This is a genomic window from Shewanella sp. 553 (assembly GCF_059338375.1).
On record NZ_CM181701.1, the window covers coordinates 171520 to 402205 of the forward strand.

At 47.2% G+C, this 230686-nt stretch carries 179 protein-coding genes, 6 tRNA genes, 6 rRNA genes, 1 other RNA gene and 11 pseudogenes (1 of these 203 cut by a window edge); 108 read left to right on the forward strand and 95 right to left on the reverse strand.

The window, feature by feature from the left end; translation table 11 throughout:
* Nucleotides 1-28: 28 nt before the first annotated feature.
* Nucleotides 29-1273 carry a c-type cytochrome biogenesis protein CcmI gene (gene ccmI, locus AC5YBZ_RS00875; protein WP_475515516.1) on the reverse strand — a complete coding sequence of 415 codons (1245 nt, stop codon included), beginning with the start codon at nt 1271-1273 and terminating at the stop codon, nt 29-31.
* Nucleotides 1274-1683: 410 nt separating this feature from the next.
* On the opposite strand from ccmI, the gene AC5YBZ_RS00880 reads away from it, so the two are divergent.
* The 8 genes from AC5YBZ_RS00880 to AC5YBZ_RS00915 all read left to right on the forward strand — a co-directional run bounded on the left by AC5YBZ_RS00880 (nt 1684) and on the right by AC5YBZ_RS00915 (nt 11126).
* Nucleotides 1684-3657 (forward strand): heme lyase CcmF/NrfE family subunit, encoded by a 1974-nt coding sequence (locus AC5YBZ_RS00880; protein WP_475515517.1) that lies wholly within the window; start codon nt 1684-1686, stop codon nt 3655-3657.
* Between the two features lie 17 nt (nt 3658-3674).
* Complete coding sequence (locus tag AC5YBZ_RS00885) at nt 3675-4232, forward strand: DsbE family thiol:disulfide interchange protein (protein WP_475515518.1); 558 nt, start codon at nt 3675-3677, stop codon at nt 4230-4232.
* Complete coding sequence (gene nrfF / locus AC5YBZ_RS00890; protein WP_494520343.1) at nt 4232-4711, forward strand: heme lyase NrfEFG subunit NrfF; 480 nt, start codon at nt 4232-4234, stop codon at nt 4709-4711. Before AC5YBZ_RS00885 ends, nrfF begins: the two co-directional genes overlap by 1 nt.
* Nucleotides 4708-5292 (forward strand): TlpA disulfide reductase family protein, encoded by a 585-nt coding sequence (locus tag AC5YBZ_RS00895; RefSeq protein WP_494520342.1) that lies wholly within the window; start codon nt 4708-4710, stop codon nt 5290-5292. Before nrfF ends, AC5YBZ_RS00895 begins: the two co-directional genes overlap by 4 nt.
* A gap of 647 nt (nt 5293-5939) precedes the next feature.
* Nucleotides 5940-7486, forward strand: a 16S ribosomal RNA gene (locus AC5YBZ_RS00900).
* Between the two features lie 339 nt (nt 7487-7825).
* Nucleotides 7826-10719, forward strand: a 23S ribosomal RNA gene (locus AC5YBZ_RS00905).
* Nucleotides 10720-10855: 136 nt separating this feature from the next.
* Nucleotides 10856-10971, forward strand: a 5S ribosomal RNA gene (gene rrf, locus AC5YBZ_RS00910).
* The 16S, 23S and 5S rRNA genes sit together here with 1 tRNA gene alongside, the layout of an rRNA operon.
* Before the next feature lie 78 nt (nt 10972-11049).
* Nucleotides 11050-11126 (forward strand) — tRNA-Asp (locus tag AC5YBZ_RS00915).
* Nucleotides 11127-11250: 124 nt separating this feature from the next.
* Here the strand turns inward: AC5YBZ_RS00915 and AC5YBZ_RS00920 are convergent.
* A pseudogene (locus AC5YBZ_RS00920) lies at nt 11251-11458 on the reverse strand (hypothetical protein); the annotation flags it as partial.
* A gap of 238 nt (nt 11459-11696) precedes the next feature.
* On the opposite strand from AC5YBZ_RS00920, the pseudogene AC5YBZ_RS00925 reads away from it, so the two are divergent.
* From AC5YBZ_RS00925 to AC5YBZ_RS00950, 6 genes and pseudogenes are all read left to right on the forward strand, one after another.
* Nucleotides 11697-11843, forward strand: a pseudogene (locus AC5YBZ_RS00925) (IS30 family transposase); the annotation flags it as partial.
* A 9-nt stretch (nt 11844-11852) separates the two neighbouring features.
* Nucleotides 11853-12608: pseudogene (locus AC5YBZ_RS00930) on the forward strand (IS3 family transposase); the annotation flags it as partial.
* A 759-nt stretch (nt 12609-13367) separates the two neighbouring features.
* Nucleotides 13368-14914, forward strand: a 16S ribosomal RNA gene (locus tag AC5YBZ_RS00935).
* A gap of 346 nt (nt 14915-15260) precedes the next feature.
* Nucleotides 15261-18154: ribosomal RNA gene (locus AC5YBZ_RS00940) — 23S ribosomal RNA — on the forward strand.
* 104 nt (nt 18155-18258) lie between these two features.
* Nucleotides 18259-18374: ribosomal RNA gene (rrf, locus tag AC5YBZ_RS00945) — 5S ribosomal RNA — on the forward strand.
* Between the two features lie 788 nt (nt 18375-19162).
* Nucleotides 19163-20434, forward strand: coding sequence for a CinA family nicotinamide mononucleotide deamidase-related protein (locus tag AC5YBZ_RS00950; protein ID WP_494520341.1), 1272 nt, complete (start codon nt 19163-19165; stop codon nt 20432-20434).
* Between the two features lie 16 nt (nt 20435-20450).
* On the opposite strand, the gene AC5YBZ_RS00955 is transcribed toward AC5YBZ_RS00950, so the two are convergent.
* Nucleotides 20451-20993 carry a YceB family lipoprotein gene (locus tag AC5YBZ_RS00955; RefSeq protein ID WP_494520340.1) on the reverse strand — a complete coding sequence of 181 codons (543 nt, stop codon included), beginning with the start codon at nt 20991-20993 and terminating at the stop codon, nt 20451-20453.
* Nucleotides 20993-23629, reverse strand: coding sequence for a phosphoenolpyruvate carboxylase (gene ppc, locus AC5YBZ_RS00960; RefSeq protein ID WP_494543305.1), 2637 nt, complete (start codon nt 23627-23629; stop codon nt 20993-20995). Before ppc ends, AC5YBZ_RS00955 begins: the two co-directional genes overlap by 1 nt.
* Before the next feature lie 517 nt (nt 23630-24146).
* Between ppc and argC the strand changes: the two genes are divergently transcribed.
* The 5 genes from argC (at nt 24147) to argH (ending at nt 29610) form a co-directional block, all read left to right on the forward strand.
* Entirely contained in the window at nt 24147-25130 is a 984-nt protein-coding gene (gene argC, locus AC5YBZ_RS00965; RefSeq protein WP_494520338.1) for an N-acetyl-gamma-glutamyl-phosphate reductase, read from the forward strand.
* 22 nt (nt 25131-25152) lie between these two features.
* Nucleotides 25153-25938 carry an acetylglutamate kinase gene (gene argB / locus AC5YBZ_RS00970; protein ID WP_110458996.1) on the forward strand — a complete coding sequence of 262 codons (786 nt, stop codon included), beginning with the start codon at nt 25153-25155 and terminating at the stop codon, nt 25936-25938.
* A gap of 47 nt (nt 25939-25985) precedes the next feature.
* The gene (locus AC5YBZ_RS00975; RefSeq protein ID WP_494520337.1) at nt 25986-26891 is read left to right on the forward strand and encodes an ornithine carbamoyltransferase; all 906 of its coding nucleotides are present in this window, start codon (nt 25986-25988) and stop codon (nt 26889-26891) included.
* Nucleotides 26892-26955: 64 nt separating this feature from the next.
* The gene (locus AC5YBZ_RS00980) at nt 26956-28173 is read left to right on the forward strand and encodes an argininosuccinate synthase (RefSeq protein ID WP_494543306.1); all 1218 of its coding nucleotides are present in this window, start codon (nt 26956-26958) and stop codon (nt 28171-28173) included.
* A 72-nt stretch (nt 28174-28245) separates the two neighbouring features.
* The gene (gene argH, locus AC5YBZ_RS00985; protein ID WP_494520335.1) at nt 28246-29610 is read left to right on the forward strand and encodes an argininosuccinate lyase; all 1365 of its coding nucleotides are present in this window, start codon (nt 28246-28248) and stop codon (nt 29608-29610) included.
* 103 nt (nt 29611-29713) lie between these two features.
* On the opposite strand, the gene AC5YBZ_RS00990 is transcribed toward argH, so the two are convergent.
* Complete coding sequence (locus tag AC5YBZ_RS00990; RefSeq protein ID WP_494520334.1) at nt 29714-32263, reverse strand: penicillin-binding protein 1A; 2550 nt, start codon at nt 32261-32263, stop codon at nt 29714-29716.
* Between the two features lie 185 nt (nt 32264-32448).
* Here AC5YBZ_RS00990 and AC5YBZ_RS00995 point away from each other — a divergent pair, with 185 nt between their 5' ends.
* The 9 genes and pseudogenes from AC5YBZ_RS00995 (at nt 32449) to AC5YBZ_RS01035 (ending at nt 41487) form a co-directional block, all read left to right on the forward strand.
* Nucleotides 32449-33528, forward strand: a complete 1080-nt coding sequence (locus tag AC5YBZ_RS00995) for a pilus assembly protein PilM (RefSeq protein WP_494520333.1) — start codon at nt 32449-32451, stop codon at nt 33526-33528.
* Nucleotides 33516-34094: a PilN domain-containing protein gene (locus AC5YBZ_RS01000; protein WP_494520332.1), complete on the forward strand. Its 579-nt coding sequence runs from the start codon at nt 33516-33518 to the stop codon at nt 34092-34094. Before AC5YBZ_RS00995 ends, AC5YBZ_RS01000 begins: the two co-directional genes overlap by 13 nt.
* Nucleotides 34091-34710 (forward strand): annotated as a pseudogene (locus tag AC5YBZ_RS01005) (type IV pilus inner membrane component PilO). Before AC5YBZ_RS01000 ends, AC5YBZ_RS01005 begins: the two are co-directional and overlap by 4 nt.
* Entirely contained in the window at nt 34710-35225 is a 516-nt protein-coding gene (locus AC5YBZ_RS01010) for a pilus assembly protein PilP (protein WP_494520330.1), read from the forward strand. The pseudogene AC5YBZ_RS01005 and the gene AC5YBZ_RS01010 overlap by 1 nt, the downstream one beginning before the upstream one ends.
* Before the next feature lie 22 nt (nt 35226-35247).
* Nucleotides 35248-37299: a type IV pilus secretin PilQ gene (locus tag AC5YBZ_RS01015; protein ID WP_494521553.1), complete on the forward strand. Its 2052-nt coding sequence runs from the start codon at nt 35248-35250 to the stop codon at nt 37297-37299.
* A 214-nt stretch (nt 37300-37513) separates the two neighbouring features.
* Complete coding sequence (gene aroK, locus AC5YBZ_RS01020; protein ID WP_475515531.1) at nt 37514-38029, forward strand: shikimate kinase AroK; 516 nt, start codon at nt 37514-37516, stop codon at nt 38027-38029.
* A gap of 15 nt (nt 38030-38044) precedes the next feature.
* Complete coding sequence (gene aroB / locus AC5YBZ_RS01025) at nt 38045-39121, forward strand: 3-dehydroquinate synthase (protein ID WP_475515532.1); 1077 nt, start codon at nt 38045-38047, stop codon at nt 39119-39121.
* 16 nt (nt 39122-39137) lie between these two features.
* Nucleotides 39138-40595, forward strand: coding sequence for an AAA family ATPase (locus AC5YBZ_RS01030; protein ID WP_494520329.1), 1458 nt, complete (start codon nt 39138-39140; stop codon nt 40593-40595).
* A 52-nt stretch (nt 40596-40647) separates the two neighbouring features.
* Nucleotides 40648-41487, forward strand: coding sequence for a Dam family site-specific DNA-(adenine-N6)-methyltransferase (locus tag AC5YBZ_RS01035; protein WP_475515534.1), 840 nt, complete (start codon nt 40648-40650; stop codon nt 41485-41487).
* On the opposite strand, the gene AC5YBZ_RS01040 is transcribed toward AC5YBZ_RS01035, so the two are convergent.
* Together AC5YBZ_RS01040 and AC5YBZ_RS01045 are read right to left on the reverse strand one after the other, a co-directional pair.
* Nucleotides 41484-41705, reverse strand: a complete 222-nt coding sequence (locus tag AC5YBZ_RS01040; RefSeq protein ID WP_475515535.1) for a DUF2970 domain-containing protein — start codon at nt 41703-41705, stop codon at nt 41484-41486. The genes AC5YBZ_RS01035 and AC5YBZ_RS01040 overlap by 4 nt on opposite strands.
* Entirely contained in the window at nt 41668-42015 is a 348-nt protein-coding gene (locus tag AC5YBZ_RS01045; protein WP_475515536.1) for a hypothetical protein, read from the reverse strand. Before AC5YBZ_RS01045 ends, AC5YBZ_RS01040 begins: the two co-directional genes overlap by 38 nt.
* A 214-nt stretch (nt 42016-42229) precedes the next feature.
* On the opposite strand from AC5YBZ_RS01045, the gene rpe reads away from it, so the two are divergent.
* The 3 genes and pseudogenes from rpe to trpS all read left to right on the forward strand — a co-directional run bounded on the left by rpe (nt 42230) and on the right by trpS (nt 44612).
* Nucleotides 42230-42910 (forward strand): ribulose-phosphate 3-epimerase, encoded by a 681-nt coding sequence (gene rpe / locus AC5YBZ_RS01050; protein ID WP_475515537.1) that lies wholly within the window; start codon nt 42230-42232, stop codon nt 42908-42910.
* A pseudogene (locus AC5YBZ_RS01055) lies at nt 42907-43606 on the forward strand (phosphoglycolate phosphatase). The gene rpe and the pseudogene AC5YBZ_RS01055 overlap by 4 nt, the downstream one beginning before the upstream one ends.
* A 4-nt stretch (nt 43607-43610) precedes the next feature.
* Nucleotides 43611-44612, forward strand: a complete 1002-nt coding sequence (gene trpS, locus AC5YBZ_RS01060; protein ID WP_475515539.1) for a tryptophan--tRNA ligase — start codon at nt 43611-43613, stop codon at nt 44610-44612.
* Nucleotides 44613-44682: 70 nt separating this feature from the next.
* Here trpS and AC5YBZ_RS01065 read toward each other — a convergent pair whose 3' ends face one another.
* A complete protein-coding gene (locus tag AC5YBZ_RS01065; protein WP_494520328.1) occupies nt 44683-45558 on the reverse strand; it encodes a LysR substrate-binding domain-containing protein in 876 nt (291 codons plus the stop codon).
* A gap of 132 nt (nt 45559-45690) precedes the next feature.
* Between AC5YBZ_RS01065 and AC5YBZ_RS01070 the strand changes: the two genes are divergently transcribed.
* Nucleotides 45691-46563: a DMT family transporter gene (locus AC5YBZ_RS01070; protein WP_475516897.1), complete on the forward strand. Its 873-nt coding sequence runs from the start codon at nt 45691-45693 to the stop codon at nt 46561-46563.
* A 19-nt stretch (nt 46564-46582) separates the two neighbouring features.
* Here AC5YBZ_RS01070 and dolP read toward each other — a convergent pair whose 3' ends face one another.
* The 4 genes from dolP to AC5YBZ_RS01090 form a co-directional block, all read right to left on the reverse strand.
* Complete coding sequence (gene dolP / locus AC5YBZ_RS01075; RefSeq protein WP_475515541.1) at nt 46583-47152, reverse strand: division/outer membrane stress-associated lipid-binding lipoprotein; 570 nt, start codon at nt 47150-47152, stop codon at nt 46583-46585.
* Nucleotides 47149-47742 carry a phosphoheptose isomerase gene (locus AC5YBZ_RS01080; protein ID WP_110459085.1) on the reverse strand — a complete coding sequence of 198 codons (594 nt, stop codon included), beginning with the start codon at nt 47740-47742 and terminating at the stop codon, nt 47149-47151. Before AC5YBZ_RS01080 ends, dolP begins: the two co-directional genes overlap by 4 nt.
* Nucleotides 47743-47811: 69 nt before the next feature.
* Nucleotides 47812-48156 (reverse strand): YraN family protein, encoded by a 345-nt coding sequence (locus AC5YBZ_RS01085; protein WP_475515542.1) that lies wholly within the window; start codon nt 48154-48156, stop codon nt 47812-47814.
* Nucleotides 48153-49985, reverse strand: a complete 1833-nt coding sequence (locus tag AC5YBZ_RS01090; protein ID WP_494524225.1) for a penicillin-binding protein activator — start codon at nt 49983-49985, stop codon at nt 48153-48155. Before AC5YBZ_RS01090 ends, AC5YBZ_RS01085 begins: the two co-directional genes overlap by 4 nt.
* An 88-nt stretch (nt 49986-50073) precedes the next feature.
* On the opposite strand from AC5YBZ_RS01090, the gene rsmI reads away from it, so the two are divergent.
* From rsmI to AC5YBZ_RS01105, 3 genes are all read left to right on the forward strand, one after another.
* Nucleotides 50074-50916 (forward strand): 16S rRNA (cytidine(1402)-2'-O)-methyltransferase, encoded by an 843-nt coding sequence (gene rsmI / locus AC5YBZ_RS01095; RefSeq protein ID WP_110459018.1) that lies wholly within the window; start codon nt 50074-50076, stop codon nt 50914-50916.
* Nucleotides 50917-50990: 74 nt separating this feature from the next.
* An RNA gene (gene rnpB, locus AC5YBZ_RS01100) (RNase P RNA component class A) lies at nt 50991-51342 on the forward strand.
* 385 nt (nt 51343-51727) lie between these two features.
* On the forward strand, nt 51728-53254 hold the full coding sequence (locus AC5YBZ_RS01105) for a diguanylate cyclase domain-containing protein (RefSeq protein ID WP_494524226.1): 1527 nt from the start codon (nt 51728-51730) through the stop codon (nt 53252-53254).
* Nucleotides 53255-53329: 75 nt separating this feature from the next.
* On the opposite strand, the gene AC5YBZ_RS01110 is transcribed toward AC5YBZ_RS01105, so the two are convergent.
* The 6 genes from AC5YBZ_RS01110 to AC5YBZ_RS01135 form a co-directional block, all read right to left on the reverse strand.
* Nucleotides 53330-54712 carry an ATP-binding protein gene (locus AC5YBZ_RS01110; RefSeq protein ID WP_494543307.1) on the reverse strand — a complete coding sequence of 461 codons (1383 nt, stop codon included), beginning with the start codon at nt 54710-54712 and terminating at the stop codon, nt 53330-53332.
* Nucleotides 54712-55371: a response regulator gene (locus AC5YBZ_RS01115; RefSeq protein ID WP_494543308.1), complete on the reverse strand. Its 660-nt coding sequence runs from the start codon at nt 55369-55371 to the stop codon at nt 54712-54714. The genes AC5YBZ_RS01110 and AC5YBZ_RS01115 overlap by 1 nt, the downstream gene beginning before the upstream one ends.
* A gap of 69 nt (nt 55372-55440) precedes the next feature.
* Nucleotides 55441-56358: an FAD:protein FMN transferase gene (locus AC5YBZ_RS01120; RefSeq protein ID WP_494543696.1), complete on the reverse strand. Its 918-nt coding sequence runs from the start codon at nt 56356-56358 to the stop codon at nt 55441-55443.
* 82 nt (nt 56359-56440) lie between these two features.
* Nucleotides 56441-57733, reverse strand: a complete 1293-nt coding sequence (locus AC5YBZ_RS01125) for a DUF3570 domain-containing protein (protein WP_494543309.1) — start codon at nt 57731-57733, stop codon at nt 56441-56443.
* A complete protein-coding gene (locus AC5YBZ_RS01130) occupies nt 57724-57939 on the reverse strand; it encodes a DUF4266 domain-containing protein (RefSeq protein WP_494520322.1) in 216 nt (71 codons plus the stop codon). Before AC5YBZ_RS01130 ends, AC5YBZ_RS01125 begins: the two co-directional genes overlap by 10 nt.
* 3 nt (nt 57940-57942) lie before the next feature.
* Nucleotides 57943-58425 carry a TlpA family protein disulfide reductase gene (locus AC5YBZ_RS01135; RefSeq protein WP_475515549.1) on the reverse strand — a complete coding sequence of 161 codons (483 nt, stop codon included), beginning with the start codon at nt 58423-58425 and terminating at the stop codon, nt 57943-57945.
* Nucleotides 58426-58728: 303 nt separating this feature from the next.
* Between AC5YBZ_RS01135 and AC5YBZ_RS01140 the strand changes: the two genes are divergently transcribed.
* Nucleotides 58729-60570 (forward strand): SLC13 family permease, encoded by a 1842-nt coding sequence (locus tag AC5YBZ_RS01140; RefSeq protein WP_494520321.1) that lies wholly within the window; start codon nt 58729-58731, stop codon nt 60568-60570.
* A 37-nt stretch (nt 60571-60607) separates the two neighbouring features.
* Here AC5YBZ_RS01140 and AC5YBZ_RS01145 read toward each other — a convergent pair whose 3' ends face one another.
* Both AC5YBZ_RS01145 and AC5YBZ_RS01150 read right to left on the reverse strand, forming a co-directional pair.
* Nucleotides 60608-62287, reverse strand: coding sequence for a BamA/TamA family outer membrane protein (locus AC5YBZ_RS01145; protein WP_494543310.1), 1680 nt, complete (start codon nt 62285-62287; stop codon nt 60608-60610).
* 177 nt (nt 62288-62464) lie between these two features.
* On the reverse strand, nt 62465-63685 hold the full coding sequence (locus tag AC5YBZ_RS01150) for a threonine/serine exporter family protein (RefSeq protein WP_475515551.1): 1221 nt from the start codon (nt 63683-63685) through the stop codon (nt 62465-62467).
* Nucleotides 63686-63907: 222 nt separating this feature from the next.
* Between AC5YBZ_RS01150 and AC5YBZ_RS01155 the strand changes: the two genes are divergently transcribed.
* The 3 genes from AC5YBZ_RS01155 (at nt 63908) to AC5YBZ_RS01165 (ending at nt 67232) form a co-directional block, all read left to right on the forward strand.
* The gene (locus AC5YBZ_RS01155; RefSeq protein WP_494520319.1) at nt 63908-64306 is read left to right on the forward strand and encodes an MAPEG family protein; all 399 of its coding nucleotides are present in this window, start codon (nt 63908-63910) and stop codon (nt 64304-64306) included.
* 187 nt (nt 64307-64493) lie between these two features.
* Nucleotides 64494-66806, forward strand: coding sequence for a YgiQ family radical SAM protein (locus tag AC5YBZ_RS01160; protein ID WP_494520318.1), 2313 nt, complete (start codon nt 64494-64496; stop codon nt 66804-66806).
* 78 nt (nt 66807-66884) lie between these two features.
* The gene (locus AC5YBZ_RS01165; RefSeq protein ID WP_475515554.1) at nt 66885-67232 is read left to right on the forward strand and encodes a YkvA family protein; all 348 of its coding nucleotides are present in this window, start codon (nt 66885-66887) and stop codon (nt 67230-67232) included.
* 10 nt (nt 67233-67242) lie between these two features.
* On the opposite strand, the gene lpxL is transcribed toward AC5YBZ_RS01165, so the two are convergent.
* Nucleotides 67243-68172, reverse strand: a complete 930-nt coding sequence (gene lpxL / locus AC5YBZ_RS01170) for an LpxL/LpxP family Kdo(2)-lipid IV(A) lauroyl/palmitoleoyl acyltransferase (protein ID WP_494524229.1) — start codon at nt 68170-68172, stop codon at nt 67243-67245.
* A 186-nt stretch (nt 68173-68358) separates the two neighbouring features.
* Here lpxL and AC5YBZ_RS01175 point away from each other — a divergent pair, with 186 nt between their 5' ends.
* The 3 genes from AC5YBZ_RS01175 (at nt 68359) to AC5YBZ_RS01185 (ending at nt 70987) form a co-directional block, all read left to right on the forward strand.
* Nucleotides 68359-68907: a hypothetical protein gene (locus AC5YBZ_RS01175; protein ID WP_494521676.1), complete on the forward strand. Its 549-nt coding sequence runs from the start codon at nt 68359-68361 to the stop codon at nt 68905-68907.
* A 990-nt stretch (nt 68908-69897) separates the two neighbouring features.
* The gene (locus AC5YBZ_RS01180) at nt 69898-70482 is read left to right on the forward strand and encodes a hypothetical protein (protein WP_494543311.1); all 585 of its coding nucleotides are present in this window, start codon (nt 69898-69900) and stop codon (nt 70480-70482) included.
* A 109-nt stretch (nt 70483-70591) separates the two neighbouring features.
* Complete coding sequence (locus AC5YBZ_RS01185) at nt 70592-70987, forward strand: hypothetical protein (RefSeq protein WP_494543312.1); 396 nt, start codon at nt 70592-70594, stop codon at nt 70985-70987.
* 911 nt (nt 70988-71898) lie between these two features.
* Here the strand turns inward: AC5YBZ_RS01185 and AC5YBZ_RS01190 are convergent.
* From AC5YBZ_RS01190 to AC5YBZ_RS01205, 4 genes are all read right to left on the reverse strand, one after another.
* A complete protein-coding gene (locus tag AC5YBZ_RS01190; protein ID WP_494520314.1) occupies nt 71899-72477 on the reverse strand; it encodes a lipid-binding SYLF domain-containing protein in 579 nt (192 codons plus the stop codon).
* Between the two features lie 332 nt (nt 72478-72809).
* On the reverse strand, nt 72810-74891 hold the full coding sequence (locus tag AC5YBZ_RS01195) for a S9 family peptidase (RefSeq protein WP_494543313.1): 2082 nt from the start codon (nt 74889-74891) through the stop codon (nt 72810-72812).
* 94 nt (nt 74892-74985) lie between these two features.
* Nucleotides 74986-75876, reverse strand: a complete 891-nt coding sequence (locus tag AC5YBZ_RS01200; RefSeq protein ID WP_494543314.1) for a hypothetical protein — start codon at nt 75874-75876, stop codon at nt 74986-74988.
* Nucleotides 75877-75979: 103 nt separating this feature from the next.
* Entirely contained in the window at nt 75980-76378 is a 399-nt protein-coding gene (locus AC5YBZ_RS01205) for a nitrous oxide-stimulated promoter family protein (protein WP_475517061.1), read from the reverse strand.
* 337 nt (nt 76379-76715) lie between these two features.
* Between AC5YBZ_RS01205 and AC5YBZ_RS01210 the strand changes: the two genes are divergently transcribed.
* The 6 genes from AC5YBZ_RS01210 (at nt 76716) to AC5YBZ_RS01235 (ending at nt 80451) form a co-directional block, all read left to right on the forward strand.
* A complete protein-coding gene (locus AC5YBZ_RS01210) occupies nt 76716-77492 on the forward strand; it encodes a hypothetical protein (RefSeq protein ID WP_494543315.1) in 777 nt (258 codons plus the stop codon).
* A 175-nt stretch (nt 77493-77667) separates the two neighbouring features.
* Nucleotides 77668-77964, forward strand: a complete 297-nt coding sequence (locus AC5YBZ_RS01215; RefSeq protein ID WP_494520310.1) for a hypothetical protein — start codon at nt 77668-77670, stop codon at nt 77962-77964.
* On the forward strand, nt 77961-78245 hold the full coding sequence (locus AC5YBZ_RS01220; RefSeq protein ID WP_494520309.1) for a DUF3630 family protein: 285 nt from the start codon (nt 77961-77963) through the stop codon (nt 78243-78245). The genes AC5YBZ_RS01215 and AC5YBZ_RS01220 overlap by 4 nt, the downstream gene beginning before the upstream one ends.
* Nucleotides 78242-79246: a serine/threonine protein kinase gene (locus AC5YBZ_RS01225; protein ID WP_494520308.1), complete on the forward strand. Its 1005-nt coding sequence runs from the start codon at nt 78242-78244 to the stop codon at nt 79244-79246. Before AC5YBZ_RS01220 ends, AC5YBZ_RS01225 begins: the two co-directional genes overlap by 4 nt.
* Nucleotides 79247-79377: 131 nt before the next feature.
* Nucleotides 79378-79989, forward strand: coding sequence for a thiol:disulfide interchange protein DsbA/DsbL (locus tag AC5YBZ_RS01230; RefSeq protein ID WP_475515212.1), 612 nt, complete (start codon nt 79378-79380; stop codon nt 79987-79989).
* Between the two features lie 249 nt (nt 79990-80238).
* Nucleotides 80239-80451 carry a DUF1107 domain-containing protein gene (locus tag AC5YBZ_RS01235; protein ID WP_475515211.1) on the forward strand — a complete coding sequence of 71 codons (213 nt, stop codon included), beginning with the start codon at nt 80239-80241 and terminating at the stop codon, nt 80449-80451.
* A gap of 23 nt (nt 80452-80474) precedes the next feature.
* Here AC5YBZ_RS01235 and AC5YBZ_RS01240 read toward each other — a convergent pair whose 3' ends face one another.
* The 7 genes and pseudogenes from AC5YBZ_RS01240 to AC5YBZ_RS01270 form a co-directional block, all read right to left on the reverse strand.
* On the reverse strand, nt 80475-80681 hold the full coding sequence (locus AC5YBZ_RS01240; RefSeq protein WP_110459054.1) for a cell division protein ZapB: 207 nt from the start codon (nt 80679-80681) through the stop codon (nt 80475-80477).
* 330 nt (nt 80682-81011) lie between these two features.
* Nucleotides 81012-81602 (reverse strand): outer membrane beta-barrel protein, encoded by a 591-nt coding sequence (locus AC5YBZ_RS01245; RefSeq protein ID WP_494520307.1) that lies wholly within the window; start codon nt 81600-81602, stop codon nt 81012-81014.
* A gap of 337 nt (nt 81603-81939) precedes the next feature.
* A pseudogene (locus AC5YBZ_RS01250) lies at nt 81940-82681 on the reverse strand (cupin domain-containing protein).
* 170 nt (nt 82682-82851) lie between these two features.
* Nucleotides 82852-83925, reverse strand: a complete 1074-nt coding sequence (locus AC5YBZ_RS01255; protein ID WP_494520305.1) for a DcaP family trimeric outer membrane transporter — start codon at nt 83923-83925, stop codon at nt 82852-82854.
* A 177-nt stretch (nt 83926-84102) separates the two neighbouring features.
* On the reverse strand, nt 84103-85236 hold the full coding sequence (locus AC5YBZ_RS01260) for a hypothetical protein (protein ID WP_494521675.1): 1134 nt from the start codon (nt 85234-85236) through the stop codon (nt 84103-84105).
* Nucleotides 85237-85276: 40 nt separating this feature from the next.
* Entirely contained in the window at nt 85277-85645 is a 369-nt protein-coding gene (locus tag AC5YBZ_RS01265; protein WP_494520304.1) for a cytochrome c3 family protein, read from the reverse strand.
* A complete protein-coding gene (locus AC5YBZ_RS01270; RefSeq protein WP_475515206.1) occupies nt 85645-87168 on the reverse strand; it encodes a flavocytochrome c in 1524 nt (507 codons plus the stop codon). The genes AC5YBZ_RS01265 and AC5YBZ_RS01270 overlap by 1 nt, the downstream gene beginning before the upstream one ends.
* Before the next feature lie 330 nt (nt 87169-87498).
* On the opposite strand from AC5YBZ_RS01270, the gene AC5YBZ_RS01275 reads away from it, so the two are divergent.
* Together AC5YBZ_RS01275 and AC5YBZ_RS01280 are read left to right on the forward strand one after the other, a co-directional pair.
* Nucleotides 87499-88281 (forward strand): TetR/AcrR family transcriptional regulator, encoded by a 783-nt coding sequence (locus AC5YBZ_RS01275; protein ID WP_475515205.1) that lies wholly within the window; start codon nt 87499-87501, stop codon nt 88279-88281.
* A gap of 139 nt (nt 88282-88420) precedes the next feature.
* The gene (locus AC5YBZ_RS01280) at nt 88421-89530 is read left to right on the forward strand and encodes a branched-chain amino acid aminotransferase (protein ID WP_494520302.1); all 1110 of its coding nucleotides are present in this window, start codon (nt 88421-88423) and stop codon (nt 89528-89530) included.
* Between the two features lie 86 nt (nt 89531-89616).
* On the opposite strand, the gene AC5YBZ_RS01285 is transcribed toward AC5YBZ_RS01280, so the two are convergent.
* The 4 genes from AC5YBZ_RS01285 to AC5YBZ_RS01300 all read right to left on the reverse strand — a co-directional run bounded on the left by AC5YBZ_RS01285 (nt 89617) and on the right by AC5YBZ_RS01300 (nt 93953).
* On the reverse strand, nt 89617-90033 hold the full coding sequence (locus AC5YBZ_RS01285) for a hypothetical protein (RefSeq protein ID WP_494524237.1): 417 nt from the start codon (nt 90031-90033) through the stop codon (nt 89617-89619).
* A 346-nt stretch (nt 90034-90379) separates the two neighbouring features.
* Nucleotides 90380-91327 carry a 1-acylglycerol-3-phosphate O-acyltransferase, YihG family gene (gene yihG / locus AC5YBZ_RS01290; RefSeq protein WP_494520300.1) on the reverse strand — a complete coding sequence of 316 codons (948 nt, stop codon included), beginning with the start codon at nt 91325-91327 and terminating at the stop codon, nt 90380-90382.
* Between the two features lie 26 nt (nt 91328-91353).
* The gene (gene yihG, locus AC5YBZ_RS01295) at nt 91354-92238 is read right to left on the reverse strand and encodes a 1-acylglycerol-3-phosphate O-acyltransferase, YihG family (RefSeq protein WP_494520299.1); all 885 of its coding nucleotides are present in this window, start codon (nt 92236-92238) and stop codon (nt 91354-91356) included.
* Between the two features lie 191 nt (nt 92239-92429).
* Nucleotides 92430-93953 (reverse strand): YifB family Mg chelatase-like AAA ATPase, encoded by a 1524-nt coding sequence (locus tag AC5YBZ_RS01300; RefSeq protein ID WP_494520298.1) that lies wholly within the window; start codon nt 93951-93953, stop codon nt 92430-92432.
* Nucleotides 93954-94331: 378 nt separating this feature from the next.
* Between AC5YBZ_RS01300 and paeA the strand changes: the two genes are divergently transcribed.
* A complete protein-coding gene (paeA, locus tag AC5YBZ_RS01305; protein WP_494520297.1) occupies nt 94332-95648 on the forward strand; it encodes a polyamine export protein PaeA in 1317 nt (438 codons plus the stop codon).
* 26 nt (nt 95649-95674) lie between these two features.
* On the opposite strand, the gene ilvY is transcribed toward paeA, so the two are convergent.
* The gene (gene ilvY / locus AC5YBZ_RS01310; protein ID WP_494543316.1) at nt 95675-96583 is read right to left on the reverse strand and encodes an HTH-type transcriptional activator IlvY; all 909 of its coding nucleotides are present in this window, start codon (nt 96581-96583) and stop codon (nt 95675-95677) included.
* 179 nt (nt 96584-96762) lie between these two features.
* On the opposite strand from ilvY, the gene ilvC reads away from it, so the two are divergent.
* From ilvC to AC5YBZ_RS01350, 8 genes and pseudogenes are all read left to right on the forward strand, one after another.
* Nucleotides 96763-98244, forward strand: coding sequence for a ketol-acid reductoisomerase (gene ilvC / locus AC5YBZ_RS01315; RefSeq protein ID WP_494543317.1), 1482 nt, complete (start codon nt 96763-96765; stop codon nt 98242-98244).
* 297 nt (nt 98245-98541) lie between these two features.
* Nucleotides 98542-98637 (forward strand): leader peptide IlvL, encoded by a 96-nt coding sequence (locus AC5YBZ_RS01320; protein ID WP_494520296.1) that lies wholly within the window; start codon nt 98542-98544, stop codon nt 98635-98637.
* 115 nt (nt 98638-98752) lie between these two features.
* Nucleotides 98753-100426, forward strand: coding sequence for an acetolactate synthase 2 catalytic subunit (ilvG, locus tag AC5YBZ_RS01325; protein ID WP_494543318.1), 1674 nt, complete (start codon nt 98753-98755; stop codon nt 100424-100426).
* Nucleotides 100423-100725, forward strand: a complete 303-nt coding sequence (ilvM, locus tag AC5YBZ_RS01330; protein ID WP_494543319.1) for an acetolactate synthase 2 small subunit — start codon at nt 100423-100425, stop codon at nt 100723-100725. The genes ilvG and ilvM overlap by 4 nt, the downstream gene beginning before the upstream one ends.
* Nucleotides 100726-100747: 22 nt before the next feature.
* Nucleotides 100748-101671, forward strand: a complete 924-nt coding sequence (locus AC5YBZ_RS01335; RefSeq protein ID WP_494543320.1) for a branched-chain amino acid transaminase — start codon at nt 100748-100750, stop codon at nt 101669-101671.
* A 139-nt stretch (nt 101672-101810) separates the two neighbouring features.
* The gene (ilvD, locus tag AC5YBZ_RS01340) at nt 101811-103661 is read left to right on the forward strand and encodes a dihydroxy-acid dehydratase (RefSeq protein WP_494543321.1); all 1851 of its coding nucleotides are present in this window, start codon (nt 101811-101813) and stop codon (nt 103659-103661) included.
* 1 nt (nt 103662) lies between these two features.
* Nucleotides 103663-105213, forward strand: coding sequence for a threonine ammonia-lyase, biosynthetic (gene ilvA, locus AC5YBZ_RS01345; RefSeq protein WP_494520294.1), 1551 nt, complete (start codon nt 103663-103665; stop codon nt 105211-105213).
* Nucleotides 105214-105470: 257 nt separating this feature from the next.
* A pseudogene (locus tag AC5YBZ_RS01350) lies at nt 105471-106612 on the forward strand (pyridoxal-phosphate-dependent aminotransferase family protein).
* Nucleotides 106613-106811: 199 nt separating this feature from the next.
* Here AC5YBZ_RS01350 and AC5YBZ_RS01355 read toward each other — a convergent pair.
* The 4 genes from AC5YBZ_RS01355 to ubiK form a co-directional block, all read right to left on the reverse strand.
* On the reverse strand, nt 106812-108170 hold the full coding sequence (locus AC5YBZ_RS01355; protein WP_494543322.1) for a sodium-dependent transporter: 1359 nt from the start codon (nt 108168-108170) through the stop codon (nt 106812-106814).
* A 287-nt stretch (nt 108171-108457) separates the two neighbouring features.
* Nucleotides 108458-108943 carry an Lrp/AsnC family transcriptional regulator gene (locus AC5YBZ_RS01360; RefSeq protein ID WP_494520291.1) on the reverse strand — a complete coding sequence of 162 codons (486 nt, stop codon included), beginning with the start codon at nt 108941-108943 and terminating at the stop codon, nt 108458-108460.
* Between the two features lie 24 nt (nt 108944-108967).
* Nucleotides 108968-109738 carry a phosphatase PAP2 family protein gene (locus AC5YBZ_RS01365; RefSeq protein WP_494543323.1) on the reverse strand — a complete coding sequence of 257 codons (771 nt, stop codon included), beginning with the start codon at nt 109736-109738 and terminating at the stop codon, nt 108968-108970.
* A gap of 178 nt (nt 109739-109916) precedes the next feature.
* Nucleotides 109917-110177 carry a ubiquinone biosynthesis accessory factor UbiK gene (gene ubiK / locus AC5YBZ_RS01370; RefSeq protein ID WP_494520289.1) on the reverse strand — a complete coding sequence of 87 codons (261 nt, stop codon included), beginning with the start codon at nt 110175-110177 and terminating at the stop codon, nt 109917-109919.
* A gap of 169 nt (nt 110178-110346) precedes the next feature.
* Here ubiK and rep point away from each other — a divergent pair, with 169 nt between their 5' ends.
* Nucleotides 110347-112359, forward strand: a complete 2013-nt coding sequence (gene rep, locus AC5YBZ_RS01375; RefSeq protein WP_494520288.1) for a DNA helicase Rep — start codon at nt 110347-110349, stop codon at nt 112357-112359.
* Nucleotides 112360-112388: 29 nt separating this feature from the next.
* Here rep and AC5YBZ_RS01380 read toward each other — a convergent pair whose 3' ends face one another.
* On the reverse strand, nt 112389-115031 hold the full coding sequence (locus tag AC5YBZ_RS01380) for a sensor domain-containing diguanylate cyclase (protein WP_494524242.1): 2643 nt from the start codon (nt 115029-115031) through the stop codon (nt 112389-112391).
* Between the two features lie 237 nt (nt 115032-115268).
* Here AC5YBZ_RS01380 and AC5YBZ_RS01385 point away from each other — a divergent pair.
* The 4 genes from AC5YBZ_RS01385 (at nt 115269) to AC5YBZ_RS01400 (ending at nt 115734) form a co-directional block, all read left to right on the forward strand.
* Nucleotides 115269-115345 (forward strand) — tRNA-Arg (locus tag AC5YBZ_RS01385).
* A 45-nt stretch (nt 115346-115390) separates the two neighbouring features.
* Nucleotides 115391-115466 (forward strand) — tRNA-His (locus AC5YBZ_RS01390).
* Nucleotides 115467-115530: 64 nt separating this feature from the next.
* Nucleotides 115531-115607: transfer RNA gene (locus tag AC5YBZ_RS01395), tRNA-Pro, on the forward strand.
* Between the two features lie 50 nt (nt 115608-115657).
* Nucleotides 115658-115734 (forward strand) — tRNA-Pro (locus AC5YBZ_RS01400).
* Nucleotides 115735-115892: 158 nt separating this feature from the next.
* On the opposite strand, the gene AC5YBZ_RS01405 is transcribed toward AC5YBZ_RS01400, so the two are convergent.
* From AC5YBZ_RS01405 to hemC, 13 genes and pseudogenes are all read right to left on the reverse strand, one after another.
* Entirely contained in the window at nt 115893-117815 is a 1923-nt protein-coding gene (locus tag AC5YBZ_RS01405; protein WP_494524243.1) for a bifunctional diguanylate cyclase/phosphodiesterase, read from the reverse strand.
* Between the two features lie 8 nt (nt 117816-117823).
* Entirely contained in the window at nt 117824-118531 is a 708-nt protein-coding gene (locus AC5YBZ_RS01410; RefSeq protein WP_494520285.1) for a transglutaminase-like cysteine peptidase, read from the reverse strand.
* Between the two features lie 18 nt (nt 118532-118549).
* Entirely contained in the window at nt 118550-119155 is a 606-nt protein-coding gene (locus AC5YBZ_RS01415) for an OmpA family protein (RefSeq protein ID WP_494524244.1), read from the reverse strand.
* Nucleotides 119155-120568: pseudogene (locus AC5YBZ_RS01420) on the reverse strand (TolC family outer membrane protein). The gene AC5YBZ_RS01415 and the pseudogene AC5YBZ_RS01420 overlap by 1 nt, the downstream one beginning before the upstream one ends.
* Nucleotides 120569-120599: 31 nt before the next feature.
* Nucleotides 120600-121982, reverse strand: a complete 1383-nt coding sequence (locus AC5YBZ_RS01425) for an HlyD family type I secretion periplasmic adaptor subunit (protein WP_475515184.1) — start codon at nt 121980-121982, stop codon at nt 120600-120602.
* Nucleotides 121975-124155: a type I secretion system permease/ATPase gene (locus tag AC5YBZ_RS01430; RefSeq protein ID WP_494543324.1), complete on the reverse strand. Its 2181-nt coding sequence runs from the start codon at nt 124153-124155 to the stop codon at nt 121975-121977. Before AC5YBZ_RS01430 ends, AC5YBZ_RS01425 begins: the two co-directional genes overlap by 8 nt.
* 152 nt (nt 124156-124307) lie before the next feature.
* Nucleotides 124308-132593 (reverse strand): cadherin-like domain-containing protein, encoded by an 8286-nt coding sequence (locus AC5YBZ_RS01435; RefSeq protein WP_494543325.1) that lies wholly within the window; start codon nt 132591-132593, stop codon nt 124308-124310.
* Between the two features lie 248 nt (nt 132594-132841).
* On the reverse strand, nt 132842-133681 hold the full coding sequence (locus AC5YBZ_RS01440) for a type I secretion C-terminal target domain-containing protein (protein ID WP_494543326.1): 840 nt from the start codon (nt 133679-133681) through the stop codon (nt 132842-132844).
* A 20-nt stretch (nt 133682-133701) separates the two neighbouring features.
* Nucleotides 133702-138849, reverse strand: coding sequence for a retention module-containing protein (locus AC5YBZ_RS01445; RefSeq protein ID WP_494543327.1), 5148 nt, complete (start codon nt 138847-138849; stop codon nt 133702-133704).
* A 290-nt stretch (nt 138850-139139) separates the two neighbouring features.
* Nucleotides 139140-140309 carry a heme biosynthesis HemY N-terminal domain-containing protein gene (locus AC5YBZ_RS01450; RefSeq protein WP_494520278.1) on the reverse strand — a complete coding sequence of 390 codons (1170 nt, stop codon included), beginning with the start codon at nt 140307-140309 and terminating at the stop codon, nt 139140-139142.
* The gene (locus tag AC5YBZ_RS01455; RefSeq protein ID WP_494543328.1) at nt 140306-141445 is read right to left on the reverse strand and encodes a uroporphyrinogen-III C-methyltransferase; all 1140 of its coding nucleotides are present in this window, start codon (nt 141443-141445) and stop codon (nt 140306-140308) included. The genes AC5YBZ_RS01450 and AC5YBZ_RS01455 overlap by 4 nt, the downstream gene beginning before the upstream one ends.
* 49 nt (nt 141446-141494) lie before the next feature.
* Nucleotides 141495-142226 (reverse strand): uroporphyrinogen-III synthase, encoded by a 732-nt coding sequence (locus AC5YBZ_RS01460; protein WP_475515178.1) that lies wholly within the window; start codon nt 142224-142226, stop codon nt 141495-141497.
* A 5-nt stretch (nt 142227-142231) separates the two neighbouring features.
* Nucleotides 142232-143161: a hydroxymethylbilane synthase gene (gene hemC / locus AC5YBZ_RS01465; protein WP_475515177.1), complete on the reverse strand. Its 930-nt coding sequence runs from the start codon at nt 143159-143161 to the stop codon at nt 142232-142234.
* A 211-nt stretch (nt 143162-143372) separates the two neighbouring features.
* On the opposite strand from hemC, the pseudogene AC5YBZ_RS01470 reads away from it, so the two are divergent.
* Nucleotides 143373-145794 (forward strand): annotated as a pseudogene (locus AC5YBZ_RS01470) (class I adenylate cyclase).
* A 38-nt stretch (nt 145795-145832) separates the two neighbouring features.
* On the opposite strand, the gene cyaY reads toward AC5YBZ_RS01470, so the two are convergent.
* A complete protein-coding gene (cyaY, locus tag AC5YBZ_RS01475; RefSeq protein WP_475515175.1) occupies nt 145833-146165 on the reverse strand; it encodes an iron donor protein CyaY in 333 nt (110 codons plus the stop codon).
* 449 nt (nt 146166-146614) lie between these two features.
* Between cyaY and lptM the strand changes: the two genes are divergently transcribed.
* From lptM to AC5YBZ_RS01505, 6 genes are read left to right on the forward strand one after another with little or no spacing between them, the layout of a single operon-like run.
* Entirely contained in the window at nt 146615-146785 is a 171-nt protein-coding gene (gene lptM, locus AC5YBZ_RS01480; protein WP_494520273.1) for an LPS translocon maturation chaperone LptM, read from the forward strand.
* A 2-nt stretch (nt 146786-146787) separates the two neighbouring features.
* Complete coding sequence (gene lysA, locus AC5YBZ_RS01485) at nt 146788-148032, forward strand: diaminopimelate decarboxylase (RefSeq protein ID WP_494520272.1); 1245 nt, start codon at nt 146788-146790, stop codon at nt 148030-148032.
* Nucleotides 148033-148077: 45 nt separating this feature from the next.
* A complete protein-coding gene (dapF, locus tag AC5YBZ_RS01490; RefSeq protein ID WP_475515172.1) occupies nt 148078-148911 on the forward strand; it encodes a diaminopimelate epimerase in 834 nt (277 codons plus the stop codon).
* A 2-nt stretch (nt 148912-148913) separates the two neighbouring features.
* Nucleotides 148914-149552 (forward strand): DUF484 family protein, encoded by a 639-nt coding sequence (locus AC5YBZ_RS01495; protein WP_475515171.1) that lies wholly within the window; start codon nt 148914-148916, stop codon nt 149550-149552.
* Between the two features lie 4 nt (nt 149553-149556).
* Complete coding sequence (gene xerC / locus AC5YBZ_RS01500; protein WP_475515170.1) at nt 149557-150453, forward strand: tyrosine recombinase XerC; 897 nt, start codon at nt 149557-149559, stop codon at nt 150451-150453.
* The gene (locus tag AC5YBZ_RS01505; RefSeq protein ID WP_475517059.1) at nt 150449-151165 is read left to right on the forward strand and encodes an HAD-IA family hydrolase; all 717 of its coding nucleotides are present in this window, start codon (nt 150449-150451) and stop codon (nt 151163-151165) included. Before xerC ends, AC5YBZ_RS01505 begins: the two co-directional genes overlap by 5 nt.
* A gap of 131 nt (nt 151166-151296) precedes the next feature.
* Here AC5YBZ_RS01505 and AC5YBZ_RS01510 read toward each other — a convergent pair whose 3' ends face one another.
* Nucleotides 151297-152823: a leucyl aminopeptidase gene (locus AC5YBZ_RS01510; RefSeq protein WP_494520269.1), complete on the reverse strand. Its 1527-nt coding sequence runs from the start codon at nt 152821-152823 to the stop codon at nt 151297-151299.
* 554 nt (nt 152824-153377) lie between these two features.
* Between AC5YBZ_RS01510 and AC5YBZ_RS01515 the strand changes: the two genes are divergently transcribed.
* The 6 genes from AC5YBZ_RS01515 (at nt 153378) to AC5YBZ_RS01540 (ending at nt 160322) form a co-directional block, all read left to right on the forward strand.
* Entirely contained in the window at nt 153378-153767 is a 390-nt protein-coding gene (locus tag AC5YBZ_RS01515) for a hypothetical protein (RefSeq protein ID WP_494543329.1), read from the forward strand.
* 349 nt (nt 153768-154116) lie between these two features.
* On the forward strand, nt 154117-156270 hold the full coding sequence (locus AC5YBZ_RS01520) for a protein-disulfide reductase DsbD family protein (protein ID WP_494543330.1): 2154 nt from the start codon (nt 154117-154119) through the stop codon (nt 156268-156270).
* A complete protein-coding gene (locus AC5YBZ_RS01525) occupies nt 156267-156791 on the forward strand; it encodes a protein disulfide oxidoreductase (protein WP_475515163.1) in 525 nt (174 codons plus the stop codon). Before AC5YBZ_RS01520 ends, AC5YBZ_RS01525 begins: the two co-directional genes overlap by 4 nt.
* A gap of 510 nt (nt 156792-157301) precedes the next feature.
* Complete coding sequence (locus AC5YBZ_RS01530; RefSeq protein WP_475515162.1) at nt 157302-158525, forward strand: tyrosine-type recombinase/integrase; 1224 nt, start codon at nt 157302-157304, stop codon at nt 158523-158525.
* Nucleotides 158526-158712: 187 nt separating this feature from the next.
* A complete protein-coding gene (locus tag AC5YBZ_RS01535) occupies nt 158713-158988 on the forward strand; it encodes a helix-turn-helix domain-containing protein (RefSeq protein ID WP_475515161.1) in 276 nt (91 codons plus the stop codon).
* On the forward strand, nt 158988-160322 hold the full coding sequence (locus AC5YBZ_RS01540) for a type II toxin-antitoxin system HipA family toxin (RefSeq protein WP_475515160.1): 1335 nt from the start codon (nt 158988-158990) through the stop codon (nt 160320-160322). Before AC5YBZ_RS01535 ends, AC5YBZ_RS01540 begins: the two co-directional genes overlap by 1 nt.
* Before the next feature lie 34 nt (nt 160323-160356).
* Here AC5YBZ_RS01540 and AC5YBZ_RS01545 read toward each other — a convergent pair whose 3' ends face one another.
* The gene (locus tag AC5YBZ_RS01545) at nt 160357-161223 is read right to left on the reverse strand and encodes a hypothetical protein (RefSeq protein WP_475515159.1); all 867 of its coding nucleotides are present in this window, start codon (nt 161221-161223) and stop codon (nt 160357-160359) included.
* A gap of 278 nt (nt 161224-161501) precedes the next feature.
* On the opposite strand from AC5YBZ_RS01545, the gene AC5YBZ_RS01550 reads away from it, so the two are divergent.
* Nucleotides 161502-161654: a hypothetical protein gene (locus tag AC5YBZ_RS01550; protein ID WP_494543331.1), complete on the forward strand. Its 153-nt coding sequence runs from the start codon at nt 161502-161504 to the stop codon at nt 161652-161654.
* A gap of 386 nt (nt 161655-162040) precedes the next feature.
* Here AC5YBZ_RS01550 and AC5YBZ_RS01555 read toward each other — a convergent pair whose 3' ends face one another.
* From AC5YBZ_RS01555 to AC5YBZ_RS01570, 4 genes are all read right to left on the reverse strand, one after another.
* Entirely contained in the window at nt 162041-162694 is a 654-nt protein-coding gene (locus tag AC5YBZ_RS01555) for a YagK/YfjJ domain-containing protein (RefSeq protein WP_494543332.1), read from the reverse strand.
* A 428-nt stretch (nt 162695-163122) separates the two neighbouring features.
* Entirely contained in the window at nt 163123-163362 is a 240-nt protein-coding gene (locus AC5YBZ_RS01560) for an AlpA family phage regulatory protein (protein ID WP_475515613.1), read from the reverse strand.
* A 155-nt stretch (nt 163363-163517) separates the two neighbouring features.
* Complete coding sequence (locus AC5YBZ_RS01565; RefSeq protein WP_475515614.1) at nt 163518-163730, reverse strand: helix-turn-helix transcriptional regulator; 213 nt, start codon at nt 163728-163730, stop codon at nt 163518-163520.
* An 11-nt stretch (nt 163731-163741) separates the two neighbouring features.
* Nucleotides 163742-163990: a helix-turn-helix transcriptional regulator gene (locus tag AC5YBZ_RS01570; RefSeq protein WP_475515615.1), complete on the reverse strand. Its 249-nt coding sequence runs from the start codon at nt 163988-163990 to the stop codon at nt 163742-163744.
* 456 nt (nt 163991-164446) lie between these two features.
* On the opposite strand from AC5YBZ_RS01570, the gene AC5YBZ_RS01575 reads away from it, so the two are divergent.
* On the forward strand, nt 164447-165685 hold the full coding sequence (locus AC5YBZ_RS01575) for a tyrosine-type recombinase/integrase (RefSeq protein ID WP_494524251.1): 1239 nt from the start codon (nt 164447-164449) through the stop codon (nt 165683-165685).
* A gap of 157 nt (nt 165686-165842) precedes the next feature.
* Here the strand turns inward: AC5YBZ_RS01575 and gapS1 are convergent, their stop codons facing one another.
* From gapS1 to prmA, 15 genes and pseudogenes are all read right to left on the reverse strand, one after another.
* A complete protein-coding gene (gapS1, locus tag AC5YBZ_RS01580) occupies nt 165843-167450 on the reverse strand; it encodes a GapS1 family protein (RefSeq protein WP_494524252.1) in 1608 nt (535 codons plus the stop codon).
* A 39-nt stretch (nt 167451-167489) separates the two neighbouring features.
* Nucleotides 167490-168359, reverse strand: a complete 870-nt coding sequence (locus AC5YBZ_RS01585) for an HNH endonuclease (RefSeq protein ID WP_494524253.1) — start codon at nt 168357-168359, stop codon at nt 167490-167492.
* Nucleotides 168360-168361: 2 nt separating this feature from the next.
* Nucleotides 168362-170008: an AAA family ATPase gene (locus AC5YBZ_RS01590; protein WP_494524254.1), complete on the reverse strand. Its 1647-nt coding sequence runs from the start codon at nt 170006-170008 to the stop codon at nt 168362-168364.
* 2 nt (nt 170009-170010) lie between these two features.
* Complete coding sequence (locus tag AC5YBZ_RS01595; RefSeq protein ID WP_494524255.1) at nt 170011-171816, reverse strand: restriction endonuclease subunit S; 1806 nt, start codon at nt 171814-171816, stop codon at nt 170011-170013.
* Nucleotides 171816-173312 (reverse strand): N-6 DNA methylase, encoded by a 1497-nt coding sequence (locus AC5YBZ_RS01600; protein ID WP_494524256.1) that lies wholly within the window; start codon nt 173310-173312, stop codon nt 171816-171818. Before AC5YBZ_RS01600 ends, AC5YBZ_RS01595 begins: the two co-directional genes overlap by 1 nt.
* Nucleotides 173313-173441: 129 nt before the next feature.
* Nucleotides 173442-174800: an MATE family Na+-driven efflux transporter gene (locus tag AC5YBZ_RS01605; RefSeq protein WP_494524257.1), complete on the reverse strand. Its 1359-nt coding sequence runs from the start codon at nt 174798-174800 to the stop codon at nt 173442-173444.
* Between the two features lie 147 nt (nt 174801-174947).
* A complete protein-coding gene (hsdR, locus tag AC5YBZ_RS01610; protein WP_494524258.1) occupies nt 174948-177407 on the reverse strand; it encodes an EcoAI/FtnUII family type I restriction enzme subunit R in 2460 nt (819 codons plus the stop codon).
* Between the two features lie 176 nt (nt 177408-177583).
* Entirely contained in the window at nt 177584-178240 is a 657-nt protein-coding gene (locus tag AC5YBZ_RS01615) for an HGGxSTG domain-containing protein (protein ID WP_494524259.1), read from the reverse strand.
* A 170-nt stretch (nt 178241-178410) separates the two neighbouring features.
* Nucleotides 178411-179415 (reverse strand): YagK/YfjJ domain-containing protein, encoded by a 1005-nt coding sequence (locus AC5YBZ_RS01620; RefSeq protein ID WP_494543333.1) that lies wholly within the window; start codon nt 179413-179415, stop codon nt 178411-178413.
* A gap of 473 nt (nt 179416-179888) precedes the next feature.
* A pseudogene (locus tag AC5YBZ_RS01625) lies at nt 179889-179945 on the reverse strand (helix-turn-helix transcriptional regulator); the annotation flags it as partial.
* Nucleotides 179920-180099, reverse strand: a complete 180-nt coding sequence (locus AC5YBZ_RS01630) for an AlpA family phage regulatory protein (protein WP_494543334.1) — start codon at nt 180097-180099, stop codon at nt 179920-179922. The pseudogene AC5YBZ_RS01625 and the gene AC5YBZ_RS01630, both read right to left, overlap by 26 nt.
* Before the next feature lie 84 nt (nt 180100-180183).
* Nucleotides 180184-180963: a hypothetical protein gene (locus AC5YBZ_RS01635; protein ID WP_494524262.1), complete on the reverse strand. Its 780-nt coding sequence runs from the start codon at nt 180961-180963 to the stop codon at nt 180184-180186.
* 200 nt (nt 180964-181163) lie between these two features.
* Nucleotides 181164-181469, reverse strand: coding sequence for a DNA-binding transcriptional regulator Fis (fis, locus tag AC5YBZ_RS01640; protein WP_011864135.1), 306 nt, complete (start codon nt 181467-181469; stop codon nt 181164-181166).
* A gap of 17 nt (nt 181470-181486) precedes the next feature.
* Complete coding sequence (gene dusB / locus AC5YBZ_RS01645) at nt 181487-182455, reverse strand: tRNA dihydrouridine synthase DusB (RefSeq protein WP_475515616.1); 969 nt, start codon at nt 182453-182455, stop codon at nt 181487-181489.
* A 151-nt stretch (nt 182456-182606) separates the two neighbouring features.
* Entirely contained in the window at nt 182607-183488 is an 882-nt protein-coding gene (gene prmA / locus AC5YBZ_RS01650; RefSeq protein ID WP_494543335.1) for a 50S ribosomal protein L11 methyltransferase, read from the reverse strand.
* A gap of 346 nt (nt 183489-183834) precedes the next feature.
* Between prmA and AC5YBZ_RS01655 the strand changes: the two genes are divergently transcribed.
* The 4 genes from AC5YBZ_RS01655 (at nt 183835) to AC5YBZ_RS01670 (ending at nt 188149) form a co-directional block, all read left to right on the forward strand.
* Nucleotides 183835-184557 carry a fumarate reductase cytochrome b subunit gene (locus AC5YBZ_RS01655; protein WP_494543336.1) on the forward strand — a complete coding sequence of 241 codons (723 nt, stop codon included), beginning with the start codon at nt 183835-183837 and terminating at the stop codon, nt 184555-184557.
* A 150-nt stretch (nt 184558-184707) separates the two neighbouring features.
* A complete protein-coding gene (locus AC5YBZ_RS01660) occupies nt 184708-185382 on the forward strand; it encodes a fumarate reductase cytochrome b subunit (protein ID WP_494543337.1) in 675 nt (224 codons plus the stop codon).
* Nucleotides 185383-185414: 32 nt separating this feature from the next.
* Nucleotides 185415-187421 (forward strand): fumarate reductase flavoprotein subunit, encoded by a 2007-nt coding sequence (locus AC5YBZ_RS01665; RefSeq protein ID WP_494543338.1) that lies wholly within the window; start codon nt 185415-185417, stop codon nt 187419-187421.
* A complete protein-coding gene (locus tag AC5YBZ_RS01670; RefSeq protein WP_494543339.1) occupies nt 187418-188149 on the forward strand; it encodes a fumarate reductase iron-sulfur subunit in 732 nt (243 codons plus the stop codon). The genes AC5YBZ_RS01665 and AC5YBZ_RS01670 overlap by 4 nt, the downstream gene beginning before the upstream one ends.
* A gap of 72 nt (nt 188150-188221) precedes the next feature.
* Here AC5YBZ_RS01670 and rho read toward each other — a convergent pair whose 3' ends face one another.
* Nucleotides 188222-189487 (reverse strand): transcription termination factor Rho, encoded by a 1266-nt coding sequence (gene rho, locus AC5YBZ_RS01675; protein ID WP_475515622.1) that lies wholly within the window; start codon nt 189485-189487, stop codon nt 188222-188224.
* 230 nt (nt 189488-189717) lie between these two features.
* A complete protein-coding gene (gene trxA, locus AC5YBZ_RS01680; RefSeq protein ID WP_110455649.1) occupies nt 189718-190044 on the reverse strand; it encodes a thioredoxin TrxA in 327 nt (108 codons plus the stop codon).
* A 172-nt stretch (nt 190045-190216) separates the two neighbouring features.
* Here trxA and rhlB point away from each other — a divergent pair, with 172 nt between their 5' ends.
* Together rhlB and AC5YBZ_RS01690 are read left to right on the forward strand one after the other, a co-directional pair.
* Complete coding sequence (gene rhlB, locus AC5YBZ_RS01685) at nt 190217-191524, forward strand: ATP-dependent RNA helicase RhlB (RefSeq protein ID WP_494520262.1); 1308 nt, start codon at nt 190217-190219, stop codon at nt 191522-191524.
* A complete protein-coding gene (locus tag AC5YBZ_RS01690) occupies nt 191525-192466 on the forward strand; it encodes a Ppx/GppA phosphatase family protein (RefSeq protein WP_494543340.1) in 942 nt (313 codons plus the stop codon).
* A gap of 176 nt (nt 192467-192642) precedes the next feature.
* Here AC5YBZ_RS01690 and AC5YBZ_RS01695 read toward each other — a convergent pair whose 3' ends face one another.
* From AC5YBZ_RS01695 to AC5YBZ_RS01715, 5 genes are all read right to left on the reverse strand, one after another.
* On the reverse strand, nt 192643-193179 hold the full coding sequence (locus tag AC5YBZ_RS01695) for a thioredoxin family protein (protein ID WP_494524263.1): 537 nt from the start codon (nt 193177-193179) through the stop codon (nt 192643-192645).
* A 183-nt stretch (nt 193180-193362) separates the two neighbouring features.
* Nucleotides 193363-193941: a nucleoside triphosphate pyrophosphohydrolase family protein gene (locus AC5YBZ_RS01700; protein ID WP_494543341.1), complete on the reverse strand. Its 579-nt coding sequence runs from the start codon at nt 193939-193941 to the stop codon at nt 193363-193365.
* A 173-nt stretch (nt 193942-194114) separates the two neighbouring features.
* Nucleotides 194115-194708 carry a TlpA family protein disulfide reductase gene (locus AC5YBZ_RS01705; protein ID WP_494524264.1) on the reverse strand — a complete coding sequence of 198 codons (594 nt, stop codon included), beginning with the start codon at nt 194706-194708 and terminating at the stop codon, nt 194115-194117.
* Entirely contained in the window at nt 194701-195177 is a 477-nt protein-coding gene (locus tag AC5YBZ_RS01710) for a cytochrome c-type biogenesis protein (RefSeq protein ID WP_494520257.1), read from the reverse strand. Before AC5YBZ_RS01710 ends, AC5YBZ_RS01705 begins: the two co-directional genes overlap by 8 nt.
* Entirely contained in the window at nt 195177-197159 is a 1983-nt protein-coding gene (locus tag AC5YBZ_RS01715) for a heme lyase CcmF/NrfE family subunit (RefSeq protein ID WP_494524265.1), read from the reverse strand. The genes AC5YBZ_RS01710 and AC5YBZ_RS01715 overlap by 1 nt, the downstream gene beginning before the upstream one ends.
* A gap of 497 nt (nt 197160-197656) precedes the next feature.
* Here AC5YBZ_RS01715 and AC5YBZ_RS01720 point away from each other — a divergent pair.
* The 11 genes and pseudogenes from AC5YBZ_RS01720 (at nt 197657) to AC5YBZ_RS01770 (ending at nt 208785) form a co-directional block, all read left to right on the forward strand.
* Nucleotides 197657-199695 (forward strand): annotated as a pseudogene (locus AC5YBZ_RS01720) (multiheme c-type cytochrome).
* 71 nt (nt 199696-199766) lie between these two features.
* Nucleotides 199767-200192 carry a rhodanese-like domain-containing protein gene (locus tag AC5YBZ_RS01725; RefSeq protein ID WP_494543342.1) on the forward strand — a complete coding sequence of 142 codons (426 nt, stop codon included), beginning with the start codon at nt 199767-199769 and terminating at the stop codon, nt 200190-200192.
* A 59-nt stretch (nt 200193-200251) separates the two neighbouring features.
* The gene (locus tag AC5YBZ_RS01730) at nt 200252-201037 is read left to right on the forward strand and encodes an FKBP-type peptidyl-prolyl cis-trans isomerase (RefSeq protein WP_494543343.1); all 786 of its coding nucleotides are present in this window, start codon (nt 200252-200254) and stop codon (nt 201035-201037) included.
* A 27-nt stretch (nt 201038-201064) separates the two neighbouring features.
* Nucleotides 201065-201763, forward strand: coding sequence for a tetratricopeptide repeat protein (locus tag AC5YBZ_RS01735; RefSeq protein WP_494543344.1), 699 nt, complete (start codon nt 201065-201067; stop codon nt 201761-201763).
* A gap of 62 nt (nt 201764-201825) precedes the next feature.
* On the forward strand, nt 201826-202533 hold the full coding sequence (locus AC5YBZ_RS01740) for a 4Fe-4S dicluster domain-containing protein (RefSeq protein ID WP_494520251.1): 708 nt from the start codon (nt 201826-201828) through the stop codon (nt 202531-202533).
* A 2-nt stretch (nt 202534-202535) separates the two neighbouring features.
* Nucleotides 202536-203483 (forward strand): NrfD/PsrC family molybdoenzyme membrane anchor subunit, encoded by a 948-nt coding sequence (nrfD, locus tag AC5YBZ_RS01745; protein ID WP_475515634.1) that lies wholly within the window; start codon nt 202536-202538, stop codon nt 203481-203483.
* A gap of 79 nt (nt 203484-203562) precedes the next feature.
* Complete coding sequence (locus AC5YBZ_RS01750) at nt 203563-204057, forward strand: nitrous oxide reductase accessory protein NosL (protein WP_494520250.1); 495 nt, start codon at nt 203563-203565, stop codon at nt 204055-204057.
* Nucleotides 204058-204117: 60 nt separating this feature from the next.
* Nucleotides 204118-205464 (forward strand): nitrous oxide reductase family maturation protein NosD, encoded by a 1347-nt coding sequence (gene nosD / locus AC5YBZ_RS01755; protein WP_494543345.1) that lies wholly within the window; start codon nt 204118-204120, stop codon nt 205462-205464.
* Nucleotides 205461-206408: an ABC transporter ATP-binding protein gene (locus AC5YBZ_RS01760; RefSeq protein WP_494543346.1), complete on the forward strand. Its 948-nt coding sequence runs from the start codon at nt 205461-205463 to the stop codon at nt 206406-206408. Before nosD ends, AC5YBZ_RS01760 begins: the two co-directional genes overlap by 4 nt.
* Entirely contained in the window at nt 206409-207260 is an 852-nt protein-coding gene (locus AC5YBZ_RS01765) for an ABC transporter permease (RefSeq protein ID WP_494543347.1), read from the forward strand.
* A gap of 241 nt (nt 207261-207501) precedes the next feature.
* The gene (locus AC5YBZ_RS01770) at nt 207502-208785 is read left to right on the forward strand and encodes a winged helix-turn-helix domain-containing protein (protein ID WP_494543348.1); all 1284 of its coding nucleotides are present in this window, start codon (nt 207502-207504) and stop codon (nt 208783-208785) included.
* A gap of 140 nt (nt 208786-208925) precedes the next feature.
* On the opposite strand, the gene fre is transcribed toward AC5YBZ_RS01770, so the two are convergent.
* Together fre and ubiD are read right to left on the reverse strand one after the other, a co-directional pair.
* On the reverse strand, nt 208926-209624 hold the full coding sequence (gene fre, locus AC5YBZ_RS01775) for an NAD(P)H-flavin reductase (protein ID WP_494520246.1): 699 nt from the start codon (nt 209622-209624) through the stop codon (nt 208926-208928).
* A 143-nt stretch (nt 209625-209767) separates the two neighbouring features.
* Nucleotides 209768-211249 carry a 4-hydroxy-3-polyprenylbenzoate decarboxylase gene (gene ubiD, locus AC5YBZ_RS01780; RefSeq protein ID WP_494520245.1) on the reverse strand — a complete coding sequence of 494 codons (1482 nt, stop codon included), beginning with the start codon at nt 211247-211249 and terminating at the stop codon, nt 209768-209770.
* Nucleotides 211250-211415: 166 nt separating this feature from the next.
* Here ubiD and AC5YBZ_RS01785 point away from each other — a divergent pair, with 166 nt between their 5' ends.
* The 8 genes from AC5YBZ_RS01785 (at nt 211416) to AC5YBZ_RS01820 (ending at nt 217896) form a co-directional block, all read left to right on the forward strand.
* On the forward strand, nt 211416-211946 hold the full coding sequence (locus AC5YBZ_RS01785; RefSeq protein WP_494543349.1) for a hypothetical protein: 531 nt from the start codon (nt 211416-211418) through the stop codon (nt 211944-211946).
* A 108-nt stretch (nt 211947-212054) separates the two neighbouring features.
* Nucleotides 212055-212741 carry a pyrimidine 5'-nucleotidase gene (yjjG, locus tag AC5YBZ_RS01790; protein WP_494543350.1) on the forward strand — a complete coding sequence of 229 codons (687 nt, stop codon included), beginning with the start codon at nt 212055-212057 and terminating at the stop codon, nt 212739-212741.
* Nucleotides 212742-213072: 331 nt separating this feature from the next.
* A tRNA-Ser gene (locus AC5YBZ_RS01795) sits at nt 213073-213163 on the forward strand.
* A gap of 832 nt (nt 213164-213995) precedes the next feature.
* Nucleotides 213996-215498 (forward strand): cytosine permease, encoded by a 1503-nt coding sequence (locus tag AC5YBZ_RS01800; RefSeq protein WP_494520242.1) that lies wholly within the window; start codon nt 213996-213998, stop codon nt 215496-215498.
* A gap of 40 nt (nt 215499-215538) precedes the next feature.
* Entirely contained in the window at nt 215539-216027 is a 489-nt protein-coding gene (locus tag AC5YBZ_RS01805; protein ID WP_494543351.1) for a nucleoside deaminase, read from the forward strand.
* 224 nt (nt 216028-216251) lie between these two features.
* Nucleotides 216252-216806 carry a class IV adenylate cyclase gene (gene cyaB / locus AC5YBZ_RS01810; protein ID WP_494543352.1) on the forward strand — a complete coding sequence of 185 codons (555 nt, stop codon included), beginning with the start codon at nt 216252-216254 and terminating at the stop codon, nt 216804-216806.
* A 66-nt stretch (nt 216807-216872) separates the two neighbouring features.
* Nucleotides 216873-217178, forward strand: coding sequence for a monooxygenase (locus AC5YBZ_RS01815; protein WP_494520239.1), 306 nt, complete (start codon nt 216873-216875; stop codon nt 217176-217178).
* A gap of 46 nt (nt 217179-217224) precedes the next feature.
* Complete coding sequence (locus AC5YBZ_RS01820; protein ID WP_494520238.1) at nt 217225-217896, forward strand: Crp/Fnr family transcriptional regulator; 672 nt, start codon at nt 217225-217227, stop codon at nt 217894-217896.
* A 52-nt stretch (nt 217897-217948) separates the two neighbouring features.
* Here AC5YBZ_RS01820 and tsgA read toward each other — a convergent pair whose 3' ends face one another.
* From tsgA to priA, 9 genes are all read right to left on the reverse strand, one after another.
* The gene (gene tsgA, locus AC5YBZ_RS01825; RefSeq protein WP_494543353.1) at nt 217949-219118 is read right to left on the reverse strand and encodes an MFS transporter TsgA; all 1170 of its coding nucleotides are present in this window, start codon (nt 219116-219118) and stop codon (nt 217949-217951) included.
* Nucleotides 219119-219198: 80 nt separating this feature from the next.
* A complete protein-coding gene (gene deoD / locus AC5YBZ_RS01830) occupies nt 219199-219903 on the reverse strand; it encodes a purine-nucleoside phosphorylase (protein WP_494524269.1) in 705 nt (234 codons plus the stop codon).
* A 189-nt stretch (nt 219904-220092) separates the two neighbouring features.
* Nucleotides 220093-220527, reverse strand: a complete 435-nt coding sequence (locus AC5YBZ_RS01835) for a DUF3859 domain-containing protein (RefSeq protein WP_494543354.1) — start codon at nt 220525-220527, stop codon at nt 220093-220095.
* Nucleotides 220528-220570: 43 nt separating this feature from the next.
* Nucleotides 220571-220960, reverse strand: a complete 390-nt coding sequence (locus AC5YBZ_RS01840; protein ID WP_494543355.1) for a gamma-butyrobetaine hydroxylase family protein — start codon at nt 220958-220960, stop codon at nt 220571-220573.
* Between the two features lie 89 nt (nt 220961-221049).
* On the reverse strand, nt 221050-222375 hold the full coding sequence (gene hslU, locus AC5YBZ_RS01845; RefSeq protein ID WP_494520235.1) for an ATP-dependent protease ATPase subunit HslU: 1326 nt from the start codon (nt 222373-222375) through the stop codon (nt 221050-221052).
* Nucleotides 222376-222429: 54 nt separating this feature from the next.
* Nucleotides 222430-222954 (reverse strand): ATP-dependent protease subunit HslV, encoded by a 525-nt coding sequence (gene hslV, locus AC5YBZ_RS01850; protein WP_494520234.1) that lies wholly within the window; start codon nt 222952-222954, stop codon nt 222430-222432.
* A 227-nt stretch (nt 222955-223181) separates the two neighbouring features.
* Nucleotides 223182-223760 carry an SPOR domain-containing protein gene (locus AC5YBZ_RS01855; protein WP_494543356.1) on the reverse strand — a complete coding sequence of 193 codons (579 nt, stop codon included), beginning with the start codon at nt 223758-223760 and terminating at the stop codon, nt 223182-223184.
* Between the two features lie 14 nt (nt 223761-223774).
* Entirely contained in the window at nt 223775-225520 is a 1746-nt protein-coding gene (gene argS / locus AC5YBZ_RS01860) for an arginine--tRNA ligase (RefSeq protein ID WP_475515653.1), read from the reverse strand.
* 125 nt (nt 225521-225645) lie between these two features.
* On the reverse strand, nt 225646-227841 hold the full coding sequence (priA, locus tag AC5YBZ_RS01865) for a primosomal protein N' (RefSeq protein WP_494543357.1): 2196 nt from the start codon (nt 227839-227841) through the stop codon (nt 225646-225648).
* A 205-nt stretch (nt 227842-228046) separates the two neighbouring features.
* Here priA and AC5YBZ_RS01870 point away from each other — a divergent pair, with 205 nt between their 5' ends.
* The 4 genes from AC5YBZ_RS01870 to AC5YBZ_RS01885 all read left to right on the forward strand — a co-directional run.
* Nucleotides 228047-228796, forward strand: a complete 750-nt coding sequence (locus tag AC5YBZ_RS01870) for a FimV/HubP family polar landmark protein (protein ID WP_494524273.1) — start codon at nt 228047-228049, stop codon at nt 228794-228796.
* A gap of 236 nt (nt 228797-229032) precedes the next feature.
* A complete protein-coding gene (gene rpmE / locus AC5YBZ_RS01875) occupies nt 229033-229245 on the forward strand; it encodes a 50S ribosomal protein L31 (protein ID WP_110455686.1) in 213 nt (70 codons plus the stop codon).
* A 232-nt stretch (nt 229246-229477) separates the two neighbouring features.
* The gene (locus AC5YBZ_RS01880) at nt 229478-230260 is read left to right on the forward strand and encodes a thermonuclease family protein (RefSeq protein ID WP_494543358.1); all 783 of its coding nucleotides are present in this window, start codon (nt 229478-229480) and stop codon (nt 230258-230260) included.
* 178 nt (nt 230261-230438) lie between these two features.
* Nucleotides 230439-230686 carry the 5' portion of a malic enzyme-like NAD(P)-binding protein gene (locus tag AC5YBZ_RS01885; protein ID WP_494524275.1) on the forward strand. The gene runs 1000 nt beyond the window's last position, so 248 of the gene's 1248 nt are visible here — the first part of the coding sequence; it begins with the start codon at nt 230439-230441; its stop codon lies beyond the right edge, outside the window.

Below are 230686 nucleotides of genomic sequence, written 5' to 3' on the forward strand. Positions count from 1 at the left end.
GTTAACTGTGGTCAGTATCTTTGCAGGGCTATTGCACCTGAGTATCCAGGACCAGAGTCGCTGTCGATCCCACGGCAACGGTTTGTAAGTGGCCTTGTATATCACCTGGTTGCGCTTTAACCGAACCATGTTTTGACAGTACTGCAATGATTTCAACATTGCTCACGTCACTTAACTTTAAGTCTCCGCCCATACCAGTACTGTCATCTAAGGTGATTGTCATCGGTAATGACTTTGCTGATATTTTTGTTGCCGCTAGCGGAACTTTAGGGCCTTCAATATTACGAGCGAAGATGAACAACATATCGCTACTGCCGACTTGTGCTTGAAGCTCTGGAGAAATTGATACATTGACGTTAATGGTTTTGCCAATGCCTGCCTGCTGATGCGTTGCATCGTTTGGCATTTCGCCTGTCTCAGCTTGCATTCTCATCTTGGCGCTTTCGATGGCGTTAATAATGGCACCGCGGTCAACATCACTGCGATCACTGTCGAGAATGGTTTGCCATGCTTCAATCGACTTATTGTAATTAGCACTAAAGAAGGCATCCATTGCCACGAGTAATAGGGTGGAAGGATCTTGAGGATCTAATGTTAATGCTTGATCGATAAGTACTTGAACTTCCGGTGTCATGCGTTGATCAGCCTGATAGTACATGGCGGTTGCTTTTGGCCCCAGCAATTCAGCGTGGGTACCGACAAGCTCCATTGCCTTATCAAATGCCTTAACAGCATCATTATAACGGTTGGCACTAATATAAGTATGCCCTAAACTAAAGAGTAACTGGCTATTGTCTGGCTCTGCTTTTAATTGGGCTTCCATCATGTTGATACGTTGAGCCATAATTTGGCTTGCATCCATTCCTGCATGAGGGTTTGCAGGTTCGGCGCGATCTAGATTAGCGTATGCCCCTAAGTTGCTATACATATAACCAGAGATGCCTAATACTGCGACCGACATCAGGACTGGCCATAATAGACCTTTAGGTTTGGCTTGATTGACTAAAGATTCATCTTCACCTTGCTTCATATCTTGCAGCAAGCTGATTTCAAGTTCTTTCTTCAGGGCATTAAATTCATCTTGATCGAGTAGCTCATCTTGGAGTTCTTTTTCTAGAGTAGCGAGTCGATTATTAAAGAGATCGAGGTTCGTTTCGTTACGAACGCCAGTCTCTGCCGCCTGCAGCATTTTTCGCTGACGGAAGTGAGGAAACCAAATCAGCGCGAGGCTGACTAATACAAAAAGCGCAATAAAAATCCAGAGAGTGGTCATTATTTCATTTTCACATTAGTTGCAGGAGAGCGGGTACACCGCAGGATTAAGGGTCAGATTATACGGAAAGATTATTCATTGAACAGTAATATAAGCCATTAAATGACTTTAAAAAGCGATACTTTTGCACTGGTTCACAGTTCGATTCTATTTTAAAAAATTGTTTGAAACTTAAGTTTCAAACAAGGGTCAGAGATTAAAATCTGTCAGTTTTTAACATAGTTAGCTGTGACTATTGATAGAGTAAGAATGAGACAGGTCACCCATTATTGGCCGAAAGAAGCAGACAGATACAATAGCAAATACTAAAATGACTCAAAATTTGTACCTTGAGTAGTGTGAATCGCAAACTCTCGTGAATCAGTAAAGCGCTGGCTTAACTGATGACTATATAGGACTGAGGAAACCCCATGATCCCTGAATTAGGACACTTTTCGTTGATAATAGGTTTGGCTTTTGCCTTTCTATTAGCCAGCGTGCCTTTAATCGGTGTTGCCCGTAAAGATCAATACCTTGTACGATATGCTTGGCCATTAAGCTATGGCATGTTCTTCTTTATTTTTCTCTCTGTTATCGTGTTGGGCTATAGTTTTGCCGTCGATGACTTCTCAGTTGCTTATGTAGCGCATCACTCCAATTCTCAATTACCGATTTTCTTCAAAATTGCCGCCGTATGGGGCGGACATGAAGGCTCGTTGCTGTTCTGGGTATTTGCTTTATCCGTATGGACCGCCGCGGTAGCGCTTTTCAGTAAAGGGCTAGAAGAGGTGTTCACTGCTAGAGTGTTAGCGATCTTAGCTATGATCGTGATTGGCTTTAGTTTGTTCATGTTATTGACATCGAGTCCTTTTGAGCGTTTGTTTCCTATCCCAATGGAAGGACGCGACCTTAACCCTATGTTGCAAGATGTTGGATTAATCTTCCATCCACCTATGCTGTATCTCGGTTATGTCGGTTTTTCTGTAAGCTTTGCATTTGCGATTGCGGCATTAATGGGTGGACGCCTTGATTCGGCATGGGCACGCTGGAGTCGTCCTTGGACATTGGCCGCATGGATTTTTCTTACCGGCGGCATCTCATTAGGTTCATGGTGGGCATATTATGAACTTGGCTGGGGCGGTTGGTGGTTCTGGGACCCGGTCGAGAACGCCTCATTCATGCCTTGGTTGATTGGTACTGCATTGTTGCATTCGGTTATTGTGACCGAGAAGCGTGCCACATTCCGTAACTGGACTGTATTGCTTTCAATCTTCGCATTTTCATTAAGCCTGTTAGGTACCTTTATTGTACGTTCAGGTGTATTGACATCCGTTCACTCATTTGCAGCCGATCCTGGTCGCGGTATGTTTATTCTGCTGCTACTTGGTTTAGCTATCGGTGGTTCGTTAACCCTATTCGCTTTCCGTGCTAGCGATATGAAGAGCCCTGCACGTTTTGAGTTAATGTCAAAAGAAACCATGCTACTGGTGTGTAATATTCTGCTAACAGTGGCTTGTGGTACTGTATTGCTTGGTACCTTATACCCGCTGCTTATTGATGCACTAAACATGGGTAAGATCTCTGTAGGCCCACCATATTTCAACGCGGTGTTTGTACCCATAGTACTTGTGCTGTTTGTGTTTATGGGGATTGGTCCCAGTATTCGTTGGAAACGCGCTAAAGCCGGCGAGCTTAGACGTAAATTAGTTGTACCGGCAATCGTTGCGGCCATTGTTGGTATTGCGGCGCCTTTCTTAGTCGATGGTAAATTTAATATCTGGGTCACTCTAGGTATAGGTATTGCGACTTGGGTGGTACTGGCAACACTACGAGCTGCCTACGACATTGTTAATGGTAAAGATGGCGTTAGCCTTGCGCGTATGGGACGCAGCCAGCTAGGTATGGTGATTGCTCACCTAGGTATTGCCGTTTCTGTTATCGGCGCGACTATGGTCTCGAACTACTCTATTGAAAAGAGCGTGCGTATGGGACCTGGCATCACCCAAGAGTTGGCTGGTTACAGTTTCCACTATATTGAAACCAAAAATGTCGTGGGGCCTAACTATACCGCACAGCAGGGCCAGGTTGAGGTGAGTAAGGATGGCGAGTTTATCACCCTGCTTAAGCCTGATCGTCGTCAATATAATGTCCGTACTATGGATATGACTGAGGCGGGTATTGATTGGGGGCTGTTCCGTGATTTATATATCACTATGGGAGATCCAATTAGCCGTACTGAATTTGCAGTACGTCTGAACTATAAGCCATTTGTACGTTGGTTATGGTTTGGTAGTATTTTCATGATGGTGGGTGGTGTCTTTGCGGCTTCAGATAAGCGTTATCGTAAAGTCAAAGTAAGCGAAACAACCAAAGAAAAAGCTAAAGAAGATTTAGCAACGGCATAACTTGAATTGGGGCAAGTATGAAAAACAGGTTAGTACTATTTATTCCGTTGGTATTATTTTTGGTGATGGGGGTATTTCTTTACAAAGGGCTATTCCTTAATCCCCAGCAGCTCGATTCCGCTCTTGAAGGAAAGCCAATTCCGGCTTTCCAACTAGAACGTCTAGAGAATGCGAACGAAATAATTACCAATGAGAGCTTAAAAGGTCAGGTGTCATTACTCAATGTGTGGGCAACATGGTGCCCATCTTGTAAGTATGAGCATCCGCATCTAATGCGGTTAGCAAGACAAAACATCTTGCCTATCTATGGTATTAACTATCGTGATGAACGCCCTTTAGCGATCCGCGAACTTAGCCGTGAAGGAGACCCCTACACCAAGAACATTTTCGACCATGATGGTCGTTTAGGTTTAGATCTGGGGGTCTACGGTGCGCCAGAAAGTTATCTAGTCGATCACAACGGTATCATTCGCTACCGCTATGCCGGCCCGATCGACATGCGAGTGTGGAATGAAACATTGTATCCAATGATCCAAGAGCTACAAGCTCAAGCTAGAGCAGAGGGGGCTTCTTAATGAAAACCTTTATCGCTTTAATTACTGCGTTATTGCTATCAATAAGTGTATTAAGCTCTGCGCTGGCGACACCAGTCGACACCTATGAGTTTAAATCGGTTGATAATCAAAAGCGTGCACTTGAGTTGGCGCATTCACTGCGCTGCCCACAGTGTCAAAACCAAAACCTAATTGACTCTAATTCGCCAGTTGCACAAGACTTACGCCTAGAAGTGTATCAAATGGTCGATGCCGGTAAGGCAGATGAAGAGATCATTAACTTCATGACCAGTCGCTACGGTGAGTTTGTGTTATATAAGCCCAAAATGGAGGCCAAGACCTATGTTTTATGGCTTGGCCCTATAGGCTTATTACTGATTGGTTTGTTAATTGGTTTTATCTTTGTTCGTAAACAACGTATTTCAGGAGCTGTAGAGCAAGAGATCAGTGCCGAAGAGCAAGCGGAATTAGATAAACTACTTAAGCGAGCATCAAAATGACTAAGTCCTTTGCTGCTGTGCTTGTAGCCTTGTTATCAATGGCATCATTGTTTACCGCAAATGTACAAGCTTACCCAGGGATGCAGCAACAAACACAAGGACAAATCGAATCGAGTGTCGATCGTATCAACGTGTTGCCTAAGTCCTACCCTATCGATGTGGTCGCTTTTTCAGATCGAAATGGTAAGGCTATCGATTTTAGCCAATATCGTGGGCAAGTGATCATGGTAAACATGTGGGCAACATGGTGCCCGCCATGTGTACGTGAGCTACCAGCACTCGATCGTTTTAAGGCTAAGTTCGATCAAAGTAAATTTAAGGTACTGCCGATCTCTATCGATATAGATGGTACGGCTAAGGTTGAGCCTTTTTTAAAGTCACTGGATATGGAAGGATTCAAAACCTACTATGATCCTCAGCAGGCATTAAGTGAAGTGTTCCCCTTAGATACAATACCCGCCACCTTTATACTCAATGGTGAAGGTGAGCTGATTGCGTTTGTCAGAACCTTTGTCGACTGGGATGATGCTAAAGCGGTTGAATTGATTAATGGCTTTATCGAACAAGAGAGCATTAAATAGTCTTAAAACAGCTAATTTGATGCAAATCTAAACAGGGAAGATCGCATTTGTCGAAAAGATCGGCAAGCGATCTTTTTTATTGTAAAAATCCCTTGCGCCCATCCGAGAACTGCCTATAATGCGCATCCACTGACACGGCACAGCAGGCCAACTACCTAGGTAGTACGGGACTTGCAGCGGTGTTAGCGAGTTGAACTCTTCGGAGATTAACTCAGGTGATAAGCACTTTTAAGCACTTTTAAGCACTTTTAAGCACTTTTAAGCACTTTTAAGGGCTTCGACTGATGGCTTCTGTTTAAGAAATCATCGCTTGGAAAGCTTCTTAAAATAAGCACTTGACGCCAACAACGGGACGTGTAAAATACGCATCCCTAAGCCAACGACCTAGCGTCAACGGCGGCTAAATGAAAGATTGATTCTCTCATGCTAGCAACGCTCTTTAACAAGATGAAACAAGAAATCTGTGTGGACACTCACAGGTGTTGAGTTAATCGAAATTGCCTAACCTTCGGGTTGGCAATCAAAGAATTAAATCAATGTAACGATGAGTGTTCATAGCAATATGTACAAACGTTTTTAAGATTCTTCCGAGTCTTTTAAACGGAATCAGAATTCATTGAGCCGAATCGCAAGATTCAACAAAACTTTAATTGAAGAGTTTGATCATGGCTCAGATTGAACGCTGGCGGCAGGCCTAACACATGCAAGTCGAGCGGTAACAGGGAGAAAGCTTGCTTTCTTTGCTGACGAGCGGCGGACGGGTGAGTAATGCCTAGGGAACTGCCCAGTCGAGGGGGATAACAGTTGGAAACGACTGCTAATACCGCATACGCCCTACGGGGGAAAAGAGGGGACCTTCGGGCCTTCTGCGATTGGATGTACCTAGGTGGGATTAGCTAGTTGGTGAGGTAATGGCTCACCAAGGCGACGATCCCTAGCTGTTCTGAGAGGATGATCAGCCACACTGGGACTGAGACACGGCCCAGACTCCTACGGGAGGCAGCAGTGGGGAATATTGCACAATGGGCGCAAGCCTGATGCAGCCATGCCGCGTGTGTGAAGAAGGCCTTCGGGTTGTAAAGCACTTTCAGCGAGGAGGAAAGCTTAAGCGTTAATAGCGTTTAGGTGTGACGTTACTCGCAGAAGAAGGACCGGCTAACTTCGTGCCAGCAGCCGCGGTAATACGAGGGGTCCAAGCGTTAATCGGAATTACTGGGCGTAAAGCGTACGCAGGCGGTTTGTTAAGCGAGATGTGAAAGCCCCGGGCTCAACCTGGGAATTGCATTTCGAACTGGCAGACTAGAGTCTTGTAGAGGGGGGTAGAATTTCAGGTGTAGCGGTGAAATGCGTAGAGATCTGAAGGAATACCGGTGGCGAAGGCGGCCCCCTGGACAAAGACTGACGCTCAGGTACGAAAGCGTGGGGAGCAAACAGGATTAGATACCCTGGTAGTCCACGCCGTAAACGATGTCTACTCGGAGTTTGGTGCCTTGAGCACTGGGCTCCCAAGCTAACGCATTAAGTAGACCGCCTGGGGAGTACGGCCGCAAGGTTAAAACTCAAATGAATTGACGGGGGCCCGCACAAGCGGTGGAGCATGTGGTTTAATTCGATGCAACGCGAAGAACCTTACCTACTCTTGACATCCAGAGAATTCGCTAGAGATAGCTTAGTGCCTTCGGGAACTCTGAGACAGGTGCTGCATGGCTGTCGTCAGCTCGTGTTGTGAAATGTTGGGTTAAGTCCCGCAACGAGCGCAACCCTTATCCTTATTTGCCAGCACGTAATGGTGGGAACTTTAGGGAGACTGCCGGTGATAAACCGGAGGAAGGTGGGGACGACGTCAAGTCATCATGGCCCTTACGAGTAGGGCTACACACGTGCTACAATGGCAAGTACAGAGGGTTGCAAAGCCGCGAGGTGGAGCTAATCTCACAAAGCTTGTCGTAGTCCGGATTGGAGTCTGCAACTCGACTCCATGAAGTCGGAATCGCTAGTAATCGTGGATCAGAATGCCACGGTGAATACGTTCCCGGGCCTTGTACACACCGCCCGTCACACCATGGGAGTGGGCTGCACCAGAAGTAGATAGCTTAACCTTTCGGGGAGGGCGTTTACCACGGTGTGGTTCATGACTGGGGTGAAGTCGTAACAAGGTAGCCCTAGGGGAACCTGGGGCTGGATCACCTCCTTACCTATACGACTAACTTAATGTTTGTTGAGTGTTCACACAGATAACTTGTTCTTGTTAGAGCAGGTGGCACGTCTTAACGGCGATGCTTGTTCTTTAAAAATTTGGAAAGCTGATAGTGTTAATGTGAAAGGGATAGTGACGTACTTGTACGTGATTATTTGTAGCATTGACGCGAAAATTAAAATTGAGTTCTCAAACACTTAAATCAAGTGCCGAATCATTGTAATGATGATTCATGAGTATTCTTTTGGCGAAAGTAAACACCATTAGTTGCGATACAACATCAAGCTTACCCGCTTGATAAAGTTTGTTTCCTTGTGAAACTCATTTGGGTTGTATGGTTAAGTGACTAAGCGTATACGGTGGATGCCTTGGCAGTCAGAGGCGATGAAGGACGTAGTAACTTGCGAAAAGCGTTGGCGAGCTAGTAACAAGCATTTGAGCTAACGATGTCCGAATGGGGAAACCCACATGCATAAGCATGTATCACAACATGAATACATAGTGTTGTGAGGCGAACCCGGGGAACTGAAACATCTAAGTACCCGGAGGAAAAGAAATCAACCGAGATTCCCCTAGTAGCGGCGAGCGAACGGGGATTAGCCCTTAAGCGTAGAGGGTGTTAGTGGAATGTGTTGGAAAGCACAGCGGCACAGGGTGATAGCCCCGTACATGAAAACTAACTTTACGTGAAAACGAGTAGGACGGGACACGTGACATCTTGTCTGAACATGGGGGGACCATCCTCCAAGGCTAAATACTCCTGACTGACCGATAGTGAACCAGTACCGTGAGGGAAAGGCGAAAAGAACCCCTGTGAGGGGAGTGAAATAGAACCTGAAACCGTATACGTACAAGCAGTGGGAGCGGTTCTTGAGACCGTGACTGCGTACCTTTTGTATAATGGGTCAGCGACTTACATTTTGTAGCGAGGTTAAGCGAATAGCGGAGCCGTAGGGAAACCGAGTGTTAACTGCGCGTTTAGTTGCAAGGTGTAGACCCGAAACCCGGTGATCTAGCCATGGGCAGGTTGAAGGTTGAGTAACATCAACTGGAGGACCGAACACACGTATGTTGAAAAATGCGGTGATGACTTGTGGCTGGGGGTGAAAGGCCAATCAAACCGGGAGATATCTGGTTCTCCTCGAAAGCTATTTAGGTAGCGCCTCGAGCGAATACCATTGGGGGTAGAGCACTGTTAAGGCTAGGGGGTCATCCCGACTTACCAACCCTTTGCAAACTCCGAATACCAATGAGTACTACTCGGGAGACACACGGCGGGTGCTAACGTCCGTCGTGAAAAGGGAAACAACCCAGACCATCAGCTAAGGTCCCAAAGTTATTGCTAAGTGGGAAACGATGTGGGAAGGCTTAGACAGCTAGGATGTTGGCTTAGAAGCAGCCATCATTTAAAGAAAGCGTAATAGCTCACTAGTCGAGTCGGCCTGCGCGGAAGATTTAACGGGGCTAAGCAATACACCGAAGCTATGGGTACTAGCGCTTGCGCTAGTGCGGTAGAGGAGCGTTCTGTAAGCCGTTGAAGGTGAAGGGGTAACCCACGCTGGAGGTATCAGAAGTGCGAATGCTGACATGAGTAACGATAAAGGGGGTGAAAAACCCCCTCGCCGAAAGACCAAGGGTTCCTGTCCAATGTTAATCAGGGCAGGGTGAGTCGACCCCTAAGGCGAGGCCGAAAGGCGTAGTCGATGGGAAACAGGTTAATATTCCTGTACTTCTGCTAACTGCGATGGAGAGACGGAGAAGGCTAGGCTAGCGCGGCGTTGGTTGTCCGCGTTTAAGGCTGTAGGTGGTGCACTTAGGCAAATCCGGGTGCACATACACTGAGAGTTGACGACGAGGTTCTACGGAACTGAAGTAGTTGATGCCATGCTTCCAGGAAAATCTTCTAAGCTTCAGGTTAGCAGGAATCGTACCCCAAACCGACACAGGTGGTTGGGTAGAGAATACCAAGGCGCTTGAGAGAACTCGGCTGAAGGAACTAGGCAAAATGGTACCGTAACTTCGGGAGAAGGTACGCTCCTGTTGGTGATGAGACTTGCTCTCTAAGCTGACGGGAGTCGCAGATACCAGGTGGCTGCAACTGTTTATCAAAAACACAGCACTGTGCAAACTCGCAAGAGGAAGTATACGGTGTGACGCCTGCCCGGTGCCGGAAGGTTAATTGATTGGGTTATCTTCGGAGAAGCTCATGATCGAAGCCCCGGTAAACGGCGGCCGTAACTATAACGGTCCTAAGGTAGCGAAATTCCTTGTCGGGTAAGTTCCGACCTGCACGAATGGCGTAATGATGGCCACGCTGTCTCCAGCCGAGACTCAGTGAAGTTGAAATTGCGGTGAAGATGCCGTATACCCGCGGCTAGACGGAAAGACCCCGTGAACCTTTACTATAGCTTGGCACTGAACATTGACCCTACATGTGTAGGATAGGTGGGAGACTTTGAAGCAGGAACGCCAGTTCTTGTGGAGTCAACCTTGAAATACCACCCTTGTAGTGTTGATGTTCTAACTCTGGCCCCTGAATCGGGGTTGAGGACAGTGCCTGGTGGGTAGTTTGACTGGGGCGGTCTCCTCCCAAAGAGTAACGGAGGAGCACGAAGGTTGGCTAAGTACGGTCGGACATCGTACGGTTAGTGCAATGGCATAAGCCAGCTTAACTGCGAGACATACACGTCGAGCAGGTGCGAAAGCAGGTCATAGTGATCCGGTGGTTCTGAATGGAAGGGCCATCGCTCAACGGATAAAAGGTACTCCGGGGATAACAGGCTGATACCGCCCAAGAGTTCATATCGACGGCGGTGTTTGGCACCTCGATGTCGGCTCATCACATCCTGGGGCTGAAGTCGGTCCCAAGGGTATGGCTGTTCGCCATTTAAAGTGGTACGCGAGCTGGGTTCAGAACGTCGTGAGACAGTTCGGTCCCTATCTGCCGTGGGCGTTGGATGATTGAAGGGAGCTGCTCCTAGTACGAGAGGACCGGAGTGGACGAACCGCTGGTGTTCGGGTTGTCATGCCAATGGCATTGCCCGGTAGCTACGTTCGGAATCGATAACCGCTGAAAGCATCTAAGCGGGAAGCGAGCCCTAAGATGAGTCATCCCTAGGACTTTAAGTCCTCTAAAGGGCCGTAGGAGACTACTACGTTGATAGGCAAGGTGTGTAAGCGTTGTGAGGCGTTGAGCTAACTTGTACTAATGACCCGTGAGGCTTAACCATACAACCCAAAAGGGTTTCTAACTAAGTGAATACTTAGCGAAAGAATACAGACACTTGATTTAGTGTGACTCAAATTTAATATCTCTTGCTTCTTGAAATACAGAATTGAGAGCAGCTTTTCAAATTTCCGAATTTGTCTGGAAACCATAGCATTGTGGTACCACCTGATCCCATCCCGAACTCAGAAGTGAAACGCAATCGCGCCGATGGTAGTGTGGGGTCTCCCCATGTGAGAGTAGGTCATTTCCAGGCGCCTAATAAGCTCAATAGAGCACGTCTCCTAGCCATGACACGTTAGCGACGATAAAAGAATTTAGACTTCGGTCTAAAGGAGCGGTAGTTCAGTTGGTTAGAATACCGGCCTGTCACGCCGGGGGTCGCGGGTTCGAGTCCCGTCCGCTCCGCCAACTTAAGACGAAAGCCTCAGCAGAAATGCTGAGGCTTTTTTCGTTTCTGCATCACGGCTTCTGATATGTGAATCGCCACTGATTTCCTATACAGCTTTTAGTTATACTTGGACTGCCCCGGGTCTTATGGACAAATTTCACCTAAGCTTGGACTGACCAGATTAATCCAATCTCTATCACATATTCTTTTGTGCGGCTTCTCTCGCTCCTAAAACGATTCCATGCGTTAGTACATTGATTCACTATATCGTCCTATTCATCAAACAACGGTTGGCTAGCTCATTTTGTCTCATCCATTGCCATACTTGCTCGACAAGATTAAGTTCTGGGGAAGTAGAAGCACTTATTCCCTTTACAAGACCAGCGACCATTTCTAGTTGTTGTGGCGTTAATCTAGATGGCCGAACAGGATTAGGCTTATCGTTTAAACTATCAATTCCGTTCTTCAAGTAGAGGCTGACCTACTTATTAACACTTCCCCTAGCTACCCTGAGGTACCTTACGATCCCTGCTCTGGATTTGTTTTCGAGAAAATGGCTGATGGCAAGGTAGTGAACTTTAATCCGATAATACTTCGCTAAAAAGACATATTTAGCTCAATATTCTCAGAACCGATACGATGAGGTAGCAGAACAACTAAATAGCCGTCCTAGAAAAATATTAAACTTTAAAACCCTACTACAGATAATTGAAAAGAGTGTTGCATTGACAGGTTGAATCTACAGCGGCGTACTTTGCAAGTCACCCAGAGTAAGGTACGCCTTTATTCAAGAGCGTCACCACTACCACTCTCTACGGCAACGGTGTCAGTTGTTTGAGCTTCATTATTCTGGCGGGTATTGCGTTGACCTAAGTCAGGCTAAAGTGAAGCGACAACGTGATGCAGCGAGCATAACTGCGAGTACAGTTGGATATCGTAAGTCTAGAGTTCGTGGTGGTGAGAAACACGTGGTGATACCAAATCGTTTAGAGCTGCGATTTAATCCGTTACCCAACAAAGCTTGGGTAACGGATATCACCTATATCAAAACACATGAAGCTTGGCTCTATCTTGGAGCGGTGATGGATTTGTTTTCTCGCCGCATTATTGGTTGGCCAATGGGCAGCCGAATAACTAAAGAGCTTGCATTAGATGCGCTATTAATGGCGTGTGGCGATGTAAATCTGAAGGTAAAGTGTTAGTGCACTCAGATCAAGGAAGTCATTACACCTGCCATGCTTGGAACGCGTTTTTGAGTGCTCATGGTTTGCAAGGAAGCATGAGCCGTCGAGGCAAATTGCCATGATAACGCGGTGGTGGAGAGTTTCCTTCAATTGCTAAAACAAGATCGGATCAAGCGGAAACTCTATGCGACAAGAGAAGCCGCGAAGATGAATGTTTTTAATTATATTAAGATGTTTTATAACTCCAAAGGATACTATCTATCTAGTAATTGGCTATCATCGTTAGAGTATGAGCGTAAGTATTTTAATGAAGCTAAATTATTGCCAGATACAATATGCAATGATGTAGGAGGATGTTGTCAGGCTATGGCTATCCTACTAGCACTTTGTTACCTCGTGAAGCAGTGATAAGTTTGATTGGTTTATGCGTTAGGTTGTTGTTTTGTGGGTAAGTCTGTGCATAACCAGTGTGGTCTATGTGCTTAAGTGAGGTATAAAAACTAATTGCTTTTTTAGTGAAAAAAGCCCTTGCGCCCATCCGAGAACTGCCTATAATGCGCATCCACTGACACGGCACAGCAGGCCACTTCCCGAATCGAAAGCTTAGGTAGTACGGGACTTGCAGCTAAGTCAGCCTCTCTTTTAACAAAGAGAGGCGAGTTGAACTCTTCGGAGATTAACTCAGGTGATAAGCGCTTTTAAGGGCTTCGATTGATGACTTCTGTTTAAGAAAACATCGCTTGGAAAACTTCTTAAAATAAGCACTTGACGCCAACAGCGGGACGTGTAGAATACGCATCCCTAAGCCAGCGACCTAGCGTCAACGGCGGCTAAATGAAAGATTGATTCTCTCATGCTAGCAACGCTCTTTAACAAGATGAAACAAGAAATCTGTGTGGATACTCACAGGTGTTGAGTTAATCGAAATTGCCTAACTTTCGGGTTGGCAATCAAAGAATTAAATCAATGTAACGATGAGTGTTCATAGCAATATGTACAAACGTTTTTAAGATTCTTCCGAGTCTTTTAAACGGAATCAGAATTCATTGAGCCGAATCGCAAGATTCAACAAAACTTTAATTGAAGAGTTTGATCATGGCTCAGATTGAACGCTGGCGGCAGGCCTAACACATGCAAGTCGAGCGGTAACAGGAAGAAAGCTTGCTTTCTTTGCTGACGAGCGGCGGACGGGTGAGTAATGCCTAGGGAACTGCCCAGTCGAGGGGGATAACAGTTGGAAACGACTGCTAATACCGCATACGCCCTACGGGGGAAAAGAGGGGACCTTCGGGCCTTCTGCGATTGGATGTACCTAGGTGGGATTAGCTAGTTGGTGAGGTAATGGCTCACCAAGGCGACGATCCCTAGCTGTTCTGAGAGGATGATCAGCCACACTGGGACTGAGACACGGCCCAGACTCCTACGGGAGGCAGCAGTGGGGAATATTGCACAATGGGCGCAAGCCTGATGCAGCCATGCCGCGTGTGTGAAGAAGGCCTTCGGGTTGTAAAGCACTTTCAGCGAGGAGGAAAGCTTAAACGTTAATAGCGTTTAGGTGTGACGTTACTCGCAGAAGAAGGACCGGCTAACTTCGTGCCAGCAGCCGCGGTAATACGAGGGGTCCAAGCGTTAATCGGAATTACTGGGCGTAAAGCGTACGCAGGCGGTTTGTTAAGCGAGATGTGAAAGCCCCGGGCTCAACCTGGGAATTGCATTTCGAACTGGCAGACTAGAGTCTTGTAGAGGGGGGTAGAATTTCAGGTGTAGCGGTGAAATGCGTAGAGATCTGAAGGAATACCGGTGGCGAAGGCGGCCCCCTGGACAAAGACTGACGCTCAGGTACGAAAGCGTGGGGAGCAAACAGGATTAGATACCCTGGTAGTCCACGCCGTAAACGATGTCTACTCGGAATTTGGTGTCTTGAACACTGGGTTCCCAAGCTAACGCATTAAGTAGACCGCCTGGGGAGTACGGCCGCAAGGTTAAAACTCAAATGAATTGACGGGGGCCCGCACAAGCGGTGGAGCATGTGGTTTAATTCGATGCAACGCGAAGAACCTTACCTACTCTTGACATCCAGAGAATTCGCTAGAGATAGCTTAGTGCCTTCGGGAACTCTGAGACAGGTGCTGCATGGCTGTCGTCAGCTCGTGTTGTGAAATGTTGGGTTAAGTCCCGCAACGAGCGCAACCCTTATCCTTATTTGCCAGCACGTAATGGTGGGAACTTTAGGGAGACTGCCGGTGATAAACCGGAGGAAGGTGGGGACGACGTCAAGTCATCATGGCCCTTACGAGTAGGGCTACACACGTGCTACAATGGCAAGTACAGAGGGTTGCAAAGCCGCGAGGTGGAGCTAATCTCACAAAGCTTGTCGTAGTCCGGATTGGAGTCTGCAACTCGACTCCATGAAGTCGGAATCGCTAGTAATCGTGGATCAGAATGCCACGGTGAATACGTTCCCGGGCCTTGTACACACCGCCCGTCACACCATGGGAGTGGGCTGCACCAGAAGTAGATAGCTTAACCTTTCGGGGAGGGCGTTTACCACGGTGTGGTTCATGACTGGGGTGAAGTCGTAACAAGGTAGCCCTAGGGGAACCTGGGGCTGGATCACCTCCTTACCTATACGACTAACTCAATATTTGCTGAGTGTTCACACAGATAACTTGTTCTTGTTAGAGCAGGTGGCACGTCTTAACGGCGATGCTTGTTCTTTAAAAATTTGGAAAGCTGATAGTGTTAATGTGAAAGGGACTGTGATTGCTTACTTTGTAGGTGGTTATGGTTTGTAGCATTGACGCGAAAATTAAAATTGAGTTCTCAAACACTTAAATCAAGTGCCGAATCATTGTAATGATGATTCATGAGTATTCTTTTGGCGAAAGTAAACACCATTAGTTGCGATACAACATCAAGCTTACCCGCTTGATAAAGTTTGTTTCCTTGTGAAACTCATTTGGGTTGTATGGTTAAGTGACTAAGCGTATACGGTGGATGCCTTGGCAGTCAGAGGCGATGAAGGACGTAGTAACTTGCGAAAAGCGTTGGCGAGCTAGTAACAAGCATTTGAGCTAACGATGTCCGAATGGGGAAACCCACATGCATAAGCATGTATCACAACATGAATACATAGTGTTGTGAGGCGAACCCGGGGAACTGAAACATCTAAGTACCCGGAGGAAAAGAAATCAACCGAGATTCCCCTAGTAGCGGCGAGCGAACGGGGATTAGCCCTTAAGCGTAGAGGGTGTTAGTGGAATGTGTTGGAAAGCACAGCGGCACAGGGTGATAGCCCCGTACATGAAAACTAACTTTACGTGAAAACGAGTAGGACGGGACACGTGACATCTTGTCTGAACATGGGGGGACCATCCTCCAAGGCTAAATACTCCTGACTGACCGATAGTGAACCAGTACCGTGAGGGAAAGGCGAAAAGAACCCCTGTGAGGGGAGTGAAATAGAACCTGAAACCGTATACGTACAAGCAGTGGGAGCGGTTCTTGAGACCGTGACTGCGTACCTTTTGTATAATGGGTCAGCGACTTACATTTTGTAGCGAGGTTAAGCGAATAGCGGAGCCGTAGGGAAACCGAGTGTTAACTGCGCGTTTAGTTGCAAGGTGTAGACCCGAAACCCGGTGATCTAGCCATGGGCAGGTTGAAGGTTGAGTAACATCAACTGGAGGACCGAACACACGTATGTTGAAAAATGCGGTGATGACTTGTGGCTGGGGGTGAAAGGCCAATCAAACCGGGAGATATCTGGTTCTCCTCGAAAGCTATTTAGGTAGCGCCTCGAGCGAATACCATTGGGGGTAGAGCACTGTTAAGGCTAGGGGGTCATCCCGACTTACCAACCCTTTGCAAACTCCGAATACCAATGAGTACTACTCGGGAGACACACGGCGGGTGCTAACGTCCGTCGTGAAAAGGGAAACAACCCAGACCATCAGCTAAGGTCCCAAAGTTATTGCTAAGTGGGAAACGATGTGGGAAGGCTTAGACAGCTAGGATGTTGGCTTAGAAGCAGCCATCATTTAAAGAAAGCGTAATAGCTCACTAGTCGAGTCGGCCTGCGCGGAAGATTTAACGGGGCTAAGCAATACACCGAAGCTATGGGTACTAGCGCTTGCGCTAGTGCGGTAGAGGAGCGTTCTGTAAGCCGTTGAAGGTGAAGGGGTAACCCACGCTGGAGGTATCAGAAGTGCGAATGCTGACATGAGTAACGATAAAGGGGGTGAAAAACCCCCTCGCCGAAAGACCAAGGGTTCCTGTCCAATGTTAATCAGGGCAGGGTGAGTCGACCCCTAAGGCGAGGCCGAAAGGCGTAGTCGATGGGAAACAGGTTAATATTCCTGTACTTCTGCTAACTGCGATGGAGAGACGGAGAAGGCTAGGCTAGCGCGGCGTTGGTTGTCCGCGTTTAAGGCTGTAGGTGGTGCACTTAGGCAAATCCGGGTGCACATACACTGAGAGTTGACGACGAGGTTCTACGGAACTGAAGTAGTTGATGCCATGCTTCCAGGAAAATCTTCTAAGCTTCAGGTTAGCAGGAATCGTACCCCAAACCGACACAGGTGGTTGGGTAGAGAATACCAAGGCGCTTGAGAGAACTCGGCTGAAGGAACTAGGCAAAATGGTACCGTAACTTCGGGAGAAGGTACGCTCCTGTTGGTGATGAGACTTGCTCTCTAAGCTGACGGGAGTCGCAGATACCAGGTGGCTGCAACTGTTTATCAAAAACACAGCACTGTGCAAACTCGCAAGAGGAAGTATACGGTGTGACGCCTGCCCGGTGCCGGAAGGTTAATTGATTGGGTTATCTTCGGAGAAGCTCATGATCGAAGCCCCGGTAAACGGCGGCCGTAACTATAACGGTCCTAAGGTAGCGAAATTCCTTGTCGGGTAAGTTCCGACCTGCACGAATGGCGTAATGATGGCCACGCTGTCTCCAGCCGAGACTCAGTGAAGTTGAAATTGCGGTGAAGATGCCGTATACCCGCGGCTAGACGGAAAGACCCCGTGAACCTTTACTATAGCTTGGCACTGAACATTGACCCTACATGTGTAGGATAGGTGGGAGACTTTGAAGCAGGAACGCCAGTTCTTGTGGAGTCAACCTTGAAATACCACCCTTGTAGTGTTGATGTTCTAACTCTGGCCCCTGAATCGGGGTTGAGGACAGTGCCTGGTGGGTAGTTTGACTGGGGCGGTCTCCTCCCAAAGAGTAACGGAGGAGCACGAAGGTTGGCTAAGTACGGTCGGACATCGTACGGTTAGTGCAATGGCATAAGCCAGCTTAACTGCGAGACATACACGTCGAGCAGGTGCGAAAGCAGGTCATAGTGATCCGGTGGTTCTGAATGGAAGGGCCATCGCTCAACGGATAAAAGGTACTCCGGGGATAACAGGCTGATACCGCCCAAGAGTTCATATCGACGGCGGTGTTTGGCACCTCGATGTCGGCTCATCACATCCTGGGGCTGAAGTCGGTCCCAAGGGTATGGCTGTTCGCCATTTAAAGTGGTACGCGAGCTGGGTTCAGAACGTCGTGAGACAGTTCGGTCCCTATCTGCCGTGGGCGTTGGATGATTGAAGGGAGCTGCTCCTAGTACGAGAGGACCGGAGTGGACGAACCGCTGGTGTTCGGGTTGTCATGCCAATGGCATTGCCCGGTAGCTACGTTCGGAATCGATAACCGCTGAAAGCATCTAAGCGGGAAGCGAGCCCTAAGATGAGTCATCCCTAGGACTTTAAGTCCTCTAAAGGGCCGTAGGAGACTACTACGTTGATAGGCAAGGTGTGTAAGCGTTGTGAGGCGTTGAGCTAACTTGTACTAATGACCCGTGAGGCTTAACCATACAACCCAAAAGGGTTTCTAACTAAGTGAATACTTAGCGAAAGAATACCGACACTTGATTTAGTGTACTCAAATTTAAAACAGCTTTCTAAATTTCCAAATTTGTCTGGAAACCATAGCATTGTGGTACCACCTGATCCCATCCCGAACTCAGAAGTGAAACGCAATCGCGCCGATGGTAGTGTGGGGTCTCCCCATGTGAGAGTAGGTCATTTCCAGACGCCTAATACGATAAAGCCCGTTGCTAATGCAACGGGCTTTTTTCGTTTTAGCCTGGAGATAACCACTCGAACATGGGGAAGTAAATAGTCCGAACGTAGTGAGGCTCAACCCCATGTAGAGTAGGGTGAAGCGGCTGCGCTTATCAAGCGTAGCTTGATGCTGGAGCTGAACGCGGAGAGCTAGCTCGAAGCTGACCATAACAGACGCCTAATACTTCTCGAAAGAGAGTCGATAAATCCCCAGCATTTTGTGTTGGGGATTTTTTCGTTTAACCGCTGTTGAAATGACCACTCGAACATGGGGAATAGAGCGAGACACCTGCATTTATCAAGTGAAGCTTAATACTGGCTGGGTAGTAAAATTCCACATCTATGTAGGTCAGCGCCGAGATCTAGCTCGAAGCAGATCATCATAGACCCATTTTTGATGCCACTTTAAAAAAGTGAAGACAAAAAGAGTTCTCGAAAGCTCGAAAGGAAAGATAGTCTATAAAGCCCGTTGCTAACGCAGCGGGCTTTTTTGTATTTGGGCTTACCTTGTCTGTTTCTAGTAACTATGTTGCTTGTTATATTCATATAGAAGCGTGAAAAGCACAATACAGCCCAAGGCTGCCAACACCGTGTGTGAAGTGGTATAACTGCGCCCTGGGATTTTTGACGCCGAAGAGTCAACGCATTAATGTCGATACTACCTAGAGGAACTGTCTATTGGTCGAAAATACTATTGCTATTGAATCTTGTGTTGCCTACCTTATGGCAAGATAAGTACGTGGTCTCAAGGGATAGATATGAAAATAGAGATGATTTGCACTGGTGAAGAGGTGCTTTCAGGACAGATTGTAGATACCAATGCCGCGTGGGCAGCCAATGCATTGATGGATCACGGCATAGAGATGCAACAACGTGTCACCGTTGGCGATAGATTGGATGATTTGGTACAGGTCTTTCAAGAAAGAAGCCAACACGCTGATATTATTTTGGTTAATGGTGGCTTAGGGCCGACCAGTGACGATCTATCTTCGTTAGCGATGGCCAATGCTAAAGGTGAACCATTGGTTGAGTGTGCAGAGTGGCGTGCTCGCCTTGAAGAGTGGTTCACTCGAAATGGTCGTCAAATGCCGCCAAGTAACCTTAAGCAGGCGCTGCTACCTGAGTCGGCAATCATGGTTGATAACCCAGTGGGCACGGCTTGTGGTTTTAGGGTAAAGCTCAATCGAGCTTGGTTATTCTTTACTCCGGGCGTGCCATTTGAATTTAAACGTATGGTTGAAGAGCAATTTATTCCATTTGTTAAGCAACAGAGCGACGTCCATGCCGAAGTTGAAGTTTATAAATTATTAACTATTGGTAGTGGTGAATCCGTGTTGGCCAATCAGCTTGAGGAGTTAAGCTTACCTGAAGGGCTGACTTTAGGTTATCGCTCGTTTATGCCGTATATCGAAATTAAATTATTTGCTCGTGGGGCCGAGGCGATTGCACAATTACCTGAGGTGGTTGCTGTTATAAAGCAGCAACTCGGTGAGTGTGTGGTGGCGGATAATAGTGATTCATTAGCTAAGGTCGTGCATCAGTTGCTCCTTGAGCAAGCAAGCAGTTTGAGCGTAGCTGAGTCTTGTACTGGGGGCATGATGGCCAGTAATCTTGTGGCTTTTGCTGGGAGTTCTGGTTATTTACATCAAGGATTAGTCACTTACAGTAACGAGTCTAAGATAAAGGTGCTCGGGGTCAAATCGACCACACTCGATGAGCATGGGGCCGTCTCAATCGCAACAGTCACTGAGATGGCGCAAGGTGTGCGAGGTCTTTTAAACAGTGATTATGCTTTGGCAACTAGCGGCATTGCTGGCCCTGATGGGGGGACAGAGCAAAAGCCAGTTGGTACTGTCGCTATCGCACTGGCCACGGAAAGTGGCACCTATAGTCAAATGCTCAAGTTTCCGGGACGATCTAGGGAGCTAGTACGCGCCCTAAGTACTGCGGTAGCTTTCGATATGTTACGACGCGCACTGTTACAGCAAGCGGTGATCGTGGATTATGGTTATTACCACAGAGTCGAATAGTGATTAAGGTATATTTTTAATCTTTAAAAATCAGTTTTAATTTACCCGGAGTGACCTCAATTCGTTTGGTCATTTCGGCAATTAATGCCTGATTGCTTTGTTGGGTATCGAGTACATAAACGGGTTGAGTCTCAAGAAAGTGGGTTAAAAACCCCATCAGTTGCGGCGCTATTGGTGCGATAGCTGTTTCGATATCTTTAGGCGTTGAGGCGACTTCAACCAAACGCAGTTGGCGTAGATACACACTGTGGGTGTTGGCGTCATACCAAGGCTTGGCTTCAAATTGTGTAGTTAACTTTGCCATGAGTGGCATCAAGGGGTTACGTACCTTAACTGTACTACTGGCAGTAATGGCCATGATGTCAGGTTTATGCCCTAACTTCACAGCCACATCATTAACGCGCATTTCAATGCCAAACAGGGTATTACCCTGCTTGGTGTCGAAATGTATAGCATCATTAAGATAGTTGCTGAGTTGTTTTTCGCTGATGCTGTATTGACTGGCGCACCCAGTCAATAGCAGCAAAATACTCAGCATCGCTATGCGTAAAAGGTTCATCAACCGGTATTTCTCATGCCTGCTGCAACGCCTGCAATGGTGAGCATTAGGGCTAATTCGACATTGCTTGATGCGGCCTCATCTTTGCGAGTTCGGGCCAGTAGCTCTGCCTGTAAAAAGTTTAGGGGATCGATATAAGGGTTACGAAGCTCAACCGATTCTCGATTCCATGGGGTATGTGACATCAAGGTTTCTGCTTGAGTCAGCGCTAACACCGCCTTTATACCCGTGGCCATTCTGCTGCGTAACTCCTCACCAAGATGGTGCAACTCTTTGGGTACTAAGCAGGTTTCGTAATATTTAGCTAGATTAGGTTCGGCCTTGGCATACACCATCTCTAACATAGAAATACGAGTTTCAAAAAATGGCCATTGCTGCTCCATCTCTTGCAGTAGTGCTAGCTCGCCGCGATCGGCTGCCGCTTGTAAGGCTTCACCTGCGCCTAACCACGCTGGCAGCATAAGGCGGTTCTGTGACCAAGCAAAGATCCATGGGATCGCCCTAAGGCTCTCAATTCCACCATCGACCCGGCGTTTGGCCGGACGACTTCCTAAGGGTAGCTTACCCAGCTCTACCTCGGGGGTTGCTGCACGGAAGTAGGCGACAAAGTCAGGTTCGTCTCTGACTATCCTACGATAGGCTTTAACCGAATCGGCTGCTAGCCGCTCCATAGCATCACGCCACTCAGGCTTAGGCTCTGGCGGTGGTAAGAGCGTCGCTTCCATAACGGCCGAGGTGTAGAGTGCCAAGCTTTGTACCGCTAATTTTGGGAGGCCAAATTTAAAGCGGATCATCTCACCTTGTTCTGTTACGCGGATGCGTCCATCTACTGAGCCAGGCGGTTGGGATAAGATCGCTTTGTGTGCCGGTCCGCCCCCACGGCCAATGGTGCCGCCACGACCATGGAACAAAGTGAGTTTAATATCGGCTCGTTTACATATTTGTACTAGCTGCTCTTGAGCGCGGTATTGTGCCCAAGCTGCTGCCATAACCCCGGCATCTTTGGCTGAATCTGAGTAACCTATCATCACCTCTTGGCTACCTTTACAGTAGCCACGATACCAGTCGATATTAAATAGCGCTGACATGCAGCTTGAGGCATTGTTGAGATCATCTAAGGTTTCAAACAATGGCACCACACGCATGGGATGCGGACAGCCGGCTTCTTTTAGCAATAACAGTACGGCTAGCACGTCCGAGGGTTGACTGGCCATGGAGATCACATAGGAACCAAGCGCTTTAGCTGACTGATTGGCGACCAATCTAACGGTGCTTAAGACCTCTGCCACATCATCACTGGGTTGCCAATTATGCGGGATGAGTGGGCGCTTACCCGTAAGTTCTCTAAGCAAGAAGGCTTGTTTTTCGTGTTCATCCCAGTGGTGGTAATCCCCTAAGCCTAAGTAGCGGGTAAGTTCGGCAATGGCATCGCTATGGCGCTGGGCATCTTGGCGAATATCGAGTCTTAGCATGTGGATGCCAAAACAAGCGATACGGCGCAGCATGTCGAGCAATAAGCCGTTAGCAATCAGGCTCATGCCTGACTCTGTGAGGCTGTTGTACAGCAAAGTAAGCGGCTGCTTTAGATCATCTTCATGCCAAATGAGGGTGCTTAAGTCCACTTCGGGAGAGTGACCCTCGAGTCGCAAGTTTAGGTAATCTATGGTATCGCGTAATTTTTGTCTTAAGTCTCGCAGCACATCACGGTAAGGCTCATGACTATGGTTAGTGAGTGCTGACAGCTCTGCGTTCGCCTCTTCCATTGACAGTTCATTGACCAGCAGCACCACATCTTTAAGGTAGAGTCTTGCCGCCGTATGACGGTTACGATCTAAGACTTCTTGGGTAATTTTGGCGGTAACAAAGGGGTTGCCATCACGGTCACCTCCCATCCAACTTGAGAAGCGCACTGGGGCGATATTGGTGGGCAGCTGTTTGCCGGTGCGCTCTTCAACTTGTTCATTGAGTTGACGTAAAAAGTCTGGAATGGCCTGCCACAATGACGCTTCAATAGTGCTCAATCCCCAGCGCGCCTCATCGACGGGTGTTGGGCGTTCATGGCGGATCTCATTGGTATGCCAGATTTGCGCGATCAGTTGGCGTAATCTAAGGTGGTTCTGCTTTTTTTCGCGGTCGGTGAGCTGTGGGTTTTCTAAGGCAGCGAGAATATCGACGACTGCCGAGTATTTTTGTATCAGCGTGCGTCGAGAAATTTCAGTTGGATGGGCTGTCAGTACCAAATCGATATCGAGTGTTTGTAAGCACTCGAGCATGTTATCTTGATCAACTCGGCCGTTAAGCATCCGCCCCAGCAACTGCTCTACAGGATCGGGCACGCAGACTAATTCGTCACAATTTCTACTGATGGTGTGAAATTGCTCGGCAATATTGGCAAGGTTTAAAAATTGATTAAAGGCTTTGGCAAATGGCACTAACTCATCATCGGGAAGGGCGGCTAATAGCGTCAGCATCTGCTCTCTTGCCGCATCATCCCCTTGGCGTGAACTTTTAGCCAAGTGCCTAATCTGTTCAATTTTATCTAAAAATGGCTCATCCAAGTGGGTGCGAATGGTATCGCCTAAGATCTGACCTAAAGTCCCTACATTGGATCGTAACGATGCGTACATATCAGCCATAAATGCTCCATACCTCTAAGTTAATCATTCACAATACCCAGCCAATTAGGCTGCGGTCAAGATAGCACATCTGGATATTACAAACTTATGTGCTGCACATCACTGCTTGACGACACTTAAATTGCATTGTTATTGCATTATCACTTCTGTTTTGGGATTACAGCGGGCTTTATGGCGGCAGCCTAGTTATCGGCTACTATCCTAGGGCTGGGCTGAGTATCAAGTAGCCAAAAAAGCATCAGTTATGACGTTTTTTCGCAAAAACCACCGTAAATATATATTCACAAGCATTGCATAAATAATTTCTCGTGATAATCTATCCAACAGCTAAGGCAAGAGCCTTTATTTACAGCGTATTATTGAGACGATAAATGAAGATTTCATACTTAAAAACAGATTATAAGGTTAGCTACACAAACTTCCTGCGACGATAAACTTGTCATGTTGATATCTCTACCAGGGCTTAAGTTGCGCCCCTCTTTTTCCTTTATGGTTAATTAATAAGAAGTCTATAAGTATGAAAAACATCGCTATAATTGGCGCCAGTGGATACACAGGTGCACAAATAACTGCATTAATTCAGGCCGATAAAGAGTTACAGATACAAGGTCTGTATGTGTCTGAAAACAGTCTCGATAAGGGCAAAGCCCTGGCCGATTTGTATCCTGTATATTGCCATATCACCTTACCGCTATTGCCGCTTTCTGAAGCTGCTAAGCAGACAATAATTACTGAGGCCGATGCCGTTGTGTTGGCGACTGATCATGGTGTCAGTTTGCATCTTGCTGCTTACTTTTATGCTCAAGGATTAACGGTGTTTGACTTAAGTGGTGCTTATCGGTTTGCCGATATGCAGCAATACCCTAAATGGTATGGCTTTGAACATGAATATCCAGAGGTGCTTGCTAACGCGGTTTATGGGTTGGCTGAATGGAATCATGCAGCAATTGCAAACAGTAAAATGATTGCTGTACCAGGCTGTTACCCTACCGCATCGTTGACAGCCCTAAAGCCATTAGCCTCATTACTAGGTGAAAGCCTGCCGGTGATCAATGCGGTTAGCGGAGTAACCGGCGCCGGGAGAAAGGCGCAGCTGCACACCAGCTTTTGCGAAGTAAGCCTCACCCCTTATGGTGTGTTAGGGCATAGACATCAACCAGAAATTGCCATTCAGTTAGGCAAAGAGGTTATCTTCACGCCGCATCTTGGTAACTTTAAGCGTGGGATTTTAGCCACGATTACTGTGCAGCTTAAAGCCGGGGTGACTGAAGCCGATATAGCTAACGCGTATAGCGTCTACAATGAATGCCCACTGGTTCATGTATATCAACATCAATTTCCTAAGGTCGATGATGTCGTGCTGACGCCCAACTGTTTATTAGGCTGGAAATTCGATGCCCAAACGGGGTACCTCGTAGTGGCGAGTGCAATCGATAATTTGATGAAAGGGGCAGCTAGCCAAGCTCATCAATGCATAAAGATTCACTTTAATTATTCATAATCAAATTCACGAGAGAATAGCCATGATATCTTCACAGCAACCTTTAGTACTTAAAGTCGGTGGCGCGCTATTACAGTGCGAAATGGGAATGGCTCGCTTAATGACCACAGCAGCCAATATTATCAAGACAGGACAAGCTGTCATTATGGTGCACGGTGGTGGTTGTTTGGTGGATGAGCAATTGGCCGCCAATGGCATGCAAACCGTTAAGCTTGACGGTTTACGGGTTACGCCAGCTGAGCAGGTACCGATAGTCGTGGGGGCGTTAGCAGGGACATCTAACAAGATATTACAGGCGGCGGCAGTTAAAGCCGGTGTGACCTGCGTAGGCATGAGCCTAGCCGATGGCGGTATTGTCTCGGCGCAGATAAAGGATGAGCAGCTGGGATTTGTCGGCGAAGTTAGCCCAAAAGATGCGACCTATCTGAATTTTATTTTGGCACAAGGCTGGATGCCCATCGTCAGCTCCATCGCTGTGGATGACTTAGGTCAGCTATTAAATGTCAATGCCGATCAGGCAGCAACTGTCTTAGCTAAATTGGTTAATGGCAAATTAGTTTTACTGTCTGATGTGAGCGGCGTACTTGATGGTAAAGGGCAGCTTATTACCTCTTTGAATAAGGCCGAAGCTGCTGAGTTGACTCGTCAAGGTGTTATCGACAAAGGCATGAAAGTTAAAGTGGAAGCGGCTTTAGAAGTGGCGCAGTGGTTGGGGCAACCCGTGCAGGTTGCTTCATGGCGCGATAGTGCTCAGTTAGCGGCATTGGTGCAAGGTGAAGCCATCGGTACTCAAGTACTGCCGCAATAACCTTAATTGAATATTCGCCAAGGATTTTTATTTTCAGGAGTAGAGTTATGAACCACCTATTATCGATTAAAGAGCTGAGCCAACAAGAGTTGGTGGAATTACTGTCATTGGCTAAAACGATCAAAGCGAATCCTGGTGACTACCGCACCGCATTAGACGGTAAGAGTGTGGTGATGTTATTTGAAAAGCCTTCACTACGCACTCGTGTTAGCTTCGATATCGGTATCAATAAACTCGGTGGTCATAGTGTCTACTTAGATCAACAAAATGGTGCCTTAGGCCAGCGCGAACCCGTGTCAGATTTTGCCGCTAACATCTCTTGCTGGGCCGATGCGATTGTTGCGAGAACCTTTTTACATTCAACCGTTGAGGCGCTTGCCGAGCACGGTACAGTACCTGTAATTAATGCCTTATCGGATATGTATCACCCTTGTCAGGGCTTAGCCGATTTCCTCACCTTGGCAGAACAATTTGACGATTTGAGTCAGCTTAAATTGGCTTATGTTGGCGATGGTAACAATGTGACTCACTCCTTGATGTACGGCGCGGCATTATTGGGTGCCACCATGACGGTTATCTGTCCTCAGGGACATTTTCCCGATGGTAAGGTTGTACTCGAAGCGCAAAAAATTGCAGCCGCTCACGGTGGTGAGTTAATGTTAACCACCGATGTTGACAAGATTGCCGGTCACGATGCGATTTATACCGATACTTGGATCTCCATGGGCGACAACACCAGCCTCGATGACATTAACGATAAATTTGGCCCTTATCAGGTTAATAGCACCATGATGCAAAAGGCAGGAGCAAAATATTTTATGCATTGCCTGCCAGCTTACCGCGGCGTAGAGGTAACTGCCGATGTGGTCGATGGCGAAGGATCATTGATTTTACAGCAGGCCGAAAATCGTATGCATGCACAAAATGCCGTATTAGTGACACTATTAAGTTAATTAATTTCCCCTACAACACCGTTGAATGCCTTAGCGTTCATGAATACATCATTAGGAAAGAGTCATGAGTAACGAAACAACAGCAGTAAAAAAAGTGGTATTGGCCTACTCAGGTGGCCTGGATACCTCGGCAATTATCCCTTGGTTAAAAGAGACCTACGATAACTGCGAAATCATCGCTTTCTGTGCCGATGTCGGCCAGAGTGAAGCAGAACTTGAGGGATTGCATGAGAAGGCTATCGCTTCGGGTGCATCAGAGTGCCATATTGTCGATTTAAAAGAAGAGCTGGTGGCCGATTATATCTATCCTACTATCGCCACGGGTGCCATTTATGAAGGGACGTATCTACTGGGTACTTCTATGGCTAGACCGATTATTGCCAAGGCTCAAGTGGAAGTGGCACGTAAAGTTGGCGCCGATGCTTTATGCCATGGCTGTACGGGCAAGGGCAATGATCAAGTGCGTTTCGAAGGCTGTTTCGCGGCACTGGCTCCCGATCTGAAAGTGATTGCACCATGGCGTGAGTGGGAGATGGTGAGCCGGGAAGATCTGCTCGACTACCTTGCCGAGCGAAATATTAAAACCACAGCGTCGGCGACTAAGATTTATAGCCGCGACGCTAATGCTTGGCATATTTCTCACGAAGGTGGTGAACTAGAGGACCCATGGAACGAGCCAAGTAAAGGTGTTTGGACCATGACAGTGGCGCCAGAAGATGCCCCAAATGAAGCCGAATATGTGTCAATTGAAGTGGAAGCTGGCCGAGTCACCAAGGTTAACGGTGAAGCATTATCACCGTATGCGGCGCTCATGACACTTAACACCATTGCCGCGGCACACGGTGTAGGCCGTATCGATATTACCGAAAACCGTTTGGTAGGAATGAAGTCACGTGGTTGTTATGAAACTCCTGGTGGCACTGTGATGTTTGCCGCGCTGCGGGCGATTGAAGAGTTAGTGCTAGATAAGAGTAGCCGTGAATGGCGTGAGCAAGTGGGCGCGCAAATGGCTCATTTGGTTTATGACGGTCGTTGGTTTACGCCGCTGTGTGAATCACTGCTGGGGGCATCGCAGCCGCTGGCAAATCTGGTTAACGGTGAAGTGGTGATTAAGCTCTATAAAGGGCAAGCACAGGCAGTGAAGAAGCGTTCTCCCAATAGCCTATATTCAGAAGCCTTTGCCACCTTTGGTGAAGATGACGTTTATAACCAGAAAGATGCTGAAGGTTTCATTCGTTTATATTCATTAGCTAGCCGCATTAGAGCATTAAACGCTAAGTAATTTAATGAGTTTACCGCTTGCAAGGGGCGAGTTATCGCCCCTGTATTTTTACCGTATTAAGAGGATATCGAGATGGCGTTATGGGGTGGAAGATTTAGCCAAGAGAGCAGTGCACTGTTTAAACTTTTTAACGATTCGTTGCCCGTTGACTATCGCTTGATCGAAGAAGACATTGTTGGCTCAATAGCATGGGCCGATGCTATCGCCTCGGTTGGTATTCTAACTGATGTTGAATGTATTGAACTAAAAAGTGCGCTTAATCAGCTTCTCGATGAAGTTAGCGACAAGCCTGAATTAATTTTGGCCTCAGGAGCGGAAGATATTCACAGTTTCGTCGAGCAATCACTGATTGCCAAGGTCGGCGACTTAGGTAAAAAATTGCATACGGGTCGTTCTCGGAATGATCAGGTGGCCACCGATCTTAAGTTATGGTGTAAAAAAGAGGGGCAAAGCCTATTAGTTTTGCTGGGTAAACTTAGAAGCGCCTTACTGGATTTAGCCGAACGTGAGCTCGATGCTGTTATGCCGGGCTACACCCATCTTCAACGTGCTCAGCCCGTGGCATTTGGTCATTGGTGTTTAGCCTATGTTGAGATGTTCGAGCGTGATATTAGCCGCTTAGAGGATGCGTTAACACGCGCCGATACTTGCCCACTGGGCACTGGTGCACTTGCGGGTACGGCTTATCCTATGGATCGTTACGCGCTGGCGAAATCATTAGGGTTCGCATCACCGACCCTGAACAGTTTAGACACCGTCTCTGATAGAGACCATGTAATTGAATTATGTAGCGATGCGTCGATCAGCATGATGCACTTAAGCCGTATGGCCGAAGACTTAATCTTCTTCAATAGCGGAGAAGCGGGTTTTATCGAGTTAGATGATCAAGTCACTTCTGGCTCATCATTAATGCCGCAAAAGAAAAACCCCGACGCGTTAGAGTTAATACGGGGCAAAACTGGCCGAGTTTACGGTAGCTTAATGGGGATTCTAACCACCATGAAGGCTCTTCCTCTGGCTTACAATAAAGATATGCAAGAGGACAAAGAAGGGCTATTTGATGTGATGGATAGCTGGTCTATTTGTCTGGAGATGGCGGCGTTGGTGTTGTCTGGTTTAAAGGTGAATCGTGAAAATACCCTAAGAGCAGCGCAGCAAGGGTATGCGAACTCGACTGAACTAGCGGACTATCTTGTTGCTAAAGGGATGCCTTTTAGAGAGGCGCACCATGTCGTCGGTGAAGTGGTTGTGGCCGCTATTGCTGAGCAAAAACCGATTGAAGATTTTGCATTATCTAGCTTACAGACCTTTGCCAGCGTGATAGAGCAAGATGTTTATCAATGCCTGACTATCGATTCATGCTTGGCTAAGCGTGAAGCCTTAGGGGGCACTGCATTACCGCAAGTCAAAGCGGCGCTGAGTGCCAAGCAGGCATAAGTGTTATCGTTATCACATTTATGTGAAAAAAAACCTGCCGCGGCAGGTTTTTTTATGGTCAATATTCTGACTTCAATGAGGTGTAGTCGCTCACTCATGTCGCTTATTGGAACAGTTCTTCTACGGCATCATCGATAAAGATGTCATCTTGCTGCTGGGGCTCTGTGGCCGTTTCAGTCGGCTCGGTGCCGCTGATAAAGTATTCAAATGCACTGGTATAGTCAGTTTTACGGCTGAGTTTACCTGTGGCTAAATCAATGCGCGCCGAAACAATCCCCTTGGGTGGTTGCGATGGCTCTTCTGGGGTATTGGCGAGGGCATTTTTCATAAACTCGTTCCAGGCCGGCCCTGCGGTTTTTGCGCCGGCTTCGGCGCCCGATATCTGATCTTTCGCGCCATTAGCATTCCAAGCGGTGCGCCCCAGTTCTTTGCTGTGGTCATCGAAACCAACCCACACCGTGGTGACAAGTTTTGGATTAAATCCACTAAACCAGGTGTCGCGAGATTCGTTGGTGGTACCAGTTTTACCGGCAATATCACGTCGATTAACCACGCGAGCGGCGCGCCAGGCGGTGCCGTTCCAACCCGTGCCTTTGCTCCAATCGCCCCCACCCCAAATAACACTTTTGAGTGCATCGGTAATTAAGAAAGCGGTTTGCTCTGAAATAATGCGCTCGGCATGACGCGCTTCAATAGGGCAACCATTTACGCTTACCGCTTGTGATAATTCATTAGCCGTCTCTGCATTGGTGGCCAGATCTATACCTGTGATCAATGCTGGCTGCGTTTCATTAGGCGCCTCCTCAATTTCGGGAGTACAGGCAAGAGTCGGATTCGACTGCTCAATAGTTTGTTCGTACGCGTTATCAATATGGTCGATATAATAGGGCTCGACGCGATATCCCCCATTAGCGAAGGCCGAAAATGCGGTGACCACCTGCAATGGCGTTACCGAGGGCGAGCCCAATGCTAACGATTCATTTTTGGGCATATCTTCTCTATCGAAACCAAAACGGACTAAGGTATCAATAGTCTCCTCTAAGCCGGCATAACGCATGGCTCTGACAGACATGACGTTAATGGATTGCGCTAGACCTACCCGTAAACGGGTTGGGCCTGTGTATCTGTCGGGGGAATTCTTAGGTCGCCATGCGGTGCCTTGACGGATGTCGGCGTTATTAATGGGCGCGTTATTAATCAAAGTTGCGAGGGTATAGCCTTTTTCTAGCGCGGCAGTATAAATAAACGGCTTAATGTTAGACCCCAGTTGACGTTTAGCTTGGGTCACGCGATTGTATTGGCTGGTGTGGAAACTGTAGCCACCGACTAATGTTTTGATGGCACCATTATGGGGATCAAGAGAGACAATGGCGCTTGCCACCTCGGGGATTTGAGACAACTGCCAGATATCGGCATGGCGGATCCAAATTTGCTCACCGACATTTAATATCTCGCTGGCCACTTTAGGAGCGCGACTTTGACGAGTGTTGCTAATGAACTTACGCGCCCATTTTAATCCCTGCCACTCGAGGGTGATAGTCTGTCCCTCTGCGGTAAGTACTTGGGCATGTTGTTCGGCCACTTCGAGCACGGCAGCGGGTTCTAATCCTTGGAAGCCCTGTGTCTGTTTGAGCTGCTCGATAATGCTTTCGTTTGCTGGTGTAGCAGCGCTCGGCTGCCACAGTACCTTGGTCGCACCGCGGTAACCGTGGCGTTCATCGTAGGCGTAAACATTATTTCTTAAGGCTTGCTGCGCCAGCTGTTGTAGCCTTGAGTCGATCGTGGTGTAAACGTTATAGCCACCAGTATATGCTTCTTCTTCACCATATTTATCAGCTAGATAATCGCGTGCCATTTCAGAAATATAGGGTGCGTATAACTCAACTTCTGCGCCGTGATATTCAGCAGTAATAGGAGCCGCTATCGCCGCTAAGTATTCCTGTTCGGTAATATTATTTTTTTCGAGCATACGGCTAAGTACCCAGTTACGACGATTGATGGCGCGAACGGGATTGCGAATGGGGTTAGCTGCGGATGGCGCCTGTGGCAGACCTGCAATCATGGCAATTTCTGGTAAGGTGAGTTGCGTGAGATCTTTGCCGTAATAGACTTGAGCCGCTGCACCTACGCCATAGGCGCGATTACCTAAAAATGAGCGATTCAGATAGAGGGTGAGGATCTCTTCTTTGTTGAGTGCTTTCTCAATTTTAAGGGCTAAAAAAATCTCTTTAATTTTACGAATATAGGTTTTTTCTCTGGATAAGAAAAACCCCCGGGCAACCTGCTGAGTAATAGTACTTGCCCCTTGACTCTTTTTACCAGTAGTGGCCAAAATAAAGGCAGCGCGAATGATACCGATAGGATCGATCCCTTTGTGTTCAAAGAAACGAGCATCTTCGGTATCGAGCACCGCGTTGATCAGTTGCTGGGGGACCTGTGAGTATTCCACCGGAATGCGGCGCTTTTCACCGAACTGTGAAATTAGCTTGCCATCGGCACTGTAAATGCGCAGCGGAGTTTGTAATTTTACCGTCTTAAGGGTGGTGACATCGGGAAGATCGGGAAGTACATAAAAGTAGGCGGCGGCAATAGCACCTACTCCTAAAAGAGTGAGGCTAAATAGCGCGATAATAATTCGTTTAAACCACTTCACCAGATTATTCCAATAAATAGAGCAGGCACAACAGTATATAAGGCGAGCGGCTATTGGTGAAGCAAAAATGGTTGTCAAAAAAATGGCAATTGTAAAAGTGACAAACATTTTGTACAAATAGCTATAACGAGTTGATTTTGTGCTAATCTAATTGCTGAAATTATAACAAAAAAGTGATGATGGATATGCTTTCAAATTTATGGAAGCGTCAGGCTCCGCAGATGGTGGGTATCGATATTGGTTCTCACGAAATAAAAGCAATCCTGCTGAGTAAGACTGCTGATGGTTATAAAATTTTGAGTCATGTGGCGGTACCTGTCAAAAAGGGAGCGGTAACCGATCATGAAGTACGTGATACCGACGCCGTTTTAGAGTCGCTTAAATTAATCAAGCGCGCATTGCCTAAATCGGTTAAATATGCGGCAGTTGCCGTGTCGGGTTCGGCTGTTATGACCAAAGTTATTTACATGGACGCTTCGCTGAGCGAAGAGGAGATGGAAACTCAAATTGAAATTGAAGCCGATAACTTAATTCCTTATTCACTCGATGAGGTCAGCATCGATTTTGAAACACTCAATGTGAATAGCACCGATCCTTCAAAAGTCGATGTGCTACTCAGCGCATGTCGCACTGAAAATATTGATGCTAGAGTCGATAGTTTGGATGACATTAATCTCGAAGCTAAAGTCGTCGATATTGAAGGTTATGCATTGGGGCGCGCTTTTGAATTAGTTGCGGCACAACTTCCTGACGGTGGTAAAGATAAAGTCGTTGCACTCGTCGATATTGGTGCCAACATGACGACTTTTTCAGTGGTTGAAGGTGGAGAAACTACCTTTATTCGCGAACAAGCATTTGGTGGCGAGCACTTTACCCAATCGATTCTATCTTTTTATGGCATGTCTCATGAGCAGGCTGAAACCGCGAAAGTAGCTGGTTCCCTGCCGCGCAATTATATGTTTGAAGTGTTATCGCCCTTTCAGAACCAGTTGCTGCAACAGATTAAACGTACGCTGCAAATATATTGTACCTCCAGTGGTAAAGATAAAGTCGATTATATTGTTTTATGTGGTGGCACTTCGAAACTTGAAGGAATGGCAAGCTTGCTGACCAATGAATTGGGTGTGCAAAGCATTATTGCCGATCCCTTTTCTGGATGTTTACATGCCGATGAAGAAATAAAAGCTCGCCTGCAGCCAACAATTAATAAATATATGGTTGCGTGTGGTTTAGCGCTTAGGAGTTATTCTGAATGGCGAACATAAACTTACTTCCATGGCGAGAAGAAGCGCGAGAAAAACAAAAGCGTGATTATTTGGGCATATTAGTAGCGGTGTTTATTGCAGCCTCGCTATTGGTTTATGCCGCATTAATGGTCGTGGATATGATGACCGAAGAGCAGCGTGGCAGGAATGCCTATTTGCAATCTGAAATTCAGTTATTAGAAAAGCAGATTGCTGAAATCAAGAAAATTCGCGAGCGCAAAAAAGATATCGAACGTCGCACCGAGATTATTCTTAATTTGCAACAGGCTCGAAATCTACCCACTCACGTGTTAGATGAACTCGTGCGCATTGTTCCCCCCGGAATATACCTATCAAGTATCGAAAAGAAAGGCAGCTTGCTATGGATAGAGGGGCGGAGTGAATCTAATAACAATGTGGCTAATATGATGCGTAAAGTTAAAACATCACTGTGGCTACATGATCCCAATATGCAGTCTATTGTTGCTCAAAATGAAGCGATGCGTCAGTTACAACGATTCAGTTTACGTGTTTCTATTAGTGACGAGAGTGCAGAAAATAGTACTGCCCAAGGAGCCAGCAAATGAAACTCGATCTGAGTGAATTTAACGATCTCGACTTTGAAAATATTGGGGGTTGCCAACTCAGGTTAAGGTGGTTTTTGCAACGTTATTGGCGATTCTGATTTTTATTGCCAGTTACTTCTTATTTATTTCAGATGCCATTGATACGTTAAACCGGGAACAAGATAAAGAGATCACACTGCGTGATGATTTCAAAGCGAAATATCAACTAGCGGCTAACCTCAAGTTATATCGTGATCAACTTACCGAAATGGAAATTCAGTTTGCAGAATTACTTAAAATGTTACCCTCGCAAAATGAAATGCCAGGACTGTTAGACGATCTGACGTTTGTTGCTACCGATTCAGGTCTGGGGATAGAAAGCCTCGAATGGCAAGAAGAGATCCAGCGTGATTTCTATATTGAATTTCCTATCAGCATGTCGGTCACTGGTGATTATCATGAGATGGGACAGCTAGTGAGTGATGTCGCCAAACTACCTCGCATCGTGAGCTTGCATGACTTTGTGATTAAGCGGAGTGATCAGGGTCTGCTAGCTATGGAGATATTAGCCAAGACCTATCGCTTTAAAGAAGGCGCTCAGTTACCCAAAGATAAAAATGCCAAGGGGGCTAAGTAATGAAACTGCTACCCTGGTTAGTATTAATTATTGCTTTAACAGGTTGTATGGGAGATCGCAGCGATTTAGAGGAGTTTGTTACTACCACTAAGGCGCAGCATGTTGCTTATGTTCCACCATTAAAACAACCGCCGACATTTGAACATTTCGTATATCAAGCTCATTTGATGCGCAGTCCTTTTGTGCCACCATCACGTGAATTAACTGAAGAGGTGATCGATACGACAAAAGATTGCCTTCAACCCGATTTAAAGCGTCGTAAAGGGCGATTAGAAACTTATGCGTTAGATAATTTAAAAATGCGTGGTACGTTAAGTGAAAAGGAAACGATTTGGGCATTAATAGAAACAAACGATGGTAGTGTTTATCGATTAGGTCTCGGTGAGTATTTAGGGTTGTATCACGGACGAATTGCTAAAGTAACACCGCAAACAGTCGAAATAATAGAACTAATTCCAGATGGTTCAGGTTGCTGGGCTGAAAGATTAAGCAACATGGAGCTGACTGGTGAATAACAAGCGAAGGATGAGGGGAATGATGGAGTCTTCTGCCGCGAAACATGCATTACTAACAATGTCACCTTTAATTAAGGCGGCCTTAGGGCTAGCGTTAATATTAGGTGTGGCACCGTATTCTTCAGCTGCAAACCGCTTAGTGGATGTTAAATACCACTCGGTCGTTGATCACCAGCTAGAGCTACAGTTGATATTTGAAGAGAATGTCGCAGAGCCAGAGATTAATCTCAATGCGTCACCCGCCCAAATTATTTTGGGATTTGATGACAGTTTATCTGGTTTAGAAAAATCGCGATTACCCGTCGATAATGTCGGCGTCAAAGCAGTGTCAACATCTCAAAATAGCGACAGGCTGAATGTGCTGGTGGACTTAACTAAGGTAAAGGCGTACCAAGGTAAAGTGCTTGGCAATATCTATAGATTAACGATTAATGATGAAGTTGTCGATCGCAGTGAAAGCTCGGTTAATCCATTTGTTAATGGTGTAAAAAACATTGATTTTCGTCGCACGACTGAAGGCGGTGGCGAGTTATTGATCAAACTGAATAACGCCTCAGTTGCCGCCAATGTTGAACAGATTGGAGCCAAATTAGAACTCAAATTATATAACACGGATATTGGCTCAGACCTGTTATATGTCATGGATGTACAAGACTTTGCCACTCCAGTTAGAAGTTTTGAAACTTTTAAAGAAGAACTTACCACCCGCTTACTCATCAATATTGAAGGTCAATATGATTTTGATTATAAGCAGGAGGGCGAGCTATTTCGCTTAAGTGTAAATAAGGCAGTAAGGGCGAATGTCGTAAAAGAAGAAAAGAAGTATGAGGGACGCTCGCTGTCACTTAACTTTCAGAGTATTTCGGTACGTACCGTGCTGCAAATCATTGCCGACTATAACAACTTTAACCTAGTCACTAGCGATACCGTTGAGGGGGACATTACCCTTAGACTCGATGATGTGCCATGGGACCAAGCTTTAGATTTAATTCTACAAACTAAAGGGCTAGATAAGCGCATCGAAGGCAATATTTTGATGGTTGCACCAGCCGAGGAGATGGCAATACGCGAAAGCCAAGAGCTTAAGAATATGCAGGAAGTGAAGGAGCTTGCTCCGCTTTACTCTGAATATTTACAGGTTAATTATGCTAAAGCGCTCGACATTGCCGCCTTGTTGAAAGGAGAAACGTCGAGCTTATTGTCTGCACGCGGTACGGTTGCAGTCGATGAACGAACCAATACCTTATTGGTTAAAGACACCGAAGAAAGTTTAGAAAATATTCACCGTTTAATTGAGGTATTAGACATTCCCATTCGTCAGGTTTTGATTGAATCGCGTATGGTTACGGTGAAAGATGATGTATCGGAAGACTTAGGAATTCGTTGGGGTATTACCGATCAACAGGGCAGCAAAGGCACTTCAGGTAGTTTAGGTGGCGCCAATGATATCGCTAACGGTATTGTGCCTGATATTGGTGATCGTCTTAATGTTAACCTACCTGCTGCCGCATCCAACCCCGCTAGTATTGCATTTCATGTGGCTAAGTTAGCCGATGGAACCTTACTGGATCTGGAGTTAAGCGCACTTGAGCAGGAAAGCAAAGGTGAGATCATCGCCAGTCCGCGCATTATGACCTCTAATCAAAAGGCGGCTTATATTGAGCAAGGTGTTGAGATCCCTTATGTGGAGTCGGCTTCTAGCGGTGCAGCAACGGTGCAGTTTAAGAAGGCAGTGTTATCGCTACGAGTAACACCGCAAATTACCCCGGACAACCGAGTTATTTTGGATCTTGAAATTACACAGGATTCACAGGGTAAAGTGGTGGATACTCCGCTTGGGCAGGCTGTTTCTATTGATACTCAACGTATTGGTACTCAAGTGCTAGTGGATCATGGCGAGACGATTGTGCTCGGCGGCATTTACCAGCAACAACTGATCAATCGCGTCAGTAAGGTACCAGTATTGGGTGATATTCCTTTCGTGGGCTATCTGTTTAGGAATACTTCTGATAAAAATGAACGTCAAGAGTTGCTCATTTTCGTAACGCCAAAAATCATTTCAGAAGAACTTTAAGCTTTGATGCTTATGGCAAAAAAGCCAGCGTGTAGACGCTGGTTTTTTTATAGGTGGGTATAATTTCATAGAATTTACTCGCATCACTTGCCTTTGAGGTGGGATAACTGAGATAATCCATGGTCAAGTCTCATTAGAGCAAGGTAACATTTAAGGTCGACCTGATTTTCTGGTTGGCGTAGGCAAACTTCATATAAGATTCAGACGTAAAGCAATGGCTGAAAAACGTAATATTTTCCTAGTAGGTCCTATGGGGGCTGGTAAAAGCACTATAGGTCGTCATCTGGCGCAGATGCTCCATTTAGAATTCCACGATTCAGATCAAGAAATTGAAAACCGCACTGGTGCGGATATTGCGTGGGTATTTGACGTTGAGGGCGAAGAGGGTTTTCGTCGTCGCGAAACACAAGTTGTCGCTGACTTAACTGAAAAACAAGGTATTGTTTTAGCAACTGGCGGCGGATCAATCGAGAGTAAAGATATTCGCAACAATCTTTCTGCTCGTGGCATAGTGGTCTATTTAGAGACCACTATCGACAAGCAAGTTGCGCGTACGCAACGAGATAAGCGTCGTCCGTTACTACAAGTAGATGACCCTCGTGAAGTGTTAGAAAAACTTGCTGAAACGCGCAACCCTCTTTACGAAGAGATTGCTGATATCATCGTCAAAACCGATGAACAAAGTGCAAAAGTGGTTGCCAATCAAATTATTGAACAGTTAGGTTTTTAATCATTAGGCGGTAGCATGGAACGGATTCAGGTTGAACTTGGTGTACGTAGTTACCCGATTTATATTGGCCCGAATCTGCTGGAGAAGCTCGAATTATTTGAGCCGCACCTCCAGAACAAAAAAGTGCTTATCGTCAGCAATGATACAGTAGCGCCCCTGTACCTTGAAAGGGTACAGGCGCTATTGACTCCTTTTCAATGTGCTACGCCGGTCATCTTACCTGACGGTGAACAGTACAAAACATTAACAAGAATGGATGATATCTTGACCTCACTGCTGTCGCAGAACATGGGGCGAGATACTGTGCTTATCGCGCTGGGTGGCGGCGTTATCGGTGATATGACCGGTTTTGCAGCGGCTTGTTATCAACGCGGAGTCGACTTCATTCAAATACCGACGACATTATTATCTCAAGTTGACTCTTCTGTTGGCGGCAAAACGGCAGTTAATCATCCCTTAGGGAAAAATATGATTGGCGCGTTTTATCAACCGCAATTAGTGGTCATAGATACACAATGTTTACACACGCTACCGGCGAGAGAATTTGCTGCAGGTATGGCGGAGGTGATTAAGTACGGTATCATTTGGGATCAGGCTTTTTTCTGTTGGCTTGAAGATAATGTCGCGGCGCTGCAGCGGTTAGATGAATCGGCCTTACAATATGCGATTGCCCGTTGCTGCCAGATAAAAGCAGATGTTGTCGCACAAGATGAAACCGAACAAGGGGTGCGAGCCTTGCTCAATCTCGGCCACACCTTCGGCCATGCCATTGAGGCTGAAATGGGTTACGGTGTTTGGCTGCATGGTGAAGCGGTTGCTGCCGGTACTGTGCTTGCTGCTCAAACGGCTTGTAAAATGGATCTGATCGAACAAAGTGTTGTTGAGAGAATTACAACACTCTTTACTGCTTTCGATCTACCGACTCAGGCGCCTAATTGCATGGGTTTTGAACAGTTTATTAAGCATATGCGTCGTGATAAAAAAGTGCTTCAAGGCAAGCTTAGGTTAGTGTTACCCGAAGGCCTAGGCCAAGCGGGGATTTATGCTAACGTTCCTGAGCCTCTGTTAGAAGAGATCCTTTGCCGCGCTTAACTTGTGTGGTGATCTTGTGACATTTCAAGCTTCGATATTATTACCTAGCCAAGAATCCTTGCTGCATCGTTTGCAGCACGTGATCTTATATGGTCAGCAGTTGACCGTATTAACAGGTGATGATGGTGCAGGTAAAACCACCATAGTCACAGCGCTTGTCGATGCACTCGATGGGGTTAGTTCCGCCTTGGTTACGTGCCCGCAGCACGCCGATTGCGCTGAAATTCGTCGTAAAATCTTGGTGCAGTTATTGTCAGAACCTGTTTTCGATGATGAGTTGCCACTGCCAGAAACCCTGCTAGATTTAGCACAAGCTTTACCGACTCAGAGCCATATAGTGCTCGATGATGCTCACCATCTCCCGCTGGATATTTGGGCCGAATGCATAGTGTTAAGCCAAATGCAGTTGGTGGGTAAAAGCCTTTCGGTAACACTTACCGCCCCCAATGTATTTTTAGGCCAATTATTAGCACAACTGCCAGAGAGTCAACATCAACTGTTACTTCCCATGGTGATCGAGCCGTTAACCTATGCCGAGCGCGAGGCACTCTATTACACCTTGTTGCAGCGCAGTGAGCAAACCACGTTTACCCCCAGAGATATTGTTAAAGACCAACTGCAACAGCAGCGAGGTTTACCGAGTGAGGTGGTGACGTTACTGTCACTTGCGCTTGATGGCGAGCCTGACCCCCAAGTTAAAAGAGGCTGGCTTAAGCCGGCGCTACTGATACTGTTGGCTGGTATCATTGTCGTTGCTGGGTATGTTTACATGCTACCGGATGTTGAGCCACCAGTCTTACCTCAACAAGATACTGTCGCCTCCGTTCGTGCAAGAAGCGCTAATATCGCTTATGGTGAGGCGTTGTTAGCCCGCTATTTTTCAGGCTCGCAAGTGCCTCATGCTGAGGTGATTGTTGAAGGGTCGATAGTGGTCGTGCCCTTGCGGCATGATGCCGTGATAGCTGCTGAGCAGAGCGTGGAAAATCCGTTAAGTGATGTCGTAGAGGCCGAATATAGTGAAGTGGGGCAGTTTGAAACCATCAGTAGCGATAGGGCGGAGATGCAGCTGCATAATGATAAGGTGGAGGTTTTTGCTGTCAAAAATGATGCTGCTGCAGTGGCAACACCAGCGCTACAGCCACAGCCAGAGGTTGAGTCGAGCCAGAATAATAGCGGTGCATTAAACAACCAAATGCCACAGGTGGGCTACACATTACAACTAGCCAGTGTTAAAAAGCTCAAGTCACTCAATGAAGTGATTGCACAGCTTGATGGCTCAGATAATATCAAAGTAGCACGCTATAAGCAGCGCTGGGTCGTGCTATACGGGCGTTATAACTCTCGTGAACAGGCAATGGCAGCAGCCCTGCGTTTACAAAATGAATTAGGAGTTGCACCACCTTGGTTGCGAGTGTGGAGTGATTTATCTCAATATGAGTTACAACAACGGCTCCCGACTCGTGAAATTCAATAATAAACAGAGTACAATCGGCACCTTGTTTTCATGGCGCATTCAATCGATTTAGATGATTAAAAAGCAAAGGGCCTTTCTTAAGTGGGCTGGTGGAAAATTTAAGCTGGTTGATGCTCTCACGCAACACCTTCCCCAAGGCGACCGATTAGTCGAACCTTTTGTCGGTGCTGGTTCAGTATTTCTCAATACTGATTACCAGCAGTACCTGCTATGCGATATTAATCATGACTTGATTAACCTGTACAAAATCGTGCAAGCCACCCCTGAAAAGTACATTCGGGCGGCTAAGGCAATGTTTGTCGATGCTAAGAATGACAAACAAGTCTATTACCAAGTTCGCAGCGAATTTAATCAGGTAAGCGATCCATTTTTACGTTCGGTCTATTTTCTCTATATGAATCGTCACGGCTTTAATGGTTTGTGCCGCTACAATAAGAAAGGCGGCTTTAATGTGCCTTTTGGCTCATATAAAAGACCCTACTTCCCTCACGATGAGATCATGGCGTTTGCCGAAAAAGCTCAGCAGGCGGAGTTTCGCTGTATCGGATACGAAGAGGCGTTCAGCTTTACCCAAAGTGGTGACGTTGTTTATTGCGATCCGCCGTATGCGCCATTATCGACGACAGCCAGTTTTACCACCTATGTGGGCTCAGGTTTTAGCTTAGATGATCAGGCATTACTGGCCCGAAAGGCGCGGCACACCGCGATTGATCGTGGTATTCCCGTGTTAATTAGTAATCATGACATTCCATTAACCCGCGAGCTCTATCACGGTGCCCGTTTCGATACCATTCAGGTGCAACGTAACATTAGCCAAAATGGCAGTGGGCGTAAAAAAGTGGATGAGTTGATGGCGCTATATGATGATAGATATCATAGCGAAAACGATTAAGTCAGTACCAAATTAACAATAACGATTAAGCCTATCACCAAGCCAATGGCTAAAATTATCCCCATGATAAGATAGGGGATAGCAGAGTGAGATTGAAAGTCTCGCTGGCGGTTATGCTCGGTTTGCACGCCAAAAAAAGCAGCTAAAGTGCTAAATAGTAGTTGGATGAGGGAGCGCCTTTTAGTAGCGATTTTTTGGGCTCGTGGGATTAATGTCATCCATCGGGCTGCTTTTATGGCCATGGAGTAATTCTAGTAGGTCGACAAAATGGAACTGACTCGAGCGGCTGTTACCTGTTAACCAATTTATCCAGCTAACATTATCCGATGGTTGCGGACAGCGATTAGCCGGGTGACTTGCAGGTAATGCCGAGTTATAAGCGGTATTGCTATCATGTTCACAGGTCGATGAGTTAGTGCTCTGGATATTCCCCTTAACGTTTACGGTTACAACCCCGACAGCAAATGCTGTAAACGCCAGCAGTCCTGCTGACTTAAGGTTGCCCGACAGTTTTAGCTTATTATTCATGTCTACATCCTGTATCGCACGTAAATATAACAATTGGCAACATTATAGCAAAGCCGTTTATATTTTGAACATCTATTTCCACAGGCGTTCAAGCGGCCTGAATAAAAGCACTCATTTCTGAGTTTGAGCACATTTAATGCCACTAAAGCCCTAGAGAGGCAGTAAGGCATTGAGGTAGAATAGCGTATTTATTATCCACACTAGTGAGTTAACCATGCGTCCATTTTTAATTGCTCCCTCGATTCTTTCTGCCGATTTTGCCCGCCTTGGGGAAGATGTTGATGCCGTGCTCAGTGCGGGTGCCGATGTCGTTCACTTTGATGTGATGGACAATCATTACGTACCTAACCTAACCATAGGTCCTATGGTGTGTAAGGCGCTGCGTGACTATGGTGTCACGGCCGATATAGATGTGCACCTAATGGTTAAGCCTGTGGATCGTATTATTCCGGACTTTGCTGACGCTGGTGCGTCGATCATCACCTTTCACCCAGAAGCCTCAGAGCATATCGATAGAAGCTTACAGTTAATTAAAGAGGCGGGCTGTAAGGCTGGGCTGGTGTTTAATCCTGGTACGCCACTGCATTATCTTGATCATGTGATGGATAAGCTGGATGTGATTTTATTGATGTCAGTTAACCCTGGATTTGGCGGTCAGTCGTTTATTCCATCAACACTGGACAAATTACGTCAAGTGCGTCAGCGCATCGACGCCAGTGGCTTTGATATTCGTCTCGAAGTCGATGGCGGCGTTAAGGTCGACAACATTGCCGAAATTGCTGCCGCTGGCGCCGATATGTTTGTGGCGGGCTCGGCGATTTTTAGCCAACCAGATTATAAAGCGGTCATTGATGAGATGCGCGTAGAACTGGCGAAAACAGAGGTTAAGTCATGATCCATGCAAAGCAAATTAAGGCAATAGCCTTTGATCTAGACGGTACGCTCATCGACAGTGTGCCTGATCTTGCAGCCGCCACCAATGCCATGCTGGCAGAGCTAAATCTGCCTAGCTGTAGTGAGCCACAGGTACGTTCGTGGGTGGGCAATGGTGCCGAAAAGTTAGCCGAGCGAGCACTCAGCTTTGCCCATGATAGGGTGATAGATGCGGCCGAATTAGCCGATGCTATGCCGCTGTTTATGCGCCATTATCAAGCCAATTTACAGCAACACAGTAAATTGTATGACGGTGTTAAGCCGGTATTACAGCAGCTGCATGCCGCCGGATATCGCTTGGCTGTGGTCACGAATAAGCCTTATCGTTTTACCATGCCCTTACTGGGAGGCCTTCGACATTGCCGAGTTCTTTAGCCTAGTGCTGGGCGGTGACTCGTTAGCCAAAATGAAACCCGATCCTATGCCGTTAACTCACCTATTAACCCAGTGGCAGTTAACACCAGAGCAGCTTTTAATGGTGGGCGATTCTAAAAACGACATTTTAGCGGCCAAAGCGGCGGGTATTGCCTCAATCGGCTTGACCTATGGGTATAACTACGGTGAAGATATCGGGCTCAGCGGTCCAAGCGCCGTATGTGAACAATTTAGTGAAATAACAGCATTAATTAACTTAACTGCTGAATCAACGGAGCAATAAACGAATGACTGCAAAACCTATCGTGTTTAGTGGTGCTCAACCATCTGGTGAGCTGAGTATTGGTAACTACATGGGTGCTCTGCGTCAGTGGGTGGGTATGCAAGACAGTCATGACTGTATTTATTGCGTTGTCGATCTCCATGCGATCACCGTTAGACAAGATCCGATTAAATTACGTGAAGCCTGTCTAGACACGCTAGCCATCTATTTGGCCTGCGGTATCGATCCTAAAAAGAGCACCGTCTTTTTACAGTCTCAGGTTCCTCAGCATACGCAATTAAGCTGGGCGTTAAACTGCTACACCCAAATGGGTGAGCTAAATCGAATGACCCAGTTCAAAGATAAGTCACAAAAACATGCCAATAATATCAACGTAGGTTTGTTCGATTATCCCGTATTGATGGCGGCCGACATTTTGCTGTATCAAGCCAACGAAGTGCCTGTTGGCCAAGATCAGAAACAGCACTTAGAGTTAACGCGTGATATTGCGACTCGCTTTAATAATGCCTATGGCGATACTTTTGTGGTACCAGAGCCCTTTATTCCGGCAACGGGGGCTAAGGTGATGTCGCTGCAAGATCCGTTGAAGAAGATGTCTAAGTCTGACGATAATCGTAATAATGTTATCGGCTTACTTGAAGATCCTAAAGCGATCATGAAGAAAGTCAAAAAAGCGATGACCGATAGTGAAGAGCCACCAGTGGTGCGTTTTGATGTCGATGCTAAGCCAGGCGTGTCTAACTTGCTGAGTTTAATGTCGGGCTGTACTGGCCAGTCGATTGCCAGTCTGGAAGCCGAGTTTGAAGGTAAGATGTATGGTCATTTAAAAGTGGCCACAGGTGAAGCTGTAGTGAATATGTTGGAGCCACTACAAGCGCGTTTTCACGAATTTAGAGCCGATCAAACCTTCCTTAATCAAGTGATGCAAGAAGGGGCTGAAAAAGCACGAGCGCGTGCCGAGGTTACGCTGAAGCAGGTATACGAAAAGATTGGCCTTATCGTCTAATCGATAGCCAATATTTTGTGTTAAAAAGCCAGCTAAGCTGGCTTTTTGCATTGCCACCAATGAAAACGTTCTATTGCTGCAGCAGGAGCCAATTAATAAAACTGGCGATGGCAGGTTCTTTGACGCGGCGTTGTTTGCATAAAAAGTTGAACTCAAATCCAGTATCTATGCTGGGAAAGGGCAGCGCGATGAGACGGTGGCGAGCAATATCGTCGGCCACCATAAAATCCGATGCTAAGGCCACGCCTTGGCCTGCAATCGCCGCTTCAATGGCGAGTAACACATGGCTAAAAAGGTGCTGCTTAGTATGGCGAGTAACGGCAAGCTGATGATGGGCTAACCAACGCTGCCAATCGAGCCCCAGCGGTCCCTCATCAACGGTCAGTAAAGGTTGCTGGGCCAACCAAGGTAGATCCAGCGTCTGCCCTTGATTGACAAAGTCGGGGCTGCAAACCGGGATAAGGCGCTCTCGATGAAGCAGTTGTTGCCAGTAGCCTTTTTGCTGTTTTTGCCCGGTAATAAACATATCGGCTTCACTATGGGACAGCACAGGATCGTCGGTGACCATGTCGAGGCGGATCTGAATTTCGGGTTGATGACGCCTAAATTCACTTAGGCGTGGGATCAACCATTTCACCGCAAATGAGCTGTATACCGCTAACCGTAATGCCTGTTGCTGCTCACCAATCATCTGTTGATTAAGCACACTCAATTCATTAAAAATTCGCGCCGCTTCTTGGTAGAGCCGTTGCCCTTTGTCGGTGAGTTTTAATGCGCGCCCTTCGCGCTTAAACAAGGGTTGCGCAAAATGTTCTTCAAGTAGCCGAATTTGATGTGACACCGCGCTTTGGGTAATGCACAGCTCATCGGCCGCACGGGAGAAATGTTGCTGACGCGCGGCGGCTTCAAAAACCTGCAATGCCCTTAGCGGCGGAATTTTCCTCATTGAAGTGCCTCTTGCGATCTCATTGGGTCAATGTATGAATTTAATTCATCTATTAAAAGAAATCATCACTTCTGCTTTAGTTTTTTGCTGCTTATGATGCAGCGATTATTAGATGACGTTGAGATGGCGCCAATGCAGCGAAACATTTTGATTGGGCTTGGACTGCTGGTTTTAGGCAATGTATTTAGTGCGTTATACGATGTTTCGGTTAAGTGGTTGCCCGAAGAGAGTAATGCGGTGATGTTTTTGCTGCTGCGACAAATGACGGCTATTGTGATGATGTTGCCGTTATGGTGCTATGCCGGCCGGCCAAAATCACGGTTTATTAAGTTACATATTTTACGTGCTAACAGTGGTGCACTTGGTGGTTTGTGTCTAATTGTTGGATTATTGTCGTTGCCATTAGCCACAGTAGGCTCGCTGTTTTACTCGGCGCCGTTAATGATCATTGTCATGGGGATGCTGTTTCTTAATGAGCAATTAACGCGCACGCAAGTGATGGTGGCTGTGCTGGGCTTTATTGGCATAGTGATCATATTACGTCCGAGTGAGCTCAACATGGCAGGATTAGCTGTGCTGTTTTCTGCCATGATGTTTGCAGGTAATCAATTAGCGCTGCGTAAACTGCCTAGCACCGAAGCGGCAAGCCTTACCGTGATGCTATATAACTTACTCAGCCTACCGCTGGTGGCCTTAATTGCCGCGTTAACAGGGTTTATTGGTTTTAGCTGGCAAATGTTAGGGGTGGCAATATTAAGTAACGGCTTTTTGCTGGCGTATCAGCTGTTTTGTGTATTGGCGTATCGCCGAGCACAGGCGGGCGATATTGCGGTGGCCGAATACAGTGGCTTGTTATTTGCTATCTTTTTTGGCTGGCTGTGGTTTGATGAATGGCTCGATGGGCTCAGCTGGTTTGGCGCGGCATTAATTGTATTGCCATCGCTGATTTTTCCACAAATTAAGTTGGCACTGGCTAAGCGAAAGCTGGCGTTGTCTTCACTGTAGCCATTATGCCTGGCGCCAATTAGGTACTAGGCGTCTCGAGCACTTTGATCACTTTACGCACGCCAGCAGTATTGCGGGCTATGTCTACCGCGAGATCGGCTTGCTCGCGACTGACGACGCCAAGCAAAAACACCTCGCCGTTTTCGGTGATCACCTTAATACGGGTAATATCGAGTGCGTTGTCATTGAGCATACGCGTTTTGACTTTGGTGGTGATCCAAGTGTCATTACTGCGCGTGGTAAAAGAGGTGGGGTTACCTATGCGGATCTGATTATGGATCTTACCCCCTAGGTTGAGCCCTTGGATGATATTAATCGCCTTGTCACGCAACATAGAGTTAGGTGCTTGGCCGATAACCAGCACATTACCATTCATGGCGATACCGGTAATATTAGTTTGGTTTTTAATATCATCGTGGGCGCCTAGGGCGCTCGATATTTGGAAGTCCGCATTGGTGTCATCGATTTGCGTCGAAAAACTCCGCTCATCGTTGACCATCATGGCACCACCAACCGCACCGACCATTACAGCACCGGCGCAGCCTTGAAGCAGTAAAGCAATAGCAATTAATGGGAGCCAAGCTCTCATGCTTGCTCGTCCTGCGGGAATAGCGTGCGATCGATATTGTCGCAGAGGCAATGGATCACCAATAAATGCACCTCTTGGATACGCGCGGTCACATTCGAGGGCACACGTACTTCAACATCGTTAGTGCCCATCAGGCCTGCCATCGCGCCGCCATCTTTACCTGTTAGGGCCACGATAGTCATATCACGGCTCAGCGCCGCTTCCATCGCCTTGATGACGTTACCCGAATTACCACTGGTTGAAATCGCCAGTAGAATATCGCCAGGTTGACCTAGGGCTAAGATTTGCTTAGAAAAGATCTCGTCATAGCTGTAATCGTTACCGATAGCCGTAATGGTTGAGGTGTCAGTGGTTAACGCGATAGCCGGTAACGGTGGACGCTCAATCTCATAACGGTTAAGCAGCTCGGCCGAGAAATGCTGTGCATCACCAGCGCTACCACCATTACCACAAGCTAGAATTTTGTTGCCACCTAATAGGCATTGCACCATCATTTCAGCTGCTTTCTCAATCGACTCAGGCAATGCTTCAGCAGCATCGATTTTGGTTTGGATTGAGTGAGTAAAACTATCTTTAATACGTTCTAACATGGGTAGGTCCTTAAAAAACAATAACTCTGTCAACAAGCCTTTACTTGTGTGCATGAGGCTTAGTGATCACTAAAATGCATTGGTGATCCAATTTATATCATTGGCATCTATGGCGACGACATCAAAGCGGCATTGTGCATCAATATGATTGCGCTGCATATAATGATTTGCTGCTCGACGTAGTCGCTCGATTTGGCCTCGGCTAATCGCGTGTATTGCACCACCAAACTGTTTAGATTGGCGGTATTTTACCTCAATAAAAATCCATTTTTGGCCCTCATTCATGATGAGGTCAATTTCACCAAACGGGTACCGCACATTGCGTTCGACGAATGTCAGCCCTTGAGCCTGCAAATAAGCTAACGCCGCATCTTCTGCTGAGCGGCCTCGGCTTAAATGGGCTGGCAGCGTCATAGTGGTCGCAGATTTCCGCGTTGATAACGTCCCCAGCTTAGCTGGCGGTTAATAGTACCATCCGGCGCGGCCGAAAGCAGTCCACTGCCACCAGAATATTGATAACCCGGTAAGGCTCGCATCTGGGCTAATTTACTCACCAATTGCAGCGCATCATAACCCATAATATAGAGGCGTTTTTGACTGTTGCTCCAGTTGGGCCACAGCTTAGCCACCTCTGCCGTTTCGGCATTGGCTTTTAATAGCCAAGGGATATCACTAATGGTGAGGTTATTGAGCTCCTGTGCGACGCTACGAGAGTTTCCTTCGATGCGGCTTCGACTAGTGCTGTAAAGTGGTACTGGCTGAGCAAACACACTGAAATTAACGTCGATAAAGGGTTTAAGTAAGGGCAGGTCTTGGCTGCTGGAGATCATGTAAATAGCATCAATATCGCGACGAGAGCGAAAGTCTGCCTCAATTTGATTACCCAGTAAGGCTTTAATGCGCGCAATGCGCTCTTTACTGTCAATCACGCCCAGTGACTTTTGCACTGTCACCTTCATTTCATCGCCACTATTATAAAAGTGTACCTCAGCAGTTTCCTCAGTCAGGGCTTGCCACTTTTCGTTAAAGGCATCGGCCATGCGGCGGCCGATATTATCATTGCTGGCTAATAGGAGCGGCCTTTCAACCCCGTCTTTAAACAGCTTTTGCGCGGCATCGATAGCCTCGTCGGTTGGCGACAAGGCGAAGAAAAACTGATCGGCATTAGGGGTTATGTTGTCGGCTTTATTCAGAAACAGTTGCGGCAATGGTGTGTTCTGTGGCGCCGCATTTTGCGCCTCAAGAATGGTGGCAACTTCCGATTGTAGTAGTGGGCCTATAATAAATTCGGCGCCAGCATTCACCGCCTGCTGGTAGGCGATATCGGCCCCCTGAGCTGAGTCGAAAAAGTTCACCGAAACCGAATCGTCAGGATTTGCCAGATAACTCGAGACAATACCTTGCTTAATTGGGTTAGCGATAGCGGCTCTTGAGCCGCTAAGCGGTAATAACACCGCGATATTTTTGGGTCTGTATGGCTTAGCGTTAACCGCACGCTCAAGATCCGTTGGCAGCTTCATGGCTGCTGGGTGGCGCGGATTATCATGTTGCCAAGCCGATAATTGCTGCACGAGCACTTGCGGATCTATGGCATAATGCTTAGCAATATACGCCAGCTGTAACCAACCGGTAAAAACCGGGGTGCTGGTATCTTGGCTAAATGACAACAAGGTTTGTTCATGCAGCGGCTGTAAAATCCGCCAAATCTCGTCATTAACCCGATATGAGTCTGGCTTAGGAAGATAAAGGCTCAGCAGGCTCAATTGTCTTGCTTGTTCGATAGGCTGTTTAATCAATTGGTAGAGGCGCGCCTTAAGCTGGTAATAGTTAGCCATTTGCCATTCGGCTAAGCGCCACTGACTTGGATAATTGAGCTGGGCGAGTGCATCATCATAAGTCGAGGTAAGCTCTAGCACGCGTGCGGTTAAATATTTATGTTGCGCTAACAGTTCTGGCTTTTGCACTAAGTTAGCTTTGATTGACGCCAATGTTTGCGCCGCATTAGTGGTATCGCCCTGATTAATAAAGGCGTGGGCCGCTTGCAACATGAGTCTATCGCGTTGCTCTGCAGATGATGCCTTTGCAGCATCGGCTAAATACTGTGAGGCATTGAGTGGCGCGCTGCTCAAAGAGACCTGGCTTTGGGTCTCCTTAACTGGCGGTGTCGAAGTGGCACAACCAAATAACACCGTTGATAAAACCGCGATAAAGATAAATTTAGTTGTATTCAGTCTTTTTAACACAGGACTTCACTCTGGTAAGATGCTGGCTGTAGTTTAACCTGCTCTTCAGCTTGACGAAAGTCTTGTGACAATCATTACAGAGGTAGATATGGACCTGTCGGTCGCGCTTTACATAGTTCCAACCCCCATAGGCAACCTTGGAGACATCAGTACTCGTGCAATCGAGGTGCTGAATCAGGTGTCACTTATCGCCTGCGAAGACACGCGTCACAGTGGTAAATTACTTAGCCATTTTGGTATCGAAACCCGTAAAACGGCGCTACATGATCATAATGAAAGGGATCGTGCCCAGTGGATCATTCAAAAACTGTCCAATGGCGAAGCGGTCGCGTTAATCTCTGATGCGGGCACGCCTTTGATTTCAGACCCCGGATATCACTTGGTTTCTCAGGTGCGAGAGGCAGGTTACAACGTTATTCCGCTACCTGGGCCTTGTGCTGCCATTACCGCACTGAGTGCGTCAGGGTTACCATCGGATCGCTTTTCTTTTGAAGGCTTCTTGCCGGCCAAAGAGAAGGGCCGCCTCGATAAGTTAACCGAACTGGCTGAAGATCCACGTACGCTGATTTTTTATGAATCGCCTCACCGCATCGTACACAGTCTCGAATCTATCGTGGCCGCGCTAGGCGAAGATCGCCATGTGGTGATGGCGCGAGAAGTGACTAAGACCTTCGAAACCTTCCTCTCAGGCTCGGCCGCTGAAATCTTGCAGACGGTAAAGCAAGATCCTAATCAGCAAAAAGGTGAAATTGTGCTGATGTGCCATGGTCATCGAATTAATGATGATGAAGGCATCCCAACGGTGGCTATCAACACGCTTAAACTGTTAATTGAAGAGTTACCGTTAAAAAAGGCTGCTGCCATCGCTGCACAGATCCACGGATTGAAGAAAAATGCCCTATATAAATATGGCTTAGAGATCGGATTGTAATCGATTATCCAGTGTAGCTTGTCTGTGACGAAGATTAGGTGGAATGCCAAGTGTCATTAAGCTATAATCCGCGCCGAGTTGGCCAGACAGTTGCTGCGTTCGCAAGAACGGGGAGGAAAGTCCGGGCTTCAAAGAGCAGGGTACCAGGTAACGCCTGGGCGGTGTGAACCGACGACAAGTGCAGCAGAGAGGAGACCGCCAGCTTGATTTATCAAGTTGGTAAGGGTGAAAGGGTGCGGTAAGAGCGCACCGTGCGGCTAGCAATAGTCCGTAGCAAGGTAAACTCTACCCGAAGCAAGACCAAATAGGGTTCCGTATGGCGTGGCTCGCGTTGGAACCGGGTAGGTCGCTTGAGCCTGTGAGCGATTGCAGGCCTAGATGAATAACTGTCCACGACAGGACCCGGCTTATCGGCCAACTCAACCTCTTTAAACAAAAGGCCTCGCAGCAATGTGAGGCCTTTTGTGTTTCTGCTTATGCCAATCTCGGTAGGATAAAGCATCGGTACACATTGTTTTTCACCGACGATTATCTCATCTCTCCCTTATTCAAGTCTAACCATCCGAAGCGAGTTTTTCTCATCCATAGGCGGCGATGAATACTGCATCATTTTAATACAGCAGAATAAAGTCGTATATGCTTCATAATCACGTTCAAATGATCTTTTTTATGTTAACATCTCACCGCTAAACATTACTAAATATAAACATTGTAAAAATACAAATAAGGTCACCGCTCATTTTGCCATTAATGCAAAGCCTAAAAGGGTTGAAATGAAATTCACCAATGCAAATGGTCTTACGCGGTTTATATGCAAATATTAGATAATCGTACTTTACTCGTTGTCACCGCACTTATTTCATTTGGCTCTGCGGTGGCGTTAATGTCGTTGTGGCGAGCACAAAATCTGCGTAATGGCTCAGGCTTTTGGGCATCGGGCATGTCTTGTATTGCTTTGGCGAGCGTCCTGCTTTTTGGGCGGGGTAACCTGCCAGATTTTCTCTCCATCGTTATCGCTAACACTTTTTATGTGATTGGTTTTCTGCTTATTTATCGCGGCGTGCGTATTTTTACGGGTCGTGCTTCCATAGAGTTATTGGATGTTGGTTTTCCACTGCTGACATTGCTGCTGTTTTGTTACTTCTACTATATCGATAACAATCTCAATATGAGAATCGCAGTGCTTAGCGCGGCCTTTTTTATGATATGCGCCATGATAATAAAAACGTTATTGGCCGAGAAGGCGGCGCCGTGGCGTACTGCGGGTTATGCGGTTGCATTTATGTTTGGCTTATTTGGTTTATCCCATGCTATTCGCGGTGTCATTGCGGTCTTTTCTGCCTCATATAGGGATTTTTTAGATCCGAGTATGACGTCAACGCTGGTGTTATTGAGTGGCGTTTTTATTATTGGCGGCATTGCTATTTCATTGGTTTTACTGAGTTACGCGGTATTAGAGTCGAAATTACGCATTTTATCCTTGGCGGTTGAGCAGTCGGCATCATCGATTGTTATCACAGATAATGTAGGGGCGATTAACTATGTTAATCCGGCCTTTATTGAAAAAACCGGTTACTGCTCAGATGAACTGATGGGCCAAAATCCGCGAGTGTTGCAATCGGGTGAAATGAACCCTAATGAATACTCAACCTTGTGGCAGGCGATCTCTTCTGGGCATACGTGGCGTGGCGAATTTCATAACCGTAAGAAAAACGGTGAGCTTTTTTGGGAGATAGCGTCTATCGCGCCAGTGAAGCAGCGTAACGGTAACATTAGTCATTTTGTCGCGGTTAAGGAAGATATCACCGATTTAAAAGAGGCTAAAAAACGTATCCACCACTTAGCCAATCATGATGCCTTAACTGGCTTGCCCACCAGAGCGTTTTTTATGCAGAGCCTGAATGATGCTTTGGTGACGGCGCACAGTAAAAACGGCGCATTGCTCTTTGTTGATTTAGATGGGTTTAAGACGATCAATGATTCGCTTGGCCATGATGCGGGTGATCAGTTGTTAATTGAAGCGACTCAGCGCCTTAGTTGCAGCGTTCGCGATATCGATACCGTTGCGCGTATTGGCGGCGATGAGTTTTTGATTTTATGTACAGAAGTTGAGAGTCAGGCTTTGGTCAAGTTGGTCGCCGAGCGGATTGTCAATGTGTTAGCTCAGCCCTTTACTTACGATGATGTCGAGGTCAAGATCACGGCCAGCATAGGCATCGCCTTGTATCCTCAACATAACGATACTGCTGAGGCCTTGGTGAAAATGGCCGATCAGGCGATGTATCAGGTTAAAAGGCAAGGTAAAAATAATTACGCGTTCGCGACATTACCTTCGTAGTCGTCAGCGGTGGCGCGTGATCATGGGGTACAACCCTGAATCTTTAACCTTACCCTGTAACTTAAACCTTAGTCGCTAGGCGATAGGTAAGCTGACAGTCACAGTGAGTCCCGCTTGGGGGCGTGATGTTAGGGTGAGTTTACCCCGATGCAGCTCAACAATATGATGGCAAATCGATAATCCTAAGCCCGCCCCCGTACCTTCATTTTCATTCACTCGATAGAAGCGCTCTACGGCATTAGCAATTTGCTCTGGCGTCATCCCTTGGCCGTTATCTGTAATACCAATATCAATATATTTATCGTTTCTTGTCGCGCTAATGCGGATAAGTGATTCTTTTGGGCTGTATTTACAGGCGTTTTCTAACAGGTTTTTAAGCACTAATTCGATATAAAAATGGTCGGCGGCCACATACAGATCACTGGGGATCGCCATCTCCCATTCGAAATCGGTGATCCCTGGCATAAGCTGATTTAATGCCTCCTCCACCATAGTTTGTACATGGCTGCGCCCGAGTGTGAGCTCCTCTATCGAGTCGACCCGTGCGAGTAATAACAGTTGCTCTACGGTATGACTGAGGCGGGTGACGCCGTTGTTAATGGCGGCTAAATGTAATTTAGCTTGTTGTGACGGGGGGATAAGCTCTGCTAGTCCATCTTGATGCAGTTTAATCACTGATAACGGCGTTTTTAATTCATGCGCCGCATCGGCGCTGAAGCGTCGTTCTCGCGCTAAGGCGTTGGCAAAGCGGTTGATGTATAAGTTGAGCGCTTTCTGCACCGGAAGAAGTTCGCTCGGCAGGGGCATAGAGATAGGCGTGACATCATGGGGGCTACGTTGGTTGAGCCGTTGCTCGAACGCCTTGAGCGGTTTAAATAGCCAATAAGAGAGCAGTAACATAGCCAGCAGCACAATGGGTGCGATCATTAAGGGGGCGCTGACGGCATTATGCATAATTTGTGATACCAGCTCTTGGCGCACGTCATCTTGCTGGGCGGTGACAATCCAGATGTGGTTATCTTTTGAATAATAGCTAAACACATGCCACAGTTCATCGGTTAAGATTTTTTGATGATAACCGGCGACAAATTTGGTTATCGGCTGGGCGGTGATGTTGTCAGACAGAATTAAAGGCTCACCGTTATCTGACCATATTTGAAACGCTAATTTGTGTTCATAGGAGAGTTGTAGGGCGTCAGCCTGTTCAGCAAAAGTATCTATATTGCTATTTTCAATGTGAAATAGCTGCGCCTGTTCGGTTAGTGCTTGGGCATCACTTGCTGTGATGCCGTGTTGATAAAACAGCTCCAACATTTTAGCCGTTTGCATCATTTGCGCATCGAAGAGTTCTTCAATCTGCTCTGAAGCATCACGGGTGCTCATCCAGCTCGATAAGCCAACCGACAGGGCGATGCCTGTCAGCATCAGCGTGGTTAGCATCAAACGTAGTGAATACATTATTCGGTCTCAACCAAGGTATAGCCTATGCCGCGTACGGTTTTGATCAATTCATTGGTGGTTTTTTTGCGTAAGTGATGAATGTGCACTTCGATAGAGTTACTACCGACCTCATCCCAGCCATAGGTGAGCTGTTCAAGCTGGTGGCGAGTTAGCACTCTGCCAGCGGATTGCGCCAACTCATGTAACAGCTGGTACTCGCGCCGAGAGAGTGAGATTAAGCGCTCACGAAACTGTACTTCGCGGGTATCTAAGTTCATGTGCAAGGCGCCAACGCTTAAGCTGTTGTTATTTTGCCCATGATGACGGCGCACAATGGCGCGGATCCGCGCGGCTAGCTCGCGTACATCGAAGGGTTTGCTTAGGTAATCGTCGGCACCCATATCTAAACAGGCCAATTTGGTGTCGAAATCGGTATTGGCTGTTAGCACTATGGTGGGGGTGGATAATCCTTGCTTACGCCAATGTTTTAATAGGTTTTTGCCACTGCCATCGGGTAAGCCAAGGTCGAGTACTATGGCGCTAAAGGTCTCGTTGTGTACTGAGTTCAGTGCTTGTTGATAGCTACTAAGGTGATCGATCTGCATGCCAACTTTGCCGAGGCTAAGGCAGATCCCTTGGGCGAGTAAATCATTATCTTCGACAAGCAGTATACGCATATTGATCCTATTGCGATGACCCAACAAGGATGCGGTCGGTTGGTTTATTTATATCAAGTTGTGGGTCAATTATCGATACACTTGAAAATAGACGCCTTGCGCCGTCAAAAAGGCCTCGGCGTTAGCGCCTTCTAACATAGCCATGGTCGACAGCATGCCAGCCATCCCACAATTTTGTGCTAATACGGTGACCGATAGTGGCGCGTTTTCTACGGGAAAACCACTACTTGGGTCGACAATGTGGCCGTAACGCTTATGGTCCTTTTCAAGGTAGCGTCTTGTTGTGCCGCTGGTGGCGAGAGCGCCTTGGCGGATCTGTAATAACGCGCTCGCGCTATCTAACGCATTGGGGTTTTCGATGCCCACTTGCCAAGCACTTTCGGGGGATGTGCGTGCCACAGGGCAGGCGATATCACCGCCAAAGTTCACCAGTACCGAAAGCGCTGGCCAGCGCTCGGCTATTAACCTGGCGGTATTATCGACCGCATACTCTTTGGCGATGCCGCCAAAATCTAAACTCATGGCCTTGGGCATCTGTAGGCTGGTCGGGGTGATGTGCAGCGCCGAAAAGTCGACCAAGGATTTAGCGTGGTTGATCTCTTGGGCTGAGGGGATGCGCCCATGTTGGAGGTCTTCAAAGCGCCATAGCTGCATTAATGGGCCCGCGCTGATGTCGAAACGGCCATCACTGAGGCTATAGCACTGCTGCGCAAAGCTGAGCAAACGATGGGTTTCAGCGTCGATGGGCATGGGGTTGCCATCGCCATGATTAAGCTGCCAAAGAGGATTATGGCTGATAAATCGGCTGTATTTGGTTTCTATTCGCTTAGCTTCATGGGCAGCGAGGTTAAGGATGTGGCTGGCCGTGGTCACATCTGACGTGGCGATAAGTAATTCGCAAGGACTGGCCATGGCGCGAAATTGTCCCAAAAATCCCCACGGGCGGGGATGCAGCTCTGCACCTTGGGCTAAAGGGGGCAGCGTCATTTCGGTGTGCGTCATTGGGGCATGTGAGTTACTGAGCGCCATAGCTGTCCTTAAAGGCCCGCATCTGCGGGCACGAGATTGGCTAAAATGAGTAGCTAAATTGCGCCATGATCGCCTTTACCTGAGGGAATTGATCATAGTTTTTCAATTGGCCTATCAACTCGGTGCCATTATTTTCAGGGTTTTGTTGATAATACTCCAATCGATAGCTTATTTCATGGCCGCCCGCTAAGCGTTGACCAAATTTAATGCCAACGGTATAAGCCGTCATGTCACCAATACGGTAATCGGCGCTGGCATATTCAGGCAGTGGGTCTGAGGTGAGCAGAAACGGTTGATAAAAGTTAGCCGCCTGTTGTTGATAGTAGCGCAAATGAATTTGACCATAGAAATTACCACTGAAATAGTAGCGATAGTGGGTTTCTAAGGTGTGTGATTGAATGTCCCAATCGTCAGTGCTGTAACGATAAGAGAAATCCACCACGCCTGAGTCCAGTGCGCCTTTCGTCATCATGTAAAAGCTATGCTTTAGGCGTGAATCGGGTCTGTTTTCATACAGGTAGTCTTGGGTGGTACCTGTGCTATCGACTTGGCTTAATATTTTGTACGGATCATTTATGTAGCCAGAGACGCTTGATAAGCCGTAGTTGGCTTGGAGCAACCAGCGACGGTTAAGCACTTGAGTCACCCCTAGCAATACATCGGCGGTACTCTTGTCTTCGGTGCCCTCGATACGGGTGCGATTGAACGCCGCGCGATAATCATCTTCATTTTGAAAGTCGCCACGATGCACCATTGCCGAAAATGCCACCGGTTTGCCGCCAACGGGATCGATAACATCATAGGTATAGGAGCCAGATAACGCTAAGGTAGTGTTATCTTTATTGAAGCTGCGCTCTACGCCGCCATTGAGACCCATCGACATATAATCGAACTCTTTGGAGCCATAAATACCGCCGTTAACCTTCCATTGGGGGGTTAAGGTTTCACTCCAGTTGACGCTAGCCTGTACGCGAGTGTCATGAAAGGTGTCATCAAGGGGCGTTTCGCCAGGGGCAACCACATATTCACCATTGCCCGAGGGGCGAGTGAATGTTTGGCTGGTGTCTTGCGCCACTGCCCCCGAGGTCGATGCGCCAGTTAGGCTGTCGACGACTAATTTCATGTCGAGTAGCGAGGTGTCGCCAAAGGCTTTTTGTACGTTACCTATCGCCTCGACCGCTTGCACTCTGTCTTGTTCGCCGTAATACATTACGGCGGCATCGACCTTCCAATCATCAAGGCTCGTTTCAGTTGCTTGCGCTTGCTGGCCAACTAAGGAGCAGCTCGCCATCGCCAGTGCACTGGCAATATTGCGATGTTTAGTTAATTGCATCCGCAACCTCCACCCGCAAATGCGCGGCCACCACTGGTACCTTCTTTACTGAAATAGATATGATCATCAAGGGCATAATCGAGCTTTTCAGCATCTAACGCCATGTCGGCGCGGGCCAGTTGATCTTTTTCCCACGGCTCTACACCTAGGTTCGAACAGGCCGATAGACTGGTGATAATGGTTAAGGTCAGAATTGTTTTTTTCATTGCTTACTCCTTTAATAGCGTCACGAGCTCTTGCTCATACTGCGATGCATATTCTTCGAAAAAGCCCATGTGGCTCTGAACGAGCTCGCCTTGTTTGTTAAAGATAAAGCTGCTTGGCATACCTTGAAGATTAAATGCTTGCGCTGTGGTGCCTTCGGGGTCGAAACGCACATGAAATTGCGCCGGTAACTTACTGAGAAATTTATCCGCTAACGCTTTTTCGGTATCCAAATTAATGGCGACGATGGCGAGTCCTTGTTGCTGATATTTAGCTTGCATGGCGTTCATCCAAGGAAAAGATTTGCGGCACGGACCGCACCAAGAAGCCCAAAAGTCGACATAAACGACTTGGCCTTTAAATTGGTTAAGTGTGGTTTGCTCGCCTTGTGAGGTTAATACCGGGTGCGACAACGAAGGCGCAGCATAGGTTGGCAGCGAGAATAAACTTGAACAGGCCAAGCTAAGCAGTAGCAGCAATTGCTTCATAAAGTCGATTCCAGATGAGGTGATGCTTATCAATCTAGTGTGCAAATCTTAAGGTTTTCTTAACACTTGCCAGTAAAGATTGAGTTGATTTTCATGTGTAGAACATCATCTGGCTGGCCGACCCCGCGAGTAGGAAGTGGGTGTGAGCCATGGTACCCAAAAATGCGTAGGCTAACCGATATCCAAAAGGGGGGGGATGCTGAGTTCACACAGTTAAGCGTGGATTAAGCGATTAAAAATCTTGCTAAAAGCTGGATTATCAACTGTTATTGAGCTACCTCAAGAATTATCCAGGCCCTGTATATGACCCAGGCTCAGATGCTGATTTTTATTGTGCTTGCCGCCACAGTGACCCTATTTATTTGGGGGCGTTGGCGGCATGATCTGGTGGCGATGGCGGCATTACTCGGATCTGTTTTACTGGGGTTGCTCCCGGCCGACGAGGCATTTTTAGGTTTTGGTCATCCGGCGGTGATCACTGTGGCTTGTGTGCTGGTATTAAGTAAAGGGCTGCAACTTTCTGGTGCGGTGGATGCCATGATGCAAAAAATGTTGCCCTCCAGCGACAGCCCCACTGTGATGATCACCGTATTAATGAGTATCGGGGGGTTATTCAGTGCCTTTATGAATAATGTCGGCGCCATGGCGCTACTGATGCCGGTGGCCATACAGGTGGCAAATAAGTTATCGCTACCACCGGGACGGGTGTTAATGCCGCTGGCATTTGGCACCATTTTGGGGGGAATGACGACCCTTGTCGGTACGCCACCTAACATCATAGTGTCTGGGTTTCGCGCCGAAACGGGATCCCAAGGTTTTGCCATGTTTGACTTTACGCCAGTCGGCTTGACTGTGGCTTTGGTGGGGGTAGTGTTTGTGGCACTGCTCGGTTGGCGTTTAGTGCCATCACGCAAACAGGCGGCCGGCAGCAGTTTCGATACCGGGACGTATCTGGTCGAGGTGCGGGTCGATGAGGGCAGTCGGTCACTGGGCAAGTCTTTACGTCAAATTGATCAAGAGATGGATGAGACCGATGCGCAGGTGGTGGGCTTAGTTCGCAACGCGTTTAGGGTCTCGGCCCCGAGCCAGTCGAGAATCTTACGTGCTGGCGATATTCTTATTATCGAGGCTGAGCCCGAGTCACTATCACAGGTGTTGTCTAAGTTTGAATTTAAATTAGTCGAAGATCGCATACCAGCTAAGGTCGATAAGGAGCAGCAGTCTGATCCGGCCGATGTTGACAGCAATGACGACGCGCCAAGTGAGAAAAAAAAAGAATCTGAATCTGATGATATTGTGTTGCAGGAGTTGGTCGTGATGCCGCGTTCTGCCATCAATGGTCGCACCGCAAAGGGACTACAGATCAGGGGGCGATATGGCGTGAATTTATTGGCTATCTCGCGGCGGGGGCGGCGTTCGATTAAACGGTTACGCTTAACGCGCATCGAAGCGGGAGACGTGTTGCTGATGCAGGGCGATCTCGAGGCCATAAGTGATTTTGCCGCCAACTTAGGCTGTATGCCCTTAGCACAGCGAGAGATTGGGATCCCAGTAACCAAGCGGGTGATGCTGGCGTTGATCATCATGGGGTTGGCTGTCACTGGCGCCGCAACCGGGCTTGTCCCTACTGCGATCTCATTTGCCATGGGGATGCTTGCGTATATGGCACTAAGCATAGTGCCACTGCAAAGTGCCTATGATGCTGTCGATTGGTCGGTTATTGTCTTGCTTGGGGCGCTGATCCCTGTTGCCAGCATTACCGCCTCGACAGGTGCGGCCGATCTGCTGGCTAAGGCGTTGCTCGATAACGTGGCGCAGGGAAATCCCATCGTCGCCTTGGGGTTGATCCTTGTGGTGACCATGAGTCTGTCAGATTTTATGAACAACGCCGCCACCGCTGCAGTGATGTGCCCCATTGCCATCAGTACCGCCACTCAGCTCGGGGTGAATCCAGACACCTTTTTAATGTCGGTGGCCATCGGCGCCTCGTGCGCGTTTTTGACTCCGATAGGGCATCAAAATAATACCTTAATCTTAGGTCCTGGCGGATTTCGCTTCGGTGATTATTGGAAGATGGGGTTGCCGCTTGAGCTATTGGTCGTGGCGGTTAGCTTACCGTTACTGCTTATCGTATGGCCACTGTAGGACGTTACTAAGTCTATCGCCTCGGGCTGCATAGCCGTTAAAAATGCTGTTTTACTTGAAAGCGCCATTCCCAACTGTTGACTTCGGCGCCACTGGTAAAGGGCACTGATAAATCGATATGGGCCACACTGCCATAACTGGACCGCGACGAGTAAATGCGCGCCCCAATGCCAAAGCTACCTATGGGGCCGGACTCTTCATTATCTTGGTCGGTTCCGCCTGTGGCATGGCCATAATCACTAAATACCGCCCAACCAAGTTCGGCCAGTTGATACAGATTAATATTAGGGTAGTTACGAATTTCGGCAGTGACTAACCACTGGTTATCACCGTGTTGGTAATCATTGGGGTAACCCCGTACGCCTGTGTTGTCACCCAGAGCAAAAGTTTGATCGAGGTAGTTGTTTTGTGAGGCGCTCAAGCGCATCTTGGCATAAGCGGTCCACTTAGGTGACAGCTTATAAAAGTATTCCGCTGTCGTATTCACCTTAAAGTAGTCGGGTTGGCTGGTGGCAAACACGCCTTCGCCATCGATACTCATCAGTAGCAATTGTGCTTGGCTTTGATATCCCCTCGATGATCGCCAGTTGATGTGATAACCCACAGGGGAGCTGTCATTAGTGTCTTGGGTTTCGATACCCAGGCTGACATAGTGTTGCCAACCAAGGTTAATGTCTTCGTTATAGTTAATCAGGTAGACATTGTTGAGCACTTTAAAATCATCTTGCAGATAGTGATAGCCTATCCAAGGGTAGTGATAATCTCGGTCTTGTGGCAGCGGGCCGTCAACAAAGGTATCGATATGCTTAAAGGTGTGTTGATCTTGAGTGATCCCCACTAATACACGTGAACGCCAGTCATTGACCTTGTTGAGGCGCCAACCGTATTGCGCATTATAGAAATTGATTTGATGCTCAAACTGATCCACATCAACCCCATTTTGGCGCAGAGTATCGGTTCGTAAATCATTGATATAACGCCCTGAGTACATATCGGTATCGTCAAGAGTATAAAACGGCTTGGTGAAGTCAACCATGGCCGCTTCACCGTCACTGTTATCGTAAAAGTTTGCCGAGAGAGTGGCGCGTCTTATCCAGTCATCCATGGGGGCTTGAAAGGCCAGCTGGTAGCCGCTGCGATCGGCGCTGGATTTGTATTTCAAACGAGTGCGGATGCCGTAACCGAGTAAGTTATCTTCTTTAATACCGATAGAAAATTTACTTTCACCACCACTTCTACTGGCGCTAAATGTGGGCAGCAGTGACCAGTTATCCCAGGTTTCCACTAATACGGTTTTTCCTGGGTCACTTGGCGCCGCATCAGGGTCGGGCTGCGCAAACGTTATCTTGGCGTCGCGAATGTAAGGCTCGTACCTTAAAATTCGCTGTGCTTCTTCAATATCTTGTTGTGACACCTCGTCATTCACATTGAAGCTGAGTTTACTCAGTAGGGTCGACTCGCGGGTATTGATGTGCAGATAATTGGCCCAACGGTGAATAAAAAAAGCATCTGGATCGGACTCATCGAATATGGCGTGGCTAACCACGACAATATTGTTGATGGGGGTTTTTACCGTTTGGGGATCGGTTTGTGCTGTGTTGGCTAACCCTGCTTGAGTATTCGATGGCGCAGATGTCGGCTCAGGGGAGATAGCTGCATGCAGCGGGGCTAGCAGCAGGTAACTTAATAGCGCAATACAGCGAGCGACATATGGCATGGAGCGACCCACCTTATTGTTATGTGATGATTAAAGCATCTCGTGACCACAAAAAAGATACATTTTAATAACACACCCAGTGTCAGTATTAGTCAAGCTGGGAATTGAAATAAGGTAATGATTTTATTTACGCAAATGCTGATACATGCGGCGCAATGTATCAGCATAGTGCATAGGCTATAGGGTTCCGCGCGGTGGTACGGCCACGTTGGCAAATATCAGCCCGGCGATTAGCGACATAAAAATTAAGAAAATTTGTGAGCCAATATGGGATTGGTTGAGCATGGTTTCACCCAATATGAGGGTATTGAGACCAATATAGGTTTTACTGCCGGGAACCAAGATAACGATCCCCTGCAGTAGTGCAATGGAAGCGGGAGCCTTCATCCAGCGGGCATATAAGTTGGAATAGATCCCGACCGCCAAGGCGCCAAAAAAGATGCCGATAGACTCGCCCAAGTAGATGCCCGCGAGCATGGCGGAAAAGAAGGCGATAATACCGGCAAACACCCCCCAAGCGGCATCCTTTAAACGCGCCTTAAAGATGATAACCAGCGCCATCGACAAGATGGGTACCGCTGACCAAATGGCCCAACGAGGCAAGGGATCGGGTTCAAAATAGATGGTTTCACCAAAGATTGCCGAGCCAATCACCATGCCAAATATGGCGCCAAAATAGAGCTTAAACAGCAGCATGCACGCGTCCATGATACGCGCGGTGCCGGAGATTAAATCTCGCGCGGCCAATTCGGCCAAGCCCAGGGTTAACGCCAGCCCGGGGACAAAGATAATGATGCCCGACAGAATCACCACCGGGATATTAATAAAAGGGTCAAAATAGGCGATGCCACAGGCGACGATGGCACATAAAATGGCTGCCAGAGGTTCTAGGGCTTCGGCAATACGTGTCGAGCGTTCGGCGCGGTAAACGAGGCCATACACCATGAGCCCCAGGGCCGCCGACCAAAATACGTCATGCCAACTGGTGCCCATTAACATAGCAAAGGCGCCCGCCGAACAGCCAAACGCCAATAAGGTTAATAGGGTGCCGTAAGGGCTAGGTTTGTTAGCAATCTCTTCCAGTCGGTCGGTGGCCTCTTGTAAGGTGCGTTTGCCAGATACCAGCTCACCCACCAACTCGTCGGTTCGTGCCAGTGAGCCTAAATCGAGATCGCCGGGCCTGACACGAGCCACATGGTTATATTCTTGGTCGGCATCATGTTGTAATACAAAGGTCATCGAGGTGGGCGAGATGAGAAAATAGCCTTCAATACCCAATAACTTTGAGATGCTCTGAAGGTGAGATTCTAAGCGATAAGCTGGGGTGCCAAATTTATGCAGGTACTTACCTAACTTGATGATAAATTTGCGCTTTTCTATAAATTCTTCGCTATCCACTTGTTTGTTCCATGATGATAAAACCGATGGGTGACCCTAGATCGAGCGCATCTTACCCCATCTTAGGTTAAAAAGGTTAACGGCTTGGTAAGTTTTTACTGCCTATCGCTGTCGATGCCGCCGCGGGAATTAACCTTAAAGTTACAATTAAGCGGCCTGCTGACGTAAGCTAACTACTCTGCGCTGTACGATTGGCGTGAAGATTCACCACGAGGAGAGACAATGTCGGTCATAGTATCCAGTTTATATATCGGGTTAACCGCCATAATGGCGGTTTATTTTGCATTGCGAGTCGTAAAACTAAGGCGTCGTTTAAAGGTTGGCTTAGGCACAGGCGGTCAGCCCACATTGCGCCTTGCCAACCGAGTGCACGGTAACCTGATTGAGCATGCACCTATGGCGCTGATGTTGCTGCTGGTGGCCGAGCTTAACGGTTTACCGCAAGCATATGTGCATCTTTTGGGGCTGATTTGGCTGCTAGCCAGAGTGTTGCACGCGCTGGGATTAACCTTGGGGCAAGGGGGTTATCATTGGGGGCGATTTTGGGGGGTATTATTAACCTGGATCCTTATCCTTACGCTGTCTGTGGTTAATATTGGCTATTTTATTATTGGCGCGTAATATTACCGGATTGCTGCTTTTTTGGTCGCAATAATGAGGGGGTAGCTGTTATACTCCGCGTCTTTTTTAAGGTTGCGCCGCGAGTGTTACCTCGCTGCGGTAATTGGCGCACATGGCTTGGTCTATTGGGGCATCTCCCTGAGTGACTACACTTATTTATTGGTTTGATAGTTAGGCAGTATTATTCATGCAGGTTGAATCCACGTTATTTACTCATCCCAAGTATCTGGGCCGTACTGAACCAGCGGCGCCTTTTTTGCCTATGTCGCGCAAAGAGATGGCTAAACTGGGCTGGGATTCATGTGACATTATTATTGTCACAGGCGATGCCTATGTGGATCACCCCAGTTTTGGTATGGCGGTGATTGGCCGTATGCTTGAGGCGCAAGGGTTTCGCGTTGGCATTATCTCGCAGCCCGATTGGTCGAATAAAAATGACTTCATGAAGTTAGGCAAGCCTAACCTCTATTTTGGTGTGACCGCTGGCAACATGGACTCGATGATCAACCGTTACACTGCCGAGCGTCGCCTGCGTCACGATGATGCCTATACCGCGGGTAATATTGGCGGTAAGCGCCCCGATCGCGCCGTCACTGTTTATACCCAGCGCTGCAAAGAAGCCTTTAAGCAAGTGCCTGTGGTGATTGGTGGCATCGAAGCGAGTTTACGCCGTATCGCCCATTATGACTATTGGTCAGATAAAGTGCGTCGCTCTGTGATCCTCGATGCCAAGGCCGATATCTTAGTCTACGGTAACGCCGAACGTCCGCTGGTTGAACTGTCGCACCGCCTCGCAGCGGGTGAGTCTATCAGTGAGATCCATGATGTGCGCGGCACCACGGTGATTCGTAAGGAGCCGCTGCCGGGCTGGAAAGGCATGGACTCGCGTAAGCTGGATCAACTGCATAAAATCGACCCGATCCCCAATCCTTACGGCGCCGACGATGTGGGCTGTCAAAACCTCTCTGGCCCGAGCGATGTTAAGGTGTTCGACAACGATGCGCCTAAGCCTATTACGGTACAACCGCCGCGCCCTAAGCCATGGGAAAATACCTATGTGTTGCTGCCCAGCTATGAAAAAGTCGCCGAAGATAAGTTTCTCTATGCCCATGCATCGCGCATCTTGCATCAAGAGCAAAACCCCGGTTGTGCCCGTGCGCTATTTCAGACTCACGCCGAACGGGCTGTTTGGGTCAATCCGCCAGCATGGCCATTAAACACCGACGAGATGGATGGCGTATTTGATCTGCCCTACCAACGGGTGCCGCATCCTGTCTATGGCGATGCCAAGATCCCCGCCTATGACATGATCAAGACCTCGATTAACATTATGCGTGGTTGCTTTGGTGGCTGCTCGTTCTGCTCGATTACCGAGCATGAAGGGCGGATTATTCAGAGCCGCTCGCAAGATTCTATTATTAAAGAGATCAAAGATATCCAGCAGAAAGTGCCCGGTTTTACTGGAGTGATCTCTGACTTGGGTGGCCCGACGGCGAACATGTATCGCTTAGGCTGTAAGAGCGAAAAAGCCGAAAAGACCTGTCGTCGTTTGTCCTGTGTGTTCCCGGCCATCTGTGGTCATCTGGACACCGACCATCAGGCGACGATCGATCTGTATCGCGCGGCACGTGACGTGCCGGGCATTAAAAAAGTGCTTATTGCTTCGGGTGTGCGTTACGACTTAGCCACCGAAGATCCACGCTACGTTAAAGAGTTGGCCAGTCATCATGTGGGCGGTTATCTCAAAATTGCCCCCGAGCACACCGAAGAGGGACCGCTCAATAAGATGATGAAACCCGGCATGGGCACTTACGACAAGTTTAAAGAGTTGTTTGATAAGTATTCGGCCGAGGCGGGCAAGAAGCAGTATTTGATCCCCTATTTTATTTCGGCGCATCCAGGCACCACAGATGAAGATATGGTGAACTTGGCGTTGTGGCTTAAAGGGCAAAAATTTAAGCTCGATCAAGTGCAAAACTTCTATCCGTCGCCGATGGCGAACGCCACCACCATTTATCATACTGAGCTCAATTCGCTTAAAAATGTGAAACATACCAGCGAAACAGTGCAAGTACCCAAGGGCGGTCGTCAGCGTAAGCTGCATAAAGCCTTGCTGCGTTACCATGATCCTGCTGGCTGGCCGATGATCCGGGAAGCCTTAATTGCCATGGGCAAAGAGAAGTTGATCGGTAGCGGCGCCCATTGCTTAGTGCCGGCAGAAACCCGCCAAGAGCGTCAAGGCTTTAGGGCTAAGCCTGCTAAGGGCAAGACGCCAGCAGGTAAAAAAGCCGTGACTCGCTTCTCGGCCGATCAGTTTGATGAGCGTAAGAGTATGGATAAAGCGGGCAAGCCTAACGCAGGTAAACCTAAAGCCAAGGGGAAACCCTCGGCCCATAAAAGCGGTTCAGGCCAATCGGCCCCTGCAGGGCAAGGCGCAGGCAAAGGGGCTAAGCGGCCGGTTAAAAATGGTTGGGGTACTACGCCAAAGCATCAACGTTAGTTAGGTCACAGACCTAGTCAAATGCATCAAAATAGGGGAATATCATCGATATTGCCCTATTTTTTTAAGGAGCTTTCCATGAGTCAACACGGGTCCAATGATGGCAGCGACACCTATAGTGATGCAGGCTTTTGGCATAAGGTGAAGCTGTTTGCCAAGCAAGCGGGTCGAGACGTGATAGAAAAAGCCCTATGGCTTTACTACGCCGCGCAGCGTCCCGATACCCCTAAATGGGCCAAGACCATTATTTTTGGTGCGCTAGCCTATTTTATCGCCCCCATAGATGCGATACCCGACCTAACACCTCTGGTCGGTTTTACCGATGATTTAGGTGCGCTTGCCGCCGCGCTGACCATGGTGAGTCTGTATGTCGATGACCATGTCAAAAGCCAAGCGGCAGAAAAAACCGCCGCTTGGTTTGATTAACCTACAAGGATTAATATAGCGAGGCTTCACCCTCTGGACGAGTCTTGAAGCGGCGGTGAAGCCACATATATTGCCCTGGGGCTTCCATGATCGAAGCTTCGACAATTTTATTAATAAAATGAGCGCCGGCCTCGGGATCATTTTTGGGAAACTGATTAATCAGTGGCGCTTTTACCGTTAGGGTGTAATCCCCTTTGTCGTTATTGCGCACCATTACTAGCGGCACAATGGCGCAGTCGGAGCCATCGACTAATATACTGGTGCCGGTTGTGGTGCAGGCCTTTTCAACGGCAAACAGCGGGGCAAAGGTTGAGCGGCGGCGGCCATAATCATGATCCGGTGCATACCAGAGACGCTCGCCATTTTTTAATGACTCCAGCATAAACTTGATATTTTTTCTATGGATTAACGCATGCCCGCCACGAGAGCGGCCTTTATATTGAAAATAGTCAAAACAGGGATTGTTATTCGGTCGATATACGCCCATGCCCGGTATGTGTAGACCGAATGCGCGGCCACCGAGCTCAAGATTAAGTGAGTGCACCGCGACTAACAGCACACCGCGACCTTCGGCGGCCAGTTTATCTATGTGCTCCATTCCCTTAATAGTCACATGCTTTGCCACTCTGGCATCAGACCAAAACCACGCCATCCCCGTTTCAAACAGGGCTAACCCCGTGTTGTCGATATTCTCTTTAACCAGCTGTTCACGCTTATCCGGACTCATGTCTGGAAAACAAAGGGCTAAGTTGCGCTCCATCGTTTTGCGGCGACTTTTCATAAAACGAATAGCCAGACGTCCGAGCATTTTGCCCATACGGATCTGGATGAAATAGGGCAGCAGACTGCAAAGGTAACTAGTGCCCACGAGTGTCAGTACTCCCCAATATTTTGGGTGCAGCAGTGAAATCGAAAATGTCGGCGCGGTGTATTTACTCATAATAGGATGGGGTTTATTGATTAAGAAATGATGTTGGACCCAAGATTATACGTGATTGCCGAATAAGGATCTCAGATATATCGGGGCAGTTTTTATTCAGTTTTAATTTATATGAATGTGGTACTGTTTTTTGTTACTTTAATGGAGAGCAGAAATACAATGAAAAAACAGTTACCTCTATTTATTATGACGGCCATGTTCGCGATCCCCGCTATCGCTGTAAGCACTGAGCAAGCTGCGTTTTTTGACCGTATCGCCGCACATTGTGGCAAGGCCTTTGAGGGCGTTGTCACTGCAGGTAATAGCGCCGATTCGGCGTTTAGCGGCAAAACCTTAGTCATGCATGTGCGTGAGTGTAGTGATAATGAGTTAAAAGTGCCGTTTCATGTCGGCGAGGATCATTCACGCACTTGGGTCATCACCAAAACCGACACCGGGCTTAGATTAAAGCACGATCACCGCCATCAAGACGGCAGTGAAGATAAGGTCACTATGTATGGTGGCGACACCATCGACAGTGGCAGTGCCCAGCTGCAATCATTTCCGGTTGATCAATTTTCTATCGATAATTTCAAGCAAAATGGCCTTAGCCAGTCGGTCACCAATGTGTGGCACATGGGGATCACCGATACCCGTTTTATGTATCGCTTAACTCGAGCAAATCGCGATTTTAAGGTGGAGTTTGATTTGAGCAAGCCGGTAGCGTTGCCGCCAGCTCCTTGGGGGCATGAATAGCCGTGGCCTTGGAATGAAGGTTTGGCATTTTTTATTTAGCTGAGTAGCGTTGGGCTGAATCTTATTTGTTGGGTGTGTTTGAAGGTGTACCTTCACTGTTATTAATCGCCTGTCCGGCGGGGAATGTGCAAGCGCTCTTTTGGCTCGGTGAGTGAAGCGTCGCTTCATGCTAACGAACGAGAGACAGGGATTGTCGAACTGGCTTTTAGATAGGGATATCGTTGTGAACACGTCCGTGTGGGCTCTGCGAAATCATCTGACCTCCAAGGACGGAGGGAATGCCGAAAAATGTCTGGAACATTTTCGGCCATGATTTCGAAGGCCAAAACCGCGCTTACACCGATCTCTAACGCCTCTTCGATTTGGCTTCAATTGGAGCGAATAGCAAATCAAAAACTAACGTGTTTTTGCCCCAAAGTTTGTTGGGCCTTGGCATGAAGAACAATGACATTTGCTTGAGTAGCGGCTGGCTGCATTTTTATTTATTGGAAGTGGTGAAGGTTGAACCTTCAATGTGAGTTAATTGCTTGCAGCAGGCTAATGTGCAGATACTGCTTCGGGGCGCTTTTCGCCGTCCTTGGCCGCTTAACGAAAACGTCCCTGTTTTCGATACCCTCAGCCGTATCTACACCGGGTTATTCTGTCTCTTCGATTTAGCTTCACTTGGTGTGAGCCGCTAGTTCAAAAGCTAACAAACGTTCGCCACGTTCGATGCGCGCTAGAAAACAGAGCAAAAAACCTGTTTTTTATGCTCGATAAACTGCCTGCAATTTTATAATTAGTTGAATTGTTGTGATTTAATAATTTGTTGTAGAGACCTCTACATCAACTTGTTAAGTTATGCGTGCGACTCATTCAAATTTATTGAAACTGATGTTAACTTTGTCGCTTTATTTCAATGTATTAGCGTGGCATAGTTGCTGTAAGTTAAATTTTAGGCAGTTTATTGAGCTGCTATTCAATAAGCTGTTATGTGTCAGGAGATCGCGAATGAGAGAGGATATGTCAGACATTCTGATTCACTTCACTAAGGGGGAAAATGAGGAGGATGCATATCAAAATCTTCTGAGTATTATTGGGCAATGCGAAGTTCACGGTTCAAGAAAGAAAATTAGAGATGGATCGCTCTGTGTCTGTTTCTCTGAAGCGCCGATGTCAAGTTTACGAAGCGGCCTGTTAAATCCAACTTTTTATACACCTTATTCTCCTTTTGGAATCTATACGACCAAAGAACACATATTCGCCCTTGGTGGTCGGCCTGTTTTTTATCAGCCAGAAAGCGACTACTCCCTCCTTTCTGAGGAAAATAGCTGGAGGCATATGAGATATGAGCCGCCCTCAATAGATTTTACTTGGGAGCGAGAATGGAGAATTAAGACCGAAGGATACCGATTTGACCCATCGACGACTCAAATCATTGTTCCCAACCATATGTGGGCATTGAGATTGATTAACGAGCATGAAGAGCAACAAAGGTGGCAAACTATTCAATATAGCCAAATTATGGATGAGCTGCTTGCCATTCAATATGAGGAGCCATTTCCATGGGTAATCGCAGAGTTAAACAACACATAACAATCACAACCACGTTAGCCCCTGCGGGACTGAACCTCCACTCTGCGGCTTTGTCGCTGCATTCCGACTCATGTTGTGGGCGTTATGCAATAAAAATTGAGAGTGCACAATGAAAATGATCCATGATGTGAATATATATCTTAATTACTTTTTTATTTCATATGATGACTACGTTTGCTATCCACACAAACAGATGTACTGTCAGTTTTTAAGTATTGCAAATTCTGTATCTGAAAAACTAGATTGTGAGATGCTAGCGAGAAAAATGGGCAGCAACTCATTTGAGCGTGTTACAGCCACTGATCTAGAAAAATCATTGGGGAAATGGAGCCGTCCAATAGTAGGTATTAAATTTGTTCGTGGTAATAAAGAATTAGCTCAGATGGAGAGGAAGCGAAAAACTGTATATTACTCAAACAATAAAGATTTATGCGAAAGCTTTAGAGTATACAACAGAGCTTTCAAAGAGTACGAGCCATCGAAATATAATGAAGAGCTAGGATAGGATGATAAAGAGTATGAGGCTTGGATGAGGGTTTTATAAATCACATGATGATAATACCTTGGATTCCAACCGAATAGATAGATGAAAAATCGAAATGTTTTGTTCCAAGTTAAGTCTGTACGTTTCTATTGTTTCATTATTTTTTGCGGTGTCCTCTTTCATTGTTACATTAATTTAATTCATAACAAGGCCAATCACAAACGCCAGCAAGCTGGCTGGACTCGCTGCCGCTCGCCTGTGTTGGCGGCGTTAATCTATACAAATATTAATCTGAAACATACCAATTAGAACATTAGTCCTAACAAGCTTTGGTTCAAAAATAAGTTAGCTTTTGATTGTCCGAGTGACACTAGTAAGGTCAAATCGAAGAGATTAAGAACTCGGTGTAGGTGCGGCTGTGACCTTCCGTGACAAGGATGTCACGGCAGAGCCTACAGGGATTGTACTTGCGGCGTGTCACAGAAGCACCTGCACGAAAAACGCCTGCGGCAAGCAATTCAAAATGATGAAGGTTAACGCTACCATCGTTAACTAAAAACCAATCACGCAAAATGCCTCAACCTTCATTCGAAGGCCAACACACTTTTGTCCAAAAATAATTTAGCTTTTAATGCCCTGAATGACACCTGTAACGCAAAATCGAAGAGATAGATAAGTCGGTGTAGGTGCGGCTGTGACCTTCCGTGACATGGATGTCACGGCAGAGCCTACAGGGATTGTACTTGCGGCGTGTCACAGAAGTACCTGCACGAATAGCCTGCGGCAAGCAATTTAAAACGATGAAGGTTAACGCTACCATCAATCAATAAAAACCAATTCAACTAAAAACTAATTCAGCTGAAAACCATAAGCCAGATGGGAAGAAGTTTAAATAGATGGGGGAGCCATCTGGCTCCCCTGTTAGATGATGACTATTTGGGCTCAAAAGTGAAGGATTGTCCAGCAAGCGCCGCTTCATACATTAAGCCACCTTTAGCGGCGGTAAATACCGCCATGCCATTGATGTATGAGGCACTTGCAGCTTTGTTGCTGCCCGATTGCCCCGCACCAGCCGAGTTACCTGTGGTGCCCACTTGGGCATTGGCGCCGACGTTAATCGCGACCGCCGATGCATTCGCACTAAACTCGAAACTACCGCTGGTAAATTCTTCATACGCTTTGGCGTCTTTAAAGAAAATAATTTCGCTGTAAGCCTGACCGCCGAGTTGGAAACCAATCGACAGTTGCGACAAACTGGTATCGCCGGTATGCACGCCGCCACGATAGACGCGCCCTTTGCCGTAGGCTGCGCCAATGCCTATGCCGCCTTTACCTACGGTGGGGAAAATAGCGTAGCCATAGGCGCTATTAAAAAATTGTTGGGTGTCTGGGGCTTTTTTAAAGTTGTTTAGTGCTTCGCTGTAGCTATCGGCGGCAAATGAGGCTTGGGCAAACAGTAAGCCAACAATGACACAACAGCTAGCGGTTAAACGTGATATCCACTTCTTCATGATGCACTCCTTTATTTAGATACGGTTATACCCACTGTTATCAATATTCGTTTCGTACAGCGGCGATGCTAAAAGCCAGCGCACAACCTGTTTTAAGGTTGTCATTTCTGCATGGGATGAATCGCGCTAGGCTAAATATTTGGCCTATTATCTGTGTTATCAACCCTTGGCTAACTCTCATCTATTGATGTGGATGCTTATTAGCATACGCACAGATAGCTAAAAACTGAATGCTATTTGATGAAAAAAGCGCCTATAAAAGCGCTTTTATTGAGTTTTGTCAGCTAAGGTTCAGCCCATTCATTCTGGTAGCCAGTTGCTGTGTCATGGTTTTACTTAGCCGTTTTAGGTTGCTCTTTACCCAGCACATAGTGTTCGAACCATTTCTGGTCCCAATCCATTTTGGCTTGGCGATGTTGATAGTGGCTCAGTCCATGGCCTTCACCGGGATACACCAACAGCTCCACAGGCACATTAAGGTAATGTTTTAGGGTGCGATATAGCCCTTGGGCATGGCCCAGCGGTACGCGTTGATCGTTTTCGCCAATGTGAATTAGGGTCGGCGTGTTGATGTTATTGGCATGGGTGAGCGAGGATCCATGAGTGTAAGCGTCGGGTTTTTCCCAAGGCAAACCCTGCATAAAGTTAATCACATGGCCTGGGGTGTCTTCGAGCATCCATTGCAGGCGTTGATCGAACACCCCTGCACCAGAACTTGCCGCTTTGAAGCGCTGGGTGGTACTGATAAGCGCATTGGTGAGATAACCACCGTTACTCCAGCCCATCACCGCCATTTTGTCACCGTCGGCAACGCCTAACGCGATAAGGTGATCGACTCCCGACAGGATATCGGCAACTTCGATGTCATGTTCTTTGCCTACAAGGTCGGTTAAGAATTTATCGCCATAGCCTGTCGAGCCGCGGTAGTTAGGCGACAACAGTGCCCAGCCATTGGCGGTAAAGGTTGAGCGGCCGTAGGAGCGATGTTGTAAGGCGTACGGTGTCGCAGACGTTGGGCCGCCATGCAGTTGGACTATTAGCGGCAGTGGTCCGTCACTCTGTTTGTAGTTGGCGGGTAAGTCGAGGATGCCTTCGACTTGTGTTCCATCTGGCGCGGTCCATTTGACCACAGATATTTGTGGCAAAATCCAGCTGTCGACTTGCGGATTAATGTTAGTGATGCGCTTATATTTGGCTTTCTTGCTGGCGGCATCGGCAATAAACAGATCGCTAAAATGCTCGAGTCCGTTGTGGTTAAAGGCGAGTTTTTTACCGTCATGGCTAAAGCTGTAGCTGCCCATCACCAGATCGCCGGCGATCACCGTGCGCGTATCACCCTGCAGTTGTTGGTTGATATCGGTGCAAAATAGCTTAACGCGGCCATGGTCGGCACCGCGATAACAGATCTCATCACTATTGGGGCGCCACTGAATGTCGCTGCCATTGAGGGTGATATCGCCGCTACGTTTAATTTCTAGCGGTTTGACCTGTTTTTGCTGTGGTGTAACGACAAAGAGTTTACCCGGATGGCCATCGAAATCGATTCGAAAGGCCAGCTGTTGGTTGTTGGCGTGCCAGTCGAGGCCGAGTAACCAACCATAAGGCGATGGTGCATCTTGGCGCCAAGCGCTGTCGGGGAGTAGGGTATTGCTGTTCGTGCGGGTGTTGTATACCTCGAGGTTTGACCAACCTTCTAAGTGTACTAGTTCGTTATCGGCAGTGGTGATGCGGGCAATTTGGCTGGCATCTTGGTTCACCTTAAACTCCCATACCACTTTATCGTCGTCGAGTAGCAATGATTGCTGATAATGCTCGAGATCCAGCTTATACAATGGGTTGGTGGTGATCTTACCATGGCCATATTTAGGGGCGCTGTGGCTGGCACGCATATCGGCCCAATCATCGGCTTCGGTAGTGGTTTTATTGGCTAAGAAATAGAGGTTATGACCATCATGGCCGACTTGAAACGCCTTAACGCCTTCGGTTTCTTTGGTCACCGGGACGGTGTCGCCGCCTTGTATCGACAGTCTAAAGACTTGGGCTTTACCGTTGTATGGCGCTATTTTGTCTTCGTGGGTTTGCTGACCTAAGTAGTAAATATATTGGCCATCTGGACTCCACTGTGGGCTAGATTCACTTTCATTGGTGAAGGTGAGGCGGCTGGTTTTGCGTGATTTAATGTCGACTAGCCACAGATCTTTTTGGGCTTTGTCTAATGCTTTATCCCAGCGAGACTCTAACCACACAGCCTGTTTACCGTCTGGGCTTAATTGCACATGACCCATGTTAGCTATATCAAAAAAATCGTTGTTAGTAATGTGGTGAGTACGTTCGGTAGCAACAGTTTGGCCTGTTAATCCCATTAGTCCGGCGGAGATCACCGCAAGTACGGTGAGTTTATTGACTCTTCCCATCTTGATCCCTTCAGTTGTGCATTTGTCATTATTGTTTTAAGTGGCTGAGTTGCCGTGGGATACATTAACTCAAAATGGTTTTTGTGCAACAGAGTTAGGGTTCTTTTGCGTCGGTGTCCTGGGTATCGTCCGCTTTTAAAATATGTTGCAGATAATTGAGCTCTTCGGCATCGAGCAGTTGTTGACTGGTTTGTGGTCGGCTGGGATGCGCCATTTTAGATGATAGGCTGCCCCTGAGGTAGGCGGCTAGGGTGATCTGTTTAAGTCCATATAAGGCCAAAACATAGACGGTTAATAATAAACATAAGCGGGTGATGGCTTGGGCGGTGATAGAGACATGGTCACCAAAATAAAAGGGTAATATGACCAGTGCCGTTCGAACGAGCCAGTTAATTAACATGGCAAAGGTTAAGGCCAGTAGCCACCTAAATTTAATATCATTAAGGCTATTTTGATGGGCGCGGCGCGAACGTCCTTTAAATTGATTGAGCAGCTTGATGATCAAATAGAAATAGATAAGGGCTTGCAAGCTTAGTAGTGCTGGCAGCAGAGCACCTAAAAAGGTAACGAGGCTAATATTGTTAACGTGCTGAACATTGAGGGAAAGGTTGCTATCTAAAATAAAAGACAGGCTTATCAATATGCTCAGAATTATTGCCGGATAGAAGTGACCCGATAAACGAACGTCGCGATTAATATTATGCAGGCTGCGGTAGCAATACAGGTACAACAGCGGCATCAACAGAAAATACACCGGAATAATCAGAATAAATAACATGGGTAAGGGCAGTGGAGTGTTGGTTTTGCTGATAAGCCCGGTTAAAAAGTACAGAGCTAGCAGGCTAAATATCGCCCCCAATAGCTTATGGTTGTTGTGGTTATCGCGATATATATGACGAACATAGATGGCCAGTCCAATACAGTGCAGTCCACCGATTAGAGAGAGCCACCAATAGCCTTCGTATAAAAAGTCGTTGTAGGTCATTTGCCTATCATCAACGCATTCAGGGAGCTTCGCAAGTGAATTGTGCTTTTTTTGAGCGTTAATATTGAGGCGTTAAAGCTACGGTTTCTTGTTGTTGGCGAAGTTAGTCTTGACGTTTCTGTTGCGCCATTCTCAGGTGGCGATTCGAGCTTGCTACAGGAGGCTGACTTGGCACCGCCGCGCGTTCGGACCACAAGTGGCGTATTGCCATAATGGGATGGGGCAGCAGCATGCGCGGTCCGGCAAAAAGCATGATTTGGCGGGCCTTGGCTTTTAGTTCTGGTTTATAGCAATGTATCGGACATTTATTACACGTCGGCTTGGCTTGCCCATAAGGGCAGCGGTCGAGTTTAGTGTGTGCATAGGCCAAGAACGCCTGACATTGCTGACAGGCTTCCAGCTTACCTTTTGCTTGGCAGTGAGCTTTGCAATAAATATGAACCATCGCCTTTATGGTCTCAAACTCACGTTGCAATCTACCATTGAGCAGCATGTCGTCCATCGATATACCCGAGTTATTTGCTAGGTTATATTGAGAGTAGCGCGAGCGAATGCCGAACACAAAAATCATCATCGATTTTATGAAGGTGCGCACAAAATAGTGCTTTAAAGATAAGGGCGATTAGTGTCGCTTTACATCAATATTGCGATGTAAAGCGACAAACTTAAGCCGAATATGGCATTTTGGGCGCCACTTTTTGATACCCGAGCGAAAAAGAGGTATAAATAATTGATTTATAGCAAGAGAATCGATGCGTTATATCGGTTACTATCTGTACATCTTTTGTAAACTAAAATCAGCCCGTACATGAGGCGCGATCAACCAACGGTGGATGATAATGAAATATATAGCCATTATTTTGCTAGTAGCTGTCGGCATATTCTTATATAGACGAGCACAGCGATTAGCCCAAGAGGAGCAGCAGGAAGCACAGCAGCCTGTTGAAAAGATCGTGTCGGGCGAAGATAAGGACCTTGTGGTGCCAACCACTACGCCAGCCGATAACGCCGATGCGGCAGCCTCTGATGAATCCGCGTCGATAGAGACCGTTCCTCCTGTTGTAACAGAGCGCGAAGCGGTTACCCTCGCTGCAGAGCCAGAGCCAGAGCCAGAGCCAGAGCCAGAGCCAGAGCCAGAGCCAGAGCCAGAGCCAGAGCCAGAGCCAGAGCCAGAGCCAGAGCCAGAGCCAGAGCCAGAGCCAGAGCCAGAGCCAGATGATAAAAAATTACCTCTCGCCGATGAATCTTGGGCTAACGAAAAGTTGACCAAGGCGCTAGATGACTACCGTGGTGCTAGTGCAACTACCGATAAACATAACGCTTTATTGCAGGTGATAGGTGAGTGTTATAAGCAACGCAAGCAGCAGCAATACCGTGAATATGGGGCGCAGTTGTCATCTGACTATCAGTCACTTTTTGCCACTTTAGCCGCTCCAGATAAAGAAAAAGGCACAGGCTTTATGCAGTTGTCTACCCTGCTCAATGATAGTGGTCAGTACGATGGCGCATTAAAGTTGTGTCAAGCGGCTATCGATTATGGCTTAAGCGATGGCACTATTACCGGTTTTGAAGGGCGTATGGAGCGTATCGAAAAAGCCAAGGCTAAAGCATCGTAGTAATCTACTGCAACACGCGCATAAGCCGTGTAAACTGGCATTTATATTGACGTTAAAGGCGAACAGGTGTCGCCTTTTTTATGTCTGGAACATTTATGTCAATTTGCCATGGATGGAAACAAATAGACGTTATGTCTGGAACATTTATGTCAATTTGCCATTATTTGGAGCATTTATGCAAATTCGTTATCTCGTATTATCCAGCTGCGCGCTCTTACTCGGATTGACTGCATGTACTCAAGTGCCGCAATGGACATTATTTTATTATCCCGAGCAAGATAAGGTGAGCGAAGGGGAGTTAGCCCCCTATATTGCCGGTTATTATGATCAGCTAGAGCAGTGCCTCGCCAAAGGGGCGGGAATGGCAAGGTTGAGTCAATCGGGTCAGGGTGCCTATCAATGTGGCTATCAATGTAAAGAGGACGAGGCGGGAAGCATTCAATGTGACCGTTTCGAGCAACCGACACCATGAACTATTCACTCGATAAAAATGCAAAGAGCTTAATGATTAATGGCGACATTGATTTTGATCAGTTTGAGGCTTTTGCGACTCCGCTAGTACAAAGGTTGGATTGTCGAGTCATTGAGCGCCACTGGGGGGCCGATAGGCATCAGTGGCAGTTAGAGTTTGAAGGCACACTTATTGGGCTACACTATGAGTTTTACGGCGATATCTGCTGGCTTTCGGTTGAGTTAGATGAAGAGTTTGAAGTGCTAGAGTACTTAGTGACATTATTGGAGTCTTCTCGATGAGCGATGCGTCAACCCCTGCTGGTTTTCACTACCAAGCATTAACCCCTGATTTAATTCTCGATGCGATTGAGTCTTTGGGTATTTATCCAGAAACTGGGTTGCTAGCGCTCAATAGCTACGAAAACCGAGTCTATCAATTTCGCTGTGATCGCCAAATTCGTTACGTGGTTAAGTTTTACCGCCCCGAGCGCTGGAGCGATGCACAGATCTTAGAAGAGCATGAGTTTTCCGCCGAGCTGGCCCAGCAAGAGATCCCCATCGCCACGCCAGTGCTTATCGAGGGGCAATCATTACATCATTATCAAGGTTTCCGGTTTGCGCTTTTTCCGTCGATGGGGGGGCGCGCCTTTGAAGTGGATAACCTGGAGCAACTCGAAGAGGTGGGACGCTTTGTCGGGCGCATGCATCAATACGCTAAAGCCAACACCTTCACCTACCGCGAAACCTTAAGCCCTGCATTATTAGGCGATGAGTCACTCGCTTGGCTTAAGGCCTCGGGTCATGTGCCACCGAGTTTAGAGGTGGCCTACTTCACCATAGTGGAGCAAGTGCTTGCCAAGGCTAAACGCTTATGGGCCGAAGTGGATGCAACATCGATGCGCCTGCACGGCGATCTGCATCCGAGTAATATTATGTGGACCCCTGACGGGCCGGGGTTTGTCGATCTCGATGACGCCAAAATGGGCCCTGCGGTGCAAGATCTGTGGATGATGCTAGCCGGTGATCGGCAGCAACAAACCTTACAACTCGACATTTTGCTTGAAGCCTATGAAGAGTTTTGCGAATTTGATAAACGCCAACTTAAGCTCATTGAGCCGCTTCGCGCCATGAGAATGCTGCACTATAACGCTTGGCTCAGTCGCCGCTGGGAAGATCCCGCCTTTCCGATGAATTTCCCTTGGTACGCCGAGGAGCGGTATTGGGAGCAGCAAATTTTGGCCTTTAAAGAGCAGTTGGCCCTGCTAGATGAGCCTCCTCTGAGTTTAATTCCACAATATTAATTAGGGATAAGTGAGTATCTTGTAACAGAAAAAATGAACTAATGCGCTTGAGGTACACTCCAAAGCACATTATGTTATGTGCAAAATTATTGTTATTGTCGATGGTGCGTTAGCACCCAAAAGGAATCATCATGAAAAAAGCGTTACTGGTAGCATTGGCATTATTAATGGCCCCTATGGCGGCACTGGCTGCCGATTATAAAGAGGGTGTGCATTACACTGTGGTAAATAAAGGTCCTGCGACAGCTAAGCCTGAAATTGCCGAGTTTTTCTCATTTTATTGCCCTCACTGTTATAGCTTTGCCAAAGTGCAGGTACCGCAGATTAAAGCTAACCTCCCCGAGGGTGTCGTGTTTAAGCAAAATCACGTGGAATTTATTGGCCGTGAAATGGGCACAGAAATGTCGCGTGCATTCGCTATTGCGCATCAGTTGAAAGTGGAAGATAAGATTGAACAAGCGCTATTTGCTGCCATTCATGACAAGAAGCAACGCTTTGTTACTCGCGATGATATTCGCCAAGTGTTTATTGCCAATGGCATATCAGGCAAAGAGTTTGATGCAGCGGCTAACTCGTTTATGGTGAGTGCGCAGATGGCGCAGATGAAACGTGCAACTGAAAACGCTCAGTTATCTGGCGTGCCTGCGTTAGTGGTTAATGGTAAGTATCGTGTCGAAACTGGGGCAATTAAATCTTACGATGAACTGTTAGACATTGCTTTTTACCTAACCACGCTTAAATAAGTGTAACGGTAAATCATCAAAAGGAGCTTTTAAGCTCCTTTTTTTGTGTCTATTCAATACTGGATTATACCTATGGTATTAAAAGACGGATCTAAATAGTGGGCTGATAGCAAAGAACATTTTTTGTATTTATGTGATGTGTTGCCGCAATGAGCAAAAAAGATGAATTGAGAGGAAACTTACTGCGGTTTTATGAGGTCAAACTTAGCAATAATTACAATAACGCAGAGCCGTTTGCTTGGAGGTCTTATGAGATTTTTTCCGGTTTACGCCCCAAAACTCATTGTAAAACATGCGCGTATTTTTGTGTCAGGTGTTATCTGGGTAAAAGATTTGGGTCGTCTGGAGTTCGACAAAGGACGATTTTTACTGCCAAGGCAAAGTTTACCTCGAGTGAAGCAAGCCATTGTCGAGTTGAATCAGTTAATCGAGCGTCAACATAACGAAGCGAAGACGGTTTAGGTCTTCGCTGTTAGTGAGTGAATTTACTCGCTCACTTCGTCATTTAATAAACCCACAAGGCCAGTGACTTTTTCATTCCATGAATGAAGATCTTGGCTTAATTGTTGGTTCTTTTCACTTAGGCTGCTGTTCTTTTGTTTCTCTTCTTCGAGCTCCATTTTTAGTAGCTCAATCGTTTCGAGTGCAGCTTGGATTTTTGTCTCCAGCTTGGACAGTAGTTCAAGGCTCATCGGGAGTCCTAATAGTTTCTGGATGGGTCTATGATTCTATCAGCGCCGCCATGACAGTGAATAGCTAATTTATACTAATTGTCCAAAAAGTAACCAAGAATTCAATTAAACATCGTTTATTTTCCCCCTGAGTGCCATGAGTTACATTTTTGCAGGGATTTTAACGAGATAAGCTTCGCCATTGCGATGCTGCTCGGTTTGACCTGTTGAAAGCGCGGGAAGCGATATCTCTGCCATTGGCACACAATTTAAGGGGGAATTTATCTGAATGACGTATAACACAACGCCGTTATCCATAGATAACGGCGTTGTGTGGAAACCCCTTCTAGATTAGAAGCGGTAATCAACAGACAAGTAAACTTGCTGGCTATCATCAAGTGAGAAGGAGGCCGAACCTGCATCTGTGCTGATCCCGATATCGTAGTCTTGCTTGAGATAGCGGTACCCAATTTCTGAGCTCAGGTTATCGTTAATTTTATACATTAACCCCGTTTGACCACCCCAAACAAAACGGTCTTTTGACGATAGATATGAGGTGTCTGGACTGATGTGATTAACGCCCGCCGTGGCTCCAATAAACCAGTTCAGCTTGTTGCTGGCATCAAGCCCAAGTAGGTAGTCATATGAGAGCAACAAACTTTGCTGCTTGGCTAAGTCGTCAGAGTTATATGAATAAGTTGCATAGAGGCGATTATTATCATTTAAGTAAGCGCCCGCTCTGACTTCGTATACGGCGTCGTTTTCACGCTCTTTAGTAGAAAAATAATCATTATTAAATTCAGGATCGACCCCCAGCGCGGTCCCTTTGTAGGTATTTTGCTGGGCACCGACACTGCCACCGATGAACCAATCTGCGGCCATGGTTGGTGCTGATAATACAGCGGTGATAACGGCTGCTAAGGCTAATTTCTTGCTATTCATAATATGCTCCTTGATGAAATAAAGTGTTACCGTCTTTCGTTGAGGTAATAGTATTTCAAGTGAACTGAACGAAAACTGAATAATATCTAGATGAATTATTAAGCTATTTTGATAAAAAAATAGCCATCACTAGCCTGCTAGGGTAAAAGCTACATGGTTATGGCTGGCAAATATTGAAGTCGAAGATAGGGCGTTGAGACACCTACTGAGTGTTTACGTTGCGGCAAGAGCTCAAGATTAAGTAGATTAAAACCGATAGTTTGTGATATTGAGCTAAGTTTAGGGGCCGATTGACAATCGGCCCCTAGAGAGCATGGTGTAATGCTATTGCGGCTGGTTACTTTTTAAAGAAAGCTTCGTTAGTGCCGTATGCCTAAGTTGAGATCGCGCTTACGGATGGCATCTACGCGGTCAAAGGCTTCTTCGGCAACGCGAAGGTTTTTAACGTCTTTACGCCAGTAATATTTAAAGCCATCGAAATGGGCATTGTTTGGATACCAATACATCACACCTAAGCCTTTATCAGACATGATAGGGGTGTTGTGAATGGTAGCGCCTGGAATGTAAAAGTATTGGCCAGTGCCTAGCTTATTAAACTTATTATCGGCCAGTGTTTGACCTTCACCATTAACGACGTAATAACACTCAGGTTGACCATGAAAATGTGGTGCGTGATCTGACTTGCCACCATCGGTGATACCAATAACCACAGGGCTGTCTGACAGCTCTTTCCAGATATAGCCAACTGGTGACTTAGTACGATCACAGTCTTTAACTTCTAGAATATTGCCGTCGTCATCCAAGGTCTTACAGAAGCGCTGATCCATGGGGATGCTGTCGTTGGCTTGAATGGTGTTGAAATCAATCTTACCTGCTTCCCAAGCGGCAATATAGGCTTCAACTTCAGGGTTGCTGCACTGCTCAGGCATAGTGTCTTGCGGAACATATGGTGTGCTGTCGTATGGTACTGGCGTCATCTGTTGGTAAGGGAGTTGGGCGTGGTTACATTGTGGCCCTTGGGCAACTGCAGCAGTTGATGCTAGTGCTGCAATACCAAACATCATTTTAAGTTTCATCATTCCTATCCTATTTTTAGTGCCGCAACGCTGCGGTATTTTGCTTGTAAATTGGTGCTTGAGCTAACAATAAAGTGATTGGTTTGTCGTAAAGGTGAATTGGATCACGCCGCATTTTTAACAGCAAAATTATTCGTGACTCAGCTCGCGAATAATCTTACCTATCCACGCGATCACAGATGAAACTGCATGCTGAGTTGGACGTAATTAGAGGCACCTTGTGCCGGAGCCGTTTCATGATATGAGCTGATGGTGTCATCGATTTGATAGCGGCCAACTTCAAAGCCCAGTACTAACGCTGGGGTTAAATTGGTAAAAACATTGAGGCCAATATGGGCGCGGTCAGTGGCTTCGACATCGGTTTTTGTGCGGCCGTAAAATAAGCTTGAACGCGTGCGTTCGGTCCAGAAATGACGATAAGCCAGCATTGCTGCTGTGGTTGTTTCTAATTCACCCTTTATTATGTCACGCGCCGCATCGGTACCGACATAACGGCCAAGGTTGCCGTAATGCAGTTGCAGCCTAATATCATCACGGCCGAAGGTGTTTAGCTTGGCGGCGAGCGACACTCCAGCACCAAATTGGGCTGTGTCTTCGGGATCTAAATACCGAAACAAGCTCGACAGTGAGACGTTGCCCCAATCCCCGCCTTGGTTATAGCGAATAATCGCATCGGGCACATAGTCGTTGTCAGTCTCTATCCATTGCTTATCTGTGGTTTTTGTCTCTGTTTGAGTGCCATAGGTATAGGGGTTTTCTAATGCCAGTTGCCAATGTCCGCTGGTTAATTTGACCAGCGCTTGACGCACCATCGCTTGGCCAACTAGCGGGCCACCTAAATCGGCTGTTTCAGCAAACGTACTGCTGTTGACCAGCGTTGACCAGGTTTGCCCTACGGTAACACCTTGGTATTCGACATAGGCATGCCTAAGGCGCGGGCTATAGGAGTTAGAAAACACCGCATTGCCTTGCGATGACCCTGCAAAGTCGACTTCCACAAACCCTATGACATCGCCATGCTCGATCCCCATATTAAAGCGACTCTCTGCGGCACTGAACTGGGTTCTCTTAGTGGCATCAGTGACGCTGCCACCGCCTGTCCAGCTGTCTTGAAAAGCGATGTTGCCATCGACAAAGCGCGCATTTGTTTTAAGAAAACCGCCAAATTGGTATTCACTTGCCGTTAATGGAGTGGAGAAACAGCTAATCAAACAGATACAGATGCATGTTTTAGTCATTAATTTCATAGTTATTTAAAGTGGGCTGTCAGAGAAAGTCGAAAAAGAGTGAGAACCATCTAGGGGGTGGTAGCCGGGGGAAGTGCCGTAACCAATCTAAATGTTGGCAGACTCTAAAAGAGTCGCCAGAGTTTGGCAGAAGCGAAGTGAGAGCGGCCTCGCTTCTGCCGGTAACGTCATATAGCTTTAGAAGTAGTAACCAAAGTTAATGTTAACGCGTTTGTCCCAGCTATCGCCCATCTCTGGTAGGCCAACATGGTCGTTGTTGGCGGTAGAGAAGGTCATGTTCTTACCCATTACAAAATCGACCATGGTGTAAGTTGGGCCTGCTGAAATCGCGCAGCCAGTGACGTTTTGCATGCTGTTGTCATAGCTGTCGTCATCGACATCGGGCGTCATTAAGCCAAAGTCGTTGTAACATTTAACGCTGCCCCAATCGGTATCGAACGTTTTTGCAATATTAACGTTATAAGCTTGGCCTTTAGCGGCAATTTCGTACTGCCAACTCACCACAGAGACACCGATTTTATTTGGGTCTTCAGCATCGGCGGCATCATACTCATACTGCATCGCCTGCATCTGTAAGTTCCAGCCCTTAAAGCTGCTGTCTAAGTGCAGTGCCACGGCGTAACGGTCGCCGTTATTACCCGTTTTGCTGTTATAGATTTGGCCATACTGCACCGAGCCACCAAGGGTGGTTTGGCCGCCTTGGTGTTCAGCGGTGTAGGTTTGGCGAATGTTGAGCTGGTTGGTCTCTTCGTTGTTATACTCGGTACCATTGATGGTGCCTGTGTATAGGTCGGTCGAGTAACGTTTGTTTTCTGTTGGGCCGTATTCTGCATTTTTGTAGAAAGCTAAGTCAGTGTGCCAGCCATTTTTTTCATAAATAGCTTTGATACCCACATCATGGTCATCTTCAAAGCCTAGGTAGTAGGGTAGGCCAAACCACCAGCTGTTGGAGATGAAATCACGGTTACCAAACGGCACTTTATTAATACCAAACTGTAGCTGCCAGTCTGGATCGATGTCGTAAAAGCCGTAGCCATATTTGATATAGTTCGTGCTTGAGGTAAAACGGTATTCTGCCGCAAGCCCCCAGTCACCTTGTTTACCGTCAAATTTGATCGCAGTCATATCAAAAGAAAAGTCTCCGCCCTTATCTTTTGAGGCTTCATCGTAGTCTTTGTAACCGTAATTAACACGTACGGCGCCGCCAACCTTGATGCCATCTTCTTGCTCAGCCGCGAAAGCGGTTGAGCCTGAAAGTGCTATCGCCGTTGCCACTATCGACAGCATAAACTTAGTGGTATTTCTCATCATCATTTCCTATTAGTCTTTTTAGTATTTACAGCAGAAACTATTACATTTCACCAAACCAAGTTCGGTGGCATTCGGCGCAGACGGGCGCTTTTTTCTCGTGCTCGCCATGACAGGCTAAGCAGCTTGCCCCTTGGTTGTAATGCAGTGATTTGTGCGGATGCGCTTCGGGGATCGCTAACTTGCTTTCATCGACTGCAATACTGTTGATATCGCCATGGCATTCAACACAGGCAGCGTCGGTCGCATTCTTTTTACCTGAGCCTTGGTGGCAAGTCTGACAACCATCTTGGTAGATAAACTCGTGGTTCACGCGCCCTTGGGTGCTGCCTTTCATTTTGACGAGGTCGCCCGCCATAGCGCTGCCTGAAACCGCAAGGCCTAGCAGTAAACTCAGTAATAATTTGTTCATTAGACAGCTCCTTGAAGGTCGGCTTGGATGGTTTCTGCAACCACTATGCCCATCACTAGGCACTCTAGGCAGGAGGTAGAACTCAAACGGGCTTCACCATGGATGCCGCCAGTGACTTCGCCTATCGCGTAGAGGTTTTTGATGGATGCCATCGAGCGGCCATCGATCACGCGAGCGCCTAAATCGGTTTTTAGTCCACCCATGCAGTAATGCACTTTTGGCCAGATGCGAGATACCACAAAGGGGCCGGTTAACACTTCAGCCGTGTCCATTTTACGGTTAAAGAGCGGATCTTTGCGGGCTTCAACATGGGTGTTGTATTCAGCGATGCTACGTTTCAATGGCGCCGCAGGAATATCGAACTTAGCCGCTATCTCATCTAATGAGTCGAGCTTCCACGCCATCTTGTCGCGTAAGGCGCGGATCACTCGATCGTCTTTGGCGTAGTTGCTGTAGTTAAACAGTACAATTGGATACGCGGGGCTGCCGTCAGCATTACGGTTTTTCATAATGGCTTCAGAGCAGGTCTTGCGGTCTGCACGCTCATCCATAAAGCGTTTGCCGTTGAGCACGCTGATTGCCGCGCCTTGATGCCAACCGATAGAAAGCAAGGCGTTAGACCAACCAAATCCGCCCTCATCAGGCGATCCCCAGTGACCTGTTTGAATAAGGTTCATGTGCACTGGCAGGGCACCATGGGCCATAGCAGTCAGGGTTACCTCACCGGTTGCGCCGAGCGCGTTAGTGCAATCAAGGGTTGGGTCAAGTGAAGGGTCAACCGCTTCACGCAGCGCCATGTTTCGAGCAAAGCCACCATTAGCTAGCACAACCGCCTTGTTGGCTTTGATGAATATTGTGGTACCAGTCTTTAGATCTGGGAAACGGTAATTTTTACGTACCTTAACGCCGATGATCTTTTGCCCATCCATAATGAAGTCTTCGATGTAGTGCTGCAGACGATAATCTACGCCCTCTTTTACACCCGCTTCATAAAGCTTGGTGGTGATATCGCCGCCAGTGCCATGTTGAGTACGGATGGCGCGTGCTTTATTGTGGCCACCCACCTGAATGTTAAAGCCTTCACGGAATTTAACGCCAGTATCTACGCATAAGTTATACGCATCGAGCGAGCGGTTAGCGATTTGACGCAGTGCATCTTCATTTTGCATGCCACGACCCGAGATGATCTGATCTTTTACTAGCTCTTCGGGTGAATCATCCTTGATGCCTTGGGCTAACTGAGTAGGGTTTTTAGGTATGGCTAACCAGCCGCCGTTGATGGCAGAGTTGCCACCAATCACTTGCATTTTCTCTAACACCAATACCGAACCGATGCTCTGGCGCTTGGCGTTTAATGCGGCCGATAGACCAGCAAAACCTGAGCCGACCACAATAACGTCGTGGGATTCATCCCATTCGATGGTGTTGCATTCGCTGGCCGATACGGTTCCGGGCATAGAGGCGGCTATCCCGCCAAGCGCGGCACCCGCACTGAGTTTTAAAAAGTTTCTTCTGTTGTGCATTTGATTGTCCTCTGCATCTGCGTGAGAGAAAGATAGAGGTTCTGCACTTGGTTAAAGGTGAAGTAAGTCACGGCTTTTTTTCAGTGGCAAACTTATTCGTGAGCCATGTCCCGAATAACTTTTTTTGGATGTTTTTATTCGCTGCCCATTGTTGCTGGGAGTTTATATGGAGCCGATATTTTTTATGCCAATCTTTGTTTGATGTAATTCACAAACCCCGCCAATAAAGCCCATTTAGCGTGAGGTTTATCCCGATACATTAAGCATCAACTGTCATTACGGTAAGTTGCTGGAGCATACTTCAGCTAAATTGATATTAAGGCGAAGAGCATGAAGTGCCCCTCTGAAACATTACCTATGATGCGTTGCAACCAAATTCTTGATGCGGCGGAGCGGCTCATTGAGACTCAGGGCATAGTGTCATTTAAGTTCTCTCAACTGGCTAAAGAAGTAGGGTGTTCTACTGGGACCTTGTATAAATTCTTTGAGCGCAAAGAGGATGTATTGGTGTGCTTATTTTTAAGAAGTGCGACCTCGAATCATCTGCCCATCTTTATTGCTCAATACCCAGACCTTAGTGAGCAAGAGAAGGTTCTGCTGCCTATTATGTTTACCTTTGAAACCATTAAACGCTCAAAAAGCTTCTTTACGCTACGCTCTGTCTCGGTTAATACCATGGTGTGGCAGCTAGCCAGTGATGAAAAGGTTGAGCGTTTTAAAAAGCGTATCAATGCTTTTTGGGGATGGTTTACCGACTCACTCAATGCTGCTGTGGCTAAGGGGGAACTTGAGGCGACACCACTACAGGTTAAAGAGTTAGTGCAGGGAATCGTATTCTATTTAACCGGATCTTTGACCCAATTTGAAAGCCAGCTCATTGCACCTGAGTACTTGTCTAATCGCCGCGAGACCTGTTATCGCCACTTGGCGAAATTGATGGGGCAATATAAATGGCTGCAGCCGCTTACCCATGAGTTATTTGATTGTTTAGAGGCACGCACGGTGAAATTTTTTGATCAGCACTATCGTGACCATATGAGCTGCGCAGCGTGCAGTGCTCTGTCACAGGTCGATCTTAATGCTAAGTCAACTTGTACTCGTCAACGCGAATAGCAGAATTAAATTTGTTACTTTAACGTTCACAAACTTGTACTAAAGCATATGCCTACGGGCTTACTGAACGCTGTCGTTTGGCTTGACTTTATTGCGATGCATCCATAGTCTGCTTATTCAGTAATCAAGGTGGTATGCAATGCACATAAACTATAATTTAAAACCTGCATGTGAACGTCGTACTGAGCAGTTTGAGCCTGAAACCAATGTGGGTTTTGGTAACCTAAGAACTGATCATATGTTTTTAATGGATTATCGCGACGGTGAGTGGCGAGATCCTAGAATTGTCCCCTATGGCCCGTTTGAGGTCGCTCCTGGTGCCATTGCACTGCATTATGGCCAATCCGTGTTTGAAGGCGCCAAAGCCTTTATGCATCAAGATGGTGAGATCTATACCTTTCGTTTAGATAAAAATGCTGAGCGTCTTAATACCAGTGCCGATATTCTCTGTATTCCTGCGCTGCCCGAAGCGATGCAGTTGGCAGGTATTAACGCCTTAATTGACGTCGACCGCTTGTGGTTCCCAATGCAAGAGGGGGCTTGTTTGTATATTCGGCCGTTCATCTTCGCCACTGAAGATAGGCTGTCGGTGAGTCCGAGTCAGCAATACACCTTTTGTGTGATGCTTAGCCCGAGTGGTGCTTATTATGCTGATGGTTTCGATAAGGCGATTCGTTTGCTGATTAGCGAACGTTTTCACCGTGCCGTGGCTGGTGGAACCGGGGCATCGAAAGCGGCAGGTAACTATGCCGCATCGTTGAAAGCGGGTAAGGCTGCTGCCGAATATGGCGCCGCGCAGGTGCTTTATCTTGATGCCAATAATAAGCAGATTGAAGAAGTTGGGGCGATGAACCACTTCCATGTGCTCAAAGATGGCACCATTATTATTCCTAAGTTTACCGATACCATCTTAAAGTCTATTACCTCGCAATCAATATTAGATTTAGGTGAGCAGCTAGGCTGTGAAGTGCGCCAAGAGACGGTGATGCTGGATAAGTTTATTAGCGACATTGAGTCAGGTGAGATTATTGAAGCGGGTGGGTTTGGCACCGCAGCGGTGGTCTCTCCTGTGGGGTCCTATATTTTTGAAGATAACCGTGTGGTGACTGTCGGTAATGGCGAAGTGGGTGAGCATACTCGGCGTATTTACCAAGTGTTAACCGATATTCAAAAAGGGCTGCGCCCAGCGCCAAATGGCTGGCTTGGACGGGTTGAGCGAGTGGAACCGGTAATTGCAATAGCGCGTTAGTCGTTATCGTGATACCAATAAAAAAGCGCCGATGAAAGGCGCTTTTTTATTGGCTTGTACTGTCATACTTGAGCCATGGTGTGTCTTTATTCATTGAATAATATGGTCGCATTCACCCGTACCGGTATTGCATTGGCATTTTCAGCGGTTGCTTTAAATTTATAGGATTCAAGATCTGCAATTACCGCGTATTGGTCTTTATAAAGCTCATCAATGGCAAGATTGACAATGTTACCTTGGCTGTTAATCTCAAATTGGACATGAATACGCTGTAAGTTGGGGTATTGGTTAGCGACTAACTGCCAATCGATGGCTCTGTCTTGGATAACCCAGTAGCGGCTCAATTGTGAGGGCGTGACATTAACCGCCGCCGCCGAGTAGTTATGCATTAAGCTGCTTTGACAGCCAGTTAATAATCCCGTTATGAGTAACAGCGCCGCCATGAGCAGTGATGATTGATGTGGTCTGTTAAACATAATATGCCTGTCAAAAAAGGGTTGCATGACCCATCCTATTATTTATATCGCTTTAGTACTGTGACCAAGCAGGCGTGTTAATCATTTTGTATTTATAAACTAACATGTAGCCATAATGTTGGCAAAAGATATACCTTATTATCAATTGTATCGCCGCAGTGGGTTTTCATGATGAGGGGGGGGCAGTGCTATTTATGTGGTTATGTGGCGCGGTGGGTCATTAATTCTGGCTTGGGGCTCAGGTAGGTATAGAGAGGTCTATTTGCATCAATGGGATATATTCAATGGAAAATGGCTTGATTAGGGTGGGTCGCTATTAGCGATTAATGAGCGCGCTATTACGCTGCGCGCTTATCGTTAGTAACGAAGCGGGTTACTGCTGAGTTGGACTAGATGCTAGCTTGTTGCTCACTCGTTGGTGAGAGTGATAACGCTGCAAAATTTGATGGATCTGCTCATCTTTTTGCTGCCAAACTCCATTGAGCCAGCGTTGAAATTGAGCGCGGCAATCGGCATCACTGAAATAGCGAATATCATCGACCTCGGGTACGGGGAGAGTTTCTATGCGGATCACTATCCGTTTGATTTTGCCGTGCATCACCTCTGAGAGTGTGTTGCCTTCAGAGTCTGGATAGACCAAGGTTACATTTAATAGGCTGGTAAATTGCTCGCCCATGGCCGAAATAGTAAAGGCGATGCCGCCCGCTTTAGGGCGTAACAGATAGCGATAGGGCGACCGTTGGCGTGCGTGTTTTTCTTTGGTAAAGCGGCTGCCCTCGACATAATTGATAATAGCGGTAGGGATGGTTTTAAACTTCTCGCAAGCGCGCCGCGTAGTCTGTAGATCTTTGCCTTTTAACTTGGGGTTTTTTCTCAACTGTTTAGCGCTGGTTCGATTCATAAATGGCATATCTAAGGCCCAGCAACCCAACCCCAAAAACGGCACATAAAGTAGCTCTTTTTTGAGAAAAAACTTTAACATCGGAATATTGTTACGCAATACGTAGGTGAGTGCTGCAATATCGAAGCCACTAAGGTGATTGCTAATCAGTAGATACCAGCCATCTTTACGAAGCCCTTCTAGCCCCTCAACATCCCACTCTATCTTGGCAATGAGGTATAAAATACCACCATTACAGCAGGCCCATCCCCACATGCAGCGGTTCATCATGTGGGTCAGCATATTTCTAAAAGTGGTTATCGGCAGCAGTAATTTTACAAAGCCACCGATAACAATGAGGCTGCTCCACCATACAGTGTTGATGATCAACAAGAACATACTGAGTGCGAATAAAACTGAGCCGGGCAAAAAATTTAACATCTTTTAGAAGTCTCTTTTATAACAGGTTATTGCTTAGCGAGCTGATCCAATACGCTATCTTTCTCTTTCCAAATACGATTTAACTCGTCCTGAAAACCGATTTTAAATGCCCTATCATTTAAGTAATCACCGCGCATTTCACTAGCGATATCAGACACCTTTATATGGACTCTTACCTGCTTTACTTTGCCCGATATATAATCCCAATAGCTTGGGATATCACCAGGATAATAAATGGCCACATCGACCAGCTTATGAATATGCCCACCCATGGCTGATAGAGCAAATGCCATTCCGCCCGCCTTAGGTTTAAGTAAATGTTTAAACTCAGAGTTTTGTTTTTGATGTTTGGCAGGCGTAAAGCGGGTGCCTTCAACAAAATTCATCACGCTCACAGGCTTAGATTTAAATTTTTCACAGGCTTTACGAGTGATCTCTATGTCTTTACCTTTAAGCTTAGGGTTTTTACGCAGTTGCGCACTGGTGTAGCGACGCATAAAAGGAAAGTCGAGTGCCCACCAAGCCAATCCTAAGACAGGTACATAAATGAGTTGTTGTTTGAGGAAAAACTTTAAAAATGGAATTTTGTAGTTAAATATGCGTTGTAGCACCGGAATATCGACCCAAGATTGGTGGTTGGCGATCACCATATACCACTCTTTCGGCGACAGCTCGGCCTCGCCTTCAATTAGAATCTCGACCGGATGAAAGATGCGCTCGATAATGGTGTTAACACTTATCCATGCGGTAGCACAATGATCGAGTATATAGCTACAGCCAGTGCGTAAAGGCCCGATAGGTATTATTTTTACTATACTTACCAATAAGATAGGTGTTACCCAGAAGATGGTGTTAATAACATAACAGCTAAATGCTAGGCTGCCTCTGATCAGCGATATAACAGAGCCCATTAAATTCCCCATAAAAAATTTGAGACCTATGTTACTCGGCCTAGGGCTTTAGCTCAATGCTCTTAATATCAGAGGTTTTTTTCATTTTTTATGCTGCTGTTATTATACGAGGTTATTTTGCAGCTTAGTCTGTTCAGTTTGCATCTTAGCCTGGTACGCGATTGCAAAATTATCTTTAACTTATCGAGCGGTTAATAACTATTTTTCAAGCTGTTAAGTAGCCTGTCCATGGCGCGATAACCTAAGGCTTGGGCGATATGACTGCGATCTACCGTTTGAGATTGCGCTAAGTCGGCGATGGTGCGGGCTACGCGCTGCAGTCGGTGATAACTTCTTACCGAGAGCCCAAGTTTATTGACACTTTGCTCTAAAAATTCCAGATCCGTTTGCGCAAATCCCCCGGTTTGCGTCAGCTGTTTACCACTCAGCTCGGCATTTAAGACGCCAGCACGACTCAGTTGACACTCACGAGCCGCCTTCACTCTGCTCGCGATTGTCGCGCTGGTTTCGGCGGCATGTTGTTGCTGCGTCAAGGTGCCTTCGGGCAGTCGTGGGACATCTATGGTCAGGTCAAATCTATCGATAAACGGGCCCGATAAGCGTGACAGATAGCGCTGTATTTGATCTTGTGTTGCCCGTGCGTTTGCGGTGTCGCCGCAGGGGCTGGGGTTCATGGCTGCGATAAGCTGAAAGCGACTGGCAAAGGTGAGTTTAGCCGCTGCCCGTGAGATGACTACCTCACCAGTTTCCATCGGCTCACGTAAACAGTCGAGCACTTTTCTAGGAAATTCAGCAACTTCATCTAAAAAAAGTACTCCTCGGTGAGCCAAAGAGATCTCTCCCGGTTTGGGATGACTGCCACCGCCGACCAGTGAGATAGATGAGCTAGTATGGTGGGGGCTGCGAAAGGGGCGTTGATAAAATTGGGCTTTAGGTACGGTCTGCCCCGCGACAGAATGGATAGCGGCTACCTCTAATGCTTCGTCATAACTCAAAGGCGGTAGTAGTTGAATGATCCGGCTGGCTAACATGGTTTTTCCTGTGCCAGGTGGCCCTAAAAACAATAAGTTGTGGTTGCCTGCGGCGGCAATTTCTAAGGCGCGCTTAGCTTGATATTGACCGATCACATCGCTTAAACAGGTTGTTTGAGACGGCGCATTGTTAGCAATCCACTCTAAGCCAGTGGTGATCCTCGGTAGGGATTGCTGCCCGTGGAGGTAGGCACTGAGTCCCTGTAAGTGAGTGGCAAAAAAGCAGTTGTGGTATCCGACCAATTCGGCGTCGCTGCGGTTGTCGAGGGGCAGGATTAAATACTTGTGGTGCTTGCGGGCAAAAACAATCACCGGCAAGAGCGCCTGACATTGGCGAATGTGTCCAGATAATGCCAGTTCACCGACAAACTCGTGATCTTTTAACATGGCCGCTGGGATCTGTTTTGATGCCGCCAAGATACCGATAGCGATCGGCAGATCGTAACGGCCACCCTGTTTAGGCAGATCCGCAGGCGCGAGGTTGACCGTTATTCGCCGCTGTGGAAATTCAAATCCAGCATTGATTATCGCGCTGCGTACCCGCTCTTTAGCCTCTTTGACCGAGGTTTCCGGCAGGCCGACCAAATTGAAGGCGGGCAGGCCGTTACTGAGATGCACTTCAACGATAACTTCTGGGGCTTCGACCCCTAAACTGGCTCTGGTGGTGACGCAGGCAATTGCCATAAACAAATCCTTTTGTTTTTAGTCTTTTGTAGGAGTCTAGCATTAGCGCGAATGCGCAGTCCTAAGTGTAGCAGCTAAAAATGGGCCCGTTATTTAAGCAAAATATGCCGATTTATGTTGCCTATTGGCTATTTTCTGATATATAGACGCCAGATTGTGACATTGTCGTCTTGTCGAGCGACATATTGGCATCGAGATTGTGTTTTCGGTGGACTTGAGCTGACAGTCCTTGTTGCATCGTGTTGGCACTAGAGCCGATACCATTGGCAGCTCACACCTCATTACGATTAGGCGTACATATGATTTAAACGCAAATGTACCGCCAAGAGGTGGCTGCTCGGTCGCTATTGACCACTGCCTTAAAGAGTTAGGTGTAAAATGAGTTTTGTTGATAATGCATTGATTATTTTGTTGTTAATTGGCATCAGTTGCTTCTTTTCCATGTCTGAAATAGCTTTGGCTGCGGCGCGTAAAATCCGTTTGCGTCAAATGGTCGATGAAGGTGATTTACGCGCGGAAAGAGTGCTTAAACTGCAGGCTCATCCAGGAAGTTTTTTTACTGTCGTACAGATAGGGCTTAATGCTGTGGCGATTATGGGTGGTATTGTCGGTGAGTCGGCATTTACCCCCTATGTTAAAGCGGCTTTAACTGGCTGGGTCACTGAACCTTGGCTGGGGCAGTTAAGCTTTATCTTGTCATTTGCCATCGTTACTAGCCTGTTTATTTTGATCGCCGATTTAATGCCCAAGCGGATCGCGATGGCGATCCCCGAGCGTGTGGCTGTGGCTTTGGTTGGCCCCATGATGTTATGCATAGTGCTACTGCGTCCATTAGTGTGGTTTTTTAATGGCTTAGCCACTTTTGTGTTTAGAATATTGCAAATTCAAACCGTACGTAATGATCAGGTTACCTCGGATGATATTTACGCGGTTATGGCCGCAGGGACCGAGGCGGGCGTACTCGATAAGGGTGAGCAGCAGATGATGGAGAATGTGTTTGAAATGCAAACCGTTCCCGTCACTTCGGCGATGACGGCACGTGAGAGCCTAGTCTATTTTCTGCTGCAGGACAGCGAAGAAGATATTAAGCGTAAAATCACGAACGATCCACATACCAAGTTTTTAGTGTGTGATGGACAGCTTGATTGCATTAAAGGGGTGGTTGACGCTAAGGAGTTGTTGATCCAAGTGATTAATGGCCAAAGCATCACCCTTAAGGGCAGCCCATTGGTGCGTAATTGCTTAATTATCCCTGATAGTTTGAGCCTGTCTGAAACCATGGAATATTTTAAAAATACCCGCTCAGATTTTGCCGTGGTGATGAATGAATATGCCTTGGTTGTGGGGATTGTTACCACTAATGACCTGCAAAGCGCGGTGATGGGCGCGTGGTCGCTGCACGAGAGTGAAGAGCAGATCATTGCCCGTGATAAAGACTCATGGCTGGTGGATGGGGTAACGCCCATCACAGATGTGATGCGTGCCTTTAACATTGAGCAATTTCCACAAAGCCAAAATTACGAAACCATTGCCGGCTTTATGATGCATATGCTGCGTAAAATACCTAAGCGTACCGAGTTTGTTAATTACGCTGGTTACAAGTTTGAAGTGGTCGATATTGATGCCTACAAAGTTGACCAGTTGATGGTGACACGCATCGATAAGCAGGATGAACTTTTGCTCCCCATCGACTAGTTGCACAAGTTGACCGCCAGTGCTGGTTAACTCTTTGGCGTGATTGATGACATTCTCATGCGTTGTAACTCTTGCAGAAATGCCGCGATGACGGGCTCGTCTTCGCGGCTTTTTTTACTGCAACACCCCAACTCAAAAGGCGCAATCGCTACTGGCGACGCTAACTGCTGGATCCTATCTTTTACCGGGCTGTTATTGATCACCACCTCTGGAGTAATACTGACGCCACAGCCTAGCGCGACCATAGAGGCAATGGCTTCTTGGCCAGAGACTTGGGCATAGACATTGGCATTAAGCCCTAACTGCTTAAACCAGTTATCAATACGTTGCCGCCCCGGACCATGTTCGGGGATGATAAACGGCAGCCTATCCCAGGGAATATACGACTCACACAGTAACTCCTGCACCGCACATTTAAACGTAGGCGCGATGATAACAAGGGGGACATCGTCGATTTTAATAAAGCTGAGTGATTCTGGCAGGGTGTCTGGTTTGGCGGCGATACCAATATCGGCACGGTTTTGTTTCACCATATCCACAGCATTAGCCGCATCGCCAGTGATGAGGGCGATTTCCACCAATGGATGCTCGCTTCTAAAGCGGTCCAATAACCCGGGCAGATGGCTATATGCTGCCGTTACCGAGCAGTAAAGATTAAGTCGGCCGCGTAATCTATCTTGCTTAGGATCGAGCCGATATTTCAGTTTGTTCCAATTATCTAAAGTTTGTTCGGCAAAGTGGCGATATTCCACCCCAGCACTTGTGAGGGTCACGCTGCGGTTATCCCGTTCAAACAGTTTTGCGCCTGCCTCCTCCTCTAGGCGCTGCATAGCGCGGCTTAATGTTGAAGGACTCACATGCATCTGCTGCGCGGTTTTCGCAAAGTGCAGGCAGTTAGACAGGTGCAGATACAATTTAATGGTGCGAATATCCACGAAATCCCCTCGGTGCCTTGTAGTGTAAACTTAATGGTATTGTTGCATAAAATGCAATGTGATGTTTCGAATATATCATTTTAAGCAATAAGCACCATAGGCTATAGTGATTTTAATCACAGCTTAGCCATCGTCGGTTGAGCCCGTTTTTAAGTCCTCACTCAAAGGTGGAATATCTGATGGCTAACTATTTTAATTCTCTGAATTTGCGTCAACAATTAGCACAGCTAGGTCAATGTCGTTTCATGGACCGCAGCGAATTTAGCCAAGGCTGTGATTACATTAAAGAGTGGAATATTGTGATCCTAGGTTGTGGCGCTCAAGGCCTTAACCAAGGTTTGAACATGCGTGATTCGGGCCTCAATATCTCATTTGCACTTCGCCCACAGGCGATTGCAGAAAAGCGCGCTTCATATCAAAAGGCGACCGGTAACGGTTTCCGCGTAGGTACGTTCGAAGAGCTCATTCCTGATGCGGATTTAGTGCTTAACCTGACTCCCGATAAACAGCACACCGACGCCGTTAACAGTGTGATGCCATTGATGAAAGAGGGCGCAGTGCTGTCTTACTCTCATGGCTTCAATATTGTCGAAGAGGGAATGCAAGTGCGCCCAGATATCACGGTGATCATGGTAGCGCCTAAGTGCCCGGGCACTGAGGTTCGTGAAGAGTATAAGCGTGGTTTTGGTGTACCAACCCTGATTGCTGTCCACCCAGAAAACGATCCTAAGGGTGACGGTTTTGAAGTGGCTAAAGCGTATGCGAGCGCCACGGGCGGTGACCGCGCTGGCGTGCTGCACTCATCATTTATCGCCGAAGTGAAATCTGATCTGATGGGTGAGCAAACTATTTTATGTGGCATGCTGCAAACGGGTGCTATTTTAGGTTATGACAAGCTCGTTGCCGACGGTGTAGAGCCTGGTTACGCGGCGAAATTGATCCAACAAGGCTGGGAAACCACCACCGAAGCACTTAAGCACGGTGGTATCACTCACATGATGGATCGCCTATCTAACCCTGCAAAAATTAAAGCCTTTGAGATGGCAGAAGAGCTAAAAGGCATTCTGGCGCCGTTATTTGAAAAGCACATGGATGACATCATCAGTGGTGAGTTTTCGAAAACCATGATGGCAGACTGGGCTAATGATGACGCTAACTTGCTTAAGTGGCGCAGCGAGACCAATGAAACTGGTTTTGAAAATGCGCCACAGTGCGACGAAGCGATTGATGAGCAAGCCTATTTTGACAAAGGTATCTTCCTTGTCGCCATGATTAAAGCGGGCGTTGAGCTTGCGTTCGATACTATGGTGTCAGCCGGTATTGTTGAAGAGTCAGCTTACTACGAGTCACTGCATGAAACGCCGCTTATCGCCAACACCATTGCACGTAAGCGCCTGTATGAGATGAACGTGGTTATTTCTGATACCGCCGAATATGGCTGTTACCTATTTAACCACGCAGCAGTGCCATTACTGCGTGATTATGTCAACCAGATGTCGCCAGAGTACTTAGGCGGTGGGCTTAAAGATGAGGGGAATGGTGTCGATAACCTGCGCTTAATCGAGGTTAACGATGCGATTCGTCATACCGCCGTTGAATATATCGGTGCTGAACTTCGCGGTTATATGACCGAAATGAAGCGCATCGTTGAAGAAGCATAATCAGTTTTAATGTTATCGCGACCAGAGCCCAGCTTAGCCAGTGGGCTTTGGCGGCGCAATGACCCGATTTATAGGCTCAATGATAAAAACAGAGCCAATGGTTTACTTAAAGTGAGCAGGCCATTGCCGCGAAGTTAGCGAATGAGGGTCAGTGTTTGACCCAAAGGATTCACTGTTTCGTTTGATGGTCATCAGTTTTGGTTGTGTTATTCACAGGCTTTGTGATATTGATTAAAAGGTCTACTAAAACTAGACGCCAATTTAAGCAAACACACTGATTAGGAATACCCATACACCATGTTTAACCAAGCTGCCCTGCTCATTATCGAGATTATTACCGTGGTGATTATTAAATCACAGCGGGGGCATCGTATGGCGCATCAAACCACCTAATTAGGTCAAGATTGCAACAAGAACCCCCGCTCCTAAAGGACCGGGGGTTTTTTGTTTTTAGCGGTTTACGCCGTTTGCTTAACCCCGACAACACTTACAATGCAGGATGTAGCACATGGAACCAGGGCAGCAGATCAGAGGCGCAGACGCCGTTATCAAAGTACTTGCCGCGCATGGCGTAACCACAGTATTTGGTTATCCAGGCGGCGCAATTATGCCCATCTATGACGCCCTGTATGGCGCGCCAGTTGAACATCTGCTCAGTCGTCATGAGCAAGGCGCCGCATTTGCTGCTGTAGGCTACGCTAGAGCGAGCGGTAAAACAGGGGTCTGTTTTGCAACATCGGGGCCGGGTGCCACCAATCTTGTGACCGCGCTGGCTGATGCCCTGCTTGATTCAGTTCCCTTAGTCGCCATCACAGGCCAAGTTTCTACCGCCGTGATTGGCACCGATGCCTTTCAGGAGATCGATGTACTGGGTATGTCGCTGTCGTGTACCAAACATAGCTTTATGGTGACTGATATCGACGAGCTTGTACCGACGCTATATCGCGCCTTTGACATTGCCGCATCTGGCCGTCCAGGTCCTGTTCTGGTTGATATTCCTAAAGATATTCAAATAGCCATGCTCGATTATAAAGCCCCGCTATTAGGCTTAACAGCTGAGCCTCAGGCAGATGCGAGTCAGCTTGAAGCAGCCAGGGGGCTGCTCGTACAATCGAGCAAACCCATGCTTTACGTGGGTGGCGGCGTTGGCATGGCGGGCGCGGTTGAGCAGCTTAGAGATTTTATTGATGTGACTGGCATCCCCTCGGTAGCGACGCTCAAAGGGCTTGGCTGTATTGCCCATGATAGTGAAGGTTACTTAGGTATGCTGGGGATGCATGGCGGCAAAGCGGCTAATATTGCCGTGCAGGAGTGCGATTTACTTATCGTGGTTGGTGCGCGTTTCGATGACCGCGTGACGGGGCGGTTAGCCTCCTTTGCCGAACATGCCAAAGTATTGCATCTGGATATCGATGTCGCCGAGCTTGGCAAGTTGCGTCGCCCTGATGTGGCCATTGCTGGCGATCTACGCCAAATCTTGCCAGCTATCGCCCAGCGAATGGCTATTGCCCCTTGGCAAGCTGAAGTTGCAGGTTTGAAGGCACAACATCAATGGAATTATGACCGGCCAGGCGAGCTGATTTTTGCACCTAAAATGCTCAATAGTTTGGCAAATAAATTACCCGAAGACAGTGTGATTGCCTGTGATGTGGGTCAGCACCAGATGTGGGTTGCGCAGCACATGTGGTTTCGACGCCCAGAAGATCATCTGTCCAGCGCTGGCCTTGGCACTATGGGCTTTGGTTTGCCGGCGGCGATTGGCGCAAAAGTCGCACGCCCCGATGCCTGTGTGGTCGCGGTGTCAGGTGATGGTTCCTTTATGATGAATGTGCAGGAGCTCACCACAGTTAAGCGTCGTCAAATTCCCCTCAAAATTTTGCTTATCGACAATCAGAAGTTGGGCATGGTTAAACAGTGGCAACAGCTGTTTTTTGAAGAGCGCTTTAGTGAAACCGACCTGTCCGATAACCCTGATTTTGTCACTATGGCGTCGGCGTTTGATATTCCAGGGCGCACCATTACCCACAGCGCGGAGGTTGACGCTGCGCTTGATGAAATGCTTAACACCCAAGGGCCGTTTCTGCTGCATGTGAGGATCGATGAAGCCCATAACGTATGGCCTCTGGTACCTCCTGGGGCATGTAACCGCGACATGATGGATGAGATGGAGAAACAGACATGATCTATAACCTAGCCTTAACCTTAGCTCAGCAGCCCGAAGTGTTAGAGCGCGTATTACGTGTCGTGCGCCATCGCGGTTTTAAAATCACTACCCTAGATATGCAACTGGCTGCTAACGGCACCACACAGGTCGACATGGTGGTGGAGAGTGAGCGAGCCCTAGAGCTGCTCAGCCATCAGCTCAATAAACTGATTGATGTCACCGAGTGCCAAGTGTTATCGGCTGAACAGCTATCAACAAAACTCACGACAAGACTATCTACAACACAAATACAACCCGCTAGTGCCCTAAACGCATAAGCCCTATAGATGAGAAAATATTATGGCCGCAAAAACTGCAGAATTGATTTGGTTTAATGGTGAGATCATGCCGTGGGGCGATGCTAAGGTGCATGTCATGTCGCATGCGCTGCATTATGGCACCTCGGTATTTGAGGGAATTCGAGTTTATGCGACTCATCTTGGCCCAGCGGGTTTTCGTCTAACTGAACATGTGCAGCGACTGTATGATTCGGCAAAAATATACCGTATGCCAATTCCTTATCGCTTTGAGCAAACGATGCAAGCCTGCCGAGATATTGTGCTTGCCAACAAGTTAGATGGTGCCTATATCCGCCCATTGGCGTTTTATGGTGATGTGGGCATGGGGATCACTCCGCCTAAAGATGCCAAATGTGAATTAATGGTGGCTGCGTTTCCTTGGGGCGCCTACTTAGGTGAAGACAGCATGGAGCGCGGCGTCGATGTGGCGGTAACTTCTTGGAATCGTCTGGCGCCAAATACCATTCCGACTGGAGCAAAAGCCGGTGGTAACTATCTGTCATCTTTGCAAATTTCCACAGAAGCAAAACGTAATGGCTTTGACGAAGGTATCGCTCTCGATGTCAATGGCCTCGTCAGCGAAGCCGCGGGCGCTAATCTGTTCGTCATTAAAAAGTATAAGCTGTATACCCCGCCAGCCACGGCAGCGATCTTAATGGGCATCACCCGTGACACCATTATTACCTTGGCGCGAGATAAAGGTTATGAAGTGGTGGAAGAGCCGATGTCGCGCGAGTTTTTATATTTAGCCGATGAGATTTTTATGACAGGTACCGCGGCCGAAATTGTGCCGGTGCGAAGTGTGGATCGTATCGAGGTAGGCGTGGGTAAGCGCGGGCCTATTACTAAAGACATTCAAGCGAGCTTCTTTGGCTTGTTTAACGGTGAAACAGAAGACAAATGGGGCTGGCTAGAGCCGCTCTAAATGGCTTGCCATTTTTTCATCCGTTAGCCTCGATTTACGATAAGATGAGTGAAAGTCCGATAATGCGAACGCATTATCAAAGGGCAACATTAAATACTAGGCATGACAATGACCTAGCGACAAAAAAGGAAGTAGTCTCATGGCTAAATTACGTTCAGCTACCAGTACCGAAGGTCGCAATATGGCCGGTGCTCGTGCACTTTGGCGAGCGACAGGGGTAAAAGATAACGATTTCGGTAAGCCGATTATTGCCATTGCCAACTCCTTTACTCAGTTTGTGCCGGGGCATGTGCACCTTAAAGATATGGGCTCGTTAGTGGCGGGCGCGATTGAAGAAGCCGGCGGTATCGCCAAAGAGTTTAATACCATCGCGGTTGATGATGGTATTGCCATGGGGCACGGCGGCATGCTCTATAGCCTACCGTCACGTGAGCTGATCGCCGATAGCGTTGAGTATATGGTTAATGCCCACTGCGCCGATGCGTTAGTGTGTATCTCAAACTGCGACAAGATCACCCCTGGTATGTTAATGGCGGCGCTACGTCTTAATATTCCTGTGGTGTTTGTTTCGGGCGGGCCGATGGAAGCGGGCAAGACTAAGCTATCGGATAAGATCATTAAGCTGGATCTGGTCGATGCCATGGTGGCCGCGGCTGATGACCGTATCTCAGATGAAGACAGTGAAAAAATTGAGCGTAGCGCCTGCCCAACATGCGGCTCATGTTCAGGCATGTTTACCGCCAACTCAATGAACTGTTTGACCGAAGCGCTAGGTTTATCTTTGCCGGGTAATGGTTCGATGCTCGCTACCCATGCCGATCGCCGTGAACTCTTTTTAGAGGCGGGTCGCCGCGTGATGGCGCTGGCGACTCGCTACTATAAGCATGACGATGAATCAGCCTTGCCACGCAATATTGCCAACTTTAAAGCGTTCGAGAACGCCATGGCACTGGATATCGCCATGGGCGGCTCGTCCAATACCGTATTGCATCTGTTAGCAGCGGCTCAAGAGGGCGGCGTCGATTTTACCATGGCCGATATCGATAGAATGTCGCGTCAGGTGCCGCACCTTTGTAAAGTGGCGCCATCGACACCCAAGTATCATATGGAAGATGTCCATCGTGCTGGTGGCGTAATGGGCATTTTAGGTGAGCTAGACAGAGCCGGCTTGCTGCATACTGATGTGAGCCATGTTGCCGGTAAAAACCTTAAAGCGGTATTGGCTAAATATGATATCGCCCAAAGCAGTGATGCAGCGGTGCACAAGTTTTTCTCTGCAGGGCCAGCCGGTATTCCAACAACCAAAGCCTTTAGCCAAGATTGCCGCTGGCCAAGTGTCGATGTCGACCGTAAAGCGGGCTGCATTCGTACCCGTGAATTTGCGTTTAGCCAAGAGGGTGGCCTAGCTGTCTTGTCGGGCAATATTGCGCTGGATGGTTGTATCGTCAAAACCGCTGGCGTCGATGAAGCTAATCATACCTTTGTGGGCAGTGCTCGAGTCTATGAAAGCCAAGATGATGCCGTCGCCGGTATCTTAGGTGGTGAAGTGGTTGCGGGTGATGTGGTGGTCATTCGCTATGAAGGCCCTAAAGGTGGCCCTGGCATGCAAGAGATGCTTTACCCAACCAGTTACTTGAAATCTAAAGGCTTAGGTGCGGCTTGTGCGCTTATCACCGATGGTCGATTCTCTGGCGGCACATCGGGTTTATCCATAGGTCACGTCTCTCCAGAAGCGGCTGCGGGTGGCACTATCGGGCTAGTTGAAACCGGCGATCGAATCGAAATCGATATTCCTGCACGTACTATTAAGCTGGCGGTTAGCGAGATAGAGCTGGCGAGTCGCCGCGCAGCGATGCAGGCGCGTGGCAAACTGGCGTGGAAACCCAAAGATCGACAACGCGCGGTATCGCTTGCGCTTAAAGCCTACGCCATGCTTGCCACCAGTGCCGATAAAGGCGCTGTGCGAGATGTTAGTAAGCTGGAGGATTAATATGTTGGCATTAGCCTCACAATCTCAGTTAGATTTAGCGCACTATTATCTGCAGAAGATCTTACTCTCCTCTGTCTATGATGTGGCTAAAATCACCCCGCTTTCTAGCCTAAATAAGCTCTCTGCGCGTTTGGGCTGCCAAGTGTTTCTTAAGCGCGAAGATATGCAGCCTGTACACTCGTTTAAGCTGCGCGGGGCTTATAATCGTATCGCTCAGCTTGATGCAAAAGAGTGTGAGCGCGGCGTCGTGTGCGCCTCTGCCGGCAATCACGCCCAAGGTGTGGCGATGTCTGCTTCGGCGCGCGGGATCAGTGCTGTGATCGTGATGCCAGAAACCACACCCGAAATTAAAGTCGATGCGGTGCGCCGCCTGGGTGGCAATGTGGTGCTGCATGGCCAGTCTTTCGATATGGCCAATGAGTATGCCCAGCAACTCGCTCAAGATGAGGGGCGCGTGTATGTCGCCCCGTTTGATGATGAAGCGGTTATTGCAGGTCAAGGTACGATTGCACAAGAGATGTTGCAGCAACAGCGCGATCTCGAGGTGATCTTTGTGCCCGTTGGCGGTGGCGGCTTAATCGCAGGCATCGCCGCGTATTACAAAGCGGTGATGCCGCAGGTGAAGATTATCGGGGTTGAGCCGGAAGACTCTGCCTGCCTAAAAGCGGCGCTTGCAGCCGATGAACGTGTAGTGTTATCGCAAGTAGGGTTATTTGCCGATGGCGTGGCGGTAAAACAGATTGGTGCAGAGCCTTTTCGTTTGGCGCGAGAATATGTCGACCACGTGGTGACCGTTACCTCAGATGAGATTTGCGCCGCGGTTAAAGATATTTTTGAAGACACCCGTGCCATCGCAGAGCCCGCAGGTGCCTTATCACTGGCTGGACTGAAAAAATATATCGGTGATGAAGGCAAAGGTCAGAAGGTGGCTGCCATCTTGAGCGGTGCCAACGTTAACTTTCACAGCCTGCGTTATGTGTCGGAGCGCTGTGAGCTGGGTGAGCAAAAAGAGGCTATTTTGGCGGTTAAAGTGCCAGAACGTCCCGGAATCTTTTTACGCTTTTGTGAGCTGTTAGATAAGCGTGCTATGACCGAGTTTAACTATCGTTTCTCTAGCCGTGATAAGGCGGTGGTGTTTGCGGGTATTCGCCTGTCACATGGTCAGAGCGAGCTCGATGAGATCATCGCGAGATTAGAGGGCGATGGTTTTGAAGTGCAAGATCTCTCCCATGACGAGACGGCTAAACTGCATGTACGTTATATGGTGGGGGGGCATCCGCCAGAAGAACTCGATGAGCGCCTGTTTAGCTTTGAGTTTCCAGAGCACCCAGGCGCCTTGTTTAAGTTTTTGACGACCTTGCAGAGCAAATGGAATATCAGCCTGTTTCATTATCGCAATCATGGCGCTGCCTATGGGCGCGTACTTGCTGGCTTTGAAGTGCCAGAAAGCGATGCTATCGCGTTTCAGCAGTTTCTAACCGATGTGGGCTTTGTCTATCAAGAGGAAACCCATAGTCCAGCTTATAAGCTGTTTTTAGATAATCGACAGTAGTCGATATGCTTGCGGCTAAATGAGACGATTTTAGGACGCTGTTGCGTCCTTTTATATGTTATCTTGCTATGGGTAACACATTGAATTCGAATACTAAGCACGAATAATTAATGACTCTAATAAGATGCTACTCATGGCACAGACATAACTGTGAATACGTAGGGATGTGGTAGGCAGGCTTAAATCTCGTCATCACATAAACCAACAGTTAGCCCGAACCCTAATGGATAAAGCGAAGGCTTTATAGAGGATATAAGATGTTAGCAGCACCGAAAGTAAACGCATTTACCCCCCCACGTAGGATCCTTATGGGACCAGGCCCGTCCGATGTACATCCTGAGGTATTAGCGGCACAGGCGAGACCCACTATAGGTCATCTCGATCCGCTATTTGTGGGTATGATGGATGAACTCAAATCACTGATCCAATATGCCTTTCAAACTGAAAATGCCATGACCCTCGCAGTATCGGCGCCAGGCAGCGCGGGGATGGAAACCTGTTTTGTTAATTTAGTTGAGCCCGGCGAAAAAGTGATTGTGTGCCGTAATGGGGTATTCGGTGAGCGGATGCGTCAAAACGTTGAGCGCGTTGGTGCAACTGCGGTGGTCGTCGATAACGAGTGGGGCACGCCCGTTTCAGTTAGCGATGTTGAGGCTGCACTAAAAGCTAACCCTGATGCGAAGTTTTTAGCCTTTGTCCACGCAGAAACCTCAACTGGCGCATTGTCAGATGCCAAGAGCTTGTGTGCCTTAGCTAAACAGCATGATTGTCTCTCTATCGTCGATGCAGTGACCTCTTTAGGCGGCGTGGAGCTTAAAGTGGATGAATGGGGCATAGATGCGATTTACTCGGGCAGCCAAAAATGTCTCTCCTGCGTACCAGGGTTATCGCCAGTGTCATTTTCGCCTGCGGCGGTAGAGAAGCTTAAAGCACGTAAAACCCCGGTACAGAGCTGGTTTTTAGATCAAAGCCTAGTGATGGGCTATTGGAGCGGCGATCAAGCTGCGGGTGGCAAGCGCAGCTATCATCATACCGCTCCGGTGAATGCGCTGTATGGATTGCATGAATCACTTCGTTTGCTTGCCGAAGAAGGGCTCGAAAATGCATGGGCACGTCATCAAAACATACATCAAGTGCTGCGCGAAGGGCTGGAGTCATTAGGGCTTAAGTTTGTAGTCGATGAGCAATCTCGTTTGCCGCAACTCAATGCTGTCTATATTCCTGAAGGGGTAGATGATACCTTAGTGCGTAAGCAGTTATTGGAAAACTATAACTTAGAGATAGGCGCTGCCTTGGCGCATTAGCCGGTAAAGCATGGCGTATCGGTTTGATGGGCTTTAGCGCAAGACGTGAGAACGTGGCGTTATGTTTACGAGCGCTTGAAGAGGTACTGCGTTAGTCACGGCTGATGGCTGGCACACAAAAAAGGGGAAATTAAATTCCCCTTTTTTGTGGCTGATAATTAACGTTATAGCAAACAGGATCACCATTGCTGTTAAGCGAATTTGATGGTGAAGACTTTAAAAGATCGGTCAATGGCTCATTTTAACTCTGAATTGAGCAGCATTAATCAAGCGGTGCCTTTGAGCTATTAATGGTTAACCAGAAACCAACTGCACTATGATAAGGGTGATTAATAACGGACAAACAAATTTGACGTACACAGGCCAAGTCTTCCAAAAAAGACCATCGGCATTGGCGCCTTCTTGGGCTCGGATTGTTGTAATGAGGCTGTGTCGGTTCCATACCCAGCCAAGGTAGATAGCGATACCCAAAGCAATCAGGGGCTGGGCGCGCTCGGTAGTTATGGTGATCATCAAGCCAAACAACTGCTCAAAGTTAAACACCATGATCGTCGACAGAAGGGTGATAACGCTCGCTACCAAATAGGTGGCGCGGTGGCGCTCTATGTTGGTTTTCTCAACAATATAGCTGGTCGGTACTTCGACTATTGAGATAGCGGAAGTTAAGCCTGCAATGGTCATCAGTATGAAAAAGATGATGGCAATCAGCGGCCCTAGCACACCACCTAAGGTGTCAAACAGGGCGGGCAATACCGTAAATACCAGAGTATCGGCATTTAACAGGCTGCCGTCGGCGCTGAAGATCTGCACGCCATTATGCTGCGCCGCATACATGGCCGGGATGATCATTAACGCCGCAAGAAAGGCCACACAGGTGTCGGTTAAGGTGACATAAGCGGAGAGCGTAGCAATGTTTTCCTGCTTATTGAGGTAGGCGCCGTATACCATCATAGCGCCAGTTCCAATGGTCAGAGAAAAGAAGGTCTGCCCTAGCGCACCGACTAAGACCTCGGTTTCCCAAATCCGGCTAAAATCAGGCACCAGTAGTGCAGTTAACCCGTCAGCAGCACCGGGCTGAGTAAGAATATAACCAACGCCCATCACCAATATTACCAACAGCAGTGGCATTAGCCGTTTAGACCAACACTCTATACCTTGTTGCACGCCCTGGCGGATCACCATGATCACTAGCAGGGTGAAGATGATGGTGAAAACCAGATTACGCTCTACAGAGAAGGCCATTAGCCAGTTGGCCGCCTGTTCAAAACCTGATAGTTGGGCGATAGGCGCGATGGCAAAACTGACAAACCAGCCAGATAAGATCATATAAAAAGTGCAGATCAAGGTGGCGGTGATGATAGAAGCAAAACCGATCACTTTACCGACATAACGACTGTAAGAGGATTGAGCGATATTAGCCATAGCGTCGGCAGGGTTGGTTTGCCCATGGCGGCCAATCATCAGCTCGGCAACTAACATGGGATAGCCAAGGATAAGGATGAGAACCAGATAAACCAGTAAAAATGCACCACCACCATGAGTGGCGGCTTGGGTTGGAAAGCCCCAGATGTTACCAACACCGACAGCGCTGCCCGCTGCGGCCATAATGAAGCCAACTCTTGAACTAAAATGGCTTGAATCGTTTGAACTCATTGCGTTGTGCGCTCCTTTAGCAAAGAGGCCGCATCATAGCGCTTGTAACGATTAGGTCAATAGGTTGAAATTGCGAGATTATTATTTATGGGGGGTGATTGTTTTTGTTGTTTGGCATTTTTACGATTTATTCTTGCTGTTAGATTCATTTTGGTGCGATTTTATTGTTCTGAGTTGCAGGTGTGGTTATGTGACGCAATTAGATTGCGTGAGTAAATAATCGCTAATGGGTGCTGATTATCGCAATGTTTGGCTGATGTTTGGCTGATGTTTAGCTTACGATGAGTTTAGTCATGTGACTTGGGGAGTGGTATGGCGGTGTGGTTTTTTGCTTGTTTGAGCACAAAGCTTGAGCGAATACCGGCGATATCTTGGTTGGTAGTGAGCTTCTCTAGCAAGAAGTGTTTAAAAGCCGCCATATCAGCGACTAACACCTTGAGCTGGTAGTCGGCGTCACTGCCGGTGAGTAGGCAACATTCGAGCACCTCGTCGTAGCGGTTCATCGCTTGTTCAAAGGCATTGAGAACCCCTTGGCTGTGTTTTTCCAGTCTGACCTGTACATAGGCTGTTAAATGCAGATTAAAGAAGTCTGGACTCACCAAGGTGGCGTAGCCAGTAATAATGCCACTATCTTCAAGGGCTTTGACGCGGCGCGAGCAGGGGGAGGGAGATAGGCCAACTAACGCGGCCAGTTCTTGATTCGATAAGCGCCCATGTTGTTGAAGTAGCGATAGGATTTTAATATCAATTTTATCGAGTTGCATTGTCGTCATCGGGTGCTCGTTAATAAGGTGCCGCTAAGGGGCGTCGTGGGGTGATACCGTTGCCATAGCGGGTAATAGTTTTTGCTGGAACTGAATGATAATCGCGATACACAATAAGGCCATTACCCCGCCGATAACCGTTGCTGCCAGTACATCTTGCGACCAATGCATTCCCAGTAACATGCGGCTTAACCCCATGGTTAAACTCCATAATCCTAATAATGATGGCAACAGGTATTGACCGCTCAGTAAGAGAAAATAACTTAACACCATCGATAAGGTGACGGCAAATAAGGTGTGGCCCGAAGGGAAAGAGAAGCCGACTTCGTGTTGCCAGTGATCGGCAATTTTATTCGACAACCTGATCTCGGGTTCAGTGGTCACTAATGGGGTGTTTGTAAGTTGGCTAAGGGCGTGGCCCAACATTGGGCGGCGCTGTGTGGCCGGAAGTTGATAAAACGCTTCTAATTGCAGTAGGCTTTGCTGCGCCATCAAAGCCGCGTTGGGTCTGGGCTCGCCAAAAAAAGGTTTCAGAAAATGGTTGAGCCCCAAGGTGGTAAACATGCTCAGGTCTACGGCAAATACCAGCGCGATAAACTGTCGTTGAGGCACCATGGTATAGCAAATAGCGAGTAACACTAGAGTGGTTAAAGCACCATAGGGCGCAGTGCCAGAGGTCGTTACCCAATAGAGTAATTCAGCCAAGGGAGAATCAAGCGCGATTAACGGAAATAGCGACGTACCATTTAGCAATAGCACTGTAGGTACTAGCAGTATGAGTAACCATCCGATAGTCAGTGCCAATAATAAGCGCCTCGAGAGCGTCAAAATGTTACCTTGCCCAAAAGTTACCTCGCACAAAAGCCATTAAATCAAAGAGGTTGCAGCAACCTCGCAGGTTAGCCCTGTGCTGCTCAAGCTTGATTCGTTGAGTCAGCATCAATTTTGATATCACATCGCAGTGACACCGCCTTGATTCAGTTTATTCGCCTGCGGTTTGGTTGAGCTTGGCTTCTAAGGCATCAACTTGGGCTTGCAGGGCTTCGAGTTTTTCACGGGTTTTAAGCAGAACGTGTTGTTGTACGTCAAACTCTTCGCGTGACACCACATCGAGTTTCATCAGTTGGTTTTGTAAAATTTGCTTACTTTTATCTTCGAATTCGCCAGCGAATTGTTTTAGACCGCTAGGAAGGTTATCGCTAAGCTGCTTAGCCATCTCTTCGATTTTCTTTGGATTAATCATGGTTTTTCGCCTCTGGGCAATCAAGTCAATATGCTGAGAATTGTACCTGAGCTACTGCGGATAACAAATTAAAAAGCCGCTGGTTATTTTATCTCAATAGATGGGCGTAGATTCTGGTATGATCTGCCTCTGATTTAGACCCTTTTATCTGCTTGGTAGTTGTAAATTCATGAAGCTCAATCCCGGTCAAAATGATGCTGTCCATTATGTTTCAGGTCCTTGCCTCGTCTTAGCTGGCGCAGGCAGTGGTAAGACGCGCGTGATCATTAATAAAATTGCTTATCTGGTGCAAAAGTGCGGATATCAAGCCAAAACGATTGCCGCAGTGACCTTTACCAACAAAGCGGCTCGCGAGATGAAAGAGCGTGTTGCCCAATCTATGGGACGTAAAGAAGCGCGCGGTTTATGGATTTCAACGTTCCACACCTTAGGACTGGAGATCATTAAACGTGAATATAAAGTATTGGGGTTAAAGCCCGGCTTTTCACTGTTCGATGATCAAGATTCCCTTGCGCTACTTAAAGAGTTAACTGAAAACGAACTCGATGGTGATAAAGATCTGCTGCGTCTGTTAATGACCGCTATTTCTAACTGGAAGGGCGATTTGGTGATCCCCGCTCAGGCGCGCAAACTTGCCAAAGATGAACAGTCGCAGTTATTTGCCTTGTTATATCAGCGCTATGCTCAGCATATGAAGGCCTATAACGCATTAGATTTTGATGACCTCATTTTATTGCCTACGTTGCTGCTAAGGCATAATCAAGAGGTGAGAGAGCGTTGGCAAAAGCGTATTCAATATTTATTGGTCGATGAGTACCAAGATACTAACACCAGCCAATATGAGCTGGTTAAATTGCTGGTGGGTGAGCGTGCCCGCTTTACTGTGGTGGGTGATGACGATCAGTCTATTTACTCATGGCGTGGCGCTAAACCACAAAACCTAGTGTTGTTGGGTAAAGATTTCCCCTCATTAAGGCTGATTAAGCTCGAGCAAAACTATCGTTCTAGCCAGCGTATTTTGCGCGCCGCTAATATATTGATTGCCAATAATCCCCATGTGTATGACAAGTCGCTGTTCAGTGAGCTGGCCTATGGCGAGCCGCTGCGGGTATTGATGGCAGCCAATGAAGAGCAAGAAGCTGAGCGGGTGATTGCCGAGATGATTAGGCATAAATTTGTTGGTAGAACCCAATTTGGTGATTACGCAATTCTGTATCGTGGTAACCATCAATCGCGTTTACTTGAGCGGGCGTTAATGACTAACCGCATTCCCTATAAGCTCAGTGGCGGCACCTCATTTTTTGGCCGCGCCGAGATTAAAGATATCATGGCGTATTTGCGTTTAGTGGTGAATCCTGACGACGATAATGCCTTCTTACGGGTCGTTAATCTGCCTAAACGTGGTATTGGCCCTGCGACACTGGAACGCTTAGGCAATTACGCCAATGAAAAACAAATTTCGATGTTTGAGGCGATATTTCAAGGCGAGCTTAATCATCATCTACCACCTGCGGCAATGGCGTCGTTATATAAGTTTGGCAAGTTTATCGTCGATATGGGCGAAGAGGCCAACCGTGGTGAACCCGTAGAAGCGGTTAAGCGCCTTATTCGTAATATCAATTACGAAGATTATCTATACGAAACCAGCACCAGCGCCAAGGCTGCAGAGATGCGCATGAAAAACATCTCGGAGCTGTATCGCTGGGTGACCGAAATGCTGCAAGGGGATGATCTTGATGAGGCCATGACCTTACCAGAGGTGGTGACGCGCTTAACATTGCGCGACATGATGGAGCGTAACAGCGAGGATGAAGCGGGCGATCAAGTACAGCTAATGACCTTGCATGCCTCAAAAGGGCTGGAGTTTCCTTACGTGTTTATGGTGGGGGTTGAGGAGCGCATCTTGCCCCATCAAAGCAGTATCGATGAAGACAACGTCGAGGAGGAAAGGCGTCTGGCTTACGTGGGCATTACTCGTGCACAAAAAGAGCTGTGGTTTATGATCTGTCGTGAGCGGCGTCAGTTTGGCGAGGTGATGCGTTGTGAACCGAGCCGTTTTTTACTCGAATTGCCTCAAGACGATCTGATTTGGGAAAATCGCAAGCCGGCACAAACTGAGCAGCAGCGGGTGCAATCAGGTAAAGCCAATATTGCCAACATTCGTGATATGTTCAAAAAATAATGAGACGTTAGCCTCATTATTTTGTGCGTTTAGGCTGTCAAACTATCTGGCGCTTGTTTGGGCGTGGTTAAGTTTTTTGCATCAATCGATTCACCAAGTGCCAGTCCTTGTCCCTGAGTAAAGCCGAGATTAAGCAGTTGTTGATGCTGCCGCTCGGTTTTAACCCCCTGAACAAATATGTTTAACCCTAATGCCTTAGCGGCTAACTGGTGGGCTTTGAGGAGCTTTTTATGTTGGGGATGACTTAAATGACCAATGTAACTCGGGTCAAGTTTGAGGCCGCTCAATGGTAAAAAGCTAAGGCTACTCAAGGCGCTGTGGGCACTGCCATAGGCATGTAGCCCTAAATTTATCCCGAGTTTATGCAACATCTCAAACGCATTTATATGGCTGTCGGTATCTTGCACAAACGCTTTTTCATCGAAGAACATCCAGATCATTTCTGGCTTACTGCAGCTCTGTTTTAGACGGTTTTTCAGTTTACGTACCGCATGTTTATGTTTCAAATGACGGCTGGAAACATGTAAATGCAGTTGTATCGGGCCGCTGACGGCGAGCAGTTTAGGGTAATCGAGATTAAGTTGCTCAAAGAGGTAAAGATCGAGCTCTTTGGTGAGATTACAATGCTCGGCAATATTATTAAGTTGTGCTTGTTTAAGTTTACCCAATTGCTCATGTTGCCAATAGAGTCTTGGCTCGTACGCCAATACCTCTTGGCTGTCTAAAGTCATAATAGGGAAGTATTGCAGGGCTAGGCTTTTGCTGGCTAAGGCTTCACGCAATTCTATCTCTAAAGTGATGTCGTGGGCCAGTTTTCCTCTTGTGCGGTTGTCGCTGACAACATAACAGCCTTTGCCATTGGATTTTGCCTGATACATGGCGGCATCTGCATCTTTAAGCAAGGATTCGCTGGTATCATTGTTATTTTGACCGCTAAAGGCAATACCAATGCTAGCCCCGGAGGTAAAGCTCTGCTGTTCTAATTGGTAAGGCGCCGATAACTCACCGAGAATGCGTTCGGCCACTTCGATGGCATCATTACTGTCGTGAATGCTATCGAGCAGGATGACAAATTCATCGCCACCAATGCGTGCTAGTGTGTCGTTATCACGGATACACAGGTTAAGTCGTCGAGCCGTTTCAATCAAAAAGCGATCGCCTTGTAAATGCCCCAAGGTATCATTGATCAGCTTAAAACGATCTAAGTCGATAAACAGCAAAGCAAAACGATCTAAACTATGGCGTCTGACATGCTTAACCGCTTGGCCTAAACGCTCCATAAACCGTGCCCGATTGGGTAAGCCGGTCAGAATATCGTGGCAGGCATCATGCACTAACTGTTGCTCAATTTTACGTCGTTGGCTGATCTCATTTTCTAAATCTTGATTGAGCATGGCTAATGCGCGGGTCCGCTGGGCGACTTTCTCTTCTAACTGTTCATAACTTTGCTTTAATGACTCGGCCGATAATTTACGCTCGATGGCAGTGGCAATATGTTGCGACACAAAGGTTAATAAGCCGAGATCTTTTTCTTGATAGGTTTGAGAGGCACTGAAGCTGTAAATGGTTAGCGCCCCTTTGACCACCCCCTGAATAAATAGTGGCACGCCGATCCATTGATTAATCGTCTCGGTATGATTGAGTTGGGGCGCGATAGCATACAGTTGTTGGGTGTCGATCAGCGCTTTGATATCGGACTTTTCGAGTAACATGGGTTTCTTGTGCTTCAGTATAAACTCAACTAAACCGTCAGCCAGCGGCCGTTTAGAGGGGAGATCCATGTTTAACTGTGATACATAGAAGGGGAAATTCAAATAGTGACTGCTGTCGTCCAGTAGACCGATATAACAATTATTGGCGGGTAACAGATGGCTGATCACTCGATGTAACTCGGTGTAAAAAATATTGTCATCGATATTAGAGTTAGACAGTTCGGCAATTTCAAACAGTGACTTTTGTAGATGCTCCGCTCGGCGCCTCTCATTGACCTCTTGCTTGAGCTTGTCGTAAGCCAGGCTCAGTTCTTTGGTACGATGCTCGATAGCGGTTTCGAGGTTGTGTTGATACTGTACCCGTTCAATGACGCCAGAGACATGCTGGCTAATAAAGGTAAGTAGCTCAAGTTCAATATCGCCATAACTGATCGCGGGGTTATAACTTTGAATGGCCAGTACGCCAATGGTTAGTTCACCACTAAAAATAGGGACACCAAGCCATTGGTGGCAGCTGGAACCACGACTGACAATTTGGTTATCAGCGATCAGCTGGTTAAATTTATCCTCATCGCACAGCAAGGCTTGCTGTTGACGTAACACATAGCCGGTTAAGCCACTGTGTAATGTGTTGGAAATTTTCTCTGCTGGATAAAGCTCGCTCGGGTGAGGATCTTTTTCATCGACGAAGAAGGGAACATTGAGTTCGTTTGTGTCGTGATTAAGTAGAGCGATGAAAAAATTATCAGCAGGCAAAAGCTTATTGAGGTTTCGCTGTATCCCAGAATAAAAATCATCAGCACGTTTTGCACTTGCAGCGACGTTCGAAATATCTAATAAAGCATTCTGAATCACTTCAGATCGTTTATATTTACGCGCTAGACTTCTTAAGCGGGAAATCCTTTTGCTTAATTTGTCAATTTCACGAGTCGCAAGTTGGTCTGTTTTTTCCCTAAACATGACTCCGCCAATTTCAATATAATTATCATATCTGTTAGTGCATTAGATGAAGATTATAAATAGCATAAAAAAGAAACAGCACCAAGTCATTATTTTGACTTTAGCACGGTATATTGACCGTAATTGACCATAAGAGGCGCAGATCTGTTAAAAGTTGAGCAAACGCATAAAAAAAACGATGTTTGCTATAGACGAGCCGTTAAATAATCCATATTATATGCGGCGCTAACAAGGCAGGCACCCATAGCTCAGCTGGATAGAGCGCACCCCTCCGGAGGGTGAGGCCGAGGGTTCGAATCCTTCTGGGTGCACCAGTTGGAGTTGATGCTAAAGTTAGCAGTTAAGTAGTAATATCAGTGGTGATTGTAGCTCAGTTGGTAGAGCCCCGGATTGTGATTCCGGTTGTCGTGGGTTCAAGTCCCATCAGTCACCCCATTACTTCTTATTCAAACTTGAGGGCGACCTCATAAAACATCTACTACTTTTTAAAGTAGAGACTCGGTGATTAGCGCAGCCCGGTAGCGCATCTGGTTTGGGACCAGAGGGTCAGAGGTTCGAATCCTCTATCACCGACCACATTATAAAATAGTGAGTCCAACTCGGTATTTTAACAAATTAAAGATTTTCGGTGATTAGCGCAGCCCGGTAGCGCATCTGGTTTGGGACCAGAGGGTCAGAGGTTCGAATCCTCTATCACCGACCACTTTCGAAAAGCCCGCTGAGCAATCAGTGGGCTTTTTTCGTTTAACGCGGACATTCTCTTAAAAGAGTTATCATTTATGCAATAGGGCAGTGGTCGTATGGTAATCCGCCTCACTATTTTTCGGCATAAAAAAGCTGCCATTGGCAGCTTTTTTATTATTAACTAGGTACTTTCTCGGGTGGGGAGATATAACCCATGTAAGCCTCGGTTTTGAGTGGTTCAAACCTGGCCAGTTGCGCCTGCTCTTCAATCCCTGTGGCAATCACCTGAATATCCAGCCCTTTAGCAACGTTAACGAGCGCGCGGCAGAGTTCACTGCTATGCTCATTTTCATCATAGTAGGCGAAGGACTGATCTAATTTGACATAACTTGGACGCAGCGTCTGTAGGTAAGCCATTGAGCCAAATTGACGACCAAAGTGGTCGATGCCAAAGTGTGCGCCATTGTCTCTAATGATGGTACATAGAGCTTGGCAGGCATCAGGGTCGCTATAGACACCCGCTTCTGGGATATCAAACACAATTCTTTGGCTAAATCGACTGTTGCGTAGAAACTGATTTAACCATTTATGAAACTCGACATCTCTTAGGCTGTGGAATGTCAGGTTGATTGCAATCGGCTCATCATGCTTTTCGATAATGCCATTATCGATAATTGACTCTATAAGGCAGCGGTCCAGTAAAGAACCTAATGACAATAGCTCAACATAAGGCATAAATTGTCCTGCGTGGATCTCTTTATCGCCAATAGTTAATTGGCAATACAGCTCGCGCTGTACCACAGTGGTCTGATTGTTGAGAGAAACGGGCTGCCATTTAAATTGAAAGTGTTTGTTTGTAATCGCTGCGCTAAGATGTTCACGCCACTGCTCTTTGCTGTAGAGTTGCTTCTCATTGCTCTCAAACCAGTGAAACACATTATTTTCGGCGGTGGCTTGCTGCAATGCATTGTCTGTTTGTGACAAGAGCTCAGAGACTGTCATCGTCTCTGAACGCTGGGCGATACCGATGGTAAATTGTTCATTAGGTTTGCAGCCTGCCTTAGAGATCTCCTGATTCACGGTTCTAATCAAGGTGTGTAAGTATTTGCTGCTTTGCTCGTGTTCGGCGCTGGTGATCAGAAAAGCAAATTCATAAGCCGCAATACGCGCAATAACAGAAGGTGCTATTTCATCGAGTTGTTGCTGCAACCTTTGAGCAAGTAAACGTATGGTTTCGTCACGAACTTGGTAGCCATATTTGCTGTGCACCTCTTCTAGCCAATCAAACTTCGCCATCATTAACGAGCCATTATTAGGCTCGTTCAGCCAGCTTTGGATACGTGCCATCATGTATTGGCGGTTAGGTAATCCAGAGACTTGATCGACGAGATTTTTCTTCCTTAATTCAGTTACCTCTTCATCGAGAGAGTTGAAGATTTTCTTCAGCTGATGCGACATACTATTAAAAGCTTCGACGACTGACCTGAGTTCAGAGGTCTTGGGAAGAGGCATGTCTGGACCAAATTTGCGTTTAGCCACTTCAGTGGCGTGCTCAGCGATATCATGCAAAGGTCGCAGAATCCACGTGAGTCCGAAGCGAGCTAACATAATGGCGATTAAAAATAGAATTGAAATAGCGATTATGGCATTGGTCATGGTGCGCCATAGTTCGTTATAACCAAAACCGGGATGCGCAGTAATTTCTAATTTGGCTAATTGTAACCAGCCTGAGGTGATGGTGCTTTCACGGCTGATGGTGTCAAAAAATCCCAGATCGATAAACCATTGTGGCACCCCTTGGATTTTTAGTTCGTTTTCCCATACTTGTTGTTTACCATCAATTAACCAAGTTAGTTTGACCTGTTGATAGTAACCGCCCTCAAAGATCACATTGATCAAGGTTTCGGCGCCAACAATGTCACCCGCTTCTAAATCAGGGACTAGCATGATTCCTAGGCTGTGGCTGGTGTTATTGAGGTCAGACTCCATTTGCTTGGTTAAAAAGCTTTGGGTCTCAGTAAACTGTACGTAAGCTAAGCTAACGACAACAACCAGAAACAGGCCCAAAAGTAGTGAGTATATCTGTCGAAACAGTGTCATTGTTATAGCTACTCCAATCTTAATTTGGGCATTCTAAGTCGTTCGACACCCAATCTGTGTTTGAGATCATTCCATTTTTCAAGACGTTCAGATGAGCCTGCAAGCACACCTCGTCCTTTCTCTTTATTTAACCATAGCTGTCGACCATTGAAACTATACACAGGAATAAGGTCGTTTCTTTGAGTGGCGGGTTTTATCGTTCTATCGAGATTATCGAGGACTAAGGGGATTGAACCGGGGGTCTCGTAGTAGGCCAGTACCATATGATATTGATTCACCGAAGTGGCTTTGACCATAGTGATGCGCAGTTTGTCATCGGCAATACCAAGTTGCAATAGAGTGAAATATTTTGCGATAGAAAAGTCTTCACAATCACCCCCATTGACACCGATAAATTCCATAGGACTTGCCCAGTAGTTGCTCTCGCCCCAAAGCTTAATATCATCGACAAACCGAAAAAGATTGAAAAAGTTATTCACCTTGGTGATTTTTTCTTGTTCACTTAACCCTTGTGCTTCATTGAGCACCTTAAACCAGGCTTTAGCGCGTTTACCGGCGCGCTCACCGTATCGGCTCTCTAGAGTAGAGGTGATACGGTTTGCGTCCAGTTTTTGCGTCGGAGAAGCATAAAGACATGAAAACCCAAGAGCCAGTGCCATCACGCTAAGTTGGCAGACTTTTAAGTATTGTCGATGTCCGCCAAGTTTCGCTTTCATGTTCTCCGACTATCTTGGTTATTTAGCTTCTTCGTCTACGGTATAGATATGCCACTTCATATCGGCAGTGGTATCTTCTCCGGTCAATTCAGCGATCACACGGCGATTGCGCTTATGCGCCTCAGCCGTATGAGTTGGATCAACTGGGCGGTCGTAGCTGTAGCCAATGGCTGTGACTCGACTGTTATCAATACCAAAACGTTCTGACAGTAATGAGCTTACCGCATTAGCTCTGTTTTGTGACAAAGTTAAGTTGTGATCGTAAGAGCCTGTTTTACTACAGTGGCCTTCGATTGTAACTTGAGTATTAGGAAACTGCCGCATAAATGTCGCGACGGTTTCCACTTGATCATAGTATTGTGGATCAATATAGAAGGAATCGTTAGCAAATAATATCTTTAACTCCTGCCGTTCGTTAATCGGTTTTATTTTACCACAACCGTAGTTATCGATAGTGGCGCCTGTGACGGTATCATTGCAGCGTTCTCTGGCAACAATGACGCCATCTCTATCATTATCATTGAGGTCAAATGCCTGCTCTGTAGGTGTGTCCATGTTGACAGTGTCACGCATCGAACAGCCACCAATTAAGGCGATACTGACGAGTATTAATAGAGCTTTCATTATTTCACTCCCCCTTCATATTCGCGTTCACCCTTCCACACATCGGGACGAGTAACTCGAAGTGATTCTAATAATCTTCCTGTGGCATTAAGAATTCGGTATTCAGAAATGATCTCATCATACTCGGCTTCTAAATAATCTTTACGTGCTTCAAATAGCTCGTTTTCTGTATCGAGCAGATCGAGCAGGGTACGCTGACCTAAATTAAACTGCTGGCTATAGGCCACTTGTGTATCCTTGGCGGCCACAACGTGGTCGCGAATATACATCTTTTGAGGCTCGAGCAGTTCATAGGCGTTCCAGGCTAAGTTAACCCCTTCGACGACTTGACGATAAGCGCGTTGGCGAATCTCTTTGGCTTCGCCCAGTTTGTAGGCCGCCTCTTTTTCACGGGCTACATCTTTACCACCGGCAAACAAGTTGTATTTGACGCGAACCATGGCCACTAAGTCATTACTATGGCCGCCCACATTCTGCGAGGCAATCGGTGAATAACCATCTTCACCGTCGATGTCGTTATTCCAATTACCACCCAACTCTAACGTTAGCTTGGGATAGTAGTTAGATTGTGCCGATGAGCGTTCATATTCGGCAGCAGTGATATCACTAGCCGCCGATTTTAATACCGGATGGTTGTCTTGAGCAATTTGAATGCTGCTGTTTAAGTCAGCCGGTAGCATGTCATCATCGGGTACTGGGACAATGAGATCTTCAGGTTGTTTCTCAACAATTCTGACGAACTGCGCTTTGGCATCGTAAAAATTGTTTTTCGCTGAAATCACATTGGCATTGGCGCGTGCAAGACGCCCGGTGATCTGTGATAAATCGGCAATTGAACCTAAGCCAGAATCAGTACGCTGCTTAATTTGGTCGTAAATGTCTTTATGACTTTGCAGGTTTTTCTCCGCTAAGGTTAATACTTGCTCAGCACGGATATAGTTGACGTAGACATTGGCTACATCGAGTGCAATATCTTCGGCTGCGGCAAACAGTGCCCACTGATCGGCACTGGCTTCAAAGCTATAACGATCGACTTCGCTAGAGGTATAGAAACCATCGAATAACATCTGTTTGATGCTAAAGCCAGCTTCACCGCGGGTGAGCTCGATAACCCCATCGCTATCAACGTCACCTTGGGCCTGCTTTTCTGCGGGTTGATGGGCTGTTGGTTTGCTCCCAGCCGTAGCCAGCGCTAATATCAACGGTTGGCATGTAGCCCGCGTATGCTTGGCTCACTTGCTCTTCGCGTGCTTTAAAGCGATTAAACGCGATACGAATATCTGGATTGGTATCCAGTGTGTGAGCGACAGCTTGTTCTAGTGTTTGGCTAGAACCGACACCTGGTAGTAACATCGCGCCAATAGCTAGCGCCATGGCGCTGCGCTTTAGCTGACGTACAGTTTGCTTACTCATGTTGTAACCCCCCTGGTTAATTTCGGTGAACTTAACGTTCACGTAGAGCAGTATCTCTTGCTCTTAAAATTGGATTAAGTATGTACTCCAGCACGGATCTTTGCCCAATTATTACATCTACCGAGGTCAACATCCCCGGAATAATCGGCATTAAGGTTCCATCGTCTTTCGTCAAACTTGATAGTTCAGTTCTAACCCTTACAAGATAGAAACTGTTTCCCTCTTCGTCCTGTGTTGTATCGGCACTGATGTGCTCCACAACGCCATTTAAACCACCATAACGGGTAAAGTCATAAGCGGTCACTTTAACTACGGCGGGTAAGCCAGGATGTAAAAATGCGATATCTTTTGGCAGAATTTTGGTTTCAATCAGTAGTTGGTCTTCTGACGGCACAATTTCGATAATATCAATACCAGGCTGAACAACACCGCCTAAGGTGTTGATATGCACTGTTTTAATGGTGCCGTTTACGGGTGAGACGATTTCGGCTTTACTGACCTTATCTTGCGCACCCACTTGCGCTTCGTTAATGCGAGACAAGCGAGTTTGCATCTCATTAAGCTGAGTCCGAGTGTCGGCGGCAAACACAAATAGTGCTTCACGTCGCTTTAAAATGGCTTCGTCTTGAGACGCTTTCACTTTGGGGCGCAATAACCTAACCGACGCTAACTCACCGCGAATATCGTTGACGATACGCTCGAGTTTGAGTAGCTCAACTTCAGGCACAATGCCTTTTTTAGCCAGAGGACGTGTCAGCTCTAATTCTCGTGTGACTAACTGAAAACTAGTGGTTAAGGTCGATATTTTTGATGCCAGCTCTTGGGTTTCTTGTTGTTTTTGCTGGATCTGACGCGCCAAAATTTCAAGTTGATTACTGAGGTTATCGAGACGCCCCTCATACTCTTCTTGTTGGCGACGCACTAAATCGGGTTCGTTATCTATGAGTGTTTGCGAAAATTGAAGTGGCTGCTTAACAATTTTGACCTGCTCGCGCCAATCCGAGGCGACATCAGAAATGGTGATGCTGTTAAGTTCGGTGCGTAGGCGCAATACATTAGCCTGCAGGCTATAAACCTCTTGTTCTTGCTGGGCAAAGTCAGATTTAAAGCGGGTATCATCGATACGCACTAACGGTTGCCCCTTAGTGACCATCATCCCTTCTTGAACGTATAGCTCTTGCATAATGCCGCCATCCAAACTCTGGATCACCTGAATTTGCGACGAGGGAATGACTTTACCCATGCCTGTGGTGACACGATCTAATTTCGCAAAATAGGCCCACAATAAAAAACACACAATTAATGCCGACAAAGCCCAAATAATCAGTCTATGACTGGTTGGGGCATCGGTCATCATGGCGCCATAAACGTCATCCACCATCTCTAAATCATGGGTCGTTAAGTGTTTACTCACCCTTTGGACCTCCAGATAATAGCCCTTTGGCGAGTTTATTCAGCACGGCATCTTTGGGGCCGTCAGCCACGACATGGCCACGATCTAACACTATGATGCGATCGACTAGGTTAAGCAGGTGCATTTTATGGGTGATCAGTAACAAGGTTCTCTCTTTGGTCACGTTTTTCATGGCGCGAATAAACTGCTTTTCGGCGCGCGCATCTAAGCTGGCCGTAGGCTCATCCATTAGCAGGACTGGTGGATCGTTAAGGGTTGCTCTAGCAAGTGCAATGGTTTGGCGCTGACCACGTGACAAAGATTGACCACCTTCACCCACTTGTTGATCTAAGCCTTCAGTCTCAATATCAGTAAATTGATTGACGCCAGAGAGTTGCACTGCCCGAATCAATTGGTGTTCGGTCACTTGACGAGTACCAAAGAGAATATTGTCACGAATGGTGCCATGAAATAGGGTAATGTCTTGTGGCAAATAACCAAAGTTACGTCGCAGATCGGTAGGGTGTATCTGGGCGGCATCGAGACCGTCGTAACGCAGGCTGCCTTTAGTGGGTTGATATAAGCCCACAAGCAGTTTAGCCAAAGTACTTTTACCCGAGCCATTGCGACCGATAATTGCCACGCGCTCACCAGGTGAGATAGACAAGGACATAGGGTGTAGTACTGGGCGTTCAGAGCCCGGATAATTAAAGCTGACATGGTCGGCGTTAATTTGCCCTTGTAAGCGCTGCTTGCTGACCAAGTGCCCTTTGTGTTGAAACTCATCTTCTTGCGTCATTATCTGATCAAGTTGACGCAGAGCGCTGGCGGTATGATTCCCCCGAGTCATTAAGCCGGCTAGCTGCGCCATTGGTGAGATGGCACGGCTCGATAAAATCACCGCGGCAATAATGCCACCCATGGATATTGCGTTATCGGCTACTCGATAAACCCCTAAAATCACCACACAGACCACCGAGAGTTGTACGGTGAAATTGGCAATATTGGTGACTGATGTGGATATTTTTTTGGCTTTTAATTGCCAATTAGCAGTATGGCCTATCATCTGTTGCCAGCTTTTTTGTACTAGCCCTTCAGCGCCACTGGACTTTATTGACTCTAAAGACGCAAGCGATTCAATAAGATGACCATGCTTTAAGCTGGCAAATTTATTACTTTCTTCGATAGCGACCTTAAGCCGAGGCTGCATGAATAAGGTGTAAATGATGATGATAGCTCCGCCAATTAAGGGGATAAGAGCCAAGTCGCCAGCCACAATGTAGATGATGATGACAAAAAATATCGCAAACGGAAGATCGACTAAGGTGGTGATGGTGGCCGAAGTTAAGATTTCACGTATGCTGTCAAATTCACCTAATTGTCTGGCCATTCCACCGACACTAGGAGAGCGTTTCTCTAATGGGATGCCAATGGCTTTGGCAAAGAGCTGTGATGACACAATAATATCGACTTTTTTGCCAGCGACATCAATTAGGTAGGCGCGCAGTTGCCGCATAATCAAATCAAAGATATAGGCGATACCGGCACCAATCGCTAATACCCACAGCGACTCAAATGCAAGATTGGGTACCACTTTATCGTAAACGTTCATAATGAACAGTGGTGATACCAGCGCAAACAGGTTCACCAACACTGAAGCTATTAATGCATCACGATAAATCGGTGCCGAATCTTTTAGGGTCTGCCACAGCCAGTGAGTCTTATTATCGTGCAGGCGCAGATCAAAGCCCATGTCGCCACGGTATTGCTGTTTAACCAAAAAGAGATAACCCACATACAGGGCTTCGAGTGCCTCTATGGTCAGTTGCTCTTCACCACCGGTTTCGGGCAATTGAATGACAGCGCGATCGTTTTCTAAATCTATTTCTCGAAGTAAACAGGCTTTTTGGTCTTTAAGCAGCAAGATACAGGGAAGAAAAATAGGCGAGATTTGATCTAAGCCTTTGCGGGTTAATTTGGCGGTAAGGCCAGCTCTGCCCGCAGCTTGTGGTACTAGTTCTGGGGTTAAAATGCTGCCAGACAGCGGTAAACCTGCGGCTAGTGATTCGCTAGAGCAGGGGCTACCGAAAAATTCGGTTAATAGGACTAAACTGTCTAACAATGGGTCAACCGTCACTCGTTGCGAGGCTGAAATGCTCCATTGCTCAGTTTTTGCAGACGCTGTTGATTGCACCTTAAAAACATATCCTTAAGATTTTATTAAACATTATTTGATTTTAATTATAGAAGTATTAACGGGACATAACAAAAGGATTGATAGCACCAATTAGTATGACTAACTAGTGCTATCATCTATCATCTATCATCTATCATCTTATGCATTAACTACATAATTTTGCTATCAAGCTCTTGTGGAGTATAGAAAGTTAATGGTTCGGTACTGCTACTAGAATAAGCAGAACTTGCATCGTCTATGATTAGCGCTCCATCCCCATTCGTGCCTAGGAGTGAGTTGATCACTTCGGCATCACTGTTAACACCAAGTTCGGCAAATAAATCGACCCCATCAAGTACAATCATCTGATCGACATGATCATCACCATTGGCATCAATTTCGATAGTCGTGTTGCCATCTTCAACCGTAAAATGTAGATAGTTTTCTAAGTTATCTTTAGTTTCACCTTGAAGCAGATCGCTTAGATCGAGTTTGTCCTGCTTGATGTTAAAATCGCTAATATGGTCAGTGCCCGTATCGCCTTGCTGCCAGACGAAGGTATCATTGCCTAGACCGCCGATCAGAGTGTCGTCGCCCAAGCCACCTATGAGATAATCGTCGCCAGACTGACCATCAAGCAGATCATTACCGTCTCCGCCGATAAGTTCCGAGCTTTCTGAGCCTCCACGAATAGAAATAGAGGTATCTGTACCATCGACAATGACAATTTCTATACGGGGTTCGAAATCAGACGGTAATGGTACTTCGGTTTGCACTATCCAATCTTCAAGGTTGAATACGCCACCATTGAGGGTGAACGCGTTCGAATCTATGCTCCAGGTACCATCACCATTCGAGGTCATCTCTATAGCACCATCGCCATCACCATCATAAATAATCGCATTAGCGTCGTCGGGGAAACCCGATAAGGTGATGCTTTGTACACTCTCGCTGCCATCTAGATCGCTGAACGAATAGGAGGCTGTCAGCGGATAGGCATAGGCTGTTTGGGTTACGCCAATTGTGGTCATGCCTTCAAGTGTCGATCCGTTTCCGCCGTTAGAAGTACCCGAAACGACGAAGCTGAACGAATTAAAGGCAATGTCACTGTGCAGTATCATGCTGGTACTGCTATTGGCATCCTCCGGGAAAGTGTATGTCTGTTCTGTGGTGCTACCATCGATATTTTGCATGGTAAAGGTGAGGGTTTGCCCCGAAGCATTTTTGAAAGACAATTTAATATCAGTTACGTAGCCTGGCATATCTATGTTGAGATAGTCATCGTCATTAATCCTAAAATCACCTCCGACACCGACACCTATACCCTGGCCGTTACTAACTTGTAAATATTCGCCATCGCTAGTGGTGACAGTAGTGCCGTCTGCATATTCAATTTTTGTTATTTTATTTTGACTTGGGTTACCTTCTGCGTCATAGGTCGTTTCACCCTCATTAAATGTAATGTCGACCAGAGATACCTCACCGACAGCAACGGTGAGGTCATCGCCTACAGTATCGGCTACGGGAATCACTGTGCCCGTAACGGTAGCAGTTTCTTCACCACCGTCGACATCTTCGATAACATAATCAAAGGTCACAGTACCACTGTAGTTATCGTTAGGGGTAAAAGTGATCTCTTCATCGGCATTGATGAAAATCGAGCCGTTATCGATCTCAATGGATTGTTCACCACCAGTTAGCTGCACGCCGTTGATAGACTTAATCGTTAAACCTTCGCCAATATCATTCCCTAACAGATCTAACGCGTCAGAGGTGTGATCTTCAAGTACAGAAAAAGTATCATCATTGGCAATAGCGGTGTCATCGACGGCGTTGACATCAACGTTGACGGTGATCGGCTCAGAGACGTTGCCCTGCGCATCTTCAATGGTGTAGGTAAAGATGTCTTGCGTGGTGTCACTGCCATCATGGCGGTAAGTGACGGTGCCATCGGCATTGACGGTGAGCGTGCCGTTGGCAGGCTGGCCGACAATCACGATGCTGCCTAAGTTCAGCTCACTTTCGCTGTCCGCGTCATTACTGGCGACATCAATCACCACTTGCGCGCCTTCGTCGACGTTATCGGCATCATCTGCACCAATCGGCGCGGTGTCATCGACGGCGTTGACATCAACGTTGACGGTGATCGGCTCAGAGACGTTGCCCTGCGCATCTTCAATGGTGTAGGTAAAGATGTCTTGCGTGGTGTCACTGCCATCATGGCGGTAAGTGACGGTGCCATCGGCATTGACGGTGAGCGTGCCGTTGGCAGGCTGGCCGACAATCACGATGCTGCCTAAGTTCAGCTCACTTTCGCTGTCCGCGTCATTACTGGCGACATCAATCACCACTTGCGCGCCTTCGTCGACGTTATCGGCATCATCTGCACCAATCGGCGCGGTGTCATCGACGGCGTTGACATCAACGTTGACGGTGATCGGCTCAGAGACGTTGCCCTGCGCATCTTCAATGGTGTAGGTAAAGATGTCTTGCGTGGTGTCACTGCCATCATGGCGGTAAGTGACGGTGCCATCGGCATTGACGGTGAGCGTGCCGTTGGCAGGCTGGCCGACAATCACGATGCTGCCTAAGTTCAGCTCACTTTCGCTGTCCGCGTCATTACTGGCGACATCAATCACCACTTGCGCGCCTTCGTCGACGTTATCGGCATCATCTGCACCAATCGGCGCGGTGTCATCGACGGCGTTGACATCAACGTTGACGGTGATCGGCTCAGAGACGTTGCCCTGCGCATCTTCAATGGTGTAGGTAAAGATGTCTTGCGTGGTGTCACTGCCATCATGGCGGTAAGTGACGGTGCCATCGGCATTGACGGTGAGCGTGCCGTTGGCAGGCTGGCCGACAATCACGATGCTGCCTAAGTTCAGCTCACTTTCGCTGTCCGCGTCATTACTGGCGACATCAATCACCACTTGCGCGCCTTCGTCGACGTTATCGGCATCATCTGCACCAATCGGCGCGGTGTCATCGACGGCGTTGACATCAACGTTGACGGTGATCGGCTCAGAGACGTTGCCCTGCGCATCTTCAATGGTGTAGGTAAAGATGTCTTGCGTGGTGTCACTGCCATCATGGCGGTAAGTGACGGTGCCATCGGCATTGACGGTGAGCGTGCCGTTGGCAGGCTGGCCGACAATCACGATGCTGCCTAAGTTCAGCTCACTTTCGCTGTCCGCGTCATTACTGGCGACATCAATCACCACTTGCGCGCCTTCGTCGACGTTATCGGCATCATCTGCACCAATCGGCGCGGTGTCATCGACGGCGTTGACATCAACGTTGACGGTGATCGGCTCAGAGACGTTGCCCTGCGCATCTTCAATGGTGTAGGTAAAGATGTCTTGCGTGGTGTCACTGCCATCATGGCGGTAAGTGACGGTGCCATCGGCATTGACGGTGAGCGTGCCGTTGGCAGGCTGGCCGACAATCACGATGCTGCCTAAGTTCAGCTCACTTTCGCTGTCCGCGTCATTACTGGCGACATCAATCACCACTTGCGCGCCTTCGTCGACGTTATCGGCATCATCTGCACCAATCGGCGCGGTGTCATCGACGGCGTTGACATCAACGTTGACGGTGATCGGCTCAGAGACGTTGCCCTGCGCATCTTCAATGGTGTAGGTAAAGATGTCTTGCGTGGTGTCACTGCCATCATGGCGGTAAGTGACGGTGCCATCGGCATTGACGGTGAGCGTGCCGTTGGCAGGCTGGCCGACAATCACGATGCTGCCTAAGTTCAGCTCACTTTCGCTGTCCGCGTCATTACTGGCGACATCAATCACCACTTGCGCGCCTTCGTCGACGTTATCGGCATCATCTGCACCAATCGGCGCGGTGTCATCGACGGCGTTGACATCAACGTTGACGGTGATCGGCTCAGAGACGTTGCCCTGCGCATCTTCAATGGTGTAGGTAAAGATGTCTTGCGTGGTGTCACTGCCATCATGGCGGTAAGTGACGGTGCCATCGGCATTGACGGTGAGCGTGCCGTTGGCAGGCTGGCCGACAATCACGATGCTGCCTAAGTTCAGCTCACTTTCGCTGTCCGCGTCATTACTGGCGACATCAATCACCACTTGCGCGCCTTCGTCGACGTTATCGGCATCATCTGCACCAATCGGCGCGGTGTCATCGACGGCGTTGACATCAACGTTGACGGTGATCGGCTCAGAGACGTTGCCCTGCGCATCTTCAATGGTGTAGGTAAAGATGTCTTGCGTGGTGTCACTGCCATCATGGCGGTAAGTGACGGTGCCATCGGCATTGACGGTGAGCGTGCCGTTGGCAGGCTGGCCGACAATCACGATGCTGCCTAAGTTCAGCTCACTTTCGCTGTCCGCGTCATTACTGGCGACATCAATCACCACTTGCGCGCCTTCGTCGACGTTATCGGCATCATCTGCACCAATCGGCGCGGTGTCATCGACGGCGTTGACATCAACGTTGACGGTGATCGGCTCAGAGACGTTGCCCTGCGCATCTTCAATGGTGTAGGTAAAGATGTCTTGCGTGGTGTCACTGCCATCATGGCGGTAAGTGACGGTGCCATCGGCATTGACGGTGAGCGTGCCGTTGGCAGGCTGGCCGACAATCACGATGCTGCCTAAGTTCAGCTCACTTTCGCTGTCCGCGTCATTACTGGCGACATCAATCACCACTTGCGCGCCTTCGTCGACGTTATCGGCATCATCTGCACCAATCGGCGCGGTGTCATCGACGGCGTTGACATCAACGTTGACGGTGATCGGCTCAGAGACGTTGCCCTGCGCATCTTCAATGGTGTAGGTAAAGATGTCTTGCGTGGTGTCACTGCCATCATGGCGGTAAGTGACGGTGCCATCGGCATTGACGGTGAGCGTGCCGTTGGCAGGCTGGCCGACAATCACGATGCTGCCTAAGTTCAGCTCACTTTCGCTGTCCGCGTCATTACTGGCGACATCAATCACCACTTGCGCGCCTTCGTCGACGTTATCGGCATCATCTGCACCAATCGGCGCGGTGTCATCGACGGCGTTGACATCAACGTTGACGGTGATCGGCTCAGAGACGTTGCCCTGCGCATCTTCAATGGTGTAGGTAAAGATGTCTTGCGTGGTGTCACTGCCATCATGGCGGTAAGTGACGGTGCCATCGGCATTGACGGTGAGCGTGCCGTTGGCAGGCTGGCCGACAATCACGATGCTGCCTAAGTTCAGCTCACTTTCGCTGTCCGCGTCATTACTGGCGACATCAATCACCACTTGCGCGCCTTCGTCGACGTTATCGGCATCATCTGCACCAATCGGCGCGGTGTCATCGACGGCGTTGACATCAACGTTGACGGTGATCGGCTCAGAGACGTTGCCCTGCGCATCTTCAATGGTGTAGGTAAAGATGTCTTGCGTGGTGTCACTGCCATCATGGCGGTAAGTGACGGTGCCATCGGCATTGACGGTGAGCGTGCCGTTGGCAGGCTGGCCGACAATCACGATGCTGCCTAAGTTCAGCTCACTTTCGCTGTCCGCGTCATTACTGGCGACATCAATCACCACTTGCGCGCCTTCGTCGACGTTATCGGCATCATCTGCACCAATCGGCGCGGTGTCATCGACGGCGTTGACATCAACGTTGACGGTGATCGGCTCAGAGACGTTGCCCTGCGCATCTTCAATGGTGTAGGTAAAGATGTCTTGCGTGGTGTCACTGCCATCATGGCGGTAAGTGACGGTGCCATCGGCATTGACGGTGAGCGTGCCGTTGGCAGGCTGGCCGACAATCACGATGCTGCCTAAGTTCAGCTCACTTTCGCTGTCCGCGTCATTACTGGCGACATCAATCACCACTTGCGCGCCTTCGTCGACGTTATCGGCATCATCTGCACCAATCGGCGCGGTGTCATCGACGGCGTTGACATCAACGTTGACGGTGATCGGCTCAGAGACGTTGCCCTGCGCATCTTCAATGGTGTAGGTAAAGATGTCTTGCGTGGTGTCACTGCCATCATGGCGGTAAGTGACGGTGCCATCGGCATTGACGGTGAGCGTGCCGTTGGCAGGCTGGCCGACAATCACGATGCTGCCTAAGTTCAGCTCACTTTCGCTGTCCGCGTCATTACTGGCGACATCAATCACCACTTGCGCGCCTTCGTCGACGTTATCGGCATCATCTGCACCAATCGGCGCGGTGTCATCGACGGCGTTGACATCAACGTTGACGGTGATCGGCTCAGAGACGTTGCCCTGCGCATCTTCAATGGTGTAGGTAAAGATGTCTTGCGTGGTGTCACTGCCATCATGGCGGTAAGTGACGGTGCCATCGGCATTGACGGTGAGCGTGCCGTTGGCAGGCTGGCCGACAATCACGATGCTGCCTAAGTTCAGCTCACTTTCGCTGTCCGCGTCATTACTGGCGACATCAATCACCACTTGCGCGCCTTCGTCGACGTTATCGGCATCATCTGCACCAATCGGCGCGGTGTCATCGACGGCGTTGACATCAACGTTGACGGTGATCGGCTCAGAGACGTTGCCCTGCGCATCTTCAATGGTGTAGGTAAAGATGTCTTGCGTGGTGTCACTGCCATCATGGCGGTAAGTGACGGTGCCATCGGCATTGACGGTGAGCGTGCCGTTGGCAGGCTGGCCGACAATCACGATGCTGCCTAAGTTCAGCTCACTTTCGCTGTCCGCGTCATTACTGGCGACATCAATCACCACTTGCGCGCCTTCGTCGACGTTATCGGCATCATCTGCACCAATCGGCGCGGTGTCATCGACGGCGTTGACATCAACGTTGACGGTGATCGGCTCAGAGACGTTGCCCTGCGCATCTTCAATGGTGTAGGTAAAGATGTCTTGCGTGGTGTCACTGCCATCATGGCGGTAAGTGACGGTGCCATCGGCATTGACGGTGAGCGTGCCGTTGGCAGGCTGGCCGACAATCACGATGCTGCCTAAGTTCAGCTCACTTTCGCTGTCCGCGTCATTACTGGCGACATCAATCACCACCTGCGCGCCTTCGTCGACGTTAGCGGCATCATCTGCACCAATCGGCGCGGTGTCATTCACCGGAGTGACGACGATGGTTAACGTCGCTTCTTCGCCGGTATTGGTGGTGTAAGTGATCACCGGGACGTTGCCGTTCCAGTTATCGTTGGGCGTAAAGGTGTATGAGCCATCGGCGTTGATCACCAGGCTGCCGCCTTCTACTTCAACTGTGGTACCGGCGGTGACGGTCTGACCGTCGACGCTGAAGCTGACCACTGACAGATCGCTGTCGATGTCACTGTCGTTATCCAGTACGTTGCCAGTGGCGACTGTATCTTCTGCAATCGTGTTGCTGTCGTTGGTCAGCACTGAGGCATCATCCACCGGGGTGACGACGATGGTTAACGTCGCTTCTTCGCCGGTATTAGTGGTGTAAGTGATCACCGGGACGTTGCCGTTCCAGTTGTCGTTGGGCGTAAAGGTGTATGTGCCATCGGCGTAGATGACGACTGTACCGCCGTCGAGTTCAACTGTGGTGCCCGCTGCAACGGTTTCGCCGTCAACGGTGAAGCTGACCACTGACAGATCGCTGTCGATGTCACTGTCGTTATCCAGTACGTTGCCAGTGGCGACTGTATCTTCTGCAATCGTGTTGCTGTCGTTGGCCAGCACAGAGGCATCATCCACCGGGCTGACTTCAATAGTTAACGTCGCTTCTGCGCCCGTATTAGTGGTGTAGGTGATCACCGGGACGCTGCCGTTCCAGTTGTCGTTGGGTGTGAAGGTGTATGAGCCATCAGCATTGATGACGAGTGTGCCGCCGTCGAGTTCTACCGTGGTGCCCGCCGTAACGGTTTGGCCATCAACCGTGAAGCTGACCACCGATAGGTCGCTGTCGATATCAGCATCGTTATCTAAGACGTTGCCAGTGGCGATAGTATCTTCATCAATACTGGCTGTATCATTTGTTGTCAGCGTTGGGCTTTCATCGGTAATGATGGTTGTTTCTACAGCTGTATTAGCTAAATCCTGCGGTAGACCTTGGGTGTTAAAGCCTGCAGCTGCCATGGTTTGTGCGCCATCACGGCCAAGGGAGATGAAATCAGATCCACCTTCATTATTCGTTGTTCCACCTGCAGCTGTCTCTGGTAAATTAGCTGTTGGATCTTCTCCTGATTGAATCAGTGCTTGTAATTGCTCGATTTCAGTCAGTGCATCAACACTTTCGGCGTTAGTGGTATCGCTATTTTCTGCCATATTAGATGGTTTCGATGCGGAGGCGCTACTGTCAAACATGCTGCCATCGTCATATGCGATAAATAGACTGGATTCGGTGGGGATAAGCAGCGTCGAACCTACGGGAATGTGCTCGCCAATCGTTAAAGGTTTCTGACCATTACTGGTTTCAATCGAGATCTCTCCGCGAGCATCTATGACCTGTCCATTTGCCGTTGTAACGATTGATTGCATGACCTGCTCCCACACCTTAAATTAACATTTACGAATACATAATGTATTGCAGTTGTTATAAAATTATTCTCAGAATAGGATGCTAGCAAGCTATTGTCTTTAGGTCAATTTTTTGACGTTCTAAGTCATGCTCAGGTTAGTTATTAATTGTTAATTTAGTATGAATACGCTAGGCAGTAGGCTCGTTAACGTAAAAAGCCAAACACTCTTATGAGTGTCTGGCTTTATTGTGCCGTTAATATTTTGACTTAAGGGATGGTATCTACTACCAATGGGCTATAGCCAAGTAAGTTGTTGATGTCTGTTAAGTCACCAAGGGTAACATTAGTGTCTTGTAGGATAATGGTTAGATCGTCAAATCCACTATCATCGCCATTGGCATCGACAGTAATAATGGTGTCCCCATTTACAGCATCGAATGTGATATTGAGGTAATCATTTAAATCACCTAATTGCTCATCTACTAAAATATCTGATAAATCGAGCAAGTCATTGTTTATGTCGAAGTTAATGATGGTGTCTATGCTTCCGTCTGCTGCTCCTACCTCCCAAATGGCAATATCAGCGTCGGTGTCATCTCCTAAATCAATCGTATCAGACCCATTTGTGCCGATTAGAATTTCTCCCCCTGTACTAGGGTCAGTAGATTCATTCACGATTAAGCCTTTAAGGCTACTATTATCTGCTGACATCGTTGCTAATTGCATAGTTTCGGATGGCTCAACTACAATAGTGAAATGCCCATCATCTGGATCACCAGCAAAGATAACGCTATCGTTATCACCATCTGTTGCTGTATAAGAGAATTCTACTCCGATAGGCAACTCTGTAACTATTGTATTTGATGATACAGCAAAAACTTGGAAAGCTTCTCCGGGGTTATTAGGGTCATCATCATGGGTATTATCATAGAAAATTTCAATGGCTAATATTGTGTCTCCGATGGGAGCAATGATTTCTAGATCTTGAGTGCCAACGAAAGACTGATCTGTAAATTCAACGACTCCAGCGTTTTGATAAGTCACTTTATAATAAAAGTAACTTGTTCCATCACGAGTATCATTATTACCTACTCCGAGACTAATCAATGCTGAGCTAGTACCACCATTTACATAATCGAATCTAAGACGTCCTCACCATTGCCAATTGAAACATTGTCATCAACGCCAATGCCAGCGTTGTTAGAGTTGATCTTGGATTGACTGCCTGTGCCTGTTATTTCTGCGATGACAGTGAGCCCGGGTGTTGGATCCCCAGCTGATATTGAGCCATCAGAATGAACGAAGTAGGTGCCTTTGCTGTTTGCAGGAGCGCCACTGACATCATAACTGATTGTCGATTCTAATTGAATTTCCTGTAACAGATTAAACTGATAGTCGTAATGACCATCAAGATCTTGAACTGCTGTAACGGTAAATACTTCTACAGTTGTGAGTTCATCGATTTTGGCCGTCGCGGTTAATGTATTACCGCTCATGCTATAGCTTAAATATTCACCATTGTATTTAAGCCCAGCAGTTTCCACTGTAAAAACAACTTCACCAATTCCATCCGCACCAGGAGCGAAGAGATCGCCTGATATAGACTGACCAATAGCGTTGAGTATTGAAAGTTCGGCAGACTCGTCAACTTCATCTATGGGAGAGTCATCTTCAATAGTTACCAGCAGCTCGCTTGGAATACTGTTACCCAGCATATCATTTATCGTAACCCCTAAATTGAACTGTAATATATCCTCATCGTTGTTTGAGGGGTGATCAATGTTTGCATTTAGAGTGATTTGATAGCCGACGGTGTAGTCAGGAGAAGTGCCTTCAACCTCTCCGATTATAATGGTCATTACAAGAAGCCCATTTTGTGTGCTACCTGTCCAAGTGTTACCATCTCGCTCCCACACATCTACTGGCTCACCACCCGAGGTCAATCCTACGGGATCAGAAATCAATACATCAAAGGAGGAGCTATCAACATCGGTAAAGCTAATAATGCCAGATGTACTGACCTCATTGGTGGTATCAGCATCACCAGTATTATCATCCTCTATTCCATAGAGTAGTCCTTCTTCTGAAACCCTTGCCGGATCAATATTTGTGATCTCAGGCGCATCGTTGACTGAATCAACGGTGATGGTGACGGTGGCCGGTGTGGCATCGGCCAAATCATCATTATCGACCGAGTGATAGGTAAAGGTGGTTTCACCGTTCCAGTTCTCATCGGGCATAAAGGTGAGGTTAGCCGCATCGGCAACGAGCACGGTCATACCAAGGGTGACCGCCACGCCATTGAGCATCAAGGTGCCGTTGGCAGGCAGGCTGTCAATCACAAAGCTCACCACCTGACCATCGAGGTCACTACCACTTAAGGCCGGCACCGCAATCAAGGTGTCTTCATCGCCAGTGGTGGCTAAATCGTCGGTCTCAGGCGCATCGTTGACGGAATCAATGGTGATAGTGACGGTGGCAGGCGTGGCATCGGCCAAATCATCATTATCGACTGAGTGATAGGTAAAGGTGGTTTCACCGTTCCAGTTCTCATCGGGCATAAAGGTGAGGTTAGCCGCATCGGCAATGAGCACCGTCATGCCAATACTCACCGCCATGCCATTGAGCATCAAGGTGCCGTTGGCAGGCAGGCTGTCAATCACAAAGCTCACCACCTGACCATCGAGGTCACTACCACTTAAGGCCGGCACCGCAATCAAGGTGTCTTCATCGCCAGTGGTGGCTAAATCGTCGGTCTCAGGCGCATCGTTGACGGAATCAATGGTGATAGTGACGGTGGCAGGCGTGGCATCGGCCAAATCATCATTATCGACCGAGTGATAGGTAAAGGTGGTTTCACCGTTCCAGTTCTCATCGGGCATAAAGGTGAGGTTAGCCGCATCGGCAATGAGCACCGTCATGCCAATACTCACCGCCATGCCATTGAGCATCAAGGTGCCGTTGGCAGGCAGACTGTCAATCACAAAGCTGACCACCTGACCATCGAGGTCACTACCACTTAAGGCCGGCACCGCAATCAAGGTGTCTTCATCGCCAGTGGTGGCTAAATCGTCGGTCTCAGGCGCATCGTTGACGGAATCAATGGTGATAGTGACGGTGGCAGGCGTGGCATCGGCCAAATCATCATTATCGACCGAGTGATAGGTAAAGGTGGTTTCACCGTTCCAGTTCTCATCGGGCATAAAGGTGAGGTTAGCCGCATCGGCAATGAGCACCGTCATGCCAATACTCACCGCCATGCCATTGAGCATCAAGGTGCCGTTGGCAGGCAGACTGTCAATCACAAAGCTGACCACCTGACCATCGAGGTCACTACCACTTAAGGCCGGCACCGCAATCAAGGTGTCTTCATCGCCAGTGGTGGCTAAATCGTCGGTCTCAGGCGCATCGTTGACGGAATCAATGGTGATAGTGACGGTGGCAGGCGTGGCATCGGCCAAATCATCATTATCGACCGAGTGATAGGTAAAGGTGGTTTCACCGTTCCAGTTCTCATCGGGCATAAAGGTGAGGTTAGCCGCATCGGCAATGAGCACCGTCATGCCAATACTCACCGCCATGCCATTGAGCATCAAGGTGCCGTTGGCAGGCAGACTGTCAATCACAAAGCTGACCACCTGACCATCGAGGTCACTACCACTTAAGGCCGGCACCGCAATCAAGGTGTCTTCATCGCCAGTGGTGGCTAAATCGTCGGTCTCAGGCGCATCGTTGACGGAATCAATGGTGATAGTGACGGTGGCAGGCGTGGCATCGGCCAAATCATCATTATCGACCGAGTGATAGGTAAAGGTGGTTTCACCGTTCCAGTTCTCATCGGGCATAAAGGTGAGGTTAGCCGCATCGGCAATGAGCACCGTCATGCCAATACTCACCGCCATGCCATTGAGCATCAAGGTGCCGTTGGCAGGCAGACTGTCAATCACAAAGCTCACCACCTGGCCATCAAGGTCACTACCACTTAAGGCCGGCACCGTAATTAAGGTGTCCTCGTTACCTGAGGTGGCTAAATCGTCGGTCTCAGGCGCATCGTTGACGGAATCAATGGTGATAGTGACGGTGGCAGGCGTGGCATCGGCCAAATCATCATTATCGACTGAGTGATAGGTAAAGGTGGTTTCACCGTTCCAGTTCTCATCGGGCATAAAGGTGAGGTTGGCCGCATCGGCGACGAGCACGGTCATACCAAGGGTGACCGCCACGCCGTTGAGCATCAAGGTGCCGTTGGCAGGCAGACTGTCAATCACAAAGCTCACCACCTGGCCATCAAGGTCACTACCACTTAAGGCCGGCACCGTAATTAAGGTGTCCTCGTTACCTGAGGTGGCTAAATCGTCGGTCTCAGGCGCATCGTTGACGGAATCAATGGTGATAGTGACGGTGGCAGGCGTGGCATCGGCCAAATCATCATTATCGACTGAGTGATAGGTAAAGGTGGTTTCACCGTTCCAGTTCTCATCGGGCATAAAGGTGAGGTTAGCCGCATCGGCAACGAGCACGGTCATACCAAGGGTGACCGCCACGCCATTGAGCATCAAGGTGCCGTTGGCAGGCAGACTGTCAATCACAAAGCTCACCACCTGGCCATCAAGGTCACTACCACTTAAGGCAGGCACCGCAATCAAGGTGTCTTCATCGCCAGTGGTGGCTAAATTGTCGGTCTCAGGCGCATCGTTGACGGAATCAATGGTGATAGTGACGGTGGCAGGCGTGGCATCGGCCAAATCATCATTATCGACTGAGTGATAGGTAAAGGTGGTTTCACCGTTCCAGTTCTCATCGGGCATAAAGGTGAGGTTGGCCGCATCGGCGACGAGCACGGTCATACCAAGGGTGACCGCCACGCCGTTGAGCATCAAGGTGCCGTTGGCAGGCAGACTGTCAATCACAAAGCTCACCACCTGGCCATCAAGGTCACTACCACTTAAGGCCGGCACCGTAATTAAGGTGTCTTCATCGCCAAGGGTTTGTAACGCATTGGTTTCTGGGGCATCGTTAGTACCTGTAATCGTGATAGTCAGTGGTGAGTTGACGATATCACCGTCACCATCGGTCAGTTGATAAGTAAAGATATCGGTGAGTTGCTCACCTTCTGCTAATGACTGAATAGCCGCTAATGAATTATCTAATTGATAGGTATAGCTACCGTCGGCAAATACGATGAGTACACCAAATGTTCCTTGGATAGACGTTGCTCCAGCTATCGCTATCGTCTCGCCTTGGCTGTTGGTGACCGCGGTGACTTCGGCTGAGTCGGCGCCCAAGGTATCATTCGAAAGTAGATTACCTAGGACTTGCCCCCCTTGATCTTCTGCGACGCTATTGATGTCGGCAGAACTAGTTGGCTGGTCGTCAATAATGTTTATGGTAATAATACCGTTGGCAACGTTGCCAGCCCCGTCGATTAATTCAATATTAAACAGTAATTGGGCTTGATCACTGACATTATGATCGACACTGGAGTCAAGGTTGTAGTCATAGTCAAATTGGCCAGTTGCATCATTAAAGCTAGTGATCGTCAGTACACCATTGGCGGTATTAATGACTAATGGACCGACAAATTGGCCATTATCAATAATAGTAATGCCGTTGATTTTAAGGATATCGATTCCTGCTTCAGCATTCGCTCTTATGTTAGATGCCAGTCTATTGAGTAACGCTGACGGATCGCTCCCTTCTGGCATGTTAGCTTCAAAAATGGAGAAAGTTGCTGAAGAAACCGTGGGCGTATCAAGTACGATATCTGGGATCGCTAAGGCTTCGGCTGTAGTCGCCGTTGCTTGAGTGAATCCAGCGGTATCCCAACCCGCATTGGCGAGCGTTTCATCGCCATTACGTGTGAGGGATACAAAGTCAGACCCCCCCTCATTTCCCGGTGTACCAGCACCTGCTGCGGTTTCTGGTAATCCTTCAGTAGGATCCTCACCTGCCAGTATTTGTGCTTGAAGCGCTGCGATTTCAGGGTCGAGGGCGACCGGCGTATCAGCAATTTGGTTGGTATTATCTACCTCTACCGCCTCATTGCTGTTGGCTTGCTGCTCCACTGTGGGCAGGGCTATTTGTGTTTGATCTACTGAAGTACCATCTTCATAGGTTAAGTTAAATGTCGCGTTTTCAGGAAAAATCAGCTGCTCACCCGCTTTAATGGTATCGCCAATATTAATTTCTCTGATATTTCCCTGCTCATCCTTAACGGTAAGTTGACCGACAAGATTAGTGACTACAGCGTCTTGTGTCGTAATTGATGCACCCATAATAATTTCTCGCTTTACTAGGCATAAAACATTGAGCTAATACAGCGGTATTGCTCTAGTTATGCGTGTTTTTGGGGCTTGCTTCTACTTACATTAAGTGTGGTGAGCTTTGAATTGATGTCAACTGTTCGGCGGGGGGGAGAAATGAGTGCCAAAATAAGCTTTTGCAGTAAAAATAAGTAATCATCTGTTTTAACGGGGTTTACTTTTTACCTTGCCATAAGGTTGTTCATTCTTTAAACAAAAAACCACCATGAAGGTGGTTTTTTAGTTAAAAATAATATAAACAATCAGCAGTCACTAAAGGCGTTGCGGTAACTTTGTAATGCTGCGTGTAGTTCGCCAATATGCTCTTGAGCCGTCGCGAGAGCCAGCCAGCGATTTTTGGTGGGAGCTTGAAAGCATACTTTTCGCCACCACTTGAGTGATTCAGTAAACTCTTTGCTTTGATCGTAAAGGGTGGCTATACAGGCTTGATAATCTGGGTTTTCAGCATATTTATTTTGCAGATCAAATAGCTGCTTTCTTGCCTCAAGATCGACTGGAGTGACGATGGCTGTCATCGCGGCAAAAATATCCTGATCAGCACTATGCTTCAATTGCTTAAATAATAACTTTAAAGCCTCCTCTTTTCGCTCATAGCTCGCCAATCCAATGGCATATTGGGCGATAAATAGAGGTTGCTTACGATCAGCGCGGCTCAACCAGTGCCAAGCTTTCTCAAGCTCTTGCTCATTTTGCTCTGCCGCACTTTGTAGTAATGCCTTATTGGTTTCGGTGTTGAGTGCTTGAAACTCTTCTGCACTGAGCAAGCCGCGTTTACTAATGATAGGAAGCAGTAACTTGAGTGCGGGCCAATCTTGTTGAGCTTGATATAGCTCTAATGCCAAGCGGAGCAGCGGGGCTTTACTTTTACTGGTCGGATTGAGCTTATCTAAAACGGTTCTGGCTTGTTCGAGTTCGCCTTGTTGCATAAGGTAGCGTACTCGGGTCGTTTGCACGGCTTTACTGGCCTGAAGATCTTTTTCGGCCTCGAGTAAATAGTGATCGCGAGCCTCAATATTGTGTTGATGATGCGCCGCTCTTGCTGCTGCTAATAGATTCAGTGCCGGGAGTTCACCCTTGTTAGCCCCTTTAGCCATGGCCTGTTCTGCAGCGCTCCAATCCTCTTCTGCAAGGGCTAATGCGCCCTGAAGAGTATGTTTTCTAGCGGCTTTTCTACGCCATTTTTCCGGTAAAAAACGACTGCTTAATATTAAATTGAGGGTCCAAACCACCAACCATTCAATCAGCACCAAGGCGGCATAAAATAAGATGGCTGCAAATAGGGCGAACATCAGGCTGGTTTCTAGCTCATAGTCGCCAATGGCCAAATAAAGGTAGCCATTAATACCCGATAGATAAGGGCTGATGACTAAGCCAATTAAGATGATAACAAGGTAGACAAGCGCCTTAATCATAATGGATTCTCCTGCTCGCTTATCAAGCTCCCTCGTGTCACAAGTTGTTGTAGCAGTGGGGTTGATGCGAACTGGTTGATGGTTGGCGCTTGAACCTCCAAGGTGACCAAGGCATCTAAAGCGGCTAAGGTTTGCTCGGTTTTGCTATCGGCTAAATCAAAATACTGAAAAATCCACTTTCTTGCCAAGCGGATAGATTGACGATAGTTGACCTGATCTTGGCGCAATAACGCGAGTTGGGCTTGCAGTAATTTATTGCGAATATTTTCGACTAAATACCACTGCTGATCGGGCGCTAATAAGGGGGCCTGATCTGTGGTGCGCTTACGTATCACCACAAACTCCTCTATTAGCGCTTGCCATGATTTTGCTAAATTGTCTTGCCAATCATCCAGTGACTCTGTCATTGCCGATGAATCATCTTTGCTGCTTAATATTGATTGGGTACGATTTAATTTTAGTTTTGGCAACTTGTCTATCATGCTGTCTAAGGTCAGCACTGTGCCTGCAATATCAGTGGTTTTAATGGCGGCCACATTGCTCATATCTTGCGCTAATGCTTTACGCAGCGGCGTCAGCGAGGGATCTTTCATGGTTTCAATGCGGTCATCAGCGGCTTCGAGTAGGCTCAATGCGGTTTGAGGATCTTTTTCGAGCCAGAGTTTACTCCCTGCCATTCTAACTAAATACTTGGCTTCTTCAGCCATCCAATGATTGGGGTTTTGTTGAGCGAGTTTATTCACTTGCTCCTGCAGTAGCTGTTGTGAGTCAGTGATGCGGTTAAGCTTATTGGTCACCTCACGCTCTATCATACGTTGCTGCTGCTCTAAATGAGTGAGACGAGCGACAGGATCATCGAGGCGTTGCTGAAGCTGGGCCGATAAATCGAGCGCCTTTTGCTTTTGAATGGTTAACTCTTGGTATAGGTAGAAGCCGCCCGCTATCGTGGCGAACAGTAGCAATAAGATAAATACCAGGTTAAATAAAAATCCCCAAGATACTCCAGTCGATGCTTTAGGTTCACTCGTGGGTTCTGTCGATGATGACGTTGGCGAAGTCTCAGCAAATGTCGCCTCTATGCTGTCATCGGGCTCAGGTGTGGCGACGGTGTTGCTTTGTTGCGTTTTATTGTCCATTCAACAGATCCTTGAAGACGAAAGCCAGTATTGCAGGCGGCTAAAAGGTTTAAGCTGTTAAACCTAAAGCTGTTAGGACTGCATCGCTGTTGGCTGCTTTAGCATTAGTAACGTGTGTAAACCCGGCATTTATGGCTTGGTCATAAACCCGCGAGCTCGGCACTATAATATGACATGCGTGTAACCAAGCAAACAGTTCTTTGGGTACAAGTTGCATTAGATGGCTGAGAATTTGTCCACTGGTAACAACAATAGTGTCGATATTTTGCTGTTGCCAATCGTAAGCAATCCTGTGACTGAGCGGTGGGCATTCCCGTTGATAAACCTGCCAATAACTGACAATAGCACCTCTTTGGGCTAATTGCTCTGCCAAGGCTTCGCGACCACCGACACCACGAACTATGGTGATCTTCTGGCCATCTAAGGTTTGCAGTGAGGAGAGTGTCAATAGGCCCTCTGTCTGTTGGCAATCGGCTGGCGCCTCAATAGCATTAAGCCCTAGGGCTTGCAGTGCCAGGAAGGTGGCTTTACCAACGGCATAATAGTCGATGTTATCAGGGAAGTGATTGTTGAGCGCCTGAGCGGCATATTCCACTGCATTAGTGCTGATGAAGATAACGATATCGGCTCGATGAAAAGCGGTAATATCTGCTTCATTGTAGATATCATCGGTCGCGATGACTTCGAGTAAGGGGGTAACGACAAAAGGCACCTGTCGTTGACTCAGTGCCTCTATCATTGACTGATTGCGCCCTTCAGGGCGCGTCAGCAGTACTTTCATGTTGATTACTTAGCGTAAACAGCATCTAAGATGGTTTTAGCACCTTTAGCAAGTAGGTCTTCGGCTAGTGCAATACCCAAGGCTTCAGCATCGTTTCTTGAACCGACCGTTGTGCCTTCGATAATTTGGCTACCATCAGGGTTACCGACTAAACCGCGAAGGGTGAGGGTATCGCCCGATATTTCGGCAAAAGCGCCAATCGGCACCTGGCAACCGCCTTCTAAACGGGTGTTCATGGCACGTTCGGCTATTACGCGATGGCGAGTTTCTGTGTGCTCAAGTGGCGCCAATAAGGCTTTAACACGCTCATCATTAGAACGGCATTCGATGCCTACGGCACCTTGACCATTGGCCGGTAGTGAATCTTCAGCCGAGATAAAGCTAGCAATGCGATCTTCTAGCTTGAGGCGAATGAGCCCGGCAGCGGCAAGGATAATGGCATCGTAAGTACCGGCATCTAACTTGGCAAGACGAGTACCGACGTTACCACGCAGATCGCGAATTTCGAGATCTGGGCGAGCCGCACGGATCTGGCACTGACGACGTAAGCTTGAGGTACCTACCACTGCGCCGTGTGGAAGTTCATCAATGGTTTTATAGGTATTTGACACAAAAGCATCACGTGGATCTTCGCGTTCACAGATCACTTCCAGTCCTAATCCTTCAGGAAAATCAACCGGAACGTCTTTCATTGAATGCACGGCAATGTCGGCTAAGCCTTCGAGCATGGCTACTTCAAGTTCTTTTACAAATAGCCCTTTACCGCCCACTTTTGCTAAAGGTGTGTCTAGCATGACATCCCCCTTGGTGCTCATTGGCAGCAGTTCTACAACTAGCGCTGGATGCGCTTTTTCTAATTCGGCTTTTACAAATTCAGCTTGCCACATTGCAAGTGGGCTTTTACGTGTCGCGATACGAATGACGTTTTCAGACATGCTCGATATTCCATCAGAGGCCATAGTTGCGCTAATGCTAACATTGGTTTCAAACTTATGTAAGAATCGACTGTCGATTCTTTGAAGTGTACCCATTTGAATCGGGGTAACCCTCTCAATAAAGTGTGACCCGCTTCACATATGCTTGCTGTTTTTGTATTAACTGTTAGCATGCGTAAGTGGAATTAATTTGTAACAGGGTCACTAAACATTGAGTAACCAAGTGCATGATATCGAAACGGCTGAACGCTTAAACCAAGTTCGTTTTGCACGAGCTTTGGCGATACTCACCCCCTTGCAGCGCCACCTTTTCCATTTGATTCCTATGCTTTTTCATGGTCACAGCAGCGAACTCCCCGGTTATAACGGCCCCTTGACTCCCTTTGGTATTGAGCATTACACCCTAGACGACAAGGTGTTAGAAGCATGTAACGTTTTTGAGATCCCTATCCCAGAAAGCAGGCTCGATGAGTCAAGCGCGATCTATGGCGTATATTCCATGGGGAGCACGGCCACCTTTGGTCAAAACCCGAAAAGTGATATCGACATTTGGGTGGTGTATGACCCCAATTTGTCTCGTGATGAACGTCTATCGTTACAGCAAAAATCAACCCAATTGACCGCTTGGTTTGCCCAGTATGATTTTGAGGTCAATATCTACTTGGTGCACCCGAAGCAGTTTTTACTTTCAGTCAGTCAAGATGATGGCATCGCATCGACTATTGGCATTGAAAACAGCGGTAGCTCACAGCATTGGTTGTTACTCGAAGAGTTCTATCGTAGCCATATTTGTTTAGCGGGTAAGCCTGTTGCTTGGTGGCCGCAATCGGCGACCCCCAAGACACACCTATTTTTGGGGGATGTGAGCAACTTACCCGCGAGTGAATATTTTGGTGCTTCGCTTTGGCAGCTATATAAAGGACTAGATAAGCCCCATAAGGCGCTGCTTAAGGTAATGTTGCTCGAAGCTTATGCCAGTGATTACCCCGAGAGTCAGCTGGTCAGTGCCCAGGTGTGGCAGCGTACCTTGGCGGGGGATTTTTCCGCATTTAATGATGCTTACTTTCTATTGTACCAATCGATAGAGCGTTATTTAGAAAGTAAAAATGATCAACGCCGTCTTGAAATTGTTAGACGCTGTTTTTACCTCAAGTGTGGTATTAGATTGACTGTTGCCGATCACCCCAAAGACTGGCGTTATCACAAACTGCAGCACTTAGTTGAGTGTTGGGGCTGGTCTACTAACCTGCTAAGTACCTTAGATCAGTGCGCTCATTGGCACTGTGGACAACTGCAATGGTTTAACGAGCAGTTAAATGAATTGATGCTGGGAAGTTACCAAACCTTATTGCATTTTGCCTCGGTGAACAAGCTGAGTGAAAGCCTTAAGATCTCCGATCTCGGCTTGTTAACCCGTAAGCTACACACCTATTTTAGCGAAGATGACACTCAAATCACGCGGCTCAATTGGCTGTGGAGTGAGTCAATTGCCGAAACCGATTTAACCGTGGTGTATAGCCAGCAAACGCAAGACTACCACTTGTATCGTTGCACGCCTGAGTCGAGAAACTTTATGGCAAACCGCGCGGTATATCACTCGCCCAGCAAGGCGAAGCTATTGGCGTGGGCGGCATTAAATGGCGCTTCTACCGCCACAACCCATTGGTATGAGTTCAATGGTAGCTCGCATCAAACTAAGCGGTTAACCAAAGCGGCTCGGCGCTTACCGGCGATTTTAAAAGAGACAGAGTGGCGGGCTTCAAAACTCGATCTTTGCCAACCTTGGTACTTTCGTAAATTGATTTTTTTGATCAATTTCAATAGCGACCCCACCGTGAGTTGGCGTGGCCAAGAGATCATGGTCGATTATATGAATGCCAATATCTTTTCGCTGGGGCGTCAGCATACCAATATGCTGCAATCGTTAGACGTGATCTGCCAAAATAGTTGGGGAGAGTGGCATTGTCATCATTTTGATGGCAATGAAGCTATTTTAGACGCGCTGTCTTACACCAATCCTGGGGTGCAAAGGGCGCCCAATGAGGTACAAGTGGACGTGGTGAGCTGCTCTAGTCGCCTAGCGTCACAATTTGAGAAAGCGATAAGATTATTGGTGCAACGTGCCAACCGGTTAAGTAAACAAGCACAAAGCTCATCGACCATGGCCTACCCGCTAGAGGTCGGGGGGATAAAATACGGCTTGTTTTTTAACTCCAAAGGGATGAACTATAAAGACCTAAGTCAGGCATCTGCATTTTATCAGCGCCTGTCTAAACAGCGGATGTTAGAGCTGCCTCGGCCAGATTTAGGCAATGAGCCTTTTAGCAAAGTCCCGCAGGTGATCCAAGAGTTTGCCGCGTTAGGCGCGATTCAGTATTTCTTACGTCAGCATGAAGAGGGAATTGATGTGTATGTGCTGGATGAAAAAAATGAGCTTAATCATTACACTCAGCTGGGCACTAATATTGACGAGTTAGCCAGTCAGGTGAGCCATCACCATGCCTTTAACAAATCGTACAACGATAACCAGCGTTTTAACTTGCCACAGTTTTTTAGGTTGGTGCGCATCGATGGCCCAATTGCGCGCATTACCGTTTGGGGTCAGTATTGAGGAGGCGTCGGCGCAATTTTAGCGGTGCAGAGACGCCGCACCGCCATCGTGAGCTAACGCTTATAACTTAAGGGTTACATTACCTTGTCGACGAATAGACTCGACGACAAACGGCATAAATTCACCCGCATCACTGCGTTCATCAATCCACTTACCATCGACAAAAGAGAAATGGTATCCACCAAATTGAGTTGCTACCCAAATTTGATGCAGTGGCTCTTGTTTGTTGATCACAATTTTTGAGCGGTCCTGAAATTCCAGTTGTAATACGTTGCCTGATGCGTCGACATCGATATCAGCATCTTGCTCATCGATTGCATATTCTATGGCATCTTCTAGTGCGCTAAACATCTCGTCGGCGAGTTTGTGATACTCGGAGTCAGTCATTGCCATGGGGCATCCTTCAATGAAATGATTTTCAGAGTCAATATAGTAGCAACGCTATCCATTAGGCTCCATTGATTTTTATGCTAAGCGCGGTTAAGCAGTAAAAATATTCACAATGGCGGTCAAGAGGTGGATATCTGCTTGACGTTTTATAGCTATCTCTGCAAACATCACAAATAATGCATATAAACGCGTGTGGCTGGGCTGTTTTAGCCGATAAAGCGCCTGAGCCAAAGGCGGGTCGGCTGATTGAAAACATGTGGATTTTCAGCAGCTGAATCGCTTAATGCGTGAGTTGGTTATTTGGGGGTCCCCCCTGTGGCGCGCGCCATTAAATTAAATTGCTGGCGTAGGTCGATTAGCCATGTAGTATAGGGCGATACAAGCGTGCTAAATCGCAAACTGCGGCGCTGTTGTTGTGTCGTTTATCATCCCTCTAAATCCCGGAATGTCTGATGTTGAACAAGATGAAGTTGATGTCGTTACTGCTGCTAGGCAGTGTATTTATGGTGGCCTGCGGTCAAAAAGGCCCACTATACAAGGCCCCAGAGGTGCAAGATAACCAGGCTGAGCAAGCAACCCCCCAGTCTGAGGTGCCCACAACAACATCTGCAGTAAAGGAATAACCATGGATTATTTTCTGTATCAAGAGGGCACGCTCCATGCCGAGCAGTGTTCAGTGGCTGACTTAGCGCGCACCTATAGCACGCCGCTTTATATTTATTCACGCGCGACCCTTGAGCGCCATTGGCATGCCTTTGATAGTGCCGTGGCTAATCATCCCCACCTTATTTGTTATGCAGTGAAGGCTAATTCTAACTTGGCGGTGCTTAACGTGTTGGCGCGCCTTGGTAGCGGTTTTGATATCGTTTCAGGTGGCGAGCTGGCACGAGTTATGGAAGCCGGTGGTGACCCGAGTAAGGTGGTGTTTTCTGGGGTGGGTAAAACCGTTGCAGAAATGGAGATGGCGTTAGGGCTAGGTATCTATTGCTTTAATGTGGAGTCGGCCGCCGAACTTGAGCAGCTTAATGAAGTGGCGCTGCGTGTAGGCAAGATTGCCCCGGTCTCATTGCGGGTCAACCCCGATGTCGATGCGGGCACACACCCTTATATTTCCACTGGACTGAAAGAGAACAAGTTTGGTATTGCCATGGAAGAGGCCGAAGGTATTTTTATGCGGGCTCACCAATTACCTGGGCTAGAGGTCAAAGGGGCCGATTGTCATATCGGCTCGCAGCTGACCGAGATACAGCCCTTTCTTGATGCGATGGACAGAATGCTTGGGCTTATCGATCGCCTCGCCGAGCAAGGGGTGAAGATTGCACACCTTGATGTGGGCGGTGGCCTTGGGGTGACTTATGATGATGAGCAGCCGCCTGCGCCCAGCGATTATGCCGCGGCGTTACTCGATAGGCTCGACGATCGCGATCTTAAATTGATCTTCGAGCCGGGTAGGGCTATTGCCGCTAACGCCGGTATCTTTGTTACTCAAGTGCTTTATTTAAAAGAAAATAGTGACAAAAATTTTGCACTTGTCGATGGTGCAATGAATGACTTAATCCGCCCATCGCTGTACAGTGCGTGGCAAAAAATTATCCCCGTAGTGCCGCGTGCAGGGATTGAGCGTAATTACGATGTGGTTGGCCCTGTGTGTGAAACTGGGGATTTCTTAGGTAAAGACAGAATGCTCAATCTGCAGGCCAAGGATCTACTGGCGGTACGCTCATCGGGCGCCTATGGCTTTACTATGTCATCTAACTACAACTCTCGCCCCCGAGCGGCAGAGGTGATGGTCGACGGTGATAAGCATTATGTGGTCAGAGCGCGAGAAACCGTGTCGCAATTGTGGCAAGGTGAGCAGTTACTGCCGTAAACTATGGTTAATTCAGCTAGGTAAGCTATTTAAAGGAATATACTTTTGATCCAATTCTCCAAGATGCATGGTTTAGGCAATGATTTTATGGTGGTCGATGGTGTCACCCAAAATGTCTATTTCTCGCCAGAGCAGATAAAGCGATTAGCGGATCGAAATTTCGGTGTCGGTTTTGATCAACTTTTATTGGTTGAACCGCCTTACGATCCTGACTTGGACTTTCATTATCGTATCTTTAATGCCGATGGCAGCGAAGTGGAACAATGCGGTAATGGTGCGCGTTGTTTTGCCCGTTTTGTACGCAATAAAGGCCTCACCAATAAGCATAAAATTAAGGTCAGCACCGCATCGGGTAAAATTACTTTACGGTTAGAGCACGACGGTAATGTCACGGTGAATATGGGCGTGCCCATTCTAGAGCCAAGCCAGATCCCTTTTAGCGCCAAAAAAGCAGAAAAGACCTACTTACTGCAAACCCAGCGTGGCGATGAGATGCGCACCTTTTTATGTGGCGCCGTGTCTATGGGTAACCCCCATTGTGTGCTCGATGTTGATGATATCAGCAGCGCCGATGTGGAAGGCATAGGCGCGCTACTCACCAATCACGAACGCTTTCCCAAAGGGGTGAATGTGGGCTTTATGCAGGTGGTGGAGCGCGGCCATATCAAGCTGCGGGTATATGAGCGTGGCGCCGCCGAAACTTTAGCCTGTGGCAGTGGTGCTTGCGCGGCCGTGGTGGTAGGTCAGTTGCAAGGTAAGCTAGATAAGCGAGTGCGTGTTGATCTACCCGGTGGCACGCTCACTATTAGTTGGGACGGTGAGGGGACTCCCTTATGGATGACTGGCCCAGCAGAGCATGTGTATGACGGACAAATATAATAATGAATGATGCTATGAATACAAAAACACCGCTGCCTTTTGATGAGATTTTGATCCGCGAGTATCTTCTTGATAATCCAGATTTCTTTAGTCGTTACCCTGAATTGTTGTTGGCAATGCGTATTCCCCATGCGCAACGTGGCGCCGTCTCGTTAGTCGAACGCAGACAAGAGATGTTACGCAGCCGAGTGGCTCAGTTAGAAGAGGAGATCACCTCACTGCTGACCATGGCCTCGCGTAATGAGCAGATCTACATGTTTAATACAGCTTTATCGCTTAAATTATTGCAGGCCGCCGACTTAGGTGAACTAAGGCAGGTGCTCTCCAATGAGCTGCAGCAACAATTTCAATTTACTCATGTGCGTTTAATTACCGTGCACGATATCGACAGTGAGCTGTCGCATATTTGGAGTAACCGGTTGAAGCAAGGTTACTATTTTGGCCGTTTGACCCAAACAGAGTCTAAACGGTTATTTGGTAGCGAGGTCGGTTCGGTAGCCTTATCGCGTTTATCTAAGCAATGTGGTCAGGTGATCTTTGCTATCGCCAGTGCCGACCCGGTACATTTTCATCCTGAGATGGATAACTTGTTGTTAGACCAACTAAAACAGTTGCTCGATCACCTGCTACCTAAGTTGTAATGTTATGCACGTAGCAGACTGGACGGCGCGGTTTGAACGTTATCTCACCTCAGAGCGGCAAGTTTCTCCCCATACCGTGCGCAACTACCGCTTTGAGTTACGGCGGGTGCAAACCTTATTACCCCAAGGGCTGAGTTGGCACCAGCTGGATGGCGATCATCTGCAAGGGGTGCTCAATAAGCTGCATCGCCAAGGGTTAGGGCCACGCTCTATCGCTCTATGTGTATCGGCATTAAAACAGTTTTATCAGTATTTATTGCGAGAGTCGCTCGTTAGCCTCGATCCAGCCGCCCAGTTAAGTGCGCCTAAGCAAGGCAAGCCGCTGCCTAAAAACATGGACGTAGATTCGGTGACCCACCTGTTATCTATCGAGGGGGACGATCCTTTGTCGCTGCGCGATAAAGCGATGATGGAGCTGTTTTACTCCTCTGGGCTGCGACTCGCCGAACTGGCCGCGCTCAATACCTTGGATATTCAATACAGTGATTATCAGGTCAAGGTCATGGGTAAGGGCAGTAAAGAACGTATTGTGCCTGTCGGCCGTATCGCGATGGCGGCGATTGAGCAATGGCTGATGGTACGCGCGAGCTTACCTTGTGTTGATGACGCCCTGTTTGTTACAGCTAAAGGTAATCGTTTGGCCCATCGCAGTATTCAGGCGCGGCTGAATAAATGGGGGCAAGCCCAGGGCTTGAGCATGCATGTGCATCCGCATAAACTGCGTCACTCTTTTGCGACTCATATGTTGGAGTCGAGCGCCGATTTAAGGGCGGTACAAGAGCTCCTTGGTCACGCCAATTTATCGACTACCCAAGTGTATACCAGTCTTGATTTCCAACACCTTGCTAAGGTGTACGATGGGGCTCACCCTAGAGCCAAAAAACGAGGTGATAATGATTAGTGTTGCAATTCGGCCAACGGCCATCAATGCAATCAGCTTCGACTTAGACGATACCCTTTATGATAATCGTCCTGTTATGCGCAACGCCGAGCGTCAATTATGGGCCTTTTTAGCTCAGCAATACCCTAAGACACTGCAGTGGCAAGCCCAAGATTGGCAACACCTTAAGCAGCAACTAGTCATCGAGTCACCTTTATTAGCCCATGACACCACGGCGGCCAGACTCGTCACCTTAGAGCAAGGTCTACTCATGCTCGGTTACGATAGAAAAGTGGCGGCAATAGGGGCAAGAGAGGGCTTAGATTATTTTCGTTATCATCGCGCCGACTTTAGTGTAGCGCCCGAGGTGTTATCGATTTTACAGCAATTAGCCGCGCGTTATTGCCTAGTGGGGATCACTAATGGCAATGTCGATGCCGAGCAAATTGGACTCGGCGAGGTCTTGGAGTTTGTGGTGCATCCGGGTAATGGCACTCGTATGAAGCCTTATGCTGATATGTTTTATCAAGCGGCCACACGTTTAGCTTTACCCACTAAGTTGTTACTGCATGTGGGTGATAGCTATACAGCCGATGTGCAAGGCGCACGCCTTGCGGGTTGTCAGGCGGCGTGGTTAAACCCGGCAGTTGGCCGCGAGTCTCAAGTGGCAGGCTCTGGGCTGTTGCCGCACTTACACCTAACCGCCCTGAGCGATCTACTGCAGCTGGTTTAGCACTGGTATTAACTAGTTGCTTGTAAGTGAAAAATTAGTATTTCACCTACTCCATTACATTGTCGATTGATATGGTATTCAGGGAAAAAGCACGCCTTATTATCAATGGGGCGTGCTTAGTGTGTTCTGAGTTATTGGTCTCGATTCATGATCCAATGGCTTAACAGACGTACACCGTGACCAGTGCCACCCTTAGGCGTGATCCCTTCATCTTTGGCTGCGAGTGCACTGCCAGCGATATCCAAATGGGCCCATGTAGTGTCACCACTGAACTGTTTCAAAAATACTGCCGCCGTGGACGCACCGGGGCCGCCATAGCCGGCATTTTTTAAATCGGCAATGGGACTCTTTAATAGATCCTCATAGGCTAGAGGTAGTCGCCACAACTTTTCATCGACGGTATGCCCAGAGAAGGTTAACTCATCGACTAAGGTGTCATCGTCACTAAAGATAGCGGTATAGCGTTTGCCCAGCGCACGCACTTTTGAGCCAGTTAAGGTGGCGATGTCCACCATGACTTGTGGCTGATAGTGGTGGCGGGCATACCACATACCATCGGCGAGAACTAATCTGCCCTCAGCATCGGTATTGAGTACTTCAACGCTTAAACCTTCGGCGGTTATCACGACATCACCCGGCGCAAAAGCGGTATCTGACACCATGTTGGCTGCCATTGCCATCACGCCGACCACATTGACATCAGCTTGCTGCAGGGCCATTGCTTTAATGGTACCCAATACGGTCGCTGCACCAGCCATATCCGATTTCATACGTGAGATAGAGTCGCCGGTGGCTTTTATGTTATAGCCACCAGAGTCGAAGGTGATCCCTTTGCCGACAAGGGCGATGGGGGTATCATCATTACCCGGCCAGTGAGCCACCACTAAACGTGCTCCCTCCTTCGAGCCACGACCCACCGCGTGCAAGGCGCCCATACCGAGCTGTTCAATCTGCTTGGGCTCTAAGATGGTGATCTTTACCCCGAGTTTTTTGAGTTCTTGGGCCGCGTTGGTAAAATCGACAGGTGTCATGGCACTGGGAACTTCTGAGGTGAGATCGCGAGCTAAAAAGACGCCTTTTTCAATGGCGGCAAGCTGTTGGTAGCGCTTGTCAGTGGCTGCGGGATTATCGACACTAATCTGGTAGTGCTTCTCGGCTGGCTTTTTCTCGGTTAGGTATTTATCAAATTGATAGGCGCGTAAGTTAATCCCGTGGGCCAGTTCTGCGGCGAAACTAACATTGCTGCTAGCATCGCTAAGCCCCGAGGTGAGAATAGATATCGCTTGGTTTTGGCTATCACCAAAGTAGGCCGTAATGCTAGCACCTAGCTTGTTAACATCACCAGGCGTCATGCCATTGTTGTCACCGATCCCCATGACGATGAGCCGTTGGATATCGAGTCCTTGTGGCATTAACACTTCCACGGTTTGCCCCATCTCTCCGCTGAAGTTTTTTAGCTGTAGTGCAGCTGAGATCCGTTGTTGAGATAATGCATCTAGGCGAGTTAAATCACTGGATGCGTGCTCACCCGTTTGAAATACCACCAAGGTATCTTGAGTTTCTGGCTGTGGCATAAAGTCGAACGTCTCTGCTTGTGCAGTTGTTCCCCATAAGCCAAGGGTCAGTGCGGTGGTGATCAGATTTTTTTTAGTTAACATAATATCCTCTAGTGCCAATCGAGCCCGATAGGTTGTTGTATTTTTTACTTGAGTTGGCGTGTGCTTAACTTGACAATTTTCTTATTATGGCCAGTAGCATGTAATGAAAAGATGTCACTGTAATTTAACAGAGGGGATAACTTTCATCATGAGTTGCCACATGGCGGGTAAGTTTACAAAATAAACATGAGTCGAAACTTAAGTTACCCCTAACCTGACTTGTTAATATGCTGTTTTTAATTTGAAATCTTAGATAACCAAGTGTCTGTGGTTGCTAGGCTATGTTACAGACCGCGTGAGCGCAATGTATGCGGCATTATCTTGCCATGTGCAACTATAGAGTCATTAGCGGGCAACTAAGCCCACTGGCAAAATAATTTGAATGGGGTCGAACTATTGCTACACTCCGGCGGTCATATCCATCACTATATTGAAACCAACCCGTTTTACCTGCACTATCAAACACAACAAAACGTTTATGTGCGTTATTAACCCCAAGAGAGATTGCTATTTTTAAGTTAGCGACTAAGCAAACAGGTAGTTTATGGGGCACAATGGTCTTTACCATTTTGACCCTGCTCTGTTTGACCCAAAATAGTGGAATGCTTAACTTGCTGCTCAAAGAGATGAGCGCGCAAACCGATTCGGCTACAGCGGTGACAAGCGTTAATTCTGTTGCAAGCAGCACGCTTACGCTTGGTAATATCGATGGCCCGTCATCGGCTACAGCGTCTGGCACGGCTCAGGTAAAGCCATGTGAGTTGTCGGAAAAGTCGATGCGTCTCGGTAGCGATAGCAACGATCTGACCCCGTTATTGATCTTACTGTGTTTACTGCCTCTTTTTCCCCTGACTTTTCGCGTGTTTACGCGTTTACCTCTACTTCAGGTTTACCAGGCTAAACCTCGGCGAATACACCTGACGCTCTGTCGCTTTCAAGAATGAAAACAACTTATTAATCATGTTGATAGGTGAGTATGTGTCGATGTGTCAGTTGTCACTCCCTTTCGCGTTATTACGCGAGATTGAGTCATTGCAGCATCCCCAAATTAGCACTCCTCCTATCTGACTTTTTGATACCGATCTTCTATCGCATCGCTGAATGCTAAGTCATATCGACGTGTAGCTCGTAGCGTAAGCCCGAGTATAGAAGTGACCTAATGCTAAGTATTACTGCTGTATCACCTAAATGAGCTGAATCGAGAATATCAGAGTGATTAGCCGTTATGCTGACCAAAGAGATTAAATATATGTTATTGAATAATAATTATTTTATTCACAATCAGGGGACGAAATGAGTCATTTAAAATCCCTATTAACGACCTGCTGGATATTCGTTTTATTGTTAGCGAGTCCATCGTTGCTCGCGGCGTCAACCGGATGGTTAGTTAATGATAATCATCCGCCCGCCAAGGTACGTTTGATGCTGACTGGTAAGGTGGATGTTAGCACTCGTACCTTACCAGCCGTGTTAGAAGTACAGCTGGATGGCGATTGGAAAACCTACTGGCGTAGCCCTGGAGAGGGAGGGATCGCGCCTTCTATCAAGTGGGATAATTCGAGCAATTTACAACAGGTGGATTGGGCATGGCCAGCGCCCGAGCAGTTTTCGTTATTAGGGCTGCAAACCTTCGGCTATAGCGGCAATACCACGTTTCCGCTAACCCTGACCTTGGCAGAACTTGCAGAGCCCACGGCCCTGCGCGGTAAAGTGACGCTGTCGACTTGTACCACCATCTGCGTGCTGACGGATTATCACATTAGCCTAGATTTTAACGCTAATAACTTACCAGCAGACACGGATGCCATGCTTGCTTACAACAAGGCGGTGTCACTGGTACCGCAAAAGGTGGTCACGCCAGCAGCCATGACATTGGGGTGGGATGAAAGGCAAGGCATACTCGAAGTGCGACTGAGCGATGTTCACTGGCAACAGCCGATGGTGATTATCGATGGCGAGCCAGATACCACATTTAAGCTGGTAAGCCTTAAGCGCGCAGAGAGTGATGCAGGCGGTGAGCAACTGGTTGCGCTGTTCAGTGGCACGAGCTGGCTTGGTGAGCCAGCCCTGTTGGGGCAATCGCTTAACGTCACGGTTGTCGATAGTGAGCGTGCGCTGGAATATGCTGCCAAGGTCACCCCCACAGTTGTAATGCAGGAGGGAGGCTCACTGTTTAACATGATCCTGCTAGCGCTTATCGGGGGATTGATCTTAAACGTCATGCCCTGCGTGTTGCCTGTATTGGGGATGAAGTTGAGCTCTGTGATTGCGGCACCTGAGCTGAAACGCAAACAAATTCGACAACAGTTTATCGCCTCAGCACTGGGCATTTTAGTCTCTTTCTGGTTATTGGCAGGTTTTATCTTAATGCTTAAGTTTACTGGCCAAGCCATTGGTTGGGGGGTGCAGTTCCAAAATCCTTGGTTTATCGGCTTCATGGCGCTGGTGACCACTGTCTTTGCCTTTAATATGTTAGGTGTATTTGAGATCGCCTTACCTGCGAGTGTACAAACCAAGTTGGCGACAACCGGTGGCAATGATAATCGAGGCCACTTTTTACAGGGCATGTTTGCCACTTTACTTGCAACTCCGTGCAGTGCGCCTTTCTTAGGAACCGTAGTGGCCTTTGCCTTAGGCGCCGATGTGCTGAGTTTGTTGGTCATCTTTACTGCATTGGCTGTGGGCATGGCATTGCCTTGGTTGATCGTGGCGGCGTTTCCGCAAGTGGCAACCTACCTCCCAAAACCCGGTCGCTGGATGAATACGGTAAAGATCCTGTTCTCAGGCATGCTACTGCTGACCAGTTTATGGCTGATTAGCCTATTAGCTAATTTTATCGATGCCTTGTATCTGTGGCCGCTAGCCGGTCTTATCACACTGACATTTATGCTGTTTATGGCTAAAAAATATGGCGCTATTGCCATTGTTAGCTGTTTCAGTGTCGGCATCATGTTGTCGGCGCTACTAGGCTTTATGACAGTAAATCAGTGGGCTAAGCCTTTGCCAGCAGATTTAGCATGGACACCGCTGGATCAACAGGTGATCGATCAACTGGTCGCCCAAGGTAGGACAGTCTTTGTCGATGTGACCGCAGATTGGTGCATCACCTGCAAGGCCAATAAGATTGGCGTGATCTTACAAGACCCGGTTTACAGCAAATTGCAACAGCCGCATATGCTACCGATGCAAGGCGATTGGACGGAGGCGTCAGCGCCAATTACTCGTTATCTTCAGCGTCATAACCGTTTTGGGGTGCCATTTAACATGGTATATGGCCCTGGTGCGCCACAAGGAATTGAATTACCAGAGATTCTAACGAGTGACTTAGTGATCGAGGCAATCGATAAGGCGTCCATGTTACCCAGATTATCCGCAGATGCTCAACCCAAGGTAGTTCAAGACAAATTAGAGCTCAGCTTAGCGAAAATACCAAGGAGTAACATATGACTAGCGAACAGTCATCCACCCCATTGTTTAAGCGATTATGGGGTGGAGTTAAGACAATTGCACTCTGGTTAGTGTTAGCCATGGTGTTAACTGGTGTCATGGATATGTGGCGTGGTAAAGATATTCCACGGGATAATTTACCAGAACTCAAGGGGATAACCCTAGCAGGGCAGGCGGTGGATATTGCGACGCTAAGCCAAGAGCAAGCGGTACTGGTTTACTTTTGGGGCACTTGGTGCCCCGTATGTAACTTTGTCAGTCCGGCGGTCAATCAAATGTCGGCTTATTTTCCTGTGGTAACGGTGGCCATGAACTCGGGTGAAGATGATAAGTTAGCAAAATATCTTCAACATCAAGAATATGGATTCGACACCATTAACGACAAGGATAATAGCATCGCCCGTACCTGGTCGTTGCAGGCCACCCCCACACTGATGGTATTTAAAGAGGGGGAGCTGAAATATTACACCACAGGCTTTACCAGTCTGCCCGGTATGTGGTGGCGCATGCTCTTAGCCTAACCATAGCTGTTTGCCGCTGGCAAAGCGCTCAAGGCATTGATACGTCTTTCGTTAAGGTTATATTGACTTGAGCGTGCTAGCGACAAACAGCATCACTTCATCGCGGTAAGCACGGCTGCTTCGTAAAATAAACAGATAGATAGCGCCATTATGTAGAGAGTCGAGGGCAACTCTTGTGACGTGATCTCAGCGGTGGGAGTTACCGATTAGAGCGTGTAAGGGGACAATTATGTGCAATAGATAGCAAAACGGGCTTCCCATTTCTGGAAAACCCGTTCTGATACAGCTGGTTAAGAATTACTTCTTAGTTCATGCCGTAGATCGCACTTTGCTGTTTTCAGTGGTTTTGGTAGGTATCTGTTTGTCATAAGTTTTTCTTAGTTATCAACAGTTAAGGGGGGGTTGCTGTCTTCATTGGTATTGGTTGGTTTCGGTCGCTATGGTTAGATGGGGGTACATATGGGGGTACATGGAATTTCGCCATTTACCCGATAAAATGAGCCTAAAATTATGCTGTATGAAACCACATTGCGCGCCTTAAATGGCAAGCCTCAACCTCAAATGAAAGAGTTAACCGATGGCAAAGGGCTCGGGGTGCGAGTCTCTAAACTGGGCAAAGTAAGCTTCCAGTTTCGCTATAAAATCTATGGTAAAAATAAACGTATGGATCTAGGTGGATATCCCGAACTGTCGCTCAGGCAGGCAAGGGATATCGTTGATGAGTGTCGCTCATGGCTTGCAGAAGGGCATGATCCTAAATTAAAGCGCAGCATGAGCAGGGAGAAGACCCTAGCGCCTGTGACCGTTCAGCAGGCTTTAGAGTATTGGATTGATAACTACGCTAGAGATAATCGCATCCACGTCGATAAAACAATCACTCAATTTCAGCGTCATATCTATCCCGCTATTGGTCACTTCCCGTTAGAGCAAACCGAAACGAGGCACTGGATAGAATGTTTTGACCGCATTCGGCGTGGAATAAAAGGTAAACGAAAGCCTGCACCCGTCGCAGCAGGGCAAATACTGCAAAATGCCAAGCAAGCCTTAAGATTTTGTCGCGTTAGACGCTACGCTATCAGTCGCGAGCTTGATGACTTAATTGCCTCTGACGTTGGTCAAAAACAAAGGCAGAAAGATAGGGTGTTGTCTGATGTTGAGGTATACGACTTAATTCACTCAATCCAAAAGCGTGAAGGCGCTTTTTATATGCGTTACCTGTGCCAGCTATTGCTGGTGTTTGGTGCGAGAACCCAAGAGTTGCGCCTATCAAGGTTTGACGAGTGGGATTTAGAGCGTGACCTATGGACAGTGCCTAAAGCCCATAGCAAAACTAACAAAATTATTATTAGGCCTATCCCCGCCAAAGTGAAGCCGATCATTGCGTTTTTGTATAAACGCCATGGTGACTCGGGCTATCTATTGGGTACCTTAAAGAGTGGTGAAACGGTGAGCTGTTCTGGTGGATTACTGTATAAGCGATTAAAGCATAAAGAGTCGTGGTCGCTCCATGATTTACGTCGAACCTTCACCACTAAGCTCAATGATCTTGGGGTCGCCCCTTACGTCGTTGAGCAACTATTAGGGCATTCGTTAGGTGGTGTGATGGCTATCTATAATCGCAGCCAGTACCTGCCAGAAAAGCTCGCTGCATTAAATATGTGGTGTGAGTGGCTAGATAGGTTAGCAAACCCAATTGATAACGTCGTGCTTATCAACTCCGCTAGGGCTGGTTAGTCCAAAAGTGAATGTTACATGTTCAAGATTCTTACCTGCTATAGCGTGTAAATTTCTTTTAACGGCTATAGCGTGTAAAGTCGATTTTAACGGTTATAGCGTGTAAATATTGATTTACCTGTTATAGCGTGTAAATTAATAGGTGATCTTGGTCATTGATTGAAAGGCACTATATGAAGGGCAGCGTATGAAAGTGACGACTACAAAACAGTTAAGCAATTATCTAAAAGATACGCGTTTATCGATGAAGCTTTCACAAAGCAAAGTGGCTAGCAAAGTGGGTATAAGGCAAGACACAGTGTCGAGCTTTGAGCATAATCCAGATTCGACAAAGCTTGAAACGCTGTTTAAGCTACTGTCATCACTCAACCTCGAATTAGAGGTTAAGCCCAGAGCGTCCCAAGCCGACCCATCTGATCCTAGCACCTTATCAAGCCATAAAGATTGGCAAGAGGATTGGTGATGGCGATATTAGACGTTTATATGAACGGTTATCGGGTGGGGGAGTTTACTAAGACATCCACGGGTGCCCATCACTTTAAGTATGATGAGGAGTGGCTGAGCTTAGCTGGAAGTCGTCCCATATCGCTGTCTATGCCGCTGCGTCATCAAGCCTATAAAGGTGATGAGGTATATAACTTTTTTGATAACTTGCTTCCCGATAATCCCGATGTGCGTAACCGAATCGTTGCTCGTCATAAGGCGGCTTCATCACAGCCTTTTGACTTATTGGCTAAAATTGGTCAGGACAGTGTAGGTGCGCTGCAATTAGTCTCTCATGGGCAAGCGCCCCATAACATTAAGCAGATTGACTATAAGCCGCTTTCAGATGCAGCCCTAGAACAGGTATTGAAAGGCTATATGTCGGGTATTCCGTTAGGTATGCTACGGGAGCAAGATGACTTTAGGATCTCAATAGCGGGGGCACAGGAAAAAACCGCACTGCTAAATGCTAACGGACAATGGCGCTTGCCTATTCACGCCACACCAACCACACATATCATTAAGCTGCCTATAGGCACCATAAAGAGCCATTCATACACTATCGATATGTCAGATAGCGTGGAAAACGAATATCTGTGTATGAAGGTCGCAGAGGCGTTTGGCCTAGTGGTGGCACAATGCCACATCCTGCATGTTGGGGATATTAAGGCGCTCGTAGTTGAACGGTTTGATAGGCGCTATGCCCAAGATGCCAGCTGGATCATGCGTCTGCCTCAAGAGGATTTTTGTCAGGTACTCAATGTGCCACCAGCCAAGAAGTATGAGAGCGATGGTGGCCCAGATATTCAGGCCATCATGACTGAACTATTGGGTTCAACCAATCCTGAGCGTGACCGATACGACTTCATGAAAGCTCAAGTGCTGTTTTGGTTATTGGGCGCTATAGATGGACACGCTAAAAACTTCTCAATCTTTATTGAGGCTGGTGGCGGTTATCGTCTAACGCCTCTGTATGACATTTTATCCATCTATCCCGCCATTGGTGGCCAAGGGCTCAATATACGCGATGCTAAGCTCGCCATGTCGCTAAAAGCCAGCAAGGGTAAAAAGGCTCAGCTGGATAAAATATTCCCAAGGCATTTTATTCAAACGGCCAAAGCCGTTGGTTTTGATACAGACGCCATGGCCAACATCATGATAGAGATGGCAGACATGCTTGATGTTGTCATTATGAAGGTCAAAGCAGAGCTTCCTGAAGGCTTCCCTGCTCACATTCGAGACGCGATATTCGATGGCTTAAAATCACGCGGAGCACGTTTGACCCTTGATAATATTTGGCAGGCTTGCGGTTAAGCTAAACGCTGCGCGCCAGCTTAGTCACTAACACCTAGTAAACGATGCCATATTGCTCCGATGCGCAGCCATAGCAAACAATGGCATCGGTATCGAAATCAACAAATGACGCTAAATCCATCGCGTCGCCATCATTGCAGCTTACTTTGCAGTGGTAACAAGGGGCGGGATATCGTTGCTCAGCTTCAAGCTTAAGCCTTAATGCATTCACTTCATCGAGTGTTGCACTCAGCGGCAGGGTGTCGATCATTTCATCGCAGGGGAAGGGGGTATGCGGGTGTGGCCAATCGGTAGATGAGATATAGAACTCGATTTGCTCTTCACCTTTAAACACGCTCACAACGTCACCATAGCGAGATATACGATCGACTAAGCGAGTATCGAAGGATTGCTTAAAAGTCGCTGAGCATGGCTGGTGGGCGCTCTGCTTATCGCTATTGGTATGATTAGCAGTGCTAGCGCAAGTATCACTATTGCAAAGCTCGGCGGATACTAACTGCTTACAGTTACGACAAATCATAAATAGTTGCGACTCATCGAGGCGACGATAGATCGCATTAAAGGTGTTCCCTAGGAGGTTTAAGTTAGGATTGAGCTTGGTGTGAATGGTCTTGCTATCACAGCCCGTCGCGCTGTGGATATGCGCGGTTAGCGTAAATCGCTCTGGTAGTAACTCGATCGAGTAGAGCACTTGCTCGGTGATAGGTCGATTAATACTGTCAATGAGGGTCGGCTCTTGCCGCTCATGTGGACAATAGTCATAGATAGCATTTGGCTTAAAGACATGTGTTTTATGGCGTAGCACTGATGATAAGCGCGTGATTAACGCCTCATCGCCACTTACGCTAATGGCGTTTTGGGCGAGCAGCGAGCGTACCGTTGGGATTAAATCGGCCTTCATACACGTTATCCTTAAAGTGGTGAATTCACCGTTATTATCGTCAAAGTCATTGTTAACAAAGTCATTTGCCACCTTCATAGTACCGATATTGGCTCAGCTAAAGCAAAAGATAATAAAGAGGAGTTGTTATCGTACGTGCTCGAAAAGCTCAATGAAGCATTTGCTAATGAAAACCTATCCGATGGCGATTTGATTAATACCGTCCATAAGTGGAGTGAGAAGGTTCGCGAGAACGAAACCGTGATGGCGCAAATCAAGCACAACTCTGGGCTCAAGCCATGCTAGGCGACTTCCCTGTTGCGAGTGATGAGGCGGTGATTGCTAGTTCAAGCGCCGAGCAAGAGATGATGATGAAGTATCTCAGCGACCCCGCTACTCGCCAAAGTGTATTAGAGGTTATGTTTGATATGTTGAATGGGCAGAGGGCTTAAGCGTGGGCGTTACAGATTAATGCTACTTGCTTTTACTGTATTAAGGCGTAATGACGGCGATTATAACAATCGTTCTACTGCTGGCGGCTGAAAGTCATCGTTGCTTTATTTCTGTTCGTCAATAAGAGGACGTTACTTTAATTACACTCGCGAGTGATCACTGTCATGATCACTTTTTTTGATCACGCTGATGTTTGATCAGTTACTATCGATGCGACTGCAACTTAATGCCAATAAGTCAAGGTGTTACCTATGGCTGGTAGTTTTAGTGCGGGATAAAATGATGAGTGATCATAAAAACGTCGATACGGTTGACATTTCATTAACATTTTTCGGAGTAAAATAACGGGTTGCGCATAATCGCGCGGGGAGGCTGAAAGTTGATCTCATCTAGCCTTGGATTTTAGTCGGCTAAAATTGTGGCTTTTCGTTTTGACAGGAAGGTCAGTCTTGCCCTTGTTTTTAGCGAGGTAGCTAAGCCTATAAAATGCGGCTTGCTGACTACTTAAATCGTTTCTTAATACCATGTAGCTGCAATTATAAGGGAAATGGATAGTGATATTTATTAGCAGTTTCATTGCCGCTTTGACGACGTTAAACGTCGTGTAGGTGTTTCTCACTTTTTGGCCGTTAAGCATGACAAAACAGTGGTAATGGCATTTTTCGCTATGGCTATTTTGCTCCCTAACCCAACCGAAACCAACTTCAGATTGGTAACGAGATTCTAATTTTTTTGTTATGTAGCGACTTAGTTTGCCTATCTCTTTATTATCCTCTGGCGAGTCGTATAGCGCCACATCAAAGCGGATCATGAATAGCTTGGAGTGCATAGTGAGGTAGCTCATACAATAGTGATAGAGCTTGTTTAATAATCTATGGTTCAATCCGTCGGGGAACGCCATCACTCGCCACGCCTTGCCATCAAGCGTCGTATCAATAGCACTGCCAGCATAGTCAAAGTGAGTCCCATAATGGCTGCGAGAGTGCTTGTTATACAAACGCTCAATTTGATGATTAGGCGTACCTAAGCTTAAAGACATAATAATATTTAAAACCTAGTGTAATTAACGACCAAGCAGGGCTAAAAGGCTTTTGCAATGGTCTTTGGGGGTTGTTGCTTTCAATTTTGGCGCTGCGATAAAGTGCATTAACAGCCCAACTTGTTTCATCTTGATTGGATAAAAAGGGCAACCTAATTGCCCTAGTCGATCAAGTCGCTATGGCTATTTATATTGAGCTTCCCATTTCTTATATTCGGACAGTCGCACTTGCCACCTATTTTGTGACTTATAGGCTCTAGGGGCGTCCTTTGAGCTTCTTAGCCACTCTCGGACTGTCTTAGGGCTTCGGTTTAATCTCACCGCTATTTGAGCGGTTGATAAGCTTGGTTCAGGGGTGAAGTTAGCCGCGATACGTTGGCAGGGTTTGGCTCTGTTTTTATTGCTATCAACTTGAGTGTTGGTGTGCTTCATAGGTTTTCCTCCTTCAGCTCAATCACAGGTCGTGAATGAATCCACGCTAGTACCTCGGTTAATTTCCAGTGATTGGTGTTGACACTTTGCTTAATGCGCTTAGGGAAGCGACCTTGACGCTCTAGTTGGAAGGCATGGGCTCGACTAACAGCGGTAAGAAATTGTCTCTGTTGTTCGTTGATAAGGGGAGTGCCCGACTCAAGGTGACAGGGGGGAGTAAACAAGTTGTTATTCATCTTTACCTCTATAGCAGTTGTTTTAGTAGAGGCTAGGATTTTCACGAGTTAGCAAGTCAAAACAAAATTTACGGGGGTTTTAGCGTTTTTAATGGTTTTGGTGGGGCTTAAATAGGATAAAAGGGCGCTGGTGGTGTTCCACCAGCGCCCTAAAATCAGTGCTTATTTGTCCCTTGTGGGTTTTGCCATTGTGCTAATTGGACGGGATCCCAACCGACAACTCGGTTATTTTTAACGACGGCTTGGAGTAATTTTCCTGATTTATGCCAACGCCAAATAGTCGTTCGGCTTTTTTTTAGCAGCTTACACATATGGGTAATATCTACCAACTCGTCAAAAAGGGGGAGTTGCACCTCTTGTTTAATCATTATTCCACCCCCTATTTAGGCTGAACAGAAGATGCGACAGACCTCGAATGTACCCACGCCACTAGCTCAGATAGCAGCCAACCTACCGAGCGGTTAGAGATCTGTCTACGGCGAGGGAATAGGCCTTTGCGCTCTAATTGGAAGGCTTCGGATTTACTTACGCCTGTGATAAGTCGTCTTTCTTTCTCTTTGACGAGTCTATCTAATGCGATTTTGTTTATCGCCAATGTATCTAGTATGGATAAATCTTGGTGTGTCATAGGAACGCTCCGTATTGAGTGGGTTTTAAAAGCCCATTTTCAACATGAGAAGCGAAACCCTGAAATTTTAGGGCGTTTTAGTGAGCGACATTATTAAGAGGGAACAAAGGAAACTTTTCACACGATTTATTTTAGGGGGGAATTGCTACAGTGATTAAGGTGGGGCAACAAAACAACGGGGGTACATATGGGGGTACATATAAGCAAAAACGGGCTTTTCGTTGCCGAAAAACCCGTTCTGATACAGCTAATTAAGAATCGCTTCTTAGTTCATGCCGTATTTTCTAATCTGTGTTTTTCCCTGTTCGGGTTTGTTCTGTTTTTTATTTAAAACTTGCTATTTTTTAATATCTTAGTAAAACTCTTGTTCGTATTCGTTTAAGCGTGTTTCGTGCCTTTAAGCAAGCCGTGTGTAGCACGGTGTGTAGCACGAACGGTCACAATCCAAGGATTCAAATGGGCGTTATCAATAAATTATCAGACACATTTCTACGTAAAGTTTCCGGTAAGCCTTACACCGGAAAATCAGTCATTTCTGATGGTGATGGCTTAGCTGTACGTATTTCAAAAACGGGTGTTATTGGTTGGGTTTTTCGTTACAGATTGGGTGGTCGTGAAACCAACCCTAAGTGGGCAAGCTTGGGTAAGTACCCAGAAACCTCAATCAAACAGGCGAGAGATAAGCGCGATCAATGCCGTGAATGGTTGGATAATGACAAAGATCCAAGTGTCGAGTTAGCACTGGCTAAAGTCGTTCGCAAAGAAGCTGTGACAGTTAAAGAGGCGCTAGAGTATTGGCTGGTGGAATATGCCACTGATAACCGTAAAAATGTTGATAAGCATAGGGCGCAGTTTGCACGGCATTTGTATCCGTACATAGGTAAGTATCCATTAGAAAAAACAACTAAGCCTCAATGGCTAGCTTGTTTTGATCGAATTAGAAAAGGCATACCTAATGAGCAAAGGGCGGCTCCTGTTGCTGCTGGGCAAGTTTTACAAGGGGCTAAGCAAGCGCTGCTGTTTTGCCGTAAGCGGGAATATGCCACCAGCTATGTGATAGACGACTTAACTATCACTGATGTTGGCAGTAAGCAGAAAAAGCGCGATAGGGTACTGACTGAAGCTGAACTGCAAGATGTGATCAATCAAGTCAAAGCCGGTGAGCATCAAGAGTATTACAACAATCTTATCTGGCTGTTGATTATCTTTGGTGCGCGTACACAAGAGGTCCGTTTGTCTTCTTGGGATGAATGGGACTTTGATAAAGGCTTGTGGACAGTCCCTAAAGCTAACAGCAAAACTGACGAGCTAATTATCCGGCCAATACCGCCTAGGTTGTACTCGTGGTTAAAGCAGCTCAAAGCTAAGAACCAGAAGTCAGGCTATCTGCTTGGGCAGTTAAAGAGCCCTGAGTCAGTCAGCGTTTACGGTGGCAAGATTTGGGAAAAGCTACAGCACGAGAAGAAGTGGACCTTGCACGATTTAAGGCGAACCCTTGCGACTCGACTTAATGACTTAGGTATCCCACCTCATATTGTAGAACACCTCTTAGGTCACTCTGTCTTGGGTGTTGCAGGGATCTACAACCGCAGCCACTATATCAATGAGAAAAAGGTAGCGCTTGATAAGTGGCTTGATGAGATACAGGGAGAGTCTGTTGTGGAAGAGGGGAGTTTATCAAATCAAAAAGGGTAATTATCAACTCTTCAGGTTGATGTGTTCTAGTAGAGACTCATAAAAGTTAGATTCTCATTAGAAATGATTACCAGTTTTAATAGGAGTCAATACGTATCACATACACTTGATGTTGATGCTTACAATGCTGAGTGGTAAATAGTATTGGCTCTGTTTGTTATTCACTTTTTGCTTTGTGAACTAACTTTAGTAATTGCTTGTATTTGCTGATGAACTCATTAATACCACTGCCGTCTCTACCTTTATTCCTCCAATATAGTTGGTTAGCTAAAACCTTAGAGGCAAGTGCTTCTAGCTGCTCCTTTTGTTCTTTCGCTATCAAATCTGTGCCTAGAGGTGTTTTCTCTAATGCCAAACGTTCTTTTGTAAAGTCTTCAATGTGTTGTCGCATTGTAAATTTTTGTGACGCTGGATTTTCTTGTTGTTCTGAACAAAAATCTAAAAATTGATTCAACCCGATGTTCGCTTGATTGCAAACAGCCATAATGCTTTCAAAATCTTCGATACTACAAAAGTGTGTCTTATCTAACGATATGGTTTCCCCACATTGTTCTACTATTTTTTTGGTATTATCAGGGCCTAAAATACTTTTTAATCGTTTGCCGAAGCCTAAATAAAAGTCTTGATGAGTGATTATCAATGCGTACTTTTGTCTGTTTTGGTATAGGCTTGGATTAAGGGCTTCAAGTGTTTCAGCGCACTCCGCTGCCTGCTCAATACCTTTTAAGTAACTATCTTTTAACTTGTCTCTGATAACCCTTTGATCTTCGCTTACTAAAATTTTAGCATGCGGCTCTACGCCTTTGGCGTCAATAAACACCACAGCACCATCAGATTGATAAAGAAAATCGACAACTTTAGCTTTAACTCCATTGCTTTGATAAATTTCTTTGATTTCATTTTCAGTGATAAAGCTACAATCATTTTCTTTTAAAACTGTTTCAACATATCTTTCAAATGACACTGTGAATTTTTTACGAAATCCTTGATTATCTGCTGTTTTCAATATCTGGAGAGCAAGTTCACTAATCCCTTCAGTAACAATAGATATATGTGCACATTGTACTGTTCTTTCAGTTAAAAAAATGGGACTCTTCAGCAGTTGAGGTTTGCTGAAGTACTGCTCTGGAGAGCAATTTCCTTTATTATCTATAATCAGTTTTAAATCTACGGGAAGATTACCTATAACACGTAAAACCTTTGCGATCTTAGCTATGTTCCACTCAGGGTAAAAGTGCAAAAGAATATTCTCATATGAAATCTCACACCTATTTTCTTTAAATCCAGCTAATATCCATAATGAAAAAGTAAAAAAGTCTTTTAGTTCTACCCCAGTAACTTTCAGGAAGCTCTGTTTAAAAGGATTAGATTTAGATTTTACGTCCATCAAACTGTAGAGGCGAGATAAAGAAAATAAGTGAAACTCAAAAGCTCGCTGACAGCGCATTTGGCCTATCATAATTTTTCTCAATCCAAGCTCTATAGCGAGTGGACCGTTTAGTTTTACTGCTTCACTTTGTAATAAGTAGATCTGATTTAAAATATTATGAACTTGGCTAGGCTTGGCTGTTTTAGCATTACTTTTAGGTTGTATTTGGTAAAGCCACTCAATAGCAAGAAAGCAAACCCATGGCATTTTCTGGGCTTCTTCATAAATATTATGAGTAGGTGCATGGAGATGGCGTAAAATAGCTTCAAAAACTGATTTTTGATTATAGTTAGATAATCTATCTTGTATTTTTAACGCTTTGTTTCTATAGATCATAAGCCCATCTCAATCCCAAATATTCGAAAACTATTAAAATTAATTTGCACCGACCAATGTTGCGTTATGTCGTTCTTTTATCCAATGCACCATACCATCAGAATTCAGAAGACCATGGCATAATATCGATAGCCAATTATTTTTAGAATTTGTTAATTCATCATTATTATCCAAGCAATCTTCAATAGCTTGCCTTACTTGTGCTTCGGACTGCTGCCTTCTTCTTGGCAATGTCTGAATAACATTTGAAGGTCGATTCTTTAGCTTACCAATTTGACCTTTAAGCCACTTTTCTATACCAGACTTAATCACAATATTTTGAGTGTGATACTTTATCGAGGCTATCTCAGGGTGGGTGGGGTCAACATAAACAATGCCTAAATCAAACCAGCGATAATTGTCGCGATGGGTTATTTTACAACTAAGTAGTCTTTCAGATAAGACATCATCAAAGTAAGGGTGCAAGACTCTGGCTTGAGCTGCTGCATCTCCCTTTAGTGCAGTACCTCGTTTCAAATTGCAGTCACATGCGGGAACCAAATTCTTTGAGAAAATTGCCCATGCTTGGTAATTCGATTTTGGGAGTATATGATCTCGAGTAAAAGGCTTAAAACCGCCACACATAGGGCAAACCTCAGGAGAGGAATCTTTTATTTTATCTAAATAATCTATAGATACAGGTGGTGAGGAGTAATGTTTTAGTAATCCCGATTTCAACTTATTATTGATTAAAGGCATAGAAATTAACCAAGGGTTACCTCCATTGACCTCATAATCATTATACGCCTGAACTATTAGCTGTTTCTGATTCCTAAGCTCAGGATATGAGGTTTCATTCAATCCACTATTCTCAGCTAGATGGTCTAAATGCCTGAAGTCGTTAACCCTAACAGGAGTTAGTTTTTTCATAGCTAAGCCTCTAACCTAGATTTCAAATCCATTAGCGCACCTAATGACAATTCATCACCTAGCTCTTCAGCAACCGAACTAAACTCTCTACCTTTTACTTTCTCAAAGATCTTATCGGTCAATCGATTTTCAATATCCTCTTTAAAAACGAATTGAGATATAGACTCCACATCAGCTCCGAAAGTTCTTAATCTAGGAATCGATATGTCTATAAACCCGTTATCAGATGAAAAGATATGAACCTGTTTACGACCAACCTCCCTTACAAAGTAAGGCGAATGAGTTGCTATAACAGCGAAGGATCCCGTGTGCTCTAGCAGATAATCTAACAACTCAACAAACTCACCAATAAAGTTAGGATGCATATGGGTCTCAGGTTCATCTAAAACAATAAGAGTCCCATTTTCGATATATAAGCAGCATTGCAATGCAAATTGAAAAAATGTTAATTGTCCACTACTTAAAGGATAATATTCATCAGCTACTTTAACTACAGGTTGTTTACAGTTCTTAACTTGCTCGGCAATTTTCAAGTCTTGCTCCGTAAATCCATCTACAAACCTCATTTTTTCAACAGGAATGTAGTATTTGTCCGTTACTTTTAAATATAACGTTTTGATATCAATAGCTTTTGATAGCGCCTCTTTAAATATATCAATACGATAGCTTTTTCTAATATAGCTATCGCTTCTCAAAAGTTGCTCAAACAAGTCGCCTATAGATTTATTGTTCGTAGTTGAAGAACTATTTAGGTCGATTTTGCGGTAAAAAAGCTTTTGACTATTTGCATATTCTCCGGGAAATGTAGCACTTGCCTCCCCAGGACTAACAAGCGCTAATAGCCGGTTTAACATCGGTTGATTTAAGGGGTTATCGTTTGTAGAAATCTTAGTTGTATTAGGTTCAGACCTTCTCAAGAGCGCTCGACATAACTTATTTAAGCTTTGGCTTTTTCCTAATCCATTTTTTCCTATAAGCACACTGATACGGCTTGGTATCAACGCCTTACTATCGAAATAGAAATTAATTTTATGACTATTTTTAAAGTTGTTTAATTGGAACCCTAAGGTAAAAGAGTCTGAAATCGCAGAGTAATTTTCGAATTCAATCCCTCTGATAACTGACTCTGCATTATGAAAAGCAAAGAAAGACTCTGACTTACGCATAAAAGCGCGGCTAAAGACTGCTGATGCAAGCACCTTTTCGTAAAAACCGCTTGGGGATGAGAAATTGTCAGCAACTAGGACGTTGTTTATTGATTTCAAAAGTAATGCTGTATGTTTTACACCTAGGTTTAGAACAACTTTTCTGTACTCTTGCAAGTTCGGGAAATGAGTAAAAAAGACAAAATCTTTACCATAGTTTTGGTACTTCAAGGCTTTATCTATATTACCAAGTAGTTCAAAATACTCTTTATCAATGTCTTCTAAGGCTAGATTTTCATTAACTTCCGGTAAGAAACCAACTAGCAACTCACCTTCTAAAACAGTCTTGCCGTCCCACATACACAACTTGTAGGTCGCATTAATATTGTAGCCAAAATCATTCCAATCATTTGACTGTCTAATTAAGACCTGACCAGCAAGAGGTGAAGCAGAAATCCCTTTACTTTCACAAAATATAACCTCTAACTTTTTATTTTCTTCCATAATTACACCGCCTGTTCGACGATGGCGTCGGTGAGGTGGAGTTGGGTTGTTTGGGCGTCGCTTAAACGGGCTTTGAGTTGGTCGCACAGTGCCATTAGCTCATCGACTTTGGCTACTATGCGGTGTTGCTCTTCGAGTGGTGGTAACGGAAATTCAAATTGCTCAAGCACCTTCTTGCTAAGTCCTTCTATCGCCATACCAACTTGTCGCCCCCATACTAAACGCTGTACTAACGGAGAAATAATTCCCAAATGCAGAAACTGGCTCATTTTAGGTTCTATTAATCGGATAACAGTAACGTGTTGACTGACGTTTGCAGTAATGTGCTCTTCAGGAAATATTGTACAGCGGCCTAAAGATGCCCCTGTTATGTTAAGAAGCACATCATTGGGAAATACATGCGTATTAGACATTTTCTCATGAGTTTCTTTGCTGATGTAGGCAGTATCATCAAGCTTAAGGCCATCACTCCATACGTTTTGAGATCGTAAAAAAATCACTCCCTCATCCACGTATGCACTTTGTCCGCCTCTTGGAGTGCTGCCCGAACCAAGCCTAGAAGTTAAATCCCCGAGTCTTACAAACTCCCAGCCATTCGGTAGTTCAAATGGCTTTTCTTCGTCGGTGATGGCTGGCAGTAGCTTCTGTTTTTTGATTTTCTTGTCGGCTATTAATTGGGCTTTTTCTGCGGTGATACGCTCTAGTAGCTTAGCTGCAGGTTCGTCATTAGAGTTTTGTTCCACCAGCTTGCCCATGACAGCGAGTTGTAGGATGGTTTGCTTTAGCGTGTCGATGCTGGCGCTGGTGGTGAATAGCGTGTCGAAGTGCTCGGCAACACGTTGCCAGCTCTCTATAAAGTTCTGCTCAGAGCTTTCTACCGGCTCAAGGCTGTTAGCATCAGCAGAAGGAAGCAGTAACGCCCCTAGCAAGGTTTCCACTAAGGTTTGGTGTGCAGATATGCTCGTTTCTGTTTTCGCTTCTAGGGCATCACACAAGCTCATCAGCTCATCGACTTTTGCGACGATGCGGTGTTGTTCTTTTAAAGGAGGTAATGCAATTGGACAGGACATTACCTGCACTTTCTTTAAGTTGGATTGCTTTTTACCATCATTATAGCTAAGTAAATATTTGTTACGGTCTAACGCTATCATCAGATAACGCATGTTTAACTCTGGTGATGAAGACAGTCCACAAATTCGCTGATTTAAAGTATATTTATTATCTTCTTCAACGAGATAACATCTCGCTAATGCTCTACCATTAGGGACATCACTCATAACCATAGCAATATCAAAACGACTTAATGGTGTTAAGCGTTCAGTAGTATACTTTTTTATCGTGCCATTGTTTGAAACAAACTTTGAGTTTATCAATACGAAACCTGATGCATCTGTTACGTATTGTTCATGAGCTTTACCATTCAAAAACAATGTGATGTCCTGCAGCTCACACCACTGCCAAAGAGCTGGCAATTCATAATGAAACTCTGATGGTTCAAATACAGATTTATCACGCTTTAAAATAGGTAAACTCTTTTTTCCTATTTTATTACATAGGTAACTTTCTATACGCTCATATAAATATTTAGCAGGCTCATCTTCAGCGTCCTGTGGAACTAGCTTACCGCGCACGGCGAGTTCTAAAATCAGCTCACGCAGCTTTTTGATGCCATGCAATGAAAACTTCTTCGATGAACCACGGCCTGAAGCTGACTTTTGCTCGATGGCGCTGGTCCAGATATCTAGGTTTTCAGTAATTAATTGCTCTGCGCTTTTCTTAGCCGCAACTTTTACATCATGCTCAGCCATTATTTAGCTTCTCCCGCTGGATCTTTTGGAGAAAGGGCGGCAGAAAGAATGCCTTTTAGCTGATCACGTAAGGCTTGAATATCGGCTTGCTGCTTGGCGTAGTCTTGTAATAACTCTTGAGGATCGTGGCTGACCACATCACCTACATGGGGGTTTTTAATATCGAGGTTGTAGTTGCGAGCGATGATGTCATCGATAGACACCTTCCATGCTTGCTCGTTTTCAACTCGTGATGCAAAACCGTCGGCCTCGCTACCCCACCAGCTCAGTTCAGTTGCAAACTCTTCAAACTTCATTGGCTTGGTTTTGTTGTAGTTCTTCACCCCAGCAGGATATGGGTGCTCATAGAACCAAACATCTTTAGTTGCTGTTTTTGCAGAGCCATCCCCTTTAGTGAAGAACAGGATATTCGTTTTGATGCTAGTGTATGGGTTAAATACACCGTTAGGTAAACGCACGATAGTGTGCAGATTACACTCTTCAGTCAGTAGCTTTTTGATTTTGGTTTTAACGCCTTCACCAAATAGGGTGCCGTCTGGCAATACCACAGCTGCGCGGCCTTTCGTTGCTAGAACTTCAATGATTAGCTGTAGGAATAGATCAGCAGTTTCACGGGTTTGCATTTCGCTTGGGAAGTTCTTCTCAATACCGTCTTCTTCGGTGCCGCCAAATGGTGGGTTAGTGATGATGACGTCAACTTGGTCATCCCAGCTTGATAACGGTTTATTGAGGGTGTTGCCGTGCTTAATCTGTACTGGTACTTCAATACCGTGCAGCATCATGTTGGTAGTACACAGTAGGTGCGGCAGCTGCTTCTTCTCAACACCAAAGATTTGTTGCTGCAGAGTCTTGTGGTCTTCGCCTGATTTAACGTAGTTAGTTTTAACGTGGTCAAACGCGCATGCTAAGAAGCCGCCTGTTCCGCAAGCTGGGTCCATAATAGATTCGCCAAGTTTAGGGTCTGTTACCGCGACAATAAACTTAGTGATGGCGCGTGGGGTATAGAACTCGCCCGCATTACCTGCGCTTTGTAAGTCTTTTAAGATCTGCTCGTACAGGTCACCAAACAAGTGACGCTCTTTTGAGTCGGTAAAGTCGATTTCATTGAGCTTGTTGATCACTTGGCGCAGTAGGGTGCCGTTTTTCATGTAGTTAAAGGCATCTGAGAATGCTTCTTTGACTACATAACCACGTGGGTTTTTATCTATCGGCGCAGTGAGGTTTTTAAGCTGCGGGAATAGCTCATCGTTAACAAAGTCCAGTAACTCTTCACCTGTGATGCCTTGGTTGTCTGCAGCCCAATTGCGCCATAGGAACTCTGCTGGGATCGGCTCACGGTAATCGTCTAGTTCAAGTTCTAACTCTTCCTCTTGGGCATCGAACACTTTAAGGAAAAGTAACCAAGACATTTGCCCTAGACGCTGGGCATCACCGTCAACTCCGGCATCTTTACGCATAATATCTTGGATGGATTTAATCGCTGAACTGATAGACATAACAAAGCTACTTTAATTGCTAAATATAATGCCGGGCAGTATAGCAATACCTGCGCTGGTGATCAGTGAGTTAGTTATGATTATTTTGCTGCTCTAGTAGGGCTAGCACCCCTATGGTCGCTGCATATTCTAACGGACTAGAATGTTAGTCATGTCGGGGGCACGGGCTTTAGTTAGCCGGTAGTACAGGTAAGCGGTGATGATGGCATCGATTGTTATTCCTAAGCCAAACATGATGGCGATTTTATCTAGTGATGGAACGAACCAGCCCATTTGATAAGACATAAATGCACTGCCGTAGAAGCCGATGTTTACGATTAAAGACTGGTATAACATTAAGTCTGTTCGGCCTATACCGTAAAAGTAACTATCAATGACATGGTTAAAGGCAAACACAATGTAAAAGCCAAGCATGAGTAACACTAGCTTGGTGACAGCTTGTGACTGGCTAACACCCATAACGTGTTCGATAAAAGGCTGCCATGCAGGCATAGACCCCAGCCAGCCGCATATAAATACCAATACTATGCCCATATAGCTGTTCACCTTACCTTTGCTTAATCCGCCATTATTGGCCGCATCGCGCTTTACTAACTGGCCTAGCGCCAGAATAGGTAATAGTAACCAACCCCAGATAAACTGATTCGCCAACCAAAATACTCCGGCTTGTTGAACCTGATTTACCAGCTGCAAGATCATCACCACAAAAGCGGTGTTGCGTACTAATGACTCTAAGCCTGACTTAGCGCCAACCCTTAGCCAAGTTGTAAGCCATGGTTGCTGATTAAACTGAATGCGGCGTAGCGATAGGCCCTTACTGGTTAAATATAAAATGGCCACGCTAGATAGAACCAAGCTGACGATAATATTGGTCCACGCAATGCCATTAACCCCAAGGTTTAAAGAGAATGGCAGCTGACTGACAAACAGGCTGTCGCATAATAGGGTGAGTAGGGTCTGGATAAGTAATAACTGGTAGATGAGTTTTTGCTTGTTTTTGAGTACGAGCACTAAGCTTGCAAATGAAAATACACTCGACAATAAAATCGCGAGGGACTCTAGGCGAATATAACTGACGGTTTGCTCTATAAGCGCGGCTTGCTGCTGCATAGCTGCAACCATTTGTGGTGCCAGTGTTATTACCGTAATAGTAACTATGGTATAGGCCATGACCACGATAGTAAGCCCTGTCGATAACCTGATATGGTACTTTTTAGGTTCTCGTATCACTTGACCAAATACGAATGCTAGCGGCAAAAGTAGCGCTTCACTAAGCACCTCATAAATTACGTTAAGCCAAGCCACTTGCGCTGCGATACTGAACGCCCATGGATTAGGGATATCGCCTAAAAAATGTATCCGAGTAGTGGAATATATTAACGGGATTAAGCTGGTTAAGACGAGCACCAATAGCAGCTTGAAGTTGATACTTTGATAGCTCTTCAAATAGGCGGTTACAAAGGCTGAAGCTTTGAGGTTTGGTTGCATGTGTATTGGATTCGTAGTGGCAGTTTAGGGTTCTGTTTGGGTTAGAGTTCGTACTAGAGCTAGTGCAGTGACTAACTAACGGATTAGTCACTGCTCATTCTTATAATAATGATTCGGGCTTTAGCATTGAGCCGCTAAGAATAACCCTTATGCTGATTGCTGGTGGAGCTGATAAATCTCAGCTTCCAACTCGCTAATCGCTTGATCGTACTCTTTTTTACCACCAAAGCCTTTTTTAACGATTTCACTGAGACTGCCAATCTCGTTAAAGGGTTGTACTTTGAGCACCTGCATTGATTCAATTTCTTGCACCCCAACATCGGCGTATTTTAACAGTAAATTCTGTAATACTGCTTGGGCTGTGTCAGAGTATTTGGTGAAGTAATTACGCTTTTTAACGTTATTTGCACGTTCTTTACGCGTTAGTGGTGGTTGGTCGTATACCACATGACAGATCATGTCGAAGGGGTCCATCTCTTTGCCAACCTCTTCTTCAAGTGCGGCCCAGATAATGCCTTCTTGTGCGAGCTCATCGATGATGGCTTGTTTACGGTCAGAATCATTCCAGCGCTTTACGAACTCATCGAGAGAGCTGAACTGCTTAGCCATGGTTTTGCGAGTGTAGTCTTTGAAAGACTCGGTAACTAACTTGCCGTCGCTATCGTAATACTGCACACGCTCTGCAACTTTACTAACGCTTACACCCGACACGCGGTATTTGGCTACTTTACGAGTTTCATCGTCTGTCCATTCACCTTCACCAGTTTGACGATCATCGCCATTACCATCGGGTTGATTATTACTGCTATCGCCACCAAGCTCACCATCATCGAATGGATTATCTTCATCACTTGGGTCATCAATCGCATCTGTGCCATCAATGTCAGTATCGTCATCTTCTATATCTGTAGGGGTAACGACTAAGACCTTCTCTGGCGTACCATCAAAGCGCTCATCGGCAAACAGTTCGGTAGCTTTTTTGAAGTCTAAGATGGTGAACCACAACTTGCCGTATCTGTCATCGATACGTGTGCCGCGACCAATGATCTGTTTAAACTTGGTCATTGATTGAATGTTTTGATCCAGTACTACCAGCTTACAGGTTTTAGCATCGACACCTGTGGTCATCAGCTCTGAAGTAGTGGCAATGACAGGATAAGGCTTTTTAGGATTGATGAAGTTATCAAGCTGGGCTTTACCTAGCTCATCATCACCAGTGATTTTCATCACGTACTTATCGTTCTTCGCCATTTGCTCTGGGTTGAGGTTGGCGATAGCACGGCGCATGCGTTCGGCGTGGTCGATGTCGTTACAAAATACAATGGTCTTTGCCATTGGGTCTGTACGTTTTAGGTAGTTGGTTATCGTCTCGGCCACCAGCTGAGTGCGCTCATCAATCACCATGGTGCGGTCAAAGTCTTTTTGATTATAGATCCGGTCTTCTATTACCTCTCCTTGATTATCGACTTGGCCTTTTGTTGGTCGCCAGCCTTGCAGATCAACATCAATATCAACGCGCACTACTTTATAGGGCGCTAAGAAGCCGTCTTCAATACCTTCTTTAAGGGAGTAGGTATAAGCCGGATCGCCAAAGTAGTCTGAGTTTGATACTTCAGTCGTTTCTTTAGGGGTCGCCGTTAAACCTACTTGAGCTGCACTTTTGAAATACTCTAGAATCTCACGCCATGCGCTGTCTTCAGAGGCACTACCGCGATGGCACTCGTCGATAATGATTAAGTCAAAGAAGTCTGGGTCTACTTGCTTAAAGGCTTTCTGGCTCTCTTCTGGGCCAGTTAAGGCTTGATAGAGTGCGAGGTGTATCTCGTATGAAGGGTCAACGGTTCTGCCTGAGACTTTGGTCATTGCGGGACCAAAAGGTTGAAAGTCACCTGTCTTGGTTTGGTCGACTAAGATATTACGGTCGGCTAGGAATAGAATGCGTTTTTTAGCGCGAGACTTCCATAAGCGCCAGATGATCTGAAACGCCGTGTAAGTTTTACCCGTGCCTGTTGCCATAACTAGCAATACACGGTCTTTACCTGATGATATTGCTTCTACGGTTTTGTTGATGGCTTGCAGTTGGTAATAACGAGGGTGCTTGCCGCTACCATCGTCATAGTATTCTTGGTTGATAATCGGCAGCTGTGCTTCAGTATAGCCCTTCCAGACACAATATTTAGCCCAAAGCTCTTGGGGGGATGGGAAGTCTTCAAGACGGATTTCGGATTCTAGGTTGTGTGCTTCAGGCGTTCCTAGTTTTGTCTTATCATGGAAGATAAAACCATCACCGTTAGAGGCGAAGATGAAAGGTACTTCAAGCAAGCGCGCATAATCGAGACCTTGCTGCATGCCTTTGCCTACTTCATGTTTGTTCGCCTTAGCCTCAATCACTGCAAGGGGCATGCTTGGTTTATGGTAAAGCACAATATCAGCAGACTTTACTGTTTTGCGCACACCGAGCTGGCCACGCACAATCACCTTACCATCGCGCAGCTTCACCTCTTGGCGAATTTGCGTCATATCATTCCAGCCCGCATCTTTAATCGCTGGCATGATGAATTTGCTGATGATATCGGTTTCAGTCAGTTTTGCTTTATTGATGCTCATAACCTAACAAGGTCCTTCTAGGAAAGATAACAAACAGTTACGGACAGCTTTGCCCGTTTCGATTGTGTCATAAAGCCTTAAGGAAGCACAGGATTTAGCTCAAGGATTGATAAGGAGAGTGTTTGACTATTTACCTGCCTTAATTACTTGAGTGGATCTTGCAGGTGGCATTGACGTCATAGGTCTTTGTACATTTTCTTCAGTGCTTTTATCTGCTTGTTGAATGCTCTCATTCCCGGGGTTAATCTAGTGCTGCCTGTGTAGAAAGGTCCTTTTTTTCTGTTAGTATTAGCCATTAACTTCATCTGATGATTGAATTCAGCATTGGAACCAATAAGCCTTTGAAAGAAAGGTGTGGGGTATATTGGCGCATGAATGTGGAAGAGTAAGTGTTGGTAGGCATCATCTTTATAGTAATGATCTAACGCTGATTGAATGAGCAATAAAGCTGCTGCGCCATCACGCTCTGCGATGAGGTATTTGCACATTTCTAGCTCAACTCTATATTGGTTAACGAGGTTGAAAACCGTATCTTTTAGTTCACGAGAGTCTAGGTCTATTAATTCAATTAGAGTTAGATAGGCGGTAAGGGCGCCTTCAAGGTCTGAATTTTTGATTTGTTGATAGATTGTTTTATCGCAGTGCCAGGCAAAAACGTTGAGTAAGGCATTAGTACGTAGCGCCATTTTTCCCTCTTTAGTTTTTGCACCAGTAGAGCGTCCACCATGTAGCTTACAGCGGCCATTGGTAATATTTCCATAACGCTGGCAAGGCTTTCCACTTCTGGTTTTAGCACCGCATTTGGGCAAGTTATCAAGGTTAAATCTAGCCATTTTTGTTTCTGCTCCTTTGGATCAATCGAGTGATCACTTTTTGAAATTGCTTCGGTTCATGGGCTTTGTTCTGCATTTTGAAATTTGTCGTTAGCAGTTGATCACTGAAATGCTCACAACACCCCGAGGTTTATTGGTTTTCTGTTGTTTATAGCGGTCTTATGATTTGCTCATTGATGAGCTAAGTGATCCAAAAAAGAGTGATCACTTTTCGGTTCATGGGCTATCAGTCGAGTGATCACTGTTACATGCTGAGTGATCACTTCATTAGCTTGATCATTTATGAGCGAGTCTTTGTAGCGATACTTTGGTTTGGCATCACTTAGAGGGTTATTGGTTAAATGCTTTAAGCTGGTGGGACCTTCGGCAATACACGCTTTTAGCTGCTGCTCATGAGAAAGCGGATTAAACCAGCCATATTTTGATGGCCGAGTTGTTTGGCTATTGAATTGTGGATTAGTTATTTGGAAATGTTTAAACGCTTGTTTTCGCCTGTTGTTCTCTAAGGTGATTTCTGGGTCCACCAGCATGAGATCTGTAGTTGGGTCGAAGCCTGTTGCCGGAGCGAGCTTGTTGCTTAAAAAGCCTTTAGCTTTGCCATTTAGCTCTTTAGTGTGCTCTTTAGCCAAGTAACTTGAGCGGTAGATGGCACTCTTGAGTGAGGCTTTGTCGCCTCTGTAAGTGATGCAATAAGGGTTTTCAACAAATGACACTGTGCCATTTGCATGCATTTCCCACATTGCTTTAATAAGCGATTGTAATCGGTATGAGTGCTTTATCTTGTGGGCGCTTAGCATGACTTCAAGATGATAATGCTCAATCTCCGATGTGTTCTGCTCTCTGGCGCAATGGTAAATAACCTTGCACTGGTATTGGGTTTCAAGCAATTGCTGTAACTGCTTTAAGAATTTTGTAATTGTTTGATTATCAACAGAGTAATAGCTTGGGTGTAGGTCAATCCTAGCAACCAGCAGTCGCTTGTAATGGCTAAGCATGATCTCGTAATTAGAGATCATGGTATTGACTATGCTTTTACTTAAACACTTATGATCCGGTTTAAAAACATCGTAAGCATGGTTCTTGTAAGCAAACAATGTTGAGTTGTGTTTGGTTATACAAAAGGGCTTTTTACGGGACTTAGCTTTGCTGCTGGGTTTATTTGTCTTTTTAGCCATGGTTAGTTTTTCTAGTTGTTTGCATTACTGCTAGCCTAACGGGGTATATTATTTAATATCCGCCGTAATCCATTATTGGTTTTTGCCTGAACGATGCTGCGTATCTGGGTTCGAGGGCTTTTCAGCTTGTTAATGTTAATTTCATAAGTGGGTCAAAGTGTGTCAGCGGCGAAGCTTGTCTTTTGAGACCCAGCTGACGAACCCAATGAGTTATTTAGGGTATAAAAAAGCAGGCCTGAGCCTGCTTATTGTTTATCACTTAGTAAGCCATTTATGGATGTCTTTGAATCGCCAAAATGAGCGACCATTCTGTATCAGTGCTGGTAATGGGAATTGACCTGACTTAACCCTTCTCCCTAATGTTGAACGACTGATCCCTAAGAGCTTCTGGATTTCAGGTTTCTTGAGCAACCGGTTTTCATCTAAGTACATTGCTAAGTGATCATTTTCTATCTTCGGCATCTTAACTTTCCCTAACTGATAGCTTGGCGTGAGCTGACCCACTCATTGAGCTCTGATAGCAACCATCCGACAGCGGTGCCTTGGGGATATAGTTGGCGACGCTTTGGGAAAAAGGCCTTTACGCTCTAGAGTCCAAGCCGTTGTACGTGATATAGAGGTGATACTTTTACGCTCGGCTTCGCGGACGATACGGTCTGTTGAGATAGGGTTTAGTGTTGTCATAGTCACTCTCGTTTAAGTTTGTTCGAGAGTGACTTTACTTACTTTTTTAATCGTGAAATAGAAGGAGTAGGGGGGGGAGGGTAATTAAACTTTTAGCAGGAGGTGTCCATAACACCGAGCAAAATCATCAGAGTCTATAAAGGTCGATCCCTTTATGCTGCGACCAACTTTTTTTGCTTCTTTAGTAGCAAAGACTAGGATTTTTTTATAAAAATCAGTGTATGCCTTACTATCCTTGGATTTTGGATATGGGACATCGTTGTCTTTACAGTAATTATTTATCACCTTTATGAGGGTATGTACTTTGTAGTGTCGATTTTCTTTGAGCATATAGAACTTACTGAACACTTCATACGTAAAGTCTAGAGCTATTTCGTACTCATTATTAAATTTCTCGTACTCATCAAACGAAGCCTGAGCATCAGTAAGTTTGGTGCGTTTTATATATGGGTAATCTTCAAAAAACTGATTAAACTCACCAATTAACTTATATAGCAACATCAAGTTGTACATAAGATATATTTGGTTTTTTTCAAATTCAGTTTGCATTACTTCATCGCTTTTTGCAGCTGATATTATTAACCTATCCAAGCCCTTATTGATTGCAGTTAAACCACTAACGACCTTAAGTTGCCTGCACATTTTGAAGAAGATACTTAAGCTTGCATGCTCTTCTTTATACGGTGAGGGTGAAAAAATCTCTATAGGGGATTGCATTAAAGGTTCTAACACTAAAACTTGCTGTTCAATGGCTGCAATTTCAGAGTAGATAAAATCTATATCGATATCTTGAAAATATGTGTTGATTTCACTGGTTTCAATTTTGAACATGGTGTCAATGTTAATGTATGTGTTTTTATTCATATTTTCGATGCTAGCTAGTAAGGGCTGAGTTGACGTACCTCGATACTTCCTTGTGACTTAGTAGGTTGTGGTTTTCTGCTTTGTGGTATTTTCCCGATGCAAAGATTGTCCGTGTGTAGCATCGTGTGTAGCACGCATAGCAAAACGGGCTTCCCATTTCTGGAAAACCCGTTCTGATACAGCTAGTTAAGAATTGCTTCTTAGTTCATGCCGTATTTTTTTAATTTCTTGCGTAGCGTACCACGGTTGATACCTAGCATGTTGGCGGCGCGAGTCTGGTTGCCACGAGTGTGCTGCATGATGATATCTAGTAGAGGTGCTTCAACTTCACATAACACCATTTCGTAAACTTCTTCAGCTTCTTGGCCGTCCATTTGAGCGAAAAAGTTAGTTACTGCGCGCTTAACTGCGTCACGTAGTAACTGAGGCTTGATAGTGCCGTTAGCGGTTTCGATTTTGCCTACGGTAAGCTGATGAGCTTCTGGTTGAGTTGTCTGATCAAACATTCGTATTCTGCTCTTTATTAATTCTTTACTAATTCATCAAAATAACGTTCCAACATGGAACATTGTTCTTCAACAGTTTCCAGCCGATTAAACTCGGCTCTCAATGGTCTCTGCGCTTCTTGGTCCAGATACCATCCAACATGCTTTCTGGCGATACGTAACCCTTTGTATTCGCCATACAATGCATATAAGTCTTTGAGGTGTTCCAGCATCACTTGACGCTTTTCGTCCACTTCAATTGGCGCTAGCTTATTACCTGTTTCCAGATAATGTTGGATCTCTCTGAATACCCAAGGCCGTCCTTGAGCGCCTCTTCCTATCATCAGGGCATCGGCACCGGTATGGTCAAGCACAAAGCGTGCTTTCTCTGGGGTGCAGATGTCTCCGTTAGCGACAACCGGAATAGAGACATTCTGTTTAATAGCGGCAATGGTGTCGTACTCGGCTTCGCCTTTGTACATGCATTGTCTCGTGCGGCCATGTACGGCTAACGAGGCAATACCACAATCTTCTGCTATTTGGGCTATTTGAATACCGTTACGGTGTTCTGGTGCCCAGCCGGTGCGAATTTTCAGTGTAACCGGGACATCCACTGCGGCAACGACAGCTTGCAAAATCGCTTTTACTTGCTCTGGTTGCTGTAGTAGTGCCGATCCAGCCAGCTTCTTATTCACTTTTTTTGCAGGACATCCCATATTGATATCGATGATTTGCGCCCCTTGTTGTACGTTGACAACGGCGGCGTGAGCCATCATATCGGGATCGGCTCCTGCAATTTGTACTGAGCGGATCCCATTCTCACCAGCATGTGTCATACGCTGACGGCTTTTGTCGGTATCCCAAACTTCAGGATTGGACGAAAGCATCTCTGAAACCGCTAAGGCAGCGCCATAACGTAAGCAGAGATTTCGAAAGGGTTGGTCGGTGACTCCTGCCATAGGAGCCACGATCAGCTGATTTTTCAGTTGATAGGGTCCAATCTGCATTTATCATTACACCTTGCGCTTCAAAGGGGCGCTATAGTACGCCTTTTTCAAGCCGGTGAAAAGGTCAATAAATGACCTGAGAGCAACTTTTTTACTTGACTTTTGTGTGCTGTGAAGTCAATGGCGGCCTTGCGGCCGCTGGCTTTTACCGTTATTTGCGGGTGCCTGTCAAGCGGCTCCAATCTTCTTTGTGAGCAGGCGCGTCCATGTCAAACCATTGGGCGTAATGTTGGCTAATTTCGTCGGCTTGCTCTTTAAGCAAACCCGATAGTGCCAATAAGCCGCCTGGCTTAACTTTTTCGGCGATAAGCGGCGCTAATTCTCTCAGTGGGCCGGCGAGAATATTGGCCACGAGCACGTCTGCTTTTAGGTCGGCGGGCTGATCTTCGGGTAGGAATAGCGCCAGTTTGTCGGCGACACCGTTGCGTTCGGCGTTGGCTTTCGAGGCATCGATGGCTTGGTAGTCAATATCGATGCCAGTGACTTTTGCTGCGCCGAGTTTCAGCGCGGCTACGGCCAAAATGCCAGAGCCACAGCCAAAGTCGATCACCTCTTTGCCGTTAAGTTCCAGTCCATCCAACCACTCTAAACACAGGGCGGTTGTTGGGTGGGTGCCTGTACCAAAGGCTAGGCCTGGGTCGAGCATCACATTAACGGCTTGTGGGTCGGGCACTTCGCGCCAGCTAGGGCAGATCCACAGACGTTTGCCAAACTGGATAGGGTGGAAGTTGTCCATCCATTCACGTTCCCAGTCTTTATCTTCAACTTGCTCTATCTTGTGGCTAAAGTCGGCGCCTAAGTAAGGCTGCAGCTTGAGCATGTCAACGATAGGGGCTAGATCATAGTCGGCTTCAAACAGCGCCGTCAGTACGGTATGGCTCCATAGGGGAGTCTCACCTAAATTCGGCTCGTAAATAGGGTTGTCTTTGCCATCTTCATAGGTGATCGACAGGGCACCAAAGTCCATCAGCATATCGCTTAATTGTTCGGCGTGTTGGTTGTCGGTATCAATCTTTAACTGGATCCAAGCCATGGGATCTTCTCTCTTAGGTCAATAATGGCGTTATTGTAAACCATGCGGCGGCTAAAGGCAGAGCGATCTGTTATTGATATTTGTGCTTTATAGAATAAAACTGCCGATTCAACTGCTTATGTCGCTATTTTTGAATGGATTGTTTTGTTTAAATTGGTTATTTAACCCCATGATTATGTTTGGTTAAGTGGTTTTACCTTTGTTTTGTACTTTGAGGCTTGTTTGTGAACTAAGTCAAAAGTTGCCTGCTTGCTGGGTGAGGTAAATCACGCTTTGCTAATGGCAGGCGTTTACCCTGCTCGCTTGCTGCTATGGTGTAGATCCCGACACTAGGCGTTGAATGATAATGAACCCCAAAAGTATGCAATCTCATCATATCCATTATGCTTCGCTTGGCAGCCCATGGTCTGCTAAGGCGGACAAAATTCAAAGTGCAACTGGCATCATGCTGGGGTGCTTTTTATTGGCTCACCTGCATTTCGAATCCAGTATCTTGTTGGGTAAAGAGGCTTTTTATCATGTGGTGCAGTTTCTTGAAGGGGGGCTGTTTACCTCTACAGGCCATGGTATGCCCATTGTCACTAAGGTGTTTTCGATTTTTATCATGTTGGTGGTCATTGTTCATGCGGCAGTGGCGCTGCGGCGTTTTCCGGCGCAGTTGGGGCAGTGGCGCGCCTTAAGACGCCATATGCAGGGCATCAAGCATAAAGATAGCCATGCCTGGTTTTGGCAGCTAGTGACAGGTTTTATTCTGTTTTTCTTAGCGCCAGTGCATATTTTCACCATGATCACTAACCCTGAAATTGGCCCGCATCTTTCTGCTGAGCGTGTGTATCACGCCAATGCGTGGTTGCTGTACGCCTTGTTGCTACCGGCTGTGGTTATTCACGCCATGATAGGTCTGTATCGAGTGGCATTGAAGTGGGGCTTGACGGCTAATCGTCGTGGGCTGCGTAAGGTCGCTAAAATATTGATTATTTATCTTATTAGCATTGGTGTGTTGAGCTTGGTGTCTTATCTCATTATTGGCCGTGAACTGACGTTACCTATCACACCTTTTGTGCCTTGATGATGTGTTAGCTTAGGTAGTTTAGCGTTTTGTGAAGTATTGGTTAGTGTTTTGATCTGTCTCACGGTTTAGTGGCTGTTTGTGAGCGACATTAGGACTAAGTGGTTGCCAAGATAGCGCAGCCTGATGGTATTGCCAAAAGGAGAGAATATGTCGCTGACTCGTTATAACAGTAAGTTAAGTGGTTGGCTCGATCTGAGCCAGAGCTTTACCGGTGTCATATTGACTCTGTTTTTATGGACTCACTTGCTGTTAGTGTCCTCGATTTTGCTGGGCGGCGATGCGATGACCATGGTGGCAAAAACCATGGAGCTGAGTTTTTTAAGTGCCAATGGCCATGGTTATCCTTGGGTGGTGACTATTATCGCCGTTGTGGTGGGGGGGCTGGCCTTGATCCACGTGTTGGTGGCAGTGCATAAAATGCCACTCAACTTGGCGCAGCAGCGAGCTTTGCGTAAGCAGATGAAGGTGATCAGCCATGGTGATACTAAGTTATGGGTGTGGCAGGCGATCACGGGCGTGGGCATCTTTTTATTATTACCAGTCCACCTGTGGTTGATTGGTAGCGCCCCCGAGACCATAGGCCCCATTGGCAGTGCCGATCGCATTTGGAACCAAGGGGTGTGGATGGTGTATCTGCCATTACTTTTGTGTGTTGAGTTGCATGCCGCCATTGGATTGTATCGAGTCGCCATAAAATGGGGCGCCGAAAAAGCACTCAATCATCGCGCGCGAATTAAAAAAATAAAAACCATTGTAAGTGTTGTGTTTGTGGTGATTGGTATCGCGTCATTGCTCGCCTTTCTTCCCTATGCGAGTCAATAAGTGGTGGTTCAATACCCTGTTAAGGAGCAAGTGTGAAACTGATATATACCGATTCTCTGGTCGTTGGCGCTGGACTCGCGGGGCTGAGGGTGGCGATAGCCTCAAAAGAGCGAGGGTTAGATACTGTTGTATTGTCATTGATCCCAGCTAAACGATCCCATTCGGCGGCCGCCCAAGGGGGGATGCAGGCAAGCCTTGGTAATACGGTAAAAGGGATGGGCGATGATGAAGATGTCCATTTTCAAGATACGGTAAAAGGATCGGATTGGGGGTGCGATCAAGAGGTCGCACGCATGTTTGCCCATTGCGCCCCCAAAGCGGTGCGCGAGTTGGCAAACTGGGGCGTACCTTGGACGCGGGTAACCAAAGGGCCGCGTGAGGTCGTGGTGAATGCCCAAAAGGTCACCATTGAAGAGGCAGAAGCTGCCCACGGGTTAATTAACGCCCGTGATTTTGGTGGCACCAAGAAGTGGCGCACCTGCTATACGGCAGACGGCACGGGTCACTCATTGCTTTATGCTGTCGATAACAAAGCTATTTCATTAGATATTCCCGTTCATGAGCGTATCGAAGCCTTAGCCTTAATTCACGATGGCACGCGCTGCCAAGGTGTGGTGGCTCGCTGCCTGATCACGGGCGAGTTACGTGCCTATATTGCTAAATCGACTACGATTGCCACTGGCGGTTATGGACGAATTTACGAAGTCTCAACGAATGCGATTATCTGCGAAGGCATTGGCCAAGCATTAGCGCTTGAAACCGGTGTAGCTAAGCTGGGTAACATGGAGGCAGTGCAGTTTCACCCTACCGCCATTGTGCCAGTGGGGATTTTAACCACTGAAGGCTGCCGCGGTGATGGCGGCTTACTGCGTGATAAAGATGGCCATCGTTTTATGCCCGACTATGAGCCAGAGAAAAAGGAGCTGGCATCCCGTGATGTGGTGTCGCGGCGCATGACCGAGCATATTCGTAAAGGGAAAGGGGTCGATAGCCCATATGGGCCGCATCTGTGGCTCGATATTACCTTGCTGGGGCGCAAACATGTCGAGACCAACCTGCGCGAAGTCAAAGAGATCTGCGAAAACTTTTTAGGTATCGATCCGGCTAAAGATTGGATCCCAGTGCGCCCCACCCAGCACTATTCGATGGGCGGTATTCGCACCGATGCCACAGGTCAAAGCCCGCAGCTTAAAGGCTTATTTAGCGTCGGCGAAGCGGCGTGCTGGGACATGCACGGCTTTAACCGTTTAGGCGGTAACTCACTGGCAGAAACCGTGGTGGGCGGCATGATCATAGGTAAATATGTCGCCGATTTTTGTCAGCAAAATACCTTAGAGATTAATACTGCGCTGGTGGAAAAGTTTGTTAATCAGGTGCGCAGCGAAATCGACGATTTGGTCGAAGGTCAGGGCAGCGAATCCGCTTTTGATATCAAGCTTGAGATGCAGCGCATTATGATGGACTACGTGGGCATTTTCCGTAATGGCCCCGAGTTACAAAAAGCGGTGGATGAGTTGCAAGCCTTGTTGCTGCGCTCGCGCAATATAGGCTTAACCTGTAAAAAGCGCCATGCCAACCCTGAGTTGGTTGAAGCTTTGCGGGTTAAGCGCATGCTTAAAGTGGCACTTACTGTCGCTTGTGGGGCCGAGGCGCGCACCGAAAGTCGCGGTGCCCACGCCCGCGAAGACTTCCCGCAGCGTAACGATAAAGAGTGGCTCAACCGCACGCTATCGAGCTGGCCAAGTGCTGATGCCACGCTACCCGCGCTCGATTATGAACAGTTGGATGTGATGAAAATGGAATTACCTCCAGGTTACCGTGGCTACGGGATTAATAATGCGATAGCGCATCCTGATACCGAAAAACGTGAGCAGCAGATCAGCGAAATATTGAGTAAATTGCCTGATGATGCAGACCGGTATGCGCGGCAGCATGCGTTGATGCCCTTTGAAGTACCCCCGTCTCTACAAGAGAAAAACGAGCGCCTACATGATAAATCGCTGAGCAATCGCGCGCAGCTTGGAGATGAAGCCAAATGAGCCAAGGTAGAACCTTAACCTTTAATATTTTCCGCTATGATCCGCAAGAACCGGGTGATAAGCCCAAAATGGTTAAATACCAGCTTGAAGAAGCACCAGGGATGACAGTGTTTATTGCACTGAACATGCTGAGAGAGAAGCAAGACCCTTCGTTGCAGTTCGATTTTGTTTGCCGCGCCGGTATTTGTGGTAGCTGCGCCATGGTGATCAATGGGTATCCCACACTAGCGTGCCGCACCTTAACCAGTAAATACCCTAAAGGCGAGCTCACCTTGATGCCGCTGCCCGGCTTTGAATTAATTGGCGATCTGTCGGTCAATACGGGTAAGTTTATGCGCGAACTCGCCGAACGCTTAAAGCTGTGGTTGCATCCAAGGCAGGATGAAATCGATATTCATCGCATCGAAGCACCAATGGCTCCAGAAGAGGCGGCCAAACTGTATGAGCTCGATCGCTGCGTTGAGTGCGGTGTGTGTGTGTCAGCCTGCGCCACTAAACAGATGCGCGACACCTTTGTGGGTGCCGTAGGCATGATGAAAATTGCCCGCTTCGAACTCGATAGCCGTGATGCCCGTAGCGTGGAAGATTTTTACCATGTGATTGGTAATCAAGATGGGGTGTTTGGCTGCATGACCTTGCTCGGCTGCCAGGATAACTGCCCGAAAGATCTGCCGCATATGCAGCAAATTGCCTATTTACGCCGTAAAATGGCCGGTGCCTTGGTATAGAAACAGCACCATCTTGCCATAAAAAATGCCGCTAATTAGCGGCATTTTTATTCAGCATAGATAATCTATCGTTTAGCTTTTAGAGCGTTTCATGGCGGTAAAGAACTCTTCGTTCGTTTTCGTCATGGCAAGCTTATCGATAAGGAACTCCATACCCGTCACTTCATCCATTGGATTAAGGATTTTGCGTAAGATCCACATTTTCTGTAGCTCTTCAGGTGTGGTCAGTTTCTCTTCACGACGAGTACCTGAGCGGTTGAAATCAATCGCTGGGAATACACGTTTTTCTGCTGCTTTACGCGACAGGTGAAGCTCTTGGTTACCTGTACCTTTAAATTCTTCGTAGATCACTTCGTCCATCTTCGAACCAGTATCAACCAACGCAGTAGCGATAATGGTTAAGCTGCCACCGTGTTCGATGTTACGTGCAGCACCAAAGAAGCGCTTTGGACGATGCAGTGCGTTAGCGTCAACACCACCGGTAAGTACCTTACCTGATGATGGGATCACTGTGTTGTAAGCACGTGCTAGGCGGGTAATCGAATCGAGTAAGATCACTACGTCTTTTTTGTGTTCAACTAAACGCTTGGCTTTTTCGATTACCATTTCGGCCACTTGTACGTGTCGGCTTGCAGGTTCATCGAAGGTAGAAGCGATAACTTCACCTTTTACCATGCGCTGCATTTCGGTCACTTCTTCAGGGCGCTCATCAATCAGTAGTACCATCAACACCACTTCTGGGTTGTTGTAGGCAATGCTTTGCGCCATGTTTTGCAGTAGCAGTGTTTTACCGGCTTTTGGCGGCGCCACGATCAAGCCACGCTGACCTTTACCAATCGGTGAACACAGGTCCAAAATTCGCGAGGTGATATCTTCAGTTGAACCATTACCACGTTCCATACGCATACGCTCTTCAGCATGCAGTGGGGTAAGGTTTTCAAACAGGATTTTATTACGAGAGTTTTCAGGCTTGTCGAAGTTAACTTCGGTGACTTTCAATAAGGCAAAATAACGTTCGCCCTCTTTTGGTGGACGGATCTTACCAAAGATGGTGTCACCAGTTCGCATATTGAAACGACGAATTTGGCTGGGTGAAACATAGATATCGTCTGGGCCAGCGAGATATGAGCCGTCAGCACTACGAAGGAAGCCAAAACCATCTTGCAGAATCTCTAAAACACCACCACCGAAAATATCTTCGCCGCTTTTTGCGTGGGCTTTAAGGATTGCGAAAATAATGTCCTGCTTGCGAGCGCGGGCCATATTTTCTAGCTTCATGTCTTGGGCGAGTTGTACTAAATCTGAAATCGGTGTGTCTTTTAATTCTGATAAATTCATCTTGGTGGGTCTTGTTCTTACGTGACAATGCTATCTTTGATCAATGAATGTACAACATTTAAGAATATCGATCGAATAGCAAGAAGTGGGTTAGTTAGAATGAGTCTGGTTATTAAAGTAGCACTAACAAGGCTAGGCGTCTAGAAATTTAGCGAATCCCGACACAATTACTTTTGTAAGCTGTGTCGAGAGTCACTTTCTGCGATCAAAATGTCATAGAGATCGGGATATTACAGCTGTGCGTCGATAAACTCTTTAAGTTGAGTCTTAGACAATGCGCCCACTTTTGTGTCGGCTAGCTCACCGTTTTTGAAGATAAGTAAAGTAGGGATACCACGTACGCCATACTTAGCAGGTGAAGCATTGTTTTGGTCAACGTTTAGCTTGGCGATAGTTACCTTGCCTTCGTACTCTTCTGCTACGTCATCTAGGATTGGGGCGATCATCTTACAAGGACCACACCATTCAGCCCAGAAATCCACCACTACAGGGATGTCAGACTTAAGTACGTCGTTTTCGAAGCTGTCGTCGCTTAAGGTAATAATTTTATCGCTCATGATGTTCTCCAGTTGAGGTGCCATTACTGGTTTGTTAATGGCTTAAGCTGTATATTGGGTCTGAAATCAGCTTTTCAAGATTTTTTTAGCGGCTTTCAGAGCTGTTTTTTCATTAGCCGCTATTTCAAACGATTAAGTTCCTTATTGCAACCCTAACTGGTATGCTTGCGCTATGAGCGAAACACATTTAACAAATACAAAGTTTGCCGACTTTACTCTGCATCCAGAGATACAACAGGCACTAATCGAAAGCGGTTTTGAATATTGCACGCCAATCCAAGCATTATCATTACCAATTTTACTCCAGCATAAAGATATTGCGGGTCAAGCACAGACAGGCACAGGTAAAACCTTAGCCTTTTTGGTCGCCACCTTTAACCACTTATTGACCACTCCAGCTCCTGAAGGACGTGAGATCAATCAGCCTCGTGCGATTGTGATGGCGCCGACACGCGAACTAGCGATTCAAATTGCCAAAGATGCCAACTTGCTGGCCAAGCACACCGGGCTAAAAGTCGGGATTGTTTTTGGTGGTGAAAGCTACGACGTTCAGCGTAAGGTGCTTGATAAAGGCGTCGACATCTTAATTGGTACCACTGGGCGTATCATCGATTACGTTCGCCAAGGGGTACTCAATGTCAGCTCGATTCAGGCAGTGGTGCTCGATGAAGCCGATCGCATGTTTGACTTAGGCTTTATTAAAGATATTCGTTTCCTATTTAGACGTATGCCAGACGCCAAATCGCGCCTGAATATGTTGTTCTCGGCGACGCTGTCGATGAAGGTGCAAGAGCTGGCTTATGATCATATGAATGATCCCGAGAAAGTGGAAATTGCCCCAAGCGAAAAAACCTCAAAAAATATTACTGAAGAAATTTTCTATCCTTCACAGGAAGAGAAGATGCGTCTGTTGCTGACGCTGATTGAAGAAGATTGGCCAGATAAAGCCATTGTCTTCTCTAACACCAAGCACAGCTGCGAGAATATCTGGGCCCACTTAGAAGGTGACGGACATCGTGTTGGACTGCTAACGGGTGATGTGCCACAGAAGAAGCGTATTCGTATCTTAGAAGATTTTACCCAAGGTAAGTTGGATATCTTGGTAGCCACCGATGTAGCTGCACGTGGTCTGCATATTTCTGACGTATCTCATGTATATAATTACGATCTTCCCGATGATTGCGAAGACTATGTACACCGTATTGGTCGTACGGGACGTGCGGGTCAAAAAGGGAAGTCGATCAGTTTTGCCTGTGAAGAGTATGCCCTCAACTTACCGGCGATCGAGAGTTATATTCAGCACTCTATTCCTGTCACTAATTACGACAGTGAAGCCTTGCTGAGTGATTTACCGCCGCCTGTACGCATTCATCGTAAGCACACCACGCGTCCCGCTGGCCGCCCTGGTAGTGGCAAACCACAAGGTGCACGTCCTGGCGCACGCCCAAGACGTCACGATAGGACGCGTAGACACAGCTAAATGAAGCGCGCTGGCTTAGGGCCTAAGTATGCGGCCATTACCTTAGGATCAAATAGTTTTAATATGCTGGTGGCGCAAACCGTCGCCGGCAGCCCTAAAGTGGTGGCAAAATATAAGCGCAAGGTGCGCCTTGCCGAAGGCATTGGCCCTGGTGGCGTATTAAGCCCCGAGGTGTTTACCCGTGGGCTTGACTGCCTAAAGATGTTTTCACAGATGCTCGATAAAGAGGGCATTAGCCGCGACCATATTACCGTTATTGCCACCGCGACACTGCGCAGCATCAATAATGCCAGCGCATTTTGCCAAGCGGCGCTGCCTATTTTAGGTCAACCGATTGAGATTATTTCGGGGCTGCGTGAAGCGGAATTGATCTATCAAGGCATGGTTGCGACTACCACCACAGAGGGTCGCCGATTGGTGATCGACATTGGTGGTGCCAGCACTGAGTTTATTATTGGTGATGGCGACAAAGTGCTCCTCAAAACCAGCCTTTCTATGGGCTGCGTTACGTTTAAGCAACTGTTTTTCACTCAATTTCCATTTCAGCTGGCAGACTTTGATTCTGCACAGGCACAGGTCGTTAACCTGTTGGGTGATTATCGTGCTCAACTGCTTCAGCTTAGTTGGCATAGTGTGGTTGGCGCATCGGGTACAGTGCAATCAATCGTTGAACTACTCAACGCGCGTGGCCTGTCTGCAACCATCACTCCTGCGATATTGTTGCAATTACGCGATGAAGTGCTAGGTCAAACCGATGTTAGCATGCTGCAGATTGCAGGCTTACATCCTGAGCGAGCCCCCACTTTTGCCGCAGGATTATCGATTTTACTGGGCTTATTTAATGTGCTGCATATTGAGTCGTTAAATTTGTCGGGCGGTGCGCTGCGTGAAGGCGTATTACTACAATTATCTCGGCGAATTGCAGCTACATCTGCTGCATAATCACGTCTTTATTGTCCACATATATCTGCGATTAACCCACAGTTGCAGCCCCAGAGCGTCTCATTAAGCAAGAGCTCCCGCTTAATTTACATGCAACAAGTTAGCACTGGATTAGTTAACATGACTGCACAAAAAAAGCCGCTAATGCGGCTTTCTTATGAGTCATGGCTAACGGCCTAGTTGAGGATGTTGGCCAGATCGACTTCTAGTGAGGTCTGTGGACGCTCAACAATGCGGCCAATCTCTTCACCTTGCTGTTTGACGATAAAGGTCGGAATACGGCTAAATTCGTACTGCGCCGCTAAGCCTTCGCTATCTTGTTTGCTGCGATCCACCCCTATGTAGGTCACCTTGACGTTGGGATTGTTCAACTGCTCTATGATGCGAATAAAGCGCGGTGTTTCGCGGTGACAATCAGGGCACCAAGTGCCAATAATAACGACAATTTCAGTCGGCTCAGTGATCGCTTTTAATGGTTCGATGGCTGCTGTATCGACTTGATAAGTTTGGTAACCTTCGCCAAATTCGCTAAGTTCGGTCACTAAGGTTTGTGCTGGAACGATACCGGTTAGAATCACTTCTTGTTTCTCCTCACTGCAAGTGGCAATAAAGCCTTCTTGCTTGCCTTCAAAGGCGCAACCGCCATTAGCCAATACCTGAGTGCTAAAAAATAGCGCCGTAGTGGCGAGTAAGGCTGCAATATTATTGGTCATGATAATTCCTCAGGGACGATAAGCACTAGATTCATTTAACCCTATTCAATCATCTAAATCGGTTAGCGAGTAGTGCTTATTATCTTAGCTGTTAACTGGGTCACGGCTGGAATTCAATTAATGATACCTAGGTCTCATCTCATTTCAGACGGATCATGTTAGACAGCTCCTGAGGAGGATAAATTAGGCTTTTATCAAGCGACTTAGATCGGCAGGGCGGTAGTAAACTGATTTTAGCACCTTGCCTTGGCGCACGACTTTACCTGCCATATCAACATCTTTAGCACATTTAGCTATGATGAAGTCGCCTTTCTTGCTACCGACAATGTCAACACCCTGTTTAGCATAATGAGCGACGGTTTCTGCTAACTCTTGTTCATTACGGCACACCTTACTCATGTTGCTCGAGTGCACTTCATCCCAGCAGCGCACAAAATCGATATCACGATTATTGGCCACATGCAGCAGCAGATCGATAAGGTAGCTGATAGCAATACAGTCGTTAACCTGTTTGGCACCCATATGCACCAGACGCCCCATCAATACATAAACAGAGTCGACAATCGCATCGGCTTGTTCTATGCGGCAATCGGCTTCAGCTAGCTCGGTCAGCTCTTCAATCGCTAAAGAGGTGTGTAATGTATCCGCTTTATCGTCGAGGCTGCTGGTATCTTCAATGGGCAGATCGAAGGTAGAGCGGAACTGGTGAATATCGCGATAAAGGTGATCATAAAGCGGTTGCTGTAGTGCGGTTAATTTCATCAAACTGGCCTTGGAACATAACGATTAATGGCGCAATTCTAATTTAATGGTGCGGTAATTGAAAGTCGTGGTCGCAGCTCAAGCTAGCGATGCCGAGATAAAAAAGACCGCCCGACGAAAGGGTCGCGTTGTCGGGCGGGAGCAATGAAAGCGGGGGGATAAACTATGGCAAATTAAGAGCGAGTGGGTGATGCATACTTGGCGGTGAGTTGTTCAAGGTAGGGTTGCACCTCTTTATCGCCCCAATCTAAATAACCGCGCAAAAAACCGATGAGGTTACCTTCGCCATCAAACACATAGGTAGCAGGCACTACATCTGCTGGAAGCATCTTATCGATCTGCTGCTGTGGATCGATCAACGTAGGGTAGTCTCCTAAGTTATGGCGGGTTAAAAATGCGGCCACTTGCTCGTATTGCTCATCGATAGACAGTGGCAGTACCACTAACTTATTGGTGTGATTATCGCGCCGGATCTTGTCCATCATCGGGATCTCTTTAATGCAGGGGGCGCACCAAGTGGCCCACAGGTTAACCAGTACCAGATTGCCGCGATAATCGCTCAGCTTAACCTTGGCCCCCTCAAGCGTTTCAAAAGGGACTTCACTGACTTTGCGCGCGTGTTGCATCTCGATAAAGCGCGACATGATCATGGGTTTAGGTAAGTTATCACCAGTGGCGTACACCTTTTCATTTGGCATGGCCCCCTGCGATTGTCCCATGGTGAGTAGCATTGATAAGCCGATGATAACCAGCAGTTGTTTAGTCATGATGCGTATCCATATTACTAATTTTAGAGGAAGATGTTGTCGATTGATGTTGCTTGAATCCCCATGCCGCCACCAATAGCAATAACCCCAGCGGAAACAGATACAGCACTAAAGTTCCTACGGAAAATGTTGGCATATAGCGGATCTGCTGGCCGTAACGGGCCACCATAAAATCGATGATCTCGCTTTTACGTTTGCCTTGTTCTAACTGCAGAAAAATTTCTGCTTTGAGCTCATTGGCTATCTTAGTTTGCGAGTCCAACAGGTTTTGATTGGCCGACATGGGACAGCGTAGCGACTTAGCGATATCAAATCCCAGGGCTTTTATTTCGGCTTGCGAGTAGACAGGGGCTGGCGTTGATGCTGGCAAGGATGACGGCGTTGTAGCGTTGGCCGAAAATACGCTTAATCCTAGCCATAACAGGCAGTTGAATGTGACAAGTCGGCAAAGTGTGAGCTTAGACTTCATCACAGCCCTCCATTATGTACTGACGGCGCACCAAGGCGATGCCCTGCGCTGTGAGGGTTACGCGCAGCGCTGGGAGTTGCTGGGCGGCGTAGCAGGCAGATACCGGCCACCATCATCATTAAGGCTCCTATCCAAATCCAATTGACCAAAGGTTTATAACTGATCCGCACAAGGTATTCGCTGTCGCTGAGCGGCGTCCCCATGGAGATGTAGATGTCGCCAAACAAACTGCGATGGATCCCCGCTGCCGAGAGTTGCATGCCGTTGGTGTTAAAGGTCTGTCGCTGTGGGTAAATATAAGCAAACACTTGCCCCTTGGCATCGCTAACCTGAATTTTGGCCTGAATCGCACTGTAGCTTGGATATTCAACCTGCTCAGTTGCTTCATAAACAAAGGTGTACCCCGCGACGACTTTACCTTGTCCCGGGCCCATTCGCAGTAACTCTTCCTGCTCAAAATGAGACACAGTGGTTGCGCCTAAAATACTCACTGCCACGGCCAAATGGGCCAGGCACATGGCGTTAAAATGCTGGGTTCTGCCAGTACTGGGCGCTCGGTGACCATAGTGCAACCGCACCGCCGCCACGATGCAGATAATCAACCATAGGGCAGAAAAACTGCCGCAAATAAAGTAGCCGCTAAGCTGGGGTAACGCTATCAGGTTCAGTAGCAACGCCAGCCCGAATGCCAGCCCAGCATACAGGCCTAATTGCATAAACACCTTGGGCTGTGCCTGTTGCCAGCGCACCAGCGGCGCTGCGCCCATTAGCAGGCAAATCAATACCAGCAACGGAATAAACAGACTGTTGAAGTAGGGCGCGCCAACGGAAATGCTTTGCTGGGTAAGGACTTCATACAGCAACGGGTAACAGGTGCCAAGTAAGATGGAAAGAGCTGCAACGAGAAGGATAAGATTGCCCAGCATCATCAGGCTTTCTTTGCTGTGCAGGCTATAGCGGCTAGTTTTGAGTAATGACGGCGCGCGGTAGGCAAACAGGGTAAAGCCCCCAGCCGAAAATAATATCAGTAGAGTCAAAATCGACACGCCTCGGCTCGGATCGGCGGCAAAGGCATGGACCGATTGCACCACCCCTGAGCGCACTAAGAAGGTGCCCAGTAGGCAGATGGCAAAGCCTAACAAACAAGTGAATAGGGTCGAAGCATAAAAATCATCTCGTTTACTGCTCAATATGAGTGCATGCATCATGGCGGTGGCCACTAACCAAGGAATAAATGAGGCGTTTTCGACTGGGTCCCAAAACCACCACCCTCCCCAACCTAGCTCGTTATAGGCCCACCATGAGCCAAAGGCGTTGCCACCAGTGAGTGCTACCCAAGTTAAAATAGCCCATGGACGGATGCGCTTGCAGTGGGCTTGAATGTTAGCTTGGGTATCGAGTAGCGCGGCCACGGCCGCAGCAAAACAGACCGTCAGCCCCACATAGCCGACAAACAGCAGTGGCGGATGCAATATTAGCCCAATGTCTTGCAGTATAGGGTTTAGGTCGCGTCCCTCGAGCGGGATGTTGGGCAGCAAGCGTGCAAACGGGTTAGAGGTAAACAGTAAGAAGAGTAAGAAACCGCACATGATGGCGGCGAGAATGGCGCAAAGGCTGCGCATAAAGGCATTGTTAGCTTTGTGCTGGTTGACGATATAACTGCTCCACAGAGCGGTGGCGGTTATCCAAAATAGCATTGAGCCTTCATGACCGCCCCATACCGCCGCCACCTTATAGATGCTGGCTAATTGGGTGTTGGAATGGTTGGCCACGTAAGCGACCGAAAAATCGTTAGTAATAAACAGATAGCCCAAAATAACAATTGCCCCCAGTAGGGCAACAGTATTGAGATGAATTAATAAGCTGGTGAGTGTATGGGTTTGTGGTTCACCGCTGCTGCTTTTAAATAGTGGTAACGCTGCGATGAGTAAACACATTACTGTTGCAATAATAAGTAGTAATAACCCAATTTCTGCCGCCATAGTTCCACCGATGATATTAATTATTTGCGTGTCTGCATTTATTAATCGATAGCGTTAACTTTGCTTATATAGATAAATAGAGACTGTGTTAAATGCACAGTAAATTAATGGCGCAAGCGTTTCTGTGAGCTTAAGCAAGTAAAAACAATCCATCCTATTCGCTGAATATTTTTGAAAAATAAATCTTTATTTTGAGGTGTTTTTACATCTAAAAGAGTTCAATTCATATCTAAAAAACAGATTTCAACATCACATTAAGGTGTTGTTTTTAATTGTCTTTTGCTGTTTTCACAACTGTTGATAGATAATGGCGCAGGAGGTGTGCGCTAGCTCATGTTTTTAATGGTTTTTATGTGAAGAATACTGAACTTGCTCAGTTGTATAAGTCGTTCGGTTAACGGTTGTTTTTATTAAATCCAACAGATGGTTGTGTAATGGATGAGCAATTAAATGTTGGTTATAGCAATACAAAATAAAATAAAATTTAGGAGTGAATGATGAGACGATGGAAACACAAGGTAGCCTTAAGCGTGCTATTTTGTTTCGGTGCCATTGCTAATGTTAACGCTGCTGGTGGTAAATATAACAGCGTACCAGAAATGGGCAAAACCGCGCAAAATGCGATTGCTAACTATCAAGGTACAGAACAAAAGAATGGTGTGAAAACACTGCAAGATTACGTGGTTCAAGAAGCAGAGCTATTTGACTTCTTATTTGAGAACCACCCCATGTTTAAATACCATGAAGCCGGTAATTTAGTCGGCGAATATCACATTAGTGACCGTGGTGAAGAATATTTAGATACAGGTCACAGCCCTAAATATAGCGCCAGAGTCGGTACGCCGCGTGCGGTGCAGTACCGCTTAGGGGCTAAATCGATTCTTGACTATCCTAATAACTTTGTGGCCCCGAAAAATGTGCCGAATGTCATGCAACCCAATATGAAAAGTGGCAGCGTTCTCGTCATGCTAAAACAATTCGTTTCCCTGGTGAGCACCCAGAAGTGGGTAACGACATCGAACAAACCATGTATCAGACTAAGGATACCTCCATCTTGCCAGATGGTATTACCCCTGATGCGATTTATGCCACAGTGGGTACGCCCCGCACCAAATATGGCTTTATCGACTCTTGGCTAGTCCGCGGTACTTATCATATCGAAGGCGGTTTACTTAAAGATGGTACCGGTAAGATGATTGCCGGTGGTAACCAGTTCTCTCGTGGTTGGGCGGAATGGCTCACCCCAGAAATGGCTCAAAAAATCAATGCTGTTATCCCTGAATTCCCCACCACAATGGAAGAGTTCGGTGCCAGTGGTTCGCATCAGTGGGGCATGAGCTCTTACGGCGCTAAGTACCGTAAAGAGTTATTGTTCCAACCAGCGAGTTCATACTGTGAAGTGTGCCACACCTTCAAGTTCGACTTCCAAAGCAAGCAAGAGTTCTTTGATGCCTTGGGCGATCCGAAGAAACTGCAAGAGCACACGATTAGCCGCGGTATCGCGTGTGAAGAGTGTCATGGCGCAGGCGGTCACTTAGATGGTGGTACCGGTGGTATGGAGTCAAACTGTGAGCGCTGTCATCAGCGTTTCCAATATGACGAGACCTTGGCCGATACACCGCAAGCTCAAGAGAAGCGTGAGTATGCCTTTGGCGTGAAAATGAAGTCACTTTGTCCTTCATGTGGTACCGAAGGGTCGCAAATGTACAACTCAGCTCACTATGAAAAAGGCATGCGCTGTACTACTTGTCATGATCCACACGAAGTCACCGATGGTGATTGGAAGTCGGATATCACTAAGCCTAAGCTGAAAACAGATTGTAAGGATTGCCATGAAGCGCAAACCCTAATCGCTAGCAATACCGATACCCATAGCGAACAAACGTGTCAAAGCTGTCACATGCCTAACATGGGCAGTTGTGAAAACTTCAAAGCGATTCAATTCCCAGACCAAGCCGGTTTCGACGCCGTGCGTAAGTCACACATGTGGAAAATTGACGTCAACCCAACGCGTAAAACTCTTAACCCACCAGAAGGCCAGTCGCGTGTTGCAGGTCCTGAAGGGGCGAAAGGTTGGACAGTGGCGAAAAATGAAGAGGGTCGTTCATACCTTGACTTAATGTGGACCTGTGCTCGCACCTCAATTTCCGACCACGACGTGGTTGAAAACAAAGGTTGTCATAGTCAGTTCCAGTCAGAGCTAGAAACTGGTCTGCATTATGAAGATCAGATGGAGATCTACGGTGAAGTGATGAAGTGGCAGAAGCCAATCAAAGAGGTGTTCACCCAAGTCGAACAAGCTTTGGTTCGCATCGACCAGTTACTCGAAGTCACTAAGCTATCAACTGAAGACAAGACTCAAGTGCTTATGCTCGCAGAGAAAGCACAAGAGGCAGTTGATCTGATTAAGAAAGATGGCTCTTGGGGTGTGCATGGCTTCCGTTATAGCCAAAAACGTCTCGATGCAGCACTGACCTATGTAACACAAGCGCAAAACATTTTAGACGGCAGCGGCTATTCGGCTAAAGCTCACTAAAAGGGATTGCTAACGGACCTAGGCATGGGGGACTGATAACCCTTTGTGCCTGGGTCAATAGGAGCAAGCATATGAAACAATGCGTTGGAATGATCTTCGCGGCCATGATAGCAAGCGGTATCGCCCCTTGTTATGCCGGAGGGGGCGGGGAGATGGCGCCTGCGACCTACCATGAGATCAAGCTCAACACCATCAGCCTGCTGGAAGCCGAGAGCTTACTCAAGCAAGGGGGAGTGTATTTCTTTGATGTAAATACCTTAGAGCTTTGGGCTGAAGGGTTTATTCCTGGGGCAGTGTACTTCAACGTCGACAACTGGAAGGCGTTACTGCCTAAAGAGAAAGATGCCGTCATGGTGTTTTACTGTGCCAATCGTCTCTGTAATGCCAGCGAGATCGCGGCGCGAGAAGTGATGAAGCTAGGGTACACCCAAGTGAGGCAGATGCACGATGGCATCTATGGCTGGCGCCTATCGGGTCGAGCCACTGAAAAACCATAACAATAAGATTTTTATCCATTTGACATTCATTCGAGCAATAACGTTTAGAGAGAATCAATATGAAAACGATCACCAAGAAGTCTTTATCGATGACCACTTTATCCCTACTTTGCGGTTTCTCGTTGATGGCCTCGGCCAGTGAAGTGAGCCAAGAAGTGAATGATGCCTCTTATGCTATGGGGGCGTCGGTTGGCCATTATATTTCCGGCAAAATTTACAATCAGACTGAGCTCGGCGCCGAGATCCATATCGACACTGTCATCCAAGGGATGATTGATGCGCTTAAGGGCGAGGGCAAGATGTCGGACGAGGAGATCTTGACCCATTTAAATACGCGAGCCGAGCTGCTCAACACTATTCGAGACCAGCGTATCGAAGATCTGTCGATTAAAAATATCGCTGCCGGCAGCGCGTATCTTGCCACCAATAAAACCAACCCAGGTGTTACGGTGACCGACTCGGGCCTGCAATATGAAGTCATCACCTTAGGCACTGGGCGTAAACCGCTAGAGTCCGATGTGGTTACCGTGCATTACAAAGGGCAACTGGTCGACGGCACCGTTTTTGATAGCTCTTATGATCGCAATGAACCCAATCGTTTTGCCTTAATGTCGGTTATCGATGGCTGGAAAGAGGGCATCGCTCTCATGCCTGAAGGCTCCACTTTTCGTTTGACCATTCCATCGGATCTTGCTTATGGCAAAGAGGTGGTGGGCATTATTCCGCCTAGCTCAACCCTGATATTTGATGTGGAGCTGGTCAAAGTCGAAGAGCCCGGTGAAAACGCCAAAGGCATGGGGCTAAGCGGTATGGGCATGGGTAGCATGATGGGCTCTGGTCACTAAGTTTACTCACCAGCAGTAGGGATGGTTATGAATAGTCTGGTTATTGCCATAGTGGTTACGTTAATGAGTTTCATCGCTCCTTTATGGATACTTCATCTCCGAGCCATAAAAAACGTTGACACTAGAGACCTCAAGTCTGCCACCTTGACACGGGATGGCTGGAAAATTCCCAGTGCTATGACGGCTACCCTGCTGCTGGTTCCCCTATTAATTTACAGTCAACTTGGTCGTTTTAATGAGTGGGATAAGGGCTTTATCGATGAAAACATCGACTACCTTATTGCCGCCGATATTAATAAAAATGCCCAAGCCGCCAGTGAAAAACCAAGCAATAAAATTGCTTTACTCAACTTAGCCTACGCCTATACAGAGGGCGGGTTATACCGTGAGTCGGTCGTCACACTGGACAAATTACTGGCAATAGAGACAGACGCTGAAGTGCTCGGCATGAAAGCCAATGCGCTCTATTACCGTGATGGTCGAGACATGAGCGAAGAGGTGGCCGATGCCATCTCTCAAGCCCTAGCACTCGATCCGAATGAAGTTCAATCTCTGCTACTAATGGCGACTCACGCTTACTTGAATAGGGACTTTCAGCAAGCGATCGTCTATTGGCAACAGTTATTGAATAGCGACAACCCAAGTATTAACCGAGCATCAATTAACAATGCGATTTTGAAAGCTGAGCAGAAAATAGCTAACCGTATCGTGACTGCATCTGAGTAAAAGAGTCACCTAAAAATCAGGTTAAAACAGGTGGGCATCAATGCCGACCGATGGAGGATGCTGTGAGTGAAAATATAGAGAGACGGAGGTTCCTTAAATGCTTGGGAGCCAGCTCTTTGATACTGGGGCCCTTAGGGTGTTCATCTGTCAAAGAGGAAAACGCCAATAGCAACAAACCGCATTACGTGATGGTGTTCGATCAAAATAAATGTGTGGGTTGTGGCGATTGTAAAGTGGCCTGTAATACGGCCAATAACTTGCCCGAGGGGCAATCTCGTTTACTGCTAGAGCAGCAGTCAGGCCACGTTGAGGGGCAAAAATGTCCTCATTGCGGTAAGACCGACTGTGGTTGTGAACGTAAATATGTACGTGTGTCGTGCCAGCAATGCCAAAACGCGCCTTGTGTTTCGGTGTGTCCTACGGGCGCTGCGCATCGCGATCCTGCCACGGGCATCGTCACTATGGATGCCAGTAAGTGTGCGGGCTGTAAATACTGTATTGCGGCGTGTCCTTACAATGCGCGTTACATCAATGAGGCCACAGATGTCGCCGACAACTGTGATTTTTGTTTAAACAGCAAATTGGCGAAGGGCGAGTTACCAGCTTGTGTGCAACAGTGTCGATACGACGCATTGATCTTTGGCGATATCAATGACCCTAACTCTTATGTGAGTCGGTTATTGGCGGTAAAAGACTCTGTTCGTATCAAGTCGCATTTCGGTACTGAACCCAGTTTACGATACATACCTGTAGTGAAATTGGGAGTATAGCTATGGACGGAACACTTGAATTTACCATCGGGCTGTCTGAAGGCGTCGCCTGGCCATGGCCCATTGCCGTATACCTGTTTTTTGCAGGTATTTCGGGTGGGGCGTTAGCGGTAGCCTTGTTTATTCGGTTTTATAAACAACAAACCATCAATACCCCTTTCTTGAAGGCCTCGGCGCTGGTGTCGTTTGTTACTATCGCCTTGGGGATGCTGTGTCTGGTACTGGACTTAACTAATCCGCTGTTTTTCTGGCGCATATTGGTTTACTACAACCTTAACTCGGTGATGTCGGTCGGGGTGATTGCGCTGACAGCTTATATTCCGCTGGTGGCTGTGATCGCCCTGTTTGCCTTGGAAGAAGAGATTAAGCAGATCCCATTGCTACGTCCACTGTTACCCATTATCGACAAGTTACGCGCCTGGCGCCGTCCTTGTGAGGCATTGGTATTGGTGCTGGCATTGGCGGTATGTGCTTACACTGGCTTTTTGATCTCGGCGTTGATCCGCTTTCCGATCATTAATACTTCGGTATTACCGGCGCTGTTTGTGGCATCGGGATTATCGGCCGGTGCGGCGGCGGCTAAGATGTTGGCCGTGAGCCTATTTAAGGAAGATAGACACAGCCAAGATATGCAGATTTTGCACGGTGCAGAGTGGCCGATTATGTTTGCTGAGGCGCTGTTCCTGTTCATGATCATTATGTCGTTGATGACAGGCAACGCTGGCGCACAGAGTGCGTTTGAAGCCTTTCAATCGGGCACGTGGGCGGTGGTCTTCTGGTTAGGTGTTGTCGGCGTGGGCTTCGGTGGTCCGCTGCTGCTTAACTTCGCCACTGGTAAGCAATTTAGCCATTCATCACAGGCATTTTACCTCTCGGGTTTATGCGCGGTGAGCGGCATGATGTGCTTGCGTATGTTTATTCTGTATGCGGGGCAAAACTTCGCAATTTAACTGTTCGTTCAAGCCTCATCTCGCGGCCGCGAGGTGAGGCATTGAATCGTCACTCTGGCATCGCCATTAAGGAGTCGATATGGCCATCAGAACCTCATTGTTAGTGATATTACTGTCGTTGTTGACCTTCGGCTGCGACACCGCACCTGCTAATGCCGGTCATGAGCACGCCAAGGCCATCGGTGAGCATGAACGCTGCCATATGTGTGGCATGATGATTAAGAAATACCCCGGCCCTAAGGGAGAGTTGCTGCTCAGCGGCGGCGAGATTAACCCGAGTTTCTGTTCAACGCGGGACATGTTTATGTTTGCCCTGCAGCCGGAAAATCAGCGCAAAATTAGTCAAGCATATGTTCATGATATGGCGGTAACCGATTGGGACCATCCAGACGACAGCGCCTTTATTGACGCGACTCAGGCGTGGTATGTCTATGGCACCAGTCGTAAAGCGGTCATGGGCAGCGCCGTGGCGCCTTTTTCAACCCAAGCGGCTGCCGAAGAATTTGCCCGTAAATATGGCGGCGCGATATTCAGTTATGAGCAGATCACCTTGCCCTTGTTAACGGCAGAATAAGTTGAGCCTGCAGCGATGAGAGCCCGGCAGTGGTGCACTGTGACGCTATTGATGCCTTTAATGAGCATGGGCTTAGTGTTGAGCCTAAGCAGCATGGCGCTTAGCGCCAGTGAGATAGATGTCGCTAACACAAGGTGCACGGCAGCGGTTAAGCAGCAAGATACGGCGCCGAATGGGGCGACTATCGAGGTCAGTGATGGTGCTGAACTGACGCAGCAGTTAGCACAGGCAGCAGCGGGTAGCCATATTGTGTTGCAACCTGGCATCTATTCGGGGCAATTTGTTATCGATAAAAGCCTGTATCTCAAAGGATCACCCGGTGCGATTATCGAGGCGCAGCAGCAAGGATCGGCGCTGACGATTAACGCCGCTAATGTGACTATTAATGGCCTTACCATTCGTCAGTGGGGCGGTGACCTGTACCAAAAAGATGCCGCCATTTTACTGCATGCTGGCTGCGATGATGTTCAGCTGCTGAATAATCAATTGCATGGCCAAGGCTTTGGTATTTATGCCCAGCGGCTGCAGCAGTTGACCATTTGCGGCAATCGCATCACCGGTGACAGCTACACCTTTAAGTTAGATCGCGGTGATGGCGTCCATCTGCAGCGAGTGGATAGCGCTTTGATCAGCGACAATCAGATCCAGCAAGTCAGAGATGGTATCTATTTAGAGTCGGGTAAGGACAGCCAAGTGTATGGCAATCAGATGAGTGACATGCAATATGGCATTCATTACATGTATACCCAGCAAGACCGCGCCATGGACAACCAGGCCAGCCGCGTCGATGGCGGCTATGCGTTGATGAACTCCACCGATATTCACCTTGCCCATAATCAAGTCACCCATGCCAAAGAGTTTGGCGTATTGCTTAATATGACCAATGGCGCCTTGGTTGAGGCTAATAGAATGGCCTATATCAGCGCGCCTGATGCAGTTAAAGGCGATCTGTTTTCCGAAGGTAAGGGCATTTTTATCTATGGTGCCCGCGATAACCACATTAAGGATAATCATATAGCCAATAATGATGTCGGCATTGCCATGGCGCTGGGCGGTGAGAGTAATCAAGTGTCCCTCAATCGCTTTATCGATAACAGCACTCAGGTGCGTTACGTAGGGGAGCAGAGCGTCGAGTGGAGCGAGCAACAGCGGGGCAATTATTGGAGTGACTATCGTGGCTGGGATCTCAATGGGGATGGCGTGGGCGACAGTATGTATCTGCCAAACGATCGTCTCGATCGATTGTTTTGGCTCTATCCCGAGGCGAGTTTTTTAATGGCCAGTCCTATAGTCACACTGCTTAAGTGGCTCGATAACCAAATACAGGCGGTCGACGCCAGTGGTGTTATCGACCGTTACCCTTTGATGGAAAATAGCGCGGCGACGCACACGAGGGGCTCATTATGAGTGTCAATAACTTAGCAGTACAACTTGAAGGCGTTGGGCATCAGTTTGCCGAACTACGCGCCCTTAATCAGATTAATCTTAGCTTGCCCAGTGGGATGACAATGGCGCTACTGGGCCATAACGGTGCGGGTAAGTCGACCTTAATCAAGGTGATATTAGGCCTGTTGCCCCCAGATACTGGCCGGGTCGAAGTGTTGGGGCAGAGGTTAATGCCAGGGCATAAACCTAGCAACGTGGGGTATTTGCCAGAAAATATAAATTTTTATGACAAGTTAACCGGGTTGGAAATTTTACGTTATTTTGCCGCTCTCAAAGGGGAGAGTCATCAGCGGGTCGCGCAGTTAATTGAGGAGTTCGGCCTAGGTTATGCCCAGCATAAATTGGTTAAGGGTTACTCTAAGGGGATGAAGCAGCGGCTGGGCTTTGCGCAAGCGATTTTGGCTTCACCACAGTTATTACTACTCGATGAGCCGACGGTGGGCTTAGATCCGCAAGCATCGAGTTTTCTCTACCAAAAAGTGGCCCAATTAAAGCGCCAAGGTTGCGCGGTGATCATCTGTACCCATGAGCTTAATTTAGTGGAGTCGCAGCTGGATGTGGCGATGATGTTAGGTCGCGGTCAATGCTTGGCGTATGGCACGTTTGCCGAGCTGGCAAAGGCGAGTCCGTTGCTGGTTAAAATTGAACTCGACGGGGTAGCGTCGCTGCTGGCGGCGCACCCCTATTTACAGCCGTTTTATCGCCAAGGTGCGCTGCGCTGCGCCCAGTCTGAGCATCCCGCGCTAGTTAAGTACTTAACCACTAAATGCCAGCGTTTTGATTTCACCTTACATTTGCCTGGGCTGGCCGAGATTTATCATCACAACATGGCGCAGATGCAGCACTGCTCAGAGCAAGGTTTAGGTTTCGTTGTCGAGCCCGTATTGCAACCAATGGGAGTATAAATGATGTCGATAATCGGTGGGGCGATCTGGCGCCAGCCTATGATGATCATCGCTGCAAAAGAGTTTAAAGACAGCTTGCGTAATCGTTGGGTGGCGGTAATTTTTGGCTTGTTTTTTCTGCTGTCCTTCAGTGTTACATTTGCTGGTAGCGCAGTGTCTGGCACCTTAGCGTTCCCATCGCTGGTGAGTGTTATCGCCAGCTTATCCACCATAGCGGTGGCTATTATCCCTTTGGCGGCCATCTTACTTTGCTACGATGCATTTGTTGGTGAAGATGAGTCGGGAACCATGCTGTTACTGCTCAGCTATCCACTGACTAAAATGGATATTTTCTTAGGTAAATTACTGGCCCATAGCGGTATTATGTTGGCCGCCATCGTGAGCAGTTTTACCATGAGCGCGATCATTTTGTGCTGTTTTGGGCAAGATTATCAATGGCTGCAAACCTTGTGGGTGTTTGGCCAGTTTATTGCCAGCAGCAGTTTATTAGCCCTGATATTTATTTTGCTAAGCTATGTGGTCAGTCTGCGGGCCACAGAAAAGGCCAAAGCGGTCGGCATACTATTATCGTTGTGGTTCGCTTTAGTGTTAATTTATGATTTACTGTTATTGGCGTTGCTGGTGGCCGATTTAGGGCCAAGAGTACAATGGCTAGTGCAACTGTTAATGGCATTAAATCCGACCGATATCTACCGGGCTATCAATCAGCTTGCCACCCATGCACCTATGGGCAGCTTACCTTTATTGAGTCAATTTCAGGGGGGCGAGTTGTGGTTATATGGACTGATGTTGTTGTGGACGGGGTTGTTAGCTTGGCTGACCCTGCGCACCTTTGAGCGTAAGGCCATTTAGTTTGTCAGCCGAAAGGCTTGATATTCGATTTTAAAGCCATCACACTCTCGCAGCATTAAGCCTTGATGATGGCGGCTTTAGACGTGAATCGCATTTATTTCACATTATCGGTACATATCGCACTTAATGTTAAAAAAAATGAGTAATTTATCACAGTAAACCAGTCGGGCTTTTACTAAAATTTTTAATGATAATAATAAGATATTCCTAATTTTGCTATTTGGAATGATAGAGGTGCTAGGTGGTGAAAATTACTCCATATCTGGAGTTCGATGGTGAAGCGCAACAATTATATGACCGTGCAACGGCGGCCACGATCCATCTGACGTTTTCCGAGTCGGCGATTTTGGCCCATTTGCTGTCGGTCCCTGATGCGATATGCGATAAGGATCTGCTGCTGCAGGTGGGTTGGCCAGACCGTGTGGTTGCCGCAACCTCATTGACACAATGCGTCAGCACGTTGCGTAAGAAGCTCGAACCCTATCCAGAAATTCAATTAAAAACCGTGGCCAGACGTGGCTATCAGCTGCATGTATCGGCTAAATCCCACGTTACCATGTTGGCGGTCAACGATGCCGAATCGATTAAGCATGCGCTGATTGATGTTTCCCTAATGGTCAAAATTGGTGGCATTGTAGTGCTGCTAGCCTTAGTCGCGGCCTTTTGGTACAACAGCGACTACCATCAAGTGGTCAAGCAGGCTGGCCATTGGCGCGCCGACAAAACCCTCGATATTAACCTTGGCGGTAAAACCAGCCCATTAACCCTGATTTATCCCCATGGCGAAACTCAACTGCATCCGTCGATGTGGCAAAAACATATCGCGCCTGAGACCAATCATATCGACGCTATGCAAGATTTTAAGGGATTCGCCCTTACCGACGGTAATCATTATTCCTTAGCGATTTGCCCTCCCGATGAGCAGGGCCATTGCATGGGCGACCATCTGATCAACTTAACCGCCACAGGGCAAGTGCCCGCCGGCCTCAATATGGTTAAGTTTAATGAGCTCAGCGAAATGATGGAGAATCGTATCCGCTACAATCGCATCTTAATCCCTTCGGGCGACTCAGATGGCGATGAGTTGGTGGAGCATCATTATCACGGTGATATCTATTTTCCGGTGGCTAATGAGTTATTAGTGCGCGCGGATATGAGTATCTCCATGGTGTATGATCAGCCGCTGAGTGGAAAATTTTACTCCAGCGCCTGCATTACCGATCAAGATTGTTTAACCACCCCGATTAAGTATCAAGTGCGCGGCGTGTTTGAGCAGTATCGCCAGCACATTGGCGAGCTCGAGGTAGATGTGTTTCATGTGAAGGTGCTGCAAAAAGATTTGATTAAACCTGAGGTGGTAAGCTCATCTGCGATGCATTTTTACCGTGAGATCCGCAAGCACAATATTCGTGACGAAGAGCTGTTTTATTATCGTATCTATAATGATCAAGGTTCAGCCGTGTGGGTGGTGCCGCTATTAGGCAACTTAGTCACCTGGACCAAATATGAGAAAGTCTCGCTGTAGTGGGTGAAGCGTGGCAGTAAGGCTGCGAATAACTAAGCTACAAAAAGGGCGCTATCTGTGGCAGTGGATGTTACTCCAACACTTTCCGCAGATAACGCCCTTTTTACGCTATCAATAAGCCATTATATTGGTCGTGTTAATCACTTAATAAAAGCGAACGCATCGCCGTAAAGGTGCTCTTCTTCGACACCTATGTCACGGAACACTTCGCGCGCCGCACCTACCATATCAAATCGTCCTGCAATGTAGATGTCGTAGCCGCTTAGGCTGATAAAATCTTGTTTGATCTGTTCTAGCAAGTTGGCTTGCTTCCCCTGCCAGTTTGCCGGTGCTTGCTCGACTACGGGCACAAAATGCAACCAAGGGTGAGCCTGATGCCACTGCCGCGCGATGGTTTCAAAGTACATGGCGTCTTGATCGCGGCAGCCCCAATAGAGCATGGTTTCAACCGTTTGCCCCAAGGCAATCTGCTGCTCGACAATGCTCTTAATGTACGAAAAACCAGTGCCACCGGCGATCAGTAGGCGTGGACGAGCGCTATCGCTACGCAGGTGAGCGTTGCCACCGGGAGCTTCGATATCGATGTATTCGCTGTGTTGTAGTTTTTCGACCACTTGCATCGGGTAGCTTTCGCTGACGGCGGCGCCAATGTGCAGCTCGATATGTTTTGCACCAGGGGCCGATGCTATCGAGAAGGGGCGTTTGTCTTGCTCACCCATGACGACACAAAGGTATTGGCCAGCATTAAAGTCAAATTCAGTTTCAGGGGTCAAGGTGACCTGATAGACGGCATCATTAAAGGCGGTGACGTTTTCTACTTTACAGCGAATGGTGTTCATTTTGTTTCCTTCTAGACCTCTCTCTGGAGGTTTCTATCTCCTTCGAATAGTCGCTATCCAAGTTAACTATGCAATGGGTTAGAGTTTTCAGTTAATGTTGTGCACTGTAAGGCGGCCTAGGCTAGGCCGCTGTCGCAGCTCAATTATAGGGTTGGCGCATCATCGATGCCCAATTCGTCCCAAATCTTATCGACTTTCTGTTTGACCGCTTCATCCATGACAATGGGGGTGCCCCATTCACGATCGGTTTCGCCCGGCCACTTGTTGGTTGCATCCATGCCCATTTTCGAGCCTAGGCCTGCCACCGGAGAGGCAAAGTCGAGATAATCGATAGGGGTGTTATCTATCATCACAGTGTCGCGTTTAGGATCCATACGGGTGGTAATGGCCCATATGACATCGTTCCAATCGCGACAATTGACATCATCGTCGACCACCACAATAAATTTGGTATACATAAACTGACGCAAGAAAGACCAAGCGCCCATCATCACCCGTTTAGCATGCCCTGGATATTGCTTACGGATGGAGATCACCGCCATGCGATAAGAGCATCCTTCAGGTGGCAAGTAAAAGTCGGTGATCTCAGGGTATTGTTTACGCAAAATAGGCACAAAGACTTCATTCAGTGCAACCCCAAGCATGGCGGGCTCATCGGGCGGCCTGCCGGTATAGGTGCTATGGTAGATGGCGTCTTTTCTGTGGCTGATATGGGTGACGGTAAACACTGGAAACTCATCGGTTTCGTTGTAATAGCCGGTGTGATCGCCATAAGGACCTTCTTCGGCCATCTCGTCTGGGTCTATGTACCCCTCTAAGATAATTTCGCTGGTCGCCGGCACTTCAAGATCGCAACTAATGGCTTTACAGACTTCGGTGCGCTCACCCCGTAATAACCCGGCAAAGGCATATTCGCTCATGGAGTCCGGCACGGGGGTTACCGCCCCTAAAATAGTGACCGGATCGCTGCCCAGCGCCACCACCACAGGGTAGCGTTCGCCCGGGTGCTGCTGCTTAAAATCTTTAAAGTCGAGAGCGCCGCCGCGATGGTCAAGCCAGCGCATGATAAGCTTATTTTTACCCAGTAACTGTTGGCGATAGATCCCCAAATTTTGCCGTTTTTGGCGCGGCCCTTTGGTGATGGTGAGGCCCCAAGTGACCAGTGGCGCAACATCGCCAGGCCAGCAGTGCTGGATGGGCAGTTGAGTTAAATCGACATCATCGCCAGTTAGCACCACCTCTTGGCAGGGTGGGTTGCGTACGGTTTTAGGCGGCATGTTGAGTGCCTGCTTAAACATAGGGATTTTGGCTATCGCATCTTTAAAGCCGCGCGGCGGTTCAGGCTCTTTTAAAAAGGCGAGCAATTCACCCACATCACGCAGAGCCAATGGGTCTTCTTTACCTAGCGCCATGGCCACCCGTTTAGGTGTGCCAAATAAGTTGGCGAGTACCGGCATGGTTTTACCCACAGGATTTTCAAACAGGAGTGCCGGGCCTTTAGCGCGTAAGACGCGGTCGGCAATTTCTGTCATCTCTAGGTGTGGATCGACAGCATAGCTAATACGTTTAAGTTCACCGTTACGCTCGAGGTGATCGATGAAACTGCGTAAATCCTTAAAACTCATGTGGAAATACTCGCGCTAAGAATAATGTGATATGGCGCGCACTATACCATTTTTGCTGGCTATTCCCAAATTCGTTAATGGGTCATTTTTCAGCAAAATGGCCTGAGTTTGAAGCCAGCATCAATCGGCGTAATATGAGGTGATGTTTTTCTCTGGAGCATAGCAGATGAAACAGCTTAAACCGGTTTATCGATACCTTATTAAAAGGCATGTTTTGCCTGCCATTGGTCTAAGTTTACTGATGTTATTGGGCGTGATGCCTGTGGCCGCAGGTAATCAAGATGACGATCGTTTCAGTTGGCGTAGCAATGTTTGGCTTGAGCCCAGCTGGAGCTCAACTTGGGATCACCGCTGGGGGCATGACTACAGGGAGCCTTGGCGTTGGGGCATAGGGTTTAGTACAGGCTCTGCCTATTGGCGTCCTTACTCTTATCGTCCATATTACCGCCCTTATTGGCAACAGGCGTGGCGCTACCCTTACCGTTATGAGCGGCGCGATGTCGTTAAGCCTGCTACACAGTCGACACCTGTGCAGCCGCCACTGCAAATCACCACCGGAGTGCAGACCAGCCACGCGATTAAGACTCTGCCAGCTAACGCGCGTGTTAAGCAGCGCAATGGCGTAATAGTGTATGAGTGGCAAGGGGTATTATATCGCTACGATTGGGCCAGTGATAGCTATCAAGTCGTGAAATAAATGGCGTGGCATTGAGGGCTATATTGGCTGACTTAAGAGTTGGCATTAAGGTCGCTTGGCATTAAAGTAGCCGCAATAAATGGTGAGTTGACGTAATTGGAGCGTTTGATGAAGTACCAATGGATATTGTTTGATGCCGACGAAACCCTGTTTCATTTTGATGCCTTTCGTGGTTTACAGCTGATGTTTTCGCGTTTTGGCGTGGATTTTACGCGCACCGATTTTGAGGTGTATCAAACGGTCAATTTACCGTTATGGGTTGCCTATCAAGACGGTAAGATCAGCGCAGCTCACCTGCAGATCACCCGTTTTCAGGCATGGGCCGACAAGTTAAAAGTGACCGCCGAGCAGCTTAATAGCGCCTTTTTGACCGCCATGGCCGACATTTGCACCTTGTTACCGGGGGCGAAAGAGTTGATCGATGCTCTGCATGGTAAAGTTAACATGGGCATCATCACCAACGGCTTCACTGCGCTGCAGACCATACGGCTGCAACGCACAGGTTTATTACACGCGTTTTCGCCAGTGGTGATATCTGAAGAGGTAGGGGTCGCCAAACCCGATGTGGCCATTTTTAATCATGCGTTATCGCAGATGAATCACCCGCCAAGGGAACATGTATTGATGGTGGGTGACAATCCCCACTCAGACATTCAAGGTGGGCTCAATGCGGGATTCGATACTTGCTGGTTAAATCACAGCAATCAAGTGCAACCAGAGGGGATAACGCCCCATTATCAAGTGGCTTCACTGTCTGAGCTACAACAGTTGCTGGCGACCTCATCAACGCGATAGAGGGGGACACTCTTATTGGCTAAGACTTAATCGCCATTTGAATCGTCATGAGTCATTAGAAGTAAAGCGTCACTTTTATCTAGATACGCCTCAGTCTGCGGGTGATAAACGTGGCTGTACGGGATAAACATGGGCTTATTGTGAGCCGTTGCAGCGATATTAGCAGTAGCATCAGGCCAATCAAAGCTAACTTTAGTGTGTAAATTGACAGCATAAAGATGGTTTTTAAGCCGGTTATCATTAAAAATAGCCTTAATGGGCTATTTGTTAGTCATTCAGTACAATTTAGGCTTTACATTTTTCGGCGGTATCCTTATTATTCTCGGCGTTCGGAGAGATGGCAGAGTGGTCGAATGCACCGGTCTTGAAAACCGGCATGGGTTTATAGCCCATCTAGGGTTCAAATCCCTATCTCTCCGCCACATTAAGAAAAAAGGCTTCCAGTAATGGAAGCCTTTTTTCGTTTAATTTATTGTCTTTTTTAAAAGGCTTATGAAACAGCTTGAACCCTAGGGTTCCTAGCGTTTAAAGCCTGCTACCTCTGCAGCATATTAAGAAAAAGGGCTACTCGAAAGAGTGGCCCTTTTTTGTTATGGTTCTAACCTTGAGGCAGTCGTTACAGTCAGTTTTTGAACCCTAGGTTCTTATTATTTAAAGTCAGCTATCTCAGCGCCACATTAAGAAAGCCCGTTATCGAAACATAACGGGCTTTCTGCTATCTGAATTTTAAAAGAGTTTTTGAGATAGATATTGAAGAGAATTGTTTGAGCTGTTTGAACCTTAGAACGTAACAGCTTAAAGTCAGCTACCTCTGTGATCGATTAAGAGGAAGAGGGGCGAGAGTGGCTTGTTATTTAGGTTTTTTGCTTTATTAAAAAATCAATTTTTTTTGAGGTGGGTAGAGATTGATGTGTGTCGTGTTGACATGTTGTCGATGTGTGACTCAGCTCAATAATTTGAATAATAAACGGCTCAAATAATAATCAACATTCATTGATTTGTATCAATAATGTTGTCCCTTTGAATTGGTTGGCGTTTCATTTTTGTTGTCTTTGTGTGTTTCTGGTTTCTTTTTGGTTAATGGTTGTGTGCGCTATTGGTAATATGGATAAGTCCGATTCGATTTTATAATTTATCACCTCCTCATCTGTTTGTTAATTTGTTATCAGTTTATTACAGCAGATCACTTTTGATTATTGAATGATCGTTACATCACCCTACTTAAAATTATTAAAATAGTAATAGGATATCACTATGGATATAAGTAATACTCTGGGCAATGAAGTCGAATCCCCCAGCATATCGGCCTTCACGGATCGGGATAGGCAGCGTCTTGCTGCACGGGGTTACGCCGATGAGGTGCTGCCTCTAGGGCCTAACAAGCGGACTTGGGGAACGAGCAACTTTGTCACTGTGTGGATGGGGCCAATTCACAACATTCTCAGTTACTTTACCGTTGTAGGCTTCTTTGCCTTAGGACTCAATGCATTACAGGTTGTTGCTGCCATCCTTCTCGCGGCCATAATCGTGTCTATTGGCTATGTGTTAAATGGCCGAGCAGCGGCTAAGTATGGTATCCCTTTCGCGATGCAAATTCGTGATACTTTTGGGATCAAGGGGGCGGTCTTTCCTGCCATGATCCGCGGTTTTGTTGCCGGATTCGTGTTTTTTGGTCTCTGTACTATCTCCTCTGCTAAGGCCCTCGATATTGTGCTCGAGATCCTGTTCCCTGGATTCTCCCAAATTGGCGGTGGCACGACCATTGCGGGTCTGGCGATACCAACAGCGATCTCATACCTTATTATGGCTGGCATCACTGTGGTTTTATATCTCGCAGGCCAAAAGCTTATCGATAAATTCTCCACCTGGGCTTCGCCTGTGGTGTGGGTGCTTATGGTGATTGGGGTATTTCTTGCGATTCAAAATGTGGGAAGCCTAGGCGAGGTGTTTAGTTATCATCCCGCACCTGATACTGAGGTGACGGTTATTAGCTTCATTACCTGTGTCTCTATGCTGGTATCAAATTGGGCTGCGCCGATCGTTAATACAGGCGATCTGACGCGTAACGCCAAATCGATGTCAGATCCCATCAAGGGATTTCCTTTAGGCATGCTCATCTCATACATTCTGTTTGCCATCGTCACAGTGAGCTTCATGGCTTCGCTCTGGGCAATATCAGGTGGTTCGGTGGACATTAATAATCCAACGATTTTTGTTGATGCGATTAACTCTATCGGTAATCCATTCATCGTAATATTACTGCTTCTAGCGATGAACGTGGGCGCTACGGCATTCGTGGTATTTGGTAATATGTTGCCATCGGGGCTTCAGCTCACTGCTCAGTTCCCTAAATGGTTCACCGTTAAGACGGGCGGTTTAGTTGCAGCAGTGGTTGGTACGCTTATCTTGCCTTGGAAGTTTGTCGAAAATACCACAATGCTCTTTCTGTTTTATAGTTTCATTGGCTCTATGTTAGGCCCTATTGCCGGTATCATGCTCGCCAGCTATTACTTTGAGCGACGTCAAAAGCTTGATCTTGATGCGATTTACCCAGAGCCTGGCTCAGACGGTGGGCATAAAGGCGGAGTCAATCGACGCGCGGTTGGCGTGCTGATCACTAGCTTTATCATCACTATGGCTGGCAAGGCATTTCCAGATGTAACTGTACTGGCGACGATCAACAGTTGGGCATTCTTCAGCGGCTTAACCATCGGCTTTATCGGCTACCTGCTTGTCGGTGCTCGTAAAAGCGCATAATCGTATCTAAATAATTATATTGAATAAATGGAGACTGAACATGATCAATCAACAAGATATGGACAACTATTTTTCGCCTGCCTGTGATGTCACTATCAAGGGGATGCAGGAGGGAACTGGCGGCCCATTTGGCGCGACACTGGTACGCAATAATGAGGTCGTCTGCGCCGTAGGCAATACTGTGCTCAAAGATACTGATATCTCTGGTCATGCTGAAATGGTCGCTGTACGTGAGGCGTGTAAAAAACTGGACACACTGGATCTGTCCGATTGCGTCATGTACGCCACATGTGAACCTTGTCCCATGTGCGTGGCGGTAATGATGTGGGCAGGTATCAAAACCTGTTACTACGCCTCAACCCATGTGGACGCCGCTGAGCATGGGTTCTCCGATCAGCACTTACGTGACTATCTAGATGGGACCGACACGACGACCCTTGCGATGACGCACATTGAGGAGGGACGAGAGGATTGCGCTGAGATCTGGGCTGAGTTTCGTAAGCTGAACGGTAGCGAAAAACAGGTGTAACCCATAGCATCATCTAGGGCGCCAAAGGGGATCTCTTAGGCGCCTAAATGGCATCATAAATTTGCCAATTAACGATACCGCTTCAATGAATATAAGTGTGCCAAGGCTCAACGGATGAATCCAAGCGTTATTCCTCATTACTAATCGAATGCTGTCTCTTCAATAGGCCAGATTAACCGACTCATGTTATGCTAGCGGCATGTATGTAGCAGTGAGTAGACGTTGTGAGCCAGCAACATTTTCAGGGGAAATTTGAGGTCGAATTAAAGTACCGCATCCCATCTAAAAGCAGATTTCTAGCAAAATTACGCAGTATGCCCCATGAGGTGATGCTGCAAGATAACCTAGAATCAGACACCTATTTCGACACGCCTGAGCAGCACCTATTAGCGCAACATAAAAGCCTCTGTATCCGAGATATGCAGCCATCGGGGATCAAACTTTGGATAGTCAAAGGCCCCGAGGCCGACCGTTGTGAAGCCACCAATATTAGCGATGTCTCTAAAGCCATCAGCATGCTGCAGACGCTGGGATATGTGAGTGTGCTGCAGATGAATAAGGTGCGCAGCATCTATTTTGTCAGTGATTTTCATATTACGGTCGATCATCTTGAAGGGCTGGGGGATTTTGCCGAGTTTGCCATCATGACCGATGAGGTCAGCTTGCTTGATGATTATCGACAGCAACTGCTGAACTTAGCCGCGCAATTTGGCTTAAGTGAGCAAGATCGCGAGCATCGTGCTTATCGCACCTTGCAAAGTGATAAGTTAAAGGCGTAAATTGATCTCCTTTTTGGCAGGTGTTGAGCCTGCCCTAGATGTAGAGCAGACTGTTGGAGCGTGATGATGAGTAAGTTACTGCAAGTTGATTTTGATTTTTCGGGTCCATTTGGCGAGGAGATGTCACGAGCATTGCAAGGGTTAGCCGAGTCGATCAATAACGAACCTGGGCTTATCTGGAAAATTTGGACTGAGAGCGCAGGCGATAAGCTTGGCGGTGGTATTTACCTGTTTGAGGATGAAGCGTCGGCTAGCGCCTATTTAACCATGCACACGGCTCGACTGCAGGCGATGGGGATTACTGAGGTGCGCGGTGTCATTTTTGATATAAATACGCCCCTATCGCTGATCAACAAGGCACCGATCGCCTAATCACCGCAGATTTAACCGTTAACCTTAATCTAATATCGATACCATTATGCAGCTAAAACCGCTGGCTAAAGGCCGTTTTCAGCCGATGTGGCAACAGGAACATGATGCCATTGAACGGGTGATGCGAGAGTGCATTACCGAAACCAAAACCGTCGCGGCGCAGCATAAGTTAATGCAGCAAGGCCAGCGGGTTGATGCGCTGATTTTGGTGCCCCATGGGCGTATTTCTATGGGGTATACCGCTCGAAATGGCCGGAGTTTTCAGCTGGGAACCATGAACTGCGATTCGCAGTTGTTTGGTGAAATGGAGTTTTTTACCAACTATCTGTGCCAACTCGACATTATCGCCGAAGAACCTTTAGCTATATCGATTATTAATGGCGATAAGCTGCAGCAGGCTTTGCTTAAAACGCCCCAATTTGCATTGTTTTTTGCCAGTGCCATCGCCATCGATTATCAAGATACGGTGGACATTTTTACGCGTAGAATGCTCTATCCCATCGCGTATAACATTGCCTATGATCTTTATCATCAACATTTAAAAGACCAACCAGTAGAAGGGTTTACTAAGTGTTATTTAGAAGCTGAGCGTTTTGCTACCACAGATAGAGTGTATCGCCGCGCAGTGAAAAGCCTTGAAGATTTAGGGTTGATTAAACGGGATAAAGAGGGCTTAGTGATCTGTGATTTAGCGGGTCTTAAAGCCTTTATTGAATAGGCCCCAAATAAGATATTCGGGGCCTAAGTTTACCATCAAGTACGGCTTAAGATTAATTCGTTTGGGCTGTTAACCCGACTTGCTGACGATTTGAAACCACTAACATGGTGATGATTAAGGCGTAAATTACCGGAATCGCATACATCACGGTTTGCAGACCGATAACACTTTCAAATAGTGAGCTAATGGCGGGACTAAACATGGCGCCAGCGCTACCGCTGATTAAAATGTATGACACATTGCGGCTACTGGCAGTTTTAACAAACGAAACGCCATAAGCAATAAAGGCGTTATACAAGGCGGCGCAGGCAAAGCCGTAACCATAAGTTAGGTAGCCAATCGACTCCAAGTTGTCTGTGGTCACAATCAAGCTGGTGATGATTAAGGCGAGGCTTATCATCCCCATCACGAAATGCTGGATTTTGACCCGCGACACAATCACAGTTGAGACCAAGGCACCAACCAGTGCAGCAGACCAATATTGAGTAATGATATTGCCAGCGTCTTCGAAGGGGATGTCGAACTTGGTTTTGACAAACATTGGCGCCCACGTTAGGAAGGTGTACAGCGCCAACATGCCAAGGAATAAGCCTACGCCACCGCTGATGATCCCAAGGTTCCATTCAGACTCATCTTTAGCCCCAGTGGTTTCATTGCTGCTTTCACACAATGAAAAGTTGGTTAATAAGGCCACAAATGCGGTACCAAGGGCGACAATACCGACGGCAAGGTAGCTGTAACTCCATGATAACGCATTGCTCAATGCGTAAGTGGTGATCATCGGAAACACCACGCCTGCCACGTTAAAGGTGGCGTCTTGCACCACAAGCATGGTGCTTTGGATTTTATCTTTCCAAACCGAGACCACAATGGTGCCAGCAATACATAGCCCTACACCACCGCATAACCCAATCAGGGTCATGGCAAGCATGACGACGCTCAATGAGTTGGTGAAGTGCATGGCCGCTGCACTGGCCGCAATAGTGACATAGCTGATTAAGGTGATGCGTTTGACGCCTATTTTTTCAATTAAGAAAAAGGCGGCGATGGTGCCGGCGAGCGCGCCGCCATTGAGTAGGGAGAAAATTGAGGCGACTTCGTTAACGTTGGCTGAAAATTTGTTGGCTATCGGTTCTATCAACATACCGAATTGGGTTGCGAAGCCTGCCATGACAAAATTGGCTAAAAAGCTGAGCAAGGTTAAGGATATTTTATTTTTCATTTTTTACGTCCTAATTTGCTGATGCTGCTCATAATGAGCGCGCCTAAATGGCATGAAGCTAACCTTCATGCCGAGTGGTGTTACTGATGAGCGGTTGCTAATGCCAGCTCAATCATCTGATTAAAGGTCAGTTGGCGCGCCTCGGCAGTGGTCTCTTCACCGGTTAAGCAGTGATCGGATACCGTTAAAATCGCCAATGATTCGATGCCTTTGTGATGCGCTAAGCCATATAAACCGGCCACTTCCATATCGACGCCCAGTACCCCAAAACGTTCTAAGGCAGGGATCATGTCTTCATCTGGGTCGTAATACATGTCACCACTGAAGATGTTGCCCACTTTTACGTTGATCTGTTTCTCTTGGGCGATAGTGTAGGCTTTATGCAGTAAGTCGAATGTGGCTGAGGTCGCCATCTGATAGCCGCTGCTACGTTTGGCATTGGTGGGTGAGTCCGTGCCTGCCGCTTGCGCTAGGATCACATCGTTAATCTTAACGTGGTGTTGCGTCGCCCCAAGGCTACCGACACGAATAATGCGTTTAACATTAAATTCGGCGATCAGTTCATGGGCGTAAAGCACCATAGAGGGAATGCCCATACCATGCCCCATGACGGAGATACGTTGGCCTTTATAAAACCCGGTATAGCCCAACATGTTACGAATGTTGGTGATCTCTTTTACGTCATCGAGATAGTGTTCGGCGATATATTTAGCGCGCAGTGGGTCACCAGGCATGATGACGGTTTCGGCAAAATCGCCCGCTTTGCCATTGATATGTGCAGTCATGAATAATCCTCAGTCATTGATTATTCTCGATAGTAATGGCCGCGTTAAAATGGCTAGAGGACATAAGTCCGCATTGACGCCATTAGGTTAAAAATATCTGCCTGGCTCACAAAATAAGCGATGTTATGCCTCGAAGAGTCGCTGGAATAGGCATTTTTGGGGGAGCGTTAACGATAATCTCGGTGGGAATTAATAGCCGCGATGTTTCCAAAAGGCACTGACTTGGCTCTGTTCATCATGTAAGTGGATGTGAAATGTTTTTTCGGCTACCACCTTATCTTTTAGTGCTAAGGTCATGCGCCATTTGCCCACTTTATTGTGTTCAGGCGCCCAGATGGTGTCACCGAGGTAGAATGTCCAGTCGTTGGATGCGACGAAAACATCGCCCTCAAAAGGTGGGCGGACATTCCCCTTATCGTCAGGAATATCGGGATGATAGATGCAATATTTGAGCTGTTGATTCTTGGCTTTTTTAATTTGCGCCACAAAGCCAAATTCGATATCTAGGGTGGCGGGCACATGCACGGTTGCCTTAAGAAATTTAGGCAGGGCATCGCTCTCGTCATCCCACTGACTAAAGATGCCAGCTTGGATGATAGACACATCGGCTTTGAGTTTTGACATGCAGCGCTTGCCCTTGCGTAGATTGAAAAGAGATCAGCAGCCCCTAGTTATGGTATTTAACCGCCATATCAATCATAGGTTCACGGCTCGCCTTAGCGGCGCGTAGTCTAGTGAGATAGTTTTCCCACAGTTCGACCTGATTGGTGGCTAAGTCATACAAGACTTTCCAAGAAAATAAGCCGGTATCATGACCATCATCGAATACCAGTTTTACCGCATAGTTCCCCACGGGCGTAATGGCGTCGATATTGACGTTTTTCTTATGGGTGACCAGCACAGGATTACCGTGGCCGTGTACCTCTGCCGAAGGCGAATAGACTCGCAGCAGTTCACAGCTTAGGGCGTAGGTGTTGCCATCATCGAAACTGACTTCTAATAGACGAGACTTGCGCTTGAGTTTCAGTCCTGTGACCTTGGGGCTTTCTACTGACATCTGATTGGCCTTGTTATGTGAGGTAAAGAGCAATAATACTTACATTTATACCAAAGGGGCCTAGGTGATACCGCCTAGGCCCCTAAGTATTACAAGATAAAGCGGCTTAAGTCTTCGTCTTGTACTAAGTTATCCAGGTGCGCATTGACATAGTCGGCGTCGATAATGGTGCTGCTTCCCGATTTATCCGAGGCTTCAAAAGAAAGCTCTTCCATGAGGCGCTCCATCACAGTGTGTAGCCGACGGGCGCCGATGTTTTCAGTGCGCTCGTTAACCTGCCATGCCGCTTGAGCTATGCGCTCGATGCCTGATTCGGTAAACTCAATCTTAACCCCTTCGGTTGCCATGAGCGCTACGTATTGCTCGGTGAGTGAGGCGTGTGGCTCGGTTAAAATGCGTTTAAAATCATCGGCCGATAGCGCTTGCAGTTCAACACGGATCGGCAAACGTCCCTGCAGCTCTGGGATCAGATCTGACGGTTTAGACATCTGGAACGCGCCAGAGGCGATAAACAAAATATGGTCGGTTTTGACCATGCCATGTTTAGTGGTCACAGTGCAGCCCTCAACCAGCGGCAGTAGATCACGTTGTACCCCTTCGCGTGAGACATCAGGACCTGATGATTCGCCGCGCTTACAAATTTTGTCAATTTCATCAAGAAACACAATGCCGTGCTGCTCAACCAATTCAATGGCTTGCTCTTTTAGGTCGTCCTGGTTGACCAGCTTAGCGGCTTCCTCTTCGATAAGTAGCTTGTAAGCTTCCTTGATGGGCATCTTGCGGCGCTTGCTGGCGCCTGGGCCCATGTTTTGGAACAGGCTTTGCAGCTGATTGGTCATCTCTTCCATGCCGGGAGGCGACATGATTTCTATACCCACTTGCGGCGCTGAGATGTCAATTTCAATCTCTTTATCGTCTAGCTGGCCTTCGCGTAACTTCTTGCGAAATACCTGACGCGTGGCCGAGTCATCTTTGCTTTCGCTGTCCCAATCTTCTTTAGGCTTAGGCAATAATGCATCGAGAATGCGCTCTTCAGCGGCTTCTTCGGCCCTGAATTTGCATTTGGTCATCTGCTCTTCGCGGGTCAGCTTAATTGCGGCGTCGGTAAGATCGCGAATGATCTGCTCAACTTCTTTACCCACATAGCCCACTTCGGTGAACTTAGTCGCTTCCACCTTAATAAAAGGCGCCTTGGCCAGCTTGGCTAAACGGCGAGCAATTTCGGTTTTACCGACACCGGTTGGGCCGATCATCAGAATATTTTTGGGGGTGACCTCTTGGCGCAGATCTTCGTTAAGCTGCATACGGCGCCAGCGATTACGTAGGGCAATGGCGACAGAGCGTTTTGCCGCTTGTTGGCCAATGATATGACTGTCCAGTTCGTGAACAATCTCTCTAGGAGTCATCTCAGACATAGTTTTCCCTTAATGCATGCTGCATTGGTTATTGATTTCGAGCTGAGCTCAAGATCAGTAATTCAGTTCTTCTATCGTTTTGAATTGGTTGGTGAACACGCAGATATCACCGGCAATAGTTAACGATTTTTCAGCGATCTCTTTCGCGCTGAGCTCGGTATTTTCAAGCAGCGCCGTGGCCGCGGCTTGGGCAAAATTACCCCCTGAGCCGATGGCAATCAGATCGTTCTCTGGTTGCACTACGTCACCGTTACCCGTAATGATCAATGAGCATTCGCTATCGGCTACGGCCAATAGGGCTTCGAGCTTGCGTAGCACCTTGTCTGAACGCCAATCTTTGGCCATTTCGACCGCGGCGCGCATCAGGTGTCCTTGGTGCATCTCTAATTTTGCTTCGAAGCGCTCAAACAGGGTGAATGCATCGGCAGTGCCACCTGCAAATCCGGCGAGGACTTTATTATGGTAAAGGCGTCGAACCTTTTTTGCGTTTCCTTTCATCACTGTATTTCCCAGTGAGACTTGGCCATCACCGGCAATGACAACTTGATTGTTGCGACGTACTGAAACGATTGTGGTCACGATATTTCCTCTTCTCTAGCCGAGGGGTAGGAAACCCATCGGTGGACAATGTTTAAGATATGGGGGACGGCCGTTAAAAATTCAAGGCAAGTGAGTGGCCGTTGTTAGCGTTTGCCGTTTTTTAAGCTGAAACTGCGTGCGGTTGCGGTATTTTTCATCATTTACAGCAGGCCAAAAAAGGGGGGCAATAAAAAACGGGCACTAGGCCCGTTTCAGTTAATAGAGGCTTAACTGCCTTCCCAAAACCAAATCTGGCAACCGTTGAGGCCACCGCGCTGTAGCACATGGCGCTGCCTTTCGGCCATGCGTTTACGATCATAAGGACCAAGTACCACCTTGTACCATATGCCGCTACTGCCTTCGACTCTTCGCACTTGGGCTTCGAGTCCTTGAAAGGCAATCATCGCCTTCATCTCATTAGCTTGGGCTTCTTTTCTAAAGGAGCCGCACTGCATCTGATAGGGACGAGTCGGTTGGGTCTGCTCTGGAATATCGACTTCAACGCGTTTATTTTCTAATTCGCGCTGATAAGTCCACTCCTCCTTGGGTTTGGGCGGCAAGGCGTTAGGATCGCGCTTTTCAACCTTAGGTTGAATTGCCGGTTTAACCACAGGGGCTGGCGCTTGCTCGTCGGCGCTATCGTTAATGCTCCAGAGAAAATAACCAAAGCCGCCCAGTAGGGCGACTGTCACTAAGGTCAGCAATATCGGTAAGCGTCGTGGTGCTTGGGTAGCCGATTTTCCTCGGCCACCACGGGACCGGCCTTTTTTGGCCGGTTTTCTGTTGGCGTAGTCGCGATTGCTCATGTTACCGCCTTTCGTTACATGCGCTCTAAGGTGTCGATACCTAATAGATCTAGACCTTGTTTCAACGTTTTGGCGGTAAGTTGCGACAAGCGTAAACGGCTCTTCTTCTCGGCTTCTGAATCGGCCGCAAGGACTGGGCAGGCCTCATAAAAGCTTGAGAATGCACCCGCAAGCTCAAACAGGTAACCACATAGGGCATGGGGCTGACCTTTGTCGACCATGCGATTAAGCACTTCGCCAAACTGGGCCAATTTAGTGCCAAGCTCTTTCTCTTTGTCATGCTCAAGTGTGATGCTGGCATCGCTTAAGTCTATATCGGCGGCACGCTTGAAAATACCGGCTACGCGGGTATAGGCGTAAAGCAGGTAAGGTGCGGTGTTGCCTTCAAAACTGAGCATCTGCTCAAAGCTGAAGATGTAATCGCTGGTGCGGTTTTTCGACAGATCGGCATATTTGACCGAGCTGATGCCCACGACTTTAGCGATCTGCTCCAGCTCAGCTTGATCCATATCTGGGTTTTTGCTGCGCACTAATTCTAATGCGCGCGTTTCTGCTTCGCTGAGCAGATCCACCAGTTTCACGACGCCACCTGAGCGGGTCTTGAATGGACGGCCATCTTCGCCGTTCATGGTGCCAAAGCCCATATGCTCAAGACTCATGTTCGGATTAACAAAGTTGGCTTTGCGAGCTAAATTAAACACTTGCTGGAAGTGTAGCCCTTGGCGCAGGTCGACAAAGTAGAGCGCGCGATCGGCTTTAAGCACATTTGAGCGATAACGCATCGCCGCCAAATCACTGGTGGCGTACAGATAACCGCCATCGGCTTTTTGGATGATCACCGGCAGCGGCTCACCCTCTTTGGTTTTAAATTCGTCTTGGAACACCACTTTAGCGCCATTGCTTTCAGACAATAGGCCTTGTGCGTCAAGGTCGGCCACCACTTGGGCTAAATCGTCATTGTAAGCACTTTCACCGCGCACATCGGCGCGGGTCAGGCTCACGCCTAAACGCTCATACACTTGATGGCAGTGGCTTAAGGATATGTCGTTAAACTCGCGCCATAATTTGTTGCAGTACTCATCGCCTGACTGTAGTTCCACCACCAGCTTACGGGCGCGGATGGCGAACTCTTCTGACTCATCGAAGCGCACTTTGGCGGCGCGGTAGAAACTTTCAAGATCTGACAGTTCCATTTTGGCTTGCTCGCCTTTCGCGGCGCGCAGCTCTTCCATGTAAGCCAGCAACATGCCGAACTGGGTGCCCCAATCGCCAACATGGTTTTGACGGATCACCTTGTGACCCTGAAATTCCAGTGCGCGTACCACACTGTCACCAATGATGGTTGAACGTAGGTGGCCTACGTGCATCTCTTTGGCAAGGTTTGGTGACGAGTAGTCAACCACCACAGTTTGTGGGGTGGGAAGTACCACGCCAAGGTGATCGTCTTTGAGCGCTGTCATTAGCTGTGTGGCTAAGGCATTGTCATCAATAAAGAAGTTGATAAAGCCCGGCCCTGCAATTTCCACTTTAGCCACTTGGCTGTCTTGCGGCAAACTGTCGATGATCAGCTGGGCTAACTCACGCGGATTTTTGCGCGCCACTTTAGTCAACATCATGGCTAAGTTAGTGGCAAAATCACCGTGGGTTTTGTCTTTAGTTCGGTCGACTTGAATGCGCGCTTCAAAATCGGCAGGCACGATCTCCTGCTGCTTTAGGGTCTGAATGGCTTGTTCGAGCAAAGATTGAATATGTGATTTCATTGGCGTTTAATCGACAGTTACTTAAAGATAAAAAGATTCAGGGATAACCGTACATTTTAGCCGCTAGTGGTGACTAATTGCTATCCTCTGGCATGAATTTTATATGCTATTTAGCATATTTTTTATTACAACAGATCTTGCGGGTCGCGATCTAAGCTCCAGCGGCACTTTTTGGCCAAGGGTAAGGCTTCGATTTGTGGTAGCGCGACCTCGAACGACTTTTGTAGCAGGCTGCGCTCTTTGGTTTGAAACATCAATTGGCGGCGAAATTTGCCCGCTTTTTTGTCCATGGGGGCAGGCATGGGGCCTATCACTTCACACTGCTCATTTTGCGGTAAGATAGCGGCAATCTGCGTTAAAAACTCATCAGCATCTTCGGCGCGATGAGCTTCGGCGCGCAGCAGCAACATGTGCCATGCTGGCGGTAACAAGGCTTGCTTGCGCTCCTCTAATTGACCCCGAGCAAACTCACCGTAACCTTTGTGCATCAGCTCGCGCAAGATGGGATTATCGCACTGATGGGTCTGTAATAATACCGTGCCAGCTTTGCTGGCTCGCCCTGCGCGTCCCGACACTTGGGTATAGAGCTGGCCAAAGCGCTCTGGCGCGCGAAAATCGGCGCTAAAGAGGGCGCCATCTACGTCCAGCAACCCCACTAAGGTAACATCGGGAAAGTGATGCCCTTTTGCCAGCATCTGGGTACCGACCAAGATTTTATATTCCCCCTTGTGGATGGCATTGAGATGACCCTCGAGCGCCCCTTTGCGGCTGGTGGTGTCACGGTCGATGCGCACCACAGGATATTGGGGAAACTCTTTCGCCAGCGCTTCGGCTAATTGTTCTGTGCCCACCCCTTGGCCCATCAACATGGTGCTACCACATTGATGGCACTGGCGCGGTATGGCGTACTGATTGCCACAATGATGACAGCGAATTTCGCCCAATGATTGATGCACGGTAAAAAAGGCATCACAGCGATCACACTCATGCAGGTGGCCACATTCATGGCACAACAGGGCGGGGGCGAATCCACGGCGATTGAGAAACAGCAGCACCTGATTGCCCGCATCGAGGTGAATACGCATCTCATTGAGTAGCGCATGAGACAGCCCATTTTTGAGCGGCTGATTACGAATATCGATAATGCCTTGGCGCACTTTTTCGGCCGCGCCGGCGCGTTCCCCTAAGCTTAGGTGTTGGTAGCGACCGCTAAGGGCATTTTGCAGGGTTTCCAGTGACGGCGTGGCGCTGCCAAGTAACACGGGGATTTTTTCTAAATGGCCACGCATCACGGCTAAATCGCGGGCGTGATAGCCCACCCCCTCTTGCTGTTTAAAGCTGCTATCGTGCTCTTCATCTAAGATGATAATGCCGGGATAACGCATCGGGGTGAACAGCGCCGAGCGCGTGCCAATAATGATGGCCGCTTCACCCGCGCGAGCCTGTCGCCAGGCGCTAAGGCGCTGATTGTCCGTCAATCCTGAGTGGATCACCGCGACCTGCACCTTAAAACGTTGCTTAAAACGGCTGATGGTTTGCGGTGTTAGGCCAATTTCGGGGACTAAAATGAGTGCTTGCTTCCCCTGTTTGAGCACGGTTTCTAGCAAGGCTAAATAGACCTCTGTCTTGCCCGAGCCGGTGATCCCTTCGAGTAAGGTGCAGTGATAGCCTGTTTGCTGGTTGAGGGTTGCCACCGCAATTGCCTGCTCTGGATTGAGCTTATGGGGCTCTTCATCGAGGGTTAAGTTGTCGCGCCAGCTAAGGTCGAGTTGATTGGCTCTGTCTTGGTGGGTTATCCAGCCACGCTCCTGCAATGCTTTTAGCGCGGGTTTACTCAGTTCGAGCGCGTTTAATTCTTCTTGAGTCAGCTCACCTTGCAGCAAATGTTGCATCACTTTGCGTTGGGCTGGCGCGCGCTTTAAGGTGTCGAGATCGGCAGCTTGCCCTGCGCTGGTTAGGCACCAAAAACGGGTGCTTTCGGCGCTAACCTGTGCGCCTTTTCGTAAGGCGACCGGCAGGGCTTGGGAGAGCATTTGGCCCACACTGCAAAAATAGTAGCGCGCCGCCCATTGAGTCAGTTGATATAAAGAGTCGGGCAGCAGTGGCTCAGTATCTAAAAATTCACTTACCGATTTTATCTGCTGCGGCGCTAAATCACAGGTGTCAGTTACCCCTGTGACCAAGCCTATAAGTTGCTGACGACCAAATGGAACTTTCACGCGCACGCCTTTGACCGCCAGAGGGCTGTCGCTCTCTTTGACGCGATAACTAAAGTTTTGGCGTAGTGGGACGGGCAGGGCAACTTCGACAAACACAGACATAAAACCAGACAAGCAAACTTAAGGTAGAGCAAGTGTAACCAGCGTACATCGTTAGGGCTACCACTATCTTTTCTTGGCGGCGGTTTTACTATATTTTCGGGAGCTTAGTGGCGTTGTGGTCCCTGTTGCAGTGGATAAATAGATTGAATCGTTAGCTGGATTTGTGCTTAATAGTTGTACGGTTTTTGACTATAAAAATGTGGCTATGAAAACTCTGATGTACCTCCTATTACTCGCGCAGCTATCGGTAAGCCACTTTGGCTGGGCGGCAGTGACTCACGTGAGTATTAATCAAGTGCAATTTAATCTTGGGTTCAATCCTAAGCTCAAACTTAACATAGTGACCGACCAGCCTAGTGTCGACAAATTGCAGTTTGTGGTGGCGCAGCAAAGTGGACAAGAACGTTTAATGGTTACACCGGTGAATAATTTTATGTTGCAACTCACCGGTCTTGAAGATGTGACCGACGCCAGTGCCGAGTTGATTGTGCAGGAGTATCACGTTAACCAGTGGCGCGAGGTTAAGCGGATTAAACTGTTTGATGCTGCTCGCTCAGCGCATTTCCCGGCTCAGTCTAAGCCAAGCATCACAGCCAAGCCGCTGGTGGCAAGCAATACGCTAACCACGCAATCCTCAAAGCCATTAAAAGCTCAGTCCAAGGCTCGGCAAAATGCTCCACAAGGGGATGTGGCAGCGGATTTGGTGCAGGCCGATTGTGAGTTAAACTACGATGCACAGCAAACCCTATGGCGTATTGGCAGTGCCTATGCCAAGCCGTGGCAACTGAGTCCTTATGGCGCCATGTTGGCGATTTTTGATGCCAATCCCAAGGCATTTAATCGAGGTAAAATCCATGGTCTGCGCGCCGACGTGGTGCTGCGTTGCCCATCACATCGCGTGAAGGAGCGTTATCGCGATGCCAAGCAGGCTCAGCAGATATTTGAGGCCATGTAAGCTAAGCTCTATTGACTGCCTGAGCCTAGAAGTGAGCCAATACAGAGGCTAATGCTGCGCCTGGCAGGATGGCGAGTACAACGGTCATGATGATAATTACTCTGATAGGTGCAGCCTATGCTTGTATCTCCTGGTCGTATCCTGTACTATCTCGCGCCTGAATATTCTATTAACTGCATGTGGTGTCCGACTTCGGGTTGGAAGAGCGACATGGCCTTTAACTTGAGGTAATCCCAATGAAACCAGGCATTCATCCTGATTATGCAGAAATCACTGCAACTTGTACTTGTGGCAACGTTATTAAAGTAAACTCAACTGCAGGTAAGCCACTGCATTTGGACGTATGTGGTGCATGTCACCCATTCTACACTGGTACCCAGAAAGTTATGGATACTGGCGGACGTATCGACAAGTTCAACAAGCGTTTCGGCGCACTTGGCAAGAAGTAATTATTACTTTTGCAATGAACGTGAAAAAAGGTGCCTTAATGGCGCCTTTTTTGTTGCCTGCGATTTGAATGATTAACGGCTGATTATGGATTGTTGTGTAAGCTAAAGCCTGACAGTATGTAAGGTCAGTTTGATATAAAGTAGCCTGGGCCATTATCGATTTCAATTCATGAATGGTCATACTGAATTCAGGCTATCTAAGTGAACCGTTAATCGAAGGATATGATTATAGATGAACAGATACAGCAGATACCTACTCGTCTTATGCGGTTTATTGCCCTGCTACTGTTTTGCAGCCCAGCCCAGTGTCTGTGTGCCCACCCAATTCGATGAAACCGTGACACTCAGTCATGTTATCGATGGCGACACGTTAGTTCTCAGTGATGATCGCCAGGTACAGCTTATTGGTGTCGATGCACCAGAAATAGACTCGCAATATCCCGAATTATCTGAGCCGTTTGCCAATCAGGCACGTCAGTTTTTACTGCAACAGCTTCAGGCCGGACAAACGTTACAGTTAGCGTTCGATCGCAAACGTTTAGATCCCCACGGTAGAACCTTAGCTTATGTTTTCACTCAAGCGGGCGAGCATTTGCAAGAGTTGCTGCTTAATCATGGCTATGCTAAAAGCCGGGTGTATCACAATGATTACTTTTGGCAATGTTTCGACACATTAGAGCGCCAAGCCAGAGCAACAAAGCAGGGGTTATGGCGCCATCCTAGTTATCAAGCGAAGCGCGTTGAGCAACTTAACCGAGATGATTTGAACCGTTGGCGAGAGGTGGCTGGTACTGTGACCGGTTTTGAAACAAAAGGGCAATATTTGTGGCTCATTATCGATGAAATATTTTATGTAGGCATACGTAGAGAAGAATCTGGTAAATTTAACAACATTTTGACCTTGGACTTGCTTCAAAGCCGCGTAATTGTGCGTGGAGAGTTGTATTATTCCTACAAAAAATGGCAGATGATCAGTTATCATCCATCCCAGATAAGTTTGCAAAATGAGCCTTAGCCTGTTTGCTGACATAATAAACTGAAATTTTCTAATATCTTGTTTAAAAAGTGGGTTGATTCGAGTATCTTAGCCTCTAACGACGCTACAGCTTAGCTCTGTTTGATTCAGGCTGAGATAGTAGGGCGTAAGACCTCACTCTAAGATTTAACTTGTCGCACTTTTCAGGATTATTAAGATGGCCGATTTTCGTCAACAAGCCCTTGACTACCATGAGTTCCCCGTTCCAGGTAAAACCGCAGTTAGCCTGACCAAGCCCGCCGAGACCAGTATGGATCTGGCGTTGGCGTACAGCCCTGGTGTCGCGGAACCTGTCCGTGAAATTGCCGCCAACCCTGATAACGCCTATCGCTTTACCGCTAAAGGAAATACCGTGGCAGTTATCTCTAACGGCACGGCAATTTTGGGCCTAGGTAACCTTGGACC

Excerpts from the sequence above, each read along its gene's own strand:
- AC5YBZ_RS01010 (WP_494520330.1), top strand. The coding sequence starts at position 34,710 with ATGAAACTGCTACCCTGGTTAGTATTAATTATTGCTTTAACAGGTTGT.
- AC5YBZ_RS01040 (WP_475515535.1), bottom strand. The coding sequence starts at position 41,705 with ATGACATTAATCCCACGAGCCCAAAAAATCGCTACTAAAAGGCGCTCC.
- AC5YBZ_RS01245 (WP_494520307.1), bottom strand. The coding sequence starts at position 81,602 with ATGAATAGCAAGAAATTAGCCTTAGCAGCCGTTATCACCGCTGTATTA.
- ilvD (WP_494543321.1), top strand. The coding sequence starts at position 101,811 with ATGGCTAAATTACGTTCAGCTACCAGTACCGAAGGTCGCAATATGGCC.
- ubiD (WP_494520245.1), bottom strand. The coding sequence starts at position 211,249 with ATGAGTTTTAAGGATTTACGCAGTTTCATCGATCACCTCGAGCGTAAC.
- AC5YBZ_RS01220 (WP_494520309.1), top strand. The coding sequence starts at position 77,961 with ATGAACTATTCACTCGATAAAAATGCAAAGAGCTTAATGATTAATGGC.
- ilvM (WP_494543319.1), top strand. The coding sequence starts at position 100,423 with ATGATCTATAACCTAGCCTTAACCTTAGCTCAGCAGCCCGAAGTGTTA.
- AC5YBZ_RS01110 (WP_494543307.1), bottom strand. The coding sequence starts at position 54,712 with ATGTATTCACTACGTTTGATGCTAACCACGCTGATGCTGACAGGCATC.
- prmA (WP_494543335.1), bottom strand. The coding sequence starts at position 183,488 with ATGGCTTGGATCCAGTTAAAGATTGATACCGACAACCAACACGCCGAA.
- AC5YBZ_RS01180 (WP_494543311.1), top strand. The coding sequence starts at position 69,898 with ATGAGAGAGGATATGTCAGACATTCTGATTCACTTCACTAAGGGGGAA.
- AC5YBZ_RS01855 (WP_494543356.1), bottom strand. The coding sequence starts at position 223,760 with ATGAGCAATCGCGACTACGCCAACAGAAAACCGGCCAAAAAAGGCCGG.
- AC5YBZ_RS01125 (WP_494543309.1), bottom strand. The coding sequence starts at position 57,733 with ATGCAATTAACTAAACATCGCAATATTGCCAGTGCACTGGCGATGGCG.
- AC5YBZ_RS01190 (WP_494520314.1), bottom strand. The coding sequence starts at position 72,477 with ATGAAGAAGTGGATATCACGTTTAACCGCTAGCTGTTGTGTCATTGTT.
- AC5YBZ_RS00895 (WP_494520342.1), top strand. The coding sequence starts at position 4,708 with ATGACTAAGTCCTTTGCTGCTGTGCTTGTAGCCTTGTTATCAATGGCA.
- AC5YBZ_RS01800 (WP_494520242.1), top strand. The coding sequence starts at position 213,996 with ATGGATATAAGTAATACTCTGGGCAATGAAGTCGAATCCCCCAGCATA.
- AC5YBZ_RS01535 (WP_475515161.1), top strand. The coding sequence starts at position 158,713 with ATGAAAGTGACGACTACAAAACAGTTAAGCAATTATCTAAAAGATACG.
- AC5YBZ_RS01785 (WP_494543349.1), top strand. The coding sequence starts at position 211,416 with ATGAAACAGCTTAAACCGGTTTATCGATACCTTATTAAAAGGCATGTT.
- AC5YBZ_RS01185 (WP_494543312.1), top strand. The coding sequence starts at position 70,592 with ATGAAAATGATCCATGATGTGAATATATATCTTAATTACTTTTTTATT.
- AC5YBZ_RS01145 (WP_494543310.1), bottom strand. The coding sequence starts at position 62,287 with ATGCCATATGTCGCTCGCTGTATTGCGCTATTAAGTTACCTGCTGCTA.
- AC5YBZ_RS01160 (WP_494520318.1), top strand. The coding sequence starts at position 64,494 with ATGCAGGTTGAATCCACGTTATTTACTCATCCCAAGTATCTGGGCCGT.
- AC5YBZ_RS01700 (WP_494543341.1), bottom strand. The coding sequence starts at position 193,941 with ATGAAATTAACCGCACTACAGCAACCGCTTTATGATCACCTTTATCGC.
- AC5YBZ_RS01725 (WP_494543342.1), top strand. The coding sequence starts at position 199,767 with ATGAAACAATGCGTTGGAATGATCTTCGCGGCCATGATAGCAAGCGGT.
- ilvC (WP_494543317.1), top strand. The coding sequence starts at position 96,763 with ATGGCTAACTATTTTAATTCTCTGAATTTGCGTCAACAATTAGCACAG.
- AC5YBZ_RS01280 (WP_494520302.1), top strand. The coding sequence starts at position 88,421 with ATGCACATAAACTATAATTTAAAACCTGCATGTGAACGTCGTACTGAG.
- nosD (WP_494543345.1), top strand. The coding sequence starts at position 204,118 with ATGAGCATGGGCTTAGTGTTGAGCCTAAGCAGCATGGCGCTTAGCGCC.
- AC5YBZ_RS01380 (WP_494524242.1), bottom strand. The coding sequence starts at position 115,031 with ATGTTTAGGGAAAAAACAGACCAACTTGCGACTCGTGAAATTGACAAA.
- nrfF (WP_494520343.1), top strand. The coding sequence starts at position 4,232 with ATGAAAACCTTTATCGCTTTAATTACTGCGTTATTGCTATCAATAAGT.
- AC5YBZ_RS01235 (WP_475515211.1), top strand. The coding sequence starts at position 80,239 with ATGAGATTTTTTCCGGTTTACGCCCCAAAACTCATTGTAAAACATGCG.
- ppc (WP_494543305.1), bottom strand. The coding sequence starts at position 23,629 with ATGGCTGATATGTACGCATCGTTACGATCCAATGTAGGGACTTTAGGT.
- rhlB (WP_494520262.1), top strand. The coding sequence starts at position 190,217 with ATGAGCGAAACACATTTAACAAATACAAAGTTTGCCGACTTTACTCTG.
- AC5YBZ_RS01840 (WP_494543355.1), bottom strand. The coding sequence starts at position 220,960 with ATGTCAGTAGAAAGCCCCAAGGTCACAGGACTGAAACTCAAGCGCAAG.
- AC5YBZ_RS01205 (WP_475517061.1), bottom strand. The coding sequence starts at position 76,378 with ATGGACGACATGCTGCTCAATGGTAGATTGCAACGTGAGTTTGAGACC.
- AC5YBZ_RS01555 (WP_494543332.1), bottom strand. The coding sequence starts at position 162,694 with ATGTCTTTAAGCTTAGGTACGCCTAATCATCAAATTGAGCGTTTGTAT.
- AC5YBZ_RS01605 (WP_494524257.1), bottom strand. The coding sequence starts at position 174,800 with ATGCAACCAAACCTCAAAGCTTCAGCCTTTGTAACCGCCTATTTGAAG.
- AC5YBZ_RS01585 (WP_494524253.1), bottom strand. The coding sequence starts at position 168,359 with ATGAAAAAACTAACTCCTGTTAGGGTTAACGACTTCAGGCATTTAGAC.
- AC5YBZ_RS01595 (WP_494524255.1), bottom strand. The coding sequence starts at position 171,816 with ATGGCTGAGCATGATGTAAAAGTTGCGGCTAAGAAAAGCGCAGAGCAA.
- AC5YBZ_RS01760 (WP_494543346.1), top strand. The coding sequence starts at position 205,461 with ATGAGTGTCAATAACTTAGCAGTACAACTTGAAGGCGTTGGGCATCAG.
- AC5YBZ_RS01510 (WP_494520269.1), bottom strand. The coding sequence starts at position 152,823 with ATGTTAACTAAAAAAAATCTGATCACCACCGCACTGACCCTTGGCTTA.
- AC5YBZ_RS01515 (WP_494543329.1), top strand. The coding sequence starts at position 153,378 with ATGGTCTTTACCATTTTGACCCTGCTCTGTTTGACCCAAAATAGTGGA.
- lysA (WP_494520272.1), top strand. The coding sequence starts at position 146,788 with ATGGATTATTTTCTGTATCAAGAGGGCACGCTCCATGCCGAGCAGTGT.
- AC5YBZ_RS01135 (WP_475515549.1), bottom strand. The coding sequence starts at position 58,425 with ATGAAGCAATTGCTGCTACTGCTTAGCTTGGCCTGTTCAAGTTTATTC.
- AC5YBZ_RS01870 (WP_494524273.1), top strand. The coding sequence starts at position 228,047 with ATGAAAACTCTGATGTACCTCCTATTACTCGCGCAGCTATCGGTAAGC.
- AC5YBZ_RS01255 (WP_494520305.1), bottom strand. The coding sequence starts at position 83,925 with ATGAAATTAATGACTAAAACATGCATCTGTATCTGTTTGATTAGCTGT.
- AC5YBZ_RS01570 (WP_475515615.1), bottom strand. The coding sequence starts at position 163,990 with ATGACACACCAAGATTTATCCATACTAGATACATTGGCGATAAACAAA.
- cyaY (WP_475515175.1), bottom strand. The coding sequence starts at position 146,165 with ATGGCAATGACTGACTCCGAGTATCACAAACTCGCCGACGAGATGTTT.
- trpS (WP_475515539.1), top strand. The coding sequence starts at position 43,611 with ATGACTGCAAAACCTATCGTGTTTAGTGGTGCTCAACCATCTGGTGAG.
- AC5YBZ_RS01670 (WP_494543339.1), top strand. The coding sequence starts at position 187,418 with ATGAGCCAAGGTAGAACCTTAACCTTTAATATTTTCCGCTATGATCCG.
- AC5YBZ_RS00980 (WP_494543306.1), top strand. The coding sequence starts at position 26,956 with ATGAGTAACGAAACAACAGCAGTAAAAAAAGTGGTATTGGCCTACTCA.
- AC5YBZ_RS01750 (WP_494520250.1), top strand. The coding sequence starts at position 203,563 with ATGGCCATCAGAACCTCATTGTTAGTGATATTACTGTCGTTGTTGACC.
- AC5YBZ_RS01575 (WP_494524251.1), top strand. The coding sequence starts at position 164,447 with ATGGGCGTTATCAATAAATTATCAGACACATTTCTACGTAAAGTTTCC.
- rep (WP_494520288.1), top strand. The coding sequence starts at position 110,347 with ATGAAGCTCAATCCCGGTCAAAATGATGCTGTCCATTATGTTTCAGGT.
- AC5YBZ_RS01200 (WP_494543314.1), bottom strand. The coding sequence starts at position 75,876 with ATGACCTACAACGACTTTTTATACGAAGGCTATTGGTGGCTCTCTCTA.
- lpxL (WP_494524229.1), bottom strand. The coding sequence starts at position 68,172 with ATGAGTAAATACACCGCGCCGACATTTTCGATTTCACTGCTGCACCCA.
- AC5YBZ_RS01045 (WP_475515536.1), bottom strand. The coding sequence starts at position 42,015 with ATGAATAATAAGCTAAAACTGTCGGGCAACCTTAAGTCAGCAGGACTG.
- AC5YBZ_RS01355 (WP_494543322.1), bottom strand. The coding sequence starts at position 108,170 with ATGAGTTCAAACGATTCAAGCCATTTTAGTTCAAGAGTTGGCTTCATT.
- rpe (WP_475515537.1), top strand. The coding sequence starts at position 42,230 with ATGCGTCCATTTTTAATTGCTCCCTCGATTCTTTCTGCCGATTTTGCC.
- AC5YBZ_RS01660 (WP_494543337.1), top strand. The coding sequence starts at position 184,708 with ATGTCGCTGACTCGTTATAACAGTAAGTTAAGTGGTTGGCTCGATCTG.
- AC5YBZ_RS01690 (WP_494543340.1), top strand. The coding sequence starts at position 191,525 with ATGAAGCGCGCTGGCTTAGGGCCTAAGTATGCGGCCATTACCTTAGGA.
- AC5YBZ_RS01175 (WP_494521676.1), top strand. The coding sequence starts at position 68,359 with ATGACGGCCATGTTCGCGATCCCCGCTATCGCTGTAAGCACTGAGCAA.
- AC5YBZ_RS01130 (WP_494520322.1), bottom strand. The coding sequence starts at position 57,939 with ATGAAAAAAACAATTCTGACCTTAACCATTATCACCAGTCTATCGGCC.
- AC5YBZ_RS00975 (WP_494520337.1), top strand. The coding sequence starts at position 25,986 with ATGAACCACCTATTATCGATTAAAGAGCTGAGCCAACAAGAGTTGGTG.
- AC5YBZ_RS01560 (WP_475515613.1), bottom strand. The coding sequence starts at position 163,362 with ATGAATAACAACTTGTTTACTCCCCCCTGTCACCTTGAGTCGGGCACT.
- AC5YBZ_RS01415 (WP_494524244.1), bottom strand. The coding sequence starts at position 119,155 with ATGAAAGCTCTATTAATACTCGTCAGTATCGCCTTAATTGGTGGCTGT.
- AC5YBZ_RS01265 (WP_494520304.1), bottom strand. The coding sequence starts at position 85,645 with ATGAACAAATTATTACTGAGTTTACTGCTAGGCCTTGCGGTTTCAGGC.
- AC5YBZ_RS01405 (WP_494524243.1), bottom strand. The coding sequence starts at position 117,815 with ATGACACTGTTTCGACAGATATACTCACTACTTTTGGGCCTGTTTCTG.
- AC5YBZ_RS01705 (WP_494524264.1), bottom strand. The coding sequence starts at position 194,708 with ATGACTAAACAACTGCTGGTTATCATCGGCTTATCAATGCTACTCACC.
- rpmE (WP_110455686.1), top strand. The coding sequence starts at position 229,033 with ATGAAACCAGGCATTCATCCTGATTATGCAGAAATCACTGCAACTTGT.
- AC5YBZ_RS01880 (WP_494543358.1), top strand. The coding sequence starts at position 229,478 with ATGAACAGATACAGCAGATACCTACTCGTCTTATGCGGTTTATTGCCC.
- AC5YBZ_RS01455 (WP_494543328.1), bottom strand. The coding sequence starts at position 141,445 with ATGGACAATAAAACGCAACAAAGCAACACCGTCGCCACACCTGAGCCC.
- deoD (WP_494524269.1), bottom strand. The coding sequence starts at position 219,903 with ATGACTGCACATATCAATGGCAAAGCGGGCGATTTTGCCGAAACCGTC.
- argH (WP_494520335.1), top strand. The coding sequence starts at position 28,246 with ATGGCGTTATGGGGTGGAAGATTTAGCCAAGAGAGCAGTGCACTGTTT.
- dusB (WP_475515616.1), bottom strand. The coding sequence starts at position 182,455 with ATGCAGATTGGACCCTATCAACTGAAAAATCAGCTGATCGTGGCTCCT.
- priA (WP_494543357.1), bottom strand. The coding sequence starts at position 227,841 with ATGTCTGTGTTTGTCGAAGTTGCCCTGCCCGTCCCACTACGCCAAAAC.
- AC5YBZ_RS01735 (WP_494543344.1), top strand. The coding sequence starts at position 201,065 with ATGAATAGTCTGGTTATTGCCATAGTGGTTACGTTAATGAGTTTCATC.
- hemC (WP_475515177.1), bottom strand. The coding sequence starts at position 143,161 with ATGTCTGAAAACGTCATTCGTATCGCGACACGTAAAAGCCCACTTGCA.
- AC5YBZ_RS01165 (WP_475515554.1), top strand. The coding sequence starts at position 66,885 with ATGAGTCAACACGGGTCCAATGATGGCAGCGACACCTATAGTGATGCA.
- AC5YBZ_RS01815 (WP_494520239.1), top strand. The coding sequence starts at position 216,873 with ATGAGTAAGTTACTGCAAGTTGATTTTGATTTTTCGGGTCCATTTGGC.
- AC5YBZ_RS00885 (WP_475515518.1), top strand. The coding sequence starts at position 3,675 with ATGAAAAACAGGTTAGTACTATTTATTCCGTTGGTATTATTTTTGGTG.
- AC5YBZ_RS01300 (WP_494520298.1), bottom strand. The coding sequence starts at position 93,953 with ATGGCAATTGCCTGCGTCACCACCAGAGCCAGTTTAGGGGTCGAAGCC.
- AC5YBZ_RS01600 (WP_494524256.1), bottom strand. The coding sequence starts at position 173,312 with ATGTCTATCAGTTCAGCGATTAAATCCATCCAAGATATTATGCGTAAA.
- AC5YBZ_RS01545 (WP_475515159.1), bottom strand. The coding sequence starts at position 161,223 with ATGAAGGCCGATTTAATCCCAACGGTACGCTCGCTGCTCGCCCAAAAC.
- AC5YBZ_RS01230 (WP_475515212.1), top strand. The coding sequence starts at position 79,378 with ATGAAAAAAGCGTTACTGGTAGCATTGGCATTATTAATGGCCCCTATG.
- AC5YBZ_RS01820 (WP_494520238.1), top strand. The coding sequence starts at position 217,225 with ATGCAGCTAAAACCGCTGGCTAAAGGCCGTTTTCAGCCGATGTGGCAA.
- AC5YBZ_RS01495 (WP_475515171.1), top strand. The coding sequence starts at position 148,914 with ATGAATGATGCTATGAATACAAAAACACCGCTGCCTTTTGATGAGATT.
- xerC (WP_475515170.1), top strand. The coding sequence starts at position 149,557 with ATGCACGTAGCAGACTGGACGGCGCGGTTTGAACGTTATCTCACCTCA.
- aroK (WP_475515531.1), top strand. The coding sequence starts at position 37,514 with ATGGCTGAAAAACGTAATATTTTCCTAGTAGGTCCTATGGGGGCTGGT.
- AC5YBZ_RS01615 (WP_494524259.1), bottom strand. The coding sequence starts at position 178,240 with ATGGCTAGATTTAACCTTGATAACTTGCCCAAATGCGGTGCTAAAACC.
- AC5YBZ_RS01410 (WP_494520285.1), bottom strand. The coding sequence starts at position 118,531 with ATGAAAGCGAAACTTGGCGGACATCGACAATACTTAAAAGTCTGCCAA.
- AC5YBZ_RS00955 (WP_494520340.1), bottom strand. The coding sequence starts at position 20,993 with ATGAACCTTTTACGCATAGCGATGCTGAGTATTTTGCTGCTATTGACT.
- AC5YBZ_RS01000 (WP_494520332.1), top strand. The coding sequence starts at position 33,516 with ATGGCGAACATAAACTTACTTCCATGGCGAGAAGAAGCGCGAGAAAAA.
- AC5YBZ_RS00950 (WP_494520341.1), top strand. The coding sequence starts at position 19,163 with ATGAAAATAGAGATGATTTGCACTGGTGAAGAGGTGCTTTCAGGACAG.
- aroB (WP_475515532.1), top strand. The coding sequence starts at position 38,045 with ATGGAACGGATTCAGGTTGAACTTGGTGTACGTAGTTACCCGATTTAT.
- AC5YBZ_RS01445 (WP_494543327.1), bottom strand. The coding sequence starts at position 138,849 with ATGGGTGCATCAATTACGACACAAGACGCTGTAGTCACTAATCTTGTC.
- AC5YBZ_RS01085 (WP_475515542.1), bottom strand. The coding sequence starts at position 48,156 with ATGACGCTGCCAGCCCATTTAAGCCGAGGCCGCTCAGCAGAAGATGCG.
- AC5YBZ_RS01715 (WP_494524265.1), bottom strand. The coding sequence starts at position 197,159 with ATGGCGGCAGAAATTGGGTTATTACTACTTATTATTGCAACAGTAATG.
- AC5YBZ_RS01035 (WP_475515534.1), top strand. The coding sequence starts at position 40,648 with ATGATTAAAAAGCAAAGGGCCTTTCTTAAGTGGGCTGGTGGAAAATTT.
- AC5YBZ_RS01115 (WP_494543308.1), bottom strand. The coding sequence starts at position 55,371 with ATGCGTATACTGCTTGTCGAAGATAATGATTTACTCGCCCAAGGGATC.
- AC5YBZ_RS01065 (WP_494520328.1), bottom strand. The coding sequence starts at position 45,558 with ATGAGGAAAATTCCGCCGCTAAGGGCATTGCAGGTTTTTGAAGCCGCC.
- AC5YBZ_RS01070 (WP_475516897.1), top strand. The coding sequence starts at position 45,691 with ATGCAGCGAAACATTTTGATTGGGCTTGGACTGCTGGTTTTAGGCAAT.
- ccmI (WP_475515516.1), bottom strand. The coding sequence starts at position 1,273 with ATGACCACTCTCTGGATTTTTATTGCGCTTTTTGTATTAGTCAGCCTC.
- AC5YBZ_RS01285 (WP_494524237.1), bottom strand. The coding sequence starts at position 90,033 with ATGCAACCCTTTTTTGACAGGCATATTATGTTTAACAGACCACATCAA.
- AC5YBZ_RS01835 (WP_494543354.1), bottom strand. The coding sequence starts at position 220,527 with ATGTCAAAACTCAAAGCCGATGTGTCTATCATCCAAGCTGGCATCTTT.
- hslU (WP_494520235.1), bottom strand. The coding sequence starts at position 222,375 with ATGTCTGAGATGACTCCTAGAGAGATTGTTCACGAACTGGACAGTCAT.
- AC5YBZ_RS01335 (WP_494543320.1), top strand. The coding sequence starts at position 100,748 with ATGGCCGCAAAAACTGCAGAATTGATTTGGTTTAATGGTGAGATCATG.
- AC5YBZ_RS01710 (WP_494520257.1), bottom strand. The coding sequence starts at position 195,177 with ATGAAGTCTAAGCTCACACTTTGCCGACTTGTCACATTCAACTGCCTG.
- AC5YBZ_RS00880 (WP_475515517.1), top strand. The coding sequence starts at position 1,684 with ATGATCCCTGAATTAGGACACTTTTCGTTGATAATAGGTTTGGCTTTT.
- AC5YBZ_RS01225 (WP_494520308.1), top strand. The coding sequence starts at position 78,242 with ATGAGCGATGCGTCAACCCCTGCTGGTTTTCACTACCAAGCATTAACC.
- AC5YBZ_RS01155 (WP_494520319.1), top strand. The coding sequence starts at position 63,908 with ATGTCGGTCATAGTATCCAGTTTATATATCGGGTTAACCGCCATAATG.
- yjjG (WP_494543350.1), top strand. The coding sequence starts at position 212,055 with ATGAAGTACCAATGGATATTGTTTGATGCCGACGAAACCCTGTTTCAT.
- argB (WP_110458996.1), top strand. The coding sequence starts at position 25,153 with ATGATATCTTCACAGCAACCTTTAGTACTTAAAGTCGGTGGCGCGCTA.
- AC5YBZ_RS01450 (WP_494520278.1), bottom strand. The coding sequence starts at position 140,309 with ATGATTAAGGCGCTTGTCTACCTTGTTATCATCTTAATTGGCTTAGTC.
- AC5YBZ_RS01275 (WP_475515205.1), top strand. The coding sequence starts at position 87,499 with ATGAAGTGCCCCTCTGAAACATTACCTATGATGCGTTGCAACCAAATT.
- gapS1 (WP_494524252.1), bottom strand. The coding sequence starts at position 167,450 with ATGATCTATAGAAACAAAGCGTTAAAAATACAAGATAGATTATCTAAC.
- AC5YBZ_RS01435 (WP_494543325.1), bottom strand. The coding sequence starts at position 132,593 with ATGCAATCAATCGTTACAACGGCAAATGGACAGGTCATAGATGCTCGC.
- AC5YBZ_RS01320 (WP_494520296.1), top strand. The coding sequence starts at position 98,542 with ATGTTTAACCAAGCTGCCCTGCTCATTATCGAGATTATTACCGTGGTG.
- yihG (WP_494520300.1), bottom strand. The coding sequence starts at position 91,327 with ATGTTAAATTTTTTGCCCGGCTCAGTTTTATTCGCACTCAGTATGTTC.
- tsgA (WP_494543353.1), bottom strand. The coding sequence starts at position 219,118 with ATGAAAAATAAAATATCCTTAACCTTGCTCAGCTTTTTAGCCAATTTT.
- AC5YBZ_RS01695 (WP_494524263.1), bottom strand. The coding sequence starts at position 193,179 with ATGACCAATAATATTGCAGCCTTACTCGCCACTACGGCGCTATTTTTT.
- AC5YBZ_RS01360 (WP_494520291.1), bottom strand. The coding sequence starts at position 108,943 with ATGACGACAATGCAACTCGATAAAATTGATATTAAAATCCTATCGCTA.
- AC5YBZ_RS01805 (WP_494543351.1), top strand. The coding sequence starts at position 215,539 with ATGATCAATCAACAAGATATGGACAACTATTTTTCGCCTGCCTGTGAT.
- rho (WP_475515622.1), bottom strand. The coding sequence starts at position 189,487 with ATGAATTTATCAGAATTAAAAGACACACCGATTTCAGATTTAGTACAA.
- AC5YBZ_RS01730 (WP_494543343.1), top strand. The coding sequence starts at position 200,252 with ATGAAAACGATCACCAAGAAGTCTTTATCGATGACCACTTTATCCCTA.
- nrfD (WP_475515634.1), top strand. The coding sequence starts at position 202,536 with ATGGACGGAACACTTGAATTTACCATCGGGCTGTCTGAAGGCGTCGCC.
- AC5YBZ_RS01620 (WP_494543333.1), bottom strand. The coding sequence starts at position 179,415 with ATGGCTAAAAAGACAAATAAACCCAGCAGCAAAGCTAAGTCCCGTAAA.
- AC5YBZ_RS01765 (WP_494543347.1), top strand. The coding sequence starts at position 206,409 with ATGATGTCGATAATCGGTGGGGCGATCTGGCGCCAGCCTATGATGATC.
- ilvG (WP_494543318.1), top strand. The coding sequence starts at position 98,753 with ATGGAACCAGGGCAGCAGATCAGAGGCGCAGACGCCGTTATCAAAGTA.
- hsdR (WP_494524258.1), bottom strand. The coding sequence starts at position 177,407 with ATGAGCATCAATAAAGCAAAACTGACTGAAACCGATATCATCAGCAAA.
- AC5YBZ_RS01550 (WP_494543331.1), top strand. The coding sequence starts at position 161,502 with ATGCTAGGCGACTTCCCTGTTGCGAGTGATGAGGCGGTGATTGCTAGT.
- AC5YBZ_RS01460 (WP_475515178.1), bottom strand. The coding sequence starts at position 142,226 with ATGAAAGTACTGCTGACGCGCCCTGAAGGGCGCAATCAGTCAATGATA.
- AC5YBZ_RS01210 (WP_494543315.1), top strand. The coding sequence starts at position 76,716 with ATGAAATATATAGCCATTATTTTGCTAGTAGCTGTCGGCATATTCTTA.
- AC5YBZ_RS01015 (WP_494521553.1), top strand. The coding sequence starts at position 35,248 with ATGGAGTCTTCTGCCGCGAAACATGCATTACTAACAATGTCACCTTTA.
- AC5YBZ_RS01630 (WP_494543334.1), bottom strand. The coding sequence starts at position 180,099 with ATGACAACACTAAACCCTATCTCAACAGACCGTATCGTCCGCGAAGCC.
- AC5YBZ_RS01080 (WP_110459085.1), bottom strand. The coding sequence starts at position 47,742 with ATGTTAGAACGTATTAAAGATAGTTTTACTCACTCAATCCAAACCAAA.
- dolP (WP_475515541.1), bottom strand. The coding sequence starts at position 47,152 with ATGAGAGCTTGGCTCCCATTAATTGCTATTGCTTTACTGCTTCAAGGC.
- AC5YBZ_RS01140 (WP_494520321.1), top strand. The coding sequence starts at position 58,729 with ATGACCCAGGCTCAGATGCTGATTTTTATTGTGCTTGCCGCCACAGTG.
- AC5YBZ_RS01530 (WP_475515162.1), top strand. The coding sequence starts at position 157,302 with ATGCTGTATGAAACCACATTGCGCGCCTTAAATGGCAAGCCTCAACCT.
- argC (WP_494520338.1), top strand. The coding sequence starts at position 24,147 with ATGAAAAACATCGCTATAATTGGCGCCAGTGGATACACAGGTGCACAA.
- paeA (WP_494520297.1), top strand. The coding sequence starts at position 94,332 with ATGAGTTTTGTTGATAATGCATTGATTATTTTGTTGTTAATTGGCATC.
- ilvA (WP_494520294.1), top strand. The coding sequence starts at position 103,663 with ATGTTGGCATTAGCCTCACAATCTCAGTTAGATTTAGCGCACTATTAT.
- trxA (WP_110455649.1), bottom strand. The coding sequence starts at position 190,044 with ATGAGCGATAAAATTATTACCTTAAGCGACGACAGCTTCGAAAACGAC.
- AC5YBZ_RS01525 (WP_475515163.1), top strand. The coding sequence starts at position 156,267 with ATGACTAGCGAACAGTCATCCACCCCATTGTTTAAGCGATTATGGGGT.
- AC5YBZ_RS01565 (WP_475515614.1), bottom strand. The coding sequence starts at position 163,730 with ATGATTAAACAAGAGGTGCAACTCCCCCTTTTTGACGAGTTGGTAGAT.
- AC5YBZ_RS01520 (WP_494543330.1), top strand. The coding sequence starts at position 154,117 with ATGAGTCATTTAAAATCCCTATTAACGACCTGCTGGATATTCGTTTTA.
- fis (WP_011864135.1), bottom strand. The coding sequence starts at position 181,469 with ATGTTTGATCAGACAACTCAACCAGAAGCTCATCAGCTTACCGTAGGC.
- lptM (WP_494520273.1), top strand. The coding sequence starts at position 146,615 with ATGTTGAACAAGATGAAGTTGATGTCGTTACTGCTGCTAGGCAGTGTA.
- argS (WP_475515653.1), bottom strand. The coding sequence starts at position 225,520 with ATGAAATCACATATTCAATCTTTGCTCGAACAAGCCATTCAGACCCTA.
- AC5YBZ_RS01270 (WP_475515206.1), bottom strand. The coding sequence starts at position 87,168 with ATGCACAACAGAAGAAACTTTTTAAAACTCAGTGCGGGTGCCGCGCTT.
- AC5YBZ_RS01105 (WP_494524226.1), top strand. The coding sequence starts at position 51,728 with ATGCAAATATTAGATAATCGTACTTTACTCGTTGTCACCGCACTTATT.
- AC5YBZ_RS01635 (WP_494524262.1), bottom strand. The coding sequence starts at position 180,963 with ATGAATAAAAACACATACATTAACATTGACACCATGTTCAAAATTGAA.
- rsmI (WP_110459018.1), top strand. The coding sequence starts at position 50,074 with ATGGACCTGTCGGTCGCGCTTTACATAGTTCCAACCCCCATAGGCAAC.
- AC5YBZ_RS00995 (WP_494520333.1), top strand. The coding sequence starts at position 32,449 with ATGCTTTCAAATTTATGGAAGCGTCAGGCTCCGCAGATGGTGGGTATC.
- AC5YBZ_RS01260 (WP_494521675.1), bottom strand. The coding sequence starts at position 85,236 with ATGATGAGAAATACCACTAAGTTTATGCTGTCGATAGTGGCAACGGCG.
- AC5YBZ_RS01120 (WP_494543696.1), bottom strand. The coding sequence starts at position 56,358 with ATGACGCTGCCCCCTTTAGCCCAAGGTGCAGAGCTGCATCCCCGCCCG.
- AC5YBZ_RS01540 (WP_475515160.1), top strand. The coding sequence starts at position 158,988 with ATGGCGATATTAGACGTTTATATGAACGGTTATCGGGTGGGGGAGTTT.
- ubiK (WP_494520289.1), bottom strand. The coding sequence starts at position 110,177 with ATGATTAATCCAAAGAAAATCGAAGAGATGGCTAAGCAGCTTAGCGAT.
- AC5YBZ_RS01215 (WP_494520310.1), top strand. The coding sequence starts at position 77,668 with ATGCAAATTCGTTATCTCGTATTATCCAGCTGCGCGCTCTTACTCGGA.
- AC5YBZ_RS01240 (WP_110459054.1), bottom strand. The coding sequence starts at position 80,681 with ATGAGCCTTGAACTACTGTCCAAGCTGGAGACAAAAATCCAAGCTGCA.
- yihG (WP_494520299.1), bottom strand. The coding sequence starts at position 92,238 with ATGGGCTCTGTTATATCGCTGATCAGAGGCAGCCTAGCATTTAGCTGT.
- AC5YBZ_RS01655 (WP_494543336.1), top strand. The coding sequence starts at position 183,835 with ATGAACCCCAAAAGTATGCAATCTCATCATATCCATTATGCTTCGCTT.
- AC5YBZ_RS01590 (WP_494524254.1), bottom strand. The coding sequence starts at position 170,008 with ATGGAAGAAAATAAAAAGTTAGAGGTTATATTTTGTGAAAGTAAAGGG.
- fre (WP_494520246.1), bottom strand. The coding sequence starts at position 209,624 with ATGAACACCATTCGCTGTAAAGTAGAAAACGTCACCGCCTTTAATGAT.
- AC5YBZ_RS01195 (WP_494543313.1), bottom strand. The coding sequence starts at position 74,891 with ATGGGAAGAGTCAATAAACTCACCGTACTTGCGGTGATCTCCGCCGGA.